This window comes from Sodalis sp. RH14, assembly GCF_047324285.1.
Lineage (GTDB): Bacteria > Pseudomonadota > Gammaproteobacteria > Enterobacterales > Enterobacteriaceae > Acerihabitans.
Genome location: NZ_CP178739.1, coordinates 576,717 through 806,188 on the forward strand (window position 1 = coordinate 576,717; position 229,472 = coordinate 806,188).

At 57.0% G+C, this 229,472-nt stretch carries 216 protein-coding genes, 9 tRNA genes, 1 pseudogene and 1 other annotated feature (2 of these 227 cut by a window edge); of the genes and pseudogenes, 160 read left to right on the forward strand and 66 right to left on the reverse strand.

Annotation, left to right across the window (positions count from 1 at the left end):
• On the reverse strand, positions 1-597 hold the beginning of the coding sequence (locus ACL2XQ_RS02435; RefSeq protein ID WP_410012241.1) for an MdtA/MuxA family multidrug efflux RND transporter periplasmic adaptor subunit. Its footprint begins 615 nt before the window's first position; 597 of the gene's 1,212 nt are visible here — the first part of the coding sequence; the start codon lies at positions 595-597; its stop codon lies off the left edge, out of view.
• 1,168 nt (positions 598-1,765) lie between these two features.
• On the opposite strand from ACL2XQ_RS02435, the gene ACL2XQ_RS02440 reads away from it, so the two are divergent.
• The 29 genes from ACL2XQ_RS02440 to ACL2XQ_RS02580 all read left to right on the forward strand — a co-directional run bounded on the left by ACL2XQ_RS02440 (position 1,766) and on the right by ACL2XQ_RS02580 (position 29,574).
• Positions 1,766-3,514 (forward strand): winged helix-turn-helix domain-containing protein, encoded by a 1,749-nt coding sequence (locus tag ACL2XQ_RS02440; RefSeq protein WP_410012240.1) that lies wholly within the window; start codon positions 1,766-1,768, stop codon positions 3,512-3,514.
• A gap of 5 nt (positions 3,515-3,519) precedes the next feature.
• Positions 3,520-3,996 carry a type III secretion system invasion protein IagB gene (gene iagB, locus ACL2XQ_RS02445; protein ID WP_413728925.1) on the forward strand — a complete coding sequence of 159 codons (477 nt, stop codon included), beginning with the start codon at positions 3,520-3,522 and terminating at the stop codon, positions 3,994-3,996.
• 154 nt (positions 3,997-4,150) lie between these two features.
• On the forward strand, positions 4,151-4,960 hold the full coding sequence (locus ACL2XQ_RS02450) for a helix-turn-helix domain-containing protein (protein WP_410012238.1): 810 nt from the start codon (positions 4,151-4,153) through the stop codon (positions 4,958-4,960).
• Positions 4,957-6,657, forward strand: coding sequence for a type III secretion system outer membrane ring subunit SctC (sctC, locus tag ACL2XQ_RS02455; protein WP_410012237.1), 1,701 nt, complete (start codon positions 4,957-4,959; stop codon positions 6,655-6,657). The genes ACL2XQ_RS02450 and sctC overlap by 4 nt, the downstream gene beginning before the upstream one ends.
• Positions 6,648-7,751: a type III secretion system gatekeeper subunit SctW gene (sctW, locus tag ACL2XQ_RS02460; protein ID WP_413722041.1), complete on the forward strand. Its 1,104-nt coding sequence runs from the start codon at positions 6,648-6,650 to the stop codon at positions 7,749-7,751. The genes sctC and sctW overlap by 10 nt, the downstream gene beginning before the upstream one ends.
• A gap of 60 nt (positions 7,752-7,811) precedes the next feature.
• Positions 7,812-9,845 (forward strand): EscV/YscV/HrcV family type III secretion system export apparatus protein, encoded by a 2,034-nt coding sequence (locus tag ACL2XQ_RS02465; RefSeq protein WP_410016634.1) that lies wholly within the window; start codon positions 7,812-7,814, stop codon positions 9,843-9,845.
• A 19-nt stretch (positions 9,846-9,864) separates the two neighbouring features.
• Positions 9,865-10,266 (forward strand): SPI-1 type III secretion system chaperone SpaK, encoded by a 402-nt coding sequence (spaK, locus tag ACL2XQ_RS02470; protein WP_410012235.1) that lies wholly within the window; start codon positions 9,865-9,867, stop codon positions 10,264-10,266.
• Positions 10,266-11,561 (forward strand): type III secretion system ATPase SctN, encoded by a 1,296-nt coding sequence (gene sctN, locus ACL2XQ_RS02475; protein ID WP_410012234.1) that lies wholly within the window; start codon positions 10,266-10,268, stop codon positions 11,559-11,561. Before spaK ends, sctN begins: the two co-directional genes overlap by 1 nt.
• Positions 11,545-11,997, forward strand: a complete 453-nt coding sequence (locus ACL2XQ_RS02480) for a hypothetical protein (RefSeq protein WP_410012233.1) — start codon at positions 11,545-11,547, stop codon at positions 11,995-11,997. The genes sctN and ACL2XQ_RS02480 overlap by 17 nt, the downstream gene beginning before the upstream one ends.
• Positions 11,985-12,950: a hypothetical protein gene (locus ACL2XQ_RS02485; RefSeq protein ID WP_413727225.1), complete on the forward strand. Its 966-nt coding sequence runs from the start codon at positions 11,985-11,987 to the stop codon at positions 12,948-12,950. The genes ACL2XQ_RS02480 and ACL2XQ_RS02485 overlap by 13 nt, the downstream gene beginning before the upstream one ends.
• Positions 12,947-13,891 (forward strand): type III secretion system cytoplasmic ring protein SctQ, encoded by a 945-nt coding sequence (gene sctQ / locus ACL2XQ_RS02490; protein ID WP_413740028.1) that lies wholly within the window; start codon positions 12,947-12,949, stop codon positions 13,889-13,891. The genes ACL2XQ_RS02485 and sctQ overlap by 4 nt, the downstream gene beginning before the upstream one ends.
• The gene (locus tag ACL2XQ_RS02495) at positions 13,884-14,543 is read left to right on the forward strand and encodes an EscR/YscR/HrcR family type III secretion system export apparatus protein (RefSeq protein WP_410012230.1); all 660 of its coding nucleotides are present in this window, start codon (positions 13,884-13,886) and stop codon (positions 14,541-14,543) included. Before sctQ ends, ACL2XQ_RS02495 begins: the two co-directional genes overlap by 8 nt.
• Positions 14,544-14,566: 23 nt before the next feature.
• A complete protein-coding gene (locus tag ACL2XQ_RS02500) occupies positions 14,567-14,824 on the forward strand; it encodes an EscS/YscS/HrcS family type III secretion system export apparatus protein (protein WP_410012229.1) in 258 nt (85 codons plus the stop codon).
• 3 nt (positions 14,825-14,827) lie between these two features.
• Positions 14,828-15,598, forward strand: coding sequence for a type III secretion system export apparatus subunit SctT (gene sctT, locus ACL2XQ_RS02505; protein WP_410012228.1), 771 nt, complete (start codon positions 14,828-14,830; stop codon positions 15,596-15,598).
• A 2-nt stretch (positions 15,599-15,600) separates the two neighbouring features.
• A complete protein-coding gene (locus tag ACL2XQ_RS02510) occupies positions 15,601-16,761 on the forward strand; it encodes an EscU/YscU/HrcU family type III secretion system export apparatus switch protein (protein ID WP_410012227.1) in 1,161 nt (386 codons plus the stop codon).
• Between the two features lie 183 nt (positions 16,762-16,944).
• On the forward strand, positions 16,945-17,451 hold the full coding sequence (gene sicA / locus ACL2XQ_RS02515) for a type III secretion system translocator chaperone SicA (protein ID WP_410012226.1): 507 nt from the start codon (positions 16,945-16,947) through the stop codon (positions 17,449-17,451).
• Positions 17,448-19,232 carry a type III secretion system translocon subunit SctE gene (sctE, locus tag ACL2XQ_RS02520; RefSeq protein WP_413722045.1) on the forward strand — a complete coding sequence of 595 codons (1,785 nt, stop codon included), beginning with the start codon at positions 17,448-17,450 and terminating at the stop codon, positions 19,230-19,232. Before sicA ends, sctE begins: the two co-directional genes overlap by 4 nt.
• A gap of 17 nt (positions 19,233-19,249) precedes the next feature.
• Positions 19,250-20,323 (forward strand): hypothetical protein, encoded by a 1,074-nt coding sequence (locus ACL2XQ_RS02525; RefSeq protein ID WP_413740029.1) that lies wholly within the window; start codon positions 19,250-19,252, stop codon positions 20,321-20,323.
• Between the two features lie 49 nt (positions 20,324-20,372).
• On the forward strand, positions 20,373-21,410 hold the full coding sequence (locus ACL2XQ_RS02530; RefSeq protein ID WP_413722047.1) for an IpaD/SipD/SspD family type III secretion system needle tip protein: 1,038 nt from the start codon (positions 20,373-20,375) through the stop codon (positions 21,408-21,410).
• Positions 21,411-21,429: 19 nt separating this feature from the next.
• Positions 21,430-23,622 carry a hypothetical protein gene (locus ACL2XQ_RS02535; protein WP_413722048.1) on the forward strand — a complete coding sequence of 731 codons (2,193 nt, stop codon included), beginning with the start codon at positions 21,430-21,432 and terminating at the stop codon, positions 23,620-23,622.
• Entirely contained in the window at positions 23,612-23,893 is a 282-nt protein-coding gene (locus ACL2XQ_RS02540; protein WP_410012221.1) for an acyl carrier protein, read from the forward strand. The genes ACL2XQ_RS02535 and ACL2XQ_RS02540 overlap by 11 nt, the downstream gene beginning before the upstream one ends.
• A 376-nt stretch (positions 23,894-24,269) precedes the next feature.
• On the forward strand, positions 24,270-25,472 hold the full coding sequence (locus ACL2XQ_RS02545; RefSeq protein WP_413727218.1) for a PrgH/EprH family type III secretion apparatus protein: 1,203 nt from the start codon (positions 24,270-24,272) through the stop codon (positions 25,470-25,472).
• Positions 25,473-25,485: 13 nt separating this feature from the next.
• Positions 25,486-25,713, forward strand: coding sequence for a hypothetical protein (locus ACL2XQ_RS02550; protein WP_410012219.1), 228 nt, complete (start codon positions 25,486-25,488; stop codon positions 25,711-25,713).
• A 170-nt stretch (positions 25,714-25,883) separates the two neighbouring features.
• A complete protein-coding gene (locus tag ACL2XQ_RS02555) occupies positions 25,884-26,168 on the forward strand; it encodes a hypothetical protein (protein WP_410012218.1) in 285 nt (94 codons plus the stop codon).
• Positions 26,165-26,923: an EscJ/YscJ/HrcJ family type III secretion inner membrane ring protein gene (locus tag ACL2XQ_RS02560; protein WP_410012217.1), complete on the forward strand. Its 759-nt coding sequence runs from the start codon at positions 26,165-26,167 to the stop codon at positions 26,921-26,923. The genes ACL2XQ_RS02555 and ACL2XQ_RS02560 overlap by 4 nt, the downstream gene beginning before the upstream one ends.
• A complete protein-coding gene (locus tag ACL2XQ_RS02565) occupies positions 26,901-27,527 on the forward strand; it encodes a type III secretion apparatus protein OrgA/MxiK (RefSeq protein WP_410012216.1) in 627 nt (208 codons plus the stop codon). Before ACL2XQ_RS02560 ends, ACL2XQ_RS02565 begins: the two co-directional genes overlap by 23 nt.
• A complete protein-coding gene (locus ACL2XQ_RS02570) occupies positions 27,469-28,131 on the forward strand; it encodes a hypothetical protein (RefSeq protein WP_413722049.1) in 663 nt (220 codons plus the stop codon). Before ACL2XQ_RS02565 ends, ACL2XQ_RS02570 begins: the two co-directional genes overlap by 59 nt.
• An 81-nt stretch (positions 28,132-28,212) precedes the next feature.
• Positions 28,213-28,794, forward strand: a complete 582-nt coding sequence (locus ACL2XQ_RS02575; protein ID WP_413722050.1) for a hypothetical protein — start codon at positions 28,213-28,215, stop codon at positions 28,792-28,794.
• Between the two features lie 93 nt (positions 28,795-28,887).
• On the forward strand, positions 28,888-29,574 hold the full coding sequence (locus ACL2XQ_RS02580) for a GntR family transcriptional regulator (protein ID WP_410012213.1): 687 nt from the start codon (positions 28,888-28,890) through the stop codon (positions 29,572-29,574).
• A 10-nt stretch (positions 29,575-29,584) separates the two neighbouring features.
• Here ACL2XQ_RS02580 and yajD read toward each other — a convergent pair whose 3' ends face one another.
• On the reverse strand, positions 29,585-29,926 hold the full coding sequence (gene yajD, locus ACL2XQ_RS02585) for an HNH nuclease YajD (RefSeq protein WP_410012212.1): 342 nt from the start codon (positions 29,924-29,926) through the stop codon (positions 29,585-29,587).
• A gap of 211 nt (positions 29,927-30,137) precedes the next feature.
• Here yajD and ACL2XQ_RS02590 point away from each other — a divergent pair, with 211 nt between their 5' ends.
• Together ACL2XQ_RS02590 and ACL2XQ_RS02595 are read left to right on the forward strand one after the other, a co-directional pair.
• Positions 30,138-30,707 carry a DedA family protein gene (locus ACL2XQ_RS02590; protein WP_410012211.1) on the forward strand — a complete coding sequence of 190 codons (570 nt, stop codon included), beginning with the start codon at positions 30,138-30,140 and terminating at the stop codon, positions 30,705-30,707.
• A 171-nt stretch (positions 30,708-30,878) separates the two neighbouring features.
• The gene (locus ACL2XQ_RS02595) at positions 30,879-31,973 is read left to right on the forward strand and encodes a lactonase family protein (protein ID WP_410012210.1); all 1,095 of its coding nucleotides are present in this window, start codon (positions 30,879-30,881) and stop codon (positions 31,971-31,973) included.
• A gap of 96 nt (positions 31,974-32,069) precedes the next feature.
• On the opposite strand, the gene ACL2XQ_RS02600 is transcribed toward ACL2XQ_RS02595, so the two are convergent.
• Positions 32,070-32,708, reverse strand: a complete 639-nt coding sequence (locus ACL2XQ_RS02600; RefSeq protein WP_410012209.1) for a TetR/AcrR family transcriptional regulator — start codon at positions 32,706-32,708, stop codon at positions 32,070-32,072.
• Between the two features lie 236 nt (positions 32,709-32,944).
• Between ACL2XQ_RS02600 and ACL2XQ_RS02605 the strand changes: the two genes are divergently transcribed.
• On the forward strand, positions 32,945-33,607 hold the full coding sequence (locus tag ACL2XQ_RS02605; RefSeq protein WP_410012208.1) for a DUF3313 domain-containing protein: 663 nt from the start codon (positions 32,945-32,947) through the stop codon (positions 33,605-33,607).
• 217 nt (positions 33,608-33,824) lie between these two features.
• Here the strand turns inward: ACL2XQ_RS02605 and ACL2XQ_RS02610 are convergent, their stop codons facing one another.
• The gene (locus ACL2XQ_RS02610; RefSeq protein ID WP_410012207.1) at positions 33,825-35,033 is read right to left on the reverse strand and encodes a conjugal transfer protein TraF; all 1,209 of its coding nucleotides are present in this window, start codon (positions 35,031-35,033) and stop codon (positions 33,825-33,827) included.
• 474 nt (positions 35,034-35,507) lie between these two features.
• Between ACL2XQ_RS02610 and alkB the strand changes: the two genes are divergently transcribed.
• The 5 genes from alkB to ACL2XQ_RS02635 all read left to right on the forward strand — a co-directional run bounded on the left by alkB (position 35,508) and on the right by ACL2XQ_RS02635 (position 41,080).
• Positions 35,508-36,155, forward strand: a complete 648-nt coding sequence (gene alkB / locus ACL2XQ_RS02615; protein ID WP_410012206.1) for a DNA oxidative demethylase AlkB — start codon at positions 35,508-35,510, stop codon at positions 36,153-36,155.
• 274 nt (positions 36,156-36,429) lie between these two features.
• Positions 36,430-37,875 (forward strand): MFS transporter, encoded by a 1,446-nt coding sequence (locus ACL2XQ_RS02620; RefSeq protein ID WP_413722051.1) that lies wholly within the window; start codon positions 36,430-36,432, stop codon positions 37,873-37,875.
• A 342-nt stretch (positions 37,876-38,217) separates the two neighbouring features.
• Positions 38,218-38,637 carry a DUF2382 domain-containing protein gene (locus tag ACL2XQ_RS02625; protein WP_413740030.1) on the forward strand — a complete coding sequence of 140 codons (420 nt, stop codon included), beginning with the start codon at positions 38,218-38,220 and terminating at the stop codon, positions 38,635-38,637.
• Between the two features lie 31 nt (positions 38,638-38,668).
• On the forward strand, positions 38,669-39,532 hold the full coding sequence (locus ACL2XQ_RS02630; protein WP_410012203.1) for a YsnF/AvaK domain-containing protein: 864 nt from the start codon (positions 38,669-38,671) through the stop codon (positions 39,530-39,532).
• Positions 39,533-40,057: 525 nt separating this feature from the next.
• The gene (locus ACL2XQ_RS02635; protein WP_410012202.1) at positions 40,058-41,080 is read left to right on the forward strand and encodes a hypothetical protein; all 1,023 of its coding nucleotides are present in this window, start codon (positions 40,058-40,060) and stop codon (positions 41,078-41,080) included.
• Between the two features lie 206 nt (positions 41,081-41,286).
• Here ACL2XQ_RS02635 and ACL2XQ_RS02640 read toward each other — a convergent pair whose 3' ends face one another.
• A complete protein-coding gene (locus tag ACL2XQ_RS02640) occupies positions 41,287-42,030 on the reverse strand; it encodes an SDR family oxidoreductase (RefSeq protein WP_413722052.1) in 744 nt (247 codons plus the stop codon).
• Between the two features lie 100 nt (positions 42,031-42,130).
• On the opposite strand from ACL2XQ_RS02640, the gene ACL2XQ_RS02645 reads away from it, so the two are divergent.
• Entirely contained in the window at positions 42,131-43,069 is a 939-nt protein-coding gene (locus ACL2XQ_RS02645) for an AraC family transcriptional regulator (protein ID WP_413740031.1), read from the forward strand.
• Here the strand turns inward: ACL2XQ_RS02645 and ACL2XQ_RS02650 are convergent.
• Together ACL2XQ_RS02650 and ACL2XQ_RS02655 are read right to left on the reverse strand one after the other, a co-directional pair.
• Positions 43,019-44,233 carry an MFS transporter gene (locus tag ACL2XQ_RS02650; RefSeq protein ID WP_413740032.1) on the reverse strand — a complete coding sequence of 405 codons (1,215 nt, stop codon included), beginning with the start codon at positions 44,231-44,233 and terminating at the stop codon, positions 43,019-43,021. The genes ACL2XQ_RS02645 and ACL2XQ_RS02650 overlap by 51 nt on opposite strands.
• A 201-nt stretch (positions 44,234-44,434) precedes the next feature.
• A complete protein-coding gene (locus ACL2XQ_RS02655) occupies positions 44,435-45,337 on the reverse strand; it encodes an AraC family transcriptional regulator N-terminal domain-containing protein (RefSeq protein WP_413722055.1) in 903 nt (300 codons plus the stop codon).
• A gap of 135 nt (positions 45,338-45,472) precedes the next feature.
• Here ACL2XQ_RS02655 and ACL2XQ_RS02660 point away from each other — a divergent pair, with 135 nt between their 5' ends.
• The 3 genes from ACL2XQ_RS02660 to ACL2XQ_RS02670 are packed head-to-tail and all read left to right on the forward strand — an operon-like array spanning position 45,473 to position 47,009.
• A complete protein-coding gene (locus ACL2XQ_RS02660; RefSeq protein WP_413722056.1) occupies positions 45,473-45,607 on the forward strand; it encodes an SDR family NAD(P)-dependent oxidoreductase in 135 nt (44 codons plus the stop codon).
• A 17-nt stretch (positions 45,608-45,624) separates the two neighbouring features.
• Complete coding sequence (locus tag ACL2XQ_RS02665; RefSeq protein ID WP_413740033.1) at positions 45,625-46,029, forward strand: VOC family protein; 405 nt, start codon at positions 45,625-45,627, stop codon at positions 46,027-46,029.
• A complete protein-coding gene (locus ACL2XQ_RS02670) occupies positions 46,026-47,009 on the forward strand; it encodes a saccharopine dehydrogenase family protein (RefSeq protein ID WP_413740034.1) in 984 nt (327 codons plus the stop codon). The genes ACL2XQ_RS02665 and ACL2XQ_RS02670 overlap by 4 nt, the downstream gene beginning before the upstream one ends.
• A gap of 246 nt (positions 47,010-47,255) precedes the next feature.
• Here ACL2XQ_RS02670 and ACL2XQ_RS02675 read toward each other — a convergent pair whose 3' ends face one another.
• The 4 genes from ACL2XQ_RS02675 to ACL2XQ_RS02690 form a co-directional block, all read right to left on the reverse strand.
• On the reverse strand, positions 47,256-47,975 hold the full coding sequence (locus tag ACL2XQ_RS02675) for an SDR family oxidoreductase (RefSeq protein ID WP_410012194.1): 720 nt from the start codon (positions 47,973-47,975) through the stop codon (positions 47,256-47,258).
• Positions 47,976-48,021: 46 nt separating this feature from the next.
• Entirely contained in the window at positions 48,022-48,693 is a 672-nt protein-coding gene (locus ACL2XQ_RS02680) for a peroxiredoxin-like family protein (RefSeq protein ID WP_413722058.1), read from the reverse strand.
• 97 nt (positions 48,694-48,790) lie between these two features.
• Positions 48,791-49,561, reverse strand: a complete 771-nt coding sequence (locus ACL2XQ_RS02685; protein ID WP_413728912.1) for an enoyl-CoA hydratase/isomerase family protein — start codon at positions 49,559-49,561, stop codon at positions 48,791-48,793.
• 25 nt (positions 49,562-49,586) lie between these two features.
• On the reverse strand, positions 49,587-50,225 hold the full coding sequence (locus ACL2XQ_RS02690; protein WP_413740035.1) for a glutathione S-transferase family protein: 639 nt from the start codon (positions 50,223-50,225) through the stop codon (positions 49,587-49,589).
• A 69-nt stretch (positions 50,226-50,294) separates the two neighbouring features.
• On the opposite strand from ACL2XQ_RS02690, the gene ACL2XQ_RS02695 reads away from it, so the two are divergent.
• From ACL2XQ_RS02695 to ACL2XQ_RS02715, 5 genes are all read left to right on the forward strand, one after another.
• Positions 50,295-51,212: a LysR substrate-binding domain-containing protein gene (locus ACL2XQ_RS02695; RefSeq protein ID WP_413731325.1), complete on the forward strand. Its 918-nt coding sequence runs from the start codon at positions 50,295-50,297 to the stop codon at positions 51,210-51,212.
• Between the two features lie 131 nt (positions 51,213-51,343).
• Positions 51,344-51,682, forward strand: coding sequence for a metalloregulator ArsR/SmtB family transcription factor (locus tag ACL2XQ_RS02700; protein WP_410012189.1), 339 nt, complete (start codon positions 51,344-51,346; stop codon positions 51,680-51,682).
• Positions 51,672-52,100 (forward strand): YeeE/YedE family protein, encoded by a 429-nt coding sequence (locus tag ACL2XQ_RS02705; protein WP_413728909.1) that lies wholly within the window; start codon positions 51,672-51,674, stop codon positions 52,098-52,100. Before ACL2XQ_RS02700 ends, ACL2XQ_RS02705 begins: the two co-directional genes overlap by 11 nt.
• Positions 52,101-52,122: 22 nt before the next feature.
• Positions 52,123-52,548 carry a DUF6691 family protein gene (locus ACL2XQ_RS02710; RefSeq protein ID WP_413728908.1) on the forward strand — a complete coding sequence of 142 codons (426 nt, stop codon included), beginning with the start codon at positions 52,123-52,125 and terminating at the stop codon, positions 52,546-52,548.
• Between the two features lie 65 nt (positions 52,549-52,613).
• Positions 52,614-53,219, forward strand: coding sequence for a class I SAM-dependent DNA methyltransferase (locus ACL2XQ_RS02715; protein ID WP_413740036.1), 606 nt, complete (start codon positions 52,614-52,616; stop codon positions 53,217-53,219).
• A 160-nt stretch (positions 53,220-53,379) separates the two neighbouring features.
• Here the strand turns inward: ACL2XQ_RS02715 and ACL2XQ_RS02720 are convergent, their stop codons facing one another.
• Entirely contained in the window at positions 53,380-54,051 is a 672-nt protein-coding gene (locus tag ACL2XQ_RS02720; protein WP_413740037.1) for a glutathione S-transferase family protein, read from the reverse strand.
• A 361-nt stretch (positions 54,052-54,412) separates the two neighbouring features.
• Between ACL2XQ_RS02720 and ACL2XQ_RS02725 the strand changes: the two genes are divergently transcribed.
• Entirely contained in the window at positions 54,413-55,327 is a 915-nt protein-coding gene (locus ACL2XQ_RS02725) for a LysR substrate-binding domain-containing protein (protein ID WP_413727203.1), read from the forward strand.
• A gap of 408 nt (positions 55,328-55,735) precedes the next feature.
• Here the strand turns inward: ACL2XQ_RS02725 and ACL2XQ_RS02730 are convergent, their stop codons facing one another.
• Positions 55,736-55,915, reverse strand: coding sequence for a hypothetical protein (locus ACL2XQ_RS02730; protein ID WP_413723550.1), 180 nt, complete (start codon positions 55,913-55,915; stop codon positions 55,736-55,738).
• Here ACL2XQ_RS02730 and ACL2XQ_RS02735 point away from each other — a divergent pair.
• The 3 genes and pseudogenes from ACL2XQ_RS02735 to ACL2XQ_RS02745 all read left to right on the forward strand — a co-directional run.
• Positions 55,883-56,441, forward strand: a pseudogene (locus tag ACL2XQ_RS02735) (IS66 family transposase); the annotation flags it as partial. The gene ACL2XQ_RS02730 and the pseudogene ACL2XQ_RS02735 overlap by 33 nt on opposite strands.
• A 315-nt stretch (positions 56,442-56,756) precedes the next feature.
• Positions 56,757-58,454: an Hsp70 family protein gene (locus ACL2XQ_RS02740; RefSeq protein WP_413722066.1), complete on the forward strand. Its 1,698-nt coding sequence runs from the start codon at positions 56,757-56,759 to the stop codon at positions 58,452-58,454.
• The gene (locus ACL2XQ_RS02745) at positions 58,454-59,800 is read left to right on the forward strand and encodes a hypothetical protein (protein ID WP_413740038.1); all 1,347 of its coding nucleotides are present in this window, start codon (positions 58,454-58,456) and stop codon (positions 59,798-59,800) included. Before ACL2XQ_RS02740 ends, ACL2XQ_RS02745 begins: the two co-directional genes overlap by 1 nt.
• A gap of 674 nt (positions 59,801-60,474) precedes the next feature.
• Here ACL2XQ_RS02745 and ACL2XQ_RS02750 read toward each other — a convergent pair.
• Together ACL2XQ_RS02750 and ACL2XQ_RS02755 are read right to left on the reverse strand one after the other, a co-directional pair.
• A complete protein-coding gene (locus tag ACL2XQ_RS02750) occupies positions 60,475-61,188 on the reverse strand; it encodes an SDR family NAD(P)-dependent oxidoreductase (protein ID WP_413722068.1) in 714 nt (237 codons plus the stop codon).
• Between the two features lie 589 nt (positions 61,189-61,777).
• Positions 61,778-62,653, reverse strand: a complete 876-nt coding sequence (locus tag ACL2XQ_RS02755) for a LysR family transcriptional regulator (protein ID WP_413722069.1) — start codon at positions 62,651-62,653, stop codon at positions 61,778-61,780.
• Positions 62,654-62,815: 162 nt separating this feature from the next.
• On the opposite strand from ACL2XQ_RS02755, the gene ACL2XQ_RS02760 reads away from it, so the two are divergent.
• The 3 genes from ACL2XQ_RS02760 to ACL2XQ_RS02770 all read left to right on the forward strand — a co-directional run bounded on the left by ACL2XQ_RS02760 (position 62,816) and on the right by ACL2XQ_RS02770 (position 64,928).
• Positions 62,816-63,397 carry an isochorismatase family protein gene (locus tag ACL2XQ_RS02760; protein WP_413722070.1) on the forward strand — a complete coding sequence of 194 codons (582 nt, stop codon included), beginning with the start codon at positions 62,816-62,818 and terminating at the stop codon, positions 63,395-63,397.
• A 92-nt stretch (positions 63,398-63,489) separates the two neighbouring features.
• Positions 63,490-64,242: a pirin family protein gene (locus ACL2XQ_RS02765; RefSeq protein ID WP_413731316.1), complete on the forward strand. Its 753-nt coding sequence runs from the start codon at positions 63,490-63,492 to the stop codon at positions 64,240-64,242.
• 518 nt (positions 64,243-64,760) lie between these two features.
• Entirely contained in the window at positions 64,761-64,928 is a 168-nt protein-coding gene (locus tag ACL2XQ_RS02770; RefSeq protein ID WP_413722072.1) for a hypothetical protein, read from the forward strand.
• An 83-nt stretch (positions 64,929-65,011) separates the two neighbouring features.
• Here the strand turns inward: ACL2XQ_RS02770 and ACL2XQ_RS02775 are convergent.
• From ACL2XQ_RS02775 to aspA, 5 genes are all read right to left on the reverse strand, one after another.
• Positions 65,012-65,087: transfer RNA gene (locus ACL2XQ_RS02775), tRNA-Phe, on the reverse strand.
• A 107-nt stretch (positions 65,088-65,194) separates the two neighbouring features.
• Positions 65,195-65,770 (reverse strand): division control transcriptional repressor DicD, encoded by a 576-nt coding sequence (dicD, locus tag ACL2XQ_RS02780; RefSeq protein WP_410012179.1) that lies wholly within the window; start codon positions 65,768-65,770, stop codon positions 65,195-65,197.
• 43 nt (positions 65,771-65,813) lie between these two features.
• Positions 65,814-67,541 (reverse strand): protein-disulfide reductase DsbD, encoded by a 1,728-nt coding sequence (locus ACL2XQ_RS02785; RefSeq protein WP_413740039.1) that lies wholly within the window; start codon positions 67,539-67,541, stop codon positions 65,814-65,816.
• Positions 67,517-67,825, reverse strand: coding sequence for a divalent cation tolerance protein CutA (cutA, locus tag ACL2XQ_RS02790; protein ID WP_410016632.1), 309 nt, complete (start codon positions 67,823-67,825; stop codon positions 67,517-67,519). Before cutA ends, ACL2XQ_RS02785 begins: the two co-directional genes overlap by 25 nt.
• Before the next feature lie 208 nt (positions 67,826-68,033).
• Positions 68,034-69,467 (reverse strand): aspartate ammonia-lyase, encoded by a 1,434-nt coding sequence (aspA, locus tag ACL2XQ_RS02795; RefSeq protein ID WP_410012177.1) that lies wholly within the window; start codon positions 69,465-69,467, stop codon positions 68,034-68,036.
• Between the two features lie 367 nt (positions 69,468-69,834).
• On the opposite strand from aspA, the gene ACL2XQ_RS02800 reads away from it, so the two are divergent.
• From ACL2XQ_RS02800 to ACL2XQ_RS02815, 4 genes are all read left to right on the forward strand, one after another.
• Entirely contained in the window at positions 69,835-70,311 is a 477-nt protein-coding gene (locus ACL2XQ_RS02800; protein WP_410012176.1) for an FxsA family protein, read from the forward strand.
• Positions 70,312-70,529: 218 nt separating this feature from the next.
• A complete protein-coding gene (locus ACL2XQ_RS02805) occupies positions 70,530-70,823 on the forward strand; it encodes a co-chaperone GroES (protein WP_132925602.1) in 294 nt (97 codons plus the stop codon).
• A 45-nt stretch (positions 70,824-70,868) separates the two neighbouring features.
• Positions 70,869-72,518, forward strand: a complete 1,650-nt coding sequence (gene groL / locus ACL2XQ_RS02810; protein ID WP_413727196.1) for a chaperonin GroEL — start codon at positions 70,869-70,871, stop codon at positions 72,516-72,518.
• A gap of 206 nt (positions 72,519-72,724) precedes the next feature.
• Positions 72,725-73,081, forward strand: a complete 357-nt coding sequence (locus ACL2XQ_RS02815) for a DUF4156 domain-containing protein (RefSeq protein WP_410012174.1) — start codon at positions 72,725-72,727, stop codon at positions 73,079-73,081.
• Positions 73,082-73,125: 44 nt separating this feature from the next.
• Here the strand turns inward: ACL2XQ_RS02815 and epmB are convergent, their stop codons facing one another.
• Positions 73,126-74,154, reverse strand: a complete 1,029-nt coding sequence (gene epmB / locus ACL2XQ_RS02820) for an EF-P beta-lysylation protein EpmB (RefSeq protein ID WP_413728902.1) — start codon at positions 74,152-74,154, stop codon at positions 73,126-73,128.
• Between the two features lie 40 nt (positions 74,155-74,194).
• Between epmB and efp the strand changes: the two genes are divergently transcribed.
• The 4 genes from efp to sugE all read left to right on the forward strand — a co-directional run bounded on the left by efp (position 74,195) and on the right by sugE (position 75,883).
• On the forward strand, positions 74,195-74,761 hold the full coding sequence (gene efp, locus ACL2XQ_RS02825; RefSeq protein WP_410012172.1) for an elongation factor P: 567 nt from the start codon (positions 74,195-74,197) through the stop codon (positions 74,759-74,761).
• An 81-nt stretch (positions 74,762-74,842) separates the two neighbouring features.
• Complete coding sequence (locus tag ACL2XQ_RS02830) at positions 74,843-74,980, forward strand: entericidin A/B family lipoprotein (protein ID WP_410012171.1); 138 nt, start codon at positions 74,843-74,845, stop codon at positions 74,978-74,980.
• Between the two features lie 180 nt (positions 74,981-75,160).
• The gene (locus tag ACL2XQ_RS02835; RefSeq protein WP_162364129.1) at positions 75,161-75,292 is read left to right on the forward strand and encodes an entericidin A/B family lipoprotein; all 132 of its coding nucleotides are present in this window, start codon (positions 75,161-75,163) and stop codon (positions 75,290-75,292) included.
• Between the two features lie 276 nt (positions 75,293-75,568).
• Entirely contained in the window at positions 75,569-75,883 is a 315-nt protein-coding gene (gene sugE / locus ACL2XQ_RS02840) for a quaternary ammonium compound efflux SMR transporter SugE (protein ID WP_410012170.1), read from the forward strand.
• A 6-nt stretch (positions 75,884-75,889) separates the two neighbouring features.
• Here sugE and blc read toward each other — a convergent pair whose 3' ends face one another.
• Positions 75,890-76,414, reverse strand: a complete 525-nt coding sequence (gene blc, locus ACL2XQ_RS02845) for an outer membrane lipoprotein Blc (protein ID WP_413722074.1) — start codon at positions 76,412-76,414, stop codon at positions 75,890-75,892.
• A gap of 167 nt (positions 76,415-76,581) precedes the next feature.
• Here blc and epmA point away from each other — a divergent pair, with 167 nt between their 5' ends.
• Complete coding sequence (gene epmA, locus ACL2XQ_RS02850; protein ID WP_413740040.1) at positions 76,582-77,559, forward strand: elongation factor P--(R)-beta-lysine ligase; 978 nt, start codon at positions 76,582-76,584, stop codon at positions 77,557-77,559.
• An 87-nt stretch (positions 77,560-77,646) separates the two neighbouring features.
• Here the strand turns inward: epmA and mscM are convergent, their stop codons facing one another.
• The 3 genes from mscM to rsgA form a co-directional block, all read right to left on the reverse strand.
• Positions 77,647-80,952 carry a miniconductance mechanosensitive channel MscM gene (gene mscM / locus ACL2XQ_RS02855; RefSeq protein WP_413740041.1) on the reverse strand — a complete coding sequence of 1,102 codons (3,306 nt, stop codon included), beginning with the start codon at positions 80,950-80,952 and terminating at the stop codon, positions 77,647-77,649.
• A 29-nt stretch (positions 80,953-80,981) separates the two neighbouring features.
• On the reverse strand, positions 80,982-81,869 hold the full coding sequence (asd, locus tag ACL2XQ_RS02860; protein ID WP_410012165.1) for an archaetidylserine decarboxylase: 888 nt from the start codon (positions 81,867-81,869) through the stop codon (positions 80,982-80,984).
• 71 nt (positions 81,870-81,940) lie between these two features.
• On the reverse strand, positions 81,941-82,987 hold the full coding sequence (rsgA, locus tag ACL2XQ_RS02865) for a small ribosomal subunit biogenesis GTPase RsgA (RefSeq protein ID WP_413722077.1): 1,047 nt from the start codon (positions 82,985-82,987) through the stop codon (positions 81,941-81,943).
• Positions 82,988-83,089: 102 nt separating this feature from the next.
• On the opposite strand from rsgA, the gene orn reads away from it, so the two are divergent.
• The 3 genes from orn to ACL2XQ_RS02880 all read left to right on the forward strand — a co-directional run bounded on the left by orn (position 83,090) and on the right by ACL2XQ_RS02880 (position 84,148).
• Positions 83,090-83,635, forward strand: coding sequence for an oligoribonuclease (orn, locus tag ACL2XQ_RS02870; protein WP_413740042.1), 546 nt, complete (start codon positions 83,090-83,092; stop codon positions 83,633-83,635).
• Positions 83,636-83,905: 270 nt separating this feature from the next.
• Positions 83,906-83,980 (forward strand) — tRNA-Gly (locus ACL2XQ_RS02875).
• Between the two features lie 93 nt (positions 83,981-84,073).
• Positions 84,074-84,148 (forward strand) — tRNA-Gly (locus ACL2XQ_RS02880).
• Between the two features lie 148 nt (positions 84,149-84,296).
• Here ACL2XQ_RS02880 and ACL2XQ_RS02885 read toward each other — a convergent pair.
• On the reverse strand, positions 84,297-85,169 hold the full coding sequence (locus ACL2XQ_RS02885; protein WP_413722079.1) for a phosphonopyruvate hydrolase: 873 nt from the start codon (positions 85,167-85,169) through the stop codon (positions 84,297-84,299).
• A 419-nt stretch (positions 85,170-85,588) separates the two neighbouring features.
• Here ACL2XQ_RS02885 and ACL2XQ_RS02890 point away from each other — a divergent pair.
• Positions 85,589-85,663 (forward strand) — tRNA-Gly (locus ACL2XQ_RS02890).
• A gap of 300 nt (positions 85,664-85,963) precedes the next feature.
• On the opposite strand, the gene queG is transcribed toward ACL2XQ_RS02890, so the two are convergent.
• Positions 85,964-87,103, reverse strand: a complete 1,140-nt coding sequence (gene queG / locus ACL2XQ_RS02895) for a tRNA epoxyqueuosine(34) reductase QueG (protein WP_410012161.1) — start codon at positions 87,101-87,103, stop codon at positions 85,964-85,966.
• Between queG and nnr the strand changes: the two genes are divergently transcribed.
• The 13 genes from nnr to rlmB all read left to right on the forward strand — a co-directional run bounded on the left by nnr (position 87,102) and on the right by rlmB (position 103,579).
• The gene (gene nnr / locus ACL2XQ_RS02900; RefSeq protein WP_410012160.1) at positions 87,102-88,616 is read left to right on the forward strand and encodes a bifunctional ADP-dependent NAD(P)H-hydrate dehydratase/NAD(P)H-hydrate epimerase; all 1,515 of its coding nucleotides are present in this window, start codon (positions 87,102-87,104) and stop codon (positions 88,614-88,616) included. The two genes, queG and nnr, sit on opposite strands and share 2 nt — an antisense overlap.
• A 9-nt stretch (positions 88,617-88,625) precedes the next feature.
• Positions 88,626-89,105, forward strand: coding sequence for a tRNA (adenosine(37)-N6)-threonylcarbamoyltransferase complex ATPase subunit type 1 TsaE (tsaE, locus tag ACL2XQ_RS02905; protein ID WP_413740043.1), 480 nt, complete (start codon positions 88,626-88,628; stop codon positions 89,103-89,105).
• Positions 89,102-90,805 (forward strand): N-acetylmuramoyl-L-alanine amidase AmiB, encoded by a 1,704-nt coding sequence (gene amiB / locus ACL2XQ_RS02910; protein WP_413740044.1) that lies wholly within the window; start codon positions 89,102-89,104, stop codon positions 90,803-90,805. The genes tsaE and amiB overlap by 4 nt, the downstream gene beginning before the upstream one ends.
• 19 nt (positions 90,806-90,824) lie before the next feature.
• Entirely contained in the window at positions 90,825-92,750 is a 1,926-nt protein-coding gene (gene mutL, locus ACL2XQ_RS02915; protein ID WP_413740045.1) for a DNA mismatch repair endonuclease MutL, read from the forward strand.
• 4 nt (positions 92,751-92,754) lie between these two features.
• Positions 92,755-93,687, forward strand: a complete 933-nt coding sequence (gene miaA, locus ACL2XQ_RS02920) for a tRNA (adenosine(37)-N6)-dimethylallyltransferase MiaA (protein ID WP_410016631.1) — start codon at positions 92,755-92,757, stop codon at positions 93,685-93,687.
• A 114-nt stretch (positions 93,688-93,801) separates the two neighbouring features.
• Complete coding sequence (gene hfq / locus ACL2XQ_RS02925) at positions 93,802-94,113, forward strand: RNA chaperone Hfq (protein ID WP_331121869.1); 312 nt, start codon at positions 93,802-93,804, stop codon at positions 94,111-94,113.
• 96 nt (positions 94,114-94,209) lie between these two features.
• On the forward strand, positions 94,210-95,490 hold the full coding sequence (gene hflX, locus ACL2XQ_RS02930; protein ID WP_410012156.1) for a ribosome rescue GTPase HflX: 1,281 nt from the start codon (positions 94,210-94,212) through the stop codon (positions 95,488-95,490).
• A gap of 57 nt (positions 95,491-95,547) precedes the next feature.
• Positions 95,548-96,813 (forward strand): FtsH protease activity modulator HflK, encoded by a 1,266-nt coding sequence (gene hflK / locus ACL2XQ_RS02935; RefSeq protein WP_410012154.1) that lies wholly within the window; start codon positions 95,548-95,550, stop codon positions 96,811-96,813.
• 3 nt (positions 96,814-96,816) lie between these two features.
• Positions 96,817-97,833 carry a protease modulator HflC gene (gene hflC, locus ACL2XQ_RS02940; protein WP_410012153.1) on the forward strand — a complete coding sequence of 339 codons (1,017 nt, stop codon included), beginning with the start codon at positions 96,817-96,819 and terminating at the stop codon, positions 97,831-97,833.
• Between the two features lie 409 nt (positions 97,834-98,242).
• Positions 98,243-98,443 (forward strand): DUF2065 family protein, encoded by a 201-nt coding sequence (locus tag ACL2XQ_RS02945; protein ID WP_410012152.1) that lies wholly within the window; start codon positions 98,243-98,245, stop codon positions 98,441-98,443.
• Between the two features lie 100 nt (positions 98,444-98,543).
• Positions 98,544-99,842, forward strand: coding sequence for an adenylosuccinate synthase (locus tag ACL2XQ_RS02950; RefSeq protein ID WP_413722083.1), 1,299 nt, complete (start codon positions 98,544-98,546; stop codon positions 99,840-99,842).
• Positions 99,843-100,251: 409 nt separating this feature from the next.
• Positions 100,252-102,759 (forward strand): ribonuclease R, encoded by a 2,508-nt coding sequence (gene rnr / locus ACL2XQ_RS02955; RefSeq protein ID WP_410016547.1) that lies wholly within the window; start codon positions 100,252-100,254, stop codon positions 102,757-102,759.
• 82 nt (positions 102,760-102,841) lie between these two features.
• On the forward strand, positions 102,842-103,579 hold the full coding sequence (gene rlmB / locus ACL2XQ_RS02960) for a 23S rRNA (guanosine(2251)-2'-O)-methyltransferase RlmB (protein ID WP_410016546.1): 738 nt from the start codon (positions 102,842-102,844) through the stop codon (positions 103,577-103,579).
• 70 nt (positions 103,580-103,649) lie between these two features.
• Here the strand turns inward: rlmB and bsmA are convergent, their stop codons facing one another.
• Positions 103,650-103,955 (reverse strand): biofilm peroxide resistance protein BsmA, encoded by a 306-nt coding sequence (gene bsmA, locus ACL2XQ_RS02965; RefSeq protein ID WP_413727190.1) that lies wholly within the window; start codon positions 103,953-103,955, stop codon positions 103,650-103,652.
• Between the two features lie 72 nt (positions 103,956-104,027).
• Here bsmA and yjfP point away from each other — a divergent pair, with 72 nt between their 5' ends.
• The 5 genes from yjfP to rplI all read left to right on the forward strand — a co-directional run bounded on the left by yjfP (position 104,028) and on the right by rplI (position 106,668).
• Positions 104,028-104,774, forward strand: coding sequence for an esterase (yjfP, locus tag ACL2XQ_RS02970; protein ID WP_413740046.1), 747 nt, complete (start codon positions 104,028-104,030; stop codon positions 104,772-104,774).
• 451 nt (positions 104,775-105,225) lie between these two features.
• Positions 105,226-105,621: a 30S ribosomal protein S6 gene (gene rpsF, locus ACL2XQ_RS02975; protein ID WP_162364108.1), complete on the forward strand. Its 396-nt coding sequence runs from the start codon at positions 105,226-105,228 to the stop codon at positions 105,619-105,621.
• 6 nt (positions 105,622-105,627) lie between these two features.
• Entirely contained in the window at positions 105,628-105,945 is a 318-nt protein-coding gene (priB, locus tag ACL2XQ_RS02980) for a primosomal replication protein N (RefSeq protein ID WP_331120002.1), read from the forward strand.
• Positions 105,946-105,949: 4 nt separating this feature from the next.
• Positions 105,950-106,177 carry a 30S ribosomal protein S18 gene (gene rpsR / locus ACL2XQ_RS02985; RefSeq protein ID WP_048637617.1) on the forward strand — a complete coding sequence of 76 codons (228 nt, stop codon included), beginning with the start codon at positions 105,950-105,952 and terminating at the stop codon, positions 106,175-106,177.
• 38 nt (positions 106,178-106,215) lie between these two features.
• On the forward strand, positions 106,216-106,668 hold the full coding sequence (rplI, locus tag ACL2XQ_RS02990; RefSeq protein WP_410016543.1) for a 50S ribosomal protein L9: 453 nt from the start codon (positions 106,216-106,218) through the stop codon (positions 106,666-106,668).
• Positions 106,669-106,818: 150 nt separating this feature from the next.
• Here the strand turns inward: rplI and ACL2XQ_RS02995 are convergent, their stop codons facing one another.
• Positions 106,819-107,469, reverse strand: a complete 651-nt coding sequence (locus ACL2XQ_RS02995) for a LysM-like peptidoglycan-binding domain-containing protein (RefSeq protein WP_410016542.1) — start codon at positions 107,467-107,469, stop codon at positions 106,819-106,821.
• Positions 107,470-107,672: 203 nt separating this feature from the next.
• Here ACL2XQ_RS02995 and ACL2XQ_RS03000 point away from each other — a divergent pair, with 203 nt between their 5' ends.
• Both ACL2XQ_RS03000 and cysQ read left to right on the forward strand, forming a co-directional pair.
• Complete coding sequence (locus ACL2XQ_RS03000) at positions 107,673-108,293, forward strand: peptidylprolyl isomerase (protein WP_410016541.1); 621 nt, start codon at positions 107,673-107,675, stop codon at positions 108,291-108,293.
• A gap of 120 nt (positions 108,294-108,413) precedes the next feature.
• On the forward strand, positions 108,414-109,160 hold the full coding sequence (gene cysQ / locus ACL2XQ_RS03005) for a 3'(2'),5'-bisphosphate nucleotidase CysQ (RefSeq protein WP_410016540.1): 747 nt from the start codon (positions 108,414-108,416) through the stop codon (positions 109,158-109,160).
• Positions 109,161-109,167: 7 nt separating this feature from the next.
• Here the strand turns inward: cysQ and ACL2XQ_RS03010 are convergent, their stop codons facing one another.
• A complete protein-coding gene (locus ACL2XQ_RS03010; protein WP_413731304.1) occupies positions 109,168-109,737 on the reverse strand; it encodes a YtfJ family protein in 570 nt (189 codons plus the stop codon).
• Positions 109,738-110,034: 297 nt separating this feature from the next.
• On the opposite strand from ACL2XQ_RS03010, the gene ACL2XQ_RS03015 reads away from it, so the two are divergent.
• Positions 110,035-110,241, forward strand: a complete 207-nt coding sequence (locus ACL2XQ_RS03015; RefSeq protein WP_162364102.1) for a DUF1107 domain-containing protein — start codon at positions 110,035-110,037, stop codon at positions 110,239-110,241.
• A 117-nt stretch (positions 110,242-110,358) separates the two neighbouring features.
• Here ACL2XQ_RS03015 and ACL2XQ_RS03020 read toward each other — a convergent pair whose 3' ends face one another.
• Together ACL2XQ_RS03020 and msrA are read right to left on the reverse strand one after the other, a co-directional pair.
• Positions 110,359-111,690 (reverse strand): hemolysin family protein, encoded by a 1,332-nt coding sequence (locus tag ACL2XQ_RS03020; protein ID WP_410016538.1) that lies wholly within the window; start codon positions 111,688-111,690, stop codon positions 110,359-110,361.
• Positions 111,691-111,979: 289 nt separating this feature from the next.
• On the reverse strand, positions 111,980-112,621 hold the full coding sequence (msrA, locus tag ACL2XQ_RS03025; protein WP_410016537.1) for a peptide-methionine (S)-S-oxide reductase MsrA: 642 nt from the start codon (positions 112,619-112,621) through the stop codon (positions 111,980-111,982).
• 229 nt (positions 112,622-112,850) lie between these two features.
• Here msrA and tamA point away from each other — a divergent pair, with 229 nt between their 5' ends.
• From tamA to ACL2XQ_RS03040, 3 genes are read left to right on the forward strand one after another with little or no spacing between them, the layout of a single operon-like run.
• Positions 112,851-114,587, forward strand: a complete 1,737-nt coding sequence (tamA, locus tag ACL2XQ_RS03030) for an autotransporter assembly complex protein TamA (RefSeq protein ID WP_410016536.1) — start codon at positions 112,851-112,853, stop codon at positions 114,585-114,587.
• A complete protein-coding gene (gene tamB / locus ACL2XQ_RS03035; protein ID WP_413740047.1) occupies positions 114,584-118,399 on the forward strand; it encodes an autotransporter assembly complex protein TamB in 3,816 nt (1,271 codons plus the stop codon). Before tamA ends, tamB begins: the two co-directional genes overlap by 4 nt.
• Before the next feature lie 2 nt (positions 118,400-118,401).
• On the forward strand, positions 118,402-118,749 hold the full coding sequence (locus ACL2XQ_RS03040; RefSeq protein WP_410016534.1) for a gamma-glutamylcyclotransferase: 348 nt from the start codon (positions 118,402-118,404) through the stop codon (positions 118,747-118,749).
• Between the two features lie 69 nt (positions 118,750-118,818).
• Here the strand turns inward: ACL2XQ_RS03040 and ppa are convergent, their stop codons facing one another.
• Positions 118,819-119,346: an inorganic diphosphatase gene (ppa, locus tag ACL2XQ_RS03045; protein ID WP_410016533.1), complete on the reverse strand. Its 528-nt coding sequence runs from the start codon at positions 119,344-119,346 to the stop codon at positions 118,819-118,821.
• A 270-nt stretch (positions 119,347-119,616) separates the two neighbouring features.
• Here ppa and ACL2XQ_RS03050 point away from each other — a divergent pair, with 270 nt between their 5' ends.
• Positions 119,617-121,221: a methyl-accepting chemotaxis protein gene (locus ACL2XQ_RS03050; protein ID WP_410016532.1), complete on the forward strand. Its 1,605-nt coding sequence runs from the start codon at positions 119,617-119,619 to the stop codon at positions 121,219-121,221.
• Positions 121,222-122,920: 1,699 nt separating this feature from the next.
• On the opposite strand, the gene fbp is transcribed toward ACL2XQ_RS03050, so the two are convergent.
• Positions 122,921-123,925 carry a class 1 fructose-bisphosphatase gene (gene fbp / locus ACL2XQ_RS03055; protein ID WP_410016531.1) on the reverse strand — a complete coding sequence of 335 codons (1,005 nt, stop codon included), beginning with the start codon at positions 123,923-123,925 and terminating at the stop codon, positions 122,921-122,923.
• Between the two features lie 265 nt (positions 123,926-124,190).
• On the opposite strand from fbp, the gene mpl reads away from it, so the two are divergent.
• Positions 124,191-125,564, forward strand: coding sequence for a UDP-N-acetylmuramate:L-alanyl-gamma-D-glutamyl-meso-diaminopimelate ligase (gene mpl, locus ACL2XQ_RS03060; protein ID WP_410016530.1), 1,374 nt, complete (start codon positions 124,191-124,193; stop codon positions 125,562-125,564).
• A gap of 274 nt (positions 125,565-125,838) precedes the next feature.
• On the opposite strand, the gene yhcN is transcribed toward mpl, so the two are convergent.
• A complete protein-coding gene (gene yhcN / locus ACL2XQ_RS03065) occupies positions 125,839-126,102 on the reverse strand; it encodes a peroxide/acid stress response protein YhcN (RefSeq protein ID WP_413722088.1) in 264 nt (87 codons plus the stop codon).
• Positions 126,103-126,548: 446 nt separating this feature from the next.
• The gene (argR, locus tag ACL2XQ_RS03070) at positions 126,549-127,019 is read right to left on the reverse strand and encodes a transcriptional regulator ArgR (RefSeq protein ID WP_410016528.1); all 471 of its coding nucleotides are present in this window, start codon (positions 127,017-127,019) and stop codon (positions 126,549-126,551) included.
• Positions 127,020-127,472: 453 nt separating this feature from the next.
• Here argR and mdh point away from each other — a divergent pair, with 453 nt between their 5' ends.
• Complete coding sequence (gene mdh / locus ACL2XQ_RS03075) at positions 127,473-128,411, forward strand: malate dehydrogenase (RefSeq protein WP_413722089.1); 939 nt, start codon at positions 127,473-127,475, stop codon at positions 128,409-128,411.
• A 507-nt stretch (positions 128,412-128,918) separates the two neighbouring features.
• A complete protein-coding gene (locus ACL2XQ_RS03080) occupies positions 128,919-129,302 on the forward strand; it encodes a DNA-binding protein (RefSeq protein ID WP_410016526.1) in 384 nt (127 codons plus the stop codon).
• A 48-nt stretch (positions 129,303-129,350) separates the two neighbouring features.
• Here ACL2XQ_RS03080 and ACL2XQ_RS03085 read toward each other — a convergent pair whose 3' ends face one another.
• On the reverse strand, positions 129,351-129,614 hold the full coding sequence (locus ACL2XQ_RS03085) for a helix-turn-helix domain-containing protein (RefSeq protein ID WP_410016525.1): 264 nt from the start codon (positions 129,612-129,614) through the stop codon (positions 129,351-129,353).
• A 183-nt stretch (positions 129,615-129,797) separates the two neighbouring features.
• On the opposite strand from ACL2XQ_RS03085, the gene ACL2XQ_RS03090 reads away from it, so the two are divergent.
• Positions 129,798-130,184, forward strand: coding sequence for a DNA-binding protein (locus ACL2XQ_RS03090; RefSeq protein WP_410016524.1), 387 nt, complete (start codon positions 129,798-129,800; stop codon positions 130,182-130,184).
• A gap of 54 nt (positions 130,185-130,238) precedes the next feature.
• Here the strand turns inward: ACL2XQ_RS03090 and ispB are convergent, their stop codons facing one another.
• On the reverse strand, positions 130,239-131,210 hold the full coding sequence (ispB, locus tag ACL2XQ_RS03095; RefSeq protein ID WP_413740048.1) for an octaprenyl diphosphate synthase: 972 nt from the start codon (positions 131,208-131,210) through the stop codon (positions 130,239-130,241).
• Between the two features lie 257 nt (positions 131,211-131,467).
• Here ispB and rplU point away from each other — a divergent pair, with 257 nt between their 5' ends.
• The 4 genes from rplU (at position 131,468) to cgtA (ending at position 134,369) form a co-directional block, all read left to right on the forward strand.
• A complete protein-coding gene (gene rplU, locus ACL2XQ_RS03100; protein WP_162364085.1) occupies positions 131,468-131,779 on the forward strand; it encodes a 50S ribosomal protein L21 in 312 nt (103 codons plus the stop codon).
• Between the two features lie 15 nt (positions 131,780-131,794).
• Complete coding sequence (rpmA, locus tag ACL2XQ_RS03105; RefSeq protein WP_162364084.1) at positions 131,795-132,055, forward strand: 50S ribosomal protein L27; 261 nt, start codon at positions 131,795-131,797, stop codon at positions 132,053-132,055.
• A 132-nt stretch (positions 132,056-132,187) separates the two neighbouring features.
• A complete protein-coding gene (locus ACL2XQ_RS03110; protein WP_413740049.1) occupies positions 132,188-133,171 on the forward strand; it encodes a DMT family transporter in 984 nt (327 codons plus the stop codon).
• Between the two features lie 16 nt (positions 133,172-133,187).
• On the forward strand, positions 133,188-134,369 hold the full coding sequence (cgtA, locus tag ACL2XQ_RS03115) for an Obg family GTPase CgtA (protein ID WP_410016521.1): 1,182 nt from the start codon (positions 133,188-133,190) through the stop codon (positions 134,367-134,369).
• A gap of 127 nt (positions 134,370-134,496) precedes the next feature.
• Here cgtA and dacB read toward each other — a convergent pair whose 3' ends face one another.
• The gene (gene dacB, locus ACL2XQ_RS03120) at positions 134,497-135,930 is read right to left on the reverse strand and encodes a serine-type D-Ala-D-Ala carboxypeptidase (RefSeq protein WP_410016520.1); all 1,434 of its coding nucleotides are present in this window, start codon (positions 135,928-135,930) and stop codon (positions 134,497-134,499) included.
• Positions 135,931-136,186: 256 nt separating this feature from the next.
• Here dacB and greA point away from each other — a divergent pair, with 256 nt between their 5' ends.
• A complete protein-coding gene (greA, locus tag ACL2XQ_RS03125; protein WP_410016519.1) occupies positions 136,187-136,663 on the forward strand; it encodes a transcription elongation factor GreA in 477 nt (158 codons plus the stop codon).
• A 107-nt stretch (positions 136,664-136,770) separates the two neighbouring features.
• Here the strand turns inward: greA and yhbY are convergent, their stop codons facing one another.
• Positions 136,771-137,064, reverse strand: a complete 294-nt coding sequence (gene yhbY, locus ACL2XQ_RS03130) for a ribosome assembly RNA-binding protein YhbY (protein WP_162364080.1) — start codon at positions 137,062-137,064, stop codon at positions 136,771-136,773.
• A 146-nt stretch (positions 137,065-137,210) separates the two neighbouring features.
• Between yhbY and rlmE the strand changes: the two genes are divergently transcribed.
• From rlmE to secG, 5 genes are all read left to right on the forward strand, one after another.
• On the forward strand, positions 137,211-137,840 hold the full coding sequence (gene rlmE, locus ACL2XQ_RS03135) for a 23S rRNA (uridine(2552)-2'-O)-methyltransferase RlmE (protein WP_162364079.1): 630 nt from the start codon (positions 137,211-137,213) through the stop codon (positions 137,838-137,840).
• 55 nt (positions 137,841-137,895) lie between these two features.
• On the forward strand, positions 137,896-139,827 hold the full coding sequence (ftsH, locus tag ACL2XQ_RS03140) for an ATP-dependent zinc metalloprotease FtsH (RefSeq protein ID WP_410016518.1): 1,932 nt from the start codon (positions 137,896-137,898) through the stop codon (positions 139,825-139,827).
• 246 nt (positions 139,828-140,073) lie between these two features.
• On the forward strand, positions 140,074-140,919 hold the full coding sequence (gene folP, locus ACL2XQ_RS03145) for a dihydropteroate synthase (RefSeq protein ID WP_413740050.1): 846 nt from the start codon (positions 140,074-140,076) through the stop codon (positions 140,917-140,919).
• Positions 140,916-142,253, forward strand: a complete 1,338-nt coding sequence (gene glmM, locus ACL2XQ_RS03150) for a phosphoglucosamine mutase (protein WP_410016516.1) — start codon at positions 140,916-140,918, stop codon at positions 142,251-142,253. Before folP ends, glmM begins: the two co-directional genes overlap by 4 nt.
• A 201-nt stretch (positions 142,254-142,454) precedes the next feature.
• Positions 142,455-142,787 carry a preprotein translocase subunit SecG gene (gene secG, locus ACL2XQ_RS03155; RefSeq protein ID WP_410016515.1) on the forward strand — a complete coding sequence of 111 codons (333 nt, stop codon included), beginning with the start codon at positions 142,455-142,457 and terminating at the stop codon, positions 142,785-142,787.
• A 114-nt stretch (positions 142,788-142,901) separates the two neighbouring features.
• Here the strand turns inward: secG and ACL2XQ_RS03160 are convergent, their stop codons facing one another.
• Positions 142,902-143,030, reverse strand: coding sequence for a hypothetical protein (locus ACL2XQ_RS03160; protein ID WP_410016514.1), 129 nt, complete (start codon positions 143,028-143,030; stop codon positions 142,902-142,904).
• Here ACL2XQ_RS03160 and ACL2XQ_RS03165 point away from each other — a divergent pair.
• From ACL2XQ_RS03165 to ACL2XQ_RS03220, 12 genes are all read left to right on the forward strand, one after another.
• Positions 143,005-143,091, forward strand: a tRNA-Leu gene (locus tag ACL2XQ_RS03165). The two genes, ACL2XQ_RS03160 and ACL2XQ_RS03165, sit on opposite strands and share 26 nt — an antisense overlap.
• Before the next feature lie 306 nt (positions 143,092-143,397).
• Positions 143,398-144,486 (forward strand): hypothetical protein, encoded by a 1,089-nt coding sequence (locus tag ACL2XQ_RS03170; protein WP_413740051.1) that lies wholly within the window; start codon positions 143,398-143,400, stop codon positions 144,484-144,486.
• Between the two features lie 373 nt (positions 144,487-144,859).
• Positions 144,860-144,936, forward strand: a tRNA-Met gene (locus ACL2XQ_RS03175).
• 217 nt (positions 144,937-145,153) lie between these two features.
• Positions 145,154-145,606: a ribosome maturation factor RimP gene (rimP, locus tag ACL2XQ_RS03180; RefSeq protein WP_410016512.1), complete on the forward strand. Its 453-nt coding sequence runs from the start codon at positions 145,154-145,156 to the stop codon at positions 145,604-145,606.
• 21 nt (positions 145,607-145,627) lie between these two features.
• On the forward strand, positions 145,628-147,115 hold the full coding sequence (nusA, locus tag ACL2XQ_RS03185; protein WP_410016511.1) for a transcription termination factor NusA: 1,488 nt from the start codon (positions 145,628-145,630) through the stop codon (positions 147,113-147,115).
• A 25-nt stretch (positions 147,116-147,140) separates the two neighbouring features.
• Complete coding sequence (gene infB, locus ACL2XQ_RS03190; RefSeq protein WP_410016510.1) at positions 147,141-149,849, forward strand: translation initiation factor IF-2; 2,709 nt, start codon at positions 147,141-147,143, stop codon at positions 149,847-149,849.
• A gap of 64 nt (positions 149,850-149,913) precedes the next feature.
• A complete protein-coding gene (gene rbfA, locus ACL2XQ_RS03195; protein WP_410016509.1) occupies positions 149,914-150,327 on the forward strand; it encodes a 30S ribosome-binding factor RbfA in 414 nt (137 codons plus the stop codon).
• Positions 150,327-151,268, forward strand: coding sequence for a tRNA pseudouridine(55) synthase TruB (gene truB / locus ACL2XQ_RS03200; protein WP_413728887.1), 942 nt, complete (start codon positions 150,327-150,329; stop codon positions 151,266-151,268). The genes rbfA and truB overlap by 1 nt, the downstream gene beginning before the upstream one ends.
• 117 nt (positions 151,269-151,385) lie before the next feature.
• Entirely contained in the window at positions 151,386-151,655 is a 270-nt protein-coding gene (gene rpsO, locus ACL2XQ_RS03205) for a 30S ribosomal protein S15 (RefSeq protein WP_331123068.1), read from the forward strand.
• Between the two features lie 238 nt (positions 151,656-151,893).
• Positions 151,894-154,011 carry a polyribonucleotide nucleotidyltransferase gene (gene pnp, locus ACL2XQ_RS03210; RefSeq protein ID WP_410016507.1) on the forward strand — a complete coding sequence of 706 codons (2,118 nt, stop codon included), beginning with the start codon at positions 151,894-151,896 and terminating at the stop codon, positions 154,009-154,011.
• 149 nt (positions 154,012-154,160) lie between these two features.
• Positions 154,161-155,045, forward strand: coding sequence for a lipoprotein NlpI (gene nlpI, locus ACL2XQ_RS03215; protein ID WP_410016506.1), 885 nt, complete (start codon positions 154,161-154,163; stop codon positions 155,043-155,045).
• Positions 155,046-155,218: 173 nt separating this feature from the next.
• The gene (locus ACL2XQ_RS03220; protein ID WP_413722095.1) at positions 155,219-157,147 is read left to right on the forward strand and encodes a DEAD/DEAH family ATP-dependent RNA helicase; all 1,929 of its coding nucleotides are present in this window, start codon (positions 155,219-155,221) and stop codon (positions 157,145-157,147) included.
• A 95-nt stretch (positions 157,148-157,242) separates the two neighbouring features.
• Here the strand turns inward: ACL2XQ_RS03220 and ACL2XQ_RS03225 are convergent, their stop codons facing one another.
• The 3 genes from ACL2XQ_RS03225 to ubiU form a co-directional block, all read right to left on the reverse strand.
• On the reverse strand, positions 157,243-158,253 hold the full coding sequence (locus ACL2XQ_RS03225) for a luciferase-like monooxygenase (RefSeq protein ID WP_410016504.1): 1,011 nt from the start codon (positions 158,251-158,253) through the stop codon (positions 157,243-157,245).
• A 145-nt stretch (positions 158,254-158,398) separates the two neighbouring features.
• Positions 158,399-159,277, reverse strand: coding sequence for a U32 family peptidase (locus tag ACL2XQ_RS03230; protein ID WP_413740052.1), 879 nt, complete (start codon positions 159,275-159,277; stop codon positions 158,399-158,401).
• Between the two features lie 13 nt (positions 159,278-159,290).
• On the reverse strand, positions 159,291-160,286 hold the full coding sequence (gene ubiU / locus ACL2XQ_RS03235; RefSeq protein WP_410016502.1) for a ubiquinone anaerobic biosynthesis protein UbiU: 996 nt from the start codon (positions 160,284-160,286) through the stop codon (positions 159,291-159,293).
• Between the two features lie 292 nt (positions 160,287-160,578).
• Here ubiU and ubiT point away from each other — a divergent pair, with 292 nt between their 5' ends.
• Positions 160,579-161,103, forward strand: coding sequence for a ubiquinone anaerobic biosynthesis accessory factor UbiT (ubiT, locus tag ACL2XQ_RS03240; RefSeq protein WP_410016501.1), 525 nt, complete (start codon positions 160,579-160,581; stop codon positions 161,101-161,103).
• Positions 161,097-161,606 (forward strand): GNAT family N-acetyltransferase, encoded by a 510-nt coding sequence (locus tag ACL2XQ_RS03245; RefSeq protein ID WP_410016500.1) that lies wholly within the window; start codon positions 161,097-161,099, stop codon positions 161,604-161,606. Before ubiT ends, ACL2XQ_RS03245 begins: the two co-directional genes overlap by 7 nt.
• Here the strand turns inward: ACL2XQ_RS03245 and ACL2XQ_RS03250 are convergent.
• Entirely contained in the window at positions 161,587-161,946 is a 360-nt protein-coding gene (locus tag ACL2XQ_RS03250; protein WP_413740053.1) for a GIY-YIG nuclease family protein, read from the reverse strand. The two genes, ACL2XQ_RS03245 and ACL2XQ_RS03250, sit on opposite strands and share 20 nt — an antisense overlap.
• A gap of 242 nt (positions 161,947-162,188) precedes the next feature.
• Here ACL2XQ_RS03250 and ACL2XQ_RS03255 point away from each other — a divergent pair, with 242 nt between their 5' ends.
• Positions 162,189-162,662: a YhbP family protein gene (locus tag ACL2XQ_RS03255; protein WP_410016498.1), complete on the forward strand. Its 474-nt coding sequence runs from the start codon at positions 162,189-162,191 to the stop codon at positions 162,660-162,662.
• Between the two features lie 22 nt (positions 162,663-162,684).
• Here ACL2XQ_RS03255 and ACL2XQ_RS03260 read toward each other — a convergent pair whose 3' ends face one another.
• From ACL2XQ_RS03260 to rsmC, 6 genes are all read right to left on the reverse strand, one after another.
• Positions 162,685-163,206, reverse strand: coding sequence for a type 1 glutamine amidotransferase domain-containing protein (locus tag ACL2XQ_RS03260; RefSeq protein WP_410016497.1), 522 nt, complete (start codon positions 163,204-163,206; stop codon positions 162,685-162,687).
• 249 nt (positions 163,207-163,455) lie between these two features.
• A complete protein-coding gene (locus ACL2XQ_RS03265) occupies positions 163,456-164,550 on the reverse strand; it encodes a GGDEF domain-containing protein (RefSeq protein WP_413740054.1) in 1,095 nt (364 codons plus the stop codon).
• A gap of 302 nt (positions 164,551-164,852) precedes the next feature.
• Positions 164,853-164,939 (reverse strand) — tRNA-Leu (locus ACL2XQ_RS03270).
• Between the two features lie 92 nt (positions 164,940-165,031).
• Positions 165,032-165,118, reverse strand: a tRNA-Leu gene (locus ACL2XQ_RS03275).
• A 48-nt stretch (positions 165,119-165,166) separates the two neighbouring features.
• A tRNA-Leu gene (locus ACL2XQ_RS03280) sits at positions 165,167-165,253 on the reverse strand.
• Positions 165,254-165,409: 156 nt separating this feature from the next.
• On the reverse strand, positions 165,410-166,468 hold the full coding sequence (rsmC, locus tag ACL2XQ_RS03285) for a 16S rRNA (guanine(1207)-N(2))-methyltransferase RsmC (protein WP_413740055.1): 1,059 nt from the start codon (positions 166,466-166,468) through the stop codon (positions 165,410-165,412).
• 120 nt (positions 166,469-166,588) lie between these two features.
• On the opposite strand from rsmC, the gene ACL2XQ_RS03290 reads away from it, so the two are divergent.
• From ACL2XQ_RS03290 to deoD, 10 genes are all read left to right on the forward strand, one after another.
• Positions 166,589-167,002, forward strand: a complete 414-nt coding sequence (locus tag ACL2XQ_RS03290; protein ID WP_410016494.1) for a DNA polymerase III subunit psi — start codon at positions 166,589-166,591, stop codon at positions 167,000-167,002.
• Complete coding sequence (gene rimI / locus ACL2XQ_RS03295; RefSeq protein WP_410016493.1) at positions 166,971-167,414, forward strand: ribosomal protein S18-alanine N-acetyltransferase; 444 nt, start codon at positions 166,971-166,973, stop codon at positions 167,412-167,414. The genes ACL2XQ_RS03290 and rimI overlap by 32 nt, the downstream gene beginning before the upstream one ends.
• A gap of 111 nt (positions 167,415-167,525) precedes the next feature.
• Positions 167,526-169,115: a peptide chain release factor 3 gene (gene prfC, locus ACL2XQ_RS03300; RefSeq protein WP_413740056.1), complete on the forward strand. Its 1,590-nt coding sequence runs from the start codon at positions 167,526-167,528 to the stop codon at positions 169,113-169,115.
• A gap of 414 nt (positions 169,116-169,529) precedes the next feature.
• Entirely contained in the window at positions 169,530-170,126 is a 597-nt protein-coding gene (osmY, locus tag ACL2XQ_RS03305; protein ID WP_413731296.1) for a molecular chaperone OsmY, read from the forward strand.
• A 167-nt stretch (positions 170,127-170,293) separates the two neighbouring features.
• Positions 170,294-170,455 (forward strand): DUF1328 domain-containing protein, encoded by a 162-nt coding sequence (locus tag ACL2XQ_RS03310; RefSeq protein WP_162364050.1) that lies wholly within the window; start codon positions 170,294-170,296, stop codon positions 170,453-170,455.
• 240 nt (positions 170,456-170,695) lie between these two features.
• Complete coding sequence (locus ACL2XQ_RS03315; RefSeq protein WP_410016490.1) at positions 170,696-171,484, forward strand: TatD family hydrolase; 789 nt, start codon at positions 170,696-170,698, stop codon at positions 171,482-171,484.
• A 301-nt stretch (positions 171,485-171,785) separates the two neighbouring features.
• A complete protein-coding gene (gene deoC / locus ACL2XQ_RS03320) occupies positions 171,786-172,565 on the forward strand; it encodes a deoxyribose-phosphate aldolase (RefSeq protein ID WP_410016489.1) in 780 nt (259 codons plus the stop codon).
• A gap of 83 nt (positions 172,566-172,648) precedes the next feature.
• Complete coding sequence (gene deoA / locus ACL2XQ_RS03325) at positions 172,649-173,977, forward strand: thymidine phosphorylase (protein WP_413740497.1); 1,329 nt, start codon at positions 172,649-172,651, stop codon at positions 173,975-173,977.
• Between the two features lie 114 nt (positions 173,978-174,091).
• Entirely contained in the window at positions 174,092-175,321 is a 1,230-nt protein-coding gene (deoB, locus tag ACL2XQ_RS03330; RefSeq protein ID WP_410016488.1) for a phosphopentomutase, read from the forward strand.
• 78 nt (positions 175,322-175,399) lie between these two features.
• Complete coding sequence (gene deoD / locus ACL2XQ_RS03335; protein ID WP_413722103.1) at positions 175,400-176,119, forward strand: purine-nucleoside phosphorylase; 720 nt, start codon at positions 175,400-175,402, stop codon at positions 176,117-176,119.
• Positions 176,120-176,213: 94 nt separating this feature from the next.
• On the opposite strand, the gene ACL2XQ_RS03340 is transcribed toward deoD, so the two are convergent.
• Complete coding sequence (locus ACL2XQ_RS03340; RefSeq protein WP_410016486.1) at positions 176,214-176,909, reverse strand: YtjB family periplasmic protein; 696 nt, start codon at positions 176,907-176,909, stop codon at positions 176,214-176,216.
• Positions 176,910-177,020: 111 nt separating this feature from the next.
• Between ACL2XQ_RS03340 and serB the strand changes: the two genes are divergently transcribed.
• The 3 genes from serB to nadR are packed head-to-tail and all read left to right on the forward strand — an operon-like array spanning position 177,021 to position 180,732.
• Positions 177,021-177,998 (forward strand): phosphoserine phosphatase, encoded by a 978-nt coding sequence (serB, locus tag ACL2XQ_RS03345; RefSeq protein WP_410016485.1) that lies wholly within the window; start codon positions 177,021-177,023, stop codon positions 177,996-177,998.
• Positions 177,999-178,056: 58 nt separating this feature from the next.
• A complete protein-coding gene (gene radA, locus ACL2XQ_RS03350; RefSeq protein WP_410016484.1) occupies positions 178,057-179,442 on the forward strand; it encodes a DNA repair protein RadA in 1,386 nt (461 codons plus the stop codon).
• Positions 179,443-179,502: 60 nt separating this feature from the next.
• Positions 179,503-180,732 carry a multifunctional transcriptional regulator/nicotinamide-nucleotide adenylyltransferase/ribosylnicotinamide kinase NadR gene (gene nadR / locus ACL2XQ_RS03355; RefSeq protein ID WP_410016483.1) on the forward strand — a complete coding sequence of 410 codons (1,230 nt, stop codon included), beginning with the start codon at positions 179,503-179,505 and terminating at the stop codon, positions 180,730-180,732.
• 116 nt (positions 180,733-180,848) lie between these two features.
• On the opposite strand, the gene ettA is transcribed toward nadR, so the two are convergent.
• Positions 180,849-182,513, reverse strand: a complete 1,665-nt coding sequence (ettA, locus tag ACL2XQ_RS03360; RefSeq protein WP_410016482.1) for an energy-dependent translational throttle protein EttA — start codon at positions 182,511-182,513, stop codon at positions 180,849-180,851.
• A gap of 132 nt (positions 182,514-182,645) precedes the next feature.
• Positions 182,646-184,163 (reverse strand): hypothetical protein, encoded by a 1,518-nt coding sequence (locus tag ACL2XQ_RS03365; protein ID WP_413740057.1) that lies wholly within the window; start codon positions 184,161-184,163, stop codon positions 182,646-182,648.
• Between the two features lie 574 nt (positions 184,164-184,737).
• Between ACL2XQ_RS03365 and sltY the strand changes: the two genes are divergently transcribed.
• Positions 184,738-186,672 carry a murein transglycosylase gene (gene sltY, locus ACL2XQ_RS03370; protein ID WP_410016629.1) on the forward strand — a complete coding sequence of 645 codons (1,935 nt, stop codon included), beginning with the start codon at positions 184,738-184,740 and terminating at the stop codon, positions 186,670-186,672.
• Between the two features lie 57 nt (positions 186,673-186,729).
• Entirely contained in the window at positions 186,730-187,059 is a 330-nt protein-coding gene (gene trpR, locus ACL2XQ_RS03375) for a trp operon repressor (protein ID WP_410016480.1), read from the forward strand.
• Here the strand turns inward: trpR and yjjX are convergent.
• Positions 187,056-187,592 (reverse strand): inosine/xanthosine triphosphatase, encoded by a 537-nt coding sequence (gene yjjX, locus ACL2XQ_RS03380; protein ID WP_410016479.1) that lies wholly within the window; start codon positions 187,590-187,592, stop codon positions 187,056-187,058. The two genes, trpR and yjjX, sit on opposite strands and share 4 nt — an antisense overlap.
• Before the next feature lie 50 nt (positions 187,593-187,642).
• Between yjjX and gpmB the strand changes: the two genes are divergently transcribed.
• The gene (gene gpmB, locus ACL2XQ_RS03385) at positions 187,643-188,290 is read left to right on the forward strand and encodes a 2,3-diphosphoglycerate-dependent phosphoglycerate mutase GpmB (RefSeq protein WP_413740058.1); all 648 of its coding nucleotides are present in this window, start codon (positions 187,643-187,645) and stop codon (positions 188,288-188,290) included.
• On the opposite strand, the gene robA is transcribed toward gpmB, so the two are convergent.
• The gene (robA, locus tag ACL2XQ_RS03390) at positions 188,287-189,156 is read right to left on the reverse strand and encodes an MDR efflux pump AcrAB transcriptional activator RobA (protein ID WP_413722108.1); all 870 of its coding nucleotides are present in this window, start codon (positions 189,154-189,156) and stop codon (positions 188,287-188,289) included. The genes gpmB and robA overlap by 4 nt on opposite strands.
• 197 nt (positions 189,157-189,353) lie before the next feature.
• Here robA and creA point away from each other — a divergent pair, with 197 nt between their 5' ends.
• A complete protein-coding gene (gene creA / locus ACL2XQ_RS03395; protein ID WP_410016476.1) occupies positions 189,354-189,836 on the forward strand; it encodes a protein CreA in 483 nt (160 codons plus the stop codon).
• Between the two features lie 63 nt (positions 189,837-189,899).
• Here the strand turns inward: creA and arcA are convergent, their stop codons facing one another.
• Complete coding sequence (gene arcA, locus ACL2XQ_RS03400; RefSeq protein ID WP_162364033.1) at positions 189,900-190,616, reverse strand: two-component system response regulator ArcA; 717 nt, start codon at positions 190,614-190,616, stop codon at positions 189,900-189,902.
• A 452-nt stretch (positions 190,617-191,068) separates the two neighbouring features.
• Between arcA and ACL2XQ_RS03405 the strand changes: the two genes are divergently transcribed.
• The 5 genes from ACL2XQ_RS03405 (at position 191,069) to thrC (ending at position 196,796) form a co-directional block, all read left to right on the forward strand.
• Entirely contained in the window at positions 191,069-191,770 is a 702-nt protein-coding gene (locus tag ACL2XQ_RS03405; protein ID WP_410016475.1) for a tRNA/rRNA methyltransferase, read from the forward strand.
• Between the two features lie 190 nt (positions 191,771-191,960).
• Positions 191,961-192,029 (forward strand): thr operon leader peptide, encoded by a 69-nt coding sequence (thrL, locus tag ACL2XQ_RS03410; RefSeq protein ID WP_410016628.1) that lies wholly within the window; start codon positions 191,961-191,963, stop codon positions 192,027-192,029.
• Positions 191,968-192,085 (forward strand) — a sequence feature (Thr leader region). Its footprint overlaps the gene before it by 62 nt.
• A gap of 27 nt (positions 192,086-192,112) precedes the next feature.
• Entirely contained in the window at positions 192,113-194,572 is a 2,460-nt protein-coding gene (thrA, locus tag ACL2XQ_RS03415) for a bifunctional aspartate kinase/homoserine dehydrogenase I (protein ID WP_410016474.1), read from the forward strand.
• Between the two features lies 1 nt (position 194,573).
• A complete protein-coding gene (gene thrB / locus ACL2XQ_RS03420; protein ID WP_413722111.1) occupies positions 194,574-195,503 on the forward strand; it encodes a homoserine kinase in 930 nt (309 codons plus the stop codon).
• Positions 195,504-195,506: 3 nt separating this feature from the next.
• Complete coding sequence (thrC, locus tag ACL2XQ_RS03425; protein WP_413722112.1) at positions 195,507-196,796, forward strand: threonine synthase; 1,290 nt, start codon at positions 195,507-195,509, stop codon at positions 196,794-196,796.
• Between the two features lie 150 nt (positions 196,797-196,946).
• Here thrC and yaaA read toward each other — a convergent pair whose 3' ends face one another.
• On the reverse strand, positions 196,947-197,720 hold the full coding sequence (gene yaaA, locus ACL2XQ_RS03430; protein WP_413740059.1) for a peroxide stress protein YaaA: 774 nt from the start codon (positions 197,718-197,720) through the stop codon (positions 196,947-196,949).
• 55 nt (positions 197,721-197,775) lie between these two features.
• Positions 197,776-199,218 carry an alanine/glycine:cation symporter family protein gene (locus ACL2XQ_RS03435; protein ID WP_413727168.1) on the reverse strand — a complete coding sequence of 481 codons (1,443 nt, stop codon included), beginning with the start codon at positions 199,216-199,218 and terminating at the stop codon, positions 197,776-197,778.
• A 212-nt stretch (positions 199,219-199,430) separates the two neighbouring features.
• On the opposite strand from ACL2XQ_RS03435, the gene tal reads away from it, so the two are divergent.
• From tal to nhaA, 7 genes are all read left to right on the forward strand, one after another.
• Positions 199,431-200,384 (forward strand): transaldolase, encoded by a 954-nt coding sequence (gene tal, locus ACL2XQ_RS03440; RefSeq protein ID WP_413740060.1) that lies wholly within the window; start codon positions 199,431-199,433, stop codon positions 200,382-200,384.
• A gap of 151 nt (positions 200,385-200,535) precedes the next feature.
• Positions 200,536-201,123, forward strand: a complete 588-nt coding sequence (gene mog / locus ACL2XQ_RS03445; RefSeq protein WP_413740061.1) for a molybdopterin adenylyltransferase — start codon at positions 200,536-200,538, stop codon at positions 201,121-201,123.
• A gap of 128 nt (positions 201,124-201,251) precedes the next feature.
• Positions 201,252-202,562 (forward strand): MFS transporter, encoded by a 1,311-nt coding sequence (locus ACL2XQ_RS03450; protein WP_413723543.1) that lies wholly within the window; start codon positions 201,252-201,254, stop codon positions 202,560-202,562.
• A gap of 327 nt (positions 202,563-202,889) precedes the next feature.
• Complete coding sequence (gene dnaK / locus ACL2XQ_RS03455) at positions 202,890-204,809, forward strand: molecular chaperone DnaK (protein ID WP_410016468.1); 1,920 nt, start codon at positions 202,890-202,892, stop codon at positions 204,807-204,809.
• Between the two features lie 109 nt (positions 204,810-204,918).
• The gene (dnaJ, locus tag ACL2XQ_RS03460; RefSeq protein ID WP_413722114.1) at positions 204,919-206,055 is read left to right on the forward strand and encodes a molecular chaperone DnaJ; all 1,137 of its coding nucleotides are present in this window, start codon (positions 204,919-204,921) and stop codon (positions 206,053-206,055) included.
• A 169-nt stretch (positions 206,056-206,224) separates the two neighbouring features.
• Positions 206,225-207,325 (forward strand): catalase family protein, encoded by a 1,101-nt coding sequence (locus ACL2XQ_RS03465; protein WP_413740062.1) that lies wholly within the window; start codon positions 206,225-206,227, stop codon positions 207,323-207,325.
• A gap of 179 nt (positions 207,326-207,504) precedes the next feature.
• Positions 207,505-208,728 carry a Na+/H+ antiporter NhaA gene (nhaA, locus tag ACL2XQ_RS03470; RefSeq protein WP_413730942.1) on the forward strand — a complete coding sequence of 408 codons (1,224 nt, stop codon included), beginning with the start codon at positions 207,505-207,507 and terminating at the stop codon, positions 208,726-208,728.
• A 135-nt stretch (positions 208,729-208,863) separates the two neighbouring features.
• Here the strand turns inward: nhaA and rpsT are convergent, their stop codons facing one another.
• The gene (gene rpsT / locus ACL2XQ_RS03475; RefSeq protein ID WP_162364018.1) at positions 208,864-209,127 is read right to left on the reverse strand and encodes a 30S ribosomal protein S20; all 264 of its coding nucleotides are present in this window, start codon (positions 209,125-209,127) and stop codon (positions 208,864-208,866) included.
• Between the two features lie 398 nt (positions 209,128-209,525).
• Here rpsT and ribF point away from each other — a divergent pair, with 398 nt between their 5' ends.
• The 5 genes from ribF to ispH are packed head-to-tail and all read left to right on the forward strand — an operon-like array spanning position 209,526 to position 215,226.
• Positions 209,526-210,464 carry a bifunctional riboflavin kinase/FAD synthetase gene (ribF, locus tag ACL2XQ_RS03480; RefSeq protein ID WP_410016464.1) on the forward strand — a complete coding sequence of 313 codons (939 nt, stop codon included), beginning with the start codon at positions 209,526-209,528 and terminating at the stop codon, positions 210,462-210,464.
• A 32-nt stretch (positions 210,465-210,496) separates the two neighbouring features.
• Positions 210,497-213,313, forward strand: a complete 2,817-nt coding sequence (gene ileS / locus ACL2XQ_RS03485; RefSeq protein WP_413722117.1) for an isoleucine--tRNA ligase — start codon at positions 210,497-210,499, stop codon at positions 213,311-213,313.
• On the forward strand, positions 213,313-213,819 hold the full coding sequence (gene lspA, locus ACL2XQ_RS03490) for a signal peptidase II (RefSeq protein ID WP_410016462.1): 507 nt from the start codon (positions 213,313-213,315) through the stop codon (positions 213,817-213,819). Before ileS ends, lspA begins: the two co-directional genes overlap by 1 nt.
• Before the next feature lie 5 nt (positions 213,820-213,824).
• On the forward strand, positions 213,825-214,295 hold the full coding sequence (gene fkpB, locus ACL2XQ_RS03495; protein WP_410016461.1) for an FKBP-type peptidyl-prolyl cis-trans isomerase: 471 nt from the start codon (positions 213,825-213,827) through the stop codon (positions 214,293-214,295).
• On the forward strand, positions 214,276-215,226 hold the full coding sequence (gene ispH / locus ACL2XQ_RS03500) for a 4-hydroxy-3-methylbut-2-enyl diphosphate reductase (protein WP_410016460.1): 951 nt from the start codon (positions 214,276-214,278) through the stop codon (positions 215,224-215,226). The genes fkpB and ispH overlap by 20 nt, the downstream gene beginning before the upstream one ends.
• A 205-nt stretch (positions 215,227-215,431) precedes the next feature.
• Here the strand turns inward: ispH and ACL2XQ_RS03505 are convergent, their stop codons facing one another.
• Positions 215,432-216,322: an SMP-30/gluconolactonase/LRE family protein gene (locus ACL2XQ_RS03505; RefSeq protein WP_410016459.1), complete on the reverse strand. Its 891-nt coding sequence runs from the start codon at positions 216,320-216,322 to the stop codon at positions 215,432-215,434.
• A 264-nt stretch (positions 216,323-216,586) separates the two neighbouring features.
• On the opposite strand from ACL2XQ_RS03505, the gene dapB reads away from it, so the two are divergent.
• From dapB to carB, 3 genes are all read left to right on the forward strand, one after another.
• Entirely contained in the window at positions 216,587-217,408 is an 822-nt protein-coding gene (gene dapB / locus ACL2XQ_RS03510) for a 4-hydroxy-tetrahydrodipicolinate reductase (RefSeq protein ID WP_413727163.1), read from the forward strand.
• 466 nt (positions 217,409-217,874) lie between these two features.
• Entirely contained in the window at positions 217,875-219,023 is a 1,149-nt protein-coding gene (gene carA / locus ACL2XQ_RS03515; protein ID WP_410016457.1) for a glutamine-hydrolyzing carbamoyl-phosphate synthase small subunit, read from the forward strand.
• Between the two features lie 14 nt (positions 219,024-219,037).
• The gene (gene carB / locus ACL2XQ_RS03520; protein WP_410016456.1) at positions 219,038-222,262 is read left to right on the forward strand and encodes a carbamoyl-phosphate synthase large subunit; all 3,225 of its coding nucleotides are present in this window, start codon (positions 219,038-219,040) and stop codon (positions 222,260-222,262) included.
• 95 nt (positions 222,263-222,357) lie between these two features.
• On the opposite strand, the gene ACL2XQ_RS03525 is transcribed toward carB, so the two are convergent.
• The 5 genes from ACL2XQ_RS03525 to speFL all read right to left on the reverse strand — a co-directional run bounded on the left by ACL2XQ_RS03525 (position 222,358) and on the right by speFL (position 227,311).
• Positions 222,358-222,972: a LysE family translocator gene (locus ACL2XQ_RS03525; protein ID WP_410016455.1), complete on the reverse strand. Its 615-nt coding sequence runs from the start codon at positions 222,970-222,972 to the stop codon at positions 222,358-222,360.
• A gap of 165 nt (positions 222,973-223,137) precedes the next feature.
• Positions 223,138-223,341, reverse strand: a complete 204-nt coding sequence (locus ACL2XQ_RS03530) for a type II toxin-antitoxin system Phd/YefM family antitoxin (RefSeq protein WP_410016454.1) — start codon at positions 223,339-223,341, stop codon at positions 223,138-223,140.
• A gap of 51 nt (positions 223,342-223,392) precedes the next feature.
• On the reverse strand, positions 223,393-224,712 hold the full coding sequence (gene potE / locus ACL2XQ_RS03535; RefSeq protein ID WP_410016453.1) for a putrescine-ornithine antiporter: 1,320 nt from the start codon (positions 224,710-224,712) through the stop codon (positions 223,393-223,395).
• 18 nt (positions 224,713-224,730) lie between these two features.
• Positions 224,731-226,893 carry an ornithine decarboxylase SpeF gene (speF, locus tag ACL2XQ_RS03540; protein WP_410016452.1) on the reverse strand — a complete coding sequence of 721 codons (2,163 nt, stop codon included), beginning with the start codon at positions 226,891-226,893 and terminating at the stop codon, positions 224,731-224,733.
• A gap of 313 nt (positions 226,894-227,206) precedes the next feature.
• On the reverse strand, positions 227,207-227,311 hold the full coding sequence (speFL, locus tag ACL2XQ_RS03545; RefSeq protein ID WP_331123029.1) for a leader peptide SpeFL: 105 nt from the start codon (positions 227,309-227,311) through the stop codon (positions 227,207-227,209).
• Positions 227,312-228,092: 781 nt separating this feature from the next.
• Between speFL and ACL2XQ_RS03550 the strand changes: the two genes are divergently transcribed.
• From ACL2XQ_RS03550 to folA, 3 genes are all read left to right on the forward strand, one after another.
• Complete coding sequence (locus ACL2XQ_RS03550) at positions 228,093-228,881, forward strand: threonine/serine exporter ThrE family protein (protein WP_410016451.1); 789 nt, start codon at positions 228,093-228,095, stop codon at positions 228,879-228,881.
• On the forward strand, positions 228,878-229,342 hold the full coding sequence (locus ACL2XQ_RS03555) for a threonine/serine exporter (RefSeq protein WP_410016450.1): 465 nt from the start codon (positions 228,878-228,880) through the stop codon (positions 229,340-229,342). The genes ACL2XQ_RS03550 and ACL2XQ_RS03555 overlap by 4 nt, the downstream gene beginning before the upstream one ends.
• Positions 229,343-229,448: 106 nt before the next feature.
• Positions 229,449-229,472, forward strand: partial view of a type 3 dihydrofolate reductase gene (folA, locus tag ACL2XQ_RS03560; protein ID WP_410016449.1) — the 5' end (the start) only. 459 nt of this gene lie beyond the right edge of the window; only the first 24 of its 483 coding nucleotides appear in the window; the start codon lies at positions 229,449-229,451; its stop codon lies off the right edge, out of view.

A 229,472-nucleotide genomic window follows, 5' to 3' on the forward strand; every position in this document is an offset into this window, starting at 1 on the left:
GGTAATGCGCGCGTACTCCAGATCCAGCTTGGCGGCATTGATTTGCGCCTGATCGGCTTTGATCGTGCCCAGGTACTGGCCGACCGTGGCGGTTTGGGTTTCCAAATCCTGCCGCGACAGCGAGTCCTGCGCAAACAGGGTCTTGTAGCGCGCCAGGGTCAGCTGGGCGCTTTTCAGCAATGCCTGGTTTTGCGCCAGTTCGCCCTGATATTGCTCCAGGGTGGCCTGGTAGCTCCTGGGGTCGATTTGCGCCAGCAGCTGGCCTTTGGCCACTTTCTGGCCTTCGACGAAATAGACCTGCATCAACTGGCCGTCCACCCGGCTGGTCACCGTGACGCTGGCGTTGGCCACCACGGTGCCGAGCGCGGAAAGATATACTGGCACATCCGCCTGTTTCGCCGTCCCGCTGTGCACCGGCGTGGCCAGGCCGCCCATGCCGGCGCCCGCCCTTCCCGGCCCGCCCGCCCGGGGATCGGCATTCGTGCCGCCGCTATGCCTTGGCAGAAAATAGAACAGGGCGGCTGCAATCAACAGCACGACGATTAACAACAACAGAATATTGCGCCATTTGATTTTACGTTGTGAGCGGATTTTCATGCGATACGGGCGGCCATCAGTGGTCAGGGAATTATCATCGTACTAGGATAAAGTAATTCAGGCCGCGTTATTGTAAAAGTTTCGTCAAAAAGCATTTCACTTATACGGGGAAACAGGCATAACGATAAAGATTCTCCCCGCCATCAGCGCTGCTTTAACCACGCTTTTACCCGAGATAAAGACTCTGCTGAGCAGCACAATGAAGGATGAGAGTGATTGATTTAAAATAACATTAGGTAACCAGGTGCATTAAATATGCAGGCAAATGGCGCGTTGTCACCCCCGGTGTTTGTAAACTTGATAATATAATTGTCGGGTTTTTGCCCTGTTGGCCAATGATGCCGGTAACCGCTGGGAATCGCTGGCTTTTTAATCGCTGCTCACGGATTTTGCGGCATATTGACGGTTGTTTACCCCGGGCTATCATGTTTCACTCTGGTTAAAAATGTTAACGTTATGTTTTTAATGGTGGCGAATCCCCATTTTTATTCGCTATTTTGTACTGCAATTCACGTTTGTTATTGTTATTCCCTACCGCTTATGGAGATAACTTTACTTTTCCCCCGCCGGCTTATTTGACAGTAAGCGTGCTCACTATATAATCCGTTTTAATTTTACAGGGCGTCCCAGCAAAAAATAATTTATGCCTTGGGTGTATGATTGAATATATTCATTTTTTTAATACACAATATATGAAATGGAATTAATATTTTTTCGGCAACGATGCTCACTGTATTGTTAAAATAAAGAATAATTTATTAATTTTTTGATCTGCCCTGCAAATATGGATACCGTATCCTTGTAAGCTGGCGTTAAATGAACCGGGCCTTAATCCTCCAGCATAAATCGTGGTTTGCGGCAGACTTTAACGCTGGGTTGACGCTGGGTTTAAGCATAATCGCCCGGCGATGCATATATAACACCAAGGTGGATTAATGTAATTAACATAAACCCCATCTGGTTACATAAATAATAACTTCTCTCATTGTTAAAGTGGATCATTAATTTTTGTATAGTAGTTTTAATGTAAGGCTATTGTGGGCGGCAAAAGGCTATATGAATAAGAAATGATCGGTGTATTGATGAAATGTGCACAGGTCATGCCCTAGGCTTATCCAGGGGCGAACCGCCATTTTAATCCGTCGTCATTCTCGGGTAGGAAGAAAATATGAGTAATGTATTTAATCGACCGCGTGCCATGAATATTCCACCGACGCCTCTGCCGATCAAAGGGATCAGGAAAGAGGTGGTGAACCATTTTAAAGTCCAGTACAGCTTTGGTGATTTTATCCTTCACTCTACCCGCGTTCTGTTTCATAAAGATCGGAAAATCAGCGTGTCGCCAAAAGAGCTGGGGGTGCTTATCCTGCTGCTGGAATCCGCCGGCGAGGTGGTCAGCAAGGACCGGCTGATCAATGAAGTCTGGTCCGGCGGCAATGTCGGTGAAGAATCCCTGACGCGGTGTATCTATGTCCTGCGCCGTATTTTGCAGGAAGGCAAGCATAACCGGTTTATCGATACCGTTTATGGTAAAGGCTACCGTTTTACCCTGCCTGTTACCCGCGTCACGCCCCGTGAACGCATGACCACGGCCAGCTGCATTTTTGCGGTGCTGCCATTTCACCTGGACGCGCATCTGGATACGCTGGAACTGCATGATGCAATAGTGCAGGAAATGACCGGCTACGCTGCGGCCGGGCTGCACGTTCTGCCTTCGTCGCTGACGCTTGGCTGCACATCACTGCAAACGACCCTGGAATTGATGGAAAAGATCAAGCCGGATTATTACCTGACCGGCTACCAGCTGAGCCAGACAAGCGGGCCGCTGATGCGTGTTGAACTGATGCGCGCGCAGGATCATCTGGTGCTGCACCGGGAGGCGATAAACCTTGACGGCCGGCTGACGGTGGCGTGCATAAACCGCCGTATCAAGCCGCTGCTGTTGAAGCATATTCCCTGTCTGCGCGAGGACGGTCAAACCCTAAACCCCCCTTCGTCCACGCTTGATGCGCGGGCCGTTCACCGTGCGGGGCGCGACGCCTTCCTGGCCTACACGCCGGAAAGCCTGGGCAAGGCCCTGGACCTGCTGCAACAGGGGCGCCGGCAGGCCCCGGATGATATCGACCTGCAATACCATCTGGCGGAATGTTATTTCGCCCTCGGGCAAATGGGCATGATGGATTTTGATCATGCGTTGCGCGAATGCGGCGCGCTGATCGACGGCGTACTGGCGCGCACGGCGGATCACCCCGAGGCGCTGGCGTTAAGCGGGGTGCTGCAGGGACTGAATCGCGCTTTCAGCGAGGCGGCCGAACGGTTTAAACAAGCGCTGGCGATGTCCGGGGATAATCCTTCGGTTAATTATTATTATGCATGGCATCTGCTTATTGTCGGCGACACCGGCAGAGCGCTGTATTTCGCGCGCCAGGCCCGGAAAATGCTGCCCGAGATGATGGCTGTTCAGGTATTGATGATGTGGCTGGAATATTGCGACGGTAATGCGCAGGCGGCGCTGGATATCGCCGGGGGCCAATCACCGGAGGAGCGCGCTCATCCGGTGCTGCTCAGCATGCGGGCGGTCATCCTGTGCAGCGAGGGGCAACCCGGCCGGGCCGCGGAGCTGATCCCCCATCTGATGAACGGCAGCGAACAGGACGGCATTGTCTACCTGAACGCGCTTTATACACGCATGTTCTCGCAGTCGGCGGCGGTCAACGGCGAGCAGGTCGCCACGTTGATGCGGCGGGCCACGCATATGATGCCGTCGGCGCTGCTGCCGGTTATCCTCCAGTGCCAGGGATACCGGGCGGCAAAAAAATGGTATGACCAGCTTTCCAGCACTTCCTCGCCCTGCCTGATGTTATGGCGCAACGACCCCCGGGTTAAACCCCTGCGGGCCGAGGTCCCGGAGTGTTGAGCACCATGCCCGCAGGTAAATATTTCATCGCGCTCGGTTTGCTGTTAAGCGCCACCGCCGTGTCGGCGGACTGCTGGTCGCAGGCGGAACGTCATTTTTCCATCGAATCCAGGCTGCTGCAGGCCATTGCGCTGACGGAATCGAATATGAACCCGCGCGCCACGGGCAAAAACGCCAACGGCACCCGCGATATCGGCCTGATGCAGATCAACAGCCTCCATTTGCCCCGGCTGAGGACGTTGGGCATTGATGAGCAACGGCTGTATGAAGATAGCTGCGTCTCGGTAATGGTGGGCGCCTCGGTGCTCGCGGACATGATGAAGCGCTACGGTTATTCCTGGGAAGCGGTGGGTGCTTATAACGCGGGAACCGCCGCGGGCCGCAAACACCTGCGCATGCGTTATGCCCAACGCGTTTGGGAACACTATAAACGCCTGGATACGAGCAGCGCGCCGGTGATGGCGCGACCGGCTGCATCCTGAATATGTGATTAATCAATATATGCAAATGTATATTAGTCCTGGTTATTAATGTTTTGTTTAACGACTTTCGCTCTGGGCGGTTTTATACATCATTAAATTTAACTCGATGAATCAGATTCCCATCATGATTTATGGAAGACACAAAGGCATTATCATGAGTATCAAGGTTAATCAAAAACGCATGGGGTTAATAATGAACAAAGAGAATATCATATTGCCCCACAGGCCGCTCGCGGAAAATTATAAACAGGATATAACCGAACCCACATGCTGGCTGATGCAAACCCATAATCAGGCGTGCCGCATCCATTTCCAGTCGGGCCAGGAATCCTCCACCCTGAATCTGTCGCAGGATTGGCACGGTATTCTGGTCATGAATAAAATCAACCTGGAAATTATTTCCGGTGCGCCCATCCAGCAGGAGCTGCCTTTATTTGCGCTGGTGAAATTGCAGGTATTTATTGATGAATCACGCCGGGTGTCATTGAAATACGATCCCTTGCAGCCTTGGGACAGCATTAAACTTAACAGCGATCCGCTTATTGCCAACTGCGGCGATGTCGAGCGCTGGCTGTTGACGCAAAGCAACCTGCTGCCCACCGAAATGGGCATGCTGGCATCTTTTCTGCGCCGGACGGAATGGTATTGGCTCATCCGCTTTTTATTAAATGAATCGGTCAGCCACGGCAAAATACATGAGCTGGGCGCGCGTTATGGTTTGTCCTATTCGCATTTCCGGCGGTTATGCCGTAATGCCTTGGGCAATTCAGCTAAAAACGAGCTGCGCGGCTGGCGTATCGCCAGGGCCTTGCTCGATGTGGTCGAAGAGGGGCAAAGCCTGACGGAGGTGGCGATGCGGTACGGTTACGCGTCCTCATCCCATTTATCCAATGATATCAGGGATGCTTTTGGCGTTTCCCCCCGGGGATTGTGGAACATCATCAACAAGAAACTGGAAAAATGAAAGCGCAAAAATTTATACAGCAAAGCCTGATATGTTGGTGCCTGATCGGCGGAATGGTTCCCTTGCTGGCGCAGGCCAATCCACTCACCGGGGGAGCTATCGCCGCCGAAGGTTATGTCGCCAATAAAGACGGCTTAAAAATGTTTTTCGACGCGCTGTCGTCGCGTCTGGGCAAGCCGGTCATTGTCAGCAAGCTGGCGGCGCGCAAGCAAATCAGCGGCGAGTTTGACTTCAGCAATCCCCAGGATCTGCTGGAGAAAATTTCCCAGCAGCTGGGCCTGATTTGGTATCACGACGGCCAGGCGATTTACGTTTACGACGCCAGTGAAATGCGTAATTCGATGATGTCGCTGAATAATACGTCCTTTACGGCGCTGGACAACTTCCTGCGCAAATCCAAGCTGCTCGACAGCCGCTATCCGCTGCGCGGCGATGACAGCAGCGGCACGTTTTATATTTCCGGGCCGCCGTTCTATGTCGATCTGGTGATGAATACCGCCAAAAATATGGACGAGCAGTCCGCCACCGGCATCGGATCCGGTGATGAGAAAACGGCGGTTATCCATCTCAGCAATACCTTCGTCACCGATCGGGTCTATGAGCAGCGCGGAGAAAAAATTACCATCCCCGGCGTGGCCACGGTGATTAACGAACTGCTGAAGGGCGGCACGAAAACGGCCGGCACGGCGGTGCACTCGCTGATGCCGGACGCCATGCCGGCGCCGAAAATGCCCGAGTTCAATCTTGAGGCGCTGGGTGCCGGGACCACGGTCTACCAGCCCCGGTCGAGCCTGGCGGAAGCGCTGCGCGTCGAATCCGCCGCCAGTCCGATCAACGTGATTGCCAATCCCAATACCAACAGCCTGCTGGTCAAGGGTACCGCCAAACAGGTGCAGCTGATCACCAATCTAGTGGCGGCGCTGGATACGACAAAGCGGCATGTCGAGCTCTCCTTATGGATTGTCGACATACAACGGGACGATCTGGATCAGCTTGGCGTCAATTGGCAGGGGAGCGTGAATATCGGCAACCAGTTAGGCGTGTCCTTTAACGGCGGTTCCTATTCCACCCTCGACGGCGCGCGTTTTGTCGCCTCCATCCAGGCGCTGTCGCAGAAAAACCGCGCCAATATCGTCTCGCGTCCGGTGGTGCTGACCCAGGAAAATATCCCGGCGATCTTTGACAATAACCGCACTTTTTATACCCAGCTTATCGGCGAGCGTAACGTCGAGCTGCAGCATGTTACTTACGGCACCATGGTGAACGTCCTGCCGCGCTTTACCGCCGACGGGCAAATTGAAATGGTGCTCAATATCGAGGACGGCAACGAACTCAATGAGACCACGGTATCCGCCGGCAATATTCTTCCCAAGGTCGGGCGCACCAATATCAGCACCGTGGCCCGGGTGCCCCAGGGAAAAAGCCTGCTGATCGGCGGTTATACCCGTGATGAAATCTCCGGGCGTGAGGGCAGGATCCCGGGGTTGGGCAGCATCCCCCTTATCGGCGGCCTGTTTAACTATAAGCAGAATACCCAGTCCAATATGGTGCGTATTTTCCTCATAGAGCCGCGGGAAATCACCGAGCCCCTGCAATCCGACGCCAGCAACGTGGCGGACAGCCTGATTGCCGGCCGCCGATCCGCCCCCTTGCCGGACTGGTCGCGCAACCTGCTGGATAGCCAGAAATGGCGGTAAACGCCACCGGCGGCATCGGCAACGCCGGCGCGTTCAGCCTGCCTGACGCCAGGTTGCCCGGCCGGCAGCCCGGGCAGGATGTCGCCACCAAGGTTAAGGTAAAACGCAGCGCCGCCAGCCTGGTCAAACTGGCGGAACAATCCGGCAAAAGCGCGTCGTCGGCGGCGGCCCAATTCGCCAGCAGGCGGCAGTACGAGAAATACGCGCGGGATACGGAGATGAATTTCGCCCGTATCCTGGAAAACGATGCCATCCCCAAGGTGGATCAGCTGCTGCGTATGCTTAACAGCGGCAATCTGTTCCAGAAGAACGCGTTTTTGCTTTTTGCCCGCTCCCTGTTTCCTGATGATAGTGATTTGGTGGTGGTGCTGCGCGAACTGCTGCGGCGCCGTAAGCTGAACGAAACGGTGGGAAAAGAACTTGCGCAACTGCTGGACGAGGTGGAGGCGCAGGCCGACCCCCGGCTTGTCAACGCCGGCATTAACTGTGCGCTCAAGGCCAGGTTATTCGGGCAGGCCCATCTGGAACTGAATCCGGCGATGTTGCGGGGAAGCTACCGGCTGTTTTTACAACAGGAACGCCGGGCGCTGGAGGAGTACCAGGACTGGATCGCCTGTTATGGACACCAGTATCGCAACGTGATACTGGCGTTTATCGAGGCCGCCCTGATGGCCGATGTGTATGCGGTAACGCCCAGCTCGGCATCGGTATACGGCGATTTTATCGGTAAATTGGGCCAGCTCAGGTTGATACGCTCCGGGGATGATCTGTTTATGAAACAGCTATTATCAAATAAAGTGATTAATGGTTTAAATAAAAGTGAAACGGATTGGCTGATATTTTTATTCTCGCTATTGCAGTTCCCTGAAGATATAGATGATCATCTTCATTATTTAATTGGGGAAACGTTTTTATTGCGCCGCCATGACGAACGCTCCGCTATTTTGCAGCCTCTGTTTCGTGCATGTAAATTATTGCCACATGAATTATTTGTCTGCAATGAATCTGCGCAGCGTATGTTTATTGAGTTCGAATATCTTGCCGGCCTGGCGTATAAGCGCGAAGTCATTGAAAACAGATTAAATCGAAAATGACGGTGAAAGTTCATCGTCTTTGCATGGGATAACGACGTGTTGACAAAATTTCTGCATAATATGCATTCCCGCCCGGAGCTGCTTATCCTGGCGCTGGTGATCATGATCATCAGTATGTTGATTATTCCTTTGCCGACATACTTATTGGATTTTCTTATCGGGCTGAATATCGTTATCGCCGTGCTGGTGTTCATGGGCGCGTTTTACATTGATCGCATCCTGAGCTTTTCCACTTTTCCCTCCGTGCTGCTGATCACCACGTTGTTCCGGCTGGCCCTGACCATCAGCACCGCCCGTCTGATCCTGACCGACGCCGACGCCGGTGACATCATCGCCTCCTTCGGCCAGTTTGTTATCGGCGATAACCTGGTGGTGGGCTTTGTCATCTTCGCCATCGTCACGGTAGTGCAGTTTATTGTCATCACCAAGGGGTCGGAACGCGTGGCGGAGGTCGCGGCCCGTTTCTCACTTGACGGCATGCCCGGCAAGCAGATGAGCATCGACGCCGATCTGAAGGCCGGCACGATCGACGCGGACGGCGCGCGCGAACGGCGCAGCGTGCTGGAGCGGGAAAGCCAGCTGTACGGCTCGTTCGACGGCGCCATGAAATTTATCAAGGGCGACGCCATCGCCAGCATCCTGGTGACGTTCGTCAATCTTATCGGCGGCATGGCCGTAGGCATAAGCCAGCATCAGATGGATATGTCCACGGCGCTGGATACCTACACCATGCTGACCATTGGCGACGGGCTGGTCGGCCAGATCCCCGCCTTGCTTATTTCCATCAGCGCCGGGCTTATCGTTACGCGCGTCAACGGCGACGGCGACAACATGGGCCGCACGATCATGGAACAAATCATGGGCAACCCGTTTGCACTGATGATTACCGCGTTCCTGGCCCTATCGATCGGCCTGCTGCCGGGGTTCCCCTTGCCGGTGTTTATCCTGCTGGCCGGCGCGCTGGCGGCCGTGTTCTATTTCCGCCATCGCAGGCAGCGCAGGGCGCAGGCGGCCGACGTGGATGGCCGTGCCGGAACACTCCCTCACCAGGATGCGCAAGGCGAGAGCGGCATGGACACCCGGCTGAACATTATCGACGATCTTGACAAGGTGGCCGCCGAGACCGTGGCGCTGATACTGGTGGTATCGCGCGCCAATTTTGCCTTATTGCAACAGGAGCGGCTGTGCGAACGCCTGCGCAGCCAGTTTTTTGTCGATTTCGGCGTAAAACTGCCGGAACCGATTCTGCGCGCCGCCGAAAATGTCGATGAATCCACCGTCATGGTCTTGATCAACGAAATTCGCGCCGACGCCTTCACCATTCATTTCGATATGCTGCGCGTGGTCAATGCCTCCGATGAGATTCAACATCTCGATATCGACATGCGCGTCGACAAAGATTGTATCTGGGTGGCGCGCGAGGCCAGGGAAACCCTGCTGCAGCTGGGCTTCCAGCTGCGTCCCGCCGTGGATGAGGTATACCACTGCTTTGCGGTATTGATGTCCCATCACGTCAGCGAGTTCCTCGGCGTACAGGAAACCAAACATATGCTGGACCTGATGGAGAATAAATATCCGGACTTATTGAAGGAGGTGCTGCGCCATGCCACGGTGCAACGTATTGCCGAGGTGTTGCAGCGCTTATTAATGGAGCGCATATCTACCCGCAATATGAAATTGATCATGGAGTCGCTGGCGCTGTGGGCGCCCAGGGAGAAAGACGTCATTACCCTGGTGGAGCATGTCAGGGGCGCGCTGGCGCGTTATATATGCCATAAATTCGCTATTAATAATGAGCTAAGAGTAATTATTCTGTCGGCGGAGGTGGAGGAAACGATCCGCGGCGGTATCAGAAATACGTCGTCCGGGGCATTTTTACACCTGGACCCGTCGGTCTCGGATGAATTAATGGATTTGTTTACCGTAGGTTTAGAAAGCATATTGATTGCTCAAAAAGATATGGTTTTATTAACCTCGGTGGATATCAGACGCTTCGTCAAAAAACTCATCGAGTCGCGTTTTCGCGATCTCGAGGTCATGTCTTTTGGGGAATTAACTGAAGCTGTAAATGTTAATGTTATTAAAAGTATCTAATTAACCTGGAGTATAATACATGTATGTTGATATTGCCGCTTTAGTGCGCGAAGCCTTATTGGGAAATGGTTGTGATCCCAAACTGTTGGCTAATTTTGATAGCCATTCAACTATTGCGCTCGATTTTCATGATTTGCCAAGTATCTACATCAGCAGCCAGGATGAGGATATCTGGTTTTGGTCGCGCATTGCCGAATACGATGAGGCGGCCTTGCAAAAATGCGGATATTCCTTATTGAAGGAACATATGGAAGGCGAAGCGTTTATCCGCAGCCAGCAGTTTCAGTTCGCCCAGAATGAAGGCTATCTGGAATTTAAAGCATTATTACATCCGGACTCTCTGCAAAGCGCGGAAAACTTTAGCAAGGCGTTGGAAGGTTATTTTGAGCGTCTGGAACGTATCATCGAGGTTATGCATTAATGACCGCCCGGATGAGGCTGCTGCGGCGCCAGGCCCAGCCTCTGCGTTTAGCGGGGCCGATTATCGAGGCGGAGCTGCCGGGCGTCGCGGTGGGCGAGATGTGCGAAGTGCGCCGCGACTGGCGCACGGCGGAGATTGTCGCTCGCGCCCAGGTACTGGGCTTTCAGGGCAATCGCACGGTGCTGAGCCTGATAGGCCATGGCCGTGGTTTATGCCGGGATGTGGTTTTGCATCCCACCGGCGCCCAGTTGGGCATTACCGTCGGCATGGACCTGCTGGGCACGGTCATTGATCCCATGGGGAATGTGGTCGAACGGCTGCATTCCCCGGCGCCCGGCCCGCAGCCGGAAATCCGCCCCATCGATATCGACGCGCCCCCGTATCTGGATCGCGCCGTTATCGACACGCCCTTTATTTCCGGGATCCGCGCCATCGACGGCCTGCTGACCTGCGGCACCGGGCAGCGGGTCGGCATATTCGCCTCGGCGGGATGCGGCAAGACGGTGTTGATGCATATGCTGATCGACCGGTCCGAGGCGGATGTATTTGTTATCGGACTGATAGGCGAACGCGGGCGGGAAGTGACTGAATTCACCGAATCCCTGCGCCGCTCAGGCCGGCAGGATAAATGCGTGCTGGTGTACGCCACCTCGGATTTCTCCTCCCTGGATCGCTGTAATGCGGCCAGGGTGGCCACCACGGTGGCGGAGTATTTCCGCGATCGCGGGAAAAAAGTGGTGCTGTTTTTAGATTCCATTACCCGCTATGCGCGCGCGTTGCGGGATGTGGCGCTGGCCTCGGGAGAACCCCCGGCCAGACGCGGCTACCCGGCCTCGGTGTTCGACGCCATGCCGCGTATTCTCGAGCGGCCCGGGAACACCCGTCACGGCAGTATTACCGCGTTTTATACCATCTTGCTGGAAAGCGACGACGAGCCGGACCCGATTGCCGACGAAATACGCTCCATTCTGGACGGACATTTTTACCTGAGCCGCAAGCTGGCGGCGCAAAATCATTATCCCGCCATCGATATATTGCGCAGCATCAGCCGGGTCGCCGGCCAGGTGACCGATGGGCAGCACCAATCCCTGGCGGGCGAAGTGCGCCGCCTGATGGCCCGGCTTGAGGAATTACAGATATTCCTGGATATGGGCGAGTACCGCCCCGGCGAGAACGCTGAAAACGATCGCGCCATGAATAAGCAGCAGGCACTCATGGCCTTGCTGCGTCAGTCCACGCAGGAAAGCACCGACTTCGCCACCACGCTGCGGATGATGCATGCCGTCGTTGCGTAATATCAAAGTCCTCATCGGCCGCTGCGACGCCGGCCTGCGGCGCTGTGATATGCGGCGCATCGCCGCCGAGCGCCAATTGCGGGAGAACGAGGCGCAAGCCGATGCGCTGGGCCAACAAAAAAGCGGCTTGCGGCAATTGATTGAGCAGGAGCGCCCCAGCGGCAGGCTGGACAAAGCCCGGATTTTTTTGTGTCAGCACCGTATCGCGGTATTCCGGCAAAAAATTAAAGAGCTGGAAGCACAGGAACACACATTGCTGCATAAGCGCGAGGAATTCACGCGGCAGCTCTCCGACCTCAAGGCGGAAAAGCAGCATTGGCAGCGTAAACATGAAAAGTACCTGACATGGGCCGAAAAGCAGAAAAAAGCGCTCAGGCTTGCCGGCTTACGTCAGGATGAAAATGAAACGCAGGAGATTATTACATGGTCGCCGTAACTAACTTCGGCCGCGGGCATAATTACCCGGTCAAATTCGTGCAGGATATCAAGGATATTGCCCGCCAGCGGCAAAGCGATGTGAATGAGCGCCAGCGTCTTAAGAAACCATTCTCGCCAACTGAGCACCAGCACCCCGCCGGCGCCTTCATCGCGCAGATGATAGCGCGCGAAGACGGTGTCTTTTCCAGCCTGGGCGCATTATCGGCGGTGGAAACAATGATGGGCATGCATTCGGCCCTGGTGTCTGATCAAGCCCATGCCGAGGGGGCGAATGCCGGCGCGGCCAGTGCCCGCCCGGCCCACGTCTCTGCGTTTCTGGCGCAGCGGAATCTGGGTTCGGCGCCATCAAACCTCATCGCCGGCGGCAGCGAATTACTGCCAGGCCAGGTGGAAGAACCTGGCGCCGCGCCTGCGGGCGATGTGAATAACAGCGCTCAGCCCGGAAAGGGGACGCGCGCCCTGGCTGCACACACGCCGGCGGTGTTAGCGGACGGGAATAAAATAATTGCGCCTGACGCGCACGTCGCAGGCAACCTTGCACCGACCGATGGCACCTTGGGCGAAGCCGCCGATGCGCGCCTGTTAGCCGATTTGCTATCAAGCGCGGCCGCGGGCGCGACAATCCCGGCGAATAATCATGCCGCCGAGGTTAGGGCCGGCCAGCCGGCCGTGGATCGGCCGGCGAACCACGGCCACGAGGCAACGATGCCTCAGCCAAACCAGGCTGCCAACACCGACCGCACCCTGACCTATGCCTTCAGTTCGGTGCCGGGCCATCATCACGTACAGGTATCGGCCGGTCAGAACATCACGCTATTGCCGTCGAGTCAGGAAGTGATTAAGCAAATGGCTACTCATCCTATGCCGGAAAATTACCAGCTGTTGCCCGTGCGGGATGAGCAACACGGGCAACAGCCGAACCAGGATCCGGAGCAGGAGGAGGACGAGTGAGTACACTTTCGCTGCGCAAGCTGCCAAAGGCGCAGGCGTCCTGGCACCCGGCTCTGGCGGGATGGCGGGCGGGCGGCGTCGCTGTCGCTCTGGCATTACCTCCGGCGGCGGGCCCACTGATGATGGTCATCGCCGACGATGGCGAGTGGCGGGCGCTGCTGGATCCCCGTGAATGGCTGGCGCAGACCGCGCCGGCGCTGGCCGCCATGGCTGTCGCCGCCTGCGACGACCGGCAAATCATGGCGTTGTTTAACGCCATGCCCCGGCCGCTGACATTTGCCGACGGCGCGCTGGACTACCGACATATACAGGCGTGGGAGCCTGCTGCGTCTAGCCAGGGCCGCGACCTGGCATTGCCCCGGCTCAGCGCCCGGGAATGCCCGGTCTGGGTGACGGCGCTGGATCGCAGCCGGATCAGGCTGCCGGATCCATCCTGCCACGGCCTGCAGGACCTGCCGCTGGCGGTGGAATTTATTCTTGGCGCCAGCCGGCTGCCGGTGGCAATAGCGCGCGATGTGGCGGTTGGCGATGTGGTATTGATTGCCGCGCTTTCGCGCTATGTGAAATGCCAGGGACGGCGGATAGGACATTTTTGCCAACGAGAGGACATGATAATGATCGATGAAAGCCAAGATGGAATGTATGAAGAATATCCTTTGACGGAGAGTGACCCTGCGCCCTCATTGGATAACACGGCCTTGCCCGGCGTACTGACCGAGCTGCCGCTGAATGTGGAGTTTATTTTGCAGCGGCGCTTCCTGTCGATAGGCGAGGTCAACGCGCTGTTTGCCGGCAAAATTCTGGAGTTAGACCCGGCGTGCGAGCACAGGATCGAGCTGCGAAGCAACGGCCATTTGCTGGCGCGGGGCGAATTAGTGCAATTGGACGATCGCCTGGGGGTCGAAATAATGCAACTTTACCCGGATGATCCCCATGCCTAATGAAATCGGGATAATTGCCTCACTGGCGTTTTTATCATTATTGCCGTTTTTGATTGCCGCCGGTACCTGTTACGTTAAGTTTTCCATTGTATTCGTCATCGTGCGTAATGCCTTGGGGCTGCAACAGGTGCCTTCGAATATGACCTTAAACGGGGTGGCGCTGATATTGGCCATGTTTGTGATGTCCCCGGTGGCGCGGGATGCTTATAACGCTTTTACTGAAGAAAAAGTCCAGTTCAACAGCGTGGAGACGGTGGTCGACTTTGTCGAAAACGGCATGAGCGGCTATAAAGCCTATTTGCAGAAATATGCCGATCCCGACCTGGCGCAATTTTTTGAAAAAGCGCAGTCCCGGCAGGGCAGAGACGACCCCTCCTATGAAGATGAGGAAACAACGCCTTCAATGCTGGCTTTGCTGCCGGCCTACGCGTTAAGTGAAATCAAAAATGCCTTCAAAATCGGCTTTTATCTGTATCTGCCGTTTGTGGTGGTGGACTTGCTGATTTCCAGTATTTTGCTCTCATTGGGCATGATGATGATGAGTCCCATAACCATATCCGTACCTATTAAGCTCATTCTTTTTGTGGTGCTTGACGGCTGGACATTACTCTCCAAGGGATTGATTCTGCAATATATCGATCTCGCTACCTGAAAAAGTATTAATAGGGTATAAAAATGAATGACGTGGTATTTGCCGGTAATAAAGCCTTGTACCTGGTGCTTATTCTCTCCGCGGGGCCGGTATTGGTGGCAACGGTGGTAGGGCTAATGGTCGGGTTATTACAAACCGTATTACAGCTCCAGGAACAGACATTGCCCTTTGGTATCAAGTTACTGTCCGTTACGCTATGTCTTTTTATTTTGTCAGGCTGGTATGGCGAGACATTGCTCGGTTTTGGCCAAGAAGTGATCAGAATGGCGATGAGCCGCTAGCCTATGAACGATTTGTCTGCATGGCTTGATGTCCAGCATTGGCTCAGTGTCATGATTTTAACCTCCGCCAGGATTATGCCGGTGTTTCTATTATTGCCCTTTTTAACCGGCAATATCGTCAGCGTTAATATCCGCATGCCGGTGGCTATCTTTATCGGCGCTTCGCTGTGGCCTTATTCCCTTGAGCGGATGCCGGTGGAAGAAATCAATTTTTGGGGCGTGCTGGCGCAGGAACTGTTTATTGGTTTGATCCTGGGCGTCCTGTTCGCCCTGCCGTTCTGGATTATGCACGGCGTCGGCTGCGTGATTGACCATCAGCGCGGGGCCACCGTCAGCAGCACCTTTGATCCCATGAGCGGGGTGGATACCTCTGAACTGGCGAATCTGTTTAATCTCTTCGCCGGCGCCCTGTTCCTGGCCGGCGGCGGCATGCTGCTGCTGATGGAAACATTCCAGCAAAGCTATCGGCTCTGCGATCCGCTGCAAACCTGCACCCCGGCGCTAAAACCGGTGCTTGGGATCCTGGGCCATTTAATGACCAGGATTATCATATTGGCGAGCCCGGTGCTGGTCTGCCTGCTGTTATCGGAGGTAATTTTGGGGTTGCTATCGCGTTTTGCGCCGCAAATGAACGCATTTTCCATTTCATTGACGATAAAAAGCCTTATCGCATTTGTGGTGCTGATTCTCTATTTCTCACCCTATTTACCCGACGCTTTCAAAACGCTGGCGCCGCATCCCGGCGTATTGGACATATGGCTGAAACCTGATTAACCATGGCAAACAAAACGGAAAAACCAACGCCGAAAAAGAAAAAAGACGCGGCGAAAAAAGGGCAGACCTTTAAATGCCGCGAGTTGATTATCGCTTGTCTGCTGTTAAGCGGTATCGTCTTCCTTACCAAGACCACCACGCTGGCGCCGTTGCTTGAGGCCTACAGAAATATCATTGCCGGCAACTTCCACATGGATATCAAGGCTTATAGTGCGGCCATTATGCTGCTGGGGCTAAAAATAACCCTGCCTATCGTGCTGGTCTGTCTGCTGGCGTCCGCGCTGCCCACTTTGCTGCAAACCGGATTTATGCTGGCCACCAAGGCGCTGAAAATCAATTTCGGCGCGTTAAATCCCATCAAAGGATTTAAAAAAATCTTCAGCATCAGGACTATTAAAGACGGCATAAAAGCCATCCTGCATCTGGGCTGTTTCATTGCGGCGGCCATCATCTTCTGGCACAACAATAAGCTGCTGATCTTCGCCCAGTTGCACGGCACCGTGGGCGCTATGATCACTATCTGGCGGGAACTGCTGCTGTCGCTGGTCATCACCTGCCTGCTGTGCATTATCCTGGTGTCGATATTGGATGCCCTTGCGGACTATTTCCTGCATATCAAAGAATTAAAAATGGAAAAACACGAGGTTAAACGCGAGTACAAGGAGCAGGAGGGAAATCCGGAGATGAAGCACCGCCGCCGCCAATTGCACCGGGAAATCCTCTCGGAGCAAACCAAGGCCAATATCAAGGATTCCCAGTTTATCCTGGTGAATCCGACGCATATCGCCATCGGCGTGTATTACGATCCGGATGTGGTGCCAGCACCATTTATTTCGATTAAGGAGTCTAATCAGCGGGCATTGGCGGTGCGGGCTTATGCGGAAAAAATCGGCGTGCCGGTGGTGACGGACATCAAGCTGGCAAGGAAGATTTATAAGAGCAACAAGTTGTATTCCTATGTTCATCCAGAAGATTTTGAGAAATTTATCGATATCCTTGTTTGGCTGAAAGAAGTTGAGAACGCTTGGCGCGATGAAACCTTAGCGGTAGGCGCGGAACCTCTTCCCGGCGATATGGTGCCGCCATCCGCCACACCTGCGGCCGCAGTGCCAGGGATTGAGCGGCAACTTAACGAATCGGCGGCGAAAGGAACGGATCAATAAAGAACGCCATGGCACTGGCCCGTCAAGGATCGAACTGATTTGTGCATGGGGTTTTTCCGGTGGCGGAAATGCCACCGCGGCCAAAGCAATATTAATTAAGCGATAATTGAAAGTTTTCCATTCCCCTTAATGTTTCAATCAAATCACCATCATTGTCGGTGATAACAAATTCAGGAGTTATATATGAGTGTTGTTGATAACGTCAGTGAAGACCGCATCGCAGAATTGCTGTGGAATGCGGTAAATAGCGGTATTACGTTAAAAGAAGTGCATGATATACCTCAGGTAATGATGGAGGGTTTATACACGCATGCCTATGATTTTTACAACAAAGGGCAGTTGGATGAAGCGGCTACCTTCTTCCGTTTCCTGTGTATCTATGATTTCTATAATCCGGATTATTACATGGGGCTCGGCGCGGTATATCAGCTTAAAAAAGAATTTCAAAAAGCAGCGGATATTTATGCCGTGGCTTTTTCACTGGCGGAAAATGATTATCGCCCGGTGTTTTACAGTGGACAGTGTCAATTAATGTTGAGCAAGGCCAACAAAGCCAGGCAATGCTTTGAACTTGTTATTGAACAATCCCACGACGCGATGTTAAAAAAACGCGCCGAGGTTTATATAAATAACTTGAAATGCCCCATGGACGAACAAAAAGACCCCTCTCAAAGCGAGGATATAACATGACGCAATTCCACGGAATTTTAAATGGATTAAGTGCCATGCCTAATGTCAATAATCGTCTTGACGCCATCGAGAATACCGGTGCTCAAGATAATAATATTAATACACCCTTATCGCGGGAACAGACTCTGACGCTGAATGCTCAGTCACGCCAGGCGACGGAAGCGCTGTTAGCGACCATCAGCGCCAGCAGCGATTTGCAAGCGAATATGCCCGCCGCACAGGCGACCGCGGCTGACCTTCCATTAGCGGCCCCATCCGGTAACGTGCAAACCCCGAACAATAACCGGATATCTTTGCAAGAGATATTCAATACCGTTAAGGAATTATTGGTCGATGTATCGCTGGGGAAACTGGCCGATCGACTGACGCTATTGCTATCGCAAAAAGCGGCATTTGACCTTTTCAATTCTGCTCTGTCAGCGGAATATCAACAGGCAATTGAAGCGAGTCAAATTGCGCTGGATACTGCCGAAGCGGATAGGATTGCGCTGCAAAATGCTGAAAATGAACTGGCGGAAAAGCAACGGGCGCTAGATCGGGCAAACGTGGCGCTGAGTCAATTGTCACCTGAGGATGAAGGCTTCGCGACGGCACAGCAATCCGTGCGCGAGGCGCAGGATGAACTTAACCAGGCCTCTGCGCAACGGGACTTGGCGCAAAGTAAGATGGCTTCGTCTTATCAGGCCGCCAGGGAAAGCATTACAAAGCTGGACGATATATATAACCAAGGCAAAAACGCGAATGCGCTTCCATTGGATGCGACTGAAGTGGATAGCGCTATAAACCGCTTATTAGCGTTAATGAACACATTTAACAAGTTGGTGCAAAAGAACCGCCAGCGGGCATTGGAGGAGGATTCCGCGCTATTCAGGCGCATGCAGGAAAGCCTGCATGTCGAAATGAAACATAAAGCCGCTAAAGCCGCCGAGGATATGCGTAAGTCCGAAGCATTGAATAAGACCATGGGGTGCGTAGGTAAAATTCTCGGCGCGCTTATTACCGCCATCAGCGTAGTGGCGGCGGTTTTCACCGGCGGCGCCAGCCTGGCCCTGGCGGCGGTGGGATTGGCTTTGATAGCGGCGGACGCGATAGGCAAGGCTATCACCGGCGTATCCTTCCTGGAACAGGCTATGCGACCGCTGATGGAAGGGATTATCCAGCCGTTGATAAGCATGCTGTCCAAGGCTATTACCAACCTGCTCGCAAAGCTGGGCGTCGATGCCAACACCGCGGCCATGGTGGGAGCGATTGTCGGCGCTTTGGTTGCTGCGGCGCTCATCGTAGCCGTTATGGTGCTGGGTAAATCCGCCGGCGGTAAAATCGCCTCTTCCGCGCTGGGTAAAATGATAGCCGAAGCCATCAAGAAATTGGTGCCCGATGTGTTGAAAAATCTGGGCAGGCAAACCAGTGCCGCCATTACCGATAGCTTTAAGCGATTGATGGATAAGCTGTCTTTAAAAACCGATCGGCTGTCGAAGGCGACCTTCGCCAATCGGCTGGAAAAGCTTAACAATACCGTGACCTATGGTTCAAGCATGTTTCAATCGGTCGGCTCGATACGCCAGGGCGTCATTCAAAAAAGATTGGCGGAAACATTGGCTGCCTACGGTCTGTTACTTGCGGAAGATAAGCAATGGAAAAAAATGCTGCTGGAAGCCATAGATTATTTTAAAGGGGATATGGAATTAGTCCAGCAACAATTCAGAGAGATGTCCAGCCGCCAGGCTCAAACATATTCAAATACCTTGAGTTTGTTTAGTAATAACAGTCTTTCGGCTTAATTAACAGGAGTAATGCCATGAACGATATAACCCATAACAGCGGAATCAATTTCCATCAGGAAAATATACTGAACACCTCGACGGTAACAGAGCCTGTTGAAGACCGTCGAAAAAACTCATCCGTCTCTTTGACGCCAGAGGCATTGGATATTGCCGCGAGTATTTTCGGTAATAAACTATTATCAGACGGATCACAAATTGTGAATTTACGCCGCCCCGATTCAACGGTCGAACCCGTGACCATCGCAACAATGGAAAAGATGATTAAGACCGGATTAAATCTGATGCCCGCGACGCCGGAGAAAATAATCGCGTCAAGTCATGAGGGTAACAATGATGTCACTATCCATAAGCTGAGTGGTCAAAAACGGATTGAGGCATTACTCGTGGCTTTCAAAGCCCTAAGTGAAGGGAAAGCCGTTAGTAATGGTGAGGTGGCGAGATTGGCGCTACTGGAAAATGAATCGGTAAAAAGCGCCGCCGCAGCGAAGATTAAACAGGGTATGGACGCGTTTACAGGAGGGATGAGCCAAGGCGTAATCGGCGGCGTGATGGCGACAGGCGTGTATAGGAAACAAACCAAAGCGAATAATATGGATCTCGCGACCATAAAACATGATAAAACCGCCCTTATCAAAAAACAGGGAGACCTGAATATTGCCACGATGAAAAGCACGCAGGGCAATATCGATTTGCAGCAGAGGCAGGCAGGACAAATCAGCGCCCAGCATCAATCGCATTTAGATGAGGCGGCTAAGCGGCGTTTAGAACGCGATATTGCAGCCACACAGCATGATATCGAGCTTAAGGACAATAAGACCGCCGCCATCCGAAATGAAGCAAATATGGCTATGGCGGCAGGCCAGCAGTTGCCGGGCTTTATCAATGGCATGACCCAAATGAATCAAGCACACCATGGCGCCGAGGAGTTCCTCAACACGCACTATGCCCAATCGTTCTCCTCTATGTCTGAAACGGCCAGGGCCAATGTTAAAGAACTGGCGGATGCCATGCAGTCGATTCTGGAACAGGTCAAAAAAGTACTGCAAGACAATGTCGCCACACTTGGCCAATTGGCCAGCCGCGCTTAATCTTTCACAGGCGCCGTCTGTAAATTCAGCACGGCGCGAGGCAATCTCTATGACTAGCATCTCTCAATATACCTTACCTCCCCACGGTTTAAATAAGCCTGACTTATCGCCCGCCTCTTTAGATACCTCTCGGGAACACCTCATGAGGACCCAGGCAATAAATGACGGCGAAAGAAGCTCTGGCCCGCCACGAAGTTTAATGAATGTATTTCATTGTCTCGACAAAGTAACAGATAATACGGAGCAGCTGGCAAAGCTCCTTGACGCGCCGAATGCACCAGCACACCAAACGTTGACTGAGCAATTACCCGCCGCGATGCTGCTTATGCGTGATGCCATGGCTAATATCAAGAGTAGCAGCGCCTTATTCGACAATGATCCGGAACTCAACACTCTTAAGAGAAACACTCCTGAACTGGCTGATTTATTGGATAAAGGCCACACGTTAACGTCTACCGAGGACAAGACCAATCCCTGGCTAAGCGGTATGGGGCTGGTGGAAGACTATGTTGCTTATTATCGTACCTATGAAACCGGGACAACGCGCAACACTAATTTTTTTAGCGCCTTCAATGAATTTTTGAAAGTGAAGAGCAAATACCTGGATGTCCGCACGGATGATAAAGGCAATCAATTCATGTACTTCAAACCTGGAATTGAAGCTGAATTGACAGCATTAATCGAAAAATATACCAAAACGGAAGCTGGGATTCTATTTCCTGTTTCCGGGGTCGCCAGTGAAGCGGAGGCGAAATCATGGGCGGAGGAATGGGGATTGGATCCCACATGCGTAAAGCCTAGCGGTAGCGGTTATGTCGTTAGGGTCGATATCTCGCCCCTGCAGTCCATACTTGCGCTTTTCAAAGAAAAAATAGACGAGGGCGGGGGTAAATTTAAAGAGTTGAACTCTATAGAATATAATGCATTTGACAGCGCTTTTAATGGGCTGGCGGAAAAATTAAAAAACCAGGTGCAAATATTCATGACCAAACTGAGTGATACCCTCGGGAGGGTTGAAACTTGGACAAAACAGGTCAATACCTGGATTGAACAGAAAAAAGATCTGCTAATGCGCCTTTTTTCTTAATAACAGCGGGATAACATTGATGATAACGAATTCAATAATTCATATCCCTAATGTGGGAATTATACAGTCAGGACCCGCGGGCAATAAAACGGCTAAACACCAACGTGTCCCGGTAAATTTACGGAATGTTCCTTTACGGATTAATTCCGCCGGCAGGCGGCGTAGCGGGTCTGGGCAGAACACTGCGCCGGAAGAGGCCACGGTCGAGAACTGCCTGAGTGCGCACGAGCGGGCATCGGTAAAGCCGTGTATCAATATTAACGATTTTGAGCGGCAATACCGGCAAAATAGTATGAATGCCCTATTTAACTGCGCCGGGGACCAACGTGAAACATTGGCGCAGCTGTTTCAGAATTCGCGTAGTTTACTGGTCCCAAGCCATCTGGAGCATATTGCCAACGCCCATTTTCTTGCCAGGCAGCTCGGCCCTACCGAAGAATCGGCCGCGAAACTTGACGGCATCATGCATGAATTGACCGACATGATGTTAAAAGATGGACTGGGTGAAAAGTCGGTATTCGGCGGCTACCGTCCTGAGCGGGAAGCGGCCTGCGTACGCCGCCAGAGCCTTGAGGAGGAGCTGGCCTCATTGCTCAACGCAATTCAGGGCGAAGGCGGCGCCGAAGCGGGGGCGCGGTTCATCAATGAAAAAATCAAGCCGTTTGTGGTCGACTATATCGTACAAGAAACGGGGAGCGATGGCGACGTGGTGCAAAAAGAACACATTGCGCAGCTCGTCGAGAAAAACGCCTATCAATGTTTTCAGAATATCCGAGCAGGTATTCAGACTTATCAGGCTTCATCGCTGGAAAAAATCTTTCGTGATACGGATATGATATTAAAGCTGCCCAATTTACTGGCCGCTTTAAATCTCTATAAGGATCATCCGCCGCCATTAAGGACAGGACTGCGAAGCGATGCGGAACAGCAGACAGAAGCCACTCAGCAAAATGATCAGTCCGACAGTACCGATAAGACCGGCGCTACGCAAAAAAACCGGTTAATGCCCAGCGTCGAATTTAACATTAAATATGCGCCGAGAATAACTATTGACGCGTCGGTAAAAATAAACTGGCCGCCAGGAACAGAAAAGAAAGAGGCTGGTAAAACGCAGTCGGTTGATGTGCGGGACAACTTGCAGGATATTTTCGAGCAGCTTAATCAAGCGCCCGATGCCGAAACGCGGGCCGACGTCGGCAGCCCGCCCTCTTTCGCCAAAACACATAGGCCCGCAGCCCGGGGCAGTCATTACGCGCAGGCGGCATTACACGCCGAACTTATCAGCAGCCGAATCCACCCACCTGAGCATAAGCAGAGTATTTTTTCCCAGCCGTTATCGCCCGGCGTAGGACAAAATAACGATCGCTCGCCCGCGAAAAGGGGTGTGACCGTGCAGGAGCCTGCCAACGTCCTGATGAATCCGGGTGCCGAAAAGATATCTTTTACGGCGACGACAACCCAGACCCCGCCCAAGGGGACGGCGCATGGCATTTTCCCGGTCCAGGATAGGGCGCAAGCCGATAAATCCGGCGCGCTATATGCTGCGGCGAAAGAGGTGGCCGAAGCGTTGGGGAATCTTTGGGAGTCTATCCCTGAGTCCGCGTCTTCCTTGTATGCCAATCCGGCACCGGGGAATGGCCGGCCTGATGAGGGCGCCATTTCTGACCTTTATGATAGGGCTCGCAAAAGGGGCGCGGCGCAAAAGGTAACCACTCATGCTGTTTTCGCCGGCCAGGATGCGCCGCAATCCGCTGAGTCCTCCGCGAATAACCTGACCGCGGAAATTCTGCGCCATGCACGGGAAAATCTCACCCCCATTCCGGCCCCAGCCGCTCAATCCACTAAGTCTAGCCCTATGGCGGCCTACCTGATTGAGGCGCGCAACCAACTGAAAGCCACGGTAACCCGGTCCGCCTCCGCCTCCGCCTCCGTGCCGGCGCCGGAGAATGGCCGGATGAAAACAGACGCCCCATCGGTTATCCTGTCCCATCAGGGTGCCCGGCAAGCCAATCATCCCAAGAACGATCATCAGGCGGCGCAGTTTGCTCCGTTAAACCACGATCGCGTAAACCTGGCCGCCGCAAGGGCCGGTTTGAGCAGCACAGGTTATATGCCTCCTTTACGTCAGGCGCAAGTCAATGCTGGCCCCGGCTCATCCACCCCTGTCCCGGCGACCCGAATTAACAAGGGGAAATTTGCTGATGACGAATAATTTGATAACGGGTGTAGCCGTTCCCACCGGCGGTGAATCGCTGCAGCGCGAGCTTTACGCCATGCTGGCCTACCGTTTGGGCCGCAAAGAGTCTGACATTGCCGGCCACCTTAATTTGGCGGCGGAGCTGTATGTCGATTCGCTTGATCTCATGGAAATTGAGATTGGGATAGCGGAAACCTTCGGCGTTGAACTTACAGAAACTGAGTTATTATCAATACGGACGGTTGACGATCTTCAGCGTATCGTCGTCGCAGCGCTTTATGCGTAGCCTCTCACTAAAAACCCCGCGTTAATAAATGATTCATTAACGGGGGTATTTCCAGTAAATAAGACATGTTAACGGCCCTATTCTAATCCGGCGAGTAAAGACTGCTGGCGTTGTTGCGCGTGTAATGTAAATACTGTAAAGTTCTATTTTCGCCATGCCGTGAAATAAGCCATGCTTTTCCATCCCACAGTGTGATCGTAAATAATCAGGGATGGAATTATTTGAAATAATATAGTTAAATAATTCGTTAGGGAATAAATGATTAAATATCTCAGTTTTGATGGATAATTTATCATTTTTTCATCATGAAGTCACCGGCCGCGAGGCGGTAGACTCTTTAGCATGACGAACCCTAGAGTATAAAGAATATTTTACCATGCAAACAGAACAAGGTAAAACAGACCGCCCGGAGAGTGTGGCCATTGTCAGGCTGCTCAATGGTAGTTTGAAGGGTTGCGAATATCCTTTATCCGCGCGGAAAACATTATTTATCGCAGCGGACTGCGGCGCGCTGGAATACGCCGGCGCGTCCCCCTCATTCCCTGAAGACTGCGTGCTGGTCCCCACCGAAGGCGGCGGGGTGAATTTTGAAATTATCCGCACCGACGGCCCGGAACATGGCATTTTGCTGCGCAGGCTGGACAACGACGGCGCGGATGATGTTCCGCTGGCATCCAATCACCCCGTTACCGTGGGCGCGCTGGCGCTGGCGGTAAGGACCGCCGGTGAAACCTGGTCGGAAGACGTCCTGAACTACCGGGCGGGCACGCCGAACACGCCGTCCGCGGTCCCGGCGACAATAAGCAGCAGGCCCGGCAAGCGGGGCATGGCCCTTCTGGCCATCGCGGTTGCCGCCGCCCTGGCGCTGGCGTACCTCTTAACGACGCCGGATGCGCAGCAGCGTGAAATTATCGCCCTGACACAGCAATTTGGCGCTGAACCCGGCAAGTATCAAATATTCCCGGGCCGCGACGGCGTGATGTATGTGCTGGCGGATAATGAGCGCGATGCGGCCTGGGGACGTCAATCCCTGGTGCGTATAAAATCGTCGCAGGCGATAAAAATCAATAGTGAGGATGAGGAAAAACAGCGTATCGAGCGCTGGCTGGGGCAAAATTTCCCCGCTTTAAATCTTCATCAATTGCAATTTGACCGACCGGCGGCGCCGGTACTGTTAGTAAGCAAACAGCGCGGTCAATTGACTGAAACGCAGCGCGACGCTATCAGCAAGGGGTTAATGCGTCTTCTGCCCTATGCTGAAGCCGTCCATTTTGCCGACGTAGACGATGACACCGTGGCACGGCAGGCCGAGGAGGGGATAAAAAAACTGGCGGTGAACTACACCAGAATCGATAACCAGGATAGCGTAATCTTTGTTATTAATGGCGCCATCGACGACGGTGAGCTGCAACGCATCCGTTTCTTTGTCGAGCAATATGCCAGGCAATGGAATGGCAACTATGTCCAATTCGCCATTGAGCTAAAAGACGATTGGCTTAAGGGTAAATCATTCAAATACGGCCATCAGGGCTTTGTGAAAATGACACCCGGACACTGGTATTTCCCTAACATTAAATGAAGAGGATTTTTTTATGAGTACAATCACTGATATTTATTCACGTAATTCAACGGGAGTGAGTGACAAAATGTCAGCCGCGGCAACGGCTCAGCAAGACCTTGAAGCGAATCCCACTGACGAAGCGTTGATATTAAGAGCCAATGGCACCAAGGCGGATTTGTCGACCTTTGTGACCATGTTAAATCAAGCCATGACCCAAAAAAGGGATCTTATTATGGGATTATTAAATGGCGCCAAATAATCGCCGTCTGCATAACGGATTTTATGACCGGCCGGCCATTCTGGCTTGAAAAAGGGTAAGCAGGGACGCTTAGCATGTGAATTTTATTCTTATGCTGCACGATTTTCCGGATTCACACGAAGCCTCATTGTATTTATTAAGCGTAATTATCAAATTAACCAAGGTGCAACATGAACGAAATTGCCAAAATCGGCCCGCCTCACAGCGTTATTCCGGTCATGCATGACGATGCGGTGGAATCCCTCTCTTTCCTGGCATCGAAAGCGGCCGCCACGGCGGTTGACGCCACACAGGCCCGCAACGAGCTGGATAAACCTTTTACCAAGGACATATCGGCGGAGGCGATGCTGCGAAGAAATGCGCTGAGCTCAGATTTTCAGTTGACGATGAACTGGGTCAGTTCACTGGTAAATAAAGGCGTCAACGTCGTGCGCAGCGTGTTGAGTGGACAATGATGTTAAGACCGATATTTTGTGCCGCCCTGCTGGCGCTCTCACTTACCGCCTGCAACGACGAGCCATTGCTTAAAGGCCTGGATCAACAGCAGGCCAATGAAGTGATAGCCACTTTGCAGCGCAATAATATCCAGGCCTCCAAGGCCGATAAAGGCAAGACCGGCTATAGCGTCGGCGTGGGCAAAGCCGATATTCCGGCGGCGGTGGATTTGCTGCGCAGGCATGATTTGCCGTCGCAGCCGCGCATGGAAATTTCCCGGCTGTTCCCCAGCGACTCGCTGGTGTCGTCGCCGCGGGCGGAAAAGGCGCGGCTTTACTCGGCCATCGAACAGCGTCTGGAACAATCATTGCAGACCATGGACGGCGTGCTGTCGGCCCGGGTGCATGTCAGTTACGACATCGACTCGGGCGACACCGGCAGGGCGCCGGCGCCGATGCACATTTCAACCCTGGTGGCCTATCAAAGCGACGTCGACCCAACCCTGATGATAAGCGATATCAAGCGGTTTTTGAAAAACAGCTTCAACCAGGTGGATTACGACAATATTTCCGTGGTGCTCTCCAAACAGGGGCCGCTGCAGCATTATGCGCCGGTAGCGGTCCAGGCGGACGGTTCCGGTCATTTTCTCCGCTTTGCTCCCGCCGCCGGCGTGGCGCTGGCGGTCGCCGTGGCGGGACTGGCCTGGTACCGGCGCCGTGAAAAAGCCTCAGTGAAGCAGGAGACAGACGCTCATGAAGAGCATCGCGCCGCTTGATGCCATACTCTACGATCCGCTGTCATGGCTGCATCCGCGGCGCCTGCCGCTGCCGCCGGCGTTAAACGGCGCCAGGGCGCGCTCGATAATCAACGGCATCCTTATCCAGGCCCATGATTGGTCGGTGGATTGCCCACCGGCCGCCGTTGACGGACCGGCGGCGTTGTTTATCCGCCACTGGCGCCTTATGCCGCAGGCGGCATTGTTGATAGCCGCGCAGCGCCATCGGGCCTCCCTCGCCCGGCAGGGGGGGCTGTTACAGCTGCCGTCCTGGGTGCGGCAATTCGCCGGACTGGCGATTGTCGATTCTTATGGCGACGATATGCCGGTGGCGATACCGGCCGCCTTAATCGCGCGGGGAAGAGGCGAACTGCTGGCGTTCGGCGCGCAATTGCCGCTAGCCATCCGGCAGCGCATCTCCCTGTTATTCTCACCCGAGCTGGATCGGGAAACGGGCGGTGAACCCCGCCCCGCCCCGAGCCCGCTTTTGATAAAACTGGCTTTCCAACATGCCGAAAAATATTCCACTACGCCGGATGCCGCCGATGTCGGGCGGTGTATTGATCAAGAGCCGGCAGCTGGCGCGCCAACGCGAGGCGCTTGATATCGTCAGTGAAGCGCGCCGTCAGGCGCGCTCTCTGGTTAAGCAGGCGCAGGCCGAGGCCGGACAGCTGCGCCAGCAGGGATTCCGGGAAGGGTACCAGGACGGCATGGCGACCTCGGCCGCCGCGGTGGCCGACTATTTATCGCAGGCGCAACGTCTCGAGGCCGAATTGCAATGTCAGGTTAACGCGCGCGCGCGCCAGTTATTGTCCATGGCGCTGGATCACCCGGATACCGTGCTGGCGCTGGTGGATGAATGGCTGGCGTCATTGCCCGAGGCGACAGCGGCCGAACCGATGATCTTGCTGCTGCCGGAAGCGGCGCGAAGATCCCATGCCCTGCTTAGGCAGCGCATCGACGCGGCAGTTCCGGGCGCCGGCCAGATTGAATATCATCGGGAGAACCGCGTCGTGATGAAGTATGGCCATCAGGTAGCCGAGTTCGCCCCCGAAGCGTTTTTAACCGAGGGCGTGCGGCGACTGGGCGGTTTTAACGCTATGGCGCAAGAGTGCCGCCGCCTTACCCAGGCCGGCCTGCGGCGCCTGCATGAGGTATTTTTGCAGCATCATGCCGTGGGCGGCGCGCACCCGGAGAAAAGTGGCTGAACTGTGATCGGCGCGCTAAAGGTATTTGGCCGTTAGGTTACAATTTACCCTGTTTCGCTATCATCAAATAATGAGCATAAGATGAAACCAACAATAATGATAACGATGGTGCTGGCGCTGCTGGCCTCCGGCTGCGCCACCTCCCCCCGCCCAGGCGCGCCGGGCAAGTCGGCGCAGAGCGCCTATCTGGCGCAGGTAGCCAGCCCGGGCTGCCTGGGTGCCTCCGCCATCAATCCCACCCTTACGCCGCCGGTTTTGTATCAGGGGATGGTCAGCTGTATTAAAGCGGGACGACAAGCCGACGCGGTATTTTTATTCGCCATGGCCGGCACCTACTCCTATTTCGACGCGCTGCGCCTCGACACCGACGCCGCCAGGCAGGCGCACTCCTCCATGCTGGGCGAGGCGTTGAAAATGATCAACGCCAACCAGCAGCAGCTGTTTTGGCAATCCGCCAACGGCACATTAGGCAACAGACAGCAGCTTGCCGCCCTGTGCCGGCAGGTCGACGCCATCGGCAAGCCGGTGTATTTCCCGCAGTACGTTATGCAGCCCACGGGCACGGGAGCGGGGGCGGCGATGCCGGCCAACACCGACCCCTTATGGAAAACCGCCATGAACGGTTATCTGCACTGCGCGACGGATGTGATGAGTATCCGTTAAGCGGCGGCCCCTGGCGCAGGCGCCTATGGCTATTGCCATGGCGGAGCATGTACTATATCCGCCATGATAATTAAACAGGGTTAATTTCCCCGCATGGATACACCGTTACCGTTTAATAACAACGAGCCGGTAAATCAACAAATTTATCGCCTGCTGCGCAAGGATATCGTCGAGTGTGTCATTGAGCCGGGCAAGCTGTTATCGGAAAAGGACATCGCCGCCCGTTTCACCGTGTCGCGCCAGCCGGTAAGGGAAGCGTTTATTAAACTGGCCGAAGCGGGGCTGGTGCAGATCCTGCCCCAGCGCGGCACTTTTGTGATGCGGATTTCCGCCAAACGGGTGGCGGACGCGCGTTTTCTCCGCCAGGCCATGGAATGCGCCATCGTACGCCGCGCCGCGCTTAATATTACCGAACGTCAAATCATGCTGCTTGAGCATAATTTGCATCGTCAGGAATTGGCGGCGCAAAATCAGCAGGCGCGGGAATTTTTCGGCCTCGACGATGATTTCCACCGGTTGCTGACGGAAATAGCCGATTGTCCGCTGGCCTGGGATATTATTGAATCCATTAAGGCCACCATGGATCGGGTGCGTTTTCTCAGCCTGGGCCAGGTCTCGCCGCCGCAGGGGTTAATCAGCCAGCATTACAAAATCTTCAACGGCGTCAAGGCGCGCGATGCCGATGCCGCCGAGCAGGCCATGCGCGACCATCTCCAGGAGCTGATCTTTTCCATTACGCCGATTTCGCGGCAGAACCGCGATTGGTTCGATGAGAAATGAGCATCAGAGATTATTTTTTCATCAAGGACTTTAAATTGGCAAAAGGATTGTGGGTTGCCACGCCCATGTCTTTTTGCGCATCCTCGCCCGCGATCACCGTCGAGCCATACAGATCCGCTTCGGTATATTTGGAATGCTCATGATCGTGGCAATACAGGCAGAGCATTTCCCAATTGCTGCCGTCCTCGGGATTATTGCTGTGATCGTGATCGATATGATGCACCGTCAGCTCGCGCAGGTTGGAATAGACAAACTCCCGCGAGCAGCGGCCGCAGACCCAGGGAAACAGCTTCAGCGCTTTTTCGCGATAGCCGGTTTCAAGCCTGGCGTAGTTTTTTGGAATAAAAGCCATAAGGAACCTGTTTTATCGGGATAGGGGACACAGGCTATTTTAAACCCAAAACGGTCTCCCGGGCTACGTATTAACCTACGGCGCGCCAAGAGGGCGGACGGGTCCCGTCAATCCTGGTCGTGGCAGGCGGCGATAAGGTCTATGCTTAAGAAACGTTACCTGAATCGACAGGATCGCCTGACATTTTTAAGCTGAAGGGACGCTGACGCCAATGGATATCACGCATTTTATTTCCGTCTACGGTTATTGGGCGCTGTTTATCGGCTGCCTGGCGGAGGGCGAAACGGTCACGTTGCTGGGCGGCGTGGCGGCGCATGAGGGCCTGTTGCATTATCCGGCGGCGGTGGCGGTGGCCGCCCTGGGCGGCAGCGTGGGTGATCTGGCGTTGTATTTTATCGGTCGCCGGTTCGGTAAGCGGGTATTGCGCCGGTTTAAAAAAGCCCAGCCGAATATTGCCCGGGCCAATCAGTTAATTTTGAAATATCCGCTGTGGTTTGTGGTGGGCGTGCGTTTTATGTATGGCTTTCGCCTGATCGGACCGCTGATGATTGGGGCCAGCAGGCTCGATCCGAAAAAATTTATTCCCCTCAATATCCTCGGCTCTGTTCTCTGGGCGCTGATTTTTGTCAGCCTGGGTTATGCGGGCGGCAGGATTATCGCGCCATGGTTGCAGAAGGTGGATCATCACCTGAAATACCTGTTTTTGCTGGCGGCGCTGCTGGCGCTGTTTTGGCTGCTGCCGCGGTTGATTCGTTACCTGCGCCGGCGCCGGGGAGCCTAGCGCCGGACCGGCGGTGGGCGATTATGTGATTCATTTCTCATCAGGTTATTCACCTGCCCAAAAATTCCGCCGCGCCGTGGATAAATCCTGTGCGGCCGACAGCTGTCGCCGGAATAGGGGTTATTTATACTTATTTTCCATAAATAAAATAATCAATGGATTAATATAATAATGAAAATAACCTGTAACCGACGTACCCCATTCAGCCTGCTGCTGCTGGCGGCATTAACGACCACCTTGGCCGGCGCCGCCCATGCCGCGACCTATGCCTATGTTTCCAACGCCGACAGCGCCGATATCTCCGTCTTTAGCCTGAACGAGGCCGACGGCGCGCTCACGCCGGTGCAAACCCTGGCGGTGGGCGGCACCGTAATGCCCCTGGCATTGTCCCCCGATAAACAGCATCTGTATGCCGGGCTGCGCTCCAAACCCTATCAGGTACTGAGCCTGGCCATTAATCCGGCCGACGGCCGCCTGACCCAGCGCCAGGCGGCGCCGCTGGCGGAAAGCATGGCGTATATTGCCACCGACCGCACCGGCCGCTGGCTGTTTTCCGCGTCTTATGGCGGCAACCTGCTGGCGGTTAACGCCATCAATCAGGACGGCCTGGCGGGGGATGTCCGGCAGATTATCAAGACCGGTCCCATGGCGCACGCCATCAGGAGCGCGCCGGATAATCGCTATGTATTCGCCTCGGTGCTGGGCGCCGACGCCTGGCTGCGCCTGCGGCTGGACGCCAAGACCGGGCAGCTGACCCAGGACCAGGCGCCCGCCTATACGCTGCCGGCCAAATCCGGTCCCCGCCATTTTGTCTTTTCACCGGATAAACGGTTTACCTATCTTATCGATGAACTGGACGGCAAACTGCATGTGCTGGCGTTCAACCAGAACAACGACCGGGTGAAACCGGTGCAGACGATATCGATCCTGCCGGCGGATTTCAGCGGCGATAAACCCTGGGGCGCGGACCTGCATTTAACCCCCGACGGCCATTTCCTGTTTGCCTCCGAGCGGACGTCAAGCACCCTGGCGGCTTACCGCGTGGATAAAAAATCAGGCCGGCTCACCCGCATAGGAACCTGGCCTACCGAAAAGCAGCCGCGCGGGTTCAATATCGATCCCTCGGGTCAGTATTTGCTGGCGGTGGGGCAGTTGTCGCCGCAGATGAGCGTCTATCGCATTGATAAAGCGAGCGGCGCGCTGGAAAGCCTTGGCCGGTACCCGGTGGGCAAAGGGGCCAACTGGATTGAAATGGTGAAATACTGATCGGCGGGACATGACGCCGCCTGGGGGAACTCTCCCCCGGCAGGCGCGATAATAAAGAAGTGCGCCGGCCCCACCCCTGGCCGGCGCATTTCCCGCTCACTTGCCGCCTTTTGGCGCCGGAAACGTCCCGGCGCCGGTAAGGAACATATTGACCGCGCAGCCAACCATTTGCTGGATGCGGGTCAGGCTTACCGGCTGTAAATGGCGTTGAAAGATGCGGTGCTGGATCTCGGCAGTAAGCAATGAAGTGAATTGCAGCGCTTTCACATAGGCGTCCCCGGGACGCAGCTCGCCCCGGTCCATGGCGGTGGACAGCAGGCCCGATAATTTTTCGATGCTCTCCCTCGGTCCGGAATCATTAAACAGCATACCGATATCGGAATGTCCCGCTTCGCCCACCACCATACGATACACCGCGATCGCGCTGCCGTCGTTGGTTAGCACGGCCAACATTCGTTCGCCGAATCGCGTCAGTTTGGCTTTGAGCGGCTCATCGGGCCGTTCTTCCAGCATCAATGCTACGGTGGCATCGGACAGGTGCTGGGTGGCATAGGCGCGTACGACGGCGGTAAATAATTCCTCTTTAGAAGAAAAATACCCATAGAGCGTCGCTTTCGAACCGCCCAGGCGTTTTGCCAATTCGTTCATTGATGCGCGCTCATAGCCCATCTCCTGAAAAAGCTGCGCGGCAGCCTCGACAATCGCTTCGCGGCGCTCGTTAGTGCGTACTTTCATTGTGACTCCCGCAATATAAATAAACCCGGTTGTACATTTTCTTGACAGATAAATGCTAATGATGCAAAACTGAACCGTACGGTACTCTTTAGGAGAGTGTCAGTACCGTACCTCCCGGGGCCGGCGTTGTAAAGCCCCGGCCGGTGGCACGCCAAACCGTACCCGTAAGGATCATACGGCCTATTAACCGCGCCTTCAGTCCGATTATCGGTGGCATTTTATACAGGATTACTGACATGTACACATTTTACCAGGCCTATCGTCCGGCAATGCTGACGCTAACCATGCTATTAGCCGGCTGCGCGGGAAACCCGCCTGTGCAGTACGCCGGTATCGATTCCTCATCACAGCTGCGGCCCAACACCGACGACAAGGCATACCGCATCCCTTACCGGTATTCGGTTCCGGTCGATTGGAATAAATATACCAATATCATTATCGAACCGGTGGTTGTCTACCAGGGCGCGGACGGCCAGTTTGACGATATGCCGCAGAAAGACCGTCTGGCGCTGGCCAACTATATGCAAGATAAATTCAGCGCAGCGCTCAGGCCGCGGTTTAGGGAAGTTATCACCCCGGCGGCCAATACCCTCAGGTTAAAACTGACGTTAACCGGGGCGGATACCACGACGCCGTTTATCGGCACCTTCACCAAATTCGATATCGGCGGAGGCCCCTATAACATAGTGCAGTCCATCCGGGGTAAGGAAGGCTTAATGAACGGTTCCGTGAATTACGCGGTGGAAATTTATGACGCCAACACCCATCAACTGCTGAACGCCTTTGTCGCCAGGCAATACCCGAACGCCATGAACGTCAGCGCCAGCATCGGGGCGCTGAGCGCCGCCGAAGTGGGGATTGATAAAGGCGCGGACGAACTGGCCGCCATGCTGCAATAAGCATGATCCAGGCATAAGGGCCGGCCCGGATCTGCGTTGCGACCGGGCACGGCCTTTATTTTTAGACTACCGGAGAAACGTTATGAACAACCTATTCTTGCTGGGCTTAATTGCCGCCACTTTTCTGTTGAGCGGCTGCATTTGCCTGGGATGATCTGGGCTGCGTCCTTGCCTGATAATGCGCCCGTAATGCCATGCGTTTGATGACAGGCTGGTATCAGAAGGTATAACTCAATTGCGCGACCGCGCCATAGGTGCGGTCTTCACCTACCAGGCCGGTCACATCCAGATGAACCACATTAAAGGGCGACAGGCCAAAGCCGGTGGTAAAGACATTATTATCGCTATGACGCATATCCGCGCGATAGCCGGCACGCAATTGCACCCATGTCCAGGCGTTGATTTCGGCGCCGACGCCGGCGTATTGGTTTTTCTCCCGCGCCGAGAAACCACTGGCAGGGGTCAGGTCGATATCAATGGCGCTGGTGAAAAAACCGTTGCTCCAGGAGGTGCCGGCGGTGATCTGCGGGCGTATGTTAAAACTGTCCCGCACTCCGTCTACCTCTTTGGTCTCGACGCTGCGCGCCACCAGGTTCTGCGCGGCCAGGCCGGCAATCCAGTCCGGTGTGATATTGGCGGACAATCCCAGGTCGATATTGGCCCCGTTTTCCGTGCGCCGGAACTCCTCGTTGCGAAAATCCGCTTTATCGTAGTGGTTGATGGCGACATTGTAATTATAGGTGGCGACGCGCTGCAGCTTCGGCGTAATGCCTACCGAGAAAGCATGATCGTTCAGGGTGAATGGCAGGGCCATGGCCACGCCGTATTCCGTCACCAGCGCGCCCATCCCTTCGGCGCGTGACGTCAGCTTGTCCAGATCCGCCGGCACCGGCCTGATCAAGCCCGCCTGGACGGCGTCAAGGTACGCCAGGTCGCGATTGCTGACATCGGCTTTGACGTTGGCCGTTGCCCAATCCCTGGCGACCAGGGCGAAGGGCAGGATCGGGTTGGGTACGGCAATCACGCCATTCACTCCGGCTTCGGCCTTGCCTTTATCGCCGGAGACCTCGCGCAGGGCGTTCTCAAATCTTTTTATCGAGGCGGGCGAGCCCGTGCCTTTGTTGGCGTCGTCTTTTAATCTATCCCAAGAGGACTGTACGTTATCGAACCCATCCTGCAGGTTATCCGGATCCGACACCCTGACGCCCACGGCCGGGAGGATGATACTGATAGCATCATCCTCGCCGTAGCCGGTCAACAGCGCCGGATTCACCAGCGCCGCCGCGCCGTAATGAGACGATGCCACTCCGGTGCCGCCCATGGCGTCATTACGCGCCTCGCTCCAGGTGCCGGCGGCCAGCGCCGGGGAAATGGACGCCAGCAGGCCGGCGGACAGCAATATATGGGTAATACCGTTACGACTCATCGTGATATGACCTTATCTATCAGAAAAATAAACTGCGGTAAAAGCCATCAATTCATTTCTCCCTTAAATAAATTTCCAGCCGGGTATTTTTTTATCGGCAGCGGAAGGGAATTCATTAATCGTTTGAAACAATCGCGGGCATTCTGACGAATATCAGGCAGGGTAATATATCTACTTAAGCAAAATAGGATGAGCTGACGCGGGGGAATATTGCGCTTTGTTCAAGCGGAAGTAGGGCGGGTGGTTTGGAATGCGGCGTAAAACGTTTTTTGCAAGGGGTAATAAATGATTATTTATTCACAGATGAAATTTTTTTTTATTATATTAATCATTGATAGGATATTGAAAGAACCCGAGGGTGATAAAAAGGCGGATCATCAAGACGCTTGCTGCGCGCAGATCGCTGACAATGATACTGGACAATTGGCGTCCGGCGGCTAGAATAAATACTGGGTATACATACAGGGTAAGCCGATGACAATCGATCTGTTCGAGGATGCGCCGCCGCCGCCGTGGCACGAAACAATCGCCCCCGGCGCGGTGGTACTGCACGGATTTGTCCGCGACCACGGCCCGGCGCTGCTGGCGGCGGTCAATAGCGTGGTGGCGCAGGTGCCGTGGCGGCATATGACCACGCCGGGCGGCCATGTGATGTCGGTGGCGATGAGCTGGTGCGGCAATGGCTGGACCAGCGACAGGCGCGGCTACCGTTATTCAGAGCGGGATTCCCGGACCGGCAAGCCCTGGCCGCCCATCCCGGCTATCTTGATGGCGCTGGCGGATGAAGCCGCCGTAGCGGCCGGTTTTGGCCGTTACGTGCCGGATTCCTGCCTGATGAACCGCTACGATCCGGGCAGCAAGCTCTCCCTGCACCAGGATAAAGACGAACATGACTTTGGCGCGCCCATCGTCTCGGTTTCGCTCGGCCTGCCCGCCGTCTTTCAATTCGGCGGCCTGCAGCGCAGCGACCGCGCCCAGCGTATCCCGCTGGCCCATGGCGATGTGGTGGTATGGGGCGGGCCGTCCCGGCTGAATTATCACGGCATCCTGCCGGTTAAGGAAGGTTTTCATCCGCTGGTGGGATCCCACCGCATCAATATTACGCTGCGCAAGGCGCTGTAATGCTAATTTCAGGCCGCGCGTTTGCCGCTTTTTTTTATCTTTGCAACGCGCGTGCCTGGGGAGTTCTCCGCCTGTATTTTTCGCCATTACCCACATTGATTGCCATGCGTTATATTCACTTTCCGGTCGGGTCGATCGTATTTTTGTTTTAACCCCCTATGAAAATTAGCTGACAAAACCGCTCGAATATTCAGGCGGGCTGGTATAACATCTTTTCAGAGTTATCATACCTTTATAGTGGCTACATTGTTTCCGTTAAGGCAAAGGGCGTTTTATGGCTTTATCTGATTCAAATTCTGAAGATACGCCCAAACAGGACGCCGGTTCGTCACGTATCTCAGGAATGGCGCTCTTGGTTGCCAGCGCCTTTTTTATGGAATTTCTTGACGGAACCGTGATTGCAACCGCATTACCCGATATGGCGAAGGCATTCGGCGTATCGGCCATCGATCTTAATATCGGCATCAGTGCCTATCTCCTGACGCTGGCCGTGTTGATCCCCGCCAGCGGCTGGGTAGCCGAGCGCTTTGGCGCACGGAATGTTTTCAGCCTGGCGTTGCTTATCTTCACTGTCTCGTCGCTATTGTGCGGATTAACGCATACCGTCACGCAATTTGTGCTGATGCGTATTTTACAGGGTATCGGCGGCGCCATGATGGTGCCTGTGGGGCGTCTGGTGGTATTGCGCACCACGCCCAAAGATCAGCTTATCAAAGCCATCGCCACCCTGACCTGGCCGGCGTTGGTGGCCCCCATCATCGGCCCGCCGCTCGGGGGATTTATCACCACCTATGCAAGCTGGCACTGGATCTTTTTCCTCAATGTGCCTCTGGGCGCCATCGCGATCACCCTGGCGTGGATCATGATGCCGAACAAGACGCCGGAAGAAAAGCAGCCTTTTGATGTTATAGGTTTTTTTTCATTAGGCATTACCATGCTGTGCCTGGTGGCCGGGCTGGAAATGTTCAGCCAGGAAAACATTAGCCCCGTTAATGCCGTTGCTTTAATCGTGACCGGCCTGTTAACGCTGGCCTGGGCTATCAGGCACCTGCTGCGCGCCAGGGCGCCTTTGATCCGGCTGCGGCCGCTGTCGGTGCCGACGTTTCGCATTACCATGCGGGGCGGCTTCGTGTTACGCGCCACTATCAGCTCGGCGCCCTTTATGCTGCCGCTGATGTTCCAGGTCGGCTTTGGCCTGGACGCGTTCCATGCCGGCTCGCTGGTACTGGCGGTATTTGCCGGCAACCTGGCGATGAAACCGGCCACCACGCCCCTGATTCGCTACTTCGGTTTCAAAAAACTGCTGCTGGGCAATGGCGTGATGTGCGTGCTGTCGCTACTGTTTTGCGCGTTCCTGACGCCCGAGTCGCCAAAGATGATGACCCTGGTTCTCTTGTTCTGGGGCGGGCTGAGCCGCTCAATGCAATTTACCGGCATCAGCTCGCTGGCTTTTGCGGATGTTCCGCCGCAGGAAATGAGCTCCGCCAATACGCTGTTCAGCACGTCGCTGCAGTTGGCAAGCGGTCTTGGCGTGACCCTCGGGGCGTTGAGTATACGGGTTGGCGCATGGTTAACGGAGATTCTGGCGTTACCGCCCGCGCCGGGCATGGCTTTCCGGCTGGGATTTGTGGTTATCGCGTTGATTACCGCCCTGGCATTATGGGATATCGCCAAACTCGAACCCCATGCGGGCAGGAATGTCTCCCAAAAGGCACGGTAGGCCGCATAACCCCCTCCTCCGGTCTCTCAACGGTTGCCCGTTTTAGAGGCCACCGCTTAACGGCCCGATCGCTCCCCCGTCCCTTGCCGCCGGCGTAGAAAGCCTGCTGCTTTTTTATCCTGGAGAGGCTGCTTAATAGTTTAAATCACAGGAGTTTAATACTTTTTTACAATTGTACCCGCTGCGTTCCTTTATTTTTTAAATAATAAACTATGCTTATAACTGTCACATTAATGATTTTAATCATTCAGTAAAATAGTAATAATGCTTTTATAAGCTCATGCTAATTAATAAATTCCAAGTATGTTGAAGTTAAACTTCGGCGCTGCCTCAGGAGCAGATATGGATAACAAAAATGCCCCGGACTCTGACCGCCAGGATAATGATAATAAGATTATTCCGCTGGCGGAAGAACATGCCGAATTAAACATTGCCAGAGTGGTGGACCGCCGGTTGCGCGTGACGCGCACCACTCACTCGGAAGAACAACTGCTGGCAGCGGAATTATATCAGGAACAAATAGATATAGAGCATATTGCTAAAAATGAAGAACTGGAAGAAGGCAGGTTCCCGCCGATCCGGCAGGAAGGCGATGTCATGATTATTCCTGTTGTTGAGGAGCGGGTTGAAATTATACGCCGCTATATTCTTAAAGAAGAAGTGCATATACGGAAACTGAAAAAGGAGACGCCTTTTCAGGAAAAGGTAAATGTACGCCGTCAGGAAATAAATATTATCAAAGATGATGAAGAAGAACGATAACCGTAAACCCAAGCAAGAGGAGGATTCTACTATGGCCCATGAAAAAATAGTGACCGCTTTTAAGGCGTTACAGCAGGCGCAAGTGGCGAAAGAGAAACTGATCGCAGAAGGTATTGCGGAACATAATATCGATATCATTTCTGGTGAAAGACTGCGGGTAAAAGACAAGGAAATTCGCCATCCCAGCTTCTGGCAGCGATTGTTTGGCGATGATGTCGATGATGATTATGCCACTGAATATACCCGGGCCGTGCAAACCGGCGGGGTTCTGCTGACGGTGCGTGTGCCGAAAGAAGATGCCGACCGGATAGAAACGCTGCTGGATCAGTTGGCGGATGATTACGTTTCTTCCGGCAACACGGATACCCCGGCCTACAATCGCGGGCTGCCAGGCGATACCGGCGCGGTTTATGGCCGTACGGCGAGCGCCGGCGTGGACACGGGCGCGGCCGGCACCATCCCCCCGGTGGCGACCGGCGGGGCGCTGGAAACGGAAAACCGCGAGTCCCTGAAGCTGGCTGAGGAGCAGGTGGAGATCGGTAAGCATCAGGTCAGCGACGGTACGGTACGCGTGCGCCGTTATACCATTGAAGATGAAGTGGCCGAGGATATCTCGTTATATGACCAGCATGCGGATGTTGTCCTGCGCGCGGTGGACGAACCGGTGTATCTGAGCGATGTCGACTGGTCGGAAAAAACCATTGATATCGAGGAATCCCATGAGGAGCCTGTGGTGAATAAAACGGCGCGGGTCAGGGAAGAGGCGGCGATTCGCAGCGAAGTGAACGAGCGCGTGGAAACGGTAAGGGATACGGTGCGCCGCCAGGAAGTCGATGTAGAAAAAAATGACGCGAACCGTTTTGCCAGCGATAAATCCCCCGGCTTGCATAAGTAAATTCCCATCAGCGGCGCTTCGCTGCCCGCGGCTGAGTCATCGGTCTGGCCCGGGTAGTTTGGCGCCCTGACGCCGAACCCGCCGCCCTGGCGGGGCGGCGTTAAAAACTTATGTATCCGCCGTCTGTAAACCTGGCGGCATTGTCCTTCATTACTGTCGGACGGGCTTAAAAATCAGCGCTATGGCTAACAAACCCGCGGTGTCGTCAGGCTGGATTATTTGGCCACATCGGCAACCGGTTCGTGTAATTCAAAGTAATCAATTGATTAATAACATGTATCCTGCGCAAGGGGCGCGCGGCCATTTAACCGTGGACAGTAATTAACGCTGTTTTTATCAACAATTCCTGCTTTGGCTAAGTTATGTAAAGATTTGTTGGTGCATTTGCCATTATATGACTAACATTAAAAAAGCTAATGTTAGGTTGTCAAAAAAAGGCAATCATTGGCGGGCGAACGCAGGATTCTGCTCAATCTGAACTGCGATTACACCATGAGAAGTTTAGCGATAAAGGGAGATTTTCACATGAGCGAAAGACCAATCACTACATCCGATAATTACCATGAGACATGGGTTGAGCCGGTAACCGGTGTCCCGTTGAAACGTATTTCGTGGAGTGCCATTTTCGCTGGTGTCATTATTTCGATGGTGGTCTATTTACTGTTGGCCATACTGGGTACGGCCGTCGGCGCCAGCACCATAGATCCCTTGAAAGAAAATAACCCCTTTGACGGCCTGGGCACCGGCGCGGCCATCTGGACCGGAGCCAGCATGCTTATTGCTATCGCGGCGGGCGCCTATGCCAGCGGGCGTCTAGCCCAGCGCGAAGGGGCGCTGCATGGTTTATTGATGTTCGGTGTGAATACCTTGATTTGCGCCTGGTTCCTTCTGGTCGTGTTGAATAACGCCATGAGCGGCGCCATGAGTATTGCCGGCACCGGTTTGCAAACCATCGGCAGTGGAATATCCGCCGCCGCGCCTTCGGTAACACAAATGGCGAAAGATAAGCTGGCGGAAAATAATATTAATCTCGACAGCGTGCAAAATGAACTTGAAACGACACTGCGCCAGACGGGTAAACCGGAGCTTCAGCCGGAGAATCTGCAAAATAAAGCCCAGGGCGAGGCTAATAATGCCCAAAATCAGGCGTCTGATACCGCTAATCATCCGCAGACAGCCGATACGGATGTCGCTCAATTTATTCAGGGGCTGATCCAGCGCAATGAAACCACCTTCCAGGCCGCCGATCGCGATGCGCTGAAAAACATCATTAAAGCGCGAACCGGTAAAAGCGATCAAGAAGCGGAGCAGATTGTCGATCAGACGGAAAAAAGTTATCAGCAAGCCCGCGCAAAATATGAAGAGCTGAAACAGCAGGCGGAGCAAAAAGCCCGTGAAGCGGGTGATAAAGCGGCGGCCGCTACCGCTAAAGCCAGCTGGTTCACCTTCTTTATGTTAATTGTCGAAGCGGTTCTGGCCGGGGTCATGGGCATGGTAGGGCGCCGCACGCAGCCCCGCCCGGTGACCGAGCGTCAGCGTCCGCTGTAAAGGACCCATAGCGTAACGGCGGGTGAACGTTCTGCCCGCCGTTGATAATCTATAACATGCCCGGCCGTTGTTTTCGTGCAAGCTGGGCTCGCCACAGAAAATCCTTATCATCCGGGCGGCCTGTTCATTTTTCTGCGCTGCCAAAGCCTCAGATACTGCAACCTATGGCCGGATGGCGCCAACGCGCTTTCGTTTCGGCCATCTGGTTACTGTTCAGCGGCCCAGAGTATGGCATCGGCGCCTGCCGGGATACGCATTGGGCTGGCGGGGTCGGTCGCCGCGCGCCATACCGCCTGCGCCACATCCTGTGCATAGGTGATTGGGCCGGACTCGCCGAACGACGCGAACAGGTTTTTCACCAGCTCGGCATAGGCCTCGTGGTCAAGGCCCTCCGTATGGGGCTGCGCGTTATCGGCGAAACGGGTTTCGGGCGATCGGCCCGGCAGCACCAGATGGGCGCGCACGCCAAATTGTTCGACCTCCGCGGCCAGCGACTCGGTGAACGCATTTACCGCCGCCTTGCTCGCCCGGTAAGCGCTGAGCAGCGGCAGCGCCTTATAAGTGACGCTCGACGTAACGTTGACGACGACGCCGCTCTTGCGTTGTCTGAATTGCGGCAGCACCGCCTGGGTCAAGGCCATCGTGCCGAAAGTGTTGGTCTCGAAGATTTCACGCACCGTCGCCATCGGCATGCTTTCCAGGGGCGCCGCCGCGCCGACGCCCGCATTATTGACCAGTACGTCAATCGGCCCGGCAGTCGCCACGGCCCCGCGAATACTCTCTGGATCGGTGACGTCAAGGGCAAGTACGCGCAGGTGTTCGGCAGGCGGCAGGATATCTTCGCGCGGTGTGCGCATGGTGGCGATAACCCGCCAGCCCTGGTCGAGGAAATGGCGGGCGATTTCGAGGCCGAAACCGGACGAACAACCGGTGATCAGGACTGTCTTCATAAAAACTCCTTACTGAGTGGGTGGCGATGTCCCGATAATAGACGCTGGGGATCGTACTCGCTACAATCAAAAGTCCATATTTCATTTGCAGGAGTCCGATATGATCGATCCGCTCGCCGAGGTCGTGACCTTGCTGCAGCCGGGCGCCGGGTTCGCGAAGGTGGTCGTCGGCGCCGGGCCCTGGGCTATCAGTCGTACGGCCGCCGGAGAGCCGTTCTATTGCGTGATCCTTGAGGGCGCGTGCCGCCTCGCGGTGGACGGGCATGCGCCGATCGCGCTGCAATCGGGCGACTTCGCCCTCATCCCCTCGGCCTACGGCGTGGCGATGTCCAGCGCCGTGCCGCCACCGGCCGGCACCGAGACGCTGCCCGTCGAGCTGGGCGCGGGCCGGTTCAGGATTGGCCGCGAGGAAGGCCCGGCCGACCTGCGCATGCTGGCGGGCCATTGCAGCTTTGGCTCGCCGGACGCGGCCTTGCTGGTTTCGCTGCTGCCGCAGCTGATGCACGTGCGCGGCGAGCCGCGGTTGGCCACCCTCGTGCAACTCGTGAGCGAGGAAACGCGCGAGCAACGCCCGGCGCGCGAGGTGGTGCTGGCGCGCCTGATCGAGGTGCTGCTTATTGAAGCGCTGCGATCGACCGCGGGCACGGCGGCGTCTCCCGGCCTGGTGCATGGCCTGACCGACTGCCGCCTCGCGGTCTCAATCCGGGCGATGCATGAGCGCCCGACATATCCCTGGACGGTGGCGGAGCTGGCGAAGGCGGCGGCGCTTTCGCGCTCGGCGTTCTTTGAGCGGTTCAGCCGCGCCGTGGGCGTGACGCCGATGGAATATCTGCTTAACTGGCGCATGGCGATCGCCAAGGATTTGTTGCGCCGTGCGCAGGGCAGCATTGCCCAGATTGCGGAGCGCGTCGGCTACAGCTCCGCAAGTACCTTCAGCGTGGCGTTCACGCGCCACGTCGGGATGGCGCCGACACGCTATGCGCGGCTGTCATCCGCAGGGGAAGGTCAGCCTGGCATGCGTGGCGGAGGCGGCACGTAGCGTGCCCAGGCCGGACAGCACGACCACCACCATAACCAACCCCGCGGCAACGGCCACGCTGAATCCTGCCCGCGCGCCATAGGCGTCGACGATCTGGCCGGCCAGCGCGCCGCCGAGCGCGACGCCGACGCTGATGCCCGTCGTCATCCAGGTCAGGCCTTCGGTGAGCCTGGACGGCGGCAAAATAATGGTGCCGAGATTCAGGACGATGACCATCGTCGGCGCGAAGGACATGCCCGCCACAAAGATCATTGCCATCATGATATAGACATCCGGGGAAAGAATGGGCAATACGGCCGTGAGCGCCGTCGCCAGTATTCCAATAAGGAATTGCCTGTCAATCGCTATGGCAGTCCTTAACGCGCCGAACGCCAGGCCGGCGGTCATCGATCCGAATGCGTAGGCCGCGAGGATAAAACTGGCGGCCGTCGGCCAGCCTTGCGCGTTGGCGAAGGCAACGACGGCCACATCGATGGAGCCGCCAATCACGCCCATCGCCAGCAGCGCCAGCACGATGATACGCAGGCCGGGGAAGCGCAGTGTCGAGATCCCGCGCTTGCCGTCGCTCATCGTCGCCTTCGGCTCCGTGCGCCGCTGCAAAAGAAAGGCCGTCATGCCCCCCGCCAGCAGCAAGACGGCGGCTAGAGGTCCGGCTTCGGCGAAAAGGCCGGTGCTCAGGCCGATGGCCAACGGCGGGCCGACAATATAGGCCAGTTCCGTTAGCACCGAATCAAGGGAAAAGGCGGTGTGTAATTGCGGTTTGCCGCGAAACAGCCCCGTCCAGCGCGCCCTTATCATGGCGGGCATGTTCGGCATCGTACCGGCCAGTGCGGCAAGGATAAACAGCAGCGGAGCGGGTGCCGCCATATGGGCGGCAATCATCAGCGCCAGCAGCATAGTGATACTGAAGGCGGTAACAATGGGCAGTACCCGGCTTTGGCCGTGTTGATCAATGCGTTTCGATACCTGGGGGCCGATAAGCGCGTTCGCCAGCGTAAAGGTGGCCGCCACCGAGCCGGCCAGCCAGTAAAGCCCCCGCTGCTGCACCAACATCGTAATGATACCGATGCCTACCATCGCCTGCGGCAGGCGGACAATGGAACCCGCGATGGCCAAGCCCACGACGCCGGGGGTGGCCAAAATGTCGCGATAGTGATTTGCCATGATTTCTCCAAAATGTCATCCAGCGCCGATTAGAATCCCGTAGTGCCGTTAAGAATGCAAGCAAGCGGGTTAGTCCCTGCCTGATTCGCCGTTGCCGGGGTCACTTTCATAGAAGGGCTGGCTATTGATGGGTGTTATTTGCCGATGGCATTGTTGCTCTTTTGCCGCTATCCGGGGCCTATTGCAGAATGTCTGTTTTTCCTAATGGGTCTCGCGCACATGGATAACCTTGCGCAATTGGGCCACATCCTTCAGGGGCGGCAGGCCGAAGATGCGGGCGTAATCCCTGTTGAACTGGGGAACGCTTTTGTAGCCCACTTCCTGCGCAACAAAGGTGACGCTCTGTTGCCTGCCTAATAACATCGTCCTGGCATGAAGCAGCCGCACGCGCTTTTGATACTGTAACGGACTCATGGCCGTGACGGCTTTAAAATGGCGATGAAAAGCCGAGACGCTCATCGCCTCCCGCTCGGCTAATGACGCAACGATAAACTCTTCGGCGAAATTATGCCTTAACCAGCGGATGGCATTGCCGATACGGGCCAGCATGGTGCCCGGCGAGGCGATGTCCCTCAGCATCCAGCCATGCGGTCCCTTAAGCACATGGTAAAGAATTTCCCGTTCATAGCCCGGAGCCAGCGCGGCGATGTCGTCAGGGGTGGTCATCAGGCGCAGCATTCTGACCCAGGCATCAAGAAGTTCCGCCGTCACGGAGGCGACGGAAAAACCGCCTTCCGGCCTGTTTTTCAGGGCCGAGGGCGGTAAATCATCCAGCAAGGCGGCGACACGCTGCGGTTCTATGGTCAGGCTCACGGCCAGATAGGGCTCCCCCGTCGCGGACGGATGAACCGCGCCCACCGCGGGTAAATCAACCGACATCACAAAATACGAGGCCGGGTCATAGTTAAAGACCCGTTCTCCCACCGTCATCGTTTTGCTTCCCCTGAGGATCAGGTTGACCATGGGCTCATATACCGCGGCAAGCGCCGCTGGCGGAACATTCCCCTGCACCATCGCCACGCGTGGAATGCCGGTTTCCGTGCGCCAGTGACTGGCATGTGCGGCCAGGCCGCACAGCTCGTCAAGCTGGGATTGCAACGCCATGTCCCACATCCTCGGCATCTGTGTTTAAAAAGAGCATAAAGCAGAAACAGGTAAGAATCGAGCAGGAACACGGAAGCGCTTGTGCCGTCCTTCCTTTACTCTCACGTCATGGCTGGCAAAGAGAGAGGAAACATCATGAAAGTTATTCTTATAACGGGCGGAAGCGGCGGTATCGGCGCCAGTACGGCAATCCAGTGCGCGGCGCGCGGCATGGGTGTGATACTCACCTGCCATCATCATGCCGACGCCGCCGGCGGCCACCCTATTTAATGGTTTGGAGAGATTTCATGCTCGATCATATCTTTTTATCGGTGAGCGACCTCGATCGTTCGGTGGCGTTTTACACCGCGGCATTGGCGCCGCTCGGCATTAGGACGCGAGTGGACTATGACGGCCGCGACGGACCGCCGGGGCATCCCGATCTCAAGGGTTTTGGCGCGAACGGGCGTATTTTTTTCTGGCTGCGCGCGGGGACCGCCGCCGGCGGTAGCACGCATGTCGGTTTCGTCGCCGAGAGTGAAGCCATGGTTGACGAGGCCTATGCTACGGCAATGCGCGCGGGAGCCGCCGACAACGGCGCGCCGGGCGCGCGCCTTTATTATGATCCCCGCTATTATGCCGCCGGTGTTATCGATCCCGACGGCTATACCCTGGAATTCGTCTACAAAAGTTGGCAGCACCACCCATCATGAAAACATTACTTATATACGGCGCCACCGGTTATACCGGGCGCATGATTGCCGAACAGGCAAAAGCAGCCGGTCTTGACGTTGTCATTGCCGGCAGAAATAAAGAAAAACTGGCTGAGTTGGCTCAGATATTAAACGTCGGCGCCGCCGCCTTTGCGTTACAACACGGCGAGGCCCTCTCCCGCAGCCTGGACGGCATAAGCGTGGTGCTGAACTGTGCCGGGCCCTTTGCCAGCACGGCGGAACCATTGATGAGGGCCTGTATACAACGCGGAATCCATTACCTGGACATCACCGCTGAAATCAATGTCTACCGGCTGGCGGAGTCACTGCATGACCTGGCTGCCGGGACCGGGAGCATGCTGATGCCCGGCGTGGGCTGGGATGTGGTGCCGACCGACTGTCTCGCGGCGACGCTTGCGGTAAAGGTCCGCGAACCGGTACGGCTGAGAATCGCGCTTCAGGTGGCGGGCGCCATGTCGCGCGGATCGGCGGTGAGCGCCGGGGAAATTATCAGCGCTGGCCTGCTGACCAGGGTTAACGGGTCGCTGATGACCAAAACACAGGCGGAAACCGACTTTTTCGATTTTGGCGCGGGGAAAGTAGCATGCATGCCGCTTTCTTTCGGCGATCTTGTCACTGCCTGGCATTCAACCGGCATCCCCAACATTGAAATGTATGTCCACGTTAGCGGCGACGCCTTTCCTTCAGGGGACTTAACCCGCTTGCCCGATGGCCCCTCGCCGCAAGAGCGCGCAGCCAATCCCGCCCGCGCGGCGGTGGAAATTACGGGCGCCGGCGGCGATAGCCATTATGCCGTCATCGAGACGGTCAATGGCTATTCCTATACGCCGCTCGCTGCCGTCGAAGCCGCGAAACGGGTACTTACCGGCGCCGGCCAACCTGGATTTCAGACGCCGGCGAAAATCTTCGGTGCCGATTTTGCGCTCAGTATTCCGGGAACGCGTATTTTCACCCTCTGACCTTTGAAATCCGGTCCCTGGCGCACCGTTACGAAAACCCCTCCCGAATTAAGTTTAGCGCTGAAGGGGGCCTGTTTTTTCAGCGTGCCGCGAACGCGTAACCGCCTTCTATTTGTAATGAATTCGTCGCTGACAGGCAGATACGCGGCAGTACGGACCATCGCCCGTCGTGATAGCCAACATTTCGTCGGCAAGACAACGCGTTGGTTCCCCGTACCGCGGGTTTTACTGCGGCTGCCTTTTCCCTCAGAACGCGGATTTTCCCGTGGAAGCGCCGCCATCCACGTGCAGCGTTTGTCCGGTAATGAATCCGGCATCTTCCGACAACAGGAAGGCAATCGCGGCGGCAATTTCATCAGGCTTGCCGAAGCGGCCCATGGGAACCGCGGCAAGGTAACGGCGCTCGCCGTCGCTGCCGGGGGCATTGCCGGCGCGAAACAGCGCGGTTTCCGTCGGACCCGGTGCCACGGCATTCACGGTGATGCCGGTTGTGGCCGTTTCCAGTGCCCAGGTGCGCGTGAAGCTCACCAATGCCGCCTTTGCCGCGGCATAGGCAGTGCGTTCGACGGCGCCAAGGACGGTCAGGCTGGAAATGTTCACGACACGTCCCCAGCGGCGCGCCTTCATGCCCGCAAGCGCCGCTTGCGTGGCAATAATGGCCGGATAAAGGTTGACCCGCATCACCTCGGCAAGCTGTTCCAGCGTCACCTCGTCCAGGGGCTGTGGTCTGACCAATCCGACATTATTCACCACGCCGTCAATCTGGAAGCGATCGGCAAGGCGGGCAAATTCCGTCCTCGCCGTTTCAGCCTCGCTGAGGTCCATGGCAACGAAGTGGCCGGGGAAACCTTCCGCCGGGGCGGTGCGGGCTACCCCTATCACCTGGTGGCCGTCCCTGGCCAACCGTGCCGAGAGCGCCAGCCCAATACCTTTGCTGGCGCCGGTAATAAGAAATGTGCGTGACATCGTTTTTCTCCTGCCCCGCCTGGCGCGGGGGTGGTTTTGCTGGTGATCAGGCGCGGTCGTTTGCACGGCGTATGGCGGGCAGCAGATCTCGCGGTTCGGGACGGCGGGTATAATCCGGATTGACCTCGGCATAGACGATAGTGCCGTCCGGCGCCACCACATAGCGTGCCGGCATGGGCAGGGTCCAGCCGGGATCGTCATTGAAGGCGGGCAGATCGTTTTTCAGCTTTTTGTACAGATCAATCAGATAATCGGGTAACGCAAAGCGCAGGCCGAATGCCGCGGCTACGCTATTTTCACCATCGGACAGGATAGGAAATGCCAGTTTATTCTGGCGGACGGATTTGCGGCTGTTGGCCCGGGTTTGCGGGGAGATGGCCACCAGGCTGGCGCCCGCCGCGTAAAAATCGTCCAGCACGGCCTGCAATGCCTGTAATTCCATATTGCAGTAGGGGCACCAGACGCCGCGATAAAAAGTGATGGCCAGCGGCCCTTTTTTGAGCAGCTCAACGGAGGATATCCGGTTGCCGTCGGCATCGTCCAGGGTGAAGGCCGGCGCTTTATCGCCGGCCTGCAACGCCCGTTGCGCGGCGCCGGAAGCAATAAGCTCCGCGGTGGCGCGGTGCATGACGGCAATGTCGGTTGGCGGCATATTGTACGGCGGTTTTCCCGCCTCGAAATCAGCTTTGAACGCATCGAGTTTCATTTGCAGCGACATATTTTTTCCTTTTTGCATAAAAGTGATTATGCGGACCGCCTGGGGCCGTCCGCCGACGGCATGACCAGAACCGAAATCATCGCTATAAATAGCGGGGTCAGTTTTGCCGGGCCATGGCGAGCGCGACGTCCGCTGCGCTGATGCCTTCCAGCGCCAGGCCATACCCGGCCCCTTCATCGACAATGCGGCGCAGTTTTTGCGTTAGGGCGATGCGCGTATAGCGCCCGGTGAGCGGGGGCAGAGCGGCGAGCGATTCGGCTATCTCATGGGCACGGGCCAGCAGGTCGCCCGACGGCACCACTTCATTTACCACGCCCCAGTCCTTGGCGGTCTTGGCGTCCAGTTCCTGCCGGGTGAGCAGGAAATAGCGGGCGCGTATGCTGCCGATAACTTCCGGCCAGAGCAGGTTGACGCCGTCCCCGGGCACGATGCCGAAGTCGAAATGGGGTTTGTCCTGGAATACCGTGGCGGGAGTGGCCAAGACAATATCCGCCAGCAGGACATATTCGGAATGCAGACGAACCGGGCCGTTAAGCGCCGCAATCATCGGTACCTCGATATCCAGAATATTCATCAGCACTTTTTTGCCTTCGCGGAATATTTTGTCGTAGCCGCGGGGTGTGAAAAAATCAAAGCCTTCGGCGCTGATGGTTGCCATAAACGCGTCGCCGGCGCCGGTAAGGATCACCACGCGGTTGTCCGGATCCGCGCCGATGTCATGAAAAAGATCGACAAATTGTTCATGGGTATGGCCGTTGAACTGCAGCGTATCGCCATCGGTATGCAGGGTCACTTCCAGTACGCCGCTGGCGGAGCGTGTCAAACGGGCGTTGGGAAATGAATGGCGATAGTCTTCAAAATGCAACATGGTTTATTACTCCGGTAATGAGAAATCAGGCCTGAGGGACCAGCGCGTTGAGACGTGTAATGGCGCGGCGGACCGCCGGACGCTGGCTCATCTGGTCGTACCAGCGTGCGATATTGGGATGGACATCCAGGGTGACGCCGGCGAATTCGCGCCGCCAGAACCAGCCGAAATGGGCAATGTCGGCGATGCTGTAGATGTCGCCCGCCACGAACCGGCGTTCATGCAACACCCTATCCATCAGGCCGGTAACCCGTTCGGCCTCGGTACTGAAGCGCAGCTCCGCCAGGGGTTGCGGCTCGCTTGCCAGGCGTTTGAAAAATCCCGCCTGGCCGAAGCTTGGGCTCAGCGCCGAGGCATGAAAGAACAGCTGCTCGAAGACCCTTGCGCGTTCGGCGCCGCCGTTCGGCAAGAGCCGGCCGTGCTTTTCAGCCAGATAAACCAGAATGGCCGAGGACTCGGTCAGCACCAGCGGTTCATTCCCTTCGACACCGGCTTCCACCAGTACCGGCACCTTACCGTTGGGGTTCAGTGCGAGGAACGCATCGCCCTTTTGTTCACCCTGTTTCACGTTGATGGGGCGCAGCTGATAGTCCTGAGCCAGTTCCTCCAGCATGATGACGGCCTTGACGCTGTTAGGCGTGGCGAAGGCGTAAAGGTGGTACATGGCAACTCTCCGTACGTTGTGGGCTAGCGTGTGGACAGAGTATCTGCTATTACTACGCAGGAATGGCAGATGGCACGAAGCGATAACGCTCATTCCCAGGGGGAATATATGGATCGGCTGCAGGCGATGATCGTGTTTATTCGCGTGGTGGATGCCGGCTCTTTTTCCGGCGCGGCGAGAATATTAAATATCGGCCAGCCGGCGGTTTCGAAAACCATTGCGCAACTGGAGGCGCGGCTGCAGGTGCGTTTACTGCTGCGTTCAACCCACGGCCTGACGCCCACCGAGGCGGGATTACGCTATTACGAACATGCGCGCGTTGTTATCGAGGGGGCGGATGAAGCCGATGTCGCGGCCAAGGGGATCGCGGCGGGCCTTGCCGGCAATTTACGGATTTCCGCCGCGCCGACGTTCGCCCGCCTGCATGTGATTCCCCATTTGCCGCAATTTATGGCGCAACATCCCGACCTGAGCGTGGATCTCATTTTGGATGACCGGCCCATTGACCTGCTTGCCGAAGGTATCGACATCTCCCTGCGCATGGGCCGGCTTGCGGATTCGAACGCCGTGGCGCGCAGGCTGGCCACCTCCCGTCGTTCGGTGCTTGCCACGCCTGAATATCTCGCCCGGTTCGGGGAGCCGGAAAAGCCCGCCGATCTGGCGGAGCATGAGGCGATTGGTTTTAGCCAGACAAGCGACGTCTGGCGTTTTACCCGCGGCGGCAGCGACATTTCCGTTGCTATGCGGGGACGGGTGCGCCTCAGCGCCGCCGAAGGCATCCGCGCCGCCGTACTTGCGCATATGGGGCTCACCATCGCCTCCGACTGGATGTTTGCCCGGGAATTGGCCAACGGCGGCGTCCGTCGGTTGCTGGAGGCATGGTCGCTGCCGGATATTGATTTATGGGCGGTATTTCCCACAGGGCGGATGACCAGTGCGAAAGCCAGACAGTTTGCGCTTTTCGTGGAAGAGGTGTTAAGGCGATAACAGCCGGGACACAGCAAGGCGGCTGTCGCCGGAAGATCATCATGGGCTGGCTATTTCATCTCGATATACAATATAATATTATATTAATTTATAAATTGTTAACAACTATACCTTAAGGCGTCCGACAGCAGATGAACCACCGGAGCGAGCGGGAAAGGATGCGGTTAGCCGCCGCCAGAACCCTTGGCGTATTAAAATCACTGGCGAACGAAGATCGTCTGCTGCTGTTATGCCACCTCAGTCAGCATGAGTCTTCGGTCGGCGAGCTGGCAAGCGCGCTGGGGATAGTTCAGCCGACGTTATCCCAGCAACTGGGCGTCCTGCGCAGAAAAAAAATGGTTGCCACGCGCCGTGAAGGAAAACAGATTTTTTATCGGATAGGCGACCCGGACATCGTGGTATTACTCAAGACATTATATCAGCTTTACTGCCCGGGACCGGCAGAGGAGGGCGTGGGCAATGATCATTGATATGCAGCACTTCACCCCCGGGCAAAGTTTTGCCGGGGGCCTGCTGATCGGTGGGGCGGCGTGGGTTTTGATCCTGTTTTGCGGCCGGATCGCCGGAATAAGCGGCATCCTGGGCGGCTTATTATCGCTGAAAACCGCCGATCGCGCATGGCGGCTGGCCTTTCTGCTCGGCATGGTCGCATCCCCGCTGGTGTATAAACAATTTTCCCCACTGCCTGAAAGTACCGTCGACGCGTCCTGGCCTCTGCTGATCATTGCGGGACTGCTGGTCGGTATCGGTACCCGCTACGGGTCAGGTTGTACCAGTGGTCACGGGGTCTGCGGCCTCTCACGGTTATCGCCGCGATCGCTGGCAGCCACCGTTACGTTTATGTGTGTTGCTGCGGTGACCGTTTGGCTGAAGGGGTATTTACGGTGATTGCACCCATCCGGAGACGGCAATGAATGTGTTTTTCTCTTTGATCGCCGGGTTATTATTCGGCGTCGGGCTTCTCGTCAGCGGTATGGCGGATCCAGGCAAGGTGATTGGTTTCCTCGATATCACCCGAGTATGGGATCCGTCTTTGGCGTTTGTGATGGGGGGAGCCATCAGCGTCGGTTTTTTGGCGTTCCGTTCCGTAAAAAAGCGTTCGCGCCCGGTCTTTGCCGAGACACTGTCTCTCCCCGACAACCGCCGGATTGATAAGCCGCTGATTGGCGGCGCGGCTTTATTTGGCATCGGCTGGGGCCTGGCGGGTATTTGTCCCGGACCGGCCTTGGTCTTACTGGGCACCGGATCACTCAAGGGGGCCATCTTTGCGGCGGCGATGATAGCCGGCATGGCTCTCTTCGCGCAACGGGAAAACCGCAGGTTAAAGCGTGTTTGAGCATGACTGGACGGCTGGAAGCATTGCCTGAGCGGAATTGAAAAAATGAAAACAGCGGGGGAGTTGTGGACAAACACGCGGCAAAAAATATTCTTTCCCTCTACCAGCGCCATGCTGATGCCTTTGCCCGCCAGCGCTCGCGCACGCTCGTTGAAAAAAGCTGGCTGGATAAGTTCATCACCGCGATTGGCGGGGAGGGGCACATTCTCGATATCGGTTGCGGTAATGGTCAGCCCATTGCCGGGTATTTTATTCAACTGGGTTTTCAGCTCACCGGTATTGATGGCGCCACAGCGATGCTGGATCGCGCCCGCGCGCGTTTTCCCGCGCAGCGCTGGCTGGCGCTGGATATGCGCAAGCTGGCGCTCGGCGAAACCTTTGCTGGCCTGATTGCGTGGGACAGTTTTTTCCATCTCACCCAGCGGGACCAACAAAAGATGTTCCCGATCTTTGCGCGGCACAGCCACCCGGGCAGCGCGCTGATGTTTACCAGCGGCCCAGGGAAGGGGATCGCAATGGGACAATTTGAGGGCGAGCCGCTGTTCCATGCGAGCCTGGCGCCGGAAGAATACCGCGCGCTACTGGATGCGCATGGCTTCGATGTCATCGACATGGTGCCGGAAGATCCCCACTGTTCGGGGCATACGGTCTGGCTGGCGGCAAGACGATAAGGCGAAAGAGGTCAAACCCAGCCGGATAAAGATGATGAATACAGTCCATGGATTGTGGTCGCGAAGCGTCGCCGTGGATTGTTCTTGTGCCGGCCCGCGCCACAACGTCCAAGTCCGCACCCTCTCCATACGCGTGCTGGCCGTACGGAAAGCCGTGAATTTATAGCTTCACGCCGACACTCGCCAGGAAGCCATCCATACGGTCATCAATCTCAGCCTTCGTCTCCGCCCACGCTGGGAACGACTGAAGAAGATTATCGTGCCAAGCGATGAGGTTCGGATATTCCTTGAACGGAAACTTTGCCCGATCGACTTGGGAGAAGGGCGCCGCAATATCAATATCAGCCAAGGTCAACGCTTGGCCAACCATGAACTTGCGGCCTGCAAGATGCTGGTCGAGTACTTTCGCTGCGGCGCGAATCTTACCCTCAGCGAACTTAATGAGGGGCTCGTCCTTCGGTAAGCCCATAACCGTCTTCCCGACCCGCTCATCAAAGATGGTGGTGGTGAAAGTACGCCACTGCTCGCCCGACCAGAACATCCACTGAAGGACCTGAAAGCGCTCCTCCTGCGTGGTTCCGGCCAGCGGCGAATCCACCTTGCTGGCCAGATACAGATTGATCGCTGAAGACTCCCAGAGAATGGTGTCTCCTTCTTCCAGAACCGGTGTCAAACCGTGGGGATTGAGGCGCGATTTGAACTCGGCGGTCTGGCTCTCGCCTTTGAACAGATCAACGTTAACGCGTTCGAGTTCAATGCCCATGATCTTCGCAGCCGTGTTCACGCGACGCAAGCTGCCCGAGCCTGCATCACCATAAATCTTGATTGCCATAATTCTTCCTTTCAATTCGTTTCAATTCTGGACCCTGAGCGGGTGGACGAATGCAGATTCTCATATTCTTCTTGAGAATGAAATTGACGCTAAATGAATACCATCTATTCTTATTTGGAATTATTCGCTGTAGGGTGTTCACAGCGGGCCGTGGCCTGGTCGGCAAGCGCCATCGACATAAAGCGATTCTTTCGGCGATATTCATCGACGATCATGTGTTGATGGTGATGGGAGGGTTTGCGTCGGGAGTCAGAATTCCGCGGGCGGCCATAAAGATCTGCGTTTGCCTGCAGAGCTACGTCGTATAAACAATAAGGTAAGATCGGAACGGTAATGTCTTCTATTCTTCTGGGGAATGAAAATGGTGGATAAGTTGGACACGATGCGGATGTTCGTACGTGTCGTCGAAAGCGGAAGCTTTTCACAGGCAGCGCGGGACCTCAACGTCAGCCAGCCGACCGTCAGCAAACAGCTCGCAGCGCTTGAAGCGCGGCTCGGGACACAACTTATCGCGAGAAATTCCCGTGCCCTTGCCGTGACGCCCGCAGGACAGGACTATTACGAGGCCACCGTCCGCATCCTTCAGGATCTCGACGTTGTCGAAGAGAGAATCCTTGAAGGGCAGTCGGCCCCTTCAGGGCTGGTTCGCGTGACCCTCGCGCCAGCCTTCGGGAGGATGTTCGTTATTCCCCGGCTATTGGATTTCAGGAGTCGTTTTCCCGACGTCGCGATCGAGATGGAAGTTTCCGGGCGGCACGTTGACCTCATCGAGGAGGGAATAGACGTCGCGATCCGTATCGGTCGGCTTTCGGATTCAGCACTCGTCGCCCGGCGCATCGGCGACATGCGGATGATAACCCTGGCCTCCGCCAGCTATCTAGCCCAACACGGTACGCCGCAAACGTTAGACGAACTGCGTAACCACCAGCGTATCGGCTATGTCTACCAGGGCGATATTATTGGCTGGGGTTTCCACGTAGACGGCCGGCAGGTCACGGTCGACGGTGGGGGAGCGTTTCGCACCAATGACGCCGAGCATGTCCGCGGCGCGGTTCTCGCGGGCCTCGGCATCGCCCATCACGCGAGTTGGTTGTTTACGGATGTGCTGGCCTCCGGCGAGGTCGTACGAATTCTGGACCGGCATGCGCCGGCGCCCTTTCCGATCAACGCCGTTACCGCCGCCGGACGGCGCATGCCCTCCCGGGTGCGGCAATTTATCGATTTCCTCGCTGCGATTTGCGCCGCGGAGCCGGAATTAAGGGTCGGCGAGGGCTAAAGCGCCAGGGAGCGGAATGCTCCGGGTCGGCCTCGCTTGATCGTGGGCACAGCTTATGACAGACGGACACGCAGGGTATCTAACGGCTTCGGTTAAAAACAGACGGCGCTGGGCGTACGCTGATATGACTTTCCGTGTCAAACCAAAATCGCTGGTGTGGCCGTTTTTTTTCATAGGCTAAATTTCCTGAGGGCGACGTAGCAGTAAATCCGACGGTGGATCACGCTGATATTCGCGGGTTGGATACCGCATTACAGAGGTCCGTCATTTGAGCCTGCCACTTTCTTACGACGCGAATTAGCGTTGCCCTGCCGCCGCGAAGCGTAGCCGTGGGTTGCTGTTGTACCGGGCTACGCCGCCTTCAGGAAACGCTCTTCGATCATGCCGGTTCTCTCGTTTCTTGTTCTCTTATGCCATCAGTGTGTTATGTGGCTCCAGCGATAGCGACATCGCCAGACGGCCAATATCCCAGATAAAGCCGGCCAGCTCCCGGGCGACGGCCGCAATGGCAAGATTTGCATTCTTCCCTTTTGCAAAGAGCCTGCGGTATCTCCGGCACGTAAGGAGCGTAAAATCCATGATATTCATGTGCGCCATCCGTCGCCGGCCACTACCGAGGCCCTGAGCCGGATCGGTGAGCTGTACGCAATCGAAGCCGACATCCGGGGGCGTCCGGCCGAAGAACGAAGGCGGGCGAGCGAAACGCGCTCCCGGCCGATACTCATCGGTCTGGAGCGCTGGACTCGGGTAAAGCTCACTACACTGTCGCGTCAGGCCGATACGGCCAAGGCGTTCAACTATCTGATGAATCACTGGCCGGCACTGTATTACTACGCCGGTATCACTACGCCGGTGATGGCTGGGCGGAGATCGACAATAATATCGCTGAAAACGCGCTGCGGGGGTGAGCCTGTGCCGAAAAAATTATCTGTTCTTCGGCTCTGATAGTGGCGGCGAACGTGCGGCGCTGATGTATACGCTAATCGGCAGTTGCAAATTAAACGGCGTGGAGCCGGAAGCGTATCTGCGCCATATACTGGCGACTACCGCGGATCATCCCATCAATAAGATCACAGAACTCCTGCCGTGGAACCTCAGTATCCCTGCTGAATAAGCATCAATATGGCCCTGAATTGACGCTTACTGTGATAGTAAAATACAGGAAATTATTAATTAATCGAAAGTAAAAATTTAATTTGTACCTAGATTTTAAATATTCTGCTTAAATGCGATTACACAACCTTTTTGATTAGTTGGATAATGAATATATAGCTCGTTTTATAACAATCAAATATAATCATTTAATAATTGTATTTAATGATTATGCTTTGCTCTCGATAAGGATAAATTTTTCACGACTTATTGTTTAATCTGAGCTTAATGCTTATTCTTGGCATGTTTTCTATAAAAGGAATTTCGGGAGCAAAGAATGACAGTAAGGGAAGTATTAGGGATTGATCTTGGTACGACGAACAGTGCAGCCAGCCTATGGCTGGATGGGCGTCCGGTTCTGGTTCCCAACAGGCACGGTCATTTACTGACGCCATCAGTTGTTGGCCTTGATGACCATGGCAATATTCTTATAGGGCAGAGTGCATATGCCAGATTAATCAGTCATCCCCATATGACTAAGGCGAGCTTCAAGCGCCATATGGGTTCATCCACCAAAATTCAAATAGGTCATTTAAGCTTTCGAGCGGAAGAAATCTCCGCACTTCTTTTACGTCAGTTGAAAGAGGATGTGGAAACCTGGAATAAAGGATCATTTACTGATGCGGTAATAACCGTTCCGGCCTATTTCAATGATGTGCAGCGCAGGGCGGTTAAAACCGCGGGTCAGCTTGCTGGACTCAATGTTGTGCGTTTGCTTAACGAACCGACCGCTGCATCTTTAGCTTTCGGTCTTCTCGAAAATCATGAACAGAAATACCTGACCTTCGATTTAGGTGGTGGCACATTTGACGTCTCCATTATCGATATGTTTGAAGGCGTAGTGGAAGTTCGTGCCAGTTGTGGTGATGTGATGCTCGGCGGTGATGATTTCAGTGAGGCAATTTGCCGATGGATGTTAGAGGTTCATCCCGACCTTGAGCAATACATCCCCCAGATACATCCAAGCCTTCTGGCACAGGCGGAGGCCATGAAACGGAGCATATCTCTCAATAGTAATGGTAAAGCAGAGTTGACATGGGGCGGAAAAGAGTGGCTTTGGTCTTTAGATGAACACCAGTTTGCACAATCCTGTCAACCTTTACTTGAGAGATTACAGCAACCTATTATGCAGGCGCTCCACGATGCGCGTTTTTCACTATCCGATCTCGATCATATTCTGCTGGTCGGAGGTGCTACCCGCATGCCGTTGATTCGCCAAACAGTGGCGCGATTATTTGGCCGATTCCCCCGATATGATCTCAACCCTGATGAAGCTGTTGCTCTCGGTGCCGGCGTGCAGGCTGGCATGATTATGGCTGACAGTGCGGTAGAAGAAATTATTCTCACTGATGTCATGCCTTTTACACTAGGCATAGAAATTGCCAAGCAACATTCTGGACAGCTGGAGGAAGGGTTTTTCCTGCCTTTAATTGAGCGCAACACGTTCCTACCGGTAAGCATCATGAAACGTGTTTGCACTGTATTTGACAATCAAAAGGTTGTGCTGGTCAAAATCTTTCAAGGTGAGGCGCGTCGGGTAAAGGACAATGTCTTCCTGGGTGAAATGTCGGTAGAGGTACCGCCGAAAAAGGCAGAGGAGGTTTCCCTAGACGTGCGTTTCACCTACACCGTTGATGGCCTATTAGAAATTCAATGTAGCCATGATGATGCAACTGTGCCGATATGTATGGTCATCGAAAAAGTTCCTGGGCAAATGAGTGAAAAACAAATCGCAGAAAGTTTGCAGAGGCTATCTAATCTGAAACAAAACCCCCGAGACAATCCTATCAACCGCGCTCTTCTTGACCGTGGAGCTCGGCTCTTCAATGTCCTGCTTGGTGATGAGCGGCAGTGGGCTGACACGGTTATCACTGCTTTCGAGCAGGCGTTAGACAGCCAGGACCCGCGCCAAATTGCCCTTACGCGACAGCGAGTAGAGGCAGCCCTCGATCGCCTTGACGATGGAACGTCATAATGGATATCTGGACGATTCTGAACATTGCGCCCACTGAAGATCTGGCGCTGATTCGGCGCACCTATGCACACCAATTAAAATTGCATCGGCCTGACCGTGATCCCAAAGGCTATCAGCAGTTACGCGAAGCCTTTGAGCAGGCAAAGGCATTAGCGGCTCAGCCCAATTTATCATTGATACCTTTAGACATTTCAGAGAAAAAAATAAAGCAACCAATAGTGAATTCGGTTGAACTGGAGATTTGTGGCAGCAATTGCGCAGGGACACCGTGGCTGCATGTTCCGGTGTCTCCAATGCCTTATACATTAGACGATGTCGCTCAAGTAGCCAAAGACGTCGTGCATAATGAAATGGTGGGATTGCCGGCATTGGATCGTTTGTGGACGCAAATTACTCGAAATGGAAACCTGGAGCAGCAACAGCAATTTCACCAACATTTCGCCATGGCGCTGGCTAATCAGCCAGGGATAATTGAAGGAGATATCGAAACAGTTTCTAAGAGGCTAGGGTGGGGCTGGGAAAAAAATAACACCTATCCAATGTTGCAGCCATTCGTGGTACAGGCAATTGAAACACAAATGCGGCAGACTGAGCTGGCGAGGGTCTGGAAACGCATACAGGTGGACAGTGAATCGGCAAGTTGTAGTGTGCGTCTTGCTAATCAGTTATTACTGAGTGAACGCCAATCATTGCCATTCTGGACGAGGTTGACGCCAAATCTAGTCGCTGATATGCACAAGCAAGCCTCTTTTTTTAAATACAAATATCCTGAATTAGTTACAAGACTTAATCCCGTTATTTTTAATTTTGTGTTGCAACCTCGGTTAGCATTAAATTGGTCTGGCTTGTTCCTTTTTGCTTTCTGGGGGTCTCTTCTTTTATGCATATTACCACATGCGAAGTTAAGCAAGGGGTCGACTTTCCTGGTCGGCCTGGTGGTAGTCTATTATCTATACGGTTGCAATATTGCTCAGATATCTCTAATGCGGCGACCAAGATTGCTTAACGCATACTTGCTGATAGAGTACCTAATTTCAGTAGTCGCTGCCTTAATATTTTTTGGTACGCTATTTTGGCTAGTAATAAAAATGACTACGCCTTTGGGACGGTCTGCACCTTATACTTCAATGATTGGATGTTTTTTTATTATAGTTTTCTTTAGATTATCCTGGCCCAGACATATGCCGGAAATTTGTCGTCCAGGGGGTTTACTAAACCAAGTTTTTTCAAGTCCATGGCGCCTCATTAAGTCGCTTAAATTCTCAATCAAAGGATGGGTGAGTGAATTTGTATTTTACATAATCTGCGCATGTGTAACTCACGAATTGCTTGAATTGTTACCTTAGATTTTGCGTAAAACGGGGGCAGTCCAGTCAGTCAGAGCCATGTGAGGGTCACCCCATTCATCGCACTGAATGACCCGCAATTTGACCCCACATTTTCCAGATACCTAGGGATAAATCAAAACGTATCGGAAAGGGTTCTTACGCTAACCTATTGAATTTAAGATATATGGATTCATAAGAAAGCATAAAAAAGAAATGGTGGTGCCCGGACTCGGACAAAAACGCCGGGAGCGTTTTTGCACAGCGCGTCAGCGCTGGCCCGCAGGGCGAGCCTCATGGATGAGGCGAGTCATCGAACGCCGTTCGATGGAGAGTCCAGACGCCAGAAAGCAAAAAACCAGCTGCTAAGCTGGATTCGCTACATCATGGTGCCCGACTCGGGGTCATCCAGTTTTCTATTAAGTTGAATTCCTTAATAAATTTTATCCCTGCCAGTTGTCAAGATCCGCAGGTTGACCCGTATTTTTGCTTGTAGATCATGAGAGTGGGTCGGTAGTACGGAAATAAGTCCGGTTCGTTCCTTCGGTTCGATTCCCCCTCAATATATATAAATCGTAATGACATTGGCGTTACGGGTTCTGTATAATTAATATCCATCTGGCCAGCCATTGTGCTGTTTAACAAAGCAGATGGGGTTTAGGCTTAGTAAGCAATCAATGCCAGGCGAGCTACGCTTACCACGTCTCGCGCCACGGCCTGACTTCCGTCTCAAAACTCCAACCTTTCCTGGGCTGAGTCGTCATAAAGTAGGCGGCCTCGGCTACTGCTTGCGGAGCAACAAATTCATCTTCAGGTCTGTCAGGCATGCTTTCACGTGTCTTAGGTAGATCAACAATACCGTCAATCACCACAACTGAAACATGAATGCCTTCTGGCCATAACTTACGTGCCATGGATTCAGCCAGACTATGCTGTGCTGCTTTAGCTGGCGCAAATGCCGCTGTATTAGCGCCGCCACGGCGGGATGCCGTCGCGCCAATGAAAACAATATCGCCCTTTTGATTAGCCTTCATTAGAGGAATAATTTGCTGCGCGCACAGCAACGCTCCATAGGCATTGACTCGCCATGCCGATTCAAACTGTTCCGGCGTGATGGATTCAACGTCGGCAAAAACACCGGAACCGGCGTTGAAGATTAACACTTCCGCATGCCCCAGCTCTTTATGAATGGCGCTAAATGCCGTAACTACAGATGTCTGGTCTCCTACATCACATGCATAGGCTTTGGCATTACTGATCTTATTCGCCAGTTCCTGAGTTTTTTCGAGGCTACGCGCTAGCAGGGCAACACTATATCCAGCGTCTGAAAAACGTTTTGCCAGAGCCTGTCCATTCCCGGCTCCTGCTCCGGCAATCACTGCGACTGGGCGGGCGTTCTTATCACTCATGGTTATTGCTCCATTGATAGTTGGCTATGGCTTACCTTTAAAATGCTAGAACATATTTTTATTTTTAGACGTTCATATTACGGAATTGTGTTTTCCATTTATGGAATAATAAAACCATCACTATATAAGATAGTATCTGCTCCGCAGCATTCCTGAATCTATTAGCCCGCTATGAAGGAAATATTAAAAATAAATCATTTGGGTCATTCATGTCAGTTTTTTGGCTGAATAAATTTTTTCATCAGGATGAACATTAACACCATGATAGTAGAAGATGACGTTTTAGGGTTGATTGTTGTGGCTTTTATAACCGGTTTTGTTGTGAACATTATTGGCCCCACAGTTTCTTATTTTAAACATGTGGGGGTAAGCGACTCTGGTTACGGCATGACTTATTGTGACTGCAGCCGTTCTGGTCGCTCTCTATCATCAGGAAATAGGACGGTTTTTCATTCCCTTAATTTTACTTGCCTTTATACTCATCTCAATTTTACGACCTATATCAGTTTCTGTTAAAAGTGACAGGTACTTTCTCTCATCTTAATTTTTGCCGGGCGGCGTAAGATTGCAGCCCTAAATCATCCACCTTTCATTTTAAATGTTCACGTAGGTACTCGATAAATACCTGAACTTTGGCAGGTAACAAACGTGTTTCCGTCAATGCATAGATTGTCACCGCTTCAGCTTCATAGGGCGCTAATATCCTTGTTAAATCATTACGTTTAACATCGTCTGCAACGATGAGTTCTGGCAACACCGCTACCCCTATCCCCATCGTCGCCAGGCGGCGCATCATCCCGATGCTGTTCATCTGGAAACGCCCGGAAGTCCGAACACTCACCTTTTCCCCGCCATGATAGAGATGCCAGCTCGCGGTTTTTTCCGGGCGCATGACAAGGCATTCATGTTCAGACAGGGCTTGTGGTGTGTCAGGAGTGCCTTTTGCCGCAATATATTGTGGAGAAGCATAAACATAACGAGGTAATGCACCCAGTTTACGCGCTATTAGTCCTGAGTCGGGCAGCGCCCCCATCCGGATGGCGAGGTCGAAGGGTTCCGACACCAGATCGACATTTCGGGGAGTAAGGTCGAAATCAAAGCTGATGCCAGGATAACGCTCAGAGAACTGGCAGATGATCGGTGTCAGAACCACGATGGCAAAATCAGCCGGCAGTGAGATTCTTAGCAAACCTTCAGGATTGGCCAACATGGTACCCAGTTGTTCATGCGCAAGTCGGGCTTCATCCACAATACGTCGGCAGCGCTCATAATAAATCTGGCCCGCTTCAGTCAGTTCTATCTTGCGCGTTGTTCGATGTAACAACCGCAGGCCAATGGTCTTTTCCAGCTCCCCAATCTTGCGAGAAAGCGTAGAGTTTGGCATGCCTAACGACTCCGCCGCGCCGCGAAAGCTTTTAGCTTTAACGACTTCAACGAAGTAAGACATGTGATTCAGAAGCTCCATATACATTGTTCCATCAGTGGAATGTTTAATTCTAATTTTAGCTATTTATTCCAAAAATTGGCAGCCTATAATTTAGTCATTCGCACCGAATTAACAAAATCCTTGCGATGTGGTAACAAATGCACCTGCATAAAAACATTATTAAACAATAGGATAATACTGATGAGCTTTGAAAGATTTACCGCTGACAATTCCGCCATGCTGTTGATTGATCATCAGGTTGGTACGATGGGCTGGGCAAAATCGATGCCTTTCGAAGAACTTAAACGTAATGCTCTGATGCTGGCAAAATCGGCTGCCATTCTGGATATGCCCGTCGTGTTGACCTCGAGCATGGAAGAATATGCGCAGGGGCCATTGCTTGAAGAACTGGAAACAATTATTCCAAAAGAATTCAAGGCGCGCATCAAACGCATGGGCATCGTCAACGCTATGGATGATGAGAAATTTGCCGCGGCGGTTAAGGCGACGGGAAGAAAGAAATTGATCATTGCTGGCGTCACTAATGATGTCTGCACCGTGTACCCAGCCCTAACGCTCGCCGCACAGGGTTTTGACATCCAGGTTGTTGCAGATGCAGGCGCATCTCCAACCAAAATGGCGGATGACATCGCGCTGCGCCGTATGGATAAGAACGGCATTACGCTTACCACCACTAATCAGCTCATTGCTGAGCTGGCTGGTAGCTGGGCCACGCCTGAAGGTGAAAAACTGGTTCAGGTCCTCATGGAGTCATTCCAGTAAGTTTGGGCGTGGACAATAAATTCAACTATTGCGATAGCAATTTAGCCTCGTTAACCACTTCCTGGCTGGTCGCGCCGTAATAAGGAATCATCATGGGCAATATGCAAAAAATTTTTCGTAGTAATAAACACCGTCATGGTTCAGGTGGTTTTGGTATCGAAATCCTCTGGCCGGGTATGGTGCAGCAATCTGATGATAGTGGCATTGGCGCCATAGGTCGTATTGACCATGCGAATATAAAGCCGGGTACAGTTATCTCTATGCATCCACATAAAGACGATGAAATCCTGACTTATGTGCGTAAAGGGGAAATGCTGCATCTCGACACCGTGGGTAATGAAGAAAAGATCTCAAATTCGCGTCTGATGCTGATGAATGCGGGCCATACTTTTCAACACGAAGAGCGCATCTTGGGTAAGCATGGCGATTCTATGCAGTGCCTGCAAATTTTTGTGCGCCCTGCTCAGAGCAATCTAAGGCCTCAGGTCCAGTTCCATGATTTTGGCACGCCGTACAGTGAACATGCCTGGAGATTGATCGCTGGGCCAGAAAATGCGCCATTGATCTTCCGGTCCCAAACCTGGTTGCAGGATGCTCGCCTGAGCCAGAATGAAGAGCTATCTTTGCCGAACATTCCCGTCCTTGGCGTTACGAGAATACTTTATGTTTTCGAGGGGCGAGCAAAAATTGGCGATATTGAACTCGAGAGTGGTGAAAGCGTCATCATCAGCGACAATGGGGCACATACTATAAAAGTGGAACAAAATACCGATCTGGTTTTATTTACCACTGATCCAGCCGCAAGGGTTTTCCGTGAAGGTATGTTCAGCGGCAATATCAGGTAAAAACCATTGAATTTGGCGAAACAATATAAGCCTGCCAAAATTAATGGGGTTGGCTTTTTCTAGGTCAGGTCAAATAGCATTGCACTATTTTTTTGAGAGTAGATGATGACATGACTTGCGTCCTGTCTTTAACCATCGTGCCCAGTATTTTCTCTCTGTTTCGCTGCAAGCAAGTTTTGCCGGAGCGGCGGGCATTTCTCTGCTTAACCTTGTAAACCCGTATATCCGCCAGCTCAGGATGCAGTAACAACAGAGTCAATTTGTCAGCCGCTCTGCCGAACCCAGTCTGGAGCGCTCTGCCTGACATCCGGACTTTATAACCTTAGGGAACGTTTCAATTTTCCAGCGATGCTGTACCTTTCCAGCTTTTCCGTGGCCTCAGCCAGACTTGTCATCGGCAGGTCCGTCGGTAACCCAGTATGGCCGGTAAGACCAACGCCGTTCAGTCCATCACCCCCTAGATGGACGATGCCCTCACATCTCATCTGCGGGCCAGTCTGACCGTGGATGACCGGCCCATGACCTCGCCTCGCTTTGAGCCCGATGCCCATCTGCTGTGCGGGTACGGCCAGGCGCTGGCGCGGTGGCTGGTGGAACGTAGATTATCGCCGGACTCGGACAAAAACGCCGGGAGCGTTTTTGCACAGCGCTTTAGCGCTGGCCCGCAGGGCGAGCCTCAGGGATGAGGCGAGTCATCGAACGCCGTTCGATGGAGAGTCCAGACGCCAGAAAGCAAAAAACCAGCTGCTAAGCTGGTTTCTTTAATTCATGGTGCCCGGACTCGGAATCGAACCAAGGACACAGGGATTTTCAATCCCCTGCTCTACCGACTGAGCTATCCGGGCAACGCGCCGCATTAAACCGTATTGACCGCTGTTCGTCAATGGATTTATTGAGGATTTATGCGTAACCCCACTCAATCGCTGACTTTTCAGGCAAAAGAGCGCGCAATTCAGCTCAACGCGCCGTTTTTACGGCACAGCGCCAGCCGCAGGATATCCTCCGCCAAACGGCGCGCCACGGCCACATCCTGGAGCTGATGCTTCACCAGCAGCTTGCTCAGGCAACCCTCCAGGATCAGTTCCATTTGCTGCGCCACCATGGTGGGATCATCGGTTTCCAACTGGTCGAGCAGTTCGCGGGTGTAGGCGTAGGACGCCTGTTTTTGCCGTTCGGCCAACTGATGGATCGGATGGTCGGCGGCCGGATAAAAACTACAGGCGGCAACAAACAAGCAGCCGGGGTAACGCTGCTGGCGCACCTGCTCGTCCAGTACCTTATAGCGCGCCAGCAGCTTTTGCTGCGGGTCAAGGGTCGCATCCAGCAGCAACTGGCTGCGCCAGCCGTCCACCTGCTCGCCGTGATAGCGCAGGCAGTCCAGCAGCAGCGCCTCCCGGTCCGGCCAGTACTGCTCAAGCTCGGCGCGCGGAATCGCCAGGCCGTCGGCAAGCATCTCCAGTGAAACGAGGGTAAAACCTTTTTGTTCCAAAAGGTTCAACGCATAATCCAGTACCTGTTCGCGTTGCACGTATGCCTCCTAAAAGCTTGCGGTTGCCAGTCCCTAGTGTCGGTTATGGGGCGACTTTCTGCAAATGGCGCTGAAAGTCATCGGCATCCAGAAAGCCGGTTACCCTTGAGCCAGGAATTTCCCGTCCCTGGCGGTCGAAAAACAGGATGGTGGGCAGGCCCAACACCCGCAACTCCTTGAGCAGGGCCTGTTGCTCCGGCGAATTGGCCGTGACATCCGCCTGTAATAACGTCAGCTTGGCAAGCTGACGTTTCACCCCATCGGCGGGGAAGGTGTATTTTTCAAATTCTTTACAGGCGACGCACCAGTCCGCATACAAATCCAGCATCACCGGCCTGTCGGGCGCGGCGTTCAGCGCCTGGTTAATCTGCGCGCTGGTGGCGACGCGCCTGAAGACGGGCGCCGCGCCGTCCACGGCGGCATTCACGCCCGCCGTGGGCGAAAATGCCCAGTCCTGCAGCGGCCTGGCCGCCACGACCATCAGCACCAGCAGGATCATTTGCAGCAGTCGGGCGCCGCGAAAACGGCTCTCCCGGCTGGCGAGCAGCGCCCAGGCGAAAAAGGCGACCGCCAGCCCGCTCCACAGCCGCAGTCCCCAGGTATCGCCAAACACGCGCTCCAGCAAAAACACCGGCAGCGCCAGGATAACAAAACCCATGCCTTGTTTGATCTGCTGCATCCACGGGCCGCCGCGCGGCAGCAGGCGGTGGCCGAACACCGCCACCAGGATCAGCGGGATCCCCATGCCCAGGGCATACAGATAAAGCGTCGCGCCGCCGACGGCCAGGTTACCGCTTTGAGCAATATACAGCAAAATAGCGCCGAGCGGCGCGGTGGTGCAGGGCGAGCAAAACAGCCCCGCCAGCGCGCCCATGATAAAGACGCCGGGCAAGGCGCCGCCCCGCTGCCGATTGCTCCAGAGCGTCAGGCGGGTTTGCAGCGCCACCGGCAGTTGCAGGGTAAATAACCCGAACATGGACAGCGCCAGGAGGATAAACAGCGCCGACAGGCCGATCAGCACCGCGGGCTGCTGCAATGCGGCCTGGAACCGCAGCCCGGCGGCGGCCACCGCCATGCCGAGCGCGGTATAGGTCATCGCCATGCCCTGAACATACACCCCGGCAAGCGCCAGCACCCGTCCGGTGCTGAGCCGCGCCGTGCCGGCGCCGAGGATAATGCCGGAAATCAGCGGATACATGGGCAGCACGCAGGGCGTAAAGGCGATGCCGATACCGATAAGCAGTGCCCATAGCGGGGAGAAGGGCAGGGCGCCGGCGTCCGGCGGCCGGGACGGCGTTATCGCCGCCGGTGCGGAAGGGGCGCCGCTGCCGGCAACCGCCGATAACGGCACTACCCGGGTCTCGGGCGGATAGCAAAAACCGGCGTCGGCGCAGCCCTGGTAGGTAACCCGCACCGTCGCGCCGCCGGACGCGTCCAGCAGCGGTACGTTTAACCGCAGGCTGGTGCGATAGATTTGCACGTCGCCGAAAAATTCATCGTGATGGTTCAGCCCTGTGGGCATGGCGGGGTCGCCCAGCCGGGCGCCGGCCGGTTCCAGCTTGATTTGTTGGCGGTAAAGATAATAACCGGGGCGGATCTGCCAGCTCAGCGCCAAATCGGCGCCCTGCTGGTGAAAATCAAAACTAAACGCCTGGTCGGCCGGCACAAAGGTCGTGGCCGGCGAATTGCCGAACAGCGCGGCGGCGGCGGGCGGCGGCAGGCCGATGCCCAGCCATGCCAGCAGGATCAGTGTAAGGACGCGTTGAGCCATGATAGATAATCTGGATCGCCACCCTGGACGGGTAATACCAGTAACTCCGGAGTTTGATAAGGATGGTGTTTTTTAATGCAGGCAATCAGTTCTTGCTGATGGCGGACATGGCTTTTTATCAGCATCTGCACTTCGTCTTCCTGTTCCAGCTTGCCTTCCCAGAAATAAAACGAGGTCGCCCCCGGCAGCAGCGTGACGCAACCGGCCAGCTTCGCGCCGAGCAGGGTGCCCGCCAGCGCCTGCGCGGTGGTTTTATCCGGGGCGGTGCAAAGGATGATGATGATGCCGTTTTCAGCGGCGCCGCATGCGGTGGAGCTGTTTTCAGATGTTTGGGTTTCAGTCGTGTCCGCGGCGCCGGGATCGGCTGCCGGGATACGTTTTCCTGCCGGGAATTTTGCTGCCATGACAACCTCGCGGTATAGCGCCGACCGGCAGTATAACCCGGCCGGCGCTACGGCGACAGCAATGAAAAACGCAAGAGGCTACCCGCGGCTACTCGTTGTCATCGGTATAGCGTACGGCTTTATAGGTCGGATGCATCAGGTTTTCCAGCGAAAAGATGTCATCCAGCTCGGCCGGCGTCAGCAACCCGCGCTCCAGCACCACCTCACGCACGCTTTTACCGGTTTCGGCACAGATTTTACCGACGATATCGCCGTTATGGTGGCCGATAAACGGGTTGAGGTAGGTGATGATGCCGATGGAGTTGAACACATAAGCTTCGCATACCGCCCGATTGGCGGTAATGCCGTTAATGCATTTATCCAGCAGGTTAAAGCAGGCGTTGGTCAGGATATGTACCGATTCAAACATCGCCTGCCCGATAACCGGCTCCATCACGTTCAGCTGCAACTGACCGGCTTCGGCCGCCATGGTAATGCAGGTATCGTTGCCGATAACCTTGAAGCACACCTGGTTGACCACCTCCGGCACCACCGGATTGACCTTGGCCGGCATGATGGACGAGCCCGCCTGCAACTGCGGCAGGTTGATTTCGTTAAGACCGGTGCGCGGACCGGAGGACAACAGCCTGAGATCGTTACAGATTTTGGAAAGTTTTACCGCCAGGCGCTTTAACGCGCTGTGCACCATGACATAAGCGCCGCAGTCGGAGGTCGCCTCGATAAGATCTTCCGCCGGCAGCAAGGGCAGGTTGCTGATTTCCGCCAGTTTCTGCACCGCCAGCGCCTGGTAGCCGTCGGGCGTGTTCAGCCGGGTGCCGATGGCGGTGGCGCCCAGGTTCACTTCCAGCAGCAGCTCGGCGGTGCGCAGCAGGTTTTTATTTTCTTCTTTCAGCAGCACGGTAAAGGCATGGAATTCCTGGCCGAGGGTCATCGGCACGGCGTCCTGCAGCTGGGTGCGGCCCATTTTCAGGATAGTGGCGAATTCCTGCGCCTTGCGCTCGAACCCTTCTCCCAGCTGGCCCACCGCCTCGACCAGCTTGAGGATGGAAATATAGACCGCGATACGGAAGCCGGTAGGGTAGACATCGTTGGTCGACTGGCATTTATTCAGGTGATCGTTGGGGTTAAGGTATTGGTATTCCCCCTTTTGATGGCCCATCAGCTCCAGGCCGAGATTCGCCAGCACCTCATTGGTATTCATGTTTACCGACGTGCCGGCGCCGCCCTGGAAAACGTCGATGGGGAACTGATCCAGGCAGCGGCCTTTATCCAGTACTTCGTCACAGGCGGCGACTATCGTATCGGCAATGGCGCGCGGCAGGGTATGCAGCTCCTTGTTGGCCAGCGCGGCCGCCTTTTTCACCATCACCATGCCGCGAACGAATTCGGGAATGTCGCTGATTTTGGTGTTGCTGATATAGAAGTTTTCAATGGCGCGCAGCGTGTGGATGCCATAATAAGCTTCAGAAGGAACTTCACGTGTTCCCAACAGGTCTTCTTCTATACGAATGGTATTCGCCATGGGTACTTCCTTAATAAGCGATGTTTTTAACGATTGACGCTGGATAATTTCAGATTAATTTTATTATCCAGCGCGTTGCACTGACAATGCACTTGTGCTCATCATTATATGCTGCTTAAACACTGACGCTATTAAGTTGATCACGATTATCTAACAGAATTATTTTAATGGCTTGCCATTCGTCCGGCCTGGGTGCCGGCAGGGCGCGCGGCAAGTCCGCGTGATGTAAAGTGCGGTAAATAACCCGCGCCGACACCCGCGCTTCAGGATACCATAACCACAGGCACGTTTTTGTCATCAGCCCGCCGCCGTCCGCCAGCATCCAATGAGGCGCCCGCGCCGGGCCAGTCAACCCAAGGAGAATTCGGTGCGTTGGATACCCTTATTACTGATATTTCTCGTGGCCTATATAGAGATCACGATTTTTATACAAGTCGCGCATGTCATCGGCGTGCTTTTTACGCTGCTGCTGATTGTGCTGACCTCGTTTATCGGCGTGTCGCTGGTGCGTACCCAGGGGCTGAAGATCCTGGGCCAGATGCAGATCAAGATGGCCAACGGCGAAAGCCCGGCCGCTGAAATGATCAAAAGCGTCTCCATCCTGCTGGCGGGATTTCTGCTGCTGTTGCCCGGCTTTTTTACCGATTTTCTCGGCCTGTTGCTGTTGCTGCCGCCGGTGCAGAATTCACTGACCCTGAAACTGCTGCCCCACCTGCGGTTCCAGCGCGGCGCGGCCGGCGGTTTTGCCTCCCATGATGCGGGCGGCGATACCTTCGAGGGCGAGTACAAACGTAAGGATATTCCGCGCGACGCCATCGAACACCGGCCCGAAGATGATAAATAGATGTTAATTTTTTTGGCACAGGCTGCTTTTTAACGCAATGAAAATACTGAGGTTTTATTTACGGCGGCTAAAAAACAGCCGCTCAGGCAAAAAAATTCTTTTTTTTCCCCTTGAAGCGTAACCGAACGCCCCCATCTTAATCACCACGAGGCAGGGCATGAGGGCATGCCCGGCATTCATCCCGAAACAGATACGGACTTTCTTAAGGAGAGCTTTCAATGAAAATTCGTCCATTACATGATCGCGTTATCGTCAAGCGTAAAGAAGTTGAATCAAAATCGGCTGGCGGCATCGTTCTGACCGGTTCCGCGGCGGGTAAATCCACCCGTGGCGAAGTGCTGGCAATCGGCCATGGCCGCATCCTCGAAAACGGTGAAATCAAAGCACTGGATGTGAAAGTCGGCGATATCGTGATTTTCAACGACGGCTATGGCGTGAAAGTAGAAAAGATCGATAACGAAGAAGTCTTGATCATGTCCGAAAGCGACATTCTGGCCATCGTCGAGGCGTAATTCTCGCGTAATCATCTGAACTGAACGAATTTAAGGGAAATTCAAATGGCAGCTAAAGACGTAAAATTCGGTAACGAAGCCCGCATCAAAATGCTGCGCGGCGTGAACATTCTGGCAGACGCGGTCAAAGTCACCCTGGGTCCCAAGGGCCGCAACGTGGTGCTGGACAAATCCTTCGGCGCGCCTGTCATCACGAAAGACGGCGTGTCCGTGGCGCGTGAAATCGAACTGGAAGACAAGTTCGAGAACATGGGCGCCCAGATGTTGAAAGAAGTTGCCTCCAAAGCGAATGACGCTGCGGGCGACGGCACCACCACCGCCACCGTTCTGGCTCAATCCATCGTCAATGAAGGTCTGAAAGCCGTTGCCGCTGGCATGAACCCGATGGACCTGAAACGGGGTATCGACAAAGCGGTTATCGCCGCCGTCGAAGAATTGAAAAAACTGTCCGTACCTTGCTCTGACTCCAAAGCCATCGCCCAGGTAGGCACCATCTCCGCCAACTCCGACGAAACCGTGGGTAAACTTATCGCTGAAGCCATGGCGAAAGTAGGCAAAGAAGGCGTTATCACCGTTGAAGAAGGCTCAGGCCTGCAGGACGAGCTGGACGTGGTTGAAGGTATGCAGTTCGACCGTGGCTACCTCTCCCCTTATTTCATCAACAAACCGGAAACCGGCGCTATCGAACTCGAAAGCCCGTTCATCCTGTTGGCTGATAAAAAAATCTCCAATATCCGCGAAATGCTGCCGGTACTGGAAGCCGTTGCCAAAGCCGGCAAACCGCTGCTGATCATCGCTGAAGACGTTGAGGGCGAAGCCCTGGCGACCCTGGTGGTCAACACCATGCGCGGCATCGTTAAAGTTGCGGCTGTCAAAGCCCCGGGCTTCGGCGACCGTCGTAAAGCCATGCTGCAGGACATCGCCGTCCTGACCGCCGGTACCGTGATTTCTGAAGAAATCGGCCTGGAACTGGAAAAAGCCACCCTGGAAGATATGGGCCAGGCGAAACGTGTCGTCATCACCAAAGACACCACCACCATCATCGACGGTATCGGCGATAAAGCCGTCATCGAAAGCCGGGTTGCCCAAATCAACCAGCAGCGTGACGACGCCACGTCCGACTACGATCGTGAAAAACTGCAGGAACGTGTTGCTAAACTTGCCGGCGGTGTTGCCGTGATTAAAGTGGGCGCCGCGACTGAAGTTGAAATGAAAGAGAAAAAAGCCCGCGTGGAAGATGCCCTGCATGCGACCCGTGCGGCCGTGGAAGAAGGCGTGGTTGCCGGCGGCGGCGTAGCGCTGATTCGCGTAGCCAACAGCATCACCGATCTGCGTGGCGACAATGAAGACCAGAATGTCGGCATCAAGATTGCCCGTCGCGCCATGGAAGCGCCTTTGCGCCAAATCGTGGCCAACGCCGGTGAAGAACCGTCCGTGATTGCCAACAACGTTAAAGCCAGCAACGGTAACATGGGCTATAACGCGGCAACCGAAGAATACGGCAACATGATCGAAATGGGTATCCTGGATCCGACCAAGGTAACCCGTTCCGCGCTGCAGTATGCGGCCTCTATTGCCAGCCTGATGATCACCACCGAATGTATGATCACCGATCTGCCGCGTGAAGACAAAGCAGATCTGGGTGGCGCCGGTGGCGGCATGGGCGGTATGGGCGGCATGGGCGGCATGATGTAATGCCCCTGTTGCGCTGATAGCGTTAAAAAACCCCGGCTTGCCGGGGTTTTTTTTTGGCAAAAAATTATCAACCGGACCGTTTTTAAGGTATAAACAGGTAGCGGTATGGGCAGGGTAAACAGCGGTTTATGCGCTGACGGTTGCCCAAGGGAAAATATGGCGCACAGCAAAATTTTTGCCGGACATATCACTATTCGAGGATAACGATGCGAATCAAATTTTTACTCTGTCTTGGTGCGGGCACTTTATTATTAGCGGGATGTGCCACTACTAATGAACTGTCCGCCGCGGGGCAGTCGGTGAAGTTCACCGAAGACCAGCCGGGCAGTAATTGCCAGGCGCTGGGCACGGTTACCGGCACGCAAAGCAACTGGTTGTCGGGGCAGGGCGGCGAAGGCAGCTCCATGCGCGGCGCGGCCAACGATCTGCGCAATAAAGCGGCGGCCATGGGCGGCAACGTTATTTATAAGGCCGCCAGCCCGGTCGGCTTTACGGAAACCTATCTCTCGAGTTTTGCCCCGCTGGACAGCAAGATCCAGGGCCAGGTCTATAAATGCCCGTAGCCGCTGGCTTCCTGATGCCGCCCGGCGGCGTCGGGAAGCACGGCTTAGCGCTGGCGTAGTTTTAAATCAAGCAGGGTTTTGCTGTTTTCCCCGCCGATCTCCCGCGCCAGCCGCGGCACCAGATAGCCCGAGACCTTCAACAGTAATTGCTGCATAATCTCCCGGGCTTCATGGTCATCCACCATAAAGTGCGCCGCGCCCTGTACCCGATCTAAAACATGCAGATAATAAGGCAGTATGCCGGCGTCAAACAGCGTTTCGCTCAGGGTCGCCAGCGTATCGGCGTTATCATTTACCCCCCGCAGCAGCACGCTTTGGTTGAGCAGCGTCACCTGCGCCATGCGCAGGTGTGTCATACTCTCGCGCAGCGGCCGGTCAATCTCGTTGGCATGATTGATATGGGTGACCAGCACGACATTGAGACGGCTGCCGGCCAGGCGCCGGCAAAGAGCGGGGGTGATGCGCGCCGGGATAACCACCGGCAAACGGGTATGGATGCGCAGGGTGCGCAGATGGGGAATGGCTTCCAGCTGGCCGATAAGCTCGTCCAGCTCATGATCCTTGGCCATCAGCGGATCGCCGCCGGAAAAAATAATCTCGTTCAGCTGCGGGTGCTGCCGGATATACTCCAGCGCCCCTGACCAATTGGCCCGGTTGCCCTGGTTATCCTGATAGGGGAAATGGCGCCTGAAGCAATAGCGGCAGTTAACCGCGCAGCCGCCCTTGACCAGCAGCAAGGCGCGGTTACGGTATTTATGCAGCAGGCCCGGTACTACGGATTGCTGTTCTTCCAGCGGATCGGTGCTGAAACCGGGCACCTGCAGAAATTCCTCGCGTAGGGTGAGGACCTGTCGCAGCAGCGGGTCGGCCGGATTGCCCGGCTCCATGCGCGCCACGAACGCCCTGGGCACCCGTAACGGGAATAACCGCCGCGCCGCCGCGCCATCGCGCAGGTCCGGATGGTCGCTGAGTTGCAATTGTTGCAAAAGTTCGATGGGATCGGTAATGACATCGGCAAGTTGACGCAACCAATCTTCTCTAGTTGGGGTGTTTCGGGTTACAATATCTGCCATTTTTTTGGCTTAACGACCACGTAATATTAAGAGGACCACCATGGCGTCTTATAGTACCAATGAATTCCGTTCCGGTCTCAAAATCATGCAGGACGGCGAGCCGTGCGCGATCATTGATAATGAATTCGTAAAACCGGGCAAAGGCCAGGCGTTCAACCGCGTGCGCATCCGTAAACTGATTTCCGGCAAGGTGCTGGAAAAAACGTTTAAATCCGGTGATTCCGTCGAGGCGGCCGATGTCATGGATATGAACCTGACTTACCTGTACAACGACGGTGAGTTTTGGCATTTTATGAATAACGAGACTTTTGAGCAACTGGCCGCCGATAAGAAAGCGGTGAGCGACGCCGCCAAATGGCTGGTTGAGCAGGCCGAATGCGTGCTGACCCTGTGGAACGGCGAGCCCATCGCCGTCACGCCGCCCAACTTTGTCGAGCTGGAAATCATCGAGACCGACCCGGGCCTGAAGGGCGACACCGCCGGCACCGGCGGCAAGCCCGCCACCCTGACCACCGGCGCGGTGGTAAAAGTACCGCTGTTCGTGCAGATTGGCGAAGTGATCAAAGTGGATACCCGCTCCGGCGAATACGTATCCCGCATCAAATAACCGTTCAACCGGCATGCCCTGAGGCGTTATCAGGGTCAGGGCAGGCCGGGCGTTTTCAGGCGTGCGGGGAATCCGGCGATTATGTTAGGAAAAACAGTTAAACTGATCGTTATCTCATTAGTCATGTCGGCGACGCTGAGCGGTTGCAATACCGCGCGCGGCTTCGGTGAAGATGTGCAACACCTTGGCGGCGCTATTACGCGTGGTGCCAGCAAGTAGCTCGCAGACATCGTGCAGCCAACATCCAGGACATTTTCCAGTAAATAGTCCTAAAAGTGCGCAACCGGCCATATGTTTAGTATGTTTTGCCGGTTTTTTACTATGCTTAAAAGGCAAGCTTTTATCCACAGCAGTGCTATTTCATTTAGACAAAAAGTGATTCTACAAAAGGAAATCGTTATGTTGAAGAAAAGTATAATTGCCCTTTTATCTGTTCTGGTGTTGTCCTCATTAACGGCTTGTAATACCACCCGCGGCGCCGGTGAAGATATTTCGGCAGGCGGACAGGCCGTACAGCGGGCTGCACAGTAATATACACGGCTGTATTCAGCTAATGCCTCTGTATCCTGGTGAAATAGCCGCTGTCAGCGGGTTATCGGGGAATGAGAACCGATAGTGACAGCGGTGTCGGACTATGACGCGGTCATTTTGATTAAAATGACCGTTTCGTCACATTTAACTAATCGATTAATTAAATTCATTGGTCATTTTGCTAACGGCGGCATAAGATTATCCTTCCTTAGCAGGACGACCTGGTAAGCTGTCTTTTCTTCTGGGGACGACCCCATCGTTATGAGGTCGTCTCACATGTCATGGTTATTACTTATCCTCGCCGGCCTGCTGGAAACTGTCTGGGCCATCGGCCTGAAATATACCGAGGGATTTACCCGCCTGCTGCCAAGCGTGGTGACGCTTATCGCGATGATCATCAGCATCACGCTGCTGGGCCTGGCCATGCGCACGCTGCCGGTGGGTACCGCCTATGCCGTCTGGACCGGGATAGGCGTGGTCGGCACGGTTATCGTCGGCATGCTGTGGCTGGGTGAACCCGCACATTGGCTGCGCATCGCCAGCCTGGCGATGATTATGCTGGGGATCCTGTGCCTGAAGCTGTCGCATTAGGCCGTTTCAGGATTGATCCACCCAGATAAGCCGGTCCACCGCAAAACCCAGCCGGGCGGCGGTAGCGACCAGGTGGTCGCGCGTGGCCTGCGGCAGCGTTTTGGCGCGGGCCAGGATCCAGAGATAATCGCGGTTGGGGCCGCAGACCAGGGCGTAATCATAGCCTTCATCCAGCGCGATCACATGGTAGCCGCCATAAAAAGGGCCGAAAAACGAGACCTTAAGCGAGGCCCGCTGCGGCGAAGCCAGGAAATAGGCTTTGCCGTTGCTTTGCCGGAAGCGTTGCGTGGCCGGGGAATAGCCTTTATTGATGACGTCGAGGCCTCCGTCGTCCCGCAGGCTATACTGCGCCGTGACATGATCGAGTCCGGTTTCGAAACGGTGATCCAGCCGGGCGATTTCATACCAGGTGCCCAGGTAGCGGTTAACATCGAACTTCTCCACCGGCCGGACGCCCGACGGCGGGTTGACGCTGCACGATAGCGACAGCAAGGACGAGGCGACCAGCGCGACGGTTCTCCATAGGGACATACATACTCCATCAATAGCCTGCCTGAACGGTAAGTGTACACCCATTGGCGGTATGCAGGCGGTAAAGCGGCAACCCGCGGACGATGCAGGCGACCGGATTGAACTAGGTTTGTCTGCCTGAACGGATAAAGGTAGACTTCATCCCCTGTTTAACGGGAGAAAAAGTTATGAGCGAAATGGCAAGCTGGTTACCGAGCGCCCCCATCGCTAATCTATTAAAAAGAGCGGTGGTGATGACCCAGCTCCGGCGGTTTTTTACCGACCGCGGGTTACTCGAAGTGGAAACGCCGGCCATGAGCCAGGCCACCGTCACCGATATTCATCTGGTGCCCTTTCAGACGCATTATGTCGGGCCGGGCGCGGCGCAGGGGCTGCCGCTCTATTTGATGACCAGTCCTGAATACCATATGAAACGCCTGCTGGCGGCCGGCAGCGGGCCAATATTCCAGATAGGGCGCAGTTTTCGCAACGAGGAATCCGGCCGGCACCATAATCCCGAGTTCACCATGCTGGAATGGTATCGCCCCCACTACGATATGTACCGCCTGATGAACGAAGTGGACGATCTGCTCCAGCAAATCCTTGATTGCGACAGTGCGGAAACCCTGTCCTATCAGCAGGTGTTTATCCGTCATATCGGCATCGATCCCCTGTCGGCCGACAAGGCGCAGCTGTGCGAGGCCGCCGCCAAACTCGAGCTGTCCGGCATTGCCACGGTCGAGGAGGATCGCGATACCCTGCTGCAGTTATTGTTTGCCATGGGCGTGGAACCCCACATCGGGCGTGATAAACCGACGTTCGTTTACCATTTTCCCGCCACCCAGGCCGCGCTTGCGGAAATCAGTACCGAAGACCACCGGGTGGCCGATCGTTTTGAAGCCTATTTCAAAGGTATTGAACTGGCTAATGGTTTTCGCGAGCTCACCGACGCCGCGGAGCAACGCCAGCGGTTTACCCAGGATAACCACAAGCGCGCCGCGCTGAACTTGCCGCAGCAGCCCATTGATGAAAACCTGCTGGCGGCGCTGGCGCACGGCATACCGGAATGCTCCGGGGTGGCCTTGGGGGTGGACCGGCTGGTGATGCTGGCGCTGAAGGCGGACAGCCTGTCCGAGGTTATCGCATTCCCGGTCGAGCGGGCCTGAGGGCCGTCCCCGGCTCAACAACGGGCATGGCGCGCCGCCGCCGCGCCCGTGACATCAGGCCGGCGGGAAAGAACCTGTCCTGCGCGGCTACAGGGACCCGGATCTGAACGTCGTCGCGCCTTTGGCGGTTTCCATGCGCACCTGGAAAGGCGGGAACGGCATTTCCAGGCCGTGTTCGCGGTAGCCTTCAAGAATCAATTGGTTCAGCTGATGGCGCAGCGGCATGCGGTGGCCCATTTCCGCCGCGTGCACCCGCAGATCGAAGAGCATAATCCCCTGCTGTAAATCCACCAGATAGGCTTCCGGCGCCGGGTTATCCAGCACCAGCGGACAGCGCTGCGCCGCCTGGGTCAGGATGCGGGTGACTTCTTCGCTGTCGGCGTCCGGAGGCGCCGGGATGGTCAGCACGATACGGGTGACGGAATCCGATAGGGACCAGTTAACAAACTGCTCGGTGACAAAAGCCTTATTCGGCATGATAATTTCTTTGCGATCCCAATCGGTGATGGTGGTGGCCCGGGTATTGATGCGGGTGATATTGCCGGTCAGGTCGCGGATGGTCACGGTATCGCCGATGCGGATCGGTTTTTCAAACAAGATGATCAGGCCGGAGATAAAATTGGCGAAAATTTCCTGCAGCCCGATGCCCAGGCCGACGGTGAGCGCCGCCACCAGCCACTGCAATTTCGCCCATTCGATGCCGATCCACGAAAAACCGATCAACGCGCCAATCAGCATCAGCATATATTTGGTGATGGTGGTAATCGCATAGCCGGTGCCCGGCGTCAGCACCAGATGCTGCAGCAGGGCCAGTTCCAACAGGGCCGGTAGGTTCCTGACCAGTTGGGTGGTGATGATCAGCACCAGCACCGCGACCAGCACCGAGGCCAGCGAAATCGACTGGATCCCTTCCTCGCCCTTGATGGTGGAACTCACATCCCACAGCTGGATATTTTCCAGGAAGGCAAACGCCGAATGAATCTCCGACCATAACCAGATAACCGACACCAGGGCGATAAGCGTCAGGAGGGATCGCACCAGACGCAGCGACTGGGCGCTGATAACGTCCAGGTCGACTATCGGCTCATCCACTTCGGCGGCGGCTTCGGAAAGCTGCGACGGCGACAAATCCTCCTCGTGACGGGCGCGTTGCGCCAGCATTTCCGCGCGGCGCTGCTTGGCGCGCTCAAAGGCGATGCGCCGCCGCTGGATAAACATCCAGCGGCGGATGATATGGTAAATGACCAGCAGGAAAAACCAGATCGCCACCGAGGTTTCCAGCCGCGCCAGCAGGTCCTGCGCCGTGGCGAGATGGCCTAGCAGGGCGGCAATCGCCGCGACCAGCGGCGCGCACAGCATCAGGTTCCACAGGGTGCGGTTGACCACGTTGTCCCCGGTGCCGGATTTATCCAGGTAAAGCGGGATGCCGGCCCGTTTCAGGCTGCTGGTCACCAGGCTTAGGGCCGCGCACAGCAGGACAAAGCACAGGCGGCCCAGGGTACTGGAGAATTCGCGGTCATTAAGATTATCGAAGGTGATCAGGGCCATGATCAGCGGCACGATAAGGCCGATGGCCAGTGAATAATAACGCATCGCCCGCGCCACCCGTTTCTCCGGCCAGCCTAGATGCACGATAAACAGACCGCGCGCATGGGCAAAGTGGGCGCTGACCATAAACAGCCACAGCACCGGCACCGTGGCGATCACGCCGTCGCCGATGGCTACCGCCACCGGATAAGGCCACGCATGCTGCAGGCCATAGCCCAGCGCCGCCCACAGCACCGGCAGGGGAAGGGCGGCGGCTATCGACCAGAACACGGTGCGCAGCGTCAGGTAAAAATAGTCTTGATTGACCTTGCCGACCTTACTGGCCGAGCGCTCGAGGAAGGCGTGGTAATGACGGCGGGAACTGATGCTGAAACCGACCAGCGCGATGGCGCAGAACAGCGGGATCAGCGTCTCCTGGCTGGTCGACATCATGACCATGGCGCCGCTGAGCTGGGTGGCGGTATCCAGCGAGACCAAACGCCTGAGATCCTGGGCCACGTGGAGCGGAAACGCGAGGGTGACCGGGCTGACGTCCGCCACCCAGAACAGATAGCGGTGCGCCGCTTCCCGGATTTCCGCCATGGCGTCCACCAGCTGGCTGTTGGCTACCTTGAGCTTCGTCATTTCCAGTATCTGGTTATCGTAGCCGGACAACAGGGAATTGAGCAGCTCGCGCTGGGTACGCAGCTGCGCGTCCAGGATGCGCCGCTGCTCGGGCGTCAGCGGCGATCCGTCGTCCTGCTTGCTTTGATCCAGCTGGGGACGTTTGTTCATCAGATCTTCATAATGCAGGCGGCTTACGCGCAGCTGGGCCATATCGCTGTCGAGCTGCTGCGGTTTGGGCAGATCCGGCAGGCGCGACACCTGGGCGCGCAGCGTCTCGCCGAGCGCCGGCGAATCCCCCAGCCATTGCGCCTGCTCGCGCAGGGTGCTCAGCGCTTGCCTGACCTGCAGCGCCTGCGCCGCGGCCTGGCGCTGCTGGGAGGCGATTAAATCCATACGCTGCGCCTGCTCGTTAAGCGCCACCGACAGTTCGCGGTTTATCTGCAGTTGGCTGGTGATGACGGCGGGCAGGTCGCCGCTTTGCTCCGCCAGCTGTTCGGTGCGCTCCAGCGCGCGCTCCGCCTCCTGCTGGCGGAGACTGTTGAGCCGAAAGCGCAGCGCCTGCAGGTCCATATCCACCCGGTCATGGCGTTTTTTCAGCATATCCATCCGCAGGCGCGACAGTTCCTGGCGGTTGTTGGCGCTCAGTTGCGCCAGCTCCAGTTCGTTGACCCGCGCCCGCCGCGCGGCGGCTTCCGCCTGGATCTGCATGAGGTGCGCCTGCGCCAGCGGCGTGGCGGCGCTGGCGTTCTGTGCCTGCAGCCGCTGTTCGCTATCGCTCAGGGCCCGGCGCGCTTCGGTTTGCTGTTGCGGCAACTGGCCCAGCGAGTCGCTGATTTCCCGGGCCTGTTCCTGCTCCTGTTGCAGTTGACGCGCCAGTTCCTGTAGGTCGCTGCTGGTCTGCAGCACGCGCTGCTCCAGTTCGCTTAGCGAGAGTTTGCCGCTGACGTCGGCGGCTTTGTCCGGTTCGCTGTCGCGTTGATCGCGCAGTTCCCGCGTCAGTTGAGGGAAATTGTCGATGGCGCTGCGATATTGTCCGGCGCGCGCGGCGGATACCTTGCCGTCGTTGATAGACGAAAGCGCGCCCTGGAGGGCGTCGATGATTTCCGCTTGATTCGCCGCGCCCTTATTCGCTTCCGCCTGCTGAAGTTCTTTTTTAACCTGGGCTTCGTCGGGAAAAGCGGCGGCGAATGACGGGGCGGCGAGCAGCCACCCCAGCAATAGGATGATAATCGGGCGCAATCGGGTTCTCTCTGGTTGCTCCGGGCCGGTTAAGGCAACGGACTGTCCGCCTGGACGATGCCGGTGGCGAGACGTTCGCCGACGCGGGTTGCCGCGCGACTGTGAAGATGATCGCCCAGGGAAACGCCGCCTTTGGCAAAAAGGTTCACCACCGTGGAGCCAAGCTTAAACCGCCCCATCTCCTGGCCTTTCAGAAATACCACCGCACCGTCTTCATCCGCCGTCGGATAGCGCCAGCGCTTGATAATGCCGTCGCGCGGCGGCGTCACCACGCCGGACCAGGTGGTCTCGATACTGCCGACAATGGTGGCGCCGACCAGGATTTGCGCCATCGGTCCAAAATCGGTGTCGAATACGCAGATCGCCCGTTCGTTGCGGGCGAACAGGTTCGGTATATTGGCCGCGGTCAGCGGATTGACCGAAAACAGCTCGCCCGGCACATAAATCATTTCCCGCAGGATGCCGTTGCAGGGCATATGCACCCGGTGATAATCGCGCGGCGCAAGATAGGTGGTGACAAACGCGCCGTCGCGAAAGAGCTCGACCAGACGCTCGTTGCCCGCCAGCAGCGCTTCCAGGCTATAGTGATGCCCCTTGGCCTGAAAAACCTGTTCGCCCGCTATCGGTCCCGATTGGGAAATGATACCGTCCGCCGGCATGACCAGCGTGTCGGGATCGCTGTCGATGGGACGCGCGTCATCGCGCAGCGGCCGGACAAAAAAAGCGTTGAAAGTCGGGTAGGCCGACGTATCGGGCTGCTGCGCTTCCTGCATATCCACCCGGTAAACCCGCACGAACAGATCGATGACCAGTTTCGTCAGCCAACCTGCCTGCAGTTCGGCCCCCCAGCCGGCCAATTGGGTCAGCCAACGCTTGGGCAATAAATACTGCAATGCTATTTTGATCCTATCGAGCACAGAAACCTCGTACATGCGTGGGTGAAACAACAACGAACCGGGAGAAATTGTAGCGGCGCTCAGGATAAATGTCAGTGATCCGTTTCGGAAAAGGATTTACGTGTTTTTACCTGCGACATGCTGTCGAGTATCTGATGATAATTCTCGAAACGAATGGCGGAAATGTCGCCGCTCTCCACGGCGGCGCGGATGGCGCAGCCCGGATCGGTATCATGCCGGCAGTCGCGGAATTTACAGTTGCCCAGATACGGCCTGAATTCAATAAATCCCTGGGTGACCTGTTCTGGTTCCAGATGCCATAAGCCGAATTCCCGCACGCCGGGGGAGTCGATAACCTGGCCGCCGCTTTTGAAATGATACATGCGCGCCGTGGTGGTGGTGTGCTGGCCGAGTCCCGAGTTATCGGACACGGTATTGACCACGATCTGCGCGTGTTCAGGAGGCAGCAGGGCATTAAGCAAGCTGGATTTGCCCACCCCGGACTGCCCCGCGAAGATGCTGATGCGATCCGTCAATGCCGCCTCAAGCCCTGCCATCCCCTCGCGCGTCTGGCTCGATACCATCAGCACGCGATAGCCTATCCGGCTGTAGACTTCCATGGTGGCGTCCACCCAGGCCCGTTCCTTTGCGTCCAGCAGATCGATTTTATTGAGTACGATCAGCGGTTCAACCTCCACTGTCTCGCAGGCCACCAGATAGCGGTCGATAATGTTCACCGACAGCTCCGGCAAGATGGCCGATACAATCACGATTTGGTTCATATTGGCGGCGATGGGCTTGACGCCGTCGTAAAAATCCGGCCGCGTCAGCACCGAGGTCCGGGGATGAATCGCCTCAATGATGCCCTTGATGCCCGATGAGGCCTCGCTGCCGGGCCGCCAGACCACCCGATCGCCGGTCACCACCGAGCCAAGAGTGCGGCGCAGGTTGCAGCGGTGTATGATACCGTCCGCGGCTTCCACGTCGGCGTGCATGCCGAAGCGGCTGACGACCGTGCCTTCCTGGGCCTGGCCTAAAAGCGAGTCATCCCAATCGACGCCGCGATCGGTTCTCAGGCGGCGCTGATGATTTGCCTGTACGCGCCGCTGCTGGCCTTTGGACAGTTTATTTTTAGTCACCGTGCCTCACTTGTAGCTCATGAATCGCCCGTGGCGATGAAAACGTCTATGATACACAGTATTCTAACAGAAACGCCGTGAAACCTTAGCAACGAGAAAATCATGCCGGTAAATGACAACAACCTGATTTGGATCGATCTGGAAATGACCGGGCTTGATCCCGAACGCGATCGCATTATTGAAATCGCCAGCCTGGTGACGGACGCCAACCTGAATATCCTGGCGGAAGGCCCGGTATTGGCCGTGCATCAGACGCAAGAGCAACTGGCCGTCATGGACGAGTGGAACGTGCGCACCCATACCGCCAGCGGCCTGGTGGAACGCGTCCGGGCCAGCCGTATCGACGAGGACGGTGCGGTGGCGTTAACGCTGGCGTTTCTGCGGGAATGGGTGCCCGCCGGGAAATCGCCCATCTGCGGCAACAGCATCGGCCAGGACCGTCGTTTCCTGTTCCGCTATATGCCGGAACTGGAGGCCTATTTCCACTATCGTTACCTGGATGTCAGCACGCTTAAGGAACTGGCACGGCGCTGGAAACCGCAAATCCTGGAGGGGCTGACCAAAAACAGCAGCCACCAGGCCCTGGATGATATCCGCGAGTCGGTGGCGGAACTGGCCTATTACCGCGAGCATTTTATTCGTCTTTGATTATTTATCGCCGGCGCCGCGCCGCTCACTGGCCGCGCGGATAAGCCGCTGATGTTTCATTGATTGCCGGTAAAAACGCCATATTGCTGTTTTTATCGGCAGTTGAGCGAAAAGCGCAGATTTTTGCCCGTCGGGGCTTGCAGGGAAAATGTTTTCTCGTATAATGCGCTCCCCGTACCGGTGCAAAATATTGTCGTGGCCGCGTGCGTAATCGGAATATAGCGTCAGCGATAGACGTGGACTTTATCACTCGGTGATAGAGCATAAAAAGCGGGAATAGCTCAGTGGTAGAGCACAACCTTGCCAAGGTTGGGGTCGCGAGTTCGAGCCTCGTTTCCCGCTCCAAACATTGCAACATCGGGTTTCGTCGGCATGACAAAACGCGATGCATAAAGAAAAAATGCCTTCCGGCATAAAAAAGTGATTCAGAATAACAATGCGGGAATAGCTCAGTGGTAGAGCACAACCTTGCCAAGGTTGGGGTCGCGAGTTCGAGCCTCGTTTCCCGCTCCAATTAGTACGTCGCGGGCGCCCGTTCAGGGCGGTGACGGATAGATGCCACAGGGCGAAAGCCCTGTGGCATTTTTCATTGCAGTCCCGGCACGCCCCCCGACATCCCTCCCCGCAGGCAGGCCATACCACGGTCAGCGCCGTGAACGCCTCAGCGCAAAAAGCGTTTTTCAATAGCGCGCATATAAGCATCCCCTTGCCAGGTGATGATATCCTTGACCGCGGGAAGGGTGGCGTCGACATTCTGTATGCCGCCGTCACGGCGGATCTGCGCGAACACGGCGCGCATCGCGCCCGCGGCGGCGCGAATGGCGTGATTGCCGTAGATCACGATGCCCACCTTGCCGCTGGCGGCGATATCGGCCTCGGTAAGCTGTGGATACGCCGTGGGCACCAGCACCAGGGGAACCCTGCCTGTCCAGGCGGCGATAAAGGCCAGGATCTCGTCGGGCGTCTTCTGCCTGGAGTGGATCAGGATGGCGTCCGCGCCGGCTTCCTCATAGGCTGCGGCGCGGCGCAGGGCTTCGTCCTGGCCCAGCCCCGCGATCAGCGCCTCCACGCGGGCGATAACGACAAAATCCTTGTGCCGCCGGGCGGCGATCGCGGCGCCGATCTTGCCCTGGAATTCCTCGATGCGCACCAGTTCCTGGCGGCCCTGCGCGCGCAGGCTGGTGTCCTTGGGAAAGGTCTTGTCTTCCATCACCACGGCCGCTGCGCCGGCGGCCTCGTATTGCGGAATGATGTAGCTGACGTTCACCGCATTGCCGAAGCCGGTGTCGATATCGGCGATAAGCGGCGTCGACACGGTGGCGGCGATGGCGCGCATCATCTCCAGATGGGTGCCCATCGACAGGATGTTGGCATCGGGCACCGCATAGCTCGCCGACAGTTCAAAGCCGCTGCCCCAGATACCGTCAAAACCCGCTTCCTCGGCAAGCCGCGCCGCCAGCGGATTGTGCGCGGCCATGGCGGTAAACAGGCGGCGGCTGTCGAGCGCCGCGCGCAGGGTGTTGGATGTGTGCATTGGTATAGTCCTGATAGCAGTTGACGTGGTTGGATGTTACAAAAAGCAAGGCAATTCGCCAAGGGAATAAGGCCGGCGGCCGGCCCGTCCCGGATAACGGTTCAGGTCGCCGGTCGCGCGCCGTAATGTAAACGCACCACCCGCCCTTCCGTTGCCGTAACGGGTAAATCGCCGTCTACGGTTCGCCGGGGAGAGACAATAAATTTCCGCCGAGTTATTGACTCTCTTAGGGTATCAGTCCATAATCTCGTCCATTCCTGAGCGGGGATTTGTAAAAAAAGCTTTCTATTTCAAATGGTTGAAAGCAGCCGTTTCGAAAAGGCGCCTTTGCTCGGCAGATGTTTTTTATCGGCGGTCGACGTGATGACCCAGGGTCATTCCCGCAACAGACAGCCAGACGTTACTCAGTCACACATAAAGCGGGAATAGCTCAGTGGTAGAGCACAACCTTGCCAAGGTTGGGGTCGCGAGTTCGAGCCTCGTTTCCCGCTCCAACATCAAAATCCGCTTACATTCAATGGCTATCATGCATTTGCGCATCGCGGCGGTTACAGCGCGGGCCAAAATGTTTTGAACAGAGTTATCCACAGCGCAGCCTCGTAATAATAATTTTCCCTTACCAGTGTTCAGATCAAAAGAAAAGTTTAGTCCTTTGATATTTATCAATTAAAATTTATTTAAAAACGTCGGTGGCGCCTATTGCCTTTTTTAGCGTGCTTGATTGCCAACGGTTTTTTAATTTTATCCACAGGCGGGAATTTTTAAAACATTGCGCTATAATCAGCTGCCGCGGCTTACGCGTCGCGAACTAAACCCTTTTCAATCGCCCTTACCAGCCGCTTTTGCTGCGCGGTCTGTACGCTGACCGTCCCGGCGTCCCGCCGCAGCAGTTGCTGATCGATGGCCCAGCGTATATGCACGTCAAGCATGGCGTTTTCGCCCAGCCGTTCCCGCAGGGCGAGCACGACATTATCTTCATAAGGGGCATTGCCCAGGGCTACCGCCACGTTGCGCAGCCAGCGCAAATGGCCGATGCGCCTGATGGCCGACCCTTCGGTAACGCGCAGGAACCGCGCCTCGTCCCAGGCAAACAATGCCAGTAATTCCGGGGTATGCAGTACCGCCCGGGGGCTGAAGTCCGGCTCGTCGGTTAATTGGGAAAAACGGTTCCACGGGCAGATTAGCTGGCAATCGTCGCAACCGTAGATGCGGTTGCCAATCAGCGGACGCAGCGCCTCGGGGATCTCGCCGTCCAGTTCGATGGTAAGATAAGAAATGCAGCGGCGCGCATCCACCTGGTAGGGCGCGACAATGGCGCCGGTGGGGCAGGTGGTCATGCAGGCGACGCAGCGCCCGCATTGTTCCTCCTGGGGCTGGTCTACGGGCAGGGGCAAGTCGATGAGTAATTCCCCGAGGAAAAACCAGGAGCCGGCCTCGCGATTCAAGATTAGCGAGTGTTTACCAACCCAGCCGATGCCGGCCTTGGCGGCCAGGGGGCGCTCCATGATCGGCGCTGAGTCGACAAACGGCCGAAAGTTTACCCCTTGGCACCAATCCTGAATTTTGTTGCCCAACTGCTTAAGACGCCGACGTAAAACCTTGTGATAGTCGCGTCCCAGCGCATAGCGGCTAACATAACCCATACGGGGATTATTCAGGGTACGGGCAAAGGCGGCCCCGGCCGGCAGGTAATTCATCCTGACGCTGATGACCCGCAGGGTCCCGGGCAGCAATTCATGGGGGCGCGCGCGCAGCATGCCGTGACGGGACATCCAGGCCATTTCGCCGTGATACTGGTTGTCCAGCCAGGTTTGCAAGGCGGGCTCATGGGCGGCCAGATCGGTATCGCAGATGCCGACCTGTTGAAAACCCAGTTCCCGCCCCCATTGCTTGATAAGCCGGGCTAATTCCAAAAGATCAAAAGGGTATGACATGGCGGACCATAAAAAGAAAACAAGCTCTGCAAGTTTACCACATTCCGTCTACGGGGCGGAGTGGCTGCGGGGCTGGGAACCGGAGGCGGCGGATCTTGCCGGGGTAACGCTGTATGAATTAATGGAGCGCGCGGGGGCCGCCGCCTGGCGCGCCCTGAGCTGGCTTTATCCATTTGCCGGCCATTACCTGATCCTGGCCGGCCACGGCAATAACGGCGGCGACGCCTACGTGGTGGCGCGCCTGGCCCGGTCGCAACGCAGGCAGGTAACGCTTATCGAGTGTAAGGGGACCCACCCGCTGCCGGAACAGGCCCGGCTGGCGCGCCAGGCGTGGCTGGATGCCGGCGGGACGGTCCTGGGGGCCGACGCCGTCTGGCCGGAGCGGACGGACGTGATTATCGACGGTTTGCTGGGCACCGGCCTGGCGGCGGCCCCGCGCGCGCCTTATAGCACCCTTATCGCGGCGGCTAACGGCCATGCCGCCCCGGTCGTCGCGCTGGATATTCCCTCCGGCCTGAATGCGCAAACCGGCGCGGTGGCGGGGGCGGTGATAAACGCGGCGCATACCCTGACTTTTATCGCCCTCAAGCCCGGTTTGCTGACCGGCAAAGCGCGCAGCGTGACCGGACGGCTGCACTATGACGACCTGGGACTGGCGCCCTGGCTGGCGCGCCAGGCGCCGGTTATGGAACGGCTGACCGCTTCGCAGCTGACGCGCTGGCTCACGCCGCGCGATCCCTGTTCCCATAAAGGGGATAACGGGCGTTTACTGATCGTCGGCGGCGATCGCGGCCTGTCCGGCGCCATTCGCATGACCGGAGAGGCGGCGCTGCGCGCCGGCGCCGGCCTGGTGCGGGTACTGACCCGTGAGGAAAATATCGCATCGTTGCTGACCGCCCGCCCGGAACTGATGGTCGAGCCCCTTAACGACGCGTCCCTGCGCCAGGGGCTCGAGTGGGCGGACGTCATTGTCATCGGCCCGGGGCTGGGCCAGACGGAGTGGGGGAAAAATGCGCTGCGCGTTGTGGAAAACTGCACTAAACCTATGTTGTGGGATGCGGATGCGCTTAACCTGCTGGCATTCAACCCACAGAAACGTCACAATCGTATTATCACCCCGCATCCCGGGGAGGCCGCCCGCCTGCTGAATACTAAGGTAGGCGACATTGAAAGTGACCGCTTACTCGCGGCGAAAAATATCATTAAACGGTACGGCGGCGTGGTGGTCCTGAAAGGCGCCGGCACGCTTATTGCCGACGATGAAGGCCGCATGGCCGTCGCCGATGTCGGTAACGCCGGCATGGCCTCGGGCGGCATGGGCGATCTGCTGTCGGGCATTATCGGCGGTTTGCTGGCGCAGAAACTGCCGCTGTATGACGCGGCCTGCGCCGGCTGTGTCGTGCATGGCGCCACCGCCGACCAGCTGGCGGCGGAAAAAGGAACGCGGGGTATGCTGGCCACGGATTTGCTGCCCGCGTTATCTCAATTTGTTAATCCTGAACGTATCGCATAGAAATCAGACATGGACAAACGTGTATTACCTTTGCCGGACGAAACGGCGACCATAGCATTAGGCGCGGCGCTGGCCGCGGCCTGCCGACAATCCTGTGTGATTTATCTCTATGGCGATCTGGGCGCCGGCAAAACCACGTTTTGCCGCGGTTTTTTACGCGCCCTGGGCTACGCGGGCAATGTGAAAAGCCCGACATACACCCTGGTCGAACCTTATGAATTAACGCCGAGGACGGTCTATCATTTCGACCTTTACCGTCTGGCGGATGCTGAAGAACTGGAGTTTATGGGCGTGCGTGATTATTTCGATCAGGATGCCCTGTGCCTGGTGGAATGGCCCCAGAAAGGCCAGGGAATACTGCCTGACGCCGATATCGTCCTGTCGCTTGAGTATGTCGGCGCCGGGCGCCAGGCGCAGCTGGAGTCCCGATCCGATCGCGGCGCGCATATCCTGGCGCGGCTGGCGTCACGCCGGGAAAATCATTCATGATGCTGAAGATCAGGACGATTTTATTCATTGTGTTCGGGTGCCTGATGGGACAGGCGTTAGCGGCAAACCTCAGCGATATCAATGTGACCAACGGCGACGAGCGCTCGACGGTGACGCTGGGTTTTGCCGCGCAGCCGGTGTATGCCTTCTTTTCACTGCACAATCCGGAACGGGTGGTGGTGGATATCCGCGATAGCGCCGTGGCCCAAGGGTTGCCGCTGAACTTTAACGGCCAGAACATCATCAGCCGCATTCGCAGCAGCCAGGCGCCCGACGCGCAGAGTATCCGGCTGGTGTTTGAACTGACGCGCAAATCGCGCGTGCAGGCCGCCGCCGCACAAGAGAACGGCCGCTATACCCTGGTCTTTACCTTGACCGGACAGCCCCGGCCGGCGCAGGCCAGGCCCGCGCAGGTTACCCCGTCGCCAAATCGCGCGCGTGTTACCCGCGCGGTGACGCCGGCGGCGCAGGACAATCCGTTTGACGGCGCGCCCGCCAACGCGGCGCCTGCCGCACGGGGACCGCGGCGCGCGGTGGCGACCGGCGATCGGGTGGTGGTGGCCATCGATGCGGGGCACGGCGGGCAGGACCCCGGCGCCATCGGGCCAAACGGCCTGAAGGAGAAGAATGTCACCATCGCCATTGCCCGCAAACTGAAAGCGCTGCTGGATGCCGATCCGATGTTCAGGCCGGCGCTGACCCGCGACGGCGATTATTTTATCTCGGTCATGGGCCGCTCCGATGTGGCGCGTAAACAGGGCGCCAGCGTGCTGGTGTCGATACATGCCGATGCCGCGCCAAACCGCAGCGCCAACGGCGCGTCGGTTTGGGTCTTGTCCAACCGCCGCGCCAATAGCGAAATGGGCAACTGGCTGGAACAGCATGAAAAGCAATCGGAACTGCTCGGCGGCGCGGGGGATTTGCTGGCCAACAGCGCCGCCGATCCGTATCTCAGCCAGGCGGTGCTGGATTTGCAGTTCGGCCATTCACAGCGGGTAGGGTACGACGTCGCCACCCGGGTGCTGCGGCAGTTGCGCAACGTCGGCTCGCTGCATAAAGCGCGGCCGGAGCATGCAAGCCTTGGGGTATTGCGTTCACCGGATATTCCATCGCTTCTGGTGGAAACCGGTTTTATCAGCAATACCGGCGAAGAGCGGTTGTTGGGCAGCAGTGATTACCAGGATAAAATTGCCAACGCCATTTATCTCGGCCTGCGGGCGTATTTCGCGTCGCATCCGCAGCAAAACGGTCCGAAGCTGGAGAACCGGCCGCAGGGCGTCAGTTCGGCGATGGATGCCGGCGCCAGCGGCGTGCAGGCGGTGTCGCAATCCACCGCCGGCGCGGTACAGCCCGCGGGCGGCGCGGCGGCATCGGCAACGGTGACCCGCCATACCGTGCAACGGGGCGAGACCCTGTCCGGCATCGCGGCGCAATATGGCGTCAGCATGGCCGCGCTGCGCGATCTGAATAAACTGAAACGGGATGTCGTCTGGGTAGGACAGCGGCTGAAAATTCCGGCGGGCGCCGTGCCGCAACAAACGCAGGCCGCCCGCGCGCGCCGTCATAAAGTGGCGGTGGGGGATTCGCTGACCGGCATTGCCGCAAAATATGGGGTGCGCAGCGATACCCTGAAACGCGTTAATAAGCTTAAATCCGATAATGTCATGTTAGGTCAGACGTTGATTATTCCACCCGCATAATGCCAGAGGTAATGCCGTCATGCCCATTCAGGTGCTGCCGCCACAGCTAGCCAACCAGATCGCCGCGGGCGAGGTGGTGGAACGCCCCGCGTCCGTGGTGAAGGAACTGGTGGAAAACAGCCTGGACGCCGGGGCCACCCGCATCGATATCGATATTGAAAAAGCCGGCGCCAGGCTTATCCGCATCCGCGATAACGGCTGCGGCATCGATAAAGACGAGCTGGCGCTGGCGTTGGCGCGCCACGCCACCAGTAAAATTGTTACGCTCGACGATCTCGAGGCGATCGTCAGCCTGGGTTTTCGCGGCGAAGCGCTGGCCAGCATCAGCTCTGTGTCGCGCCTGACCCTGACCTCGCGCACCGAGGCGCAGAGCGAAGCCTGGCAGGCCTATGCCGAAGGCCGCGATATGGACGTGACCCTGAAGCCGGCCGCGCATCCGGTGGGCTCGACGGTGGAAGTGCTGGACTTATTTTACAATACGCCGGCGCGGCGCAAATTTATGCGCACCGAAAAAACCGAGTTCGCCCATATCGACGAGGTGGTAAAACGCATCGCCCTGGCGCGTTTCGACGTGACCTTTACCCTTACGCATAACGGCAAGCCGGTGCGGCAATATCGCGCGGTGACCCAGGAAGCCCAGCATCTGCGCCGGCTGGGCAGTCTGTGCGGACCGGCTTTTGTGCAGCGCGCGCTGGCGGTGTCGTGGAGCCATGGCGATCTGACCATTCGCGGTTGGGTTGCCGACCCCCGCGGCGGCGGCGAGCTGCCGGAAATGCAATATTGTTACGTTAACCAGCGCATGATGCGCGATAAGCTGATTAACCATGCCATCCGCCAGGCCTATCTGGAGCAACTGACCGAAGGCCAGCAGCCGGCGTTTGTGCTGTATCTCGAGGTGGACCCGCATCAGGTGGATGTCAACGTCCATCCGGCCAAGCATGAGGTGCGTTTCCACCAGGCGCGCCTGGTGCATGACTTTATTTACCAGGCCATTATTTCGGTGCTGCAACAAAGCGCCGCGCCGGCGCTGCCCCTCAATGACGAGGCGCAATCCGCCGCGCACTGGTCGCCGGAAAATCGCCAGGCCGCGGGTAAAAATACCCTGACCGCCCCCGCCACGGCGCCGCTATTCCCCGCCGCCGAACGCCCGGGGCGCGCCGGTGGCCCGGCCCGGGGGGCCGTGTCTGCGGGGGCGTCCGGCAGGGGCGCCCTGCGCGAACCGGCGGCGGCTTATCCCGCCGGCCCCGGTTACCAGAAAAAAGAGGGCGAATTATACCGGCGGCTGATCCAGCCGGGCGCGCCGGCGCGGGAGGATCGCGCGGCAGGGGGGCGTGATGCGCGCCAAACCGCGGCGCTGCCGTCGACCGCCGCGCCGGATGATACCGGCGACGCGCAGAGTTTCGGCCGGGTATTGTCCATTTACCCGCCCTGTTATGCCCTGGTGGAATTTCGCCGGCGCCTGGCGCTTATCGCACTGCCGGTGGCGGAGCGCTGCCTCAAGCGCCGGCAACTGACGCCGGAGGGCGAAGGGCTGCGCGCGCAGCCGCTGTTGATTCCCTTGCGCATGGCGCTGCAAGAGCCCGAAGTGGCCGCCTACCATCGCCATCAGGCTTTATTGACTGAACTGGGGATTCAATTGCAGGTTCATCAGCTTCAGGCCACGCTTAATGGCGTACCTTTACCATTACGCCAACAAAATTTACAAAACTTGATTCCAGAACTGTTAGGCTATCTGTCGGGAAAGGAAGCGGTTTCCACCGACATTATCGCCGGCTGGATCGCCGGCCGGTTGAGCAGCGAGCAGCATGACTGGAGCCTTTCCCAGGCAATCCAACTGCTCGCCGAGGTAGAGCGGCTGTGTCCGCAATGGGTTAAAAATCCGCCCGGCGACCTGCTGGTGATGCTGGATCTCGAGGCCGCCGTAGAGGCCCTGAAGCATGAGTGACGTGATGAACGACGCGCACCGTCCCACGGCCCTGTTCCTGATGGGGCCGACCGCCTCGGGTAAAACCGCCTTGGCCATGGCGCTTTGCCGGCATTTGCCCGTAGAGATCATCAGCGTGGATTCGGCGCTGATCTATCGTGGCATGGATATCGGCACCGCAAAACCCGGACCGGAAGAACTGGCGCAGGCGCCGCATCGGCTCATCGACATTAAAGATCCGGCGCAAGCCTACTCGGCAGCGGATTTTAGCCGAGATGCGCTGCAGGCGATGTCAGAAATCACCGCATCCGGACGTATGCCGTTACTGGTTGGCGGTACAATGCTCTATTTCAAGGCGTTGCTCGAGGGATTATCCCCCTTGCCCCCGGCAAATCCTGAAATTAGGGAACGTATCGCCCTGGAAGCGGGTCTTAAGGGATGGGAGGCTATGCATCGTCAGTTGCAGACGATTGATCCGGTGGCGGCAACGCGTATTCATCCTAATGATCCCCAGAGACTGTCCAGAGCACTGGAAGTTTTTTTCGTTTCAGGTAAAACTCTAACGGAACTGACGAAAATATCTGGCGAAGCATTGCCTTATCGGGTTCATCAGTTTGCGATTGCGCCGCAAAACCGCGAAGAGTTGCATCAGCGTATCGAGCAACGTTTCCACCAGATGCTGGCCGCCGGTTTCGAGCAGGAGGCCAGGGCGCTTTACCTGCGCGGAGATTTGCACGCCGATCTGCCCTCCATCCGTTGTGTGGGTTATCGCCAGATGTGGTCATATCTCTCAGGTGAAATCGATTACGATGAAATGGTGTTTCGTGGGATTTGCGCAACCCGTCAGTTGGCCAAGCGCCAAATGACATGGTTGCGCGGTTGGCGGTCAGTGCACTGGCTCGATAGTGATAAGCCCCATTCAGCCTTAGATACGGTATTACAGGTTGTTAGTGCATAGGTCGGGTGATTGTGTACAATTGAAAAGTACTGAACGCGTTTTTTTTTACATCGTTAATTTTAGAGCCACACATGGTTCTTGTTACAAACAACAAGCACATAAGGAAAAGATAGAATGGCTAAGGGGCAATCTTTGCAAGATCCGTTCTTGAACGCATTGCGTCGGGAAAGGGTTCCGGTTTCTATTTATTTGGTGAATGGTATCAAATTGCAGGGCCAGATTGAGTCATTTGACCAGTTTGTCATTTTGTTGAAAAACACGGTTAGTCAGATGGTTTATAAGCATGCCATTTCTACGGTAGTACCATCGCGTGCGGTGTCGCATCACAATAACAATCCGGCCAGTGGTGCCAGCAGCAGCAATTATCATCATGGCAGCAATCCTGCGGCGCCTGCACAGCCCCAGGAAAGTGATGACGTCGAATAAGGCGCATCCGGCTTAACCATACCGCGGTGCTTTAGCGTGTCGCTGACGCTAAGGCTCCGTTACAACTGCGGATTATCCGTTTGAGAGGTTGTACGCTTGTTTGACCGTTACGATACCGGTGAGCAGGCCATACTGGTTCACATTTTTTTCTCACAAGACAAAGACACGGAAGATCTACAGGAATTTGAGTCGCTGGTATCTTCCGCCGGGGTAGAAGCGTTGCACGTCATCACCGGGAGCCGCAAGGCACCCCACCCCAAATATTATGTCGGTGAGGGAAAGGCCGTTGAAATCGCCGAAGCGGTTAAAACCAGTGGTGCGTCTGTTGTATTATTCGACCATGCGTTGTCGCCGGCCCAGGAACGAAATCTTGAGAGCCTGTGCCAATGCCGTGTTATCGACCGAACCGGACTGATTCTGGATATCTTCGCGCAGCGCGCGCGTACCCATGAGGGTAAGCTGCAGGTTGAGTTGGCGCAATTGCGTCATCTTGCCACGCGCCTGGTGCGGGGATGGACCCACCTTGAGCGGCAAAAAGGCGGTATCGGTTTGCGCGGGCCGGGTGAAACCCAGCTTGAAACCGACCGCCGGTTATTACGCAACCGCATTACTCTGATACTCTCGCGCCTGGAGCGGGTGGAAAAAACGCGCGAGCAGGGGCGCCGCGCCCGCAACCGCGCCGATGTCCCCACGGTATCGCTGGTGGGATACACCAATGCCGGTAAATCCACCCTGTTTAACCGGCTGACCCAGGCGGGGGTGTATGTCGCAGACCAGTTATTCGCCACCCTTGACCCCACGCTCAGGCGTATAGAAGTCGACGATGTCGGCGATACGGTCCTGGCGGATACCGTCGGTTTTATCCGCCATTTGCCCCATGATCTGGTGGCGGCGTTTAAGGCCACGCTGCAGGAAACGCGCGAAGCCACTTTATTGCTGCATATCGTGGATGCGTCGGATGTGCGCAGCCAGGAAAATATCGCCGCCGTGGATGCGGTGCTGGCTGAAATAGACGCGGATGAAATACCGGAATTATTAGTCATGAATAAAATCGATATGCTGGACGATTTTGTGCCGCGTATCGATCGCAATGAGGAAAATGTGCCGGTACGGGTATGGTTGTCCTCCCAGACCGGTGAAGGAATTCCGTTGCTTTTTCAGGCGCTGACCGAGCGCCTGTCGGGCGAGATTGCTCAGCACGAGCTGCGCTTGCCTCCGCAGGCGGGACGTCTACGCAGCAGGTTCTACCAGCTTCAGGCAATTGAAAAAGAATGGATCGAAGACGACGGCAGCATGGGTTTGATAGTCCGGTTACCCATCATCGACTGGCGTCGTCTTTGCAAGCAGGAAAACGAGTTGGCGGACTATCTTGTCTGACCGTCCTTTGGGAACAAAAGCCTGAAGACTACTAATTAAGTAAAATGGAGCTAAAACATGGCGTGGAATCAGCCCGGTAATAACGGACATGACCGCGACCCGTGGGGGAGCAGCAATAATAATAGCGGCAACTCTGGCGGAAATAATAATAAAGGCGGACGTGAACAAGGACCTCCCGATTTGGACGATATCTTCCGTAAGCTCGGCAAGAAGCTGGGTGGGTTCGGCGGCAAGAAGTCACCGGATAGCACCGGCGGCGTCAGCGGTCCCGCGCGCGGCGGCCGTTATGTCGGTCTCGCTGTCCTGGCGGTGGTCATCATCTGGGCCGGCAGCGGTTTTTATACCATCAAGGAAGCGGAGCGCGGGGTTGTCACACGTTTTGGCAAATTCGATCGCCTGGTCCAGCCCGGCCTGAACTGGAAACCCACCTTTATTGATCAGGTGGTGGCCGTGAACGTCGAATCGGTACGGGAGCTGGCCGCCTCCGGCGTGATGCTGACCGCCGATGAAAACGTGGTGCGCGTGGAAATGAACGTGCAGTACCGGGTTACCGATCCCGAGCGCTATCTGTTCAGCGTCACCAATGCCGATGACAGCCTGCGCCAGGCAACCGACAGCGCCCTGCGCGGCGTGATCGGCAAATACACCATGGATCGTATCCTCACCGAGGGTCGTACCGTGGTCAGAAGCGATACGCAGCGTGTGCTGGAAGAAACCATCCGTCCTTACGACATGGGCATTACCCTGCTGGACGTCAACTTCCAGGCCGCCCGCCCGCCCGAGGAAGTCAAAGCCGCGTTTGACGATGCCATTGCCGCCCGCGAAAACGAGCAGCAGTATATTCGTGAAGCCGAAGCCTACGCCAATGAGGTGCAGCCACGCGCCAACGGCCAGGCCCAGCGCATCCTTGAGGAAGGCCGCGCCTATCGGACCCGCACCGTGCTGGAGGCACAAGGCGAGGTGCAGCGTTTCGCCAAGCTGTTGCCTGAATACAAAGCCGCGCCGGAAATTACCCGCGAGCGTCTTTACATCGACTCGATGGAGCGTTTATTGAGCCATACCCGTAAAATTCTGGTGAACGATAAAGGCGGCAACAATGTGATGGTGCTGCCGTTGGATCAACTGCTGCGCAATCCGCCGGCCCCCGACGCCAGCCGTAAGGATACCAGCGCCAGTACCCTGCTGCGCCTGCCGCCGCTGTCCGTCAACGCCGCTGGAGTGGCGGAGCCGGGCCAGAATGAAAACAGCGGTTCCGGTTCCGTCATGGACCAGCGCAGGGCCAACGCCCAGCGTGACACCACCACTCGCGTAGGGAGGGAATAACCGATGCGTAAGCCTTTAATCCTTATTGTTGTCGTGGCGCTGGTGGTGTTGTACGCCTCGTTGTTCGTGGTGCAGGAAGGCCAGCGCGGCATCGTGCTGCGCTTTGGCAAGGTATTGCGCGATAGCGAAAACAAGCCGGAAATCTTCTCGCCCGGCCTGCATTTCAAGATTCCGTTTATCGAAACGGTAAAAACCCTTGACGCGCGTATCCAGACCATGGAAAACCAGGCCGATCGTTTCGTCACCATGGAAAAGAAAGATCTGATTGTCGATTCCTATATCAAATGGCGTATCAGCGACTTCAGCCGGTATTACCTGGCGACGGGCGGGGGCGATGTGTCCCAGGCCGAGGTGCTGCTGAAACGTAAATTCAGCGACCGGTTGCGTTCCGAACTGGGCCGTCTGGACGTGAAAGGGATCGTTACCGATTCGCGTAACCGTCTGATGACCGATGTGCGCGAGGCGCTTAACAGCGGGACCGCGGGCGATGGCGAGGTGGAAACCACCGCGGCGGATAACGCTATAGCGTCGGCGGCGGCGCGTGTGGAACGGGAAACCAAGGGCGCGCAGCCGGCGGTGAACTCGAACAGCATGGCGGCGCTGGGTATCGAAGTGGTGGATGTGCGTATTAAGCAGATCAGCCTGCCGGCCGAAGTGTCGGACGCCATTTTCCAGCGGATGCGGGCGGAGCGTGAGGCGGTAGCCCGTCGCCATCGCTCGCAGGGACAGGAAGAGGCGGAAAAGCTGCGCGCCGCCGCGGACTATGAAGTGACCCGTACGCTGGCGGAGGCTGAGCGTACCGCGCTTATCACCCGAGGCGAGGCCGATGCGGAAACCGCCCGGCTGTTTGCCGACGCGTTTAGCCAGGATCCGGCGTTCTTCGCTTTTATCCGCAGCCTGCGGGCTTACGAGAACAGCTTTAGCAGCAATAACGACATCATGGTGCTGAGTCCGGATAGTGATTTCTTCCGATTTATGAAATCACCGGCCACGACCACCACGACGCCGTTGGGTCGTTGAGTTGCTAAACCCCAGGCACGGTCTCCCTTTAACACGCCTGCCTGGCGATGGGTGTTGGCGGGCCTGCCCTGCCATGGGGTCTCGGTCGGGCGGGAAAGCCACGCCCGATTCGACCCCATCGGCATGGTCTCCCTTTAACACGCCTGCCTGGCGATGGGTGTTGGCGGGCCTACCCTGCCATGGGGTCTCGGTCGGGCGGGAAAGTCACGCCCGATTCGACCCCATCGGCATGGTCTCCCTTTAACACGCCTGCCTGGCGATGGGTGTTGGCGCGGGCCTACCCTGCCATGGGGTCTCCCTTTAACACGCCTGCTTGGCGATGGGTGTTGGCGCGCTCCTGCCAGGGTTAACACGGTATTGTTATCAAGTACGGGCCCGTTTGTACGGGCCTTTTTTTTATGAGGTCGTCATGAATCCTACTGTATGGATGGCGTTGGGGCTGGTATTGGTGCTGGAAGGCCTCGGTCCTCTGCTGTTTCCGGGCGCCTGGCGCAAAATGATCGGCGCCATGACCACGCTGCCGGATAAATTATTACGTCGCTTCGGCGGCGGTCTAGTGGTGGCCGGCGGTGTAATCTACTACATGTTGCGAAGCAGAATGGGAGGATGATCGCACAGATAAAAAACAGTCCGGCCTGAGGTTAAAAAGTACTGAAAGCCCGGGACTGAGATGTTAGAATCCTTTTTTAAGCAATCTGGTGAATTGAGAGATGGGTAAGAACGTTGTCGTACTGGGCACCCAATGGGGTGACGAAGGTAAAGGCAAGGTCGTAGACCTGCTGACTGAACGGGCAAAATATGTGGTTCGCTACCAAGGCGGACACAATGCCGGTCATACTTTAGTTATCAACGGTGAAAAAACCGTACTTCATTTGATCCCCTCTGGTATTTTGCGTGAAAACGTAACCAGCATCATTGCCAACGGCGTCGTATTATCGCCGGAAGCCTTAATGAAAGAGATGGGCGAACTTGAAGCGCGCGGCGTACCGGTACGTGAACGTTTGCTGATCTCCGAAGCCTGCCCGCTGATCCTTTCCTACCATGTTGCTCTTGATATGGCGCGTGAGAAAGCCCGTGGCGACAAAGCCATCGGCACCACGGGACGCGGCATCGGCCCCGCCTACGAAGATAAAGTTGCGCGCCGCGGCCTGCGCGTCGGCGATCTGTTCAACAAAACCACCTTCGCCACCAAGCTTAAGGAAATTGTTGAATACCATAACTTCCAACTAGTGAATTATTATAAAGTGGAAGCGGTGGACTACCAGACCATCCTTGACGACGTTCTCGCGGTTGCCGATATCCTCACCGGCCTGGTGGTTGATGTGTCCGAGCTGCTGGACACCGCCCGTAAAAACGGCGAGCTGATCATGTTTGAAGGCGCCCAGGGCACCTTGCTGGATATCGATCACGGTACCTATCCGTATGTCACCTCATCCAATACCACCGCGGGCGGCGTTGCCACCGGCTCGGGTATCGGCCCGCGTTATGTAGACTACGTGCTGGGCATTGTTAAAGCCTATTCCACGCGTGTCGGCGCAGGCCCCTTTCCCACCGAGCTGTTCGATGACGTCGGCGAATACCTTTGCACCAAAGGCAACGAATTCGGCGCGACCACCGGCCGCCGCCGCCGTACCGGCTGGCTGGACGCGGTTGCGGTGCGCCGCGCGGTGCTGATTAACTCTCTTTCCGGTTTCTGCATGACCAAGCTTGATGTGCTTGACGGCCTGAAGGAAGTGAAAATCTGCATTGCCTACCGCATGCCGGATGGCCGCGAACTTAAGACCACCCCGCTGGCGGCCGAAGGATGGGAAGGTATCGAACCTATCTATGAAAGCCTGCCGGGATGGAGCGAATCCACCTTCGGCGTAAAAGAGTTTGATAAGCTGCCGGAAGCGGCCAGGCGTTATATTCGCCGTGTCGAGGAAGTCACCGGCGTACCGGTTGATATTATCTCTACCGGTCCGGATCGCACGGAAACCATGATTTTACGTGATCCTTTTGACGCGTGATCGCGGTTAAATCGTAAAAGCCAAAAAATGTAACAAACCGGGCATTGCCCGGTTTTATATTTATTATCAATAAGTTAGCCCGTCGGTAGCCCCTGTCTCCTCCCCAGCAGTTGACAAGTCTTATAGCCTGATTGGTTCCTAAAGGTTACTCTTATTACCATCGTTTTCTTGTTATCTGTCCTCTTGTCGCCATGCCCGCTGTTAGGGATAGCAGAAGTGCGGTTAGCAGGACGTAAACCCTGATCAATAATATTGATCTGTTGTAGTGCGGATATAGCGTGGATGTTGTGCGGAACGTGGTTGAATCGTCCCAGCCAGCTGTTTAAAACAGGAAATCCGCCGCTCTACACATTATTGCTTGTTGAATGATATCGGCACAGCAACCTGTTTTGGACAATGGAGGTAGCGCATGTCACAAGATCCCTTTCTCGAACGAGAGGCAGAAAAATACGAATTTCCCATCCCCAGCCGGGAGTTTATCCTGGCGCACCTGGCCAAACGGGAAACGCCCGTCAGTCGCGAAGAGTTGGCGCAGGATTTGGGCATTACCGGCGAAGACCAGGTTGAAGGCCTGCGCCGCCGCCTGCGCGCCATGGAGCGCGACGGCCAGCTGATTTTTACCCGCCGGCAGTGCTATGCGCTGCCTGAACGCCTGGATTTGCTGCGTGGCACGGTTATCGGCCATCGCGATGGTTTTGGTTTTTTACGAGTGGAAGGCAGCAAAGACGATTTTTACCTGTCCGCGGAACAGATGAAAATGGCCATTCATGGCGACGTGGTAATGGCGCAGCCCCTGGTGTCCGATCGTAAAGGCCGGCGCGAAGCGCGCATTGTGCGCGTGCTGGTGCCCAAGACCAGCCAGATTGTCGGCCGCTATTTTACCGACGCCGGCAGCGCCTTTGTGGTGCCCGACGACAGCCGGTTGAGTTTTGATATCCTGATCCCGCCGGAAAGCACCGGCGGCGCGCGCATGGGTTTTGTGGTGGTGGTCGAACTGACCCAGCGCCCCACGCGGCGCACCAAGGCGGTCGGCAAGGTGGTGGAGGTGCTGGGCGACAATATGGGTACCAGCATGGCGGTGGATATCGCCTTGCGTACCCATGATATTCCCTATGTCTGGCCGCCGGAAGTGGAAAGCCAGGTCGCGGAGCTGAAGGAAGAGGTGCCCGAGGCGGCAAAACGCGGGCGGGTGGATCTCCGGAGCCTGCCGCTGATGACCATCGACGGCGAGGATGCCCGCGATTTCGATGACGCCGTGTTCGCCGAAAAGAAACGCGGCGGCGGATGGCGTCTGTGGGTGGCCATCGCCGACGTCAGTTATTACGTCCGTCCCAATACGCCGCTGGACAATGAGGCGCGCGGTCGCGGCACGTCGGTGTATTTTCCGTCGCAGGTCATCCCGATGCTGCCGGAAAAACTCTCCAACGGCCTGTGTTCCCTGAATCCGCAGGTGGACCGTTTATGCATGGTCTGCGAAATGACCATCTCCGCGCAGGGACGGCTCTCCTCCTATAAATTTTACGAGGCGGTGATGAATTCCCATGCGCGGCTGACCTATACCAAGGTATGGCAGATCCTGCAGGGCGATCGGGAACTGCGCGAGCACTACCATCCGCTGGTCAAGCCGATCCAAACGCTGCATGAAATGTACCAGACGCTGGAACAGGCCAGGGTACAGCGCGGCGGCATCTCGTTTGAAACCGACGAAGCCAAGTTTATCTTTAACGCCGAGCGCCGCATCGATCGCATCGAACCGGTGAAGCGCAACGACGCGCACAAACTGATTGAAGAATGCATGATCCTGGCCAATATCGCCGCCGCGCGTTTTGTCGAGAAAAACGACGAGCCGGCGCTGTACCGGGTGCATGACCGTCCCAGCAACGATCATATCACCGCGCTGCGCACCGTATTGGCCGAACTGGGCCTGACGCTGGGCGGCGGGATTAAACCGGAGCCGAAAGACTACGCCGAGATGATGAATATCGTCTCCACGCGTCCGGATCACGAGATGCTGCAAACCATGCTGCTGCGCTCGATGAAACAGGCGATTTACGACCCGGAAAACCGTGGTCACTTCGGTCTGGCGCTGCAGGCTTACGCGCACTTTACCTCGCCCATCCGCCGTTATCCGGATCTGTCTTTGCACCGCAGTATTAAATATCTGCTGGCGAAGCAGGAAGGCGAGGCCAAAGGCCGGTCCACCCCTACCGGCGGCTGGCATGCCGAAATGGCGGAAATGCTGCAGTTGGGCCAGCAAAGCTCCATGAACGAGCGGCGGGCCGACGAAGCGACCCGCGATGTGGCCGATTGGCTGAAATGTGACTTTATGCAGGATCACGTCGGCCAGACCTTCAGCGGCATTATCGCAAGCGTCACCGGCTTTGGCTTTTTTGTGCGTCTGAATGATTTGTTTATCGACGGCCTGGTGCACGTTTCAACCCTGGATAACGATTATTACCGCTATGACAATATCGGCCAGCGCTTGATTGGCGAGTCGGGCGGACGGGTCTATCGCCTCGGCGACGTGGTGGAAATCAAGGTTGAGGCGGTCCATATGGATGAGCGTAAAATCGATTTCTCCCTGATCTCCAGCAAGCGGCAGCCCAGAGGCGCGGGTAAAACCGAACGTGTGCGCACGCAGCAGGCCGCACGCGGCGCCACTGGCGGCACCGGTAGCGACGGCAAGCCGCCGCGCCGCCGCCGCTCCGGCCCAAAGGCGGGTAACTTCGAACCGGACAGCGCCTTTCGGCCGAACGATGGCAAAGGGAGCAAACCTAAAAGCGCGCCGTCCAGGGCGGCCAGCGCAGGCGCGTCGGACGCCGCCACCGGCGATAACCCGCCTAAAAAGCCGTCGGCCAGCAAACCACGGCGCAGCAGGAAAAAAAGCGGCGCAGAAAGCAAGCCGGACCAGCAATAAGTCCGGGCGCCAGCGTGCCGGCGACCGCCGGCAGACCTTAATCCATGGGCCGTTACGGCCCATTCGGTGATAAAAGAGCAACATGAGCGAAATCATTTACGGTATTCATGCCGTTAAAGCTTTACTGGAACGCGATCCGCAGCGTTTTCTCGATGTGTATATCATGAAGGGCCGCGACGATCGCCGCCTGCATGAGCTGGTGGTGGCGCTGGAAGCCAACGGTATCGTCATCCAGGTGGCCAATCGCCAATGGCTGGATGAGGCCGCGGAAGGGGCGGTGCACCAGGGCATAGTGGCAAGGGTGCAGGAAGGGCGCCAGCTGCAGGAAAATGATCTGGAGGGGCTGCTGGCACAGCATGCCGCGCCTTTCCTGCTGGTGCTGGACGGTATTACCGACCCGCATAACCTCGGCGCCTGCCTGCGCAGCGCCGATGCCGCCGGCGTACATGCGGTTATCGTGCCGCGCGATCGTTCGGCGCAGCTCAACGCCACCGCCAAGAAAGTGGCCAGCGGCGCGGCGGAAACCGTACCGCTGATCCGCGTCACCAACCTGGCGCGCACCCTGCGCATGTTGAAGGAACACAACGTCTGGATCGTCGGCACCGCGGGCGAGGCGGATCATCATCTGTATCAAAGCAAGCTGACCGGCCCGCTGGCGCTGGTCATGGGCGCGGAAGGCGAGGGCATGCGCCGCCTGACCCGCGAGCACTGCGATGAGCTGATCGGTATCCCGATGGCGGGCTCGGTCTCGTCGCTTAATGTCTCCGTGGCGGCGGGCGTTTGCCTGTTTGAGGCCGTGCGCCAGCGCCAGCTTCCCTGAATGGGCCTGCCGCCGCCGGCGCCGGACAACGTGGCTGGCGGCGAGCGTCCGGCGCCATGACCCTTCCCGCTTAACGATATAAAATGGCCTCGCCGCGCCAGATGCCGGCGATAACGTCTTCCGACAGCATAATGATCTGATAATAGCGGGCCTGGCGGGCATTGGCCTGCGCGCGCAGCGCAGCTTCGGCATCCATCGGGCTGCCGCGTTCCTCGACGGCGATCCGGCCTATTTTGGTCAAGGTGCCGGCCTGATTGCGGCTGATTTCCTGCGCCTGGGCGGTGGGCGCAGGCGGCGGGACCGGCTTGCCTTCAAGCACGCTGCAGCCCGCCGTCAGCATGCTCAGGAGCAGGATTATAGGGTAAAGTGGTTTCATCAATGTCGGCCATAAAAAAACAACGCAGTGAGATAGAGATAGTATAAAAGAATAATGTGAAGGGGGGGCAATATGGTTGAAATGCATCAGGAGTCCGTCGGCGGTATCGACGTCATCCATGCGGTGCCGGCGGGGGGATACCCGCTGCCGCTGCCGACAATTTTCTTTTACCACGGCTATACCTCGTCAAAAGAGGTATACAGCTATTTTGGTTATGCCCTGGCAAAGGCCGGATTTCGCGTTATCCTCCCGGATGCCGCCATGCACGGCGCGCGGTTTGACGGCGACGAGCAGCAGCGCCTGGCCCATTTTTGGGCAATTCTACGCGCTAATATCGACGAGATGCCCGCCATGAAAACACATTACCAGCAGCGGGGGCTTATCGATGACGGACGCATCGGCGTATGCGGCGCGTCCATGGGCGGCATGACCGCGCTGGGCGCTATGGCGCGCTATGACTGGCTGCGCGTGGCGGCGGACTTTATGGGCTCGGGAGATTATCTGCGGCTGGCGAAAACCCTGTTCCCGCCCGTGGCGCTAACGTCAAGCGCCGGGCAAAAAGAGTTTGAGCGCCAGATGGCCCCCCTGGCCGGCTACGAAGTCTTCCATCAGCTCGAGAAGCTGGCAAACCGGCCGCTGTTGATTTGGCATGGCGAAGCCGACCCACTGGTCCCGGCCACGGAAAGCCGCCGCCTGTACCAGGCGCTGGAGGCGCGTGGGCCTCATCAGGCGACATACCTCACCGAACCCGGCATCGGCCATAAAATTACGGTAACCGCGCTGTCCGCCGCAGTGACGTTTTTCGGGCGGCACCTTTAACCCGGCATCCGGCATCGACGGCCAATAAAAAAGCCCCACAGGGGGGCTAAAATAAACTTACTTTATAATTATTGATGATTCCCTGGTGTTGGGGATTCTATCGCCGCCTTATCCCGGCGCCGCCGGCGACTGTTCACCGTCGCCAGTGATTTATTATTAAACAGTATATGCCAGCGCGCAGGGGAGGGAAATAACACTTTATTGATTGAATAAATCAGTTTTTTTGAACAAAAAACATACATATTGAATAGTTTTTTTGCTAATTAATGCTTTTCTATATAACTGTGCCCGTTCACCGCCGCTTTCCCTGCGCATCGGTCCTTGTATTTGCCGCCGCATAAATGTAAGATTGCGCGTCATTTTTCAGCCGCACAATTATCACGTTCCTTGCTTCCATGGGCCGCGGTTGACCCTGACAGGAGGCTGAATAATCCGTAAGGAGCAATTCTGTATGCGTCATTACGAAATCGTTTTTATGGTTCATCCTGACCAAAGCGAACAGGTTCCAGGAATGATCGAGCGTTATACCGGTGTTATCACCAACGCGCAGGGCATCATTCATCGTCTGGAAGACTGGGGCCGCCGTCAACTGGCTTACCCGATCAATAAACTGCACAAAGCCCACTATGTTCTGTTGAACGTAGAAGCCTCGCAGGAAGTGATCGATGAGCTGGAAACAAACTTCCGCTTCAACGACGCCGTTATTCGCAGCATGATCATGCGCGTTAAACATCCGGTTTCCGAAGCCTCCCCGATGGTCAAAGCAAAAGATGAACGCCGCGATCGCCGTGAAGATTTCGCCACCGAAGCCAACGATGACAATGATGCTGGGGATTCTGAAGAGTAATCGATGATGACGGCGAACCGTCTGATGCTGTCCGGCACCGTGTGCAAGGCACCCATTCGAAAGGTCAGTCCGTCGGGTATTCCTCACTGCCAGTTTGTGCTTGAGCACCGCTCGCAGCAACAGGAAGCCGGTTTTTCACGGCAAGCATGGTGCCGTATGCCCGTGGTGGTCAGTGGAAAACAATCGCAAGAGATTACTCGCAGTATAACGGTCGGTACGCAGCTCACCATCCACGGTTTCATTTGCAGCCATCAAGGCCGCAATGGGCTGAATAAAATGGTCCTGCATGCCGAGCAGATTGAATTGATAGATTCTGGAGACTAGCCAAATGGCACGTTATTTCCGTCGTCGCAAATTCTGCCGTTTCACCGCGGAAGGCGTTATTGAGATTGACTATAAAGACATCGCTACGCTGAAAAACTACATCACCGAAAGCGGTAAAATTGTCCCGAGCCGTATCACCGGTACTCGTGCCAAATACCAACGCCAGTTGGCCCGTGCGATCAAACGCGCGCGCTACCTGTCTCTGTTGCCGTACACTGATCGTCATCAGTAATCGGTCACTGTCCACTAAGACTTTGAGAGGATAAGGTAATGCAAGTTATTCTGCTTGATAAAGTTGCCAACCTGGGTAGCTTAGGCGAACAAGTTAACGTTAAAGCGGGTTATGCCCGTAACTACTTGGTACCGCAAGGTAAAGCCGTTCCGGCCACCAAGAAAAACGTTGAGTATTTTGAAGAGCGTCGTGCTGAGCTGGAAGCCAAGCTGTCTGAAGTTCAGGCCGCGGCCCAGGCTCGCGCCGATAAAATCACTGAACTGGGAAGTGTTACCGTTGCGTCTAAAGCAGGCGACGAAGGTAAACTGTTCGGTTCTATCGGTACGCGCGACATCGCCGACGCCATCACCGCTGCCGGCGTCAACGTCGCCAAAAGTGAAGTGCGCCTGCCTAACGGTGTGCTGCGCACCATCGGCGACCATGATGTCAGCATCCAGGTTCACAGCGAAGTTTTCGCTACCCTGAATGTTATCGTGGTGGCTGAAGCCTAATCGAAAGATTAAGCGATTGATAAAACGCCGGCTTATGCCGGCGTTTTGCTGTCTGGCGCCCGGAGAACGCGCCATGGGCGGTCAACTGCCGGGGGCGAATTTCTGCGCGTTCATGGGGAAGGGTAGCCTGGCCGGGGTTCAGGCCCGCGTTTAATGACGCAGGTAACTGCCGTCGGCCTGCCTGACAAAACGTATGCGGCTGTTGGCGCCGGTTTCAATCGTCAGCGTCTGCACGACACCCTGGGCATTCTGCTGGATTTCCACCTGCTGACCCGCCTGCAAGCTGCTAAGCGGTTTGTCGTCGCCTTCCGCCTGCGCCATCGCGAATACATCCCCTACCGGCAGGTTATGCTCGCGAAACAATTGCGCCAGCGTCTGGCCCTCGACGATGCGATAGCGATGCAACTGGCCGTCGCCGGCGGCGGGCGCCGGGGCCGGAGCGGCGGACCGGTTGTTGTCCACCAGCTCCGCCTGGATAACCGTTCCCTGGCCATTGGCCGCGGTTTTCGCACCGGGGGCGGGCGTGGTATCCGTCGAGGGCGAATAGGGCCAAAGTATCGCCGCCGCGATAATCAACGCGGCAATCAGCACCAGACGGCGATGCAGCGGCGGTAACGGACCCATCCACTGGAAACCGTCGGGTAAGTGCCATACTCTTTTCAGCAGGGTCAGCATTGGCCGGCCTGATGCGTTGGAATCATCATCGGGCAGCAGACGCAGAGGCCACTTCCATTTGAATCCGCCGTAACCCAACGGGGAAAAACGTGGGGTTTTGTTTTTCCCGGGCGAAATTCTGCCCATGATAACCTCTCTTGCAATGGTTTACCTGTTGTAACCCTCGCGAGTATAAAGCGGCGCACAGGGAACCTCCATAGCTTAATTGACCGGTAAGCAAGAAGCCTGCCTGCCCGATGCAGGACTCATATTCATCATAGAGGATTTTACCCCAAACGCCTGCGCTGTTATGCTGCGCCTTTCGCTTTTTACCATTTCAAGGAAAAAACATGAGCGTACCTTCTTTAGACAGCGTGGAAGCCCAGGCCAGTTACGGCATTGGTTTACAAGTGGGCCAGCAGTTGCAGGAGTCGGGACTGGAAGGCTTGCTGCCCGAGGCCCTGCTGGCCGGGCTGAGCGATGCGCTGGCCGGCAATTCCCCGGCGGTGCCGGTTGACGCCATCCACCGCGCCCTGCGCATTATCCATGAACGCGCGGACGCGGTTCGCCTCGATCGCCAGCAGCATCTGGCGGTGGCGGGACAGCAATTCCTGGACGCCAATGCCAAGGAAGAGGGCGTGCGCCAGACGGAGTCCGGTTTGCAGTTTAAGGTCCTGGCGCAGGGCGACGGCGCCATACCGAGCCGCCAGGACCGCGTGAGCGTCCATTATACCGGGCGTTTGCTGGACGGCACGGTATTCGACAGTTCGGTACAGCGCGGCCAGCCGGCGGAGTTTCCGGTTAACGGGGTTATTCCCGGCTGGATAGAAGCCCTGACGCTGATGCCGGTCGGCTCGAAGTGGGAATTGTACATTCCGCACAACCTGGCCTATGGCGAGCGCGGCGCCGGCGCGTCCATACCGCCGTTCAGCGCGCTGATCTTCGAAGTCGAGCTGCTGGAAATCCTCTGATCCCCGCGGGGCGCGTTTGGCGTGCCCCGCCGCCGACACCCGCCGCTAGATTATTCCGATGGCTATTTTGTGAAAAAAAGCTAGTCTGGTGAATATGATGTAATGATCCAGAGGTGAGACATGATTGAACAGATTAGCCGGCTCTCGCGTGAGGCGGGCGCTGCGATTATGCGGGTCTACGATGGCGGTGCGCCCGTCGAGCTGACCCATAAAACCGACGATTCACCGCTCACCGCCGCCGATCTGGCGGCGCATCGGGTTATTGTCGCCGGACTGAAGGCGCTGGCGCCCGATATTCCCATTCTGTCCGAAGAGGACCCGCCGGCGTGGGACGTGCGCCGCGGCTGGACCCGCTTCTGGCTGGTGGACCCGTTGGACGGCACCAAGGAGTTTTTGCGGCGCAACGGCGAGTTCACGGTGAATATTGCCTTGATCGAAGACGGCCAGCCGGTAATGGGCGTGGTGTATGCCCCGGCCACCGATATCCTTTACGCCGCCGACGCCGGCAATGCCTGGAAGATAACGCCTGACGGCGAACGGCTGGCCATCCACTGCAAGGAGGCCCGGCCCCCGCTGGTGGTCATCAGCCGTTCGCACAGCGACGATAGCGAATTACAGGATTATCTGGCCCAACTGGGCGAGCATCAAACGGTGACCATCGGCTCCTCGCTGAAGTTTTGCCTGGTGGCGGAAGGCAGCGCGCAGCTTTATCCCCGCTTCGGACCGACCAGCGTCTGGGATACCGCCGCCGGCCATGCGGTGGCCGCCGCCGCCGGCGCGCTGGTCAACGACTGGACCGGACGCACGTTGGATTACCATCCCCGCGAATCCTTTCTGAATCCGGGTTTCAGGGTGTCGTTGTTCTGAACCGGCCTTAATGCGCGCCGCCTGGCAACAGGCGGTGCAGTAGCGTGGTGACCTGCTGTATCTCGGCAAACGACAGCGCGCCCTCCTTGGCATACCGTACCCGCCCCTGGGCATCCAATACCATGACCGCCGAGCTTTTCGGCTGCAGATGCCACGCCTGCAGTACATTGCCATGGGCATCCAGAATAAACTGGGAACCGGGATAAATGGTCTTGTGATTTTCCACCCAGTTGCGGGCGAACGAGGGCCCGCTGCCGAAGACGGCGTCGTTTTCGTTGATGATTGTCGTCGTTTGGTAATATTTAGCCGGTAAGTTGGTTTTCTTGAGCGCCTCAATCATCGCGGCGTTCATCTCGCTGGCGGAGGATTGGGCGGCAATATGTTGCACCAGTCTGATTTTTCCCGCGAGCTGCGAGCTATCCCAGAATTTATAGCTAAACTTCTCTTTCTGGAGCAGCAATTCGCCTTGTTCGGCGACCGCCACCTTAGGTAGGGTCTTGCCGATAACCAGGCTATGGGCAAGGGCGCCGCAGGATAGCGGCCATGCCAGGAGTAATACGATTAACGGGCAGCGCATGATGCGGCTCCTTTAAGCGAAGGGAGGCCCGGATCGGCGCCGGGCGAGGGGGTTACCACCCCGATCGCCGTATTGCGCCGGATGACCAAGCTAATGCGTTTTCAGCATATTAGTACTGCTGTAATAGATAGGGCTTTTATAGCATTCTGTCAAATTGTGTAAAAGCAGCTCAGTGTTCTGTTGTTGCGTGAACTTAAGCACATATGAAGACTCTTATAAAGTGCTAGTGTGAGTTCCCTTGCCGGGTTTAACAACGCAACGGCAGGACGAGAAAAATAACGGGAGTTGAGTAAAAAAATGAGAATCTTCCATCGCTATAACGCTATCAAGGTAGCAACCTACGTTAAGACTTTATTCCGCGGTCGTATTTATATCAAAGGCTTCGGCGCCTTCGAATTTGATAAAGGCAAGATTTTGCTGCCGAAGGTGCGCGACAAGCAGCATTTCCACGTCATGTCGGAAGTCAACCGGCAGGTCATGCGGCTCCAGTCCGACATGGGCTGACCGGCCCTTTTCCTGATTACCCTGCCCGCAATACGATAATGACCTGCCCCCGGCGACTGCGCGCCCGGGGGCAGGATAAATCGCGCCTAACGGCGGGACGTGGACCGGACTCTCGCCTCAGGCAACGTGCGAGGTGTCCGTCGTCTTGGCCAGCACCAGCGTGGATTTTTCCTCAATACGGGTCACCAGCAGCTGATCGATTTTATAGCTGTCGATGTCCACCACTTCGAATTTATAGCCGCCATAGCGTACAAAATCAGTACGTTTAGGTATCTTGCGCAGCATGAACATCATAAACCCGCCGATGGTTTCATAATTTCCCGCCTGCGGGAACTCATCGATATGCAGCACCCGCATCACGTCGTCGATGGGCGTGCCGCCCTCGATAAGCCACGAATTCTCGTCACGGGTAACGATCTGCTCTTCCAGCCCCTGTCCCACCAGGTCGCCCATCAGGGTGGTCATCACGTCGTTAAGGGTAATGATGCCCACCACCAGCGCGTATTCGTTAAGGATCACCGCAAAGTCCTCGCCCGCGGTCTTGAAGCTTTCCAGCGCTTCCGACAGGGTCAGGGTATCCGGTACGATCAGCGCCGAGCGGATCTGGACGCCGCTGTTCAACGCCAGGCTTTGGTTGCCCAGCACGCGGTTAAGCAAATCTTTCGAATCCACATAACCGACAATATGGTCAATGTTGGCGTCGCAGACCAAAAACTTTGAGTGAGGATGCGTTGAGATTTTTTCTTTTATACTGTCCTCGGTCTCGCGCAAATCGAAATAAATGATGCTTTCGCGCGACGTCATGGACGAGGGCACCGTGCGGGACTCCAGCTCAAACACATTCTCGATGAGCTCATGCTCTTGCTTGCGCAGCACGCCCGCCAGGGCGCCGGCCTCCACCACCGCGTAGATATCATCGGAGGTAATGTCGTCCTTGCGCACCATCGGCAGCTTCAGCATGCGGAAAATGACGTTGGCCAAACCGTTAAACAGCCAGACCAGCGGGCGGAAAACCAGCAGGCAGAAGCGCATCGGGTTGATAATCCGGATGGCGCAAGCCTCCGGTGAAATCATACCGATGCGTTTCGGGGTTAAATCGGCGAACAGGATAAACAGGCTGGTGACCAGCGTAAATGAACAGATAAAACTGATTTGATCGGCCATCTCCGGCGACATAAAACGAATAAGAATGGAGGCGAAGGAAGGTGAGAACGCCGCATCGCCCACGATACCGCCGAGGATAGCCACCGCGTTCAGGCCGATTTGGATGACGGTAAAGAAGATGCCGGGCGTCTCCTGGAGCTTAAGCACGCGTTTGGCGTTGATATTCCCTTCATCCGCCATCAGCTTGAGTTTAATTTTGCGCGAAGCGGCGAGGGAGATTTCCGATACGGAAAAAAATGCGCTCACCGCGATTAATAGCAGGATAAGCAGGATACTGTTTAGCATAATTCGACCACTTCGGGCTGACAGTTATGCCAGCGCGCCTTTGAAGGGCAACGTGTTGGTTAAAGATAACATATTTCAGTCTGTTACGGGGAGCCGAAACGTCATTTACGGCTGCGGGCAGCCTGCAGCGACAATGGTCAGCCCGTTGCGGATACGCGACGTCATCAACTGCCCGACCGACAGTGGGCACAGTATAACAGCAGCCCCCTGGGGGCTGCTAAGATTAATAACGTGATGGTTTCCGGCGTCTTGGCCAGAGCCGGTTTATCAACAGGCCCCGCTGGCGAGATTACGCCTGCGGCGGCATGCATACCCCGATGCCGCCGAGATTACAGTACCCCTGCGGATTTTTGTGCAGATATTGCTGGTGCTCGTCCTCGGCATAGTAGAACGGCGTGGCCGGTTCGATGGCGGTGGTGATGGCGCGCCGATCGCCGGCCTGCTCCATCGCCTGCTGGAAACGCTGTTTGCTGGCCTGCGCCTCGCGTTCCTGCTCCGGGGTCAGCACAAAAATCGCGGAGCGATATTGCGAACCGATATCGCCGCCCTGGCGCATACCCTGCGCCGGATCGTGATTTTCCCAGAAATACTGCAACAGCTCGCGATAGCTGATGATTGCCGGGTCAAACACCACCCGCACCGCTTCCGCATGGCCGGTCTGGCCGGTACAGACTTCGCGATAGGTTGGGTTCGGCGTATAGCCGCCGGCAAACCCCGCCGCCGTGCTGTAAACCCCCGGGATCTGCCAGAACAAACGCTCCACGCCCCAATAACATCCCATGGCGAACAGCGCCACCTCCATATGATCGGGAACGTGAGTCATGGAATGGCCGTTAACCACATGGGTGGTCGCCACCGGCATCGGCGTCAGGCGGCCCGGCAGGGCTTCGCTTTGTGATACAAGCTGGGTTTTATCAAAATTCTGCGCCACGATAGACTCCTGTTGAGACGATTATCGAAATAATGGGCTATTGCCTGTTGTCTTGTACACTTTCTTTACAGACAATAAACGCCAATATTACGTTAAGCTGTAAGCTTATGACTGTATTTTAGGGTAAAAGGACTAAAAACAACCCCAGGGTCGTTTAATAATAAATATGACGGCGATTGTGCGCGTAAGGAATCCACCCGCGGGAAAGTAAGAAAATTCAGGAGCCAGCGTGCCAAATAATCGCCTTCTTTGCCTGTTTTGCATTCTACTGGCTACGCCATGGTCCTACGCCGCCAACGTGCGATTGCAGGTGGAAGGACTGGAGGGAGAATTGCAGCGTAATGTCCGCGCGCGCCTGTCCACCATCGGCGCGGATGAAATCACGGCCGATGCGCGATTCCAGGCGCGCGTCGACGGCGTGGTGCGGGAAGGGCTGCGCGCCCTGGGCTACTACTCGCCGCAAATCGATTTTGAGTTCCGCCCGGCGGTCAACGGCGGACGGCCCGTGCTGCTGGCCAAGGTCGCGCCCGGCCAGCCGGTGAAAATCGCCGGCGTGAACATCAGCCTGCGCGGCGACGCGCGCACCGATAGGGATTACCTGGGCCTGGTGCGGCGCAGCCGGCCGGCCATCGGCAGCGTGCTCAATCATGGCGATTACACCAATTTTATCAGCGGCATGACCGGCCTGGCGGTACGCAACGGTTATTTTGACGCGGATTTCCCCAAGCGGCAGCTTGGCGTATCGCCGGAACGCCACGAAGCGTTCTGGGATGTGATCTTTGACAGCGGCCAGCGTTACCGCTTCGGCAAGGTGCGTTTTCACGGCGCGCAAATCCGCGAGGACTACCTGCAGAATATTCCCGCTATCCGCGAGGGCGACGAGTACAGCGCCGTCTCGCTGGCGGAGCTTAACCGCCAGCTTGCCGCCACCAACTGGTTTAACTCGGTGGTGGTCTCGCCCGATTTCAGCGCCGGGAAAACCAATAAGGTCCTGCCGCTGGACGCGGTGGTAACGCCGCGCAGCCGCAATATTATCGAAACCGGGGTCGGATTTGCCTCCGACGTCGGGCCCCGGGTCAGAACCACCTGGAACCGGCCCTGGCTCAACGACCGGGGCCATAGCCTGCAGACCACGCTGAGCGTATCCGCTCCCGAGCAGGCGCTGGATTTCAGTTATAAAATCCCGCTGCAAAAAAGCCCGCTGGAGCAATATTATGTGGTGCAAAGCGGGTTTAAGCGCGAAGACCTTAACGATACCAAATCCGATGCCACCACGGTCAACGTGGCGCGCTTCTGGGATTCTTCTTCCGGCTGGCAGCGCTCGGTCAACCTGCGCTGGAGCCTGGACCATTTTACCCAGGCCAATGTCACCGATACCACCATGCTGCTCTATCCCGGCTTCACGGTTAACCGTACCCGGCAGCGCGGCGGGCTGATGCCCACCTGGGGCGACTCCCAGCGTTATTCCATCGACGTGTCCGATACCACCTGGGGCTCGGATGTGGATTTTTTCATTCTGCAGGCGCAAAACGTCTGGGTACGCACCCTGGCGGATAAACACCGTTTCGTGGCGCGCTATAACCTGGGCTGGATCGAAACCAATAATTTTGATCGCGTGCCGCCGTCCCTGCGTTTTTTCGCCGGCGGCGATCGCAGCATCCGCGGCTACCGGTTCCGGGCCATATCTCCCCGCGACGAGGATGGCAAGCTAACCGGCGCCTCGAAGCTGGCCACCGGTTCCCTGGAGTATCAATACAATGTGACCGGCAGGTGGTGGGGAGCCACCTTTATCGATACCGGCCAGGCGGTGAATGATTTCCGGCAGACCAGCCTGAAAACCGGCGCCGGCGTCGGGGTAAGATGGCAGTCGCCGGTAGGCCCGATCAAACTGGACGTGGCCGCGCCCGTAGGCGATCCCGAGGAACATGGATTGCAGTTCTACATAGGATTAGGGACAGAACTATGAGTCTTGCAAAAAAAATCGGCCTCGGCATCCTGACCGTTATCGTACTGCTGCTCGGCGCGCTGGCGTATCTGATCGGCACCACCAGCGGCCTGCATCTGCTGCTGAACGGCGCCGCGCGCTGGGTGCCGGGACTGGACATCGTCAGCGTCAGCGGCGGCTGGCGCGATCTGACGCTGAAGGGGGTGCGCTATCAGCAGCCGGGCATGACGGTAAACGCGAACGAGCTGCATCTCGCGCTTGATTTCTCCTGCTTTCGGCACAGTGCGCTGTGCGTCAACGATCTTGCCTTGAGCGGGGTGGATGTGGCGATTGACACCGCCGCGCTGGCGCCGGGCCAGCCGGACGCCCCGGCCGCGGCGCAGGACACCACGGCGATAAGTACCCCCTATCCGCTGATCCTGCGTAATCTCAGCGTCAACGGGGTGCGGGTGCAAATCGACCATACGGTCATCGCCCTGGACAGGTTCCACAGCGGCATGGATTTTCGCGGCAATACGCTTATCGTCACGCCCACGGAGATTAATGGCCTGCTGGTGGCCCTGCCGAAAGCGGCGGCGGTGCTGGCCGACCAGGCAATCGACGCCGTGGCCCAGACCGATGAGCAACGACGCGCCGCCGCCCGCCTGGCGGCCGAAAAGGCGGCGGCACAGGCGCCGCCCTTGGCGGAAACCTTAAAGGCGCTATTCGCCGCCCCCGTGTTGCCCGGATTGCCGGATATCCAGGTGCCGCTCAATATCCAACTGCAGGAACTGCGCGGTACGGACCTGCGGCTTACCGGCGATACCGATATCCAGGTAACAAGCTTCCTGATGCAGGGGCGGACGCTGGATCGGGAGATCACCCTGGAACGCCTGCGCATCGACGCCGTGCAGGGTTTGCTGAGCGCCAGCGGCAAGGCGCGCCTGGAGGGACAATGGCCGCTGGAATTAACCGTTAACACCCAACTGAATATCGATCCGGTCAAGGGCGAGAGGATCAGGCTGACGGTCGGCGGCAGTTTACGCGATCGCCTGGATACCGCCCTGAATTTTTCGGGGCCGGTCAAGGCGCAAATCAATGCCGGCCTGCGCCTGGCCGACAGCGGCCTGCCGCTGGAGGTGACGTTCGCCAGTCCTGGCGCGCAGTGGCCGTTGACCGGCGAACCGCAATATCGCCTGCGCGATCTGGCGCTGAAGGTTGATGGCAAGGCGGTGGATTATACGCTTGCCATGCAGGGCGCCGTCAGCGGCGAGGGCCTGCCGCCGGCGGATATGTCCCTTGAGGGGAAAGGCAATCCCACGCAGTTTACCTTGACGCGCCTGCGCGTGGCGGCCCTGGAGGGAACGACCGATCTGACGGCGGTGATTGACTGGAGCGATGCGGTGAGCTGGCGGAGCGAACTGACGCTCAGCGGCATCAATACCGCCCGGCAATGGCCCGATTGGCCGGCCCGGCTCGCGGGCAAGATTTCCACCCGGGGCAGCATCCACGGCGGCAGTTGGCAACTGCGTATCCCCGAACTGACGCTTAACGGCAATATCAAACAAAACCCGGTGACCGCCCGCGGCTCCCTGAGCGGCAACGCCGCCGGACAGTGGCATATTCCCGATCTCCGGCTGGCGCTGGGGCGCAACAGCCTGGATATCAAGGGTGATTTAAACCAGCAACTGGCTCTCGACGCCGTGCTCGATGCGCCGAACCTGAACGGCGTCCTGCCCGGCCTGGCCGGCACCGCCCGCGGCCGGTTTACGGTACGGGGCGAGCGGCAAACGCCGCAGGTCAACATGGATCTTAACGCCGTCGGACTGCGCTGGCAGTCCCTGGCCGTGCGTCGCATCGCCCTGGCCGGCAATCTCCGCGTTAGCGATATCGTGCGCGGCGACCTGAACCTGCGCCTGGATCAACTCCAGCAGGATAACCTGCTGGTGCGCCAGCTTAGCCTGGCGGTAACCGGCGACGAGCGCCGCCACCAGCTGCGCCTGAATTTGCAGGGCGATCCGATTGCCGGCGAGTTATCGCTTAACGGCGGGTATGATCGGCAGCGGCAGCGCTGGCAAGGCGCCCTGACCCAGACGCGTATCGGCACGCCGGTGGGCGACTGGCGGTTAACCCGCGCCATGACGCTGGATTATCAGCATAGCTCGCAGCGCGTCGTTATCGGCCCCCACTGCTGGCAGAATCCCAACGCCCGGCTTTGTGTTCCCGCCGCCATCGACGCCGGCGCCGGCGGCCGGGCCGCGGTGGTGCTCGAGCGTTTCGATCTGGCGATGATCCGTCCCTTCCTGCCGGCGGACACCGCGCTGAGCGGCCTGTTTACCGGCCGGGCGGAGGTGAGCTGGCAACCGGGCGGCGGATTGCCCCAGGCGCGAATCGCCCTGGTGGGCAGGGGGGTAAAGGTGGTACAAAATGTCCAGGGCAATGCGTTGCCGGTAGCCTTCGAGACGTTAAATCTCAACGCCGGCCTGGATCACGACCGCGCGCGTCTGGACTGGCAGGTGGGCATTGCCGGCAACGGCCAGTTTACCGGCCAGGTGGCGGTGGCCGATCCCCAGGGGCGGCGCACGCTTTCCGGCGACGTTACTATCAGCCGGCTGTCGCTGTCTGTCCTTAACCCCATTTTGTCGCGGGGAGAAAGCGCCGCCGGCATCCTGGACGCCCGTCTGCGCGTCGGCGGCAGCGTCGCCCGGCCGCAGCTGTATGGGCAATTGGGCCTGGACCGGCTGCTGATGCGCGGCAACTGGATGCCGTTTGCCATGAATGAGAGCCGTCTGGCGATGGTGTTCAACGGCACCAGTTCGACACTGCAAGGGGTTATCCACACCACCCATGGACAGCTTAACCTTGGCGGCAGCGCCGACTGGAGCAATATCAGCGCCTGGCGCGCGCGGATCGCCGCCCAGGGCTCCGGGATAAGAATTACCGTGCCGCCCATGGTGCGCATGGATGTCTCACCTGATATTGTGTTGGAGGCCGCGCCGCAGGTCTTTACCCTTAACGGCCGGGTCGATATACCCTGGGCGCGGATCGAGGTGAAGGAATTGCCGCCGAGCGCGGTGGGCGTGTCGCCCGACGAAGTGATCCTCGATAAGCAGCTGCGCCCGGTGGAACAGGCAAAGGTCAACACGGTTATCAACAGCAACCTGGTTATCCATGTCGGCCGCGATGTGCGGCTGGATGCCTTCGGACTGAAGGCGCGGCTGGAGGGCGATCTGAAAATGATCCAGGATAAGCAGGGCCTGGGCCTGAACGGCCAGATCAATATCCCGTACGGCCGTTTCCGGGCCTATGGGCAGGATTTGAGCGTCCGGCGCGGGCAATTGATGTTCGCCGGTCCGCCGGATCAGCCGCTGCTGAACGTTGAGGCCATTCGTAACCCGGATAACACGGCGGATGGTGTGATCGCCGGCGTCAGGGTGACCGGCATGGCGGATCAGCCACGGCTTGAGGTGTTCACCGAACCGGTGAAATCGCAGCAGGAGGCGCTGTCTTACCTGCTGCGGGGCCAGGGGCTTAATACGCCCGGCGCCGACAGCAGCGCGATGACGTCGATGTTAATCGGGATGGGGGTTGCGCAAAGTGGGCAACTTGTGGGTAAAATCGGCGCAGCGTTCGGGGTAAGTAATTTAACCCTGGATACGCAAGGTGTCGGCGACGAGTCCCAGGTCGTGGTCAGTGGTTATGTTGCACCCGGCTTGCAAGTTAAATATGGGGTCGGTATTTTTGATTCATTGGCAACGTTAACGTTACGTTACCGTTTAATGCCGAGACTTTATCTGGAAGCCGTGTCTGGTCTCGATCAGGCATTGGACTTGCTCTATCAGTTTGAGTTTTAACAATGCGAATAATTGTCTACGGTAGTCTGCGACGCAATCAGGGCAACAGTCATTGGATGACGAACGGCCAGTGGTTAGGCGATCACGTGATCTCCGGCTTTGAATTATACGATCTCGGTCATTATCCGGCGGTCGTCCCCGGCACGGGAACGGTATATTGTGAGGTATATCGCATTGATTCCTCGACGTTGGCCGAGTTGGATGCCCTGCGCACCAAAAGCGGCGAGTATAAACGGGCCCTGATCGCGACGCCTTACGGCGGCGCCTGGATGTATGTCTACCAGCGGCCGGTGGAGGGATTGCGGCGGTTGTTGAGTGGGGACTGGGTAAAACGCGCCGAAGAATCCTGAACCTTGAGTGATGGCAAGGAAATGCGCAAACCAGGCTTTGCGCATTTCCTGGACAGGGACAGGCGTAACTTATTTCTTAGCGCGTTCGAAGGAGGCGATAATTTCCGCTTTAGCGGCTTCCGCGTTTTCCCAGCCCGACACTTTCACCCATTTGCCTGCTTCCAGATCTTTATAATGTTCGAAGAAATGGGTGATTTGCGCCCGCAGCAGCGGAGACAAGTCTTCCACGTCTTTCACATTGTCGTACTCTTTCGTCATTTTGGTGTGCGGCACCGCCACCAGCTTGGCGTCTTCGCCGGCTTCGTCGGTCATCTTGAGCACGCCTACCGGGCGGCAGCGAATAACGGAACCGGGTTGCAGCGGGTACGGCGTCGGCACCAATACATCGACCGGATCCCCGTCGAGCGAGAGGGTATGGTTGATGTAACCGTAGTTGCAAGGGTAAAACATCGCGGTGGACATGAAACGATCGACAAACAGCGCACCGGTTGCTTTATCAACTTCGTATTTGATCGGGGAAGCGTTGGCCGGGATTTCAATCACGACGTAAATATCCTCGGGAAGATCTTTTCCTGCCGGTACCAGATTCAAGCTCATGTCAGTTTCCTTAACCTTTCCAATAATAATGGCCTAGCGCCTATTATAACCAAAAAATGCGGTAGTTCACCGCCGAATACTTGCCTGCGGCGAATTAACCGACCCAATCCGGCCTGTGAGGTGACTCACATAACGGATATATAACGGATTGATCCCCGCTGAATCGTTAAAGTCTTCGCCGGTGCCACCGATAACCGATGCAGGGCGGAGTGTACAGCCTCTGCCGGGTGATTTGTATTCATCAACATCTGAAAATGCAGGGGCGGAGCTATGTTGAAAACCATGAGCGTCAAGGTTGGATTACTGACCTGGCTGATCGTGATGACCATTATTTTATTTATTGTCGGTGGTATCGGCATTCGTACCATTCAGCAAAGTTCACGTTCCCTGCAAGCCATTAACCAGGTTCAGGGCGAGGAGCTGGGCCTGTTATCCCGCAGCTATAACGCTTCGCTCAGGGCGCGCACAGAGGCGTCACTGGCGGTAAGGCAGTATGAGACCGGCCTTATCAACGAAGCCCAGGCATCGACGGCCAATGTCAAGGCGTTGGCCAAGCTGGCCGACCAAGATATGGCGGCGTTTCTGGCGACCGGTTCGGTGACCGCCGAGGGCGCCAGGCGCGCCCAGCAGCTGAACCTGGTGTATCAGCGTTATAATGAACAGGGCGTTAAGCCTGTCATGGTCGCCCTGAATAATGCGAATCCGGACGGGTATTATCAGGTGCTGGAGACGCAGCTTACTCCGCTCAGCCTGGAGATGGATAAGGCGCTGGACACTTTTCAGCACTATGCGCTGCAGACCGGGCAGCAGATCCAGCGTGACGCCGCCGATGCCGCCCGTATCCAGTTGATGCTGACGATTGTCGCCTGTGTGCTGGCCCTGGTGTTGTCGGTGATAGCCTGGCTGGCGGTGCGCAGATTTATCCTGCGTCCGCTGGATGGCGCCATTGTCCATCTGGAACATATTGCCGCCGGCTCGCTGTATTATCCGGTGAGCGCCAGTAAAGCCACCGAGCTGGCGCGTCTGAACAATGCGCTGTCGTTGATGCAGGATGCGCTGGCCGGCACCGTGAGCGAGGTGCGTGTGGCGGGCGGCCAAATCGATACCGGCACGCGGGAATTGGCCCAGGGCAATACCCATCTTTCCCAGCGGACAGAAGCCTCCGCCGCGGCGCTTGAACAGACGGCGGCGAGTATGGAGCAGCTGACCCAGACGGTGAAACTGAATGCCGAGCATGCCCGTCAGGCCCATGAGCTGGCCAGGGCGGTGTCCGATACCGCCGACAAGGGGAGCGAGGTGGTCTGTTACGTGATTGAAAAGATGCAGGCGATTACCGCGAGTTCGCGTCGTATCGCCGATATCCTGGGCGTGATTGACGGTATTGCGTTCCAGACCAATATCCTGGCGCTGAACGCGGCGGTGGAAGCGGCGCGCGCCGGCGAGCAGGGCAGGGGATTTGCGGTGGTGGCCGGGGAGGTGCGTAACCTGGCCCATCGCAGCGCGGAGGCGGCGAAGGAGATCAAGGGGTTGATCCAAGAGTCGCAGGGGCGGGTTAACGAGGGGTCGGAGATGGCCCATACCGCCGGCGAGACCATGGATGAAATTTCCGAGGAAGTGATGCGGGTGACCAAGCTGATGCGTGAGATTTCCAATGCCACCGATGAGCAGAGCCGCGGCATTGAACAGATTAGCCTGGCGGTGTCGCAGATGGACGCGGTGGCGCAGCAGAACGCCTCGTTGGTGGAGGAATCAAGCGCGGCGACGCGTTCGCTGCAGGCGCAGTCGCAGCAGTTGGCGAAGAGTATGGCGGTGTTTCAGCTTGAGGAGGTGGCGGCAGTGGCGGAAGAAGTGAGTGACGTGGAGGCGGCGGCCTGAAGGTGTAGTACCGCTGATCTGGCGTTGGCGCGTGCTCCCTTGGACATATCTGTGTTGAGTTCGGCGTTGGCGGGCTGATATGGTCCGGCCATCATGTTGGGCACCCGTGAATATGGATGTCGCCACGGCGGGGGGGGGGTAGCTTGCGGCGAGGGTTATGTCGTTGCGGTAAGGTTTATGATGCCGCGGTGAGGGTTATGTCGTTGCGGTAAGGTTTATGATGCCGCGGTGAGGGTTATGTCGTTGTGGTAAGGTTTATGATGCCGCGGTGCAGGTTTCGCTTGCCGTGCGTTCGGTGGTTATATGCAGTGCCGGGTGCCGGCAAGCGACAAAGAGGCCGTACCGCGACGGCCTCCTTGACCTCCGAGCGGCCGGCAGATCGTGCGCCGCTGCGCGGTTCCCGGCAGCGCTGCATCCCGGCTTTTTGGACCGCCCGATATGCGCTCCCAGCGCAATCCGGGCTTTCGCCGCTCCCGGCGGCTCATCCAGCCGCGATGCGCGCCGCCGGCGCACTCTATGCCGGCATCACGTCAACACCATCGCCTGTGAGCAAATCGGCGTTTTGGGGTTCTTAGCGGTATGCGCTTACCGGGAAAACTACCAGTATTCATTTTTTTAGTGGTTGATGGCTGAAAGCGTATTTTTTACTGCTAAAATTTAACGCTGAATGATGAATGTTTTACTGTTCGACTGCATAACGATAACGGGTAAGGGCATGTCTGAATAACCGGTTTTTCGCTGCGCCAACTGTATTCCCTACTCGTTGCATCCCATATTAGTTAATCCTATGCCGACGCCTGACCTTATCCTAAGCAACAGCGCCGCTATCGCTTCATAACATGCAGTACGAACAGCGACATGTGGACCGGCATAAAGCGCGCTGACGGCCTCCTTGTCGCTTGCCGGCACCGGGCACGCCATATAACCACCGAACGCACGGCAAGCGAAACCCGCACTGCGGCAACATAAGCCCCCCGCAAGCGCCAGCGAAATCCCAGCCAAAGCTGGCCGCTTTCCATTTAAATGCAGGCAAATGCAGGCGAAAAGGTTCGTCTATCTCTGTTACGGCGTGCTGTATACGCAGCAGCCCTAATGGGCGCGCTCTCCCTTGAACACGTCTGCTTTGAGATGAGTGTTGGCGGGCCTAGCGCGCCATGGGGCGCTCGGTCGGGCGGGAAAAGCACGCCCGATTCGACCCCATTGGCACGCTCTCCCTTGAACACGTCTGCTTTGAGATGAGTGTTGGCGGGCCTACCGCGCCATGGGGCCTCGGTCGGGCGGGAACACCACGCCCGATTCGACCCCATTGGCACGGTCTCCCTTTAACACGTTTGCTTTGAGATGGGTGTTGGCGGGCCTACCGCGCCATGGGGCCTCGGTCGGGCGGGAACACCACGCCCGATTCGACCCCATCGGCACGGTCTCCCTTGAACACGTCTGCTTTGAGATAAGTGTTGGCGGGCATACCATGCCATGGGGCCTCGGTCGGGCGGGAACACCACGCCCGATTCGACCCCATTGGCACGGTCTCCCTTGAACACGTCTGCTTTGAGATGAGTGTTGGCGGGCATACCATGCCATGGGGCTTCGGTCGGGCGGGAACACCACGCCCGATTCGACCCCATCGGCACGGTCTCCCTTTAACACGTCTGCGTTGAGTTCGGCGTTAGCGGGCCTGCCGTGCCGCGAGGCGTGGTTATTATTCGTCGGGGAAATCGCGCATAAAGCGCTCAGCGTCGTTGACCATGGATTCGGTGCCGACAAAGAACGGCGAACGCTGGTGGAGCTGTTGCGGCACGATATCCAGGATGCGGTTTTTGCCGTCGCTGGCCTTGCCGCCGGCCTGTTCGGCCAGGAACGCGACCGGGTTGCATTCATACAGCAGGCGCAGTTTGCCCTGGGGATGCGTGGCGGTGCTGGGATAAAGGTAGATGCCGCCCTTGAGCAAATTGCGGTGGAAGTCGGATACCAGCGAGCCGATGTAGCGGGAAGTGTAGGGGCGGTGAGTGGCCTCGTCCATCTCCTGGCAGTATTTGATGTATTTTTTAACGCCGTTGGGGAACTTGATGTAGTTGCCTTCGTTAATGGAATACATATTGCCGGTGGCCGGGAAGCGTACGCTTTCGTGGGAGAGGCAAAATACGCCGATGGAAGGATCGTAGGTAAAAGCGTGGACCCCGCAGCCGGTGGTATAAACCAGCATGGTGGACGAGCCGTATACCACGTAACCCGCTGCGACCTGCTTGCTGCCGGGCTGGAGGAAATCCTCGAGCGTCACCGGCGTGCCCACCGGCGTGACCCGGCGGTAGATGGAAAATATCGTGCCTACCGAGACGTTGACATCGATATTGGATGAGCCGTCCAGCGGGTCCATCAGCACGACATATTTGCCGCTGGTGGAGCGCTCGCCGTCAAAAATAACGATTTCGTCTTCTTCTTCGGAAGCAATGCCCGCTACCTGTCCGCGCGCCTTCAGCGCCGCTTTTAATTTTTCATTGGCAAACAGGTCGAGTTTCATCTGCACTTCGCCCTGGATATTGGATACGCCGCTGGTGCCGAGGATATCCACCAAACCCGCTGTATTAATATCGCGGTGAATGATCTTCGCCCCTAATTTTATCGCGGAGAGTAACGCGGTAAGTTCACCGGTGGCATGTGGAAATTCGTGCTGTTTCTCTACGATAAATTCGCCTAACGTTTTCATATCACTTTCCCTGGATCCAAAGAATGACCATGTTGCTAAGGATGAAAAGCGGTACAATCGATTTTCACTGACCAATTTCACTGACCGATTTCACTGACCGAGTAACAGTCCGGTTAACCTGACAGAGCTAACACTCATCGATTTGCCGCTTACGTATGTAATGCAGTTTAGCTTAAACGAATGCGAGTACATCATCAAATCCGTTTATATCAGTCGGCCGCAGCGGTAGAATGAGCCGCAGTTCGTGTTAAAAAATGGAAAAATTATGCGCATACACATTCTCGGGATCTGCGGCACATTTATGGGTGGGCTGGCGATGCTGGCGCGCGCGTTGGGGCATGAAGTGACCGGGTCCGATGATAACGTCTATCCCCCGATGAGCACGCTGCTGCAGGATCAGGGCATTGTGCTGATCAAAGGTTACGATCCGGCGCAGCTGACGCCCGAGCCGGAACTGGTCATTATCGGTAATGCGATGAGCCGCGGCAATCCCTGTGTGGAAGCGGTACTGGAGCGGGGTATTCCTTACATGTCCGGCCCGCAGTGGCTGCACGATCGCGTGCTGCAGCAGCGTTGGGTGATAGCGGTGGCCGGCACCCATGGCAAAACCACCACCGCCGGCATGGTAACCTGGATCCTGGAGGAGTGCGGCTATCAGCCGGGGTTCGTGATAGGCGGCGTGCCGGGGAATTTTACCGTTTCCGCACGTTTAGGCGACGGCGCGTTTTTCGTGGTGGAAGCGGATGAATACGATTGTGCGTTTTTTGATAAGCGTTCCAAATTTGTCCATTATTGCCCGCGCACCCTGATTCTTAATAACCTTGAGTTCGATCATGCGGATATTTTTGACGATCTGAAAGCCATCCAAAAACAGTTCCACCATCTGGTCAGGCTGGTGCCCGGCAAAGGGAAAATCATCCTGCCCGATAACGACCCGCATCTGAAGCAGGTGATGGCGATGGGCTGCTGGAGCGAGCAGGAATATGTCGGTGAGGAAGGCAGCTGGCGGGCGAAAAAAAGCGCGGCGGACGCCAGCCGGTTCCAGGTCTTCCTGCAAGGCGAGCTGATGGGCGACGTGCAGTGGGATCTGGTGGGCGAGCACAATATGCATAATGGCCTGATGGCGATTGCCGCCGCCCGTCACGTGGGGGTGCAGCCGGCCGATGCCTGCCGGGCGTTGGGATCCTTTATCAATGCCCGCCGTCGTCTTGAGCTTAAAGGGACTGCCAACGGCGTGAAACTCTATGATGATTTCGCTCACCATCCCACGGCAATCCTGGCGACCCTAGCCGCGTTGCGCAGTAAAGTTGGCGGTACCGCGCGTATTCTGGCGGTGCTGGAACCGCGCTCCAACACCATGAAAATGGGCTTGAATAAAAATGAGCTGGCGCCTTCGCTGGGCCGCGCCGACGAGGTATTTTTATTCCAGCCCCAGCATATTCCCTGGCAGGTGAGCGAGGTGGCGGAGGCGTGCGTACAGCCGGCGCATTGGAGCGCCGATGTCGATACGCTGGTGGAAATGATTGTCAAGACGTCGCAACCGGGCGATTACATTCTGGTGATGAGCAACGGCGGCTTCGGCGGCATTCATGAAAAACTGCTGGCGCAGTTAAACCTGAAAGCCGGCCTGGCGGTGTAGGCGCCGTGCGCAAGCCAAAAAAAACCCCCGCAAGCGGGGGAAAAGGTTCGCCGGATAGGACGACGAGAGGGAATCGGCTGTCCGCGTCTTGGGTTATTACTGGACACAGGAATAACTGAGGGCGACGACGGCATAACCGCTTTGACTTCTGGAGTAAACTCTTTCTGCACTGCGTTATTGATTATTTTTTCAAGCCTTGACGAACCCGCCGGCTTTCAGCAATTCAGCCCAGGGCGCGGCGGCAAGTCGCTGCCGGTGCCCTCCATCCATGCGCTTATTTATACAACTCGGCCGTGGCGTGCCAGGTATCATTTTCACGGGCTTCCGTGATGTGGTATGCCGTTGCGCCTTTGGCTTGAGCAGCTTGATTCAGCGCCTGATGGATGTCGGAAGGCGCGCCCGCGATCCCGCCTACGCTTACGGTGCCGAACGAATGCAAGCCGCTGGCCTGATCCTGCGAGATTGATTCTGCGGCGAAGGCGCCGAAAGATAAGGCTGACATTACGGTCATCAGTGATACTGCGGTTTTAATTTTCATGTTTTATACCTCTACTATTCTTTTGACTGACGTTCTTCATGCTGTTCTTTATTGCTGACAACAGGATGTAAAACGTGATGTTCATCACGAAACAAAGTATACACTAGTAACGGTAGGTATTAGTAGTTTGCTCATAATTTATTATGAAACTTTATTTCTGTACTTTCGCATGATATAAGAAAAAGCTATTAAAAGTGATTGAATAATATACAATTAATGTTAAATAATTGTAATTTCAATCAGATAGCGGTTTTTAGCCAAACGTGCTGTCTGGCCGGCTTCCGGCGGTGGAAACCGCCGCGGTGAAACCCTAGAGAGAATATTAGCGGGGCTTAGGGCCACAAAGGCAGCATCATTTGTGGCGTGATGACGCTTTTGCAGCGGCATAAAAGCGATGAAAAGCACGAATGTTAGGCGCTGGCGTTATAACGCGCCCGATCGTCGGCTTAAAGTTCCTGTTCAAACAGAATAAGGATGGCTTCGTAAAGCTGCTTTACGCTAAAACCCTTGGCGGGGGTGGTAAAGATCGTATCGTCCCCGGCTATGGTGCCCAGGATGCCTTCGGATTTACCCAGGGAATCCAGCAGCCGCGCGATAAGCTGGGCGGCGCCGGGACTGGTATGGATAACGATAACCGCGTCGTTGTGATCGACATCCAGCACCAGGTTTTTCAGCGGACTGCTGGTGGTGGGCACGCCCAGTTCCGCCGGCAGGCAATAGACCATTTCCATCTTCGCGTTGCGGGTCCTTACCGCGCCGAATTTAGTCAGCATCCTTGATACCTTGGACTGGTTAATATTTTCAAATCCCTGTTCTTGCAATGCAAAAACGATTTCACCTTGGGAGCTGAATTTCTCTTCCTTAAGCAAGGCCTTAAAAGCTTTCACCAGTTCTTCTTGTTTAAAGTGGTTGCGCATATTTTCCCAAACCAGTAGCCAGTATTGTACGACGAATTATGCATAAATTTGCATTTTTATGCAATAACAATGCGCAGCCACCGCCAGGATGGCCAAATTAAGTCGGCAAAACAATCAGCTTAGCAATATCTATTCAAACCGACCATGACCGGGCTCCCATATTTCATGGCCGTTAAAAGTAAAGAGAATGTTATTAATTTGATGTTGTTTTAACCATTGCTGTCGGTGTAGTGTGGACGCTAACCACGGGTATTGAACGGCGGCGACAGGCATTATCCGGTGAGGTCATCCGGCATGGGAATTCGGGCGGCTAATAGGGATAAAAAAGGGAAGTTAATGCGTCAATTCTCAAATTTGCGATCGCTGATTTGTTTTTACCCGTTTATGTCTCTATGATCATAACCAGATGATTTGACGGCATTTAATTTTTCCTATAATAATAAGGAGATTAGAATGAAAGTCGCAGTTCTCGGCGCAGCGGGTGGCATAGGCCAGGCCCTTGCCCTGTTGCTCAAAACCCAGCTCCCTCCAGGTTCAGAACTCTCTCTTTATGACATCGCCCCCGTAACGCCCGGCGTGGCGGTCGATCTCAGCCATATTCCCACCGCGGTCAAGATTAAGGGCTTTAGCGGCGAGGACGCAACCCCCGCCTTGGCAGGGGCGGACATCGTTCTTATTTCCGCCGGCGTGGCGCGTAAGCCCGGCATGGATCGCGCCGATCTGTTTAACGTCAATGCGGGCATTGTACGCAACCTGATCAACCAGGTGGCGAAAGCCTGTCCCACGGCGTTAATCGGCATTATCACCAATCCCGTCAATACCACCGTGGCGATTGCCGCTGAAGCGCTGAAGAAAGCCGGGGTGTATGACAAACGCAAGCTTTTCGGCGTCACTACCCTGGATATCATCCGTTCCAATACTTTTGTCGCCGAGCTGAAAGGCTTGCGGCCCGAGGACGTGGAAGTGCGTGTGATTGGCGGCCATTCCGGCGTCACTATCCTGCCTTTATTGTCACAGGTGAAAGGCGTGAGCTTCAGCGAGCAGGAAATCGCCGATCTCACCCGCCGTATCCAGAATGCCGGCACCGAGGTCGTGGAAGCGAAAGCCGGCGGCGGTTCGGCCACGTTATCAATGGGCCAGGCGGCGGCGCGGTTCGGCTTGTCGTTGGTGCGCGCCATGCAGGGTGAAGCCGGCGTGGTGGAATGCGCGTACGTTGAAGGGGACGGCGAATTTACCCGTTTCTTTGCCCAACCGCTGTTGTTGGGCAGACAAGGGCTGGAAGAACGTCAATCCATCGGTACCTTGAGCGCGTTCGAACAGCAGGCGCTGGAACAGATGAAGGATGTGCTGAAGAAAGATATCGAACTGGGCGAAAAATTCATCAATCAGTAGCCTGTACGCCGCGACCCGGAACCCTGGGCCGCGGCTGTTAGCGATCGCCATCGCACGTGCCGGCGGTGGGACGCGCCGGTCATCTGCCGGCCTCCGACCCTTTCCCCTTCATTTGGTCCCTTCCTCATCCGGTTAAACGTATTTTACCCCAGCTTATGTGGACATGTTTTTCATCATTTACCAGCATGTCTTATCGGCGATTTCTGCAATTAAAAACGCGTTTTTCCTGCCGCCAGGTTAATTGCCTTACTTAATTATTCTATTGATAAATAGTGTTTATTTTCAGTTTATGGGATAAAAACCAACCACGATCTCATTTTTACATCCGTTGTAGCGCTTACTGCTTTTTTTGTGTTGTAATTGACGTAACGGCAAGCCGTAATGGCTAAACTGCAAAAGCGAACCTATAACGGAACCGTGCCTGGGTAAGACCGCTGCGTTAAAAGGGTTTTACAGGTATTGCGGAATGGAGATAACGAGAGTTATTACCAGACAAGGAGGGAAACGATGGCACTAAAAAAGGAATGGATAGCCACGCATGAACTGATAGGCGTCGGTGGGTTGCCTAAAACGCGCCAAGGGCTGAACCGGCGGGCGCGCGAAGAAGGCTGGCATAAAAGGCGACGCGAAGGGGCACGCGGCAAGGCTGTGGAATATGCATGGCAAAGCCTGCCCGACACGGTAAAAAAAACGCTGTCGCTCCGTTCCGGTACTGCTGAATATAAGGTCTCGCAGCAGGAACCTTCTTCCACCTGGCTGGAAATTCACCGACAGCTCTCCTGCGCGGAACGCGACTTCGTGGTGTCGTTTATTTTAAGGGAGGGCGTTTTAAACCTGTTAAAACGCCTGGATTATCCCGATGAATCCCTGGCGGGACTCGATCGGGAGTAGGAGGGTAAGACCGGCGCGCCCGGGGGCGTATTCCGGCCTGGTTTACTGTCAGCGGGAGCGTATCAGGCTTTTTCTGTCAACCAACTGATTCGTCTTCGGATCAATGTAACGGCTGGGCCAGATTTCCAGTGGGTGTATGCCCAAGGCATTCCCTATCAGCCATTCGCCTTTCGGCCATGGGCGGGTCATGGCGTTCGCCAGGGTTGACGAACTCAAGCCTGCATCCCGAGAGACGGCCGCAAGCGTGGTGCCGCGTTTACGTAACGCTGCAATGATATCGGCGGAGTGCCAATCTTTTATCCTTTCACACATATTCAATCCCTTGCTGCTCACTGAGGGTAGGTAAATGCACTAATTAGCATAAGTAAGTAACCCGTAGTTGATTTCACTATGCCACCGGAAAATTTATAGCACATTTTTTCCTAAAGTTTTTCCACCATTTTCTCAATGATGTCAAATTTTGCTATGGACGTCCCTTTTTGGAATGCAAAAGATATGAAAAAAGCCTGGTTTAAGACCTGTGAACTCATTGGTGTAGCCAAGCTTCCGGGTACCCGGCAAGGCATTACCGCGCGGGCACGGCGGGAAAACTGGATCCGCCGTCCGGTCGTGGGCGTGCAGGGAAAAGGCCTGGAATTCGCCATTGAGAGTTTACCAGCCGAAGTGCAACAAGAGCTCACCAGCCGGCAAATGCAGGAAACGCCCGTTGCCGAATACCTGATCAATCCCGCGCGCAAGGCGCCGGAAAAAGACCCTCTCGGGGCCTGGATGGCTATATATCAGCAATTTCAACCGGAGGAACGGGATGAGGTCATCAGCCTGGTGTTGCGCGAGGGGATTACGGGGTTTCTGACGCGCCTGGGCATGACGCCCAAGCGCTGATAATCACCGGGAACGGATTTGCCGGCGGGTTTCCCGCTATCGGCCGCCGGTTTCCTAAAATTGCCGTTGCACCGCCAGGTGCGCCAGGCTTTCCAGCGCCTGGCGAAAAGGGGTCGGCTCCAGGCAGGCGAGGCAGGTGATGGCGTTATCCGCTTCCGCTTCCGCACGCTGCCGGGTGTACTCGAGGGAACCGCACTGATGCATGGTTTCCAGTACCGAGTCGAGCAGGTGGCGGCCGTTGCCCTGAATAATGGCCTCGCGGATCATCGCCGCCTGCCGCGCGTCCCCGTGGCGCATGGCATGCAGCAGCGGCAGGGTGGGCTTGCCTTCATTCAGGTCGTCGCCGGTGTTTTTGCCCAGGGTCTTGCCGTCGGCGCCGTAATCCAGCAGATCATCGATTAGCTGGAAGGCGGTGCCCAGGTAACGGCCGTAATCCCGCAGGGCGTTTTCCTGCTCGGGGGTGGCGCCGGCCAAAATGGCGGAAGATTGCGCCGCCGCCTCGAACAGGCGGGCCGTCTTGCTGTAAATCACCCGCATGTAGCTCTCGATGCTGATATCGGGATCGTTGCAGTTCATTAACTGTAATACTTCGCCTTCGGCAATGACGTTAACCGCCTCCGACATCAGCGCCAGGACCCGCAGCGATTCCAGGCCGGTCATCATCTGGAAGGCGCGCGTGTAGATAAAATCCCCCACCAGGACGCTGGCGGCATTGCCGAACGCCGCGTTGGCCGTGGCCTTGCCCCGGCGCATATCGGATTCGTCAACCACGTCGTCATGCAATAAGGTGGCGGTATGGATAAATTCAATCAGCGCCGCCACGGTCACATGCTTTTTGCCGTCGTAATGCAAGGCCCTGGCCGCCAGCACGGCTATCATCGGGCGGATGCGCTTGCCCCCGCCGCTGATGATGTAGTGGCCAAGCTGATTGATAAGCGCGACTTCGGAGTTCAACTGCTCGAGGATAATCGCGTTGACGTCCGCCATATCATGTGCGGTAAGTTCTGTAATTTGATCAAGGTTCATTATTGTCTTTAGGCTTTATTTTAACCGTTAGATAGTAACGCTGCTCATGGGGCCAGATGGTAGAAACTGTGTTACTGATTGTACTTGAAAAATGCCAGAGATAAATGCCGGTGAAGAAACTGCGCTTTTTTCGTCTCCTGTATGTATTCTGCACTTGTCATAGGGCGCTTTTTTGCGTAGAATTCGCGCCCTATTGTGAATATTTATAGCGCACTGTGGACGAATCTAAGTTGAGTGCGCGGAAAGCGGAGTTTTTTATGTACGCGGTTTTCCAAAGTGGTGGTAAACAACACCGGGTCAGCGAAGGTCAGACTGTTCGCCTTGAAAAGCTGGACATCGCAACGGGTGAAACCGTTGAATTCGACCAGGTGATGATGATTGCCAACGGTGATGACATTCAGATCGGCGTTCCTTTCGTCAATGGCGGAAAGATTCAAGCTGAAGTAGTTGCCCATGGTCGTGGCGATAAAGTGACGATTGTTAAATTTCGTCGCCGTAAGCACTATCGTAAGCAACAAGGCCATCGTCAGTGGTTCACTGACGTGAAAATTACCGGTATCGGCGCCTAACAGGGGAGCACACTCATGGCACACAAAAAGGCTGGCGGCTCGACTCGTAACGGTCGCGACTCAGAAAGTAAACGCCTGGGCGTCAAACGCTTCGGCGGCGAAGCTGTTTTAGCAGGCAGCATCATCGTTCGCCAGCGTGGAACTAAATTCCACCCCGGCACCAACGTTGGTTGCGGTAAAGACCACACTCTGTTTGCTTTGGCTACTGGTAAAATCCAGTTCGAAGTTAAAGGACCGAAAAACCGCAAGTTTGTCAGCATCGTAGCAGCTGAATAAATTTTCCGTTTTTTGCTGGCCGCGGCTCCGATAGCCCGGCCCAGGCAACACGTCCCGATAACAGAGCAAAGCCCCGCAATTCTTGCGGGGCTTTTTACTTTTCTTTCCGGCCACGTTTCGCGTTAAACACTCATGAAGACAAATCAGCAGGCGGGACAGCAGGCAGGGGTGGGCATCATGCTGGCGCTCACCACCGCAATGTGCTGGGGGGCGTTGCCCATCGCCATGAAACAGGTGCTCACCGACATGGAGCCGTATACCGTGGTCTGGTACCGTTTCATCATGGCGGGTATCGGTCTGGCCGTCATCCTGGCGCCGCGTCGCCAACTGCCGTCGCTAACGCTGTTTTTGCGCTGGCGCTGGCTGTTGATGCTGGTTATCGCCACCGCGGGCTTGCTGGGCAACTTTATTTTCTTCAGTTCGTCGCTGCAATACCTTAGCCCGACCGCGTCGCAGGTCATCGGGCAGCTTTCGCCGGTGGGCATGATGTTCGCCAGCGTGCTGATCCTTAAGGAACGCATGCGCGGCACCCAGATTATCGGGGCGTTGATGCTGATAAGCGGCCTGGTGATGTTTTTTAATACCAGCCTGCTGGAGATCTTTACCCGGCTGACCGACTACACCCTGGGGGTGATCCTGGGGGTCTGCGCGGCGACGGTCTGGGTCTGTTACGGCGTGGCGCAAAAGGTTCTGCTGCGCCGGCTGGCCTCGCAACAGATCCTGTTTTTACTGTATGTTTTGTGTACAATAGCCTTATCCGTCGTGGCCAAGCCCGCGGCGGTGATGCACCTAAGCTTGTGGCAGGTTGCCTGCCTGGTATTTTGCGGTGCCAATACATTGGTTGGTTACGGCGCGCTGGCGGAAGCCATGGCGCGCTGGCAGGCGGCGCAGGTCAGCGCTATCGTCACGCTGACGCCCCTGTTCACCTTACTTTTTTCGGATTTGCTGTCACTGGCCTGGCCGGATTATTTCGCTGCTCCGGCGCTGAATATTGTCGGTTATCTGGGCGCGTTTGTCGTGGTGGCGGGTGCGATGTTTTCTGCGGCGGGCCATCGGCTCCTGCCCGTGCGGGCCAAAACAGGACCGGTGCTGCCCATTAAGCCGCCCGGCAAATGAATTACGGAGAGTTTCCATGAAGTTTGTAGATGAGGCCGCCATCGTGGTGGTCGCGGGCGACGGCGGCAACGGTTGCGTCAGTTTCCGGCGGGAAAAATATATTCCTAACGGCGGTCCTGACGGCGGCGACGGCGGGGACGGCGGCGATGTCTATCTGCTGGCGGACCGGAACCTGAACACCCTGATCGATTATCGCTTCGAGAAATCCTTCCGCGCTGAACGCGGTCAAAACGGCCAAAGCCGGGACTGCACCGGCAAACGCGGCAAGGACATTACCATCAAAGTCCCGGTGGGCACCCGTATCCTCGACCAGGGCACCGGTGAAACCATGGCCGACATGACCCGCCATGAGCAACGCGTCATGGTGGCGAAAGGCGGTTTCCACGGCTTGGGCAACGCGCGCTTTAAATCTTCCATTAACCGCGCCCCGCGCCAGAAAACCGACGGCACCAAGGGCGAAAACCGCGAACTGCAGCTCGAACTGCTGCTGCTGGCCGATGTCGGCATGCTCGGGCTGCCCAATGCCGGCAAATCAACGTTTATCCGCGCGGTGTCCGCCGCCAAACCCAAGGTGGCCGACTATCCCTTCACCACCCTGGTGCCGAGCCTTGGCGTGGTGCGCATGGATAATGAGCAGAGCTTTGTGGTCGCCGATATCCCCGGCCTGATTGAGGGCGCGTCCGAAGGCGCCGGCCTGGGCATTCGTTTCCTGAAACACCTTGAGCGCTGCCGGGTGCTGCTGCACCTGATCGATCTCGCCCCCATCGATGAATCGGATCCCATCGAAAACGCCCGGATCATCGTCAAGGAGCTTGAGCGCTACAGTGAAAAGCTGGCCGCCAAGCCGCGCTGGCTGGTATTTAATAAGATCGACCTGCTCGACCCCGAAGAAGCGGATCGCCGGGCCAAGGCCATAGCCGCGGCGCTCGGCTGGCAGGAACAGTTCTATATTATTTCCGCCGCCAGCCAGCAGGGCGTTAAAGCGCTGTGCTGGGACGTGATGGCCTTCATTAACAGCCATCCCCACGATCTGCCGGCTGAAGAGGCCGCCGCCCCGGTCAAGGTTGAGTTTATGTGGGATGACTATCACCGCGAACAGCTGGAAAAAACCGAGATCGTCGCTGAAGAGGACGATCTGGACGATGACGATTGGGACGAAGATGATGAAGAAGGCGTGGAATTTATCTATCACCGCTGACGGTTCTGGATTTGCCGCGATCCTGCACGGGTTGCATTAATACGCGCCCGGGCGGCCTCACCGCCGCTACAACGCCCCTACCGCTGTTTGCGGGGGGGCGTTTTTTTATGGACGAGGGGGGCGCCAATCAGTTGTTTTGATAGATATCTTTATATAACCGGCTTTCGAAACGTACCAGGGGAATGCGCCTGGCCTTTTGATCCTCGGGCGGCACCGCGTATCCCGAGAGATACTGCACAAAAGCCATGCGCTGGCCGCTGACGGTGGTGATAAAGCCCGCCAGGTTATAAACCCCCTGCAACGAGCCGGTTTTGGCCGAGACTTTACCGTCCACGCCCGCCTCGTGCAGCCCGGCGCGATACATCAGCGTGCCGTCATATCCCGCCAGCGGCAGCATGGAGATGAAATCCAGGGTTTGGTCATGCTGGCCGATATATTGCAGCACCTGCATCATGGTGGCCGGTGAAATCAGATCGTGGCGCGATAAGCCGGAACCGTCGACGATAATGGTATTGCCCAGATCGATGCCGGCCTGCTGGCGCAGGATTTGCCGTACCGCGTCCGAACCGGCGCGCCAGGTGCCGGGCACCTTGAAACGCTCGCGGCCGATGGTGCGAAATACCGTATCGGCAATCATGTTATCGGATTTCTTCAGCATCACCCGTAGCAAATCATGCAGGGGCGCGGAATACGTCTGCGCCAGTATCTTGCCCGGCGCGCCGGGAACGGTTTGACGCAGCAGGGTGCCCCCAACCTCGATACCCGCCTCTTTCAGCTCGCTTTTCAGGATGGCTCCCGCATAGCTTGCGCCATCCTGGATGGCAAACGCCAGCGGCAGGGGTTCGGCGCGCTGGGGCAGGCAGCCGGTCAGGGTAAAGCGGTTCAGCTCGCCCGGCACCACGTCCAGCTCGCAATATTGTGCCTCGGGGGACCCTTTCGCCAGGGTGCGTACCTGGCTGTACATCTGCACCGGGTAATACGAAGCCACGCGGATAAACGCATTATCGCCGGCCTTGGGCGCGCTGTAGAGCGAAACGGAGAAGCAGTTGCGATCGACGATGGCCGCGCCCGGCGGCGCGCTGAAGCATTGGGTCAAGTCATTCCACGGCCATCCCGGGGCTTTGTCGTGGCTGGCGAAGGCGGAGGTGTCGATGAGCAGATTGCCCGAAACCTGGCGGATGCCCTGCTTGCGTAGTTCGGCGACCATATTGCGCAACTGCTGGCGCCCCAGGGTCGGATCGCCGCTAAAACGGGCGATCAGGTTGCCGCGCAGCACGCCGTTGCCGACCGTGCCGTCGCTTTCCAGGGTGGTGCTGAAACGATAGGCCGGTCCCAGTTGCAACAATGCCGCCAGCGCGGTGATCACTTTCTGGGTACTGGCCGGCAGGGCCATCTGCTGGCTGTGATAATCAATGGCCGGCGTGGGGGCGCCGATTTTTTGTGCAATCAATGCCAGGTTGGCGCCGTCGGGTAACAGTTCCGTATAATTTTCCACCGGCGCGCCGTGCGCGGACAGCATAATAACGCCGGTCAATCCTGTGAGTATTCCTACAAAACGCATAATATTGTGCAACGGCAAAGTAACGTGGTGCCATACTACGGTGCAAACAGGGTTAAAGTAAACGATGACCCATCGGGAACTCTGGGTTAAAATACGTATCAAAATGCAAACCAAGACTGACCAGGCTCGTTGCGCCAGGTGCGGTTTTTTTTGCTTTTCGCTTAGGTGGTAGCGCAAACGGCTACGCCGTGACAACATTCAGTACCGTCAGGACGGCGACTATTTTAGCAGGATGTATTCATTTAGAGGTATTGCCATGACACCAATTCCGATGACTTTGCGTGGTGCCGATAAGCTGCGGGAAGAGCTCGAGTTTTTGAAAAGCGTCCGCCGCCCGGAAATTATCAAGGCCATCGCCGAGGCTCGCGCGCACGGCGATCTGAAGGAAAACGCGGAATACCATGCCGCGCGCGATCAGCAAGGGTTCTGCGAAGGCCGTATCCAGGAAATCGAAGCGAAGCTGTCCAACGCGCAGATTATCGATGTCACCAAGATGTCGGCCGGCGGCCGGGTGATTTTTGGCGCTACGGTCACTATCCAGAACCTGGAAAACGAAGACGAGCAGACCTATCGCATCGTTGGCGACGACGAGGCCGATTTTAAACAAAATCTTATTTCCATCAATTCCCCCATGGCGCGGGGTCTGGTCGGCAAGGAAGTCGGCGATATCGCCCTGATCCGGACACCCGGCGGCGATGTGGAATATGAGATTTTGCAGATAGAATATCTTTAATACGCTGAAAAAGCGGAATGAGATGATTTGTAAAGAAAGGAAAAAGGCCGTAAGCGGCCTTTTCCTCTATCGGGGAACATGGCACCTTTTCAGCAGAAAAGGTGTATTCAGCGCGGTAAAGTGATTTTATGGTCTTTACCCGGCCGGTACAGAACCAGGACGCCGCCGATGGCCTGCACGTTGACGGCGCCGGTTTCACGCACGATGGCATCCGCGATAAGCGTTTTGGTCTCGCGTTCTTCCGCGGCAATTTTCACTTTGATAAGCTCATGATGTTCAAGAGCCTGTTCAATTTCTGCCAGCACGCCTTCGGTCAGGCCGTTATTGCCCAGCATGACGACCGGTTTTAGCGGATGAGCCAGGCTTTTCAGGTGCTGTTTTTGCTTATTATTAAGATTCATTTGTCTTTTTTGCTTACGTTGGGATTGAAAACGGTACATTCTACCGCCATCTCATGGTTATCACCAAATCGGTCGTGATTGTATCTGGCGCACGAGTGCCCGCATCCCATCACAAATGCACTCTTTCAGGATAGTTGGAAAACACGATGACCACCAAAAAGCGTTCTGGAAGCTCCAGTCGATGGCTACAGGAACACTTTAGCGATAAATATGTTCTCGAGGCACAAAAAAAAGGACTGCGTTCGCGTGCCTGGTTTAAACTTGAAGAAATACAGCAGGGCGACAAACTGTTCAAACCGGATATGGCGGTCGTGGATCTCGGCGCCGCGCCCGGCGGCTGGTCGCAGTATGTCGCCACGCAAATTGGCAAGAAAGGGCGTATCATCGCCTGTGATATTCTCCCCATGGATCCCATCGTGGGCGTCGATTTCCTGCAAGGCGACTTTCGCGACCCGCTGGTGCTGCAGGCCTTGCTTGAAAGGGTAGGCGAAAGCAAAGTACAGGTGGTCATGAGCGATATGGCCCCTAATATGAGTGGCACGCCGGCCGTTGATATTCCCAAGGCCATGTATTTAGTCGAATTGGCCTTGGAGATGTGCCGGGATGTACTGGCACCTGGCGGCAGTTTTCTGGTTAAAGTCTTTCAGGGAGAAGGTTTTGATGAATACCTGCGGGAAATTCGCTCCCTATTTACGAAGGTAAAGATTCGTAAGCCAGACGCTTCGCGCGCACGATCGCGGGAAGTGTACATTGTGGCGACAGGGCGCAAATTATAGTACCCTACGCTAATTGTTAACACCGTTGTAATATGAGGTTAATCCCTTGAGTGACATGGCGAAAAACCTGATTCTCTGGTTGGTCATCGCAGTAGTGCTGATGTCTGTATTTCAGAGCTTCGGGCCCAGCGAGTCCAATAGCCGTAAGGTGGATTACTCTACCTTTATGTCTGAATTAAATCAGGATCAGATTCGGGAAGCGCGTATTAACGGACGTGAAATTAACGTTACCAAGAAAGACAGTAACCGCTATACCACGTTTATCCCGGTCAATGATCCCAAGTTGTTGGATATCCTGCTGACCCGGAACGTTAAAGTCGTCGGTGAGCCGCCGGAAGAACCAAGCCTGCTGGCCTCGATCTTTATTTCCTGGTTCCCGATGCTGTTGCTGATAGGCGTCTGGATCTTTTTTATGCGTCAAATGCAGGGCGGCGGCGGCAAGGGGGCGATGTCCTTCGGCAAGAGCAAGGCCCGGATGCTGACTGAAGATCAGATCAAAACCACCTTTGCCGACGTTGCGGGCTGCGACGAAGCAAAAGAAGAAGTCAGCGAACTGGTCGATTACCTGCGTGAACCGAGCCGCTTTCAGAAGCTGGGCGGGAAAATCCCTAAAGGCGTGCTGATGGTCGGGCCGCCCGGGACCGGTAAAACCCTGCTGGCCAAGGCCATTGCCGGTGAAGCCAAAGTCCCGTTCTTCACCATTTCCGGCTCGGATTTCGTGGAAATGTTTGTCGGCGTCGGCGCGTCGCGTGTGCGCGACATGTTTGAACAGGCAAAGAAAGCCGCGCCATGCATCATCTTTATCGATGAAATCGATGCGGTGGGGCGCCAGCGCGGAGCGGGCTTGGGCGGCGGTCATGACGAACGCGAACAGACCCTGAACCAAATGCTGGTGGAAATGGATGGCTTCGAAGGCAATGAAGGCATCATCGTTATCGCGGCGACCAACCGTCCCGACGTGCTGGACCCGGCGTTGCTGCGTCCCGGCCGTTTTGACCGCCAGGTGGTCGTCGGCCTGCCGGATGTGCGCGGCCGTGAGCAGATCCTGAAAGTCCATATGCGCCGGGTACCGTTGTCCACTGATATGGACCCGTCGGTTATTGCCCGCGGCACCCCCGGTTTCTCGGGCGCCGATTTGGCCAACCTGGTCAATGAGGCCGCGTTGTTTGCCGCCCGCGGCAGCAAACGCGTGGTCTCGATGGTGGAATTTGAAAAGGCCAAGGATAAAATCATGATGGGCGCCGAACGCCGCTCCATGGTGATGACCGAAGCGCAAAAGGAATCCACCGCCTACCACGAGGCGGGCCACGCCATTATCGGTCGCCTGGTGCCCGAGCATGATCCGGTGCATAAGGTGACGATTATTCCGCGCGGCCGCGCGCTGGGCGTGACGTTCTTCCTGCCGGAAGGCGACGCCATCAGCGCCAGCCGCCAGAAGCTGGAAAGCCAGATCTCCACGCTGTACGGCGGCCGTCTTGCCGAGGAAATCATTTACGGCGTGCAGAAGGTTTCCACCGGCGCGTCCAACGATATCAAGGTGGCAACGTCCATTGCGCGCAATATGGTGACCCAGTGGGGCTTTTCCGAAAAGCTGGGGCCGCTGCTTTACGCCGAGGAAGAAGGCGAAGTGTTCCTGGGCCGCTCGGTGGCTAAGGCCAAGCATATGTCCGATGAGACGGCGCGTATTATCGACCAGGAGGTGAAATCCCTGATTGAACGCAACTATGCCCGGGCGCGCACTCTGCTGATGGAAAATATGGATATCCTGCATTCGATGAAGGATGCCCTGATGAAATATGAAACCATCGACGCCCCGCAAATCGACGATTTAATGGGCCGTAAAGCAGTGCGTCCGCCCGCGGGCTGGGATGATTCGCCGAGCAATCACTCCTCCGACAACGGCGGCACGCCTAAAGCGCCGACGCCGGTGGATGAACCCAACACCCCGACCGGCAACACCATGTCGGAGCAGTTCGGCAACAACTAAGCGCCTAAACAAAGCGTGGTGCCCGTACTCTCCTCCAACAGCCCCGGCTCAGCAGCCGGGGCTTTTTTATGCCTGGCCGGCCGGCGCGCGTCCCTGGTCGCGTTGTGCTCCTGCCGGTGTCCTAATGCGCATCGCAATGCTAAGATATGCCCGCGGCCGTATTCCGGCCTCTTCCCATTACGTTTTTAACGACGATGACGCCAGGACGCCGATTCGCACCACGTATTGCTCAAAGGAGAAAATCGTATGCAACTTCAGCTTGGCCAGCGCGTACTCGATCTGGGTTCCCCGCAGGTGATGGGGATCCTGAACGTCACGCCGGACTCCTTTTCCGACGGCGGCAAGTATCGCCGGCTTGACGCGGCGCTGGCCCATGCGCAGGCCATGGTTGCGGCCGGCGCGACGCTGATTGATATCGGCGGGGAATCCACCCGGCCCGGCGCCGCCCCGGTAAGCGACCAGGAAGAGGCTGACCGCGTGCTGCCGGTCGTCAGCGCGCTGGCGCAGCGGCTGGATGTGGCAATCTCGGTGGATACCTCGCGCGCGCTGGTGATGCGCGAGAGCGCGGCGGCGGGCGCCCATTTGATAAACGATATCCGCGCCCTGCGCGATCCTGGCGCCCTGGAGGCGGCCCGCGACAGCGGACTGCCGGTTTGCCTGATGCACATGCAGGGTGAACCGCGATCCATGCAGCAGGCGCCGCATTATGACGATGTCCTGGCGGAGGTAGATCGCTTTTTCGCCGGGCGTATCGCCGACTGCGTGGCGGCGGGAATCCCGAAAAACAAGCTATTGCTCGATCCGGGTTTCGGTTTCGGCAAGGATTTGGCGCATAATTACCGCCTTCTGGCCCGGGTGGGGGATTACCATCATTTCGGCCTGCCGCTCCTGGTGGGGATGTCGCGCAAATCCATGATAGGCCAACTTAACCAGGCGCCCGCGGAACAACGCGTTATCGGCAGCGTGGCCTGCGCGGTGATTGCCGCCATGCAGGGCGCGCAGATAATTCGCGTCCACGATGTCAAGGCAACCGTCGAGGCGATGCAAATCGTCACCGCGACTCTTTTAGCGAAGGAATCACTATTTGTATGAGTAACCATAAATACTTTGGCACCGACGGTATTCGCGGCAAGGTCGGCGAAAGCCCCATTACCCCTGATTTTGTGCTGAAGCTGGGATGGGCGGCGGGCAAGGTACTGGCGCGACATGGTTCGCGTAAAATCATTATCGGCAAGGACACGCGCATTTCGGGATATATGCTGGAGTCGGCGCTGGAGGCGGGGCTGGCCGCGGCGGGATTGTCCGCCGCCTTTACCGGGCCGATGCCCACCCCGGCCATTGCCTACCTGACCCGTACCTTCCGGGCGGAAGCGGGCATTGTCATTTCCGCCTCCCATAATCCCTATTACGACAATGGCATCAAATTTTTCTCCATCGACGGCACCAAGCTGCCGGATGCGGTGGAGGAGGCCATCGAAGCCGAGCTGGAAAAAAACCTGACCTGTGTGGAAAGCGCCGAGCTGGGCAAGGCAAGCCGCATTGTCGACGCGGCGGGCCGCTATATCGAGTTCTGCAAAGGCACGTTTCCCAGCAACAGCAGCCTGAAGGGATTAAAAATCGTGGTGGATTGCGCCAACGGCGCCACTTACCACATCGCCCCCAGCGTGCTGCGCGAACTGGGGGCGCAGGTGGTGGCCATAGGCTGCCAGCCGGACGGCATGAATATCAACCAGGAGTGCGGCGCCACCGACGTGCGCCTGTTGCAGCGGCGCGTGCTGGAAGACAAGGCCGATCTTGGCATTGCTTATGACGGCGACGGCGATCGGGTGATTATGATCGACCACCTGGGCAACAAGGTGGACGGGGATCAGATCCTCTATATCATCGCCCGGGAAAAACTGCGCCAGGGCCAGCTCAGCGGCGGCGTGGTGGGTACGCTGATGAGCAATATGGGGCTGGAACTGGCGCTTAGGCAGTTGGGTATCCCGTTTGTGCGCGCCAAGGTAGGCGACCGTTACGTGCTGGAGAAAATGCAGGAGAAGGGCTGGCGCATCGGCGCGGAAAATTCCGGCCACGTGATCCTGCTGGATAAGACCACCACCGGCGACGGCATTATCGCCGGATTGCAGGTTCTCTCCGCCATGGTGGGCAATCATATGACCCTGCACGATCTGTGCAGCGGCATGCGTCTGCTGCCGCAAATCCTGGTGAATGTGCGCTTTGCCGGCATCGGCGATCCGCTGGAATCGGCGGCGGTAAAACAGGCGCAGGCGGACGTCGAGATAGCCCTGGCGGGGCGCGGCCGGGTGCTGCTGCGTAAATCCGGTACCGAACCCCTGATCCGGGTTATGGTGGAGGGGGAGGATGCGGAACAGGTTAACCGCCTGGCGCATCTTATTGCCGATGCGGTAAAAGCGGCGGATTAAGCGGCATGGCGCGCGGGCAAGCGCGCTTCCCGCTGCGCGGATGACGTTTTTTTCCGCAATCAGCGCGTTAGCCGCAATTTGCCCTTGCACGACTTAACGGCTTTAGTTAGTATTCACACCCGCTCCAGTCGGAGATTGTGACAACCGGATTGGGGCCATAGCCTAACGCGCGGTTTAACCCGCAAGGATACTGAAAAGATTATGTACGAAGCTCTGTTAGTCATATTCCTGTTGATAGCTGTCGGGCTGGTTGCGCTGATTATGCTGCAACAAGGTAAAGGTGCTGATATGGGGGCCTCTTTCGGCGCAGGCGCTTCCGCGACCCTGTTCGGTTCGAGCGGTTCCGGTAACTTCATGACCCGTGTGACGGCCGTGCTGGCAACGCTGTTTTTTATCCTCAGTCTGGTGTTGGGCAACCTTAGCGGCAGCCACAGCCAGAAAGGCAGCGAGTGGGATAATTTGAACCAGGCTCCGCAAGCGCAAAAGGCACCGTCCGAAGCGCCGGCGAAACCGAATAACGATATCCCGCAGTAATAGGTACCGTTTTATCTGAAGCGACGGGCGAAAAGAAACACGCCGGAGTGAGCAAATGCTGGTATGCCCAAGTGCGGGTGTCCAGGGATGTCGGTGTGCAGAAATGCCGGTATCTCACAATAGCGTCACGGCGTTAAGTAATACCTGAAAATAACCGGTAACCAGCCGGATAAAAAGATAACTGGTTGCGCAATGCAGCGGATGTGAAAAAATCAGTGCCGAGGTGGTGGAATTGGTAGACACGCTACCTTGAGGTGGTAGTGCCCGATTGGGCTTACGGGTTCAAGTCCCGTCCTCGGTACCAAGTTTAAATAGAAGACGTCGCTGGACGTCTTTTTGCTTTTTAAGCACCGTCAAACCGGCGGGCAAACAGGCTTACCCTTCTTCAATTCGATGTTACCCTAATCTTCCCCCTTGAATGACACCCCTCTTTCCCGTGCCGGCATTCATTTGACCATAAGCGATTTATACAATTATACGCCCATGCGATATGAGAAATTAGCAGCGAAATAATTTTACATGGCCGGCTTTGGGCCGGGATGGCGGATCGCGCCAAGAGTATTGTCGCCAAAATGCATCCGAGCATTTAATGAAAAAGTGGGGGAGTAAAATGACAACAGTATCCTTTACGCCAGGGCAACAGCCCCCGGAATACAGGGGTTGGCAAGAGCGGTTAACGCGCACTGAGCAAGATAAAATCGACGCCGCCGCCGCCGGGCGGGCGCTAAAAAACATGGGTTCCGCGTTTGTCGGTAAACTCTCCGGGGCAAAGAATTCACTGCTGACGCTGCGCTCCGGTATTAAACAAACATCCTGGGCGGTTGGACATGGCATGGCGCGTCTGTTGGATAAACTCGCCATCGCCGGCAAGAGGATAGCCGCCGCCGCGCGCCGCTCTTCCCATGCAAGCGTTAGGGATATGCTCACCAAGCCGGTCTATAGGACCGTGCGGCCTGACCATGTTATCGGCCCCTTGCTGAATGACGGCGATTCACTGGCAGTCAATGGTAAAGAAATCAGGGACTATTTAATCAATAACCCCGGCAGTCCCCTTTTTGCCTCCGGCAATATCAAGATTACCGGACACACCATTAGCTTCATGCAGCCGGAGACTATCCCGGGTACCGCGATGACCATTACCGGGCTGACCCTGGATAGCCGGGATAGCCACAGCGGCGAGGTACTCGGCGCGCTAAGGGAGGTTTTGCAGGATCCCAAAGCAATCTTCGGCAGCCTGGCTGAGTTATGCGCAATAATGACCGTGAACGACAAGCTCAACGTCGTGAAGATGCGCACCGCGCAGCTTATCGCTGACCAGTTGAACCAACCGTCGGTGAGGAAGGCATTGGTAACGCCGAAGTACGAATCGGCGATCAATAGCCTGGTGGCATATGACCCCAGAACGGATACCTATAAGCCCTGGTTTACCCCTACGGCGCTTCACCGGAACGTCACGCCGCCCGGCGAACCGGCTTTTGCGGCGCGCGCGCCTGAAAAGCCGGTGGTCCCGCCGCGTCCGCCATGGCTTAGCAACGCCAGGTCAGTGGCGGTTCCAGACCGGACGGCGGGTACTGAGTCCACCATTGCCGGGGGCGTTAATAACGGCGCCGTTAATGCGCCGGTTGGGCGCGCGGGACCAACGGTCCACGATGCCGGCAAGAGCGTGGCAGAGCTGCGCAAGCTATTTGATAAGCCATGACTCTCGCGGTATTGCCTGTGATGGTTGGCCGGGAAAAGCATAGCCGCGCGCGCTGTGCTTTTCGCCCGCGGGTCGACGCTCTCTTCCCATCACCGGATGTCGGCGCGCGCTGAAAGAAGGCTTGCCCGACCGCCGGTGTTATGAAATACTCTGCCTCCCCAATCGCTAACGTCAGCCGCGTGCGGTTTCTACCAGGCGTTGCAGTATCGGTGGTTTGCCGGCGTCATTTTCCGCTAGGAAAAAAACGCTATGGCCCTTAAAAGGCCGTAAATACATGAGATTGGCGGGATCTTTTGCTCAACGTTACCGTTTGTTATGTAATGATAACTTGCTTTTTTATGGTTATCGGCGTAATATTTGCAACGTTTTCAGACGCGGGGTGGAGCAGCCTGGTAGCTCGTCGGGCTCATAACCCGAAGGTCGTCGGTTCAAATCCGGCCCCCGCAACCACTTTCCCTTAGAGTTCTTTTTCAAATATACTGCCCAGTACGTTATACTGTTTGATATCGCAGCGGCGTTTGAAAAAAGATTCTATGGAATGTTGTAAAGCCGCTTTGCGGCTTACAGGGTCCCAGTCGCAAAAAGCCCCGAATTTTCGGGGTTTTTTGTTATTAAACTACAGAAATACTGGGCTTTTTAGCCCTTTTTTTATGTCTTGGGGGTGGGCTTGTCCACATTAGAACAAAAATTGACTGAGATGATCGCCGCACCGGTGGAAGCCTTGGGCTATGAGCTGGTAGGCATAGAATTCATCCGGGGCCGGCAGTCAACGTTACGCATCTATATTGATAGTGACAAGGGTATCACCGTCGATGATTGTGCTGATGTCAGCCGCCAGGTCAGCGCGGTGCTCGACGTCGAGGATCCGATCCAAGTGGCCTACAGCCTCGAGGTGTCTTCTCCGGGCCTCGATCGTCCGTTATTCGCCGCCGCGCATTATACGCAGTTCATCGGTGAAGAAGTCAGCGTGGTTTTGCGCATTGCGGTGCAAAACCGTCGCAAATGGCAGGGAATCATTAAAACGGTTGACGGCGAAATGATCACGGTGACGGTGGAAGGAAAAGATGAAGTGTTCGCTTTAAGCAACATCCAGAAAGCGAACCTGGTACCCCACTTTTAACGTTTTAATGAGGCAACTAGGATGAATAAAGAAATTCTGGCTGTTGTTGAAGCAGTTTCCAATGAGAAAGCGGTTCCGCGCGAAAAAATTTTTGAAGCGCTGGAAACTGCACTGGCTACGGCAACAAAGAAAAAATACGAGCAAGAGATTGAGGTTCGTGTCAATATCGATCGGAAAACCGGCGATTTCGAAACCTTTCGCCGTTGGGTCATCGTGAATGAAGTCACGCAGCCGACGCGCGAAATCACCTTTGACGCGGCGCAGTTTGAAGATCCGGCGGCCGTATTAGGCGGTTACGTCGAGGACGAAATTGAATCCGTGGTATTTGACCGCATCACGACCCAAACCGCTAAACAGGTTATCGTCCAGAAAGTGCGTGAAGCCGAACGCGCCATGGTCGTGGATCAGTTCCGCCAGCATGAAGGCGAAATCGTCACCGGCGTAGTGAAAAAAGTCAATCGCGACAATATCAGCCTCGATTTGGGCAGCAACGCCGAAGCGGTGATTGGCCGTGAAGACATGCTGCCGCGCGAGAACTTCCGCCCCGGCGATCGTATCCGCGGTGTTCTTTATTCAGTACGTCCGGAAGCACGCGGCGCCCAGCTGTTTGTGAGCCGTTCCCGCCCAGAAATGCTGATAGAATTATTCCGTATCGAAGTACCGGAAATCGGCGAAGAGGTCATTGAGATCAAGGCCGCCGCCCGCGATCCGGGTTCACGGGCTAAAATCGCCGTGAAAACTAACGACAAGCGTATCGATCCGGTCGGCGCCTGTGTCGGTATGCGCGGCGCGCGCGTACAGGCGGTGTCCAGCGAATTGGGCGGCGAACGTATCGATATCATCCTGTGGGATGATAATCCGGCGCAGTTTGTCATCAACGCCATGGCCCCGGCCGACGTGGCCTCCATCGTGGTCGATGAAGACAAGCACCAGATGGATATCGCGGTGGAATCCGGCAACCTGGCCCAGGCCATCGGCCGTAACGGGCAGAACGTCCGCCTGGCCTCGCAGCTAAGCGGCTGGGAGCTGAACGTGATGACCGTCGAGGATCTGCAGGAGAAACATCAGGCCGAAGCCCATGCCGCCATCGATATCTTCACCAAGTATCTGGACATTGATGAAGAATTCGCCACGGTACTGGTTGAAGAAGGCTTTTCCTCATTGGAAGAACTCGCGTATGTCCCAATGAAGGAACTGCTGGAAATCGAAGGGCTTGATGAAGAAATGGTAGAAGCGTTGCGTGAGCGGGCGAAAAACGCCCTGACCACGCTCGCCCTGGCGCAGGAAGAGAATCGCGGCGGGGGCAAGCCGGCTGAAGACCTGTTAAGTCTACCGGAGCTTGAGCGCGAAATGGCGTTCAAGCTGGCGGAGCGCGGTGTTTGTACGCTGGAAGATCTTGCCGAACAGGGTGTCGATGACCTGTCAGATATTGAAGGGCTGAGTAGTGAAAAAGCCGGTGAGCTGATTATGGCCGCGCGCAATATCTGTTGGTTTGGCGACAACGCGTAATAAACTGTAGCAGGAAAGGAACAGCATGACAGATGTAACCGTAAAATCGCTCGCCGCAGAAATTCAGACTCCGGTCGATCGCCTGGTACAGCAGTTTGCTGATGCTGGTATCGACAAGACCGAAGCCGATTCTGTGACCCAGCATGAAAAACAAACGTTATTAGCGCACCTGAACCGTGAGCGGGGCAGCGCGCCGAATAAACTCACTTTACAGCGTAAAACCCGCAGTACCTTGAATATTCCGAGTACAGGCGGTAAAAGTAAATCGGTGCAAATAGAAGTCCGCAAGAAACGCACGTACGTGCAACGCGATCCCCAGTCCGCCGAACAGGCGGAAGCGGAAGAGCTGGCTAAACGTGAAGCGGAAGAACTGGCCCTTCGTGAGGCTGAAGAGCGTGCTGCGCATGAAGCCGCTGAAAAAGCCAAGCATGAAGCCGAAGAAAAAGCAAAACGTGCGGCCGACGATAAAGCCAAACGTGAGGCCGCTGATACAGCGAAGCGTGTGGCAGCGGAAAGTGAAAAATTGACCAACCAGCAGACCAATAATATGACTAAGTCACCACAGGCGGTCGAAAAAGCCCGCCGTGAAGCCGAGGCCGCTGAGCTTAGACGTAAAGCGGAAGAGGAAACGCGTCGCAAGGTTGAAGAAAGTGCACGCCTCGCTGTCGAAGAAGCCAAGCGGATGGCGGAAGAAAACGGCGGCACCTGGGTTGCCACGCCGGAACCGACGGAAGAAGATGCCAGTGACTATCACGTCACCACCTCTCATCACGCCCGCGAGGCGGAAGATGAAAACGACCGTAAGGTCGAAGGTGAGCGTCGCGCCCGCACGCGCGGCGGCAAGGCGACCAAACAGAAAAAGACCAGCCGTCTGTCCGAATCCAAGGCCGACCGTGAAGAAGCGCGCGCCGTGGGCCGTAAAGGCAAGCGCAAGCCAAGCACGCTGCAGCAGAGCTTTAATAAGCCCGCCCAGATCGTTAACCGCGATGTGGTGATTGGCGAAACCGTCACCGTTGCCGAACTGGCCAATAAAATGGCGGTGAAAGGTTCCCAGGTTATCAAGGCGATGATGAAACTCGGCGCCATGGCGACCATCAACCAGGTTATCGATCAGGAAACCGCGCAGCTGGTGGCCGAGGAAATGGGCCATAAAGTTATCCTGCGCCGCGAGAATGAACTCGAAGAAATGGTGATGAGCGACCGCGATATCGACGCGGCGGCCGAACCCCGCGCGCCGGTGGTGACCATTATGGGTCACGTCGACCATGGTAAGACCTCGTTGCTCGACTATATCCGCTCCACGAAAGTGGCGGCAGGCGAAGCCGGCGGCATCACCCAGCATATCGGCGCCTACCATGTGGAAACCGAGAATGGCATGATCACTTTCCTGGATACCCCCGGACATGCGGCGTTTACCGCCATGCGTGCGCGCGGCGCCCAGGCGACGGATATCGTGGTGCTGGTCGTGGCCGCTGACGACGGCGTGATGCCGCAGACCATCGAGGCCATTCAGCACGCCAAGGCGGCGAAGGTGCCGGTCGTGGTGGCGGTGAATAAAATCGACAAACCCGAAGCCGATCCGGATCGGGTGAAGAACGAGTTAACCCAGTACGGCGTGATCCCGGAAGAATGGGGCGGCGAAAGCCAGTTCGTCAACGTGTCGGCGAAATCCGGCGTCGGTATCGACGAACTGCTTGACGCTATCCTGCTGCAGGCCGAAGTGCTGGAGCTTAAAGCCATCCGCAACGGCATGGCCAGCGGCGCGGTGATTGAATCCTTCCTGGATAAGGGCCGCGGCCCGGTTGCGACCGTACTGGTGCGCGAAGGCACGCTCAATAAAGGCGATATCGTCCTGTGCGGCTTTGAGTACGGCCGTGTGCGCGCGATGCGCGACGAGTTGGGACGTGAAGTCTCCTCGGCCGGCCCCTCCATCCCGGTAGAGATCCTCGGCCTGTCCGGCGTGCCCGCCGCGGGTGATGAAGCCACGGTGGTGCGTGACGAGAAGAAAGCGCGGGAAGTGGCCTTATACCGTCAGGGCAAATTCCGCGAAGTCAAACTGGCGCGCCAGCAGAAGTCCAAGCTGGAGAATATGTTCGCCAATATGACCGAAGGCGAAGTCTCCGAGCTGAATATCGTGCTGAAAGCCGACGTTCAGGGCTCCACCGAAGCGATTTGCGATGCTCTCGAAGCCTTGTCCACCGCTGAGGTTAAGGTCAAGATTGTCGGCTCCGGCGTCGGCGGCATCACCGAAACCGATGCCACCCTGGCCGCGGCGTCCAACGCCATCATCCTGGGCTTCAACGTTCGTGCCGATGCCTCCGCCCGCCGGGTGGTTGAAGCGGAAAGCCTGGACCTGCGCTACTACTCGGTTATCTATGACCTGATTGATGAAGTCAAACAGGCCATGAGCGGTATGCTGGCCCCGGAATATCGCCAGGAAATCATCGGCCTGGCCGAAGTGCGCGATGTGTTCCGCTCGCCGAAGTTCGGCGCCATCGCCGGTTGTATGGTGACGGAAGGCGTGGTGAAGCGTCACAACCGTATCCGCGTGCTGCGCGACAATGTCGTGATCTACGAAGGCGAGCTGGAATCCCTGCGCCGCTTCAAGGATGACGTCAACGAAGTGCGCAACGGCATGGAATGTGGTATCGGCGTGAAGAACTACAACGATGTCCGTCCGGGTGATGTGATTGAAGTCTTCGAAACCATCGAGATTCAACGCACCATCGAGTAAACCGCCGCGAACATTTATTGATGCAAGGGGGCTTATGCCCCCTGTTTTGTCTGGAGAAATTATAATGGCAAAAGAATATAGCCGAACCCAGCGCGTCGCCCAGGAAATGCAAAAAGAAATTGCCATCATCCTGCAGCGCGAAATCAAAGATCCCCGCGTCGGCATGGCCACCGTCTCCGGCGTGGAAGTGTCGCGCGACCTGGCCTACGCCAAGGTGTTCGTGACCTTCCTTAATGATAACGAACCACAGCAGATAAAAATCGGCATCACCGCGCTGCAGGACGCCTCAGGGTTTATCCGCAGCCTGCTGGGCAAGGCCATGCGCCTGCGCGTCGTGCCGGAACTGACCTTCTCCTACGATAACTCGCTGGTGGAAGGCATGCGCATGTCCAACCTGGTCAGCCAGGTGGTGCAAAAAGATCGCGCCCGCCGCAGCGAAGCCGAACCCGACGAGGGCGGCGAGGGCAAGGAAGACTGATGGGCCGCCCAAGTCGTCGCGGCCGCGATATTGACGGCATCGTATTGCTGGACAAGGGGATGGGCCTCTCCTCCAACGATTTGCTGCAAAAAGTTAAGCGGCTGTTCCACGCCAATAAAGCCGGGCACACCGGCGCGCTGGATCCGCTCGCCACCGGTATGCTGCCCATTTGCCTGGGGGAAGCGACTAAATTCTCCCAGCATCTGCTTGATGCGGACAAGCGCTACCGGGTGGTGGCCCGGCTGGGCCAGCGCACCGATACCTCCGATGCCGAGGGCATTATCATCAGCGAGCGTCCGGTGGCAATCGATCAGGTCCGGCTGGAGCAGGCCCTGGCGCGCTTTCGCGGCGAAACGCCGCAAACGCCCTCGATGTATTCGGCGCTGAAATACCAGGGCAAACCGCTGTATGAATATGCGCGCCAGGGAATAGATGTACCCCGTCCCACGCGTTTGATTACCCTGTATGCGCTGGAGTTGATCCGCTGGGATCAGGATAGCGTCGAGCTGGAAATCCATTGCTCGAAAGGCACCTATATCCGCACGATCGTCGACGATCTGGGCGAAATGCTGGGCTGCGGCGCCCATGTGATTGTTCTGCGCCGCCTGGCGGTGGCGCGTTATCCCGCGGAGCGCATGGTCACGCTGGAACAGTTGCAGGCGCTGGCCGCCGCCGATCCGCTGGCGCCGGCCACCCTCGCCGCGCTTGACAGCCTGCTGCTGCCGATGGACAGCGCGGTGGATGATATGCCCGAGCTCAATTTGCCGCCGGCCGCCGCCGGCCTGGTCAGAATGGGCCAAACGGTCGCCACGGCCGATGCGGCGCGGACGGGTATGGTCCGGTTGACCGAAGGGGTGGAACGGCGCTTTTTCGGCGTGGGGGAAATCACCGAAACCGGCCTGGTCGCCCCCCGGCGGCTGGTGGCCGAACCGCGCGTTTGATTGAGTGCGCGCCTTGCGATCGGGGTGCGCTAAGAGTAGAATAGCGCGGCTTATGAATGGGGTTGCTGAATTAGAGATCGGCGCCTGTGTATTTCACAATAAATCTGGAGTGTTATAATGTCTCTAAGTGTTGAAGCGAAAGCTAAAATTGTTACTGATTTCGGCCGTGATGCCAACGATAGCGGTTCCACCGAAGTACAGGTTGCTCTTTTGACCGCTCAAATCAGCCATTTGCAAGGCCATTTTGCGGAACATAAAAAAGATCACCACAGCCGTCGTGGCCTGCTGCGTATGGTTTCACAGCGTCGTAAGCTGCTTGACTACCTGAAAGGTAAAGATGTCGCACGTTACACCGGCCTGATCGAGCGCCTGGGCCTGCGTCGCTAAGCCAGACAGTTTCGGTAGAAAGGGGCCTTATGTGGCCCCTTTCTTCTAGGGAGCAATAACCTTTCCCGGTAATGCGTTGTTGCTTAAGTAGATTCTTCAATTGCTGACATACGCGCGGCTAATGAGAGACTTTATCCGCAGGGTAAGGATTGTCATTAGTCGCGAGGATGCGATAAGAAGATGGGTTAGTCATCGGTGAGTTTTTCTGATTATGCTCACCCTGAAAAAGGATATCATTTTGCTAAATCCGATCGTGCGCAAGTTTCAATACGGCCAACATACCGTCACCCTCGAAACCGGTATGATGGCTCGCCAGGCGACCGCCGCCGTGATGGTCAGCATGGACGACACCGCGGTATTCGTTACCGTGGTCGGGGCCAAGCAGGCCAAGCCGGGACAGAGTTTTTTCCCGCTGACCGTGAACTACCAGGAAAGAACGTATGCCGCCGGGCGTTTCCCGGGTGGCTTCTTCCGTCGCGAAGGCCGTCCCAGCGAAGGCGAAACCCTGATTTCCCGTCTGATTGACCGTCCGATTCGCCCGCTGTTCCCGGAAGGCTTCCTCAATGAAATCCAGGTGATTGCCACCGTGGTATCGGTCAATCCCCAGGTAAGCCCGGATATCGTGGCGATGATTGGCGCTTCCGCCGCCCTCAGTCTGTCCGGCATTCCGTTCAGCGGCCCGATCGGCGCGGCGCGTGTCGGTTATATCGATAGCCAGTACGTCCTGAACCCGACCATGGCCGAACTGGCCGTAAGCCGTCTGGACCTGGTGGTCGCCGGCACCGCGAACGCCGTGCTGATGGTTGAGTCCGAAGCGCAGCTGCTAAGCGAAGACGAAATGCTGGGCGCGGTGGTGTTCGGCCACGAACAACAGCAGATTGTCATCGACAATATCAATGCCCTGGTTGCCGAAGCCGGCAAACCGAAATGGGAATGGCATGCCCCGGAAGTCAACGCCGCGCTGCAAAGCCGCGTTGCCGCACTGGCTGAAGGCCGCCTGGGCGATGCTTACCATATTACGGAAAAACTTGAGCGCTACGCCCAGGTCAACGCCATCAAGGCCGATGTGGTTGCCGCGCTGCAGGCCGAGGACGACACCCTCGACGAAGGCGACATCAAGGAACTGCTGGGCAGCCTGGAAAAAACCGTGGTCCGTAGCCGCGTATTGCGTGGCGAACCGCGTATCGACGGTCGCGAAAAAGACATGATCCGCGGCCTGGATATCCGTACCGGCGTACTGCCGCGCACCCATGGCTCCGCCCTGTTTACCCGCGGCGAAACCCAGGCGCTGGTGACCGCCACCCTCGGCACCGAACGCGACGCCCAGAACATTGATGAGCTGACCGGCGAGCGTACCGACCGTTTCCTGCTACACTATAACTTTCCTCCGTACTGCGTTGGCGAAACCGGTATGGTCGGCTCGCCGAAACGTCGCGAAATCGGCCATGGCCGCCTGGCGAAACGCGGTGTGCTGGCGGTAATGCCTAAAGCGAGTGAATTCCCGTATACCGTGCGTGTGGTATCGGAAATTACGGAATCCAACGGTTCTTCGTCCATGGCCTCCGTTTGCGGCGCGTCATTGGCCTTGATGGACGCAGGGGTGCCTATCAAGGCGGCCGTTGCCGGCATCGCGATGGGCCTGGTGAAGGAAGGCGACAATTTTGTGGTCCTGTCCGATATCCTGGGCGACGAAGATCATCTTGGCGACATGGATTTCAAGGTGGCCGGCAGCCGTGAAGGCGTGACCGCGCTGCAAATGGATATTAAGATTGAAGGCATCACCCGCGAAATCATGCAGGTGGCGTTAAACCAGGCCAAAGGCGCCCGGTTGCATATCCTGGGCGTGATGGAACAGGCTATCAGCCTTCCGCGCGGCGATATCTCCCAGTTCGCGCCGCGTATCCATACCATTAAAATCAGTCCCGACAAGATCAAGGACGTGATTGGTAAAGGCGGCTCGGTTATCCGCGCGCTGACCGAAGAAACCGGCACCACCATCGAAATCGAAGATGACGGTACGGTGAAGGTGGCGGCGACCGATGGTGAAAAAGCCCGTCATGCCATTCGTCGTATCGAAGAGATTACCGCTGAAATCGAAGTGGGCCGCATCTATAATGGTAAAGTGACCCGTATCGTTGATTTTGGCGCGTTTGTGGCCATCGGCGGCGGCAAGGAAGGTCTGGTGCATATCTCGCAAATCGCCGACAAGCGCGTGGAGAAAGTGTCCGACTTCCTGCAGATGGGTCAGGAAGTCCCGGTTAAGGTCCTGGAAGTCGATCGCCAGGGGCGTGTGCGCCTGAGCATCAAGGAAGCGACCGCGCCCGGGCAGGATCAGGTTGTGCCGGAAGTAGAATAATCAGCACGGAATTAGAGTAGAATAACTGTTAGCGCATTTTACAGCTCCTTACCGGGTAGGGAGCTGTTCGTATCACAAGGGCGGGACGCCTTGTGTTAAGCCGATGGGGGACAGGACGTTCATCCAATGTTTTTCTTCGGGAGTGGGAAATGAGGCCTTACTTGCGCTGGTGGTTCGTTGCGATGGCGTTTATGCTGGCAGGATGCAGCAACATTGATTGGCGTAAAGATGACGTTTTAGCTGTGCCATTACAGCCGACGTTACAACAGGAAGTCATCCTGGCACGCATGGAACAAATCCTGGCGAGCCGGGCACTAACCGATGATGAACGAGCACAGCTATTATATGAGCGCGGAGTGCTGTATGATAGTCTCGGGTTGAGAGCGCTGGCGCGAAATGATTTTTCACAAGCGTTGGCTATCCGGCCTGATATGCCTGAGGTTTTTAACTATCTCGGCATTTATTTGACGCAGGCAGGCAATTTTGATGCTGCCTATGAAGCGTTTGATTCTGTACTAGAGCTTGATCCAACTTACAACTACGCGTATTTAAACCGTGGCATTGCCTTGTATTATGGAGGCCGCTACCGTTTGGCGCAGGATGATCTGCAGGCGTTTTATCGCGACGACCCAAATGATCCTTTCCGTTCGCTGTGGCTTTATCTGGTTGAGAAACAAATCGATACCAACAAAGCCAAAGATGCGCTGACTCAGCGCTATAAAAAAGCGAACAGGGGGCAATGGGGATGGAATATTGTCGAGTTCTACCTGGGGGACATCAGTGAAACTACGCTGATGGAGCGCCTTAAGGCGGACGCAACGGATAACACTTCGCTCGCCGAGCATCTCAGTGAAACTGACTTCTATTTAGGTAAGCATTACCTAAGTCTGGGGGACAAGAACTCCGCTTCGGCGCTGTTCAAACTGACGGTCGCTAACAACGTACATAACTTTGTTGAGCACCGCTATGCATTGTTGGAATTGGCGCTCTTAGGCCAAGGGCAAGACGACCTATCAGAATCGGACCAGCAATAGCTGACGAACTAAACTATTCAGCCCATTACCTTTTTTATCATCTGCAAGGGTGAGGGCTTGTTTGTTCGTTTTAAATCCAATTTGAGCCGGTTCACACTTTTGATGAAAATGAATGAATGTTTTCACGACGAGGTATGTAGACTGGCCGCCATGATGAAATGAGGCACGTGTACATGTCTGAAGTTGAAACCAAAGCAGAAATTAATTTTGCCGATCTGGGGCTTTCCACCCCCATCCTGAACGCCCTGACCGACCTGGGTTATGAAAAACCATCGCCGATCCAGTTAGAATGTATTCCGCAGCTGCTCGCGGGACGCGACGTCTTGGGTATGGCGCAAACCGGGAGCGGCAAGACCGCCGCGTTTGCCCTGCCTTTATTACACAATATCAATGCCGAACTGGCTGTACCGCAGGTGCTGGTGCTGGCGCCGACCCGTGAGCTGGCTGTGCAGGTCGCGGAAGCGATTTCCGATTTTGCCAAGCACATGAAAGGCATTAACGTGGTGGCGCTGTACGGCGGCCAGCGTTATGACGTGCAGCTGCGCGCCCTGCGCCAGGGTCCGCAGGTGGTGGTGGGCACGCCCGGTCGTTTGCTCGACCATTTGAAACGCGGCACCCTCGACCTGTCCAAATTAAGCGGACTGGTGCTGGACGAAGCCGATGAAATGCTGCGCATGGGCTTTATCGAAGACGTCGAAACCATTATGGCGCAGATCCCGGCCAAGCATCAGACCGCCTTGTTCTCGGCCACCATGCCGGAAGCGATTCGCCGCATTACCCGTCGTTTTATGAACGACCCGCAGGAAGTGCGCATTCAATCAAGCGTCACCACCCGTCCGGACATCAGCCAGAGCTACTGGACGGTGCAGGGCATGCGTAAGAATGAAGCGCTGGTCCGTTTCCTGGAAGCGGAAGACTTTGATGCCGCCATCATCTTCGTGCGCACCAAAAATGCCACGCTGGAAGTGGCGGAAGCGCTGGAGCACAGCGGCTACAACAGCGCGGCGCTGAACGGCGATATGAACCAGGCGTTGCGCGAGCAAACGCTGGACCGCCTGAAGGACGGCCGCCTCGATATCCTGATTGCCACCGATGTCGCGGCGCGCGGCCTGGATGTTGATCGCATCAGCCTGGTCGTGAACTACGATATCCCGATGGATTCTGAGTCCTACGTTCACCGTATCGGCCGTACCGGCCGTGCGGGCCGCGCCGGCCGTGCGTTGCTGTTTGTTGAAAACCGCGAACGCCGCCTGCTGCGTAATATCGAACGCATCATGAAGCTGACCATTCCGGAAGTGGAAATCCCGACCGGTGACGTCCTGAGCCAGCGTCGCCTGGCTAAATTCGCCGCCAAGGTCCAGGCCCAGTTGGAAAGCAGCGATTTGGATATGTACCGCGCGCTGCTGGCTAAATTGCAGCCGGCGGAAGAGCTGGATATGGAAACGCTGGCCGCCGCGTTGCTGAAAATGGCCCAGGGCGAACGCCCGCTGATCCTGCCGCCTGATCCGGTCATTAATCGTCGTCCGCGCAGCGAGTTCCGCGATCGTGACGAACGTCGCCCTGAAGGCGCCGATCGCGGTGGCGAACGTCCGGCCCGCCGTGAACGTCGCGACGTTGGCGAAATGGATCTGTACCGCATTGAAGTGGGCCGTGATGACGGCGTTGAAGTACGTCATATCGTGGGCGCCATTGCCAACGAAGGCGATATCAGCAGCCGCTATATCGGCAATATCAAGCTGTTTGCTTCCCACTCCACCATTGAGCTGCCGAAAGGCATGCCGGGCGATATGCTGTCGCATTTCACCCGTACGCGCATCCTGAATAAACCGATGAACATGCAGTTTGTCGGCGAAGCAGTGGCCGCGCCGCGCGGTGAACGCCGTGGCGGCGGTGCCGGTGCCGGTGCGCCGCGTGGCGCCTTTGGCGGCGAACGTCGTGAAGGCGGCAACGGTGCTCCCGCCGGTCGTCGCAGCTTCAGCGGCAGCCGTGAAGGCGGCGCGCCGGCGGAACGTCGTTTCAGCGGCAGCCGTGACGGCCAGCGCGGGCCGCGTCGCGAAGGCGATGCCGCCGCCGCGCCGACCACGCGTCGCCGCGATGCATAATCGCTGAATGATAAAAAAACCCGCTGCGGCGGGTTTTTTTATGGCGGAAGGCAACCCGGCTCGGGGGACAGGGTCAGGTGGGATTTAACAAGCGATTACGCCGTCAGTGCCGACCGCGCCGCCATCGCCAGCTCAAACGAGCGCAGCCGGGCCTGGTGATCAAAAATCTGGCCATTGATCATCAGCTCATCCGCGCCGGTTTTATCGATAATCGCCTGCAGCCCGGCGCGCACCTGATCGCGATCGCCCACCACCGACATGCGCAGCGCCTGTTCCACGCCATATTGCTCGCCTTGCGACCATAACGCGTCGAGGTCCTGCACCGGCGCCGGCAGCGGGCCGGGCCGGCCGCGGCGCAGGTTAATGAACTGCTGCTGCATGGAGGTAAACAGGAAACGCGCGTCGCGTTCGCTGTCGGCGGCCACCACATTGATACACACCATGGCGTAAGGCTGTTCGAGGGAGGCGGACGGTTTGAAATTCCGGCGGTAGAGATCCAATGCCTGCCACAACAGGTCCGGCGCGAAATGCGAGGCGAAGGCAAACGGCAGCCCCAATGCCGCCGCCAGCTGGGCGCTGTACAGGCTGGAGCCCAGCAGCCAGATTGGCACATGCAATCCCTGTCCCGGCACGGCCTGCACCGGTTGGCCCGGCTTCGCGTCGTCGAAATAGCCCAACAGCTCCTGCACGTCGCGCGGGAAATTATCCACCTCGCCGGCCAAATGGCGGCGCAGGGCAATCATGGTACGCTGATCGGTGCCCGGGGCGCGTCCCAGGCCCAGATCGATACGTTTGGGGTAAAGGGTTGCCAGCGTGCCGAACTGTTCGGCAATCACCAACGGCGAATGGTTCGGCAGCATTACGCCGCCGGAGCCTATCCGCAGCGTGGTGGTGCCGCCTGCGATATAGCCCAGCAGCACCGCGGTGGCGGCACTGGCGATACCGGTCATATTGTGGTGCTCGGCCGCCCAGTAACGATGATAGCCCCAGGCCTCGGCGTGGCGGGCGAGATCAAGCGAGCATTCAAACGCCTGCCGGGGCGTGGAGCCCTGGGGTACCGGCGCCAGGTCGAGCAGCGAAAAAGCGATAGGTTGTTGTTTAATCATAAGTAAACTCACAGTCAGTCGTCGCCCATAGCTTTGCGGGCTAATGATAACTATGAGTATTACCCAATTTTCCGCTTTCCGATACTACTAATATTTGTAGGGTTATCGACCGCCGAATCCGCGGCGCACGCCTTGGGGACGCCCGCTACTCCACCAGTTCCAGCCCGGCGATACGCCGCCAGTAGCCGTTGCAGTCCCTGTCGCGCGTCAGCGCCAGGGGCTGCTGTCCCTGCTGGTTGGCCCTAAAACGCTCCAGCATGGCGAGGGTATCCATTCCCTGCGGCGACAGCCGAACCACATCCACCATACCTTGCATGGAGGTCTGTTCGTTAATCAGGTTATAGCAATAGCCGCTTTGGGTCTGGATGCCGTTGAGGACGAATACCCGCTGCTGTTCCTGCGACAAGACCTCGCGCCCCTGCGGATACTTAATGCAGCAGGTTTCACATTCGTCTTTCGGCCGGTTTTCCGAACGCGCGGTAAAACAGCGGGCGGAATAGGCCAGGGGAAGGTGGCCGTAGCTGAACAGTTCCACTTCAAACCTGCCGCGAAAACCGAGCTCGTCGCATTGCGCCAGAATATTGCCCAGCCATTCCCTGGACAGCTCCACCGGCATACACCAGCGCACCATGCCCTGGCGGTGCAGGATGCGCAGGGTATAGGCGTTATAGCAATTCAAGGCGGGACCGGCGACAAACGGCAGCCGGTGTTCCGCCGCGAGGTGCGCCAGGCCGATATCGTTCGCCTCCAGCAGAAACTCGCCGTTGTCCAGATAACGTTTCAGCTCGCTTAATTCCGATGGCGCCTGAATCAGCGCCAGCGTGGAAATCACCACCTGCTTGCCGGCGGACGCCACCGCTTTGGCAAGCGACAGCCAATCGCCGGTTTTCATGGCGCGGCGTTTACTGCAAATGGTCTCGCCCAGATAAATGATATCGGCGCTGCTGTCGCACGCCGCCTGGTAAAAGGCTTCGATATCCGGTTTCGGCCAGTAATAGAGTACCGGCCCCAATGCATATTTCATGTCGGGTCTCCTGTTACTGCCAGCGGCGATGATAGGCGCCAAGCGTGGTTTGCGTTCCTTCGGACACCGCGCCCAGCGCCTCGGTCCATGCGGGCAGCGGCGCAAAATCCTGGGGATTGGCGATACAGCTGTCGATAGCCTGGCGCCAGACCTTGGTCACCTGGCTGACGTAAGCGGGGCTGCGCTGCCGTCCTTCGATTTTCACCGAGGCGATATTGGCCGCCAGCAGTTCGGGAAGCAAAGACAGCGTATTGAGGCTGGTCGGCTCCTCCAGCGTATGATACTTCTGTCCGTCCACGTAATAGCGGCCCTTGCACAACGTCGGGTAGCCGGCGTTTTCGTCCGGGCCGTAGCTGTCGATAAGGACGTTGTTCAGACGCGATTCCATGGCGGAGCCGGTTTGCGTCCAGCGCACGAAACGCGCCGGTGAACAGGCGCCGACGGTATTGGGCGATTCGCCCGTCAGGTAGGAGGAGAGATAGCAGCGCCCCTCCGCCATGATGCACAGGCTGCCGAAGGCGAACACTTCCAGCGGTACCGGGCTGATAAGCGCCAGCTGTTTCACCTGATGCATCGACAGCACGCGCGGCAGCACCACCCGCGCCACGTCAAAATGCTGTTGGTAGAAGCGGATGGCCGCCTCGTTGGTGGCGGACGCCTGCACCGAGACATGGCGTTCAATCTGCGGATAACGCGCGGCGGCGTATTCCAGCATGGCGGGATCCGCCAGGATCAGCGCGTCCGCCCCCGCCTGGGCCGCCATATCCACGGCGCGTTGCCAGCGCGCGTAACCATCAGGGTGGGCAAATGTATTAATGGCGATATGCAGTTTTCGTCCGTGGCGATGCACGTACTCCTGCGCTTCCTGCAGACGTTTGTCGGTAAAATTCAGGCCGGCGAAATGGCGGGCGTTGGTATCGTCCTTCAGGCCGATATACACCGCGTCGGCGCCGTTATCGACGGCAGCCTTGAGGGCCGGAAGGTTCCCGGCGGGACAGAGCAGCTCCATAAAGCTCCCGAATAGTGTGTTGGCATGGGCGCAGAGCGTGTCATGCCGTAAAGGATCATTAGCCAACGGGTTGTTTTAGCAGCAAATGATGCATAGTCGTTATGGCAATTCTAAATAAGGTTGGCGCGGGAAAGATTGATTTGAGGCAGCTTATGGCGTAATGACAGCATTTAAAGCTGCGACGGCTATGCTTAAATAAGCAATCTTTCTTTATGAATAATTGATGTAGACCCCGACTGGTTTTAACCACTGTGGCAAAATAGGCGCAGATTCGTTTAGAGGAGTAGAAACAGTGTTGGAAAAACTACGAGCACACTTGGTGCGCCGGGGGCCGTCGCTGTTGCGCTTGCCGATCACACTGACACCGTTCGCGTTGCAGCGTCAGGTGTTGGAACAGGCGCTGCGCTGGCAGTTTCGCGCAGCGCTGGCCGAGGGTGAACTGGCTTTTCTGGAGGGGCGCTGGCTTAGGATCGAGGTCGAGGATATCGCGCTGGTATGGTATATGACCGTCGAAAATGAGCAACTGAAGGTCAGCCGCCAGGCGCGGGCCGATGTCAGCTTCAGCGGCAATGCCAACGATCTGATCCTTATCGCCGCCCGTAAGGAGGACCCCGACACGTTGTTTTTCCAGCGCCGGCTGCGCATCGAAGGCGATACCGAGCTTGGCCTGTACGTGAAAAATCTCATGGATTCGATTGATCTGGCCACCATGCCGCCCTTGCTGCGCGCGGCGCTGATGCAGATTGCCGCCTTTATTCAGGCCGGCTTGCAGGAGGGCGTGGATGCCGAGGGCATCCACGTATCCCAGCCGTGCTGATACGCGTGGAAATACCGGTGGATGCGCCGGGAATCGACAGCCTGCTGCGGCGGGCCTTCGGGCGCGACGCCGAGGCGGAGCTGGTCCATCGCCTGCGTGAGGATGGGCTGCTGACCCTGGGTATCGTGGCCACGGACGACGAAGGCGGGGTTATCGGCTACGCGGCGTTCAGCCCGGTGTGGATTGGCGGCGAGGATTGTCAGTGGGTCGGCCTGGCGCCGCTGGCGGTGGAGGCCGCTTTCCGCCGCCAGGGCATCGCCCGGCAGCTGATCTATGAGGGGCTGGACACCCTTAACGAGTTCGGTTATCGCGCCGTGGTGGTCCTGGGCGCGCCCGACTATTATTCGCGCTTTGGTTTCATTCCCGCGGCGCGTTCACAGCTGCATTGCCGCTGGCCCGGCGCGGAAGCCGCCTTCCAGCTGTTTACCCTGGCGGAGGATGCGCTGGAGGGCGTCAGCGGCCGGGTGGAATACGCCGAGCCGTTTAATCAGCTGGCGCTTTGACGGCCGGCTGCCCGCTATTTCCCGGAGAGTCTCCGTCGCCGGTACGCCGGTGCGGCTGCAGGCTCGGCCAGATCGCCTCAAGCGTTGAAGCCTGGCTCGCGACCAGCCGCTCCTTTTGCGCCCGCGTCAGCTGCTTGATGCGATACTCCCATCGCAATGCCCCGCCCCGATCGCCGGCCGGGCAGTGGTAGACCAGAAGCAACGGACCTTTGCCGCGCAGGGCCTTGGCGCCGCTGCCGCGTTGGTGCTGAGCCAGCCGCCGGGCCACATCGGTGGTAACGCCGGTATAGAGGGCGCCGCTGGCGGTGCGAATCAGGTAAATATGCCAGCATGGGGTCATGGAATTGCGCCTTAAGCAGCCAAACGAAATCTAGTGGGAAATGGCCTCTTGGGCAAAGAGTCCATGGGTAATATTTCCAGAAACAGCTATGATGGTACCTACTTTAACCGTCAGGCGTAAAGGACGATATTAAGCCCGTAATACGCTGTGCAAGGTTTGCAAAAGTTGCGCATAATTAATTGGACATGTAAGAACGCGTGGCGATATGCTGGTTATAACCTTATAAAGGATAAGAGATTATCGTGCGAACGGACGACCCCCTGAAAGCCATCGTAGCTTACCTGAAAAAGCAGCATGTTTTAACGCTTTGCACCGGCGACGCGCAGACCTTATGGTGCGCCAATTGCTTCTATGTGCTGAACGAACCCGATCTGTCGTTATATATGTTAACGGATCATACCACCCGCCACGGCATCCTGCTGGCGGAGAATCAACATGTCGCCGGCACCATCAGCGATCAGACCGTTACCATCAGTCTTATCAAGGGCATACAGTATAGCGGCGAGGTTAATCAAATCACCGGCGACGCGGCCCAGACGGCGCGCAAGCAGTATACCGCGCGCTTCCCGCTGGCCAAGCTCGCGACCTCGCCCATATGGCGTTTGCGTCTGGATGAAATTAAGCTGACCAACAATAAGCTGGGGTTCGGCACCAAGCTGAGCTGGAAGCGCGAAGACGATGAAGCTGATACAGGCCTGGCCAGTCGCCAGGCCTGAGACCTAGGGCGGATGCCCTGGGTTATTTCTTATTGAGAATACGCAGCGATTCCCGGTTAAACGCCGGTAAATCATCCGGTGTGCGGCTGGTTACCAGGGTATCGTTATCAATGACCACTTCTTTATCAAAAAAGTCGGCGCCGGCATTTTTTAAATCCACCGCCACCGCTTTTACCGTGGTCATTTTTTTGCCGCGTACCGCATCGGCGCTTATCAGCAACTGCGGGCCATGGCAAATGGCGAAAATCGGTTTGCCGCTTTGCGCGAAGGCCCGCGTGAAATCAACAAAACGGTCGTCGCCGCGCAAGGAATCAGGCGAGTGGCCGCCGGGCAACAACAGGGCGTCGAATTGGTCCACATTGACCTCGTCGATGGACTTATCAATGGTCACCTTGGCCTCGCCGCGCTTGCCGGTGACGGTTTGGCCCGCTTTTTTATCGATGGTGATGACCTGGTGTCCGGCCTGCTGATAGGTCTGGGCCGGCGAGGTAAACTCCGCATCTTCAAATTCATCAGTAATTAAGACTGCGATTTTTTTGCTCATCCTGTCCTCCGTCAGATGAATAATGAACTGTCCTAAGCCTAGTGCCGGATTGGCCCGTCAGCAAGTTTGTTTATTAACTGTATATAATATAATCGGTTAGCGTTAATTGACGGCGGGATATTGGGGTAGGCGCGGGTGCGGATTATTAAGATAATACTGAGGGATATTTTGCTGAAATATAAATGTCTCTCCCGGCGGCCTTATAAATAATGGCGGGCCGCGGCATTGAACGCGGCCCGGGCATTCATATCAGGATTCAGCCGTTTGGGTATTTTGCCTAAAAGAATTTAACGGGGCGATTTCGACCGAATTCCTGCCGCGTTTTTTTGCCAAATATAGGGCGCCATCGGCAGCGGTAAGCGAAGCTTCTATATCGCTGTCGGCCATAATGGCAATTCCGGCGCTAAGGGTCACGGTGGTGGAAACCTGATCGTTAAATAAATGCGGGATTTTTAAATCCAGCACGGCCTGCCTGACATTTTCAGCACAGGTCAGGGCATATCCGTCATCGACGTCTATCAGCAGTATCAGGAACTCCTCGCCGCCGTAGCGCACCACGATGTCCCGGGAGCGCACCGCATCGCGGATAGCCACCGCTACGGCGACCAAGGCCTTGTCGCCCATGGTGTGGCCGTAATTGTCGTTGTAGGCTTTGAAATGGTCGATATCCAGCAGCAGAATATAATGGCTGGTGGGGCCGTTGCCCGTCAGGTTGCTGAGCTTGTTTTGCAGGCCCCGGCGGTTAAACAGGCCGGTAAGGGGATCTATCATGCTGAGATCGCTGAATTTTTCCCGTTCTTCGCTGAGCCGGTTGACCAGTTCCGCCGTAAAGGCTTCGCTGCGTTTTTGCATCAGGCTGTGCAGCGTAAAGCTTATCAGCGGCAGCGCAATGGTGAACAGCAAGACCAGGATATGGTTGAACTGATCCAGCGCGATAACCATCAGCGCCGGCGGCAGGCTGTGCAGGCAAAACGCCACGAAATGATCGGCCAGCGAAATAGCGCTGATGAAAAATACCATCATCAGGCTGAAGAGCAGGAAATTATTCTCAGCGGGCTGAAGCTGGTTATAGCGCACGGCGATATGCCAGGCCCAGAGTAAGCCAATAATAATTGCAAAAACATTCAGTTGATGAGCATAATTTCTCATTTTGTAATTACTCATCATTAAAGTAATTACACAAACGATCGCCACCAGTATGGATGGCGGCGTGGGAGAATGGGTATTATTCAGGGCGGTGGCGACATAAAAAACCGAAAAAGCGATATTAAGCAGCAAAAACAATAGCAACGACAGGCGAAGCTTACTCCTGCGGAGTTCTTCATAGCTGTAGGTATTTATCATGTCTTAACTTTTTAGCCCCGGCTGTCCACTATGGCAATAACAGACGACAAGAATTCTGAATAAACTATGATTATTAATAATTTGGTATCGTTATTATGAAAGTTTGGCTTAGAAAATTAATAGAATAATTTAACAGCTTTACACGTGGCTGTCACTCGCCGATGGAGCGTGATGCGAAAACAGGGGAAAAGAAGCCGTAGAGGCTGGAGGGGCGCAGCGTAGCTGCATGCCTGACCGACGCGACGGACTGACGAAGGGTCAGCGGCGCTGCGGTATCTACCGTGAAAAAACGAGCATGAATATGGTGCGAAGGGAGGGACTTGAACCCTCACGTCCGTAAGGACACTAACACCTGAAGCTAGCGCGTCTACCAATTCCGCCACCATCGCAGGCTATTCATCTCATACTTACACGTAAAACTTTTTATTCAGAACAGGCCGCCTGTACCGGGGTACGGCGTGCTTTCGTTCTGGTTACCGATTGGTGCGAAGGGAGGGACTTGAACCCTCACGTCCGTAAGGACACTAACACCTGAAGCTAGCGCGTCTACCAATTCCGCCACCATCGCGTGCAATCCGGCAACATCTTTTTATGCTAATAACATCGTGGTTGTATTTGGTGCGAAGGGAGGGACTTGAACCCTCACGTCCGAAAGGACACTAACACCTGAAGCTAGCGCGTCTACCAATTCCGCCACCATCGCCCGGCACCGGCAAGGCATAAGCCCTGCCACCACGGAGGCGAATTCTAGAGGTTTTAGCGTCAACGTCAATAATTATTTAAACCAAAGCGGGTATTTAGCGCAAAAAAATAGCCGCCGCCGCATCGGCGCGCGCGGCGGCGGCGGGAGGGTTGCCCGTTAGCCGCGTTTGCCGGCTTTATCTTTATCCTTGCCGCGCGAGACGGTATGGACCGCCTGGAAAACCTTGAAGCGGCCATTTTGCGCCAGCACGGCATGGCTGCCGAAAATGGAATCCAGCAAGGCCGGATAGGGCAAAAACGCATTGGCGACGATGCGCAACTGCCCGCCGATGCGCAAATGGGTTAACGCGCCGCGGATCAGGTTTTCGGCCGCCTGCAGATTGGTATGCATGCCGTCGTGGAACGGCGGGTTGGAAATAATCAGGTCAAAACGTCCAGGCATCGCTGAATACACATCGCTGACGACCACGTTGCCGGTCAGGCCGTTCGCCTCGAGCGTGGCCTGGCTTGCGGCCAGCGCCGGCGCGTGTACATCCCCGAGGGTCAGCTTGATGCCCGGCGAGCGTTTCGCCAGGACGGCGGCCAGGACGCCGGTTCCGCAGCCGATATCGGCCACCTCGCCGCTGAGCGGCAGATCAAAGGTGGACAACAGCAGTTGGCTGCCGCTGTCGAGCCCGTCGCGGCTGAATACGCCCGGCAGCGTTTTCACCGTCAACCCGTTGAGCTGATATTCGTTCCAGTAAGACTCGAGGTCGAAGCGCGGCGCTGTTTCCAGCCGGCCGTGATACAGGCCGCAGCGGCGGGCGCTGTCGATTTTCACCAGGGGACAGTAGGGCGCCAGGAACGGCTCGGCGCTGCGTACGCCGCTGCGGTTTTCCCCCACCACGAAGACATCGCTGCCCACCGGCAGCAGCGCGAGGAGGTTGGTGAGCTGGAACTGTGCTTCCGGCTTATTTTTCGGCCAGAAATAGAGTAAAGTATCGCATTCGCGGACAAATTCCGCGTCGGCGACCAGGCCGTACTGCACGGACCCATCGTCCATTTTATCGCGCAGTGCCAGACAGTGGTGATACCAGGCGGTGTGGACACATACGTTTTGGGCGTCCAGTTCCGCCGGCAGGAGATCCTGCACATCGCCGGCGAACAGTACGCGTTTATCTGAAAAAATGTCCTCGTGACGGAGTATGACTTCACTGGCTGGTGTTAATACTGACATGCGACAAAGGCTCCTCATTAATCTGAGCGGGGAGTATAGTGCTTTATTGTCCGATGTTCGATGGACTTTATCGCCTGATGTGCGATGGATTGATATGCAACGACCGCGAATAGGATCAGTATGGCGTCGAGACGAGACTGGCAGTTACAGCAATTGGGCATCACGCAATGGGCGTTGCGACGCCCCGCGTCCCTGCAGGGAGAAGTGGCGGTCGTCCTGCCCGCCGATGTCCGCCTGCTGCTGATAGCCAGCCCCTTGCCGCCCATCGACCATCCCCTGGTGGGCGATGTGGCGCGCAGCCTGGATCTTGCGCCCGGTCAGCTGTATCCGCTCACGCCGGAACAGGTGGCGATGCTGCCGGAAGACACCCGCTGCCATAGCTGGTGGCTCGGGCGCGAGGCGACGCGTCCCCTGTCCGGTGTCTCCCTTTTCACCCCGCCGCTGGCTGAACTGCTGGGCAACGCAGCAGCCAAGCGCGATCTTTGGCGGCAGATTTGTCATCATGAACCAGATTTCCGCGCTGACGGTCTCTGACCTGGCCGCCGCCTGGCATATAGAGCAGGCCAGCCACGCGTTCCCCTGGACGGCGAAAACCTTTGCCAGCAACCAGGGCGAGCGTTACCTGAATCTCAAGCTGACCGTGGCGGATACCCTGGCGGCGTTCGCCATCACCCAGACCGTGCTGGACGAGGCGACGCTGTTCAACATTGCCGTGCATCCGGATTTCCAGCGCCGCGGCCTGGGCCGATCGTTGCTGGAACATCTCATCGCCCAATTGGAACAGCGAGATATCCTGACGCTGTGGCTGGAGGTGCGGCAATCCAACCGGCCCGCCATCGCGCTGTACCGGTCCCTTGGCTTTAACGATGTCACGGTGCGCCGTGATTACTACCCGTCCGCCGTCGGGCGCGAGGATGCCATCATCATGGCGCTGCCGCTGGGGTGAACCGCACCGCCGCGCGCCAGTGCGCACACTATCAATGCGCACTTTCTCCATGTAGAATCTAGCACCAGCGATCCAGCCCATAATTTGTATGTACCCATCGAGAAACAGAAGATGAAGAATGCCACTTACGCCGCGGAAGTTGCGGCTCGGCGCACTTTTGCGATTATTTCGCACCCCGACGCCGGTAAAACCACCATCACCGAAAAAGTGCTGTTATTCGGGCACGCCATTCTTACCGCCGGTACGGTAAAGGGCCGCGGCTCAAGCCATCATGCCAAATCCGACTGGATGGAAATGGAAAAGCAGCGCGGCATTTCCATTACCACCTCGGTGATGCAATTCCCTTACCGGGACGCCCTGGTAAACTTGCTCGATACGCCGGGGCATGAAGATTTCTCCGAAGATACGTACCGCACGCTGACGGCGGTGGACTGCTGCCTGATGGTCATCGACTCCGCGAAAGGCGTCGAAGATCGTACCCGTAAACTGATGGAGGTGACGCGCCTGCGCGATACGCCGATCCTGACCTTTATGAACAAGGTCGATCGCGATATCCGCGATCCGACGGAACTGCTCGACGAGGTCGAACACGAGCTGCGCATCGCCTGCGCGCCCATCACCTGGCCCATTGGCTGCGGCAAGCTGTTTAAAGGGGTTTATCATCTCTACAAGGATGAGACCTATCTTTACCAGACCGGTAAAGGCCATACCATCCAGGAAGTGCGCGCGGTCAAGGGGTTGCATAATCCGGATCTTGACGCGGCCATCGGCGAGGATCTGGCGGCGCAGCTGCGCGAGGAGCTGGAGCTGGTGCAGGGCGCCTCGCACGAGTTCGAAGAGCAGGCTTTCCTGCGCGGCGAGCTGACCCCGGTGTTTTTCGGCACCGCCTTGGGCAACTTTGGCGTCGATCATATGCTGGACGGCCTGGTTGAATGGGCGCCGCCGCCGATGCCGCGCAAGACCAATACCCGCGTCGTCACCGCCGATGAAGAAAAATTTACCGGCTTTGTGTTTAAGATCCAGGCGAATATGGACCCGAAACACCGTGACCGCGTGGCGTTTATGCGCGTGGTGTCGGGACGCTATGAAACCGGCATGAAGCTGCGCCAGGTCCGCACGGGCAAGGATGTGGTGATTGCCGATGCGCTGACGTTCATGGCCGGCGACCGCTCGCATATCGAAGAGGCGTATCCCGGCGATATCATCGGCCTGCACAACCACGGCACCATCCAGATTGGCGATACCTTCACCCAGGGCGAGGACATGAAGTTTACCGGCATCCCCAACTTCGCGCCGGAAATGTTCCGCCGTATCCGCCTGCGCGACCCGCTCAAGCAAAAGCAATTGCTGAAAGGGCTGGTCCAGCTGTCGGAAGAGGGCGCGGTTCAGGTATTCCGCCCGCTGACCAACAACGACCTGATTGTCGGCGCGGTCGGGGTGTTGCAGTTTGAAGTGGTGGTGGCCCGCCTGAAAAGCGAATACAACGTCGAGGCGCTGTATGAGTCGGTCAATGTGTCCACCGCCCGCTGGGTCGAATGCGCCGATGTGAAAAAACTCGAGGAGTTCAAGCGCAAGAACGAACTGAACCTGGCCCTGGACGGCGGCGATAACCTTTCTTATATTGCTCCGAGCATGGTTAACCTCAACCTGACCCAGGAACGCTATCCCGACATCCATTTCCACAAAACCCGCGAGCATTGATCCTCCCGGCGCGGGTTTTTCGCCCGTCCCCGCGCGCCCGCCCTTTTTAGCCGCGGCGTGGGGACGGAATCCACCGCCTTTCCTGTCGCGCCGCGCCTTGCGGCCGGAATGGTTATGTCCGCGCCGGGGTGCGGAATGTTCCTAAATCCTTGCTTAATCATTGGATTTAAGCTTTTTTTCCCGGATAACAATGCAATTTGTTATTTCTAGTCTATAGTTAAATTGTCTCTGACGGAGCGGTTAAATAAGCTAATAAAACCGTGCAAATCAGTATGATACGCTGCTCTTTATCACGAGAGCGGTATTTCTGCATTTTTGGATGCTTCCCCAGCCGAACGCGGGAGGCAGTTAGACCGGCCGCTATTTGTGGCGAAAACACCCTGATTCGGGTGGCAAGTTAAAAAGGAAACATCAATGAATAAGATCACGATGACAAAAACGCTCACGGCTATGGTTTTAGGTTCCATCCTGGCGGCTTCCACCGCGATGGCTAACGATACCATCAAGACAGAGGCGAACAGCGCCGGCGCCAAAATCGATAATACGATGAAGACCGCCTCAAACTATATGGGCGACAGCGCGGTAACCGCCAAGGTGAAAAGCGCGTTGGTCGGCGATAAAGGTATCAACAGCACCGACATTTCCGTGGTGACCAATAACGGCGTAGTAACCCTGAGCGGCTTTGTGACCAACCAGGCCCAGGCTGAACGCGCCGTTACCGCCGCCAAATCCGTTGAAGGCGTGACCTCGGTCAGCGACAAGCTGCACGTGAAGGAAACGACCAACGCTTCGGTGAAAACCTATGCCGGCGACACGGCGATTACCAGCGAAGTGAAAGCCAAGCTGCTTGCCGATAGCATCGTCCCGTCCCGCAACGTGAAAGTGGAAACGTCCGACGGCATCGTGCAACTGAGCGGCCACGTTAAAAATGCCCGTGAAGCCTCGCGTGCCGAAAGCGTCGCCAAAGCAGTTGACGGCGTGAAAAGTGTCAAAAACGATCTTAAGTACTAATCTCTAAAGAACCAACGGTCAATGTCGCTTTGCGTTGCCGGTGCGCAGCGCAGGGCGATACCGTGTACGGCAAAACCAATAGTATTAAGCCGGTCCGGGGCGTTTAACGTCCGTGTTTCCCGGTAACACGAGAATTGTATTTCCATCATTTGGGTAAGGAGAAGCTTATGTTTCGTTGGGGCATTATTTTTCTGGTCATTGCCTTGATTGCGGCAGCATTAGGGTTCGGTGGTTTGGCAGGCACGGCGGCATGGGCGGCTAAAATCGTCTTCGTCGTGGGTATTATCCTGTTCCTGATAAGCCTGTTTACCGGCCGTCGCCGTATGTAGCCTTATCAGCGGGCCCCCGGTCCGTTAAGCAGTAACCGATAGATAGGGTTATTATCCGGAGAGGGAGTCAATACGCATCATGTTGACGACCTCTCCGGAGCGTTTTTCAGGTCCCCGCGCACCACCCCTCCCAGCCGTTAATGCGTGGTTCCCTTTCCTCTCCGCGCACGTGCTAAAGATGCTACTATTTACTTTTCCTCCTCCCTTTTGGGTGCGCCAGGCACGCGCAGGTAATACGCGATGATAAATCCGGTCTTTATCGATACCCATTGCCATTTTGATTTTGCCCCCTTCAGCGGTCACGAAACCGACAGCCTCGCCCTGGCCGCCGCGGCCGGCGTGCAGCGCATTATCGTGCCGGCGGTGGAGGCGGAGCGCTTTGCCGCCGTGCTGGCATTGGCCGACGCCCATGAGGCGCTGTATGCCGCCCTGGGCCTGCACCCCATCGCCATCACCCGCCATGATGACGCCGGGCTGTCGGCCCTGGCGCATCATTTGCGCCGGCCTCATCCACGACTGGTGGCGGTGGGGGAAATCGGCCTGGACAATTATATGGCGGAGCCCATGATGCCGCGCCAGGAAGCGTTATTGGCGGCCCAACTCCAGTTAGCCGGCCGCCATGATCTGCCGGTGATCCTGCATTCCCGGCGCACCCACGATCGCCTGGCGCAGATTTTGCGGCGCCATGATTTACCGCGCACCGGGGTGGTGCACGGGTTCGCCGGCAGCTACGAGCAGGCGGTGGCGTTTACCAAATTGGGTTATTATATCGGCGTCGGCGGCACCATTACCTATGAGCGCGCCAATAAAACACGCCAGGTAATGGCCAGGCTGCCCCTGGACCGCTTGCTGCTGGAAACCGACGCGCCCGATATGCCGGTGTCCGGCTTTCAGGGGCAGGCCAATCGTCCCGAACGCCTGCGCGTGACCTTTGCGTCGTTATGCGCGCTCAGGCCGGAGCCGCCGGAGCAGATTGCCGAAATAATATACCGCAATACCCTGGATTTATTCGGTTTGCCCTGTCAATAGCAAAATTTTCCGGCTGATAATCGGGATCGCACGCATAAATCTCAATCCTTAAGCAGCTTATTATCGTCGATTGTGGAAAAATAGAGCCAGCGCGTAAGGCAGGATGCGTTTACCCTGCGTCTTTGATTCAGGCTTATGCGGTGAGAGGGATCTTTAACGCCCGGAAATCAGCATGGTTCCGGGTCTTTCTTCATGGAACCAAGTCCGCTCGCCAACGTTACGGCGCGTTATCGCGATAGCCATGACGCCCCTTTTACAGATTCGGTTGCTACGTCGCCACACCGAAAAGTTGGAGAGTATTATGATTGATTTAACCGTTGCGGCCCGCCGTGCGTTGGGTCTGATGGATCTTACCACCCTGAATGATGACGATACCGCCGACAGCGTCGTCAGCCTGTGCCGACAGGCGAAAAGCCCGGCCGGCAATACCGCCGCCGTTTGCATCTACCCCCGCTTTATTCCCGTCGCCAGGCGCGCCTTGCAGCGCCAGGGCACGCCGGATATTCGGATTGCCACGGTCGCCAATTTCCCCCATGGCGATGACGATGCCGCCATTGCGCTGGCGGAAACACGCGCTTCGGTAGCCTACGGCGCGGATGAAGTCGATGTGGTGTTTCCCTATCGGGCGCTGATGGCCGGCAATGAACAACTGGGATTTGATCTGGTCGCCGGCTGCAAGGCGCTGTGCGCCGACAGCGGCGTGCTGCTGAAGGTGATCCTGGAAACCGGCGAGCTGCGCCGTCCGGAGCTTATCCGGCGCGCCGCCGAAATCGCCATCGACGCCGGCGCTGATTTTATTAAAACCTCCACCGGCAAGGTGCCGGTCAATGCCACGCTTTCAAGCGTTGAAATCATGCTGTCGGTTATCCATGACAAAGGCGTCGGCGCGCACGTGGGCGTAAAACCGGCGGGCGGCGTGCGCACCGCGGCGGAAGCGGCGGCCTACCTGGCGCTGGCGGACCGGATCATGGGGCCGCTGTGGGCTGACGCCCGGCATTTCCGCTTCGGCGCATCAAGCCTGCTGGCCAGCCTGCTCACCGTATTGGGCCAGGATATGCAGGTCACGGATAACGGTTATTGATCCCCTGATTGAGCATTGGAGAAGGCAATGACAAACCCGCCCGTTTCCGGGCGATAGCCATTTTTGTTTTGCAGGGGGTAACCGTGTTCCTGGCACAAGAAATTATTCGTAAAAAACGCGACGGCGAGCCGCTGAGTGAAGAAGAGATTCGGTTTTTCATCAATGGGGTCCGCGATAATACGGTTTCGGAAGGGCAGATCGCCGCCCTGGCGATGACCGTTTTTTTCCGCGACATGGATATTCGGGAACGGGTGGCGCTGACGCTGGCGATGCGCGACTCGGGCCATGTGCTTAACTGGCAGAACAGCGCCCTGGGCGGGCCGGTGCTGGATAAGCATTCGACCGGCGGCGTGGGTGATGTCACCTCGCTGATGCTGGGGCCGATGATTGCCGCCTGCGGCGGCTACGTGCCGATGGTTTCCGGCCGCGGACTGGGCCATACCGGCGGCACGCTCGATAAGCTCGAATCGATCCCGGGGCTGAATATTTTCCCTGACGATCAGGCGTTCCGCGCGATGATAAAACAGGCCGGCGTGGCGATCATCGGCCAAACCAACTCCCTGGCGCCGGCGGATAAACGGTTTTACGCCGTCCGCGACATCACGGCCACGGTGGATTCCATTGCGCTGATTACCGCCTCGATATTGGCCAAAAAACTGGCCGAGGGCCTGGATGCGCTGGTGATGGATGTGAAAGTCGGATCCGGGGCGTTGATGCCCGATTACCCGCAGTCCGAAGCGCTGGCGCGCGCTATCGTCGGCGTCGCCAACGGCGCCGGGTGCAAGACCACGGCGCTGTTGACCGATATGAACCAGGTCCTGGCGTCCAGCGCCGGCAATGCCCTGGAAGTGCGCGAGGCGGTGCGCTTCCTTACCGGCGAACAGCGTAATCCCAGACTGTATGAGGTCACCATGGCCTTGTGCAGCGAAATGATGGTGTCGTCGGGATTGGCGGCCACCGAACCGCTGGCGATGGCGCGGCTGCAGCAGGTACTGGACAACGGGGAAGCGGCGGAGCGTTTTGGCCGCATGATCGCGGCACAGGGCGGTCCGCATGATTTTATCAGCCGTTATGAGCACTATTTGCCCAAAGCCACGCTGAGCAAGCCGGTGCTCGCCGAACAAGCGGGTTTTATCGGCGCCATGGACACCCGCGCCCTGGGCCTGGCCGTGGTGGCTATGGGCGGCGGGCGCCGGCGCGCCGGCGATGCCATCGACTATAGCGTCGGTTTAACCGACATGGCGCGCCTGGGCGATGCGGTGCAGCCCGGACAGCCGCTGGCGAATATCCACGCCGCCAGCGAAGCCGGCTGGATGCAGGCGGCGGAGACGGTGCGCGCGGCCATTACCCTCACGCCGCAGCCGCCTGAAGCCCTGCCGGTGATTTACCGGCGTATCGCGGCGGATGACTGACGGCGCGGGGACGCTTCCGGCGACGATATCGTTCGCCGGGATACATGCGATTTTTTCTGATCCGCCGGGCCGGGGCCCTTATCCGGCGGGCGGATCAATCAGTTGGAGAAGACAATGAAACGTACCTATATCATGGTGCTCGACTCGTTCGGCATCGGTGCCGCCGCGGATGCGGAAAAATTCGGCGACAGCGGCTCGGATACCCTGGGCCATATTGCTGAACGATGCCAGCGCGGCGAGGCCAACCAGGGCCGCAGCGGACCGCTGCGGCTGCCCAACCTGTCGCGCCTGGGACTGGGGAAGGCCGCCGAGGAATCCACCGGGCATTTTCCCCCGGGGCTTGACCGCGACGCGGACATTATCGGCGCCTATGCCTACGCCAGCGAAATCTCCTCGGGCAAGGATACCCCGTCCGGACATTGGGAAATCGCCGGGGTACCGGTGATGTTTGACTGGGGCTATTTCCCCGATCCCCAGAACAGCTTCCCGCAGGAACTGCTGGACCGGCTGGTCGCCGATGCCGGGCTGCCGGGATATCTGGGCAACTGTCACTCTTCCGGCACGGTGATCCTGGATCAACTGGGCGAGGAGCATATGCGTACCGGCAAGCCGATTTTCTATACCTCCGCCGATTCGGTTTTCCAGATAGCCTGTCATGAAGAACGGTTCGGCCTGCAACGTTTGTACGACCTCTGCGAGCTGGCCCGGGAGATGCTGACCGCCGGCGGCTACAATATCGGCCGGGTGATCGCCCGGCCGTTTACCGGCGATAAAAGCGGTCATTTCCAGCGCACCGGCAACCGCCATGATCTGGCGGTGGAGCCGCCCTCCGCCACGGTATTGCAAAAGCTGGTGGAAGAAAAGGGCGGGCAGGTGGTGTCGGTGGGCAAGATCGCCGATATCTACGCCCAGGTGGGCATCACAAAAAAAATCAAGGCCACCGGCCTGGATGCGCTGTTCGACGCGACGTTGCGTGAAATGGAACTCGCGGGCGATAACACCATCGTCTTTACCAACTTTGTCGATTTTGATTCATCCTATGGCCACCGCCGCGACGTGGCCGGCTATGCGGCGGCGCTGGAGCTGTTCGACCGCCGCCTGCCGGAACTGCTCGCGCGGGTGACCGGCGAGGATATGATCATTCTGACCGCCGATCACGGCTGCGATCCCACCTGGCGCGGCACCGATCATACCCGCGAGCACGTGCCGGTGTTACTCTACGGCCCCGCCATCCGGCCGGGGTCCTATGGGCACCGCCGGACCTTCGCCGATATCGGCCAGACGGTGGCGGATTATTTTGGCCTGACACCCATGGATTATGGTAAATCCATCCTCCAGGCATGAAGGTAGTCAGGATTTTGCCTGTCCCGGCGCGGGCCGGGACAACGTTATTTTTTATTATTGAGTATAAGGAAAACCAACATGGCGACGCCGCATATTAACGCTGAACGAGGTGATTTTGCCGATGTGGTCCTGATGCCCGGCGATCCGCTGCGGGCGCAGCACATCGCCAATAACTTTCTCACGCAACCGCGCGAAGTCAATAACGTCCGCGGCATGCTGGGCTATACCGGCAGCTACAAAGGCCGGGCCATTTCAGTTATGGGCCACGGCATGGGCATCCCGTCCTGCTCCATTTACACCAAGGAGCTGATTACCGAGTTCGGGGTTGAACAGATCATCCGGGTCGGGTCCTGCGGCGCGCTGCGCGGCGATGTCAATGTGCGCGACGTGGTGATCGGCATGGGCGCCTGCACCGATTCCAAGGTTAACCGCATGCGTTTCAAGGATCATGACTTTGCGGCCATTGCCGATTATGACCTGCTGCGCCACGCGGTGGACGCGGCCAAGGCGGCGGGGGTCAATGTGCGCGTCGGCAATCTGTTCTCGGCGGATCTGTTTTATACCCCCGATCCGCAGATGTTCGACGTCATGGAAAAATACGGCGTCCTGGGCGTGGAAATGGAAGCCGCCGGTATCTACGGCGTGGCCGCGGAATTCGGCGCCAGGGCGCTGGCCATCTGCACCGTGTCCGACCATATCCGTACCGGCGAGGCCTTAAGCGCGGCGGATCGCCAGACCACGTTTAACGAGATGATCGAAATCGCGCTGGAGTCGGTGCTGCGCGGCGACGCGGCATAAAGACCACGCGGCCGGCGGCAAGGCGTCAACGCGCTGTTCCGCCGGTCAAGACGCGCAGGTTGGCAACGGCGCAAGGCGTGCCTGATGCGCGCGCTTAGTCGGTTTTGGTCCGCGCAGGATCATCGGGCGTGGCCGCAGCCGGGGCCGGCGCGTCGTTTTCGTCCCCTTTGCGTTCCGCCAACGGCGTGCTGGCGGTCAGCAGGTACGGGGACTGCTGCCAGCGGCTGCGGCGGTTTTGCAGCAGGGTGCGGGCCAGGATAATACCGATGGCCAGCGCCAGCAGAATCATCAGGCGCAGCAGGTTGGTGGTGTTATCCACCTGTTTGGCTTCGGTTTCCAGCACATGGGTATCAAGGGTCAGGCGGATAAAACCGCTGGGCCCGTCCTTATCGATAATGGTACGCACCAGCTGATGGTTAAAATAGCTGCCGGCGCGCTGGTGTTCGATAGCCAGCCGGTCGCGCACGCTAATGGTCTCCCCGGCGCGGGCTATCAGGCTGCCGTCCATGCTGTATACGCTGGCATCCAGGATACGGCTGCCCTGGGTAAGGGTATCCAGTATCGACTGGATGGGGGCATTGTTTTCCTCGCTGTCGGCCATCAGCGGCGCCAGTTGCCCCGCCAGCTGTCCTATCAGGGTGCCGGCCAGCTCATCCACCTGCGCCGAGCGGGCCATTTGATGGCTCAGGCTGAACCAGGACGCGCCCTGCATCAGGAAGACCAGCAGCGTCACGCAGATAAGCACGATGGCGGTGCGGTGTAAACGAAACGAGTGTCTGGCCCGGAGCATGGGATTCCTTTACTATTCTGAACGCTTTATGTTGCCAGAAGCGTCGACGATAGGATAGCTTGATGCGCGATGTTTTATCATGACGGTTATCCATGACTACAGGAGTGATTGATGCCTATTAGTTTGACGTACTGCGATCTCCCCGCCGGGATTTCACAGTGGCCGGGTCTCCCGTTATCATTAAGCGGCGACGAGGTCATGCCGCTGGATTACCGGGCCGGTCATACCGGCTGGCTGCTGTACGGCAAGGCGTTGGATAAATTTTCCCTTACCCGTTTCCAGCGTCGCCTGGGCGCGGCGATGGTTATCGTCTCCGCCTGGCATGTTGAAGACTACCAGGTGGTCAGGCTGGCCGGTCCGCTGACCGGGCTGGCCGCGCAGCTGGCCGCGGAGATGGAGCTGGATGTCGCGCCGTTTGGCAAAACGCCGCATCTGCATGCCCCCGGACTGCTGGTCATGGACATGGATTCCACCGCCATCCAGATAGAATGCATTGATGAAATCGCCAAACTGGCGGGCACGGGCGAGGAAGTCGCCGCCGTTACCGAACGCGCCATGCGCGGCGAGCTGGATTTCGCCGCCAGCCTGCGCCAGCGCGTGGCGACCCTGAAGGGCGCCGACGCCGATATCCTGCGCCAGGTGCGGGACGGTTTGCCGCTGACGCCGGGCCTGGGCTCCCTGGTGACCAAATTGCAAAGCCTGGGCTGGCAGATAGCCATCGCTTCCGGCGGATTTACTTATTTCGCCGACTACCTGCGCGATCGGTTTCACCTGGTCGCCGTGGCGGCCAATGAACTGGGCATCCGCGACGGTAAGTTCACCGGCGAGGTGGTGGGGCCCATCGTCGATGCCGCCTATAAAGCCCGCATGCTGACCACCCTGGCGGAGCGGCTGGAAATCCCGCTGCACCAGACGGTGGCCATCGGCGACGGCGCCAATGACCTGTTGATGCTACAATCTGCTGGCCTGGGTATCGCATATCATGCCAAGCCCAAGGTGAATAAGCAGAGTAAGGTCATTATCCGCCATGCGGATCTGCTGGGCGTGCTGTGTATCCTGACCGGCAATCTCAAGAATGAAGAGCGCTAGGCGGCCGCCATGTGTTCCCTAGGCGGGTCTTCATTGTTTTCTCATTTCCGAGGTCATTGTGGCTAAAGCGGCGAAACGGGCATTTGTCTGTAATGAATGCGGGGCGGAATATCCGCGCTGGCAGGGCCAGTGCAGCGCCTGTGAAGCCTGGAATACCATCACCGAGGTCCGGGTGGCGTCTACCCCCGCCGCCGTGCGTAACGACCGCTTCAGCGGCTATTCCGGCGAAGCCGGCGTCAGCCGGGTGCGCAGGCTGGCGGATATCAGTCCCGAGGAACTGCCCCGTTTTTCCACGGGGTTCAAGGAGTTCGACCGGGTGCTGGGCGGCGGCGTGGTGCCGGGCAGCGCCATTTTGATCGGCGGCAGCCCCGGCGCCGGTAAAAGCACCCTGCTGCTGCAAACCCTGTGTAAATTGTCCGAACAGATGAAAACGCTGTATGTCACCGGCGAGGAGTCGTTGCAGCAGGTCGCCATGCGCGCGCACCGGCTGGCGCTGCCCACGGGCGGGCTGAACATGCTCTCGGAAACCAGCATCGAGCAAATCTGTCTGATTGCGGCCGAGGAAAAGCCGCGCCTGATGGTGATCGATTCCATCCAGGTGATGCATATGGCGGACATCCAGTCGTCGCCGGGCAGCGTTTCGCAGGTGCGGGAAACCGCCGCCTACCTGACCCGGTTCGCCAAAACCCAGGGCGTGGCGATCCTGATGGTCGGCCACGTGACCAAGGATGGCTCCCTGGCCGGCCCCAAGGTACTGGAACACTGTATCGACTGTTCCATCATGCTCGACGGTGATTCGGACTCCCGTTTCCGCACCCTGCGCAGTCATAAAAACCGCTTTGGGGCGGTGAACGAGCTGGGGGTGTTCGCCATGACCGAACAGGGATTGCGGGAAGTCAGCAATCCGTCGGCCATTTTTCTCAGCCGCGGCGAGGAGATGACGCCCGGCAGCAGCGTGATGGTGGTTTGGGAAGGCACCCGTCCCCTGCTGGTGGAAATCCAGGCGCTGGTGGATCACTCCATGCTGGCCAATCCACGCCGGGTGGCGGTGGGCCTGGAGCAAAACCGGCTGGCGATCCTGCTGGCGGTGCTGCATCGCCACGGCGGCTTGCAAATGGCCGATCAGGATGTCTTTGTCAATGTGGTCGGCGGCGTCAAGGTGACGGAAACCAGCGCCGACCTGGCGCTGATGCTGGCGATGGTGTCCAGCCTGCGCGATCGTCCGTTGCCGCGGGATTTGGTGGTATTTGGCGAAGTGGGGCTGGCCGGCGAGATCCGCCCGGTGCCCAGCGGCCAGGAGCGCATTGCGGAGGCGGCCAAGCACGGTTTTCGCCGCGCCATCGTGCCCTTTGCCAATGTGCCGAAAAAAGCGCAGGACAATATGCAGATTTTTGGCGTGAAAAAGCTGGCCGACGCGCTGGACATCCTTGCCGAGCTTGAATGACCGGCGCGTTTACCGGCTGACGCCATGCGGATTTTTGCTTAAGCCATCAGAGGGAGGCGTATGTCGTCATTCGATTACCTGAAGAGTGCGATTAAACAACAGGGATGTACCCTACAGCAGGTCGCCGAGGCCAGCGGCATGACCAAAGGCTACCTCAGCCAGTTGCTGAACGCCAAAATCAAAAGCCCCAGCGCGCAGAAGCTGGAGGCCATCCACCGTTTCCTCGGGCTGGAGTTTCCGCGGCGGGAAAGGAAAATCGGCGTTATTTTCGGCAAGTTCTATCCCCTGCATACCGGCCATATCTACCTGATCCAGCGGGCGTGCAGCCAGGTGGACGAGCTGCACGTGATCCTCGGCTACGACGAGCCGCGCGATCGCAAATTATTTGAAGACAGCGCCATGTCGCAGCAGCCCACCGTCAGTGACAGGCTGCGCTGGCTGTTGCAAACCTTTAAATACCAGAAGAACATCCATATCCACGCCTTTAACGAGCAGGGCATGGAGCCTTATCCGCACGGCTGGGATGTCTGGAGCCGCGGCATTACCTCCTTTATGAAAGAGAAGGGCATCGCGCCGGGGTTTATCTATTCAAGCGAAGCGCGGGATGTGTCGCGCTACCGCGAGCATTTGGGCATCGAGACCATACTGGTCGACCCCAACCGGTCGTTTATGTCGATCAGCGGCGAGCAAATCCGCCAGGATCCGTTCCGTTATTGGGAATATATCCCGACCGAGGTCAAGCCGTTCTTTGTCCGCACCGTGGCGTTAATCGGCGGCGAGTCCAGCGGTAAATCCACCATGGTCAATAAACTGGCCAATATCTTTAATACCAGCAGCGCCTGGGAGTACGGCCGTGAATACATTTTCTCCCATCTGGGCGGCGATGAAATGGCGCTGCAGTATTCCGACTACGACAAGATCGCCCTGGGCCAGGCGCAATATATCGACTTCGCGGTGAAATACGCCAATAAAGTGGCGTTTATCGACACGGATTTCGTTACCAGCCAGGCGTTCTGCAAACGCTATCATGGCCGCGAGCATCCCTTTGTCCAGGCGATGATTGACGAGTACCGTTTTGATTTGGTTATTTTATTAAAGAATAATACGCCCTGGGTGGCCGACGGGTTGCGCAGCCTGGGCAATCCGGTGGATCGCGACGGTTTCCAGCGGCTGCTGGAGGACCTGCTTAACGCGAATAATATTCCCTTTGTGCGCATCGACGCGCCGGACTATGACCAGCGCTTTTTGCAATGCATCGATCTGGTGCGGGACCTGCTGGGGCAACGGTAAGCCTGGCGCCAGCCGCAAGCTAAACTAAACCCCCGCCAAGGTTGCCTGCGTCAATGAAGAAAAAATTCGCCGGTCCAGGGCGCCTCATTGGCATGAGGCGCCCATCGCTGGCGCTATCAGGACATTTTTTTATATTTAATCCGGTGCGGCTGTAGCGCTTCCGCGCCCAGCGTGCGTTTTTTCCACTCTTCGTATTCGGTAAAGTTGCCTTCAAAGAATTCGATCTTGCCTTCATCCTGATAGTCAATGATATGGGTGGCGATGCGGTCGAGGAACCAGCGGTCATGGGAGATCACCATGGCGCAGCCGGGGAACTCCAGCAGGGCGTTTTCCAGCGCGCGCAGGGTTTCCACATCCAGGTCATTGGTCGGTTCATCGAGCAGCAGCATATTGCCGCCCACCTGCAGCAGTTTGGCCAGATGCAGCCGCCCGCGCTCGCCGCCGGACAGTTCGCCGACGCGTTTGCCCTGATCGACGCCCTTGAAGTTAAAACGGCCGACATAAGCGCGGCTCGGCATTTCAAAGTTGCCGATGCGCATAATATCCTGGCCGCCGGACACTTCTTCCCAGACGGTTTTACTGTTATCCATGCTATCGCGGAACTGGTCAACCGAGGCCAGCTGCACCGTATCGCCCAGCGTTACCGTACCGCTGTCCGCCTGTTCCTTGCCGGACAGGATACGGAACAGGGTCGACTTGCCGGCGCCGTTCGGGCCGATAATGCCGACGATCGCCCCTTTGGGGATCGAGAACGACAGGTTGTCTATCAGCAGCCGGTCGCCATAGGATTTCCTGAGGTTTTCCACCTCCAGCACTTTGTCGCCCAGGCGCGGTCCGGGTGGAATAAACAGCTCGCTGGTCTCGTTGCGCTTTTGGTATTCCACATTGTTAAGCTCTTCAAAGCGCGCCAGACGGGCCTTGCCTTTGGACTGGCGTCCCTTGGGATTCTGGCGCACCCATTCCAGTTCCTTCTCGATGGATTTGCGCCGAGCCGTTTCCGATGAGGCTTCCAGCGCCAGGCGCTGATCTTTTTGCTCCAGCCAGGAAGAATAGTTGCCTTCCCAGGGAATGCCCTCGCCGCGGTCCAGTTCCAGGATCCAGCCGGCCACGTTATCCAGGAAATAGCGGTCATGGGTAATGGCCACCACGGTGCCTTCGTAATCCAGCAGGAACCGCTCCAGCCAGGCGACCGACTCCGCATCCAGATGGTTGGTCGGCTCATCGAGCAGCAGCATGTCCGGTTTTTCCAGCAGCAGGCGGCAAATCGCCACGCGGCGGCGTTCCCCGCCCGACAGGGTGGCTATCTTCGCATCCCAGGGCGGCAGGCGCAGTGCATCGGCGGCGCGTTCCAGCTGGTTCTCCAGGTTATGGCCGTCATGGGCCTGGATAATGGCTTCCAGTTCGCCCTGTTCCCTGGCGAGCTTATCGAAATCCGCATCCGGTTCGGCATAGGCGGCATAGACCGCGTCCAGGCGCGTCAGCGCCTGTTTGACTTCCCCAACCGCCTCTTCAATCGCCTCGCGCACGGTTTGCTCTAAATTCAGCTGCGGCTCCTGGGACAGATAACCGATTTTGATACCCGCCTGCGGCCGCGCCTCGCCCTCAATTTCCGTGTCGATGCCGGCCATGATGCGCAGCAGGGTGGACTTACCGGCGCCGTTGAGCCCCAGCACGCCGATCTTGGCGCCGGGAAAAAAGCTGAGCGAGATATCTTTCAGGATATGACGTTTCGGCGGCACGATTTTGCCGACGCGATGCATGGTATAGACGTATTGAGCCACGTTGTTAAGAGCCTCTTTCTATCTGGTTTTAGCTATGCCCCGCGGCCTGCGCGGAGCATGTACGGGCAGTGCGCCAAGTGTCGCAATGGATAAGCGCCCAGTTTAGCCCGTTTTCGCATGCGATCCCAGCCATCACCGGACGATGTTGGTATCGTGCGCCGGCAGCGCGGAGGCCCGTATGCGCCGGCGGGTAAAATACAGCACCGTCACCAGCAAAGACAGCAGGCTGGTGACCGCGGGGATAATCACAATAGAGCGATGATAGGCTAACGTGACGCTGTGCTCGCCGTCGGTCAGGGCAACGCCGACCAGCCCGCTGTCCAGCCGGACGGTGTCCCGCCGTTTGCCGTCCACCAGCAGGTAATAGCCGGCATACATAATATAGGGCAGGGTAACGGTTTGCGTCCCCTGCGCCCGTATGATCATCGCCGGATAGCCCTGGCGATAGGTAGTGCCGATAATGGCGGCTGCGGGGTTGGCGAAGAAAGCGAAGTCGTTGATTTTCAGATGATCGAAGTTCTCGGGGCGCACGTTGTGGTTATTGAGGTAATCATCATAAAGAGAGGACGTATCCACATTCAGATAACGTACGCTTAAGGCCTTATGGATAAGAGGATACATCCCCGCGATGCACAGGCAGGCCAGTAGCATGACCAGCGCTTTTTTCCGCGCCATCATCGCCGCCAGCATGCCCGACGCATGCAAAGCGATGATGGCGGTGGCGCAGGACAGCAGCCGCCACGGAAACTGGATTAATTTTAACACCGGCACGCTATCGGGAATGTTATTCCAGGGTATTAAGTGGGTAGTGGCAATGATAAACAATAAAGCTATTAGGATCATTTTCTTCGACGCGCCGGATTTACCCCATTTCAGATAGGCCACGGCGAGCAGCAGCTGGATAACGCCCACCGATAAAAACATGCCCGGTTCGGATACGCCGTAGGTAGAGGACAGCGACAGCAGGGTTTCCGTCAGGCCGCTGCTGAACTTTAACAGGTCGTCGTACTTAAGCAGCTTGCCGCTGGTGGCGAAAATATCTGAATTATGGATATGATAAAACAAAGGCGCCCAATAAAATGCGCTAATCGAGACGACAATGAGAAACGACATCAGAAAAAAAGTTATATTGGCTTTAATAAAAACTGCCCGGGCGTTGAGCAGGCAAAATAAAACAAAAAACACTAAAAGCACCACCATGCTCGGGATATTGGCTAAAAATACGCCTAAGGCGCTAAACGGCAGCAGCCAGATATCCCGGCGATCGCGGATAAGGGAATTGCAGCCCCTGATAAACAGCGGCATCAGCGACATGGCCAAACTTTCGCCCAAGGCAAAGCGAACATAGATATTGGTCAGGAAATATCCGGAAGTGATAAATAATATGGCGCAGAGCAACCCGGCCTGGGAAGACGAATGCTCTCGTTTCGCGGCATAATAGGTCGAAAAAAAGGCAATGATGAAGAGGAGGAAATACACCATTTTCATCTGGCTAATGATATCAGCGGTATTAAATGTCAGCGCTTTCGCCGCCAAAAACAGCAAGGATGTCAACGGCGGATAAAATAGCTGCCATGAGTAGCCGAATTGCCCGGGCGACCAATAATCAAACAAGGGAGGGAACTGATTGTGCGCCAATTCGTTATTCAACGAAATCATTCTCTGGAAATGAGCGATCCAATCATGCCCGTTCCAAATGCCAATTTCTTTTAACGTTACCAGGAGTATGCATAAAACCAAGAAACTCAGAAAGATAAGCATCAGGTTGTTTTTCAATTTCACTTTCCATCACCTTAAAGCATGTTTGTTGCAAACATCATTCGGTAGTTGCAATTCTTTTAGACCGGGGCAAACAGGCACGGGCCACAGCCCACGGTTGACATGCCCGTGGTAAATAGACGGTTACGCGTTGCGTGCTCAGTTGCGCAGCGTAACCCAACCCCAGAACCGGGTATAGGGGCAACCCGCGTTCGCTACCGTTAAAAATCAGTAATGTGATCCAGCGCGCTGCCGTCGCCGGCCCGCTTTGCGCTTATTATCGCCGCTAAAAAAAATAACCGCGAAAATAATGACGATTGTCGCCGCTGCCGCTGGCATACGCCCGGTTGCTTAGCTAGCATGGTGACAGCAACCGGATTTATGGCAAACTGAATGAATGCGCCGGCGTCCGGAAAAGGACGCGGCAAAAAGACATTACGCTGAGGATAGAGTGGATATGGTCAAGGTGGACGGATGGCGGTATGTGGGCGCGGGTTTTATCTGCGCGCTGGCAAGCCTGGTGGCCGCAACCGGCAGCGCGCACGCGGACTCAATCGATGCGCAGCGCCAGCGCTATCAGCAGGTTAAGCAGGCGTGGGATAGCAACCAAATGGATGTGGTGTCGCAGCTGATGCCCACCCTGCGTGATTATCCCCTGTATCCCTATCTGGAGTACCGCGCCTTGTCGCAGGATCTTTCCCAGGCGAGCACGGCGCAGGTTAAGGCCTTTATGGATGCCAACCCGACGCTTATGCCTGCACGCTCGCTGTCGGCCCGCTTTGTCAATGAGCTGGCCCAGCGCCAGGACTGGCAGGGGCTGCTGGCCTTCAGTCCGCAGCCGCCGAAACCGGTCTCCGCGCGCTGCAACTTTTATTACGCCAAATGGGCCACCGGGGCGCAGCAGGCGGCCTGGGACGGCGCCAAGGAGATCTGGCTCAACGGCCATTCCCTGCCGGAAAGCTGCAACAAATTATTCAGCGTCTGGGATCAGGCCGGGCAGCGCGGGCCATTGGCGATCCTCGAGCGGATGCGCCTGGCGATGAAAGAGGACAATACCAACCTGGTGAACGCGCTGTCGAAACAATTGCCGATTGAATACCAGACCATGGGCAGCGCGCTGGCGGCATTACAGGATAATCCCGCGACCCTGGAAGGCTTTGCCAGAAGCGTGGGACCGACGGATTTAACCCGCCAGGCCACGATTATCTCCTTTGCGCGCCTGGCCCGCGACGATGTGGAAAATGCCCGCGCCATGCTGCCGACCCTGGTGCGGCTGCAGAAAATGGACGACGGCGATCGCCTCGATCTCGAGGAAAGCGTCGCCTGGCGCCTGATGGGCACCGACGCCACGCCGGAACAGGCCGCTTGGCGCGACAACGTTATTTTACGCGGCCACTCCACCGCATTGCTCGAGCGGCGTATCCGCATGTCGCTGGGACAAGGCGATATGCGCGCGGTGGCCGCCTGGCTGGACCGCCTGCCGGAGGACGCCCGCCAGAAAGAGGAGTGGCGCTACTGGCGCGCGGTATTGCTTATCAACCAGGGGCGCAAAAGCGACGGCGAGCCGATACTGCGTGATTTGATGCAGGGACGCGGTTTTTACCCGATGGTCGCGGCGCAGGAACTGGGCGTCAATTATGCCGTCAATGTGGCGCGCGCGGTCGCGCCGGCCCCCGAGCTTATCAAACGGCCGGAAATCGCCCGCGTGCGCGAGCTGATGTACTGGAATATGGATAACCTGGCCAGGAACGAATGGAGCTCCCTCGTGGCCAGCCTGAGCCGGACGGAACAGGAAGGTCTGGCGCGTTACGCCTTTGAACAGCAATGGCCCGACCTGAGCGTGCAGGCGACGATTACCGGCAAGCTGTGGGATCATCTGGAAGAGCGTTTTCCCCTGGCCTGGCATAATGAATTTCGCCGCGCCACCGACGATAAAGGGATAAGCCAGAGTTACGCCATGGCGATAGCCCGCCAGGAAAGCGCCTGGAATCCTAAAGCACTGTCGCCGGTCGGCGCGGCCGGCCTGATGCAGCTGATGCCCGCCACGGCCAAGCATACCGCCGAAATGTTTAATATCAGCAGTTATATGAACACCAGCCAGCTGTTGGATCCGCAAACCAACATCGAGTTGGGCACCACTTACCTGGAATATGTGTACCAGATGTTCGGCCGCAACCGGATCTTATCAAGCGTGGCCTATAACGCCGGCCCTGGGCGGGTGAACACCTGGCTTGGCAACAGCGCGGGGCGTATCGACGCGGTGGCTTTTATTGAGAGCATTCCGTTTTCGGAAACCCGCGGTTACGTGAAAAATGTCCTGGCCTATGACGTCTTTTACCGTTATTTCCTGCGTCAGCCCGCAAAAGTGCTGACGGACGCAGAGTGGCAACGGCGTTACTGAACCGGCGGGGAAAATAGGGTAGACTGCTGTACTCGTTAACAGGTATGGCGGGCGCTTATGAATGACATTACCACCTCCGTTGCCGGCGATGTGCCGCGGCATGAGCAGGAGTGGCGGCATTTTGCCGTGCTGTTGGGGCAGGCTTTTGCCGACGGTATGCATGTGCCGTTGCTGCAACTGATGTTGACCGCCGATGAGCGCGAAGCCATCGGCACGCGCATCCGCATTATCCGGGCGCTGCTGGACGGCGAGATGAGCCAGCGCGAATTAAAGAATTCGCTTGGCACCGGCATTGCCACCATCACCCGTGGTTCCAATAGCCTCAAGGCCGCATCGCCTGAATTAAAACAGTGGCTGGAGCATCATCTGCGGCATTTGCCGGATTAACCGCCGTGGCCGCGGCTGGTCTGGTAGATGGCGTTATTAAACGGCACCAGCGCCAATAGCAGGGCCTGATAATAGACGCTGCTGCGGGTCAGCCTGCCGGCGGTAAACACGCCGATGGCGCCGCCCTGGCGTTTAATATCCGTAATTCCGGTCAATCTGGCCATTTCCTGGCCTAATTCCCGCCCTTCAATGATTCCCTGTAATATACTTTCTGGTAATATTAAGCTGGCGGAGCGAGATTCACCGCGCAGGTGCGTATTTTCAATAACCATCCAGGCAAAGGTCATATTATCTGCAATACCCGCCTCGACACCGACCCAGAAATCCGCCTCGGGACAAACCTGACGCGCGGCCATGACCCGATTCCGCGCCCCGCTGCGGGTTTCGACATCGCCCATGGGCTGCGACGGCACGCCGCTGTCGACATCTATGCCTTCAACGCGGCAGCTGTCGGGCCCGTAGGTGTCGTTAAAGGCCTGGAGAATGGCATTGATTTTAGCCGGGTTAGTCGTTGCAGCCACCACATAATACATAATGTTTTTATCACTCCAGTCATTTTCACGCAGTATAACGGAAAAAAACCATGTTACAGGTCTATCTTGTTCGCCATGGCGAAACAGAATGGAATGCCTTGCGCCGTATCCAGGGACAATCCGACAGCGCGTTAACCGCCAAAGGCCAGCGCCAGGCGCAACAGGTCGCTGAACGCGTGCAGCGTATGGGTATTACCCATATCATCAGCAGCGACCTCGGACGCACGCGCCATACCGCCGATATCATCGCCCGGGCCTGCGGCTGCGATGTTCGCCCGGACCCCCGGCTGCGCGAGCTGGACATGGGCGTGCTGGAAATGCGCGATATCGATACCCTGACGCTGGAAGAAGAAAGCTGGCGCAAGCAATTGGTTAACGGAACGCCCGACGGGCGCATTCCCAAGGGGGAATCGATGACCGAACTGGCGCAGCGCATGCACGCGGCGCTGGACAGCTGCCGTGAACTGCCCGCCGGCAGCAGGCCCCTGCTGGTGAGCCATGGCATGGCGCTGGGGTGCCTTATCAGTACCGTCCTGGGCTTGCCGCCCTATGCCGAGCGCCGGCTACGGTTACGCAACTGCTCTATTTCCCGCATGGACTTCCAGCAAAGCCCTTGGCTTGCGCCCGGCTGGGTGGTGGAGACCGCGGGCGACACCTCGCATCTGGATATGCCGGCGTTGGATGAAATCCAGCGTTAGCGTCGCACCGGTATCAGATATTCACAGCGGATGGTATGCGGCGCGGGCGCATCGGGCGCTCTTTCCTGCGGATAGAAACGCTCGATATCATGTCCGCGGCGGCGGGTCATTTTCATCATCGGCAGGCAGGTGCCATACAACGTTAAAATAAAGCTCTGCAGGCCGTCGGACGCGCCGTTATAAATAAACTGCGCGTAATCGCCGCCGTCCAGCGCGATCGGCTGGCCGTTTTGTACATTATCGGGCACGTCCTGGGGTTCGATGGCGGTGGTATACAGGATCTCCTGTTCGTCATCCTTTTCCTGGCTGGGGCGCGAGTGGTTCAGGCCGTACAGTACCGGCGGAATGGTTTTTGCCTCGCCCAGGTACTGGCGCCAGAACTGAATGCGCAACTCGGTACGGAACGTGGTGATCTGCTCCAGGGTGCAGGAATAGCTTTGCGTCAGGCCCACCAGCTGCATCGGCGGCAGGACGATAAATTGCGGCTGCGGCATTTCCCATTTTTCCAGCCGGATCGGCGGCCGGATGCCGCTGGAGTCCCATTCTTCCGCCCGGCGGTATAACGCGGGCGTCTGGGTGAACTGTTTTTTGAACGCGCGGGTAAAGGTTTGTTGCGAGTCGAACCGGTATTGCAGGGCAATATCCAGGATCGGCCGACTGGTCAGACGCAATGCCACGGCCGCTTTGGATAACCTGCGGGCCCTGATATACGCACCGATGGCATGACCTGTTACCTCTTTGAACATCCGCTGCAAATGCCATTTGGAATAACCGGCTTTTGCGGCGACATTGTCCAGGGACAACGGCTGGTCAAGATGTCCTTCCAGCCAGCTTAACAGATCACGAATTATACCGGCTTGATCCATAGATCATCCTCAAAAAAGCATTTAGGGCACAATGAAAAAAGTTGACGCATGATAGCAATTTTTTTGCAGTTCGACCGTCAAAGATTTATTAGCTAATTAATACCTGCCATGATAGCAGCAATTCACCACCGGTAGTGAAGCCCGTACGCGGTCTTCGCCCCGCCGCCGATCCGTCCATTGAAAAGAAGTCTATCTCTATGAATAAACTGTTTTTTTCCGTATTGTTGCTCGGCTTGACAGCCACCGGCGTCGCCCGGTCCGAGGAAGTCGGCTCCGTTGACACTGTTTTCAAACTCTTTGGCCCCGATCACAAGATTGTCGTGGAGGCATTTGACGACCCTGATGTGCAGAATGTCACCTGCTACCTCAGCCGGGCCAAGACCGGCGGCATCAAGGGAGGATTGGGCCTGGCCGAGGATACCTCGGACGCGGCCATCTCCTGCCAGCAGGTCGGTCCCATTACCCTGACGGATAAAATCAAGAACGGTAAACAGACCGGCAGCGTTGTATTCCAAAAACGCACATCGCTGGTTTTTAAGCGGCTACAGGTGGTTCGTTTTTATGACGCGAAGCGTAATGCGCTGGTATACCTGTCCTACTCGGACCGGGTGGTGGAAGGATCGCCGAAAAATGCCCTGAGCGCGGTGCCGATTATTCCCTGGACCACACAGCATGAATAAAGTCGGTCAATAATAACATCGGGCGCCCATGCGGACGCCCGATGTGGTGATGCCATGGGGCGATTATTCTTCCAGATCGCCGCAGAAACGATAGCCTTCGCCATGGATGGTAGCGATGATTTCCGGCGTGTCGGGGGTGGATTCAAAATGCTTGCGGATGCGGCGGATGGTGACATCCACGGTACGATCGTGTGCTTTGAGTTCGCGACCGGTCATTTTTTTCAGCAGTTCGGCGCGGGATTGAATTTTGCCCGGATTTTCGCAAAAGTGCAGCATGGCGCGAAATTCGCTGCGCGGTAGCTTGTAATGATCGCCGGTGGGACTTAACAATGAGCGGCTGTTGATATCCAGTTCCCAACCGTTGAATTTATAGCTTTCCACCAGTTTGCGCTCTTCGCCGCCACCGCCGAGATTCATGGTGCGCGACAACAGGTTGCGCGCGCGGATGGTAAGCTCGCGGGGATTGAACGGCTTGGTAATATAATCGTCGGCGCCGATTTCCAGGCCGAGGATTTTATCGACTTCATTATCGCGGCCAGTCAAAAACATCAGCGCAACGCTTGCATGCTCACGTAATTCACGCGCCAGCAGTAAACCATTTTTACCCGGCAGGTTAATATCCATAATTACCAGGTTGATGTCGTTTTCCGACAAAATCTGATGCATTTCAGCGCCATCGGTGGCTTCATGAACCATGTAGCCCTCGGCCTCGAAAATGCTTTTGAGGGTATTGCGGGTAACTGACTCGTCTTCAACGATAAGTATGTGCGGGGTCTGCATGTTTGCTACCTAAAATTACTAACAAAATTGGAAGAGGAAGTACAAAAGCCGCGGTTATCTACAACATTGCCCGGGGCATAATGCCGCATCCCCAACGCCATGAGGCTAAAGTACATAAACGTGCTCCAGATGACGAACGACGGATAACCTTGGCACCGCTAACCTGATTTTGGTCCGCTTTTTCTCAAGCTCAAATGCCGTATAGCTTACCCTTATTAACAACACTATAACAGCGCGAAACGAAATTGCCACGCAAGAAAATTTCATTTTGCTGACATATATCAAATTACCGTCCACGACAGCGCGCATTTCCGGAAAATCCCTTAAATACCAGCATATTTAAGCATTTTTGCCAAGAGCGCCAATTCGATTCAGCTTTAACGACGCGGTCTGAAATAGCGGTGGAATGATGATAATATCGGCGTCATTCGCCGCGATTTAAGAGACTCACCATGCAATTGCATATTATCCTGGTATCCCCGGCGCGTCCGGAGAATGTCGGCGCCGCGGCCCGGGCCATGAAAACCATGGGGTTCGGCTCGCTGCGTATCGTCGACAGCCGCGCGCACCTTCAGCCCGCCGCCGCCCGGGTCGCCCACGGCGCGACCGAGGTGTTGGAACGGGCCGTTCATTTCGACACGCTGGCGGCCGCCCTGGCGGATGTGGATTTTACGGTGGCCACCACCGCGCGTCACCGGGCCCGGTTCCACTATTACTGCACCGCCGCGCAATTGCTGCCGCAAATGCAGGAAAAACAACAGTGGATAACGCAGGCGGCGCTGGTATTCGGACGGGAAGATACCGGCCTGACCAACGAGGAACTGGCGCTGGCCGATATCCTGACCGGCGTGCCGATGCAGGCCGGCTATCCGTCCCTGAATCTCGGTCAGGCGGTGATGGTTTACTGTTATCAGCTGGCGGCGCTGAACCGGATTGCGCCTCAGGAGCACCCGCCGGCCATACCCGGGCAACTGGCTGCGCTGCATCAGCGCTTCGATCGGCTGTTCACGCAATTAAGCGTCGGCGATGATCATAAATTAACCGATTGGCTGCATCAGCGGCTTGGACTGGCGACCCAGCGGGACATCGCGATGTTGCACCAACTGCTGCAGGATATAGAAAAAGTATTGCCAGTAAATAATACCACGGCGTAGCGATAACCTGGCGTTTAAAACTATATGAATACGTTTCAGCCACATTATTATATGATTATTGGGCATTGCGAACAGTAAAATTCCGACCGCTGCGCTGAGTGATAAATAGCCAAACGCAAATTAACATTGACTTTTTACGGCAATTGCTTTACCAGTAAGCCATTAAAAAATAATATAGATTGCTTAAGACATGCGTTTTATCAGCCTGAACACCATTATTATTACCACCACCGATACCACAAGTAGCGGTGCGGGCTGACGCATACAGGATAAACAGAAAAAAGCCCGCACCTAACCAGTGCGGGCTTTTTTTTAAGCTTCAATCCAGGAGAGAGAAAAGAAATGCGCGTACTGAAATTCGGGGGTACCTCGGTCGCCAATGCGGAACGTTTTATTCGCGTTGCCGATATCATTGAAAGTAATACAGGTCAGGGACAGGTCGCCGCCGTGCTCTCCGCACCCGCAAAGATCACTAATCACCTGGTGTCGATGATCGACAAGACGCTCGGCGGGCTGGATATCCAGCCCGCCATGAACGACGCCGAGCGTATTTTCTCCGAGCTGCTGCAGGGCTTGTCCCAGGCCCAGCCCGGTTTTGACTTCGCCGCCCTGCGCAAGCTGGTGGATCAGGAGTTCGGCCAGCTTAAGCAGTTGCTGCACGGCATTACCTTGCTCAGGCAATGTCCGGACAGTATCAACGCCGCCATTATCTGCCGTGGGGAAAAGCTCTCCATCGCCATTATGGAAGCGGTGTTCGTCGCCCGCGGTTATGCCGTGACGGTAATAAATCCGGTGGAAAAACTGCTGGCGCAGGGCAGCTATCTGGAGTCCACCGTGGATATCGTGGAATCCACGCGGCGCATTAACGACGCCGCCATTCCCGCCGACCATATTATCCTGATGGCGGGGTTCACCGCCGGTAATGAGAAAGGCGAGCTGGTGGTGCTGGGCCGTAACGGCTCCGATTATTCGGCGGCGGTATTGGCCGCCTGCCTGCGCGCCGACTGCTGTGAAATCTGGACCGACGTGGATGGGGTATACACCTGCGATCCCCGCCAGGTGCCGGACGCGCGGTTATTGAAATCCATGTCCTACCAGGAGGCCATGGAATTATCGTACTTCGGCGCCAAAGTGCTGCATCCGCGCACCATCGCGCCGATTGCCCAGTTCCAGATACCCTGCCTGATAAAAAATACCGAAAACCCGCAGGCGCCCGGCACGCTTATCGGCCAGAGCGATCCCGACAGCGATAATCCGGTTAAGGGCATCACCCATTTAAACAATATGGCGATGATCAATGTTTCCGGCCCCGGCATGAAGGGGATGATCGGCATGGCGGCGCGGGTTTTCGCCGCCATGTCCCGGGCCGGCAGTTCGGTGGTATTGATTACCCAATCCTCATCGGAATACAGCATCAGCTTTTGCGTGCCGCATCATGAGCTGAACGGCGCGCGCAAGGCGCTGGAAGACGAATTTTACCTGGAACTGAAGGACGGCCTGCTGGAGCCGCTCGACGTCATGACCCAACTGGCGATTATTTCGGTCATCGGCGACGGTATGCGCACCCAGCGCGGCCTGTCCGCCAAGCTGTTCGCGGCCCTGGCGCGCGCCAATATCAATATTGTCGCCATCGCCCAGGGATCGTCCGAGCGGTCGATTTCGGTGGTGGTGGATAACGACGCCACCACCACCGGGGTGCGTGTCGCGCACCAGATGCTGTTTAACACCGACCAGGTGATCGAGGTGTTTGTCATCGGCGCCGGCGGCGTGGGCGGCGCGCTTATCGAGCAGATCCATCGCCAGCATCGGTGGCTGAAAGCGAAGCATATCGATTTGCGCGTCTGCGGCATCGCCAACTCGCGGGCGTTGCTGACCAGCGTGCACGGCATCTCGCTTGAAACCTGGCGCGAGGAGCTGGCGCAGGCCAAGGAGCCGTTCAACCTGGGACGCTTGATCCGTCTGGTAAAGGAGTATCATCTGCTTAATCCGGTGATCGTCGATTGCACCAGCAGCGCGGCGGTGGCCGACCAGTACGCGGACTTCCTGGCCGACGGCTTCCACGTGGTGACGCCTAATAAGAAAGCCAATACCGCCTCGATGCATTATTACCGGCAGATGCGCACCGCCGCCGCCAGGTCGCGGCGTAAATTCCTTTACGACACCAACGTGGGCGCGGGCCTGCCGGTTATCGAAAATTTGCAGAACCTGCTTAACGCCGGTGATGAACTGGTACGTTTTTCCGGTATTCTCTCCGGGTCGCTGTCGTTTATCTTCGGCAAGCTGGACGAGGGCATGTCGCTGTCGGCGGCGACGCTGGCGGCAAGGGCGCTCGGTTATACCGAACCGGACCCGCGCGATGACTTGTCAGGGATGGACGTCGCGCGTAAGTTATTGATTCTGGCGCGCGAGGCGGGTTATCAGCTTGAATTGGAGTCCATCGACGTCGAGCCGGTGCTGCCCGCGGATTTTGACAGCGCCGGCGATACCGACAGTTTCCTGGCGCGGCTGCCGGGTCTTGACGACGCCTTTGCCTCTAAAGTCGCCATGGCGCGGGAACAGGGCCAGGTGCTGCGTTATGTCGGCAGCATCCGGGATGGCCGCTGCCAGGTTAAGATAGCGGCGGTGGATGGCAACGATCCGTTGTACAAAGTGAAGGATGGCGAAAACGCGCTGGCGTTCTATACCCGTTATTACCAGCCGTTGCCGTTGGTGTTGCGCGGCTACGGCGCCGGCAATGATGTGACGGCCGCGGGCGTATTCGCGGATCTTCTGCGTACGTTGTCATGGAAGCTGGGAGTCTAAAATGGTTAAGGTGTATGCGCCGGCCTCGATCGGCAATGTCAGTGTCGGCTTTGATGTGCTGGGCGCCGCGGTATCGCCCGTGGACGGTACGTTGCTCGGGGACTGCGTGACGGTGGAGGACGCGGCGGCGTTCAGCCTGTGCAACGAAGGGCGTTTCGCCGGCAAGCTGCCGGCCGAAACCGAGCAGAATATTGTTTATCAATGCTGGGAACGTTTTTGCCAGGCGGTGGGTAAAACCGTCCCGGTGGCCATGCGGCTGGAAAAAAACATGCCCATCGGATCGGGGCTGGGATCCAGCGCCTGTTCGGTGGTGGCGGCGCTGGTGGCGATGAACGCCCATTGCGGTTATCCGCTGGATGAAAACCAGATGCTGACGCTGATGGGCGAAATGGAAGGCCGTATTTCCGGCAGCGTTCATTATGATAACGTGGCGCCCTGTTTCCTGGGCGGCATCCAGCTGATGCTGGAGGAAAACAGTATCATCAGCCAGCAGGTGCCCGGTTTCAGCGAATGGCTGTGGGTCATGGCCTATCCGGGCATCAAGGTCTCCACCGCCGAGGCGCGGGCAATCCTGCCCGCTCAATATCGCCGGCAGGATTGCATCAGCCACGGGCGTTTCCTGGCGGGTTTTATCCACGCCAGCCATACCCAGCAGCCGGCTCTGGCGGCAAAACTGATGAAGGATGTGATTGCCGAGCCTTACCGCACCAAACTGCTGCCGGGATTTACCGAAGCGCGCCAGGCCTGCGCCAGTATCGGCGCCCTGGCTTGCGGCATCTCCGGCTCGGGACCGACGCTGTTTGCGGTCTGCGATCGGGAAGATACCGCGCAGCGCCTGGCCGGCTGGCTGGAGCAGCACTACCTGCAAAATGATGAGGGTTTTGTTCATATATGCCGCCTGGATACCACCGGCGCGCGAGTGATGGGATAACGTATGAAACTGTATAATATTAAAGATCATAACGAGCAGGTCAGCTTCGCGCAGGCGATAAAGCAGGGGCTGGGACGCCAGCAGGGGCTGTTTTTCCCCGTCGATCTCCCGGAGTTCGCCTCGACGGAAATCGACGCCCTGCTGGATCTCGATCTGGTGACCCGCAGCGCGCGCATCCTGTCGGCCTATATCGGCGACGAGCTGCCGTTGGACGTTATCCATAAACGGGTGCAGGCCGCCTTCGAGTTCCCGGCCCCCGTGGTCAAGGTGAGCGAGGATATATCGGTCCTGGAGCTATTCCACGGCCCGACCCTGGCGTTCAAGGATTTCGGCGGCCGCTTTATGGCGCAGATGCTGACCGAAGTCGCCCGGGGCCAGCCGGTCACCATCCTCACCGCCACCTCCGGCGATACCGGCGCCGCGGTGGCGCACGCCTTCTACGGGCTGGAAAATGTCCGGGTGGTGATCCTGTACCCCCACGGCAAGATAAGCCCGCTGCAGGAAAAACTGTTCTGCACCCTGGGCGGCAATATCCATACCGTGGCGATTGACGGCGACTTTGACGCCTGCCAGGCGCTGGTCAAACATGCGTTCGACGACGAGCAACTCAAGCACGAACTGGGGCTGAACTCCGCCAACTCGATTAATATCAGCCGCCTGCTGGCGCAGATTTGCTATTACTTCGAAGCGGCGGCGCAGCTCTCGCAGGAGCAACGCAATCAATTGGTGGTTTCGGTGCCCAGCGGCAATTTTGGCGATTTGACCGCCGGCCTATTGGCAAAATCCCTCGGCCTGCCGATTAAACGCTTTATTGCCGCCACCAACGCCAACGATACCGTGCCGCGCTTTCTCGCCGACGGGAAATGGTTGCCCAACGCCACCGTGGCGACGCTATCCAATGCCATGGATGTCAGCCAGCCGAACAACTGGCCGCGCGTGGAGGAATTGTTCCGGCGTAAGAACTGGCGCCTTGATACCCTGGCCTACGGCTGCGTGAATGACGATGTTACCCGCGACACGATGCGCGAACTGGCGGGACTGGGGTATATATCGGAACCTCATGCGGCTATTGCCTACCGGTTACTGCGCGACCAGCTCCAGCCAGGGGAGTCCGGCCTGTTCCTGGGCACCGCGCATCCGGCGAAGTTTAAGGAAACCGTGGACGCGGTGCTGGGCCAATCGCTGCCGCTGCCCAAGGCGCTGGCGCTGCGGGCGACCCTGCCGCTGCTGTCAAGCCGGCTGCCGGCGGACTTTGGTCAGCTGCGCGCCCTGCTGATGGCCTTGCCGCAGTAATCCGCCACGACCGCCGCCGGTTCAGCCGCCGGCCGGCGCGGTGGTACAGCCGCCATGACCGTACCACCGCGCCGGTTTCACCGCGGGGCATTCGGGCCCGCGCCGCCGTGCGATAGGACGGCCGCGCTATCGCGCATCACGCCCGCCGTCCTAGCGTGCCGGTCGTTTAAAGACCATCTCCGACCCGCTGGATTCCTCCGGCGCATAGGCATAACCGCCGTCATTGAACGCGGCCAGCTGTTCCGGCTGCGTCAGCCGCCGGGTGATGATAAACCGGCTCATCATGCCGCGCGCTTTTTTGGCGTGGAAACTGATCACTTTATACTTGCCGTTTTTTTCATCCAGGAACACCGGCTTGATCACCCGCGCGGCCAACTGGTCCTTTATCACCGCCTTAAAATACTCCCCGGACGCCAAGTTAATCAGCACGTTATCGCCTTGCGCCGTCAGCGCCTCGTTGAGCTTTTGAGTCAGGGTTTTTCCCCAGAAATGGTATAAGTCCGGCCCGGCCGGGTTCGCCAGCCTGATACCCATTTCCAGGCGATAGGGCTGCATCAGGTCCAGGGGGCGCAGTATGCCGTACAGGCCGGACAGCATGCGCAAATGGGTTTGGGCGAAGTCGAAATCCGCCTCGCTGAAACTTTCCGCCGCCAGGCCGGCATAGACATCGCCTTTAAACGCCAGGATCGCCTGCCGGGCGTTGTCGGGTGAAAAATCCGCCCGCCAAGACTGAAAGCGCCCCGCGTTAAGCTGGGCCAGCTTATCACTGATGCCCATCAGGCCGGATAACTGCGCCGGGGTCAGTTTGCGGCACACGCGCATCAGTTTTTCGGCGCGGGCCAGCAGCTCGGGCTGGGTATAACGCCGGGTCGCCAGCGGGCTGGTGTAATCCAGCGTTTTGGCCGGGGAGATAACGATTAGCATGTCGTACGGTTCCTGTCTCTTAAGGGCTGGAGGTCAGCGGGATGATAAGCGGCGGTCATGTTGATTTGCGCGCCGCCGGGCGGTCCCAACTGCCGGGCGCCAGCTGCGCCGCGATAGCGGGGAAATTCGCGGCGTAGAACGTCGGCAGTTTGCCGACCGCGCGCTGGCTATTGTAATCGCGCGCCAGCATCAGGGCGATGCGCGACAGCAGCAGCAGCGCAATCAGGTTGGTCAGGGTCATCAGGCCCATCGCCAGGTCCGCCAGCCGCCATAATACCGGTACTTCCGCCAGGCAGCCCAACATCACCGTCGCCAATGCCACGACGCGCAATATCTGCACCGGCCGTTTGGAGCGATGGCGGAAAAAACGCAGACTGCTTTCCGCGTAGGCGTAATTAGCGATAATCGAGGTAAAGGAAAAAATAAATACCACCATCACCATAAACGGCGTGCCCCACTGTCCCGTCGCCGCCAGCAATGACCGCTGGATCAGGGCGATGCCGCCGAGATCGGGCGCGGCCTGTTCCAGCGCGCCCGACGTCAGGATAATGGCCGCGGTGGCGCTGCAGATGACGATGGTATCGATAAACACCGCCAGCATCTGGATATATCCCTGCGACGCGGGGTGGGGCGGCCAGGGCGTGGCGGCGCCGGCGATATTGGGCGCCGAGCCCATGCCGGCCTCGTTGGAAAACAGCCCGCGCTGCACGCCCTGGAAAATGGCCTGGGAAAAACCATAGCCCAGGATTCCCGACGCGGCCTGCGGCAGGCCGAACGCGCTGTTGAACACCAGCTCCGCCACCGCCCCCAGGCGTCCGGCATGCTGCGCCATCACCCAGGCCGCCAGCAGCACATAGCACAAGGCCATCAGCGGGACCAGCCATTGGGAAAGCCGGGCGATAAGACGCAGGCCGCCGCACATGGCCAGTCCGCTTAACGCCGCCAGGCCCAGCCCCGTCTGGTAAGGCGCGAATCCGCAGGCGTCATGCAGCGACTGCGTAATGGCGCTGGCCTGCACCGCGCTGAATATACCGCCGTAGCCTATGAGTAGAAAGCAGGTAAAGAGTACGCCCATCCAGCGCAGGCCCAGGCCCTTTTCCATATACCAGGCGGGGCCGCCCCGGTAATGGCCGCGGCCGTCGCGCACCTTATATAATTGCGCCAGGGTGCTTTCGAAGAAGGCGGTGGCCATGCCGATAAACGCGGCCAGCCACATCCAGAATATCGCTCCCGGCCCGCCGATGACCAGGGACAACGCCACGCCGGTCAGGTTGCCGCAGCCGATGCGCGCCGCAAGCGTCGTGCATAATGCCTGAAACGGTGAAATGCCCGCGCCGTCGGCGCGGCCCGATCCCTTCAAGATGGAAAACACGTGGCCGAAGTAATGGAACTGAATAAAACCGGAGCGGAAAGTAAACCAAAGACCGGTGCCAATCAGCAGGTAAATTAACACTGAATTCCATAACAAATCGTCGATAAAGTTGAAGAGTTCAGCCATTTATTCCTCGTCTTCCCTGATAAGCGGCGCTTATGCCGACCCGCGGCCGGCAGCGGCCGATTTTATCCTGCCATGGCCGCATAATGCGCTGCCGCCGGGGCGGTGCCATTACGCTGGCGCCTCGCTTGCACCCATGCTTGCGCGTGGTATTATCAAAAAAGGCAGTGCAACGCCATAAGATATGCACACCCTTCACAATGAGATATTCCACCATGACAGATAAACTTAGTGCCCTACGCAAGATGACCTCCGTTGTCGCTGATACCGGTGATATCACCGCCATTAAACTGTATCAGCCCCAGGATGCAACCACCAACCCTTCATTGATCCTGAACGCGGCGCAGATTCCCGAATACCGCGGCTATATCGACCAGGCGGTTGCCTGGGCGCGTGATCAAAGCCGGGACGCGGCGGAACAGGTCAAATACGCCACCGATAAACTGGCGGTCAACATCGGGCTGGAAATTCTTAAGCTGGTGCCGGGGCGCGTTTCCACGGAAGTCGACGCCCGACTGTCCTATGACACCGAGGCAAGCGTCGCCAAAGCCAAAAGCCTGATTAAACTCTACAACGACGCCGGCATCGGCAACGATCGCATCCTGATTAAGCTGGCCTCGACCTGGCAGGGTATCCGCGCTGCCGAGCAACTGGAAAAGGCCGGCATCAACTGTAACCTGACGCTGCTGTTTTCCTTCGCCCAGGCCCGCGCCTGCGCCGAGGCCGGGGCCTACCTGATTTCGCCTTTCGTCGGCCGCATCCTTGACTGGCACAAAGCCAACGGCGAACGCAAGGAGTTTTCCCCGGAGCAGGATCCGGGCGTGATTTCCGTGACGGAAATCTACCGTTACTACAAAGAACACGGTTATGACACCGTGGTAATGGGCGCCAGCTTCCGCAACGTCGGCGAGATTATTGAACTCGCCGGTTGCGATCGCCTGACCATCGCGCCGCCGCTGCTGAAAGAGCTGGCCGCCACCGAAGGCGCCCTTGAGCGTAAACTTTCCTATACGGGCGAGATCAAGCCGCGTCCGGCCAAACTGACCGAGGCTGAATTCCTCTGGCAGCACAACTTGGATCCTATGGCGGTGGACAAACTGGCGGACGGGATCCGCAAGTTCGCCGTCGACCAGGAAAAGCTGGAAGCGATGATCAAAGACCTGCTGTAATCACCGTGGCCCCGGCCGGGCAGGCAAACCGGCGCGGCCACCCGTTTACCAGCACCATTGCGGCCCGTAACGGGCCGTTTTCATTTGTGCGCACGGCGCTTCGCCGTTAAATTGCTATTATGGAAAAAACATGTCGACCGGAGGACGTTCTATGCAAATTTGCCGTATTGGCCTGGTATCCATATCCGATCGCGCGGCCAACGGCGTCTACCAGGATCAGGGCATCCCCGCGCTGGAATCCTGGTTACGGCAGGCGCTGATTTCACCTTTTACGCTGGAAACACGGCTGGTGCCCGACGAGCAGCCGCTGATTGAGCAAACTCTGCGCGAGCTGGTGGATGAAATGGGTTGCCATCTGGTGCTGACCACCGGCGGCACCGGCCCGGCGCGGCGTGATGTCACGCCGGATGCCACGCGGGCGATAGCGGATCGCGAAATGCCCGGGTTTGGCGAGCAAATGCGCCAGATCAGCCTGCATTTTGTGCCCACGGCTATCCTGTCCCGGCAAATGGGGGTGATCCGCAAACAGGCGCTGATCCTGAATCTGCCGGGCCAGCCCAGGGCTATCCAGGAAACGCTGGCGGGCGTCAGGGACGGGCAGGGTAACGTGGTGGTGCACGGCATCTTTGCCAGCATCCCTTATTGCATCCAACTGCTGGAAGGGCCTTATATCGAGACCGATCCCGCGATCGTGGCGGCGTTTCGTCCCAAAAACGCCCGGCGCCCCGACCCGGAGTAACCGCGGCGCGCGGCGGCGGCGGTAAACGCCGCCCCAGGGTGTGAAATTATATTTCCGCGCAGTAAGATTACCTTTACGTTGTATGCTATATTTTTTTCTTTTTTCTCTCTGGCCCGACGCGAATGACTATGCCTGCCGACCCGCAACGCCGATTGAACCGACAGGATTACAAAACCCTGTCGCTTGCCGCCCTGGGCGGCGCGCTGGAATTTTACGACTTTATTATCTTCGTGTTCTTTGCCGGGGTGATGGGAAAACTGTTCTTCCCGCCGGATTTGCCGGAGTGGCTGCGGCAACTGCAGACCTTCGGTATTTTTGCCGCCGGTTACCTGGCACGGCCGCTGGGCGGCATTATCATGGCGCATTTCGGCGATAAAGCCGGCCGGAAAAAAATGTTCAGCCTGTCCATTCTGCTGATGGCGCTGCCGACGCTGATGATGGGCCTGCTGCCCACTTATGAAACCCTCGGCATCACCGCGCCGCTGCTGTTACTGGCGCTGCGCATCCTGCAGGGCGCGGCCATCGGCGGCGAAGTGCCGGGCGCCTGGGTCTTCGTCGCCGAACATGTGCCCCACAAGCGCATCGGGTTCGCCTGCGGCACGTTAACCGCCGGCCTGACCATCGGCATTTTATTAGGATCCTTTGTCGCCACCTTATTAAACACCTTCATGACGCCGCAGGGCGTGCTCCAAGGGGGCTGGCGCATTCCTTTTTTCCTCGGCGGCTTCTTCGGACTGGTCGCCATGTACCTGCGGCGCTGGCTGCGTGAGACCCCGGTGTTTATCGAGATGCAGATCCGCAAAGCGCTGGCGCAGGAACTGCCGCTGAAATCCGTGGTGATGAACCATAAAAAAGCGGTGCTGATTTCCATGCTGCTGACCTGGCTGCTCTCCGCCGGCATCGTGGTGGTGATCCTGATGGCGCCCCTGTGGCTGCAGCAGCAAATGGGCGCTACCCCGTCCCTGGCGCTCAAGGCCAACTGCGCGGCGATTATCGCGCTGGCCGTGGGCTGCGTGATAACCGGCGCCGTCATCGACCGCGTGGGCGCGGGCAAAACCTTTATCACCGGCTGCGTGATGCTGGGCGTCTTCAGCTGGCTGTTTTACCACACCGGCGCGGATCGGCCGTTGCCGCTGTACATCACCTATGCGCTGGCCGGCCTGAGCGTCGGCGTGGTGGGCGGCGTGCCTTATGTTATGGTCCATGCGTTTCCCTCGCCGGTGCGGTTCAGCGGTATTTCGTTTTCCTATAATGTGGCGTACGCCATTTTTGGCGGACTGACCCCGGTGATGGTCACCATGCTGATGCGCATCTCGCCGATGGCGCCTTCCTGGTATGTGCTCGGGCTATCGGTAATGGGGGTGTTGCTCGGCATTTGCCTGCCGTCCGGACTGCGGCATAAGCCGCCGCTGGCCGGTGGATTGAATTCCATCGCCTGATTTTACGTGCGGCGTGAAATAAATAGGTTCCTGTTTGTCATGGCACTTTTGGGAACGATTTAGTCATTTTTATAAAAATGCACTGTATATCAAAGGACTGCGCGCCAGCCGCTCAGCGATGCGCGGCGCCCGGGGCCGCCGGGAGCGCGCAGAACGCTTTTTTTTTCCTGCTCCCCCTTGATGCGCGGCGCGGTGACCCCATCTTATTTGCAACCAACGTTGTTTAACCTGCTGACAAAAACGTGTCGCTGGCTTGAAAAAAAGTTAACCGGCCACATATCAGGTTTACGACCACAACGAATATGACTTTTTAGTGGAGATGTTTAGATGGGTAAAATTATTGGTATCGACTTGGGTACGACCAACTCTTGTATCGCAATTATTGAAGGCTCCAAACCTCGGGTGCTTGAAAACAGCGAAGGCGATCGTACTACCCCTTCCATTATTGCTTACACGCAGGACGGTGAAATTCTGGTTGGCCAGCCAGCTAAACGTCAGTCCGTTACGAACCCGCAGAACACGTTGTTCGCCATCAAGCGTTTGATCGGACGTCGTTTTGAGGATGAAGAAGTACAGCGTGATAAAAATATCATGCCGTATAAAATTATCGCTTCCGACAACGGCGACGCCTGGCTGGACGTGAAAGGCCAGAAAATGGCCCCGCCGCAGGTGTCCGCTGAAATCCTGAAAAAGATGAAGAAGACCGCGGAAGATTATCTGGGTGAGCCGGTTACCGAAGCGGTTATTACCGTGCCGGCCTACTTTAACGACGCCCAGCGCCAGGCGACCAAAGACGCCGGCCGTATCGCGGGCCTTGAAGTTAAACGTATTATTAACGAACCTACCGCCGCGGCGCTGGCTTACGGCCTGGATAAAGAAACGGGCAACCGCACCATCGCGGTCTATGACCTGGGCGGCGGTACCTTCGATATTTCCATCATCGAAATCGATGACGTGGACGGTGAAAAAACCTTTGAAGTGCTGGCGACCAACGGCGACACCCATTTGGGTGGCGAAGACTTCGACAGCCGCCTGATCAATTACCTGGTGGATGAGTTCAAGAAAGACCAGGGCATCGATCTGCGCAACGATCCGCTGGCCATGCAGCGTCTGAAGGAATCCGCTGAAAAGGCCAAGATCGAGCTGTCCTCCGCGCAGCAGACCGACGTGAACCTGCCGTACATCACGGCGGACGCCACCGGTCCGAAACATATGAACATCAAGGTGACCCGCGCCAAACTGGAATCGCTGGTTGAAGACCTGGTAAAACGCACCATGGACCCGCTGAAGATGGCGCTGAAAGACGCCGGACTGTCGGTCGGCGATATCAAGGACGTTATCCTGGTGGGCGGCCAGACCCGTATGCCGCTGGTGCAGAAGACCGTTACCGATTTCTTCGGTAAGGAACCGCGTAAAGACGTTAACCCGGATGAAGCCGTGGCTATCGGCGCCGCGGTGCAGGGCGGGGTGCTGGCCGGCGACGTGAAGGACGTGCTGTTGCTGGACGTCAGCCCGCTGTCGCTGGGCATTGAAACCATGGGTGGGGTCATGACGCCGCTGATCGCCAAGAACACCACCGTACCGACCAAGCATAGCCAGGTGTTCTCTACGGCGGAAGACAACCAGTCCGCGGTGACCATCCACGTGCTGCAGGGTGAACGTAAACGCGCCGCGGATAATAAATCCCTGGGCCAGTTCAACCTGGACGGGATTGCCCCCGCCATGCGCGGTACGCCGCAAATCGAAGTGACCTTCGATATCGACGCCGACGGCATCCTGCATGTGTCCGCCAAGGATAAGAACAGCGGCCGTGAACAGAAAATCACCATTAAGGCGTCGTCCGGTTTGACCGAGGATGAAATCCAGAAAATGGTGCGTGAAGCGGAAGCCAACGCGGAATCCGACCGCAAGTTCGAGGAACTGGTGCAGACCCGTAACCAGGCAGACCATCAGCTGCACAGCACCCGCAAGCAGTTGGAAGAAGCCGGCGACAAACTGCCCGCCGATGACAAAACGGCCATCGAATCCGCGCTGAGCGCGTTGGAAACCGCGCTGAAAGGCGAGGATAAGGCTGAGATCGAAGCCAAGATGCAGGCGCTGATCCAGGTTTCCGGCAAGCTGCTGGAAGTGGCGCAGCAGCAGGCGGCTCAGGCCGGCGCGGCGGAAGCTGGCGCTGAAGCCAATGCGGGCAAAAAAGATGACGACGTTGTCGACGCCGAATTTGAAGAAGTTAAAGATAAAAAATAATCGCCCTTGAGCGGGCACAGCCACGGTGAGTAATGCCGTGGCTGGCAACAGGCACGGGCGTCGGGGAAACCTTACGCCCGTGCAAGCATGTTGAGGGCAGGAAGAGACAATGGCGAAAAAAGACTATTACGAGATTTTAGGCCTTTCCAAAGATGCGGAAGAGCGTGAAATCAAAAAGGCCTACAAACGCCTGGCAATGAAATTCCACCCGGATCGTAACCCAGGGAATGCTGACGCCGAAGCAAAGTTCAAAGAAGCGAAAGAAGCCTATGAAATCCTGACCGACGCGCAAAAGCGCGCCGCGTATGATCAATACGGCCACGCCGCCTTCGAACAGGGCGGCATGGGCGGTGGTTATGGCGGCGGCGCCGCCGGCGGCGCGGACTTTACCGATATCTTCGGAGACGTCTTCGGCGATATCTTTGGTGGCGGGCGCCGCCAGCGCGCCAGCCGTGGGTCGGATCTTCGCTACAATATGGAGCTTACCCTCGAGGAAGCGGTCCGTGGCGTAACCAAGGAAATCCGCATCCCGACGCTTGAGGAATGCGACGTCTGCCATGGCAGCGGCGCCAAGCCCGGCACTTCCCCCGTTACCTGTCCTACCTGCCATGGCGCAGGCCAGGTGCAGATGCGCCAGGGTTTTTTTGCGGTGCAGCAGGCCTGTCCCACCTGTCAGGGACACGGCAAGATTATCAAGGAACCGTGCCACAAATGCCACGGCCACGGTCGTATTGAAAAGGCCAAGACGCTGTCGGTGAAAATTCCGGCGGGCGTCGATACCGGCGATCGCATCCGTCTGTCGGGCGAAGGCGAAGCGGGCGAGCAGGGCGCGCCGGCGGGGGATCTGTACGTACAGGTTCAGGTGCGTCAGCACCCCATCTTTGAACGTGAAGACAATAACCTGTTTTGCGAAGTGCCGATTAACTTCGCCATGGCGGCGCTGGGCGGCGAGATCGAAGTTCCCACGCTTGACGGCCGGGTGAAGCTGAAGGTGCCTGCGGAAACGCAAACCGGCAAGCTGTTCCGTATGCGCGGCAAAGGGGTGAAATCGGTACGCGGCGGCAACCAGGGCGATTTGCTGTGCCGCGTGGTGGTCGAAACGCCGGTGAAGCTTAACGAAAAACAGAAACAGCTGCTGCGTGAACTGGAAGAGAGTTTTGGCGGCCCGAGCGGCGATCAGAACAGCCCGCGTTCCAAAAGCTTTCTGGACGGCGTGAAGAAGTTTTTTGACGACCTGACGCGCTGAATTTTTGCGCCATCGGCGGTGTCTTTCGATCCCCGGCCCAGCGGCCGGGGATTTTTTTTGGCCTTTGCCTGTCCACCCGAGGCTTTCTCCTGCTTAAGCGCTGTTGCCGGTACGACATCGATAATGGCCGCTATAATTTAGGGGGAATAATTCTCTGGAGATAGACGCCATGGCCCGTGCCGCACTCCGCCCGGCAGTCCCCTTCACGCCGTCCGTAGAGACGTACCGACCCGACGAAGAGCAGACCCATCGGCAAATCGCCGACGTATTTAAGCACATCATCGGCAAGACACACCGTGATTTGGGCCATGCCCAGCGCGGCGTCCATGCCAAAAGCCACGCCCTGCTGCAAGGCCGGCTGGTTGTGCACAGCTCCCTGGCGCCTGAGCTGGCCCAGGGTATTTTTGCCAGGCCGCGTAGCTATGACGTGCTGCTGCGTATTTCGACCATCCCCGGCGACGTGTTGCGCGACGGGGTTTCCCTGCCGCGTGGCCTGGCGATCAAGGTGCTGGATGTAGCAGGGGAACGGTTGCCCGGGTCGGAAAACGACCTGACCCAGGATTTTTTACTGGCCACGGGACCCGCCTTTACCGCAGCGGACAGCCGGGCGTTCCTGAAAAACCTGAAACTGCTGGCCGCGACCACCGGTCGGGCGGAGTGGGCCAAAGCTGCCTTATCCGCCGTCCTGCGCCCGCTGGTGCGCGCCCTGAAGACGCTGGACGTCAACACCGGATTGCTGCAAGCCCTGGGCGGCTATCCGCTCACCAATCCGCTGGGGGATCGCTACTTTACCCAGGTAGCCAGCCGCTTCGGTGATTATATCGCCAAACTGGACGTGGTGCCGGAATCGGCCAATTTCCTGGCGCTGGCGGGCAAGGCGTTCGCGCTGGCCGGACGGCGGGACGCGCTGCGGGAGGAGGTGGCGCGCATCCTGGCGCGGGAGGGCGGCGCCTGGACCCTCAGGGCGCAGCTGTGCCGGGATTTGGCGGAAAATCCCGTTGAAGATGCCTCGGTGGCCTGGCCCGAGCAGGATAATCCCTACCTGCCGTTGGCGTCGATTATTGTCGAGCCGCAGCAAAGCTGGTCGCCCGAGCGCTCCCGTGCCATGGACGACGGTCTTTCCTTCCAGCCCTGGCATGGCGTCACCGCCCATCGGCCGCTGGGCGACATTATGCGGGCGCGCCGGCTGGCGTACCCGGTGTCGGTGGCGCAGCGCAGCGACCTGAATCAATGTCCGGTGCATGAGCCGCGCCAGCCCCCGGCGTGCTAAACATCCGCATTACCGGCGCGCCGCGGCGGCGGGTAAACCGGCGGTCAATCCTCCAGCCCGGCCGCCGGGGTATTTTTGCGAGCCGCGCTAAATAACGCGCCGGCGATGTTGGGTTTTTATTTACCTGGCTCCCGCCATCCCGCACAATAAATCCATTGTGCGCACTTCAAGGATATATTGTGTCTTCTCTTATTCACCGCTGGTTAAATCACGAAGCCTCGGGCGGCGTATTGTTGATTTTAGCCGCGTTAATTGCGCTGATCATGGCCAACACGCCGGCGCAGGCGGCCTATGAAGCGCTGATTTATTTTCCCCAGGGCGCCTCCGCCGGCCACGCCTCGCCATTGACGCTGCTTTTTTTGATCAACGACGGCTTGATGGCGATTTTCTTTTTGATGATCGGGCTGGAGGTGAAGCGCGAACTGATGGAAGGCGCGCTCGCCAGCCGCAGCCAGGCGGCGTTCCCCGCCATTGCCGCGCTGGGCGGCATGATAGCCCCGGCGATTATCTATACGCTGATTAACTGGAACACGCCGGCCAATCATGCCGGCTGGGCTATTCCCACCGCCACGGATATCGCGTTTGCGGTAGGCGTGATGGCGCTGTTGGGAAAACGGGTGCCCGCCAGTTTAAAGGCTTTTTTACTGGCGCTGGCCATTATTGACGATTTAGGCGCCATCGTAATTATCGCGGTATTCTACAATCACGATTTGTCGTTAATCGCCCTGGCGGGCGTGGCGGCGACGATTGCGGTGCTGGTGATGATGAACCGCAGCAATGTCCGTCATATCGGACTTTATCTGCTGGCCGGCGCGGTGCTGTGGGGCTGCGTGCTATTATCGGGCATTCATGCCACTCTCGCCGGGGTGATACTCGGCGCCCTGATCCCCCTGCGTTTGCCGTCACGGCCTGGGGCCCCGGCCTCAGCGCCGCAGACCCAGGCGTATTCTCCCGCCCTGGTGCTTGAGCACTATATTCAGCCCTGGGTGGTTTATCTTATCCTGCCGCTGTTTGCCTTCGCCAACGCCGGCGTTGGTCTGCATGGGCTAACCCCCGCCAGCCTGTTGTCGGTGCTGCCGGCCGGCATTGCCGTGGGGCTGGTGCTGGGTAAGCCGCTGGGCATCCTGCTGTTTTGTTTTGCATCCATCAGGCTGGGATTGGCCCGGCTGCCCGACGGCGTGGTCTTTAACCAGATTGCCGCCGCCGCGGTGCTGTGCGGTATCGGCTTTACCATGTCGATCTTTATCGCCGGGCTGGCGTTCGGCGCGCCGGGGGTGAGTCCGGACAGTATAACCTATGCCAAGCTTGGCATTCTGTCCGGTTCGGTGGTGGCGGCGATCTTGGGCTATATATCGCTGCGCCTGGCGCTGCCGATGCATAAGCCCGCCCCGGCCCGCTCCTGACCAAACAGGTTAGCGCCGCGCAACGCTACGCCATCAACGCCAAGCGCGGCGCTGAAGAACCGGAGGCAAACGCCAGATGCAAAAAAACCGGCCGAAGCCGGTTTTTTTAACAAAACACCAACGTAAGAACAGATCTTACTGCATTGCGTTGATACGCGCGGTCAGATTAGATTTATGACGCGCTGCTTTGTTTTTGTGGATCAAACCTTTACTGGCCTGACGGTCCACAATGGGTTGCATGGCAGAAAAAGCATTCTGCGCTGCATCTTTATCACCTGCATCGATAGCCGCGTATACTTTTTTGATAAAAGTACGCATCATAGAGCGACGGCTGGCATTGTGCTGACGACGCTTCTCAGACTGTACGGCGCGTTTCTTAGCTGATTTGATATTAGCCAAGGTCCAACTCCCAAACATGTTCTATGAGACAATTCAAAGGCCGAGGAATATGCCCTTTCGGCCTTCTTTTGTCAATGGATTTGTGCAAATAAGCGCCGCTTGACTACGCAACGCCTGTTACAATGTGATGGCGCAGGATTCTACCAGTTTCAGCGCGCGGAATACAGCCTTAGACGATAAAAAAGCGATTATCTGTAATAAACAAACCAATTCGCGGCGCGGCGCCCGTCGGCCGGGCGGGGAAATGTCCTGTCCGGCAGAATAACCTGCGAAAAAAACCTGGTCGGGCAAAATAAGCATGACTTTCACCGTCGTTACTGTCAAAGATTGGATTCGCGGGTTAACCTTAGCGGCTGTACAAGGTATAATCCGCCGATTTCCTCAGTCTTGAGCCTGCTATGAAGCTTATTCGCGGTTTACATAACCTGCAGGCGCGTCCCCAAGGGTGCGTGCTCACTATTGGCAATTTTGATGGTTTCCATCGTGGGCATCAGGCGTTGATTGCACAATTGCAGACCGAAGGCCGCAAACGCGGCTTGCCGGTAATGGTAATGATATTCGAGCCCCAGCCGCAGGAACATTTTGCCGGCCGGGACGCACCGGCGCGGTTGACCCGCCTGCGGGATAAAGTGAAGTACCTGGCCCAGGCCGGGGTAGACGTAGTATTGTGCGTAACCTTCGATACGCGGTTCGCGGCCATCGGCGCCGAGTCGTTTGTCGCGGAGCTGCTGGTGAAAAAGCTCGGCGTCAGGTTTCTTTGCGTCGGCGACGATTTTCGCTTCGGCGCCGGGCGGCGGGGCGATTTCGCCTTTTTGCAGCAGGCGGGTATCGCGGCGGGCTTTGATGTCATGAGCACCGCCACGTATACGGAGGGCGGTAAGCGTATCAGCAGCACGGCGGTACGGGAGGCGCTTTGCAACGACCAGCTGGTTGTCGCCGAGATGCTCCTTGGCCATCCTTACCGTATTTCCGGGCGCGTGGAGCACGGCGACGAGCTGGGCCGCACCCTTGGCTTCCCCACGGCCAACGTCTCCTTAAAGGGCCGTCCAGCGCCCATTAACGGGGTCTATGCGGTGGAGGTCGGCGGACTGGCGGCGCAGCCGTTGCCCGGTGTGGCCAATATCGGCACCCGCCCGACGGTGGCGGGGCTTCGTCCGCGGCTTGAAGTGCATTTAATGGATATGGCGCAGGATCTTTATGGCCGCCATATAGAAGTGGTGATACGCGCAAAACTGCGCAATGAACAACGGTTTGCCTCCCTTGATGAGCTAAAGCGGCAAATCGCGAATGATGTGGTGAACGGCCGGGAATTCTTCGGACTGACGGCACCCCTCTAAACGCTCTAACCGAAAACGGAACCGAGAATCGAATGAGTGATTACAAAAACACCCTGAATTTGCCGGACACAGGGTTCCCGATGCGCGGCGATCTGGCCAAGCGCGAGCCTGGCATGCTGCAACGCTGGTATGAACAGGACCTGTACGGGATTATCCGTAACGCTAAAAAAGGCAAGAAAACCTTTATCCTGCATGACGGCCCTCCGTATGCCAACGGCAGTATCCATATCGGTCACTCGGTTAACAAGATTCTCAAAGACATTATTATCAAGTCCAAAGGCTTGATGGGCTATGACTCCCCCTATGTGCCGGGCTGGGATTGCCACGGCCTGCCGATTGAGCTGAAAGTTGAACAGATGATCGGCAAGCCGGGCGAAAAGGTCAGCGCCGCGGAATTCCGCGCCGCCTGCCGCAAATATGCCGCCGAGCAAGTGGAAGGCCAGAAAAAAGATTTTATCCGCCTGGGCGTGCTGGGCGAATGGGATCATCCTTACCTGACGATGGATTTCGGCACCGAAGCCAATATTATCCGTTCGCTCGGCAAAATCATCGCCAACGGCCATCTGCATAAAGGCGCCAAGCCGGTGCATTGGTGTATCGACTGCCGTTCCGCGCTGGCTGAGGCGGAAGTCGAGTATTACGATCGCACCTCGCCCTCCATCGACGTGGCTTTCCAGGCGGTCGACGCCGACGCCGTGGCGGCAAAATTCGGCGTGAGCGGGGTTGCCGGGCCGGTGTCGCTGGTGATCTGGACCACCACGCCCTGGACCCTGCCGGCCAACCGGGCGATTTCGGTCCATCCGGACTTCGAGTATCAGCTGGTCGCGGTGGACGGGCAAAACTGGATACTGGCCGCCGACCTGGTGGCAAGCGTAATGCAGCGTGCGGGTATCGCCCAATGGACCGTGCTGGGCAGTTGTAAAGGCGGCGCGCTGGAACTGCTGCGCTTTCGCCACCCGTTTATGGGCTTCGACGTGCCGGCGATCCTGGGTCAGCATGTGACGCTGGAAGCCGGTACCGGCGCGGTGCATACCGCGCCCGGCCATGGCCCGGACGATTATGTCATCGGCCAGCAATACGGCCTGGAGGTCGCCAATCCGGTGGGGCCGGACGGGTGCTACCTGCCGGGGACCTATCCGGATCTCGACGGGCTGCAGGTGTTCAAGGCCAACGATGTGGTGGTCGAATTATTGCGCGCGCACGGCGCGCTGGTGCATGTGGAAAAGCTGGTGCACAGCTATCCGCACTGCTGGCGTCATAAGACCCCCATCATTTTCCGCGCCACGCCGCAGTGGTTTATCAGCATGGATCAGAAAGGGCTGCGCAAACGTTCCCTGGAAGAAATCAGGGAAGTGCAGTGGATCCCGGGCTGGGGACAGGCGCGCATCGAAAATATGGTGGCCAATCGTCCCGACTGGTGTATCTCGCGCCAGCGCACCTGGGGCGTGCCGATGTCGCTGTTTGTCCATAAGGATACCGAGGAGCTCCATCCGCGCACGCTGGAGTTGATGGAAGAAGTGGCCAAACGGGTCGAGAAAGACGGCATCCAGGCCTGGTGGGATCTGGATCCCGCCGCTATCCTCGGGGCTGAGGCGGCCGAGTATACCAAAGTGCCGGATACCCTGGACGTGTGGTTCGACTCCGGTTCGACGCACTCGTCCGTGGTAGCGGTCCGTCCGGAATTCGGCGGCCACGAGCCGGATATGTACCTGGAAGGTTCCGACCAGCATCGCGGCTGGTTTATGTCGTCGCTGATGATTTCCACCGCCATCAAAGGCCAGGCGCCCTATCGCCAGGTGCTGACCCACGGTTTTACCGTCGACGGGCAGGGGCGTAAAATGTCCAAATCCATCGGCAACGTGGTCAGCCCGCAGCAGGTGATGGATAAACTCGGCGGGGACATCCTGCGTCTGTGGGTGGCTTCCACCGATTATACCGGTGAAATGGCGGTCTCCGACGAGATCCTTAAGCGCTCCGCCGACGCGTACCGGCGTATTCGCAATACCGCGCGGTTCCTGCTGGCCAACCTGAATGGGTTCGACCCGGCGCTGCACAGCGTCAAGCCGCAGGAGATGGTGGTGCTGGATCGCTGGGCCGTGGGCCGGGCGCAGGCGGCGCAGGCGGAAATCATCGCCGCCTACGACAGCTATGACTTCCATAACGTCGTGCAGCGCATGATGCAGTTCTGCTCGGTGGAAATGGGGTCTTTTTACCTGGATATCATCAAAGATCGCCAGTACACCACCCAGGCCGACAGTATCGCCCGCCGCAGTTGCCAGACCGCGCTGTACCATATCGCCGAAGCGCTGGTGCGCTGGATGGCGCCGATCCTGTCTTTTACCGCCGATGAGATCTGGGGCTTCATGCCGGGTGAACGCGCCCAGTATGTCTTCACCGAAGAGTGGTATGAAGGGTTGTTCGGACTGGACGCCGGTGAAACCATGAACGACGCTTACTGGGAACAGGTGTTGAAGGTGCGCGGCGAAGTGAACAAAGTGCTTGAGCAGGCCCGCGCCGATAAAATCATCGGCGGGTCGCTGGAGGCCCGGGTCACCCTGTATGCCGAACCGGCCCTGGCGAAAACGCTGGGGGCGCTGGGTGAAGAGTTGTATTTTGCCCTGCTGACGTCGCGCGCCGATGTGGCTGATTACAGCGCGGCGGGAGAGGATGCCCAGCAGTGCGAAGGATTGAAGGGCCTTAAAATCGCCCTGGCTAAGGCCGATGGTGAAAAATGCCCGCGTTGCTGGCATTTTGAAACCGATATCGGCGCTGACGCCGGGCATCCCGAAATTTGCGGGCGTTGCGTCACTAACGTGGCCGGCCCGGGCGAAGAGCGTAAATTTGTCTGATGAGTAAATCCTTAGCATCCACCGGTCTGCGCTGGCTTTGGCTGGCGCTGGTCGTACTGATTATCGACCTGGGCAGCAAGCAGTTGATCATGCAGCATTTTATGTTGCATGAGACGTTGCCGCTGATCCCGTTTTTTAACATTTTTTATGCCCACAACTATGGCGCGGCGTTCAGTTTTCTGGCCGATAAAGGGGGATGGCAGCGTTGGATGTTTGCCATTATCGCCCTGGTCATCGCCGTGGCGTTGATGATATTAATGTACCGTTCAGACAGCCGCCAAAGAATGACCAATTGCGCCTACGCCTTGATTATCGGCGGCGCGCTGGGCAATCTCTTTGACCGCCTGGTGCATGGCGTGGTCATCGATTTCATTGATTTTTATGTCGGTGACTGGCACTTCCCCACCTTCAACGTGGCGGATTCGGCCATTTGTATCGGCGCACTCCTGATCGTGCTGGAAGGGTTTATGCATCCGGCCGATAAAACGGCTAAGCAGAAAGGTTAAGCGGCATGTCCGAACAGGTGCAGTCCGACAGCGCGGTGCTGGTGCATTTCGACCTTAAACTCGAGGATGGCACCATTGCCGAATCCACCCGGCGCGAAAATAAACCGGCGCTGTTCCGTCTTGGCGATGATAGCCTTTCACCGGCCCTTGAACAGTCGTTGCTCGGGCTGCGCGTGGGGGATAAAAAATCGTTTTCCCTGGCGCCGGAGTCGGCGTTCGGGCCGGTTAATCCGGATTTGATCCAGTTTTTTTCCCGCCGGGATTTTATCGAAACCGGCGTGCCCGACGTGGGCACCATTATGCTGTTTACCGCCATCAGCGGTAATGAAATGCCCGGATTGATTCGTGACGTGGCCGAGGAGTCGATCACCGTGGATTTTAACCATCCGCTGGCGGGCCGCACGGTCTATTTCGATATCGACGTATTGGCAATTGATCCGCAGCAGGAGGATAAACATGCGCATCTTACTGGCTAACCCGCGGGGTTTTTGCGCCGGTGTCGACCGGGCCATCAGTATTGTCGAACGCGCGCTGGAGATTTACGGCGCGCCGATCTACGTGCGTCACGAAGTGGTGCACAACCGCTATGTGGTGGAGTCGCTGCGCGCCAGCGGCGCCATTTTTATCGAGCAAATTGACGAAGTGCCCGACGGCTCTATCCTGATTTTCTCGGCCCACGGCGTATCGCAGGCGGTGCGCGCCGAGGCGAAAAACCGCGATTTGACGGTATTCGACGCGACCTGCCCGCTGGTGACCAAGGTGCATATGGAAGTGGCGCGCGCCAGCCGTAAAGGAACGGAAGCCATTTTGATTGGTCACGCCGGGCATCCGGAGGTCGAAGGCACCATGGGGCAATACAATAACCCCAACGGCGGCATGTACCTGGTGGAGTCGCCCAAGGATGTCTGGAAACTGCGGGTGAAGGACGATGCCAACCTGTGCTTTATGACCCAGACCACGCTGTCGGTGGACGATACCTCGGATGTTATCGACGCGCTGCGCGAACGGTTTCCGTTGATTATCGGACCGCGTAAAGACGATATCTGTTATGCCACCACCAACCGCCAGGAAGCGGTGCGCGAGCTGGCCGCCGATGCTGACGTGGTGCTGGTGGTCGGCTCGAAAAACTCGTCTAACTCCAACCGGCTGGCCGAGCTGGCCCAGCGGGTGGGCAAACCGGCCTATCTTATCGATACCGCGGCGGATATCCAGGAAAGCTGGCTGCAGGGTATCGATACCATCGGGGTAACCGCCGGCGCTTCCGCGCCGGATATTCTGGTGCGGGAGGTGATTGCGCGTCTGCAGGGGCTCGGTGGCGAGGGGGCGGAGGAACTGATCGGGCGCGAGGAGAATATTGTGTTCGAGGTGCCGAAGGAGCTGCGGGTGAATGTGAGGGTGGTGGAGTAAGACCGGCTTTTGCTTGCGCCGCATGCCCTGTAAATGACATTTCCAGTCGCCCGCGGCGGTTTGATGCGGCGACGCGGTAAACCTGTTCTTATCGTGCCCCGGTACGTGCAAGAGAGGGGCTTCAAATCCCTTTTGGCGATCGATCAATTTGGCGGCAGTCAAATTGATCGTATTCAATGGGATGTGCCGGTTTTTTATCCCTGTTCTACAGTCTGAACCGGTATTCCGGGGCGCCGACGGCGCTGGTATAAACATGCAGCAACGCGCCGTCGAGCGCGCCGGGAGGATCGAGATTTTTGCCGGCGCTGGTGATAAATAATTCATTACGCCCGGGGCCGCCGAAAGCACAGCAGCTCGGTTGGCGTACCGGTAACGGCAGATCCTCGATTAGCGTCAGTTCGCCATCGCCGATGGCGTAGCGGCTCAGGCAGCCATGGCCGAAGCGCGCGTTGATCAGTTCTCCGGCCGCGGTCAGCGCCGAACCGTCGGGGGTCTTGTCTCCGGCATCGAATACCCGCAGGCGGGCGGTATTGATGGCGGCGGCGTCGCTGGCGTAAAACCGCTTTTCGGCGCTGTCGGCAAACCACACCCGGTCGCCATGCCACGCCAGGGTATTGGGGATGGTGACATGGCCCATCATGCTCCGCGGCCGCGCTTCGCCGGCGGCAAAGCGGTACCAGCCGCCGATAGGACGCTCTTCCGCCAGGTCCATGGTGCTAAACCATAATGAGCCGTCGGGGGCGATGGCCGCCTCGTTTGGCCGGGTGCCGGCGGCGTCGGCCGGGTAGGGGCACAGGAGCTCAAGGCGTGGGGTATCCCGGCCGGCGCTGCTCTTTTCATAGTGATAAAGCAGTATGCCCTGCTGCGCCACGATCAGGAACTGCTCTTCCCGCTCGGTCGGCAGCGCCGCGCTGAACAGACAATCCAACCGGCGCTGTTCGACGTATCCCCGGGAGGGCCAATAGCGCAACAGGCGCTGTTGCAAAATATCTACCCACAGCAGCGATTGGCTACGGCTGCACCAGACCGGCGTTTCGCCCAGGGCGGCGCGATAATCCCCAATGGCCTGGATTGTTGAGGTAAAAAAAGGACTCATCCTGTCTCTCCGTGGCGAGTGTTCGGCTGTAGATATCCAGTATAGCCGCTTCGCGCCGGATCATCCGCGCCCGGCACCGGCCCGGAGATGAATAAACATTCATTTCTCCCGCGCTGCGGCCGCACCCGGCCCGGTCCATTGCCGTGACTGATGAAAGCCGGCTTCTGACATATAATGCTAATTCCAGGGGAAATCCGCTGGCGGCAATCCGGGACGGCGGTTACCCTAAACTGATTTTATCATGCCAACCAACAGAGAGTGTCTATGAGCGTAACACCAGTTCGCATCGCCATCGCCGGTGCGGGCGGCCGTATGGGCCGCCAACTGATCCAGGCGGTACTGCAATCGGAACAGGCGTGCCTGGGGGCGGCGCTCGAGCGCGCCGGCTCAAGCCTGATTGGCGCGGACGCGGGGGAGTTGGCCGGGCAAGGCGCGTTGGGGATAAGGGTCGGCGACAGCCTGGAAGCCATTAAAGATGACTTTGATATCTTTATCGATTTTACCCGGCCGGAAGGCACCCTGACGCATATGGAATTTTGTCGGCTGCATGGCAAAGGCATGATTATCGGCACTACCGGTTTTGACGAGGGGCAGAAGGCGCGAATCGGGCAAGCCGCCGGGCAGATCGGCATTGTCTTTGCCGCTAATTTCAGCGTGGGGGTCAACGTTATGCTGAAATTACTGGATAAGGCCGCCAGGGTTATGGGCGACTATTGCGACATCGAGATCATCGAGGCGCACCACCGTCACAAGGTGGACGCGCCTTCTGGCACCGCGCTTGCCATGGGGGAAACCATCGCCGGGGCGCTGGGCCGCAACCTCAAGGACTGCGCCGTATACAGTCGCGAGGGCCATACCGGCGAGCGTGTGCCCCATTCCATCGGCTTCGCCGCCATACGCGCCGGGGACATTGTCGGCGAACATACCGCGATGTTTGCCGATAACGGCGAACGTATTGAGATTACCCATAAGGCTTCCAGCCGTATGACCTTTGCCAATGGCGCGGTCAGGGCGGCAATATGGCTGAAAGCGCAGAAAGCGGGCCTTTATACCATGGCGGATGTGCTGGATCTGGCAAGTTTATAACTCTATTTTTTACTGCCACCTGAAGTCTGCCATTTTATCACTCTGATTAAATAGAGATAATTTTATTTTATTGGAATTATCTCTAAAAAAATCGTTTTCAATGGAAATGGAAGGCCAAATGGCTTTAAGTTTGGCTTTCAGCGGTTATTTTTCTTGGTGATTGCCATTCTGGGCTGATTATTGCGCTTTCGCGCCTGCGCCGGTTCCTTTTAACAAATTTCTGGCCACGCAACCGGTTACTCATGCCCTAAATGAGTGCTTTTTAGCGGTTTCAAGGTGTGTAACCGGCTTAATTGCCATTATTTAGTAAAAAACATCAGCCCGGGGTGGACAAATGACCAGCTCATCATTAAAATGCGCCCAATTTGCCGAAAATCTACCTTGAAGGTGTTTTTTGCATTGATTAAGATCGTTAAATCTGAATTAATATGCAAATACAATGACTGAATATTCCTTGGAGGGTGTTTTGATAAAGTCAGCGCTGTTGGTTCTGGAAGACGGAACCCAATTCCACGGTCGGGCCATTGGGGCAGCGGGAACGGCAGTGGGGGAAGTGGTCTTCAATACATCGATGACCGGCTATCAAGAAATCCTCACCGATCCTTCCTATTCCCGCCAAATCGTTACTCTCACTTATCCCCATATCGGCAATGTCGGCACCAACGAAGCAGATGAAGAATCGTCCCGCATCCAGGCCCAAGGGTTGGTCATACGCGATTTGCCGCTTATCGCCAGTAATTTTCGCAGTACCGGTTCCCTGTCGGACTACCTCAAGCAAAATAATATCGTCGGTATCGCCGATATCGATACCCGCAAACTTACCCGCCTATTGCGCGAAAAAGGCGCCCAGAACGGCTGCATTATCGCCGGCGACGCGCCTGACGCGGCGCTGGCCTTGCAAAAAGCGCGCGAATTCCCGGGACTGAAGGGCATGGATCTGGCCAGGGAAGTCAGCACCGCCGAGCAATACAGCTGGACCCAGGGCAGTTGGGCGTTGCATGCCGGCCTGCCTGCGCCGGCCGCGCCGGACGCGCTGCCCTACCATGTGGTGGCGTACGATTTCGGCATCAAACGCAATATCATGCGTATGCTGGTGGATCGCGGCTGCCGCCTGACGGTGGTGCCGGCGCAGACGCCGGCCGACGTCGTCCTGGCGATGGATCCCGACGGCATCTTCCTCGCCAACGGCCCGGGCGATCCCGAACCCTGCGATTACGCCATCGCCGCCATCAAAACCTTTCTCGAGACCGAGACGCCGATCTTCGGCATCTGTCTCGGCCACCAACTGCTGGCCCTGGCCAGCGGCGCCAAGACCGTCAAAATGAAGTTCGGCCACCACGGCGGCAACCACCCGGTAAAGGATATTGACGCCAACCGGGTCATGATTACCGCCCAGAACCACGGTTTTGCGGTGGATGAAACCACGCTGCCGGCGAATCTGCGCGTCACGCATACCTCGCTGTTCGACGGTTCGTTGCAGGGATTGCACCGCACGGATAAGCCGGCGTTCTGTTTCCAGGGGCATCCGGAAGCCAGCCCCGGCCCGCATGACGCCGCGCCGCTGTTCGACCATTTTATCGAGTTGATCAAGACTTACCGTTCCCAGGCAAAATAATCAGGAGCAAGACCATGCCAAAACGTACAGATATATCCAGTATCCTGATTCTGGGCGCCGGCCCGATTGTCATCGGCCAGGCGTGCGAGTTCGATTACTCCGGCGCGCAGGCGTGCAAGGCCCTGCGTGAGGAAGGCTACCGCGTGGTGCTGGTGAACTCCAACCCGGCCACCATCATGACCGATCCCGATATGGCGGATGCCACTTATATCGAGCCTATCCATTGGGAAGTGGTGCGTAAAATCATCGAAAAAGAACGCCCCGACGCCATCCTGCCGACCATGGGCGGGCAAACCGCGCTGAACTGCGCGCTGGACCTGGAGCGCGAAGGCGTTCTGGCGGAGTTTGGCGTCACCATGATTGGCGCCACCGCCGATGCCATCGACAAAGCGGAAGACCGGCAGCGTTTTGATAAGGCGATGAAAAAAATCGGTCTTGAGACCGCGCGCTCCGGTTTTGCCCACAATATGGAAGAGGCGCTGGCGGTGGCGGCGGACGTAGGTTTCCCCTGCATTATCCGTCCGTCGTTTACCATGGGCGGGTCGGGCGGCGGCATTGCCTACAACCGCGAGGAGTTCGAGGAAATCTGCGAACGCGGCCTCGATCTGTCACCCACCACCGAGCTGCTGATCGATGAGTCGCTGATTGGCTGGAAAGAGTACGAGATGGAGGTGGTGCGCGATAAAAACGATAACTGCATTATCGTGTGCTCGATTGAAAATATTGACGCCATGGGCATCCATACCGGCGATTCCATTACCGTGGCGCCGGCGCAAACCCTGACCGATAAAGAATACCAAATCATGCGTAACGCCTCGATGGCGGTATTGCGTGAAATCGGCGTGGAAACCGGCGGCTCGAACGTGCAGTTTTCGGTAAACCCTAAAAACGGCCGGCTGATTATCATCGAAATGAACCCGCGGGTTTCCCGCTCCTCGGCCCTGGCCTCCAAGGCCACCGGTTTCCCGATTGCCAAGGTGGCCGCCAAGCTGGCGGTGGGGTATACCCTCGATGAACTGATGAACGATATCACCGGCGGACGCACGCCCGCCTCGTTCGAGCCGTCCATTGACTACGTCGTCACGAAAATTCCGCGCTTTAACTTCGAGAAGTTCGCCGGCGCCAATGACCGCCTGACCACGCAGATGAAGTCGGTGGGCGAGGTGATGGCCATCGGCCGCACGCAACAGGAATCGCTGCAAAAAGCCCTGCGCGGTCTGGAGGTGGGCGTCACCGGTTTTGACCCCAAGGTCAGCCTGGACGACCCGGAAGCGCTGACCAAGATCCGCCGCGAACTCAAAGACGCCGGCTGCGATCGCATCTGGTATATCGCCGATGCTTTCCGCGCCGGGCTGTCGGTGGACGGCGTCTTTAACCTGACCAATATCGACCGCTGGTTCCTGGTGCAGATAGAAGAGCTGGTCACGCTTGAAAACGTGGTGGCGGAGAAGGGCGTCGGCGCGCTGGACGCCGAATTCCTGCGCCAGCTGAAGCGCAAGGGCTTTGCCGATGCCCGCCTGGCGACGCTTGCCGGCGTGTCGGAGGGGGAGATTCGCAAACTGCGCGAAGAGTACAACCTGCATCCGGTCTATAAACGGGTCGATACCTGCGCCGCGGAATTCGCCACCGATACCGCCTACATGTACTCCACCTATGACGAAGAGTGCGAATCCAATCCCAGCCGCGACCGGGAAAAAATCATGGTGCTGGGCGGCGGGCCAAACCGTATCGGCCAGGGCATCGAGTTCGACTACTGCTGCGTCCACGCCTCGCTGGCGCTGCGCGAGGACGGTTACGAGACCATTATGGTCAACTGTAACCCGGAGACGGTCTCCACCGATTACGACACGTCCGATCGCCTTTATTTTGAACCCGTTACGCTTGAAGATGTGCTGGAAATCGTGCGCATCGAGCAGCCGAAAGGGGTGATTGTCCAGTACGGCGGCCAGACCCCGCTGAAACTGGCCCGGGAGCTTGAAGCGGCGGGCGTGCCGATTATCGGCACCAGCCCCGATTCCATTGACCGCGCCGAAGATCGCGAGCGCTTCCAGCAGGCGGTGGAACGCCTGGGACTCAAGCAGCCGGCCAACGCCACGGTGACCACCATCGACCAGGCGGTGGAGAAGGCGGCGACCATCGGTTATCCGCTGGTGGTGCGTCCTTCCTATGTACTGGGCGGCAGGGCGATGGAAATCGTCAACGACGATGTCGATTTGCTGCGCTACTTCCAGACCGCCGTCAGCGTCTCCAATGACGCGCCGGTGCTGCTGGACCGTTTCCTTGACGACGCGGTGGAAGTGGACGTGGACGCCATCTGCGACGGCCAGCAGGTGCTGATTGGCGGCATTATGGAACATATCGAGCAGGCAGGCGTGCACTCCGGCGATTCAGCCTGTTCGCTGCCGGCCTATACCCTTAGCCAGGAAATACAGGACGTGATGCGCCGGCAGGTCGAGCAACTGGCGTTTGAACTGCGGGTGCGCGGGCTGATGAACGTGCAGTTCGCGGTTAAGGCCAATGAAGTCTATCTGATCGAGGTCAATCCGCGCGCCGCGCGTACGGTGCCGTTTGTTTCCAAAGCCACCGGCGTGCCGCTGGCGAAGGTTGCCGCCCGGGTGATGGTGGGGCAATCGCTGGCCGACCAGGGCATTACCAAAGAGGTTATCCCGCCGTATTACTCGGTCAAGGAAGTGGTGCTGCCGTTTAATAAATTCCCCGGCGTCGACCCCATCCTGGGGCCGGAAATGCGCTCCACCGGCGAGGTGATGGGCGTGGGCCGCACCTTTGCCGAAGCCTTCGCCAAAGCCATGCTCGGCAGCCAGTCCCGCATGAAAAAATCCGGCCGGGCGCTGCTGTCGGTGCGCGCCGGCGACAAGGGCCGGGTAGTGGATTTGGCGGCGAAACTGCTCAAGCACGGCTTTGAACTGGATGCCACGCACGGCACCGCGGTGATATTGGGCGAAGCGGGAATCAATCCCCGGCTGGTGAATAAAGTGCATGAAGGGCGGCCGCATATCCAGGACCGCATTAAAAACGGCGAATATACCTATATCGTCAATACCACCGCCGGACGCCAGGCAATCGCGGACTCGAAGCTTATCCGCCGCAGCGCGCTGCAGTATAAAGTGCACTACGACACCACCATGAACGGCGGCTTCGCCACCGCCATGGCGCTAAACTCGGACCCCACCGAACGCGTGATTTCAGTTCAGGAAATGCATGCGATGCTGAAGGGATAGCGGCATAGCGCCATATCCTGGCCAGGCGCGTGGCCGGGATACGGCGGCAAAATACGCTTATCCGTGCGGGACGCTCCAGGAGCGTCCCGATTTTTTTATCCCAGGGCGACCTTGATTCCCAGGGCAATCAGCACCCCGCCCAGCAGCTTGTCCACCAATTTTTGCGTTTTGGCGAGGGCGCGGCGCACGGGACCGCTTTGGATTAATAGCACCAGCAGCGGCCACCAGACCAGCGCCAGCAACAGGATAATACCCGCGTACCAGAGTTTTTCGGCAACGTCCGATTGCACCTGCAGCACTTGGGTAAACACCGCCAGGAAAAACAGTGTGGCCTTCGGATTGAGTAAGTTATTCAAATAGCCCTGGATAAAAGCGGTTTTCAGGCTTACCGGCTGATGCGGGGCATCGTTGAGGCTTATTCTGCCGGCGCCGCGGGATAGCAGCGCCTGGATGCCGATCCAGATCAAATATCCGGCGCCGGCGTATTTCAGCAGGTTAAACAGCCAGGGTGTGGTGGTAATCAGCACTGCCAGTCCGGCGACGCAATACGACATATGGGTGGCGACGCCGCAGATCACACCAAGGGATGTCATCATGGCGGCCCGTTTGCGATAGCGGGCGGCATTCCTGATCACCAGGAAAAAGTCGGGGCCGGGAGAAAGCATGCCAAGGGTGGCGATGGAGGCGACAAACAGTGAGGTTTCTAACATGACGGACTCGGCAATCAACCAGTAAGCGCTACAGGATAACGCTGGCGCAGGGGAAGCGCACCCTCGATTTGGTTCAGCACTTATGTACCGTATCGCGGCAGCGCAGGAACGCGGCGGGACGGGCGCGATCCCGTTGCCGGGAGAACGCCGCGCCGCCGCCGGCGTTTACAGCAGATCCTCCATCCTGAAGCTAAAACCTCCCGTCCGGGACGGTGGTTCCGTCGTTTGCCCGCGTGTTGCCCCATTTTCGCCTTTAAGGATCACATCCGCCCGGCCGCGCCGGGTAACGCACAGGACTTGCCCTTGTTCCAGGGACTCAAGCGCTTGCGCCAGGTTGTTGCGCAGCGCGGTGTAACTGATGGTTTGCATATCAGCATCCAATATAATGATGAATTATCCCTTAGGTTGGCCTTGCTTTGTTCAGTTAAGCTTAACATCGGGCATTTCAAAGCGCGGCGAAATGATGCCGTATAATGTCCAGCCGAGGAACGTGACGATCGCACCCCACATCATCGCCTCTTGCCCGGAGCTGTAGAGCGCATAAAAGCTGTATAGCGCGCCGAGAAAGGCGATGCCGTTGGTGACTCGCGCCCTGGCCGGCGGCAGGCCCGCGGATTTCTGGATCACCACGGTGGCCGCCATCGACAGGATATAAGGAATAATGTTGGTGACCACCGCCAGGTTCACCAGCACGTTGAACTGTTTGTTCAGCGACGGGCTGATGGTCATCAGCGACAGACCGGTCTGGATGGCGACGATGATAAGCATGCCTTTCACCGGCGCGTCCGCCTTATTCGTGTGGGAAAACACCTTGGGAAAATAGCCGGCGTCGGCGGAGGATTTGAAGACCTGGGCGATGGTAAACTGCCAGCCCAGCAGGGAACCGACGCATGACATGATCATCAGCGCCATGATGATTTTGCCGACGAAAGGCGTAAACATATAGGAAAACGCCAGCCCGAACGGCGCGGTGGAATTCGCCAGCGCCAGGTTGGGCACGATGCCGGCGATAACATTGGTGGAGACCACATAGATAACCGCTGCCCCGAGCGTGCCGCCCAATACGGCGATCGGCACGTTGCGTTCCGGGTTTTCCACCACGTCCATATTGGCGCAGGCGGATTCCAGCCCCAGGAACGCCCAAAGCGTCATGGCGATGGAGGAGCCTATGGCCTCGAAAGTGGGGATGGCATGGGGATTCCAGGCGGCCATGTAGGCGGCGCCGCTAAACCAAAACCACCCGATCAGGGAAATGCCAACAACTGGAATAATGACGCCCCATATAGTGATACTGCTGATGTTCCCGGTAATGCGCGCGCCGCCAAAATTGGCCATGGTGGCCAGCCACAGCACCACGATGGTGGCCAGGCAGATGCCAAGCGGCGTGAGGGTTTGTCCCACCAGTTCCGTACCGTAGCCAACGGCTGAAATGGCAATGGCGACATTGGCGATCAGCAGGGAAACGCCATAGGTGTAATTGGCCATGAAGTTACCGGATTTGCCGAAGGCATATTCCGCATAGCCGCCCATCCCGCCGGGCTTGCGGCTGAACATGCCGCATTTGGCGAACGCGTAGGCCAACGCCATCGACCCCAGGGCGGTAACCAGCCAGGAGACAATGGACAGGGTCCCGACCTCCGCCAGTTTGGTGGGCAGCATGATAATGCCGGAACCCATCATATTCACGGCGGTCAGGACGGTGAGCTGCACCACGCCCATTTTATTTTTCGTTTTATTCATGATCATGGTCCTTTTTGTTTATTGTTTAACGACATAACCATAGGCGTGCTGTATTCCATCCCGATCGCGCTCAAGATAAACCCCCTGCAGCTCCGGCGAGAAGCCGGGCAGCAAATTGATGCCTTCCTCCAGCGCCAGGAAATACCGTTGCACGGCGCCGCCCCACACTTCGCCGGGCACCATGCAAAGCACTCCCGGCGGGTAGGGCAGCGCGCCCTCGGCGGCGATGCGGCCTTCCGCCTTGCTCAGCGGCACCAGTTCAACATGACCGCGCACGAACTCGCCGTTGGCATCCTGCGGATTCATCGCCACCCGCGGGAAGTTCCCCTGGCGGAACATGTCCTTTTGCAGTTGTTTAACGTCGTAACTGACATATAAGTCATGCATTTCCTGGCACAGGCGTCGCAGGGTATAACCCTGGTAGCGTTGTCCATGGCTGGCGACAATGGCGGGCAGGACGTCGGATAAGGGCGCATCTTGCAGTATAAAACGTTCAAAACGGGCGATCTGGGCGACCAGGTGCTGCATTTTAGCCATATCTTCCGCCGGCGTAAGCAGGAACAGAATGGAGTTCAGATCGCATTTCTCGGGCACGATGCCGTTTTCACGCAGAAAGTTGGCCAGGATGGTCGCGGGGATGCCGAAATCGGCGTACTCGCCGCTGGCGGTGTCAATACCGGGGGTGGTCAGCAGCAATTTGCAGGGATCGACAAAATACTGGTTTGGCGCATATCCGTCGAACCCATGCCATTTTTCACCGGGCACGAAATTAAAGAAACGCAGGTCCTGCGCCATTTCGCCGGTGTCAAAATCCTGCCAGGGACGCCCTTCCACGCTTACCGGTACAAAGGGCCTGATCATCGAGCAGGTATTCAGCAGGATCTTTCGGGTCTCGATGCCCAGGGCGACACAATCCGCCCACAAGCGTCGGCCGCTTTCGCCGGCATGCATCCTGGCATTGACATCCAGCGCCGCGAACAACGGATAAAAAGGACTGGTGGAGGCATGCAGCATAAAGGCATTGTTAAAGCGCTTATGATTGCAATAACGCGCCTGCCCCTTGATATGCCGGTCCTTTTTATGAATTTGCGAGGTTTGGGAAAATCCGGCCTGCTGCTTATGCACCGACTGGGTCACGATAATGCCCGGATCGTTTTCGTTTAGCTCCAGCAGCAGCGGGGAACAATCCTTCATCATGGGAATAAACTGTTCATAGCCGACCCAGGCCGAATCAAACAGGATGTAATCGCAGAGATGGCCGATCTTATCCACCACCTGGCGCGCGTTATATATCGTGCCGTCATAGGTCCCCAACTGGATAACCGCCAGACGGAACGGCCGGGTTTCGCCGGCGCGTGCGGGGGCCACGCGGCGAATTTGCGCGCGCAGATAATCCTCCTCGAAACAGTGGGCATCGATGCCGCCGATAAAACCGAACGGATTACGGGCGGTCTCCAGGTAAACGGGCGTCGCGCCCGCCTGGATCAAGGCGCCGTGATGAACGGATTTATGATTATTGCGATCGAACAGTACCAGGTCGCCCCGCGCCAGCAGGGCATTGGTCACCACTTTATTCGATGCCGAGGTGCCGTTAAGGACAAAATACGTTTTATCGGCGTTAAAGACTTTGGCCGCATGCTGTTGCGCCGCGCAGGGCGCGCCTTCATGAATTAACAAATCGCCCAGCTTAACGTCGGCATTACACATATCCGCACGGAACAGCGTTTCGCCGAAAAAATCAAAAAACTGGCGTCCCACCGGATGCTTACGGAAAAACTGCCCGCCCTGATGACCCGGGCAGGCAAAGGAGGAATTACCCATTTCCACATATTTCTTTAACGTGGAAAAGAAAGGCGGCAATAATTCTTTTTCATATTTTGTCGCCGCGGACTCCACCTGTTTGCCGTAAAAATCGGCATTGCCGTCGCCCAGCTCAAATACGCCGTTAACCCTTGTCAGGTCATGATTCGCCAGCTCTTCGTGGCAGCCGATGGCGACAAAAATAGGGATGTCGAGACCGGTAAGTTTGATGGCGTCAATGGCGCCGCCATGGGTTTCTGATAAGGATAATACTACCGCCGCAATATCTGAAAAATCTGTATTAAGTATATCAACCGTCTCCCTTTCGCTGTTAAAACATGATTTTACCGCGGCATTGGCGACAATTTTCAAGGGTTTCATTCTATTATATTCTCCTGGAACAGGGACAAAGGATTGCCTTCGGTTAAATAGGAATCGACAGTCCCATAGTTATTTTTTAAGCATAATGATGCGTAATAGTACCTGCCGTACTATTAATAAAATGATGGCCAGAATCATGGCGAATCATCATCTCACAGCCGTGGCGGGCTGAAGATCTTCCGGATGCTGTTCAGTACGGTTCATGGACAATAGCAGCCCGTCAGGATGCGTTAAAACATCTGGCTGGCGGTATTATCTATGGAGAGACGGCAATGACAGTCCCGCAGAAGAGGGTGCCATGTCCAAGGGAAATTTATCTGAAAGAGAAAAAAGAGAAAGAGAAATAGTCACGGCATCGGGGCATCATTAAATGCCTCACTCTGCGTATATGCGCCATTTTCCGGTTATTGTTTTCCATTATGGTTACCTGTTAGTGGGTAAGCAACGAACTGACAGGCGCTATACTATCGGCCATGGAGCCGTTTTCTGTGATCAATCTCATGATTATGGCGGTTCTTTATGGCAGCTATTTAGGCTTTAAAAATAAAAATCCAGCGGCGGCAAGATTGTCTTTTTTAAAACGAAATAAATGGACCGCATGATAATTCATTTCATTTTGGCGGGGGGAATATCTGAAAAACGAGTGCGTAAATTTAAGCAGTTGAATATGATTAAAGACATGTACAGGTAAGGCATCAAAACAGGATTAAATCGCCTCAGCGCCCATGATATTGGATTATCGACCAGGCTACCGTCCCTTGGGCGGTCGCCAATGCTGTTTAACGCGGGATGCCCATAGAAGATCATCTGCATGATAATACGTAATTATTGCATATATCGGAAAGAGGAATATCCAGGCTTTGGCGCTGCGCAGGCGTGGATCGGCCCACGCCGGGGGGATAACGCCACACGCCCGATAGCACGAAATGCTAAACCCTAAAACGCGCCGGTAGATCAGTGTCATGTACAGCATCGGCGTTGAGGAGAAAGCCGGAGGAGTATTGTTTGCCGGGGTAGTTAATTTTATGTAGATATTAAGTTAATTTTTTAAAAGCCCCGCGGCGAATATCACCCGCCGGTATTTAGAACATTATGGCTTTCGTCATGGCATAATTATGGCTTGCCGCCGTTTTTGTTACATGTTAAGAAAAGAGCGTCCATTAAGCGTAGGGTTATCGGAGTGTGGTTGGGTATGGTGCATGTCGATGGGTAGTGAAATAACGCAAGATCAGCAGCGGGTTATCACCCGGCTGTGTATTGAATGCGCGCTCCTGCTGCTGCAGCATGGCGCGGAAAGCATGATCGTGGAGCAGTTGTCGACACGCCTTGGGCGGGCTTTGGGTGTCCAGCGGGTGGAAAGCTCTATTTCAGCCAATGCCATAGTATTGACCACCATTATCAATGATTTTTGCCTGACATCGACGCGCAAAAATAACGATCGCGGCATTAATATGCATGTGGTCACGCAGGTGCAGCATATCGTCATTATGACCGAGCATCGTTTGCTGGATGTCGCCGACGTGACCAAACGCCTGGCCAATATCAAAGCGATGCGCTACCCCCGCTGGCTGATGGTCATCATCGTCGGTCTCTCCTGCGGGTGTTTCAGCCGCCTGAATGGCGGGGGATGGGATGCCTTTGCCGTGACGCTGTTTGCCAGCGGACTGGCCATGTACGTGCGCCAGCTGTTGACCGCCCGGCAAATGAATCCGCTGATCAATTTTTGTATTACCGCGTTTGTCGCCACCTCCGCCTCGGGGCTGCTGATGCGGCTGCCGGTGTTCCAGGGCACGTCGCTGGTGGCGATGCCGGCCAGCGTCCTGCTGCTGGTGCCGGGTTTCCCGCTGATCAATGCGGTGGCGGATATGTTCAAGGGCCATGTCAATACCGGCCTGGCGCGCTGGACCATGGCCAGCCTGCTGACGTTATCGATTTGCATCGGTATTGTCCTGGCGATGGCGGTGTGGGATTTCCGGGGATGGTCATGAATCTGTTGCTGGCGTTACTGGAGGATATGCTGCTGGCGGCCGTACCGGCCCTGGGTTTCGCCATGGTGTTCAACGTGCCGGTAAAAGCGCTGCGCTATTGCGCGCTGCTCGGGGCCATCGGCCACGGAACGCGCATGTTGCTTATCCATTTCGGCATGAATATCGAATGGGCTTCCCTGCTGGCCGCGATCCTGATAGGCATCATCGGCATTCATTGGTCGCGCTGGCTGCTGGCGCACCCGAAGGTGTTTACCGTGGCGGCCGTGATCCCCATGTTTCCCGGCATCTCCGCCTACAGCGCGATGGTGGCGGCGGTGGAAATTTCCCATTTAGGCTATAGCGACGCGCTGATGTCGATCCTGGTTACGCAATTCCTCAAGGCGGGTTTTATTGTCGGCGCGCTGTCGATCGGGTTGTCGCTGCCGGGATTATGGCTATACCGAAAACGCCCGGGAGTATAGGTGTTAGGCGCTTTCTGAATTTTGTGATGGACGTCTGCCGAGGCGCTCGACGGTCGGCGGCAGTTTCCGTATAGTGGCAGCAATTTGACAGCTTGTAAGAGTTTATATGAAAATTAGCCTGATTGCCGCG

Bases quoted from the DNA above. Each gene is read 5' to 3' on its own strand.
- ACL2XQ_RS02605 (WP_410012208.1), top strand. From the start codon at position 32,945: ATGTACACATTTTACCAGGCCTATCGTCCGGCAATGCTGACGCTAACC.
- ACL2XQ_RS03550 (WP_410016451.1), top strand. From the start codon at position 228,093: ATGTCGATGGGTAGTGAAATAACGCAAGATCAGCAGCGGGTTATCACC.
- ACL2XQ_RS02510 (WP_410012227.1), top strand. From the start codon at position 15,601: ATGGCAAACAAAACGGAAAAACCAACGCCGAAAAAGAAAAAAGACGCG.
- rpmA (WP_162364084.1), top strand. From the start codon at position 131,795: ATGGCACACAAAAAGGCTGGCGGCTCGACTCGTAACGGTCGCGACTCA.
- secG (WP_410016515.1), top strand. From the start codon at position 142,455: ATGTACGAAGCTCTGTTAGTCATATTCCTGTTGATAGCTGTCGGGCTG.
- sicA (WP_410012226.1), top strand. From the start codon at position 16,945: ATGAGTGTTGTTGATAACGTCAGTGAAGACCGCATCGCAGAATTGCTG.
- dnaJ (WP_413722114.1), top strand. From the start codon at position 204,919: ATGGCGAAAAAAGACTATTACGAGATTTTAGGCCTTTCCAAAGATGCG.
- ACL2XQ_RS02680 (WP_413722058.1), bottom strand. From the start codon at position 48,693: ATGTCGCTGCAAATGAAACTCGATGCGTTCAAAGCTGATTTCGAGGCG.
- dapB (WP_413727163.1), top strand. From the start codon at position 216,587: ATGAGCGTAACACCAGTTCGCATCGCCATCGCCGGTGCGGGCGGCCGT.
- ACL2XQ_RS02730 (WP_413723550.1), bottom strand. From the start codon at position 55,915: ATGAATATCATGGATTTTACGCTCCTTACGTGCCGGAGATACCGCAGG.
- alkB (WP_410012206.1), top strand. From the start codon at position 35,508: ATGACAATCGATCTGTTCGAGGATGCGCCGCCGCCGCCGTGGCACGAA.
- tsaE (WP_413740043.1), top strand. From the start codon at position 88,626: ATGGACAAACGTGTATTACCTTTGCCGGACGAAACGGCGACCATAGCA.
- nadR (WP_410016483.1), top strand. From the start codon at position 179,503: ATGTCGTCATTCGATTACCTGAAGAGTGCGATTAAACAACAGGGATGT.
- nlpI (WP_410016506.1), top strand. From the start codon at position 154,161: ATGAGGCCTTACTTGCGCTGGTGGTTCGTTGCGATGGCGTTTATGCTG.
- ispB (WP_413740048.1), bottom strand. From the start codon at position 131,210: ATGAACCTTGATCAAATTACAGAACTTACCGCACATGATATGGCGGAC.
- ACL2XQ_RS03265 (WP_413740054.1), bottom strand. From the start codon at position 164,550: ATGATAAATACCTACAGCTATGAAGAACTCCGCAGGAGTAAGCTTCGC.
- ACL2XQ_RS03080 (WP_410016526.1), top strand. From the start codon at position 128,919: ATGGCACTAAAAAAGGAATGGATAGCCACGCATGAACTGATAGGCGTC.
- rplI (WP_410016543.1), top strand. From the start codon at position 106,216: ATGCAAGTTATTCTGCTTGATAAAGTTGCCAACCTGGGTAGCTTAGGC.
- ACL2XQ_RS02450 (WP_410012238.1), top strand. From the start codon at position 4,151: ATGAGTATCAAGGTTAATCAAAAACGCATGGGGTTAATAATGAACAAA.
- ACL2XQ_RS03015 (WP_162364102.1), top strand. From the start codon at position 110,035: ATGAGAATCTTCCATCGCTATAACGCTATCAAGGTAGCAACCTACGTT.
- ACL2XQ_RS03040 (WP_410016534.1), top strand. From the start codon at position 118,402: ATGCGAATAATTGTCTACGGTAGTCTGCGACGCAATCAGGGCAACAGT.
- tal (WP_413740060.1), top strand. From the start codon at position 199,431: ATGACAGATAAACTTAGTGCCCTACGCAAGATGACCTCCGTTGTCGCT.
- ACL2XQ_RS02610 (WP_410012207.1), bottom strand. From the start codon at position 35,033: ATGAGTCGTAACGGTATTACCCATATATTGCTGTCCGCCGGCCTGCTG.
- lspA (WP_410016462.1), top strand. From the start codon at position 213,313: ATGAGTAAATCCTTAGCATCCACCGGTCTGCGCTGGCTTTGGCTGGCG.
- ACL2XQ_RS03555 (WP_410016450.1), top strand. From the start codon at position 228,878: ATGAATCTGTTGCTGGCGTTACTGGAGGATATGCTGCTGGCGGCCGTA.
- ACL2XQ_RS03230 (WP_413740052.1), bottom strand. From the start codon at position 159,277: ATGAAATATGCATTGGGGCCGGTACTCTATTACTGGCCGAAACCGGAT.
- rplU (WP_162364085.1), top strand. From the start codon at position 131,468: ATGTACGCGGTTTTCCAAAGTGGTGGTAAACAACACCGGGTCAGCGAA.
- ACL2XQ_RS02565 (WP_410012216.1), top strand. From the start codon at position 26,901: ATGAAGAGCATCGCGCCGCTTGATGCCATACTCTACGATCCGCTGTCA.
- ACL2XQ_RS02560 (WP_410012217.1), top strand. From the start codon at position 26,165: ATGATGTTAAGACCGATATTTTGTGCCGCCCTGCTGGCGCTCTCACTT.
- bsmA (WP_413727190.1), bottom strand. From the start codon at position 103,955: ATGAAACCACTTTACCCTATAATCCTGCTCCTGAGCATGCTGACGGCG.
- ftsH (WP_410016518.1), top strand. From the start codon at position 137,896: ATGGCGAAAAACCTGATTCTCTGGTTGGTCATCGCAGTAGTGCTGATG.
- ileS (WP_413722117.1), top strand. From the start codon at position 210,497: ATGAGTGATTACAAAAACACCCTGAATTTGCCGGACACAGGGTTCCCG.
- deoD (WP_413722103.1), top strand. From the start codon at position 175,400: ATGGCGACGCCGCATATTAACGCTGAACGAGGTGATTTTGCCGATGTG.
- folP (WP_413740050.1), top strand. From the start codon at position 140,074: ATGCAACTTCAGCTTGGCCAGCGCGTACTCGATCTGGGTTCCCCGCAG.
- ACL2XQ_RS02540 (WP_410012221.1), top strand. From the start codon at position 23,612: ATGACGAATAATTTGATAACGGGTGTAGCCGTTCCCACCGGCGGTGAA.
- yhcN (WP_413722088.1), bottom strand. From the start codon at position 126,102: ATGAAAATTAAAACCGCAGTATCACTGATGACCGTAATGTCAGCCTTA.
- mpl (WP_410016530.1), top strand. From the start codon at position 124,191: ATGCGCATACACATTCTCGGGATCTGCGGCACATTTATGGGTGGGCTG.
- ACL2XQ_RS03525 (WP_410016455.1), bottom strand. From the start codon at position 222,972: ATGTTAGAAACCTCACTGTTTGTCGCCTCCATCGCCACCCTTGGCATG.
- ACL2XQ_RS02525 (WP_413740029.1), top strand. From the start codon at position 19,250: ATGAACGATATAACCCATAACAGCGGAATCAATTTCCATCAGGAAAAT.
- dacB (WP_410016520.1), bottom strand. From the start codon at position 135,930: ATGCGTTTTGTAGGAATACTCACAGGATTGACCGGCGTTATTATGCTG.
- sctN (WP_410012234.1), top strand. From the start codon at position 10,266: ATGACCGCCCGGATGAGGCTGCTGCGGCGCCAGGCCCAGCCTCTGCGT.
- hfq (WP_331121869.1), top strand. From the start codon at position 93,802: ATGGCTAAGGGGCAATCTTTGCAAGATCCGTTCTTGAACGCATTGCGT.
- blc (WP_413722074.1), bottom strand. From the start codon at position 76,414: ATGTCCCTATGGAGAACCGTCGCGCTGGTCGCCTCGTCCTTGCTGTCG.
- ACL2XQ_RS02690 (WP_413740035.1), bottom strand. From the start codon at position 50,225: ATGTACCACCTTTACGCCTTCGCCACGCCTAACAGCGTCAAGGCCGTC.
- ACL2XQ_RS03405 (WP_410016475.1), top strand. From the start codon at position 191,069: ATGCAATTGCATATTATCCTGGTATCCCCGGCGCGTCCGGAGAATGTC.
- ACL2XQ_RS02580 (WP_410012213.1), top strand. From the start codon at position 28,888: ATGGATACACCGTTACCGTTTAATAACAACGAGCCGGTAAATCAACAA.
- yjfP (WP_413740046.1), top strand. From the start codon at position 104,028: ATGGTTGAAATGCATCAGGAGTCCGTCGGCGGTATCGACGTCATCCAT.
- ACL2XQ_RS03250 (WP_413740053.1), bottom strand. From the start codon at position 161,946: ATGACCCCATGCTGGCATATTTACCTGATTCGCACCGCCAGCGGCGCC.
- trpR (WP_410016480.1), top strand. From the start codon at position 186,730: ATGAATGACATTACCACCTCCGTTGCCGGCGATGTGCCGCGGCATGAG.
- ppa (WP_410016533.1), bottom strand. From the start codon at position 119,346: ATGAGCTTGAATCTGGTACCGGCAGGAAAAGATCTTCCCGAGGATATT.
- rpsR (WP_048637617.1), top strand. From the start codon at position 105,950: ATGGCACGTTATTTCCGTCGTCGCAAATTCTGCCGTTTCACCGCGGAA.
- priB (WP_331120002.1), top strand. From the start codon at position 105,628: ATGACGGCGAACCGTCTGATGCTGTCCGGCACCGTGTGCAAGGCACCC.
- ACL2XQ_RS02600 (WP_410012209.1), bottom strand. From the start codon at position 32,708: ATGAAAGTACGCACTAACGAGCGCCGCGAAGCGATTGTCGAGGCTGCC.
- iagB (WP_413728925.1), top strand. From the start codon at position 3,520: ATGCCCGCAGGTAAATATTTCATCGCGCTCGGTTTGCTGTTAAGCGCC.
- ACL2XQ_RS02635 (WP_410012202.1), top strand. From the start codon at position 40,058: ATGAGCGAAAGACCAATCACTACATCCGATAATTACCATGAGACATGG.
- ACL2XQ_RS02765 (WP_413731316.1), top strand. From the start codon at position 63,490: ATGGGCAATATGCAAAAAATTTTTCGTAGTAATAAACACCGTCATGGT.
- ACL2XQ_RS02755 (WP_413722069.1), bottom strand. From the start codon at position 62,653: ATGGAGCTTCTGAATCACATGTCTTACTTCGTTGAAGTCGTTAAAGCT.
- ACL2XQ_RS03530 (WP_410016454.1), bottom strand. From the start codon at position 223,341: ATGCAAACCATCAGTTACACCGCGCTGCGCAACAACCTGGCGCAAGCG.
- ACL2XQ_RS02465 (WP_410016634.1), top strand. From the start codon at position 7,812: ATGCATTCCCGCCCGGAGCTGCTTATCCTGGCGCTGGTGATCATGATC.
- truB (WP_413728887.1), top strand. From the start codon at position 150,327: ATGGGCCGCCCAAGTCGTCGCGGCCGCGATATTGACGGCATCGTATTG.
- rsmC (WP_413740055.1), bottom strand. From the start codon at position 166,468: ATGTCAGTATTAACACCAGCCAGTGAAGTCATACTCCGTCACGAGGAC.
- ACL2XQ_RS03090 (WP_410016524.1), top strand. From the start codon at position 129,798: ATGAAAAAAGCCTGGTTTAAGACCTGTGAACTCATTGGTGTAGCCAAG.
- greA (WP_410016519.1), top strand. From the start codon at position 136,187: ATGACACCAATTCCGATGACTTTGCGTGGTGCCGATAAGCTGCGGGAA.
- rbfA (WP_410016509.1), top strand. From the start codon at position 149,914: ATGGCAAAAGAATATAGCCGAACCCAGCGCGTCGCCCAGGAAATGCAA.
- amiB (WP_413740044.1), top strand. From the start codon at position 89,102: ATGATGCTGAAGATCAGGACGATTTTATTCATTGTGTTCGGGTGCCTG.
- ACL2XQ_RS02440 (WP_410012240.1), top strand. From the start codon at position 1,766: ATGAGTAATGTATTTAATCGACCGCGTGCCATGAATATTCCACCGACG.
- ACL2XQ_RS02835 (WP_162364129.1), top strand. From the start codon at position 75,161: ATGTTGAAGAAAAGTATAATTGCCCTTTTATCTGTTCTGGTGTTGTCC.
- rpsF (WP_162364108.1), top strand. From the start codon at position 105,226: ATGCGTCATTACGAAATCGTTTTTATGGTTCATCCTGACCAAAGCGAA.
- yhbY (WP_162364080.1), bottom strand. From the start codon at position 137,064: ATGAATCTTAATAATAAGCAAAAACAGCACCTGAAAAGCCTGGCTCAT.
- ACL2XQ_RS02555 (WP_410012218.1), top strand. From the start codon at position 25,884: ATGAACGAAATTGCCAAAATCGGCCCGCCTCACAGCGTTATTCCGGTC.
- ACL2XQ_RS03020 (WP_410016538.1), bottom strand. From the start codon at position 111,690: ATGCTAAACAGTATCCTGCTTATCCTGCTATTAATCGCGGTGAGCGCA.
- efp (WP_410012172.1), top strand. From the start codon at position 74,195: ATGGCGTCTTATAGTACCAATGAATTCCGTTCCGGTCTCAAAATCATG.
- ispH (WP_410016460.1), top strand. From the start codon at position 214,276: ATGCGCATCTTACTGGCTAACCCGCGGGGTTTTTGCGCCGGTGTCGAC.
- yajD (WP_410012212.1), bottom strand. From the start codon at position 29,926: ATGGCTTTTATTCCAAAAAACTACGCCAGGCTTGAAACCGGCTATCGC.
- ACL2XQ_RS02645 (WP_413740031.1), top strand. From the start codon at position 42,131: ATGATCGATCCGCTCGCCGAGGTCGTGACCTTGCTGCAGCCGGGCGCC.
- ACL2XQ_RS03340 (WP_410016486.1), bottom strand. From the start codon at position 176,909: ATGCTCCGGGCCAGACACTCGTTTCGTTTACACCGCACCGCCATCGTG.
- ACL2XQ_RS02675 (WP_410012194.1), bottom strand. From the start codon at position 47,975: ATGTCACGCACATTTCTTATTACCGGCGCCAGCAAAGGTATTGGGCTG.
- ACL2XQ_RS02625 (WP_413740030.1), top strand. From the start codon at position 38,218: ATGGATAACAAAAATGCCCCGGACTCTGACCGCCAGGATAATGATAAT.
- carB (WP_410016456.1), top strand. From the start codon at position 219,038: ATGCCAAAACGTACAGATATATCCAGTATCCTGATTCTGGGCGCCGGC.
- rimI (WP_410016493.1), top strand. From the start codon at position 166,971: ATGAACCAGATTTCCGCGCTGACGGTCTCTGACCTGGCCGCCGCCTGG.
- thrC (WP_413722112.1), top strand. From the start codon at position 195,507: ATGAAACTGTATAATATTAAAGATCATAACGAGCAGGTCAGCTTCGCG.
- thrA (WP_410016474.1), top strand. From the start codon at position 192,113: ATGCGCGTACTGAAATTCGGGGGTACCTCGGTCGCCAATGCGGAACGT.
- ACL2XQ_RS02720 (WP_413740037.1), bottom strand. From the start codon at position 54,051: ATGGCAATCAAGATTTATGGTGATGCAGGCTCGGGCAGCTTGCGTCGC.
- ACL2XQ_RS02695 (WP_413731325.1), top strand. From the start codon at position 50,295: ATGGCACGAAGCGATAACGCTCATTCCCAGGGGGAATATATGGATCGG.
- ACL2XQ_RS03050 (WP_410016532.1), top strand. From the start codon at position 119,617: ATGTTGAAAACCATGAGCGTCAAGGTTGGATTACTGACCTGGCTGATC.
- ACL2XQ_RS02500 (WP_410012229.1), top strand. From the start codon at position 14,567: ATGAATGACGTGGTATTTGCCGGTAATAAAGCCTTGTACCTGGTGCTT.
- ACL2XQ_RS03310 (WP_162364050.1), top strand. From the start codon at position 170,294: ATGTTTCGTTGGGGCATTATTTTTCTGGTCATTGCCTTGATTGCGGCA.
- ribF (WP_410016464.1), top strand. From the start codon at position 209,526: ATGAAGCTTATTCGCGGTTTACATAACCTGCAGGCGCGTCCCCAAGGG.
- queG (WP_410012161.1), bottom strand. From the start codon at position 87,103: ATGTCATACCCTTTTGATCTTTTGGAATTAGCCCGGCTTATCAAGCAA.
- sctE (WP_413722045.1), top strand. From the start codon at position 17,448: ATGACGCAATTCCACGGAATTTTAAATGGATTAAGTGCCATGCCTAAT.
- cgtA (WP_410016521.1), top strand. From the start codon at position 133,188: ATGAAGTTTGTAGATGAGGCCGCCATCGTGGTGGTCGCGGGCGACGGC.
- ACL2XQ_RS03260 (WP_410016497.1), bottom strand. From the start codon at position 163,206: ATGAGCAAAAAAATCGCAGTCTTAATTACTGATGAATTTGAAGATGCG.
- ubiU (WP_410016502.1), bottom strand. From the start codon at position 160,286: ATGGAGCTGCTCTGTCCCGCCGGGAACCTTCCGGCCCTCAAGGCTGCC.
- deoC (WP_410016489.1), top strand. From the start codon at position 171,786: ATGATTGATTTAACCGTTGCGGCCCGCCGTGCGTTGGGTCTGATGGAT.
- fbp (WP_410016531.1), bottom strand. From the start codon at position 123,925: ATGAAAACGTTAGGCGAATTTATCGTAGAGAAACAGCACGAATTTCCA.
- mog (WP_413740061.1), top strand. From the start codon at position 200,536: ATGCAAATTTGCCGTATTGGCCTGGTATCCATATCCGATCGCGCGGCC.
- ACL2XQ_RS02665 (WP_413740033.1), top strand. From the start codon at position 45,625: ATGCTCGATCATATCTTTTTATCGGTGAGCGACCTCGATCGTTCGGTG.
- yjjX (WP_410016479.1), bottom strand. From the start codon at position 187,592: ATGTATTATGTGGTGGCTGCAACGACTAACCCGGCTAAAATCAATGCC.
- ACL2XQ_RS02770 (WP_413722072.1), top strand. From the start codon at position 64,761: ATGACCTCGCCTCGCTTTGAGCCCGATGCCCATCTGCTGTGCGGGTAC.
- prfC (WP_413740056.1), top strand. From the start codon at position 167,526: ATGAAGAATGCCACTTACGCCGCGGAAGTTGCGGCTCGGCGCACTTTT.
- ACL2XQ_RS02945 (WP_410012152.1), top strand. From the start codon at position 98,243: ATGAATCCTACTGTATGGATGGCGTTGGGGCTGGTATTGGTGCTGGAA.
- ACL2XQ_RS02750 (WP_413722068.1), bottom strand. From the start codon at position 61,188: ATGAGTGATAAGAACGCCCGCCCAGTCGCAGTGATTGCCGGAGCAGGA.
- ACL2XQ_RS02995 (WP_410016542.1), bottom strand. From the start codon at position 107,469: ATGGGCAGAATTTCGCCCGGGAAAAACAAAACCCCACGTTTTTCCCCG.
- ACL2XQ_RS02590 (WP_410012211.1), top strand. From the start codon at position 30,138: ATGGATATCACGCATTTTATTTCCGTCTACGGTTATTGGGCGCTGTTT.
- creA (WP_410016476.1), top strand. From the start codon at position 189,354: ATGAATAAACTGTTTTTTTCCGTATTGTTGCTCGGCTTGACAGCCACC.
- ACL2XQ_RS03010 (WP_413731304.1), bottom strand. From the start codon at position 109,737: ATGCGCTGCCCGTTAATCGTATTACTCCTGGCATGGCCGCTATCCTGC.
- ACL2XQ_RS02745 (WP_413740038.1), top strand. From the start codon at position 58,454: ATGGATATCTGGACGATTCTGAACATTGCGCCCACTGAAGATCTGGCG.
- rpsO (WP_331123068.1), top strand. From the start codon at position 151,386: ATGTCTCTAAGTGTTGAAGCGAAAGCTAAAATTGTTACTGATTTCGGC.
- hflK (WP_410012154.1), top strand. From the start codon at position 95,548: ATGGCGTGGAATCAGCCCGGTAATAACGGACATGACCGCGACCCGTGG.
- ACL2XQ_RS02705 (WP_413728909.1), top strand. From the start codon at position 51,672: ATGATCATTGATATGCAGCACTTCACCCCCGGGCAAAGTTTTGCCGGG.
- orn (WP_413740042.1), top strand. From the start codon at position 83,090: ATGCCGGTAAATGACAACAACCTGATTTGGATCGATCTGGAAATGACC.
- gpmB (WP_413740058.1), top strand. From the start codon at position 187,643: ATGTTACAGGTCTATCTTGTTCGCCATGGCGAAACAGAATGGAATGCC.
- mdh (WP_413722089.1), top strand. From the start codon at position 127,473: ATGAAAGTCGCAGTTCTCGGCGCAGCGGGTGGCATAGGCCAGGCCCTT.
- ACL2XQ_RS02535 (WP_413722048.1), top strand. From the start codon at position 21,430: ATGATAACGAATTCAATAATTCATATCCCTAATGTGGGAATTATACAG.
- ACL2XQ_RS03435 (WP_413727168.1), bottom strand. From the start codon at position 199,218: ATGGCTGAACTCTTCAACTTTATCGACGATTTGTTATGGAATTCAGTG.
- glmM (WP_410016516.1), top strand. From the start codon at position 140,916: ATGAGTAACCATAAATACTTTGGCACCGACGGTATTCGCGGCAAGGTC.
- aspA (WP_410012177.1), bottom strand. From the start codon at position 69,467: ATGGCGAATACCATTCGTATAGAAGAAGACCTGTTGGGAACACGTGAA.
- ACL2XQ_RS03450 (WP_413723543.1), top strand. From the start codon at position 201,252: ATGCCTGCCGACCCGCAACGCCGATTGAACCGACAGGATTACAAAACC.
- ACL2XQ_RS03110 (WP_413740049.1), top strand. From the start codon at position 132,188: ATGAAGACAAATCAGCAGGCGGGACAGCAGGCAGGGGTGGGCATCATG.
- ACL2XQ_RS02700 (WP_410012189.1), top strand. From the start codon at position 51,344: ATGAACCACCGGAGCGAGCGGGAAAGGATGCGGTTAGCCGCCGCCAGA.
- yaaA (WP_413740059.1), bottom strand. From the start codon at position 197,720: ATGCTAATCGTTATCTCCCCGGCCAAAACGCTGGATTACACCAGCCCG.
- deoB (WP_410016488.1), top strand. From the start codon at position 174,092: ATGAAACGTACCTATATCATGGTGCTCGACTCGTTCGGCATCGGTGCC.
- ACL2XQ_RS02485 (WP_413727225.1), top strand. From the start codon at position 11,985: ATGGTCGCCGTAACTAACTTCGGCCGCGGGCATAATTACCCGGTCAAA.
- ACL2XQ_RS02650 (WP_413740032.1), bottom strand. From the start codon at position 44,233: ATGGCAAATCACTATCGCGACATTTTGGCCACCCCCGGCGTCGTGGGC.
- ACL2XQ_RS02550 (WP_410012219.1), top strand. From the start codon at position 25,486: ATGAGTACAATCACTGATATTTATTCACGTAATTCAACGGGAGTGAGT.
- sctW (WP_413722041.1), top strand. From the start codon at position 6,648: ATGGCGGTAAACGCCACCGGCGGCATCGGCAACGCCGGCGCGTTCAGC.
- ACL2XQ_RS02545 (WP_413727218.1), top strand. From the start codon at position 24,270: ATGCAAACAGAACAAGGTAAAACAGACCGCCCGGAGAGTGTGGCCATT.
- ACL2XQ_RS02740 (WP_413722066.1), top strand. From the start codon at position 56,757: ATGACAGTAAGGGAAGTATTAGGGATTGATCTTGGTACGACGAACAGT.
- ACL2XQ_RS02530 (WP_413722047.1), top strand. From the start codon at position 20,373: ATGACTAGCATCTCTCAATATACCTTACCTCCCCACGGTTTAAATAAG.
- ACL2XQ_RS02725 (WP_413727203.1), top strand. From the start codon at position 54,413: ATGGTGGATAAGTTGGACACGATGCGGATGTTCGTACGTGTCGTCGAA.
- ACL2XQ_RS02670 (WP_413740034.1), top strand. From the start codon at position 46,026: ATGAAAACATTACTTATATACGGCGCCACCGGTTATACCGGGCGCATG.
- dnaK (WP_410016468.1), top strand. From the start codon at position 202,890: ATGGGTAAAATTATTGGTATCGACTTGGGTACGACCAACTCTTGTATC.
- sugE (WP_410012170.1), top strand. From the start codon at position 75,569: ATGTCATGGTTATTACTTATCCTCGCCGGCCTGCTGGAAACTGTCTGG.
- sctC (WP_410012237.1), top strand. From the start codon at position 4,957: ATGAAAGCGCAAAAATTTATACAGCAAAGCCTGATATGTTGGTGCCTG.
- ACL2XQ_RS02595 (WP_410012210.1), top strand. From the start codon at position 30,879: ATGAAAATAACCTGTAACCGACGTACCCCATTCAGCCTGCTGCTGCTG.
- ACL2XQ_RS02575 (WP_413722050.1), top strand. From the start codon at position 28,213: ATGAAACCAACAATAATGATAACGATGGTGCTGGCGCTGCTGGCCTCC.
- ACL2XQ_RS02640 (WP_413722052.1), bottom strand. From the start codon at position 42,030: ATGAAGACAGTCCTGATCACCGGTTGTTCGTCCGGTTTCGGCCTCGAA.
- epmA (WP_413740040.1), top strand. From the start codon at position 76,582: ATGAGCGAAATGGCAAGCTGGTTACCGAGCGCCCCCATCGCTAATCTA.
- argR (WP_410016528.1), bottom strand. From the start codon at position 127,019: ATGCGCAACCACTTTAAACAAGAAGAACTGGTGAAAGCTTTTAAGGCC.
- ACL2XQ_RS03290 (WP_410016494.1), top strand. From the start codon at position 166,589: ATGGCGTCGAGACGAGACTGGCAGTTACAGCAATTGGGCATCACGCAA.
- epmB (WP_413728902.1), bottom strand. From the start codon at position 74,154: ATGGCAGATATTGTAACCCGAAACACCCCAACTAGAGAAGATTGGTTG.
- ACL2XQ_RS02760 (WP_413722070.1), top strand. From the start codon at position 62,816: ATGAGCTTTGAAAGATTTACCGCTGACAATTCCGCCATGCTGTTGATT.
- ACL2XQ_RS02950 (WP_413722083.1), top strand. From the start codon at position 98,544: ATGGGTAAGAACGTTGTCGTACTGGGCACCCAATGGGGTGACGAAGGT.
- sctT (WP_410012228.1), top strand. From the start codon at position 14,828: ATGAACGATTTGTCTGCATGGCTTGATGTCCAGCATTGGCTCAGTGTC.
- ACL2XQ_RS02685 (WP_413728912.1), bottom strand. From the start codon at position 49,561: ATGTTGCATTTTGAAGACTATCGCCATTCATTTCCCAACGCCCGTTTG.
- ACL2XQ_RS02885 (WP_413722079.1), bottom strand. From the start codon at position 85,169: ATGCACACATCCAACACCCTGCGCGCGGCGCTCGACAGCCGCCGCCTG.
- ACL2XQ_RS03225 (WP_410016504.1), bottom strand. From the start codon at position 158,253: ATGATTAAACAACAACCTATCGCTTTTTCGCTGCTCGACCTGGCGCCG.
- potE (WP_410016453.1), bottom strand. From the start codon at position 224,712: ATGAATAAAACGAAAAATAAAATGGGCGTGGTGCAGCTCACCGTCCTG.
- rlmE (WP_162364079.1), top strand. From the start codon at position 137,211: ATGACCACCAAAAAGCGTTCTGGAAGCTCCAGTCGATGGCTACAGGAA.
- ACL2XQ_RS02805 (WP_132925602.1), top strand. From the start codon at position 70,530: ATGAAAATTCGTCCATTACATGATCGCGTTATCGTCAAGCGTAAAGAA.
- ACL2XQ_RS02630 (WP_410012203.1), top strand. From the start codon at position 38,669: ATGGCCCATGAAAAAATAGTGACCGCTTTTAAGGCGTTACAGCAGGCG.
- arcA (WP_162364033.1), bottom strand. From the start codon at position 190,616: ATGCAGACCCCGCACATACTTATCGTTGAAGACGAGTCAGTTACCCGC.
- ACL2XQ_RS02570 (WP_413722049.1), top strand. From the start codon at position 27,469: ATGTCGGGCGGTGTATTGATCAAGAGCCGGCAGCTGGCGCGCCAACGC.
- hflC (WP_410012153.1), top strand. From the start codon at position 96,817: ATGCGTAAGCCTTTAATCCTTATTGTTGTCGTGGCGCTGGTGGTGTTG.
- ACL2XQ_RS03000 (WP_410016541.1), top strand. From the start codon at position 107,673: ATGAGCGTACCTTCTTTAGACAGCGTGGAAGCCCAGGCCAGTTACGGC.
- ACL2XQ_RS03170 (WP_413740051.1), top strand. From the start codon at position 143,398: ATGACAACAGTATCCTTTACGCCAGGGCAACAGCCCCCGGAATACAGG.
- serB (WP_410016485.1), top strand. From the start codon at position 177,021: ATGCCTATTAGTTTGACGTACTGCGATCTCCCCGCCGGGATTTCACAG.
- ACL2XQ_RS02495 (WP_410012230.1), top strand. From the start codon at position 13,884: ATGCCTAATGAAATCGGGATAATTGCCTCACTGGCGTTTTTATCATTA.
- speF (WP_410016452.1), bottom strand. From the start codon at position 226,893: ATGAAACCCTTGAAAATTGTCGCCAATGCCGCGGTAAAATCATGTTTT.
- ACL2XQ_RS03085 (WP_410016525.1), bottom strand. From the start codon at position 129,614: ATGTGTGAAAGGATAAAAGATTGGCACTCCGCCGATATCATTGCAGCG.
- ACL2XQ_RS02830 (WP_410012171.1), top strand. From the start codon at position 74,843: ATGTTAGGAAAAACAGTTAAACTGATCGTTATCTCATTAGTCATGTCG.
- tamB (WP_413740047.1), top strand. From the start codon at position 114,584: ATGAGTCTTGCAAAAAAAATCGGCCTCGGCATCCTGACCGTTATCGTA.
- robA (WP_413722108.1), bottom strand. From the start codon at position 189,156: ATGGATCAAGCCGGTATAATTCGTGATCTGTTAAGCTGGCTGGAAGGA.
- groL (WP_413727196.1), top strand. From the start codon at position 70,869: ATGGCAGCTAAAGACGTAAAATTCGGTAACGAAGCCCGCATCAAAATG.
- nusA (WP_410016511.1), top strand. From the start codon at position 145,628: ATGAATAAAGAAATTCTGGCTGTTGTTGAAGCAGTTTCCAATGAGAAA.
- spaK (WP_410012235.1), top strand. From the start codon at position 9,865: ATGTATGTTGATATTGCCGCTTTAGTGCGCGAAGCCTTATTGGGAAAT.
- ACL2XQ_RS02660 (WP_413722056.1), top strand. From the start codon at position 45,473: ATGAAAGTTATTCTTATAACGGGCGGAAGCGGCGGTATCGGCGCCAGT.
- speFL (WP_331123029.1), bottom strand. From the start codon at position 227,311: ATGGAAAACAATAACCGGAAAATGGCGCATATACGCAGAGTGAGGCAT.
- rnr (WP_410016547.1), top strand. From the start codon at position 100,252: ATGTCACAAGATCCCTTTCTCGAACGAGAGGCAGAAAAATACGAATTT.
- ACL2XQ_RS03315 (WP_410016490.1), top strand. From the start codon at position 170,696: ATGATAAATCCGGTCTTTATCGATACCCATTGCCATTTTGATTTTGCC.
- ACL2XQ_RS02815 (WP_410012174.1), top strand. From the start codon at position 72,725: ATGCGAATCAAATTTTTACTCTGTCTTGGTGCGGGCACTTTATTATTA.
- thrB (WP_413722111.1), top strand. From the start codon at position 194,574: ATGGTTAAGGTGTATGCGCCGGCCTCGATCGGCAATGTCAGTGTCGGC.
- nnr (WP_410012160.1), top strand. From the start codon at position 87,102: ATGGCGGACCATAAAAAGAAAACAAGCTCTGCAAGTTTACCACATTCC.
- miaA (WP_410016631.1), top strand. From the start codon at position 92,755: ATGAACGACGCGCACCGTCCCACGGCCCTGTTCCTGATGGGGCCGACC.
- ACL2XQ_RS02710 (WP_413728908.1), top strand. From the start codon at position 52,123: ATGAATGTGTTTTTCTCTTTGATCGCCGGGTTATTATTCGGCGTCGGG.
- mutL (WP_413740045.1), top strand. From the start codon at position 90,825: ATGCCCATTCAGGTGCTGCCGCCACAGCTAGCCAACCAGATCGCCGCG.
- cysQ (WP_410016540.1), top strand. From the start codon at position 108,414: ATGATTGAACAGATTAGCCGGCTCTCGCGTGAGGCGGGCGCTGCGATT.
- fkpB (WP_410016461.1), top strand. From the start codon at position 213,825: ATGTCCGAACAGGTGCAGTCCGACAGCGCGGTGCTGGTGCATTTCGAC.
- ACL2XQ_RS02480 (WP_410012233.1), top strand. From the start codon at position 11,545: ATGCCGTCGTTGCGTAATATCAAAGTCCTCATCGGCCGCTGCGACGCC.
- infB (WP_410016510.1), top strand. From the start codon at position 147,141: ATGACAGATGTAACCGTAAAATCGCTCGCCGCAGAAATTCAGACTCCG.
- osmY (WP_413731296.1), top strand. From the start codon at position 169,530: ATGAATAAGATCACGATGACAAAAACGCTCACGGCTATGGTTTTAGGT.
- ACL2XQ_RS03465 (WP_413740062.1), top strand. From the start codon at position 206,225: ATGGCCCGTGCCGCACTCCGCCCGGCAGTCCCCTTCACGCCGTCCGTA.
- ACL2XQ_RS03220 (WP_413722095.1), top strand. From the start codon at position 155,219: ATGTCTGAAGTTGAAACCAAAGCAGAAATTAATTTTGCCGATCTGGGG.
- ACL2XQ_RS02655 (WP_413722055.1), bottom strand. From the start codon at position 45,337: ATGGCGTTGCAATCCCAGCTTGACGAGCTGTGCGGCCTGGCCGCACAT.
- ACL2XQ_RS02785 (WP_413740039.1), bottom strand. From the start codon at position 67,541: ATGGCTCAACGCGTCCTTACACTGATCCTGCTGGCATGGCTGGGCATC.
- rlmB (WP_410016546.1), top strand. From the start codon at position 102,842: ATGAGCGAAATCATTTACGGTATTCATGCCGTTAAAGCTTTACTGGAA.
- ACL2XQ_RS03505 (WP_410016459.1), bottom strand. From the start codon at position 216,322: ATGAGTCCTTTTTTTACCTCAACAATCCAGGCCATTGGGGATTATCGC.
- ACL2XQ_RS02620 (WP_413722051.1), top strand. From the start codon at position 36,430: ATGGCTTTATCTGATTCAAATTCTGAAGATACGCCCAAACAGGACGCC.